Annotated in this window: 209 protein-coding genes, 3 tRNA genes and 2 pseudogenes; 77 read left to right on the top strand and 137 right to left on the bottom strand. The window is 37.2% G+C overall.

From position 1 onward, the window contains the following. The 3 genes from K8089_RS01060 to K8089_RS01050 all read right to left on the bottom strand — a co-directional run. On the bottom strand, nucleotides 1–6,656 hold a 6,656-nt coding region (locus K8089_RS01060; protein WP_237601408.1), incomplete at its 3' end, for an HYR domain-containing protein. A 45-nt stretch (nucleotides 6,657–6,701) separates the two neighbouring features. Then, complete coding sequence (locus K8089_RS01055) at nucleotides 6,702–7,214, bottom strand: phage tail protein (protein ID WP_237601407.1); 513 nt, start codon at nucleotides 7,212–7,214, stop codon at nucleotides 6,702–6,704. 18 nt (nucleotides 7,215–7,232) lie between these two features. After that, a complete protein-coding gene (locus K8089_RS01050; RefSeq protein WP_237601406.1) occupies nucleotides 7,233–7,784 on the bottom strand; it encodes a peptidase associated/transthyretin-like domain-containing protein in 552 nt (183 codons plus the stop codon). 260 nt (nucleotides 7,785–8,044) lie between these two features. Between K8089_RS01050 and K8089_RS01045 the strand changes: the two genes are divergently transcribed. From K8089_RS01045 to K8089_RS01005, 9 genes are all read left to right on the top strand, one after another. Next, nucleotides 8,045–9,133, top strand: a complete 1,089-nt coding sequence (locus K8089_RS01045; protein WP_237601405.1) for a sensor histidine kinase — start codon at nucleotides 8,045–8,047, stop codon at nucleotides 9,131–9,133. Between the two features lie 5 nt (nucleotides 9,134–9,138). Next, complete coding sequence (locus tag K8089_RS01040; protein WP_237601404.1) at nucleotides 9,139–10,455, top strand: sigma-54-dependent transcriptional regulator; 1,317 nt, start codon at nucleotides 9,139–9,141, stop codon at nucleotides 10,453–10,455. Between the two features lie 166 nt (nucleotides 10,456–10,621). After that, nucleotides 10,622–10,924, top strand: a complete 303-nt coding sequence (locus tag K8089_RS01035) for a hypothetical protein (protein ID WP_237601403.1) — start codon at nucleotides 10,622–10,624, stop codon at nucleotides 10,922–10,924. Nucleotides 10,925–10,937: 13 nt separating this feature from the next. Next, nucleotides 10,938–12,233, top strand: coding sequence for a Glu/Leu/Phe/Val family dehydrogenase (locus tag K8089_RS01030; RefSeq protein WP_237601402.1), 1,296 nt, complete (start codon nucleotides 10,938–10,940; stop codon nucleotides 12,231–12,233). A gap of 105 nt (nucleotides 12,234–12,338) precedes the next feature. Next, complete coding sequence (locus K8089_RS01025) at nucleotides 12,339–12,740, top strand: GreA/GreB family elongation factor (RefSeq protein WP_338149232.1); 402 nt, start codon at nucleotides 12,339–12,341, stop codon at nucleotides 12,738–12,740. 29 nt (nucleotides 12,741–12,769) lie between these two features. Then, the gene (locus K8089_RS01020) at nucleotides 12,770–13,150 is read left to right on the top strand and encodes a hypothetical protein (protein WP_237601400.1); all 381 of its coding nucleotides are present in this window, start codon (nucleotides 12,770–12,772) and stop codon (nucleotides 13,148–13,150) included. A 29-nt stretch (nucleotides 13,151–13,179) separates the two neighbouring features. Beyond that, a complete protein-coding gene (locus tag K8089_RS01015) occupies nucleotides 13,180–14,313 on the top strand; it encodes an NAD(P) transhydrogenase subunit alpha (protein WP_237601399.1) in 1,134 nt (377 codons plus the stop codon). Next, complete coding sequence (locus K8089_RS01010; RefSeq protein ID WP_262913875.1) at nucleotides 14,271–14,612, top strand: NAD(P) transhydrogenase subunit alpha; 342 nt, start codon at nucleotides 14,271–14,273, stop codon at nucleotides 14,610–14,612. Before K8089_RS01015 ends, K8089_RS01010 begins: the two co-directional genes overlap by 43 nt. A gap of 132 nt (nucleotides 14,613–14,744) precedes the next feature. Then, nucleotides 14,745–16,133, top strand: a complete 1,389-nt coding sequence (locus K8089_RS01005; protein ID WP_237601398.1) for an NAD(P)(+) transhydrogenase (Re/Si-specific) subunit beta — start codon at nucleotides 14,745–14,747, stop codon at nucleotides 16,131–16,133. Between the two features lie 20 nt (nucleotides 16,134–16,153). Here the strand turns inward: K8089_RS01005 and K8089_RS01000 are convergent, their stop codons facing one another. The 4 genes from K8089_RS01000 to K8089_RS00985 form a co-directional block, all read right to left on the bottom strand. After that, nucleotides 16,154–16,774: a hypothetical protein gene (locus K8089_RS01000; protein WP_237601397.1), complete on the bottom strand. Its 621-nt coding sequence runs from the start codon at nucleotides 16,772–16,774 to the stop codon at nucleotides 16,154–16,156. Nucleotides 16,775–16,915: 141 nt separating this feature from the next. Continuing rightward, nucleotides 16,916–17,857: a YeiH family protein gene (locus K8089_RS00995; protein ID WP_237601396.1), complete on the bottom strand. Its 942-nt coding sequence runs from the start codon at nucleotides 17,855–17,857 to the stop codon at nucleotides 16,916–16,918. 42 nt (nucleotides 17,858–17,899) lie between these two features. After that, nucleotides 17,900–19,006 (bottom strand): mechanosensitive ion channel family protein, encoded by a 1,107-nt coding sequence (locus tag K8089_RS00990; RefSeq protein ID WP_237601395.1) that lies wholly within the window; start codon nucleotides 19,004–19,006, stop codon nucleotides 17,900–17,902. A 24-nt stretch (nucleotides 19,007–19,030) separates the two neighbouring features. Further along, nucleotides 19,031–19,930, bottom strand: coding sequence for a DMT family transporter (locus tag K8089_RS00985; protein ID WP_237601394.1), 900 nt, complete (start codon nucleotides 19,928–19,930; stop codon nucleotides 19,031–19,033). Between the two features lie 297 nt (nucleotides 19,931–20,227). Here K8089_RS00985 and K8089_RS00980 point away from each other — a divergent pair, with 297 nt between their 5' ends. After that, the gene (locus K8089_RS00980; RefSeq protein ID WP_237601393.1) at nucleotides 20,228–21,046 is read left to right on the top strand and encodes an SDR family oxidoreductase; all 819 of its coding nucleotides are present in this window, start codon (nucleotides 20,228–20,230) and stop codon (nucleotides 21,044–21,046) included. A 169-nt stretch (nucleotides 21,047–21,215) separates the two neighbouring features. Here the strand turns inward: K8089_RS00980 and K8089_RS00975 are convergent, their stop codons facing one another. From K8089_RS00975 to K8089_RS00960, 4 genes are all read right to left on the bottom strand, one after another. Next, a complete protein-coding gene (locus K8089_RS00975) occupies nucleotides 21,216–22,592 on the bottom strand; it encodes a flavin-containing monooxygenase (protein ID WP_237601392.1) in 1,377 nt (458 codons plus the stop codon). Between the two features lie 274 nt (nucleotides 22,593–22,866). Continuing rightward, nucleotides 22,867–23,283 carry a DUF2141 domain-containing protein gene (locus K8089_RS00970; RefSeq protein WP_237601391.1) on the bottom strand — a complete coding sequence of 139 codons (417 nt, stop codon included), beginning with the start codon at nucleotides 23,281–23,283 and terminating at the stop codon, nucleotides 22,867–22,869. A gap of 15 nt (nucleotides 23,284–23,298) precedes the next feature. Continuing rightward, entirely contained in the window at nucleotides 23,299–24,126 is an 828-nt protein-coding gene (locus K8089_RS00965) for an META domain-containing protein (protein ID WP_237601390.1), read from the bottom strand. Between the two features lie 233 nt (nucleotides 24,127–24,359). Next, nucleotides 24,360–25,136: a cation:proton antiporter regulatory subunit gene (locus K8089_RS00960; protein WP_237601389.1), complete on the bottom strand. Its 777-nt coding sequence runs from the start codon at nucleotides 25,134–25,136 to the stop codon at nucleotides 24,360–24,362. 200 nt (nucleotides 25,137–25,336) lie between these two features. Here K8089_RS00960 and K8089_RS00955 point away from each other — a divergent pair, with 200 nt between their 5' ends. The 3 genes from K8089_RS00955 (at nucleotide 25,337) to K8089_RS00945 (ending at nucleotide 28,182) form a co-directional block, all read left to right on the top strand. Next, nucleotides 25,337–26,905 (top strand): serine hydrolase, encoded by a 1,569-nt coding sequence (locus tag K8089_RS00955; protein ID WP_237601388.1) that lies wholly within the window; start codon nucleotides 25,337–25,339, stop codon nucleotides 26,903–26,905. A 204-nt stretch (nucleotides 26,906–27,109) separates the two neighbouring features. Beyond that, the gene (locus tag K8089_RS00950) at nucleotides 27,110–27,562 is read left to right on the top strand and encodes a Na(+)-translocating NADH-quinone reductase subunit F (RefSeq protein WP_237601387.1); all 453 of its coding nucleotides are present in this window, start codon (nucleotides 27,110–27,112) and stop codon (nucleotides 27,560–27,562) included. A 41-nt stretch (nucleotides 27,563–27,603) separates the two neighbouring features. Then, on the top strand, nucleotides 27,604–28,182 hold the full coding sequence (locus tag K8089_RS00945; RefSeq protein WP_237601386.1) for a GNAT family N-acetyltransferase: 579 nt from the start codon (nucleotides 27,604–27,606) through the stop codon (nucleotides 28,180–28,182). Between the two features lie 30 nt (nucleotides 28,183–28,212). On the opposite strand, the gene recO is transcribed toward K8089_RS00945, so the two are convergent. The 3 genes from recO to gdhA all read right to left on the bottom strand — a co-directional run bounded on the left by recO (nucleotide 28,213) and on the right by gdhA (nucleotide 32,722). Next, entirely contained in the window at nucleotides 28,213–28,932 is a 720-nt protein-coding gene (recO, locus tag K8089_RS00940; protein WP_237601385.1) for a DNA repair protein RecO, read from the bottom strand. Further along, nucleotides 28,932–31,247 (bottom strand): type IX secretion system anionic LPS delivery protein PorZ, encoded by a 2,316-nt coding sequence (porZ, locus tag K8089_RS00935; RefSeq protein WP_237601384.1) that lies wholly within the window; start codon nucleotides 31,245–31,247, stop codon nucleotides 28,932–28,934. Before porZ ends, recO begins: the two co-directional genes overlap by 1 nt. Before the next feature lie 131 nt (nucleotides 31,248–31,378). Further along, nucleotides 31,379–32,722: an NADP-specific glutamate dehydrogenase gene (gdhA, locus tag K8089_RS00930; RefSeq protein ID WP_237601383.1), complete on the bottom strand. Its 1,344-nt coding sequence runs from the start codon at nucleotides 32,720–32,722 to the stop codon at nucleotides 31,379–31,381. 257 nt (nucleotides 32,723–32,979) lie between these two features. On the opposite strand from gdhA, the gene K8089_RS00925 reads away from it, so the two are divergent. Further along, entirely contained in the window at nucleotides 32,980–33,780 is an 801-nt protein-coding gene (locus tag K8089_RS00925; protein ID WP_237601382.1) for a THC0290_0291 family protein, read from the top strand. A 1-nt stretch (nucleotide 33,781) separates the two neighbouring features. On the opposite strand, the gene K8089_RS00920 is transcribed toward K8089_RS00925, so the two are convergent. Then, nucleotides 33,782–34,924 (bottom strand): cystathionine gamma-synthase, encoded by a 1,143-nt coding sequence (locus K8089_RS00920; RefSeq protein WP_237601381.1) that lies wholly within the window; start codon nucleotides 34,922–34,924, stop codon nucleotides 33,782–33,784. Nucleotides 34,925–35,084: 160 nt separating this feature from the next. On the opposite strand from K8089_RS00920, the gene K8089_RS00915 reads away from it, so the two are divergent. The 3 genes from K8089_RS00915 to K8089_RS00905 are packed head-to-tail and all read left to right on the top strand — an operon-like array spanning nucleotide 35,085 to nucleotide 37,115. Then, nucleotides 35,085–35,843 (top strand): DUF3298 and DUF4163 domain-containing protein, encoded by a 759-nt coding sequence (locus K8089_RS00915; protein ID WP_237601380.1) that lies wholly within the window; start codon nucleotides 35,085–35,087, stop codon nucleotides 35,841–35,843. A 10-nt stretch (nucleotides 35,844–35,853) separates the two neighbouring features. Further along, entirely contained in the window at nucleotides 35,854–36,210 is a 357-nt protein-coding gene (locus K8089_RS00910) for an arsenate reductase family protein (protein WP_237601379.1), read from the top strand. A 2-nt stretch (nucleotides 36,211–36,212) separates the two neighbouring features. Then, the gene (locus tag K8089_RS00905) at nucleotides 36,213–37,115 is read left to right on the top strand and encodes a DMT family transporter (protein WP_237601378.1); all 903 of its coding nucleotides are present in this window, start codon (nucleotides 36,213–36,215) and stop codon (nucleotides 37,113–37,115) included. Here K8089_RS00905 and K8089_RS00900 read toward each other — a convergent pair. Further along, the gene (locus K8089_RS00900) at nucleotides 37,112–37,600 is read right to left on the bottom strand and encodes an acyl-CoA thioesterase (protein ID WP_237601377.1); all 489 of its coding nucleotides are present in this window, start codon (nucleotides 37,598–37,600) and stop codon (nucleotides 37,112–37,114) included. The genes K8089_RS00905 and K8089_RS00900 overlap by 4 nt on opposite strands. An 85-nt stretch (nucleotides 37,601–37,685) precedes the next feature. On the opposite strand from K8089_RS00900, the gene K8089_RS00895 reads away from it, so the two are divergent. From K8089_RS00895 to K8089_RS00875, 5 genes are all read left to right on the top strand, one after another. Next, on the top strand, nucleotides 37,686–38,642 hold the full coding sequence (locus K8089_RS00895; protein ID WP_237601376.1) for a YheT family hydrolase: 957 nt from the start codon (nucleotides 37,686–37,688) through the stop codon (nucleotides 38,640–38,642). A 73-nt stretch (nucleotides 38,643–38,715) separates the two neighbouring features. Beyond that, on the top strand, nucleotides 38,716–39,573 hold the full coding sequence (locus K8089_RS00890) for a YicC/YloC family endoribonuclease (RefSeq protein WP_237601375.1): 858 nt from the start codon (nucleotides 38,716–38,718) through the stop codon (nucleotides 39,571–39,573). Further along, entirely contained in the window at nucleotides 39,574–40,149 is a 576-nt protein-coding gene (gene gmk / locus K8089_RS00885) for a guanylate kinase (protein ID WP_237601374.1), read from the top strand. It abuts the gene before it with no gap. A gap of 54 nt (nucleotides 40,150–40,203) precedes the next feature. Beyond that, complete coding sequence (gene nadD / locus K8089_RS00880; protein ID WP_237601373.1) at nucleotides 40,204–40,788, top strand: nicotinate (nicotinamide) nucleotide adenylyltransferase; 585 nt, start codon at nucleotides 40,204–40,206, stop codon at nucleotides 40,786–40,788. 316 nt (nucleotides 40,789–41,104) lie between these two features. Next, on the top strand, nucleotides 41,105–42,109 hold the full coding sequence (locus tag K8089_RS00875; RefSeq protein ID WP_237601372.1) for an NAD(P)H-dependent glycerol-3-phosphate dehydrogenase: 1,005 nt from the start codon (nucleotides 41,105–41,107) through the stop codon (nucleotides 42,107–42,109). Nucleotides 42,110–42,146: 37 nt separating this feature from the next. Here K8089_RS00875 and K8089_RS00870 read toward each other — a convergent pair whose 3' ends face one another. The 7 genes from K8089_RS00870 to K8089_RS00840 all read right to left on the bottom strand — a co-directional run bounded on the left by K8089_RS00870 (nucleotide 42,147) and on the right by K8089_RS00840 (nucleotide 48,995). After that, complete coding sequence (locus K8089_RS00870; protein WP_237601371.1) at nucleotides 42,147–44,309, bottom strand: prolyl oligopeptidase family serine peptidase; 2,163 nt, start codon at nucleotides 44,307–44,309, stop codon at nucleotides 42,147–42,149. Between the two features lie 115 nt (nucleotides 44,310–44,424). After that, entirely contained in the window at nucleotides 44,425–44,805 is a 381-nt protein-coding gene (locus K8089_RS00865) for a DoxX family membrane protein (protein WP_237601370.1), read from the bottom strand. Between the two features lie 116 nt (nucleotides 44,806–44,921). Beyond that, nucleotides 44,922–45,911 carry an aspartate-semialdehyde dehydrogenase gene (locus K8089_RS00860; protein ID WP_237601369.1) on the bottom strand — a complete coding sequence of 330 codons (990 nt, stop codon included), beginning with the start codon at nucleotides 45,909–45,911 and terminating at the stop codon, nucleotides 44,922–44,924. A gap of 116 nt (nucleotides 45,912–46,027) precedes the next feature. Beyond that, nucleotides 46,028–46,618, bottom strand: a complete 591-nt coding sequence (locus tag K8089_RS00855) for an N-acetylmuramoyl-L-alanine amidase family protein (protein ID WP_237601368.1) — start codon at nucleotides 46,616–46,618, stop codon at nucleotides 46,028–46,030. Nucleotides 46,619–46,715: 97 nt separating this feature from the next. Beyond that, entirely contained in the window at nucleotides 46,716–47,126 is a 411-nt protein-coding gene (gene mscL, locus K8089_RS00850; RefSeq protein WP_237601367.1) for a large conductance mechanosensitive channel protein MscL, read from the bottom strand. A gap of 80 nt (nucleotides 47,127–47,206) precedes the next feature. Beyond that, a complete protein-coding gene (gene alr / locus K8089_RS00845) occupies nucleotides 47,207–48,316 on the bottom strand; it encodes an alanine racemase (RefSeq protein ID WP_237601366.1) in 1,110 nt (369 codons plus the stop codon). Between the two features lies 1 nt (nucleotide 48,317). Then, nucleotides 48,318–48,995, bottom strand: coding sequence for a thymidine kinase (locus tag K8089_RS00840; protein WP_237601365.1), 678 nt, complete (start codon nucleotides 48,993–48,995; stop codon nucleotides 48,318–48,320). Nucleotides 48,996–49,176: 181 nt separating this feature from the next. On the opposite strand from K8089_RS00840, the gene K8089_RS00835 reads away from it, so the two are divergent. The 4 genes from K8089_RS00835 to K8089_RS00820 all read left to right on the top strand — a co-directional run bounded on the left by K8089_RS00835 (nucleotide 49,177) and on the right by K8089_RS00820 (nucleotide 52,333). After that, on the top strand, nucleotides 49,177–49,989 hold the full coding sequence (locus K8089_RS00835) for a hypothetical protein (protein WP_237601364.1): 813 nt from the start codon (nucleotides 49,177–49,179) through the stop codon (nucleotides 49,987–49,989). A gap of 11 nt (nucleotides 49,990–50,000) precedes the next feature. Continuing rightward, nucleotides 50,001–50,357 (top strand): DoxX family protein, encoded by a 357-nt coding sequence (locus tag K8089_RS00830; protein ID WP_237601363.1) that lies wholly within the window; start codon nucleotides 50,001–50,003, stop codon nucleotides 50,355–50,357. 3 nt (nucleotides 50,358–50,360) lie between these two features. Beyond that, nucleotides 50,361–51,035, top strand: a complete 675-nt coding sequence (rsmI, locus tag K8089_RS00825; RefSeq protein ID WP_237601362.1) for a 16S rRNA (cytidine(1402)-2'-O)-methyltransferase — start codon at nucleotides 50,361–50,363, stop codon at nucleotides 51,033–51,035. A gap of 101 nt (nucleotides 51,036–51,136) precedes the next feature. Next, a complete protein-coding gene (locus K8089_RS00820) occupies nucleotides 51,137–52,333 on the top strand; it encodes an ATP-binding protein (RefSeq protein WP_237601361.1) in 1,197 nt (398 codons plus the stop codon). A gap of 16 nt (nucleotides 52,334–52,349) precedes the next feature. On the opposite strand, the gene K8089_RS00815 is transcribed toward K8089_RS00820, so the two are convergent. The 4 genes and pseudogenes from K8089_RS00815 to K8089_RS16680 all read right to left on the bottom strand — a co-directional run. Then, nucleotides 52,350–52,940: a carboxymuconolactone decarboxylase family protein gene (locus tag K8089_RS00815; protein ID WP_237601360.1), complete on the bottom strand. Its 591-nt coding sequence runs from the start codon at nucleotides 52,938–52,940 to the stop codon at nucleotides 52,350–52,352. 133 nt (nucleotides 52,941–53,073) lie between these two features. Further along, nucleotides 53,074–54,546: a T9SS type A sorting domain-containing protein gene (locus tag K8089_RS00810; protein ID WP_237601359.1), complete on the bottom strand. Its 1,473-nt coding sequence runs from the start codon at nucleotides 54,544–54,546 to the stop codon at nucleotides 53,074–53,076. A gap of 40 nt (nucleotides 54,547–54,586) precedes the next feature. Continuing rightward, nucleotides 54,587–55,960 carry a T9SS type A sorting domain-containing protein gene (locus K8089_RS00805; RefSeq protein WP_237601358.1) on the bottom strand — a complete coding sequence of 458 codons (1,374 nt, stop codon included), beginning with the start codon at nucleotides 55,958–55,960 and terminating at the stop codon, nucleotides 54,587–54,589. Beyond that, nucleotides 55,961–56,068 (bottom strand): annotated as a pseudogene (locus K8089_RS16680) (hypothetical protein); the annotation flags it as partial. It abuts the gene before it with no gap. A 160-nt stretch (nucleotides 56,069–56,228) separates the two neighbouring features. Between K8089_RS16680 and recJ the strand changes: the two are divergent. After that, nucleotides 56,229–57,920 (top strand): single-stranded-DNA-specific exonuclease RecJ, encoded by a 1,692-nt coding sequence (recJ, locus tag K8089_RS00800; protein WP_237601357.1) that lies wholly within the window; start codon nucleotides 56,229–56,231, stop codon nucleotides 57,918–57,920. A 78-nt stretch (nucleotides 57,921–57,998) separates the two neighbouring features. Here the strand turns inward: recJ and K8089_RS00795 are convergent, their stop codons facing one another. Together K8089_RS00795 and K8089_RS00790 are read right to left on the bottom strand one after the other, a co-directional pair. Beyond that, nucleotides 57,999–58,760 (bottom strand): UDP-2,3-diacylglucosamine diphosphatase, encoded by a 762-nt coding sequence (locus K8089_RS00795; RefSeq protein WP_237601356.1) that lies wholly within the window; start codon nucleotides 58,758–58,760, stop codon nucleotides 57,999–58,001. A 79-nt stretch (nucleotides 58,761–58,839) separates the two neighbouring features. Beyond that, complete coding sequence (locus tag K8089_RS00790) at nucleotides 58,840–59,289, bottom strand: 6-pyruvoyl trahydropterin synthase family protein (RefSeq protein ID WP_237601412.1); 450 nt, start codon at nucleotides 59,287–59,289, stop codon at nucleotides 58,840–58,842. Nucleotides 59,290–59,475: 186 nt separating this feature from the next. On the opposite strand from K8089_RS00790, the gene K8089_RS00785 reads away from it, so the two are divergent. Next, nucleotides 59,476–60,111: a 2OG-Fe(II) oxygenase gene (locus K8089_RS00785; RefSeq protein WP_237601355.1), complete on the top strand. Its 636-nt coding sequence runs from the start codon at nucleotides 59,476–59,478 to the stop codon at nucleotides 60,109–60,111. 66 nt (nucleotides 60,112–60,177) lie between these two features. Here K8089_RS00785 and K8089_RS00780 read toward each other — a convergent pair whose 3' ends face one another. The 6 genes from K8089_RS00780 to K8089_RS00755 form a co-directional block, all read right to left on the bottom strand. Then, entirely contained in the window at nucleotides 60,178–60,489 is a 312-nt protein-coding gene (locus K8089_RS00780; protein WP_237601354.1) for a hypothetical protein, read from the bottom strand. Between the two features lie 168 nt (nucleotides 60,490–60,657). Beyond that, on the bottom strand, nucleotides 60,658–61,401 hold the full coding sequence (locus K8089_RS00775; protein ID WP_237601353.1) for a WecB/TagA/CpsF family glycosyltransferase: 744 nt from the start codon (nucleotides 61,399–61,401) through the stop codon (nucleotides 60,658–60,660). Nucleotides 61,402–61,431: 30 nt separating this feature from the next. Next, nucleotides 61,432–62,502 carry a glycosyltransferase family 4 protein gene (locus tag K8089_RS00770; protein WP_237601352.1) on the bottom strand — a complete coding sequence of 357 codons (1,071 nt, stop codon included), beginning with the start codon at nucleotides 62,500–62,502 and terminating at the stop codon, nucleotides 61,432–61,434. Further along, on the bottom strand, nucleotides 62,492–63,733 hold the full coding sequence (locus K8089_RS00765; protein ID WP_237601351.1) for an O-antigen ligase family protein: 1,242 nt from the start codon (nucleotides 63,731–63,733) through the stop codon (nucleotides 62,492–62,494). Before K8089_RS00765 ends, K8089_RS00770 begins: the two co-directional genes overlap by 11 nt. Further along, nucleotides 63,699–64,700 carry a glycosyltransferase family protein gene (locus tag K8089_RS00760; RefSeq protein ID WP_237601350.1) on the bottom strand — a complete coding sequence of 334 codons (1,002 nt, stop codon included), beginning with the start codon at nucleotides 64,698–64,700 and terminating at the stop codon, nucleotides 63,699–63,701. Before K8089_RS00760 ends, K8089_RS00765 begins: the two co-directional genes overlap by 35 nt. Further along, on the bottom strand, nucleotides 64,697–65,836 hold the full coding sequence (locus tag K8089_RS00755) for a hypothetical protein (RefSeq protein WP_237601349.1): 1,140 nt from the start codon (nucleotides 65,834–65,836) through the stop codon (nucleotides 64,697–64,699). The genes K8089_RS00760 and K8089_RS00755 overlap by 4 nt, the downstream gene beginning before the upstream one ends. Nucleotides 65,837–66,050: 214 nt before the next feature. On the opposite strand from K8089_RS00755, the gene K8089_RS00750 reads away from it, so the two are divergent. The 3 genes from K8089_RS00750 to K8089_RS00740 all read left to right on the top strand — a co-directional run bounded on the left by K8089_RS00750 (nucleotide 66,051) and on the right by K8089_RS00740 (nucleotide 69,771). Further along, a complete protein-coding gene (locus tag K8089_RS00750) occupies nucleotides 66,051–66,728 on the top strand; it encodes a class I SAM-dependent methyltransferase (protein ID WP_237601348.1) in 678 nt (225 codons plus the stop codon). Between the two features lie 95 nt (nucleotides 66,729–66,823). Then, on the top strand, nucleotides 66,824–68,650 hold the full coding sequence (locus K8089_RS00745; RefSeq protein WP_237601347.1) for a heparinase II/III domain-containing protein: 1,827 nt from the start codon (nucleotides 66,824–66,826) through the stop codon (nucleotides 68,648–68,650). A 65-nt stretch (nucleotides 68,651–68,715) separates the two neighbouring features. Further along, entirely contained in the window at nucleotides 68,716–69,771 is a 1,056-nt protein-coding gene (locus K8089_RS00740; RefSeq protein WP_237601346.1) for a T9SS type A sorting domain-containing protein, read from the top strand. Between the two features lie 45 nt (nucleotides 69,772–69,816). On the opposite strand, the gene K8089_RS00735 is transcribed toward K8089_RS00740, so the two are convergent. The 15 genes from K8089_RS00735 to K8089_RS00665 form a co-directional block, all read right to left on the bottom strand. After that, the gene (locus K8089_RS00735; RefSeq protein ID WP_237601345.1) at nucleotides 69,817–72,609 is read right to left on the bottom strand and encodes an MGH1-like glycoside hydrolase domain-containing protein; all 2,793 of its coding nucleotides are present in this window, start codon (nucleotides 72,607–72,609) and stop codon (nucleotides 69,817–69,819) included. A gap of 62 nt (nucleotides 72,610–72,671) precedes the next feature. After that, nucleotides 72,672–73,976: an MOP flippase family protein gene (locus K8089_RS00730; RefSeq protein ID WP_237601344.1), complete on the bottom strand. Its 1,305-nt coding sequence runs from the start codon at nucleotides 73,974–73,976 to the stop codon at nucleotides 72,672–72,674. A 9-nt stretch (nucleotides 73,977–73,985) separates the two neighbouring features. Then, entirely contained in the window at nucleotides 73,986–75,188 is a 1,203-nt protein-coding gene (locus K8089_RS00725; protein ID WP_237601343.1) for a glycosyltransferase, read from the bottom strand. Nucleotides 75,189–75,211: 23 nt separating this feature from the next. Further along, nucleotides 75,212–76,423, bottom strand: a complete 1,212-nt coding sequence (gene wecC / locus K8089_RS00720; RefSeq protein WP_237601342.1) for a UDP-N-acetyl-D-mannosamine dehydrogenase — start codon at nucleotides 76,421–76,423, stop codon at nucleotides 75,212–75,214. A gap of 1 nt (nucleotide 76,424) precedes the next feature. After that, nucleotides 76,425–77,549, bottom strand: coding sequence for a non-hydrolyzing UDP-N-acetylglucosamine 2-epimerase (wecB, locus tag K8089_RS00715; protein WP_237601341.1), 1,125 nt, complete (start codon nucleotides 77,547–77,549; stop codon nucleotides 76,425–76,427). Nucleotides 77,550–77,595: 46 nt separating this feature from the next. After that, nucleotides 77,596–78,558, bottom strand: coding sequence for a hypothetical protein (locus tag K8089_RS00710; protein ID WP_237601340.1), 963 nt, complete (start codon nucleotides 78,556–78,558; stop codon nucleotides 77,596–77,598). An 18-nt stretch (nucleotides 78,559–78,576) separates the two neighbouring features. Beyond that, on the bottom strand, nucleotides 78,577–79,434 hold the full coding sequence (rfbD, locus tag K8089_RS00705) for a dTDP-4-dehydrorhamnose reductase (protein WP_237601339.1): 858 nt from the start codon (nucleotides 79,432–79,434) through the stop codon (nucleotides 78,577–78,579). Further along, on the bottom strand, nucleotides 79,431–79,976 hold the full coding sequence (gene rfbC / locus K8089_RS00700) for a dTDP-4-dehydrorhamnose 3,5-epimerase (protein WP_237601338.1): 546 nt from the start codon (nucleotides 79,974–79,976) through the stop codon (nucleotides 79,431–79,433). The genes rfbD and rfbC overlap by 4 nt, the downstream gene beginning before the upstream one ends. Nucleotides 79,977–79,978: 2 nt before the next feature. Next, nucleotides 79,979–80,836 carry a glucose-1-phosphate thymidylyltransferase RfbA gene (rfbA, locus tag K8089_RS00695; RefSeq protein ID WP_237601337.1) on the bottom strand — a complete coding sequence of 286 codons (858 nt, stop codon included), beginning with the start codon at nucleotides 80,834–80,836 and terminating at the stop codon, nucleotides 79,979–79,981. Between the two features lie 66 nt (nucleotides 80,837–80,902). Further along, nucleotides 80,903–81,184 carry a type II toxin-antitoxin system RelE/ParE family toxin gene (locus K8089_RS00690; protein ID WP_237601336.1) on the bottom strand — a complete coding sequence of 94 codons (282 nt, stop codon included), beginning with the start codon at nucleotides 81,182–81,184 and terminating at the stop codon, nucleotides 80,903–80,905. After that, nucleotides 81,184–81,423, bottom strand: a complete 240-nt coding sequence (locus tag K8089_RS00685; RefSeq protein WP_237601335.1) for a hypothetical protein — start codon at nucleotides 81,421–81,423, stop codon at nucleotides 81,184–81,186. Before K8089_RS00685 ends, K8089_RS00690 begins: the two co-directional genes overlap by 1 nt. A gap of 121 nt (nucleotides 81,424–81,544) precedes the next feature. After that, nucleotides 81,545–82,552 carry a dTDP-glucose 4,6-dehydratase gene (gene rfbB / locus K8089_RS00680; protein ID WP_237601334.1) on the bottom strand — a complete coding sequence of 336 codons (1,008 nt, stop codon included), beginning with the start codon at nucleotides 82,550–82,552 and terminating at the stop codon, nucleotides 81,545–81,547. A 5-nt stretch (nucleotides 82,553–82,557) separates the two neighbouring features. Then, complete coding sequence (locus K8089_RS00675; protein ID WP_237601333.1) at nucleotides 82,558–84,258, bottom strand: DUF6909 family protein; 1,701 nt, start codon at nucleotides 84,256–84,258, stop codon at nucleotides 82,558–82,560. A gap of 23 nt (nucleotides 84,259–84,281) precedes the next feature. Continuing rightward, entirely contained in the window at nucleotides 84,282–85,778 is a 1,497-nt protein-coding gene (locus tag K8089_RS00670) for a GH3 auxin-responsive promoter family protein (RefSeq protein WP_237601332.1), read from the bottom strand. Nucleotides 85,779–85,784: 6 nt separating this feature from the next. Then, nucleotides 85,785–86,648: a M23 family metallopeptidase gene (locus K8089_RS00665; RefSeq protein WP_237601331.1), complete on the bottom strand. Its 864-nt coding sequence runs from the start codon at nucleotides 86,646–86,648 to the stop codon at nucleotides 85,785–85,787. Nucleotides 86,649–86,767: 119 nt separating this feature from the next. Between K8089_RS00665 and tatA the strand changes: the two genes are divergently transcribed. Beyond that, the gene (tatA, locus tag K8089_RS00660; protein ID WP_237601330.1) at nucleotides 86,768–86,959 is read left to right on the top strand and encodes a twin-arginine translocase TatA/TatE family subunit; all 192 of its coding nucleotides are present in this window, start codon (nucleotides 86,768–86,770) and stop codon (nucleotides 86,957–86,959) included. Nucleotides 86,960–87,038: 79 nt separating this feature from the next. Here tatA and K8089_RS00655 read toward each other — a convergent pair whose 3' ends face one another. The 3 genes from K8089_RS00655 to K8089_RS00645 all read right to left on the bottom strand — a co-directional run bounded on the left by K8089_RS00655 (nucleotide 87,039) and on the right by K8089_RS00645 (nucleotide 90,979). Further along, nucleotides 87,039–88,016, bottom strand: coding sequence for a DUF4837 family protein (locus K8089_RS00655; protein WP_237601329.1), 978 nt, complete (start codon nucleotides 88,014–88,016; stop codon nucleotides 87,039–87,041). Between the two features lie 21 nt (nucleotides 88,017–88,037). Then, the gene (locus tag K8089_RS00650) at nucleotides 88,038–89,603 is read right to left on the bottom strand and encodes a LysM peptidoglycan-binding domain-containing protein (protein WP_237601328.1); all 1,566 of its coding nucleotides are present in this window, start codon (nucleotides 89,601–89,603) and stop codon (nucleotides 88,038–88,040) included. 188 nt (nucleotides 89,604–89,791) lie between these two features. Then, complete coding sequence (locus tag K8089_RS00645; protein ID WP_262913874.1) at nucleotides 89,792–90,979, bottom strand: phosphoglycerate kinase; 1,188 nt, start codon at nucleotides 90,977–90,979, stop codon at nucleotides 89,792–89,794. A 150-nt stretch (nucleotides 90,980–91,129) separates the two neighbouring features. Between K8089_RS00645 and K8089_RS00640 the strand changes: the two genes are divergently transcribed. Continuing rightward, a complete protein-coding gene (locus K8089_RS00640; protein ID WP_237601327.1) occupies nucleotides 91,130–92,284 on the top strand; it encodes a DNA polymerase III subunit in 1,155 nt (384 codons plus the stop codon). Nucleotides 92,285–92,427: 143 nt separating this feature from the next. Here the strand turns inward: K8089_RS00640 and K8089_RS00635 are convergent, their stop codons facing one another. The 4 genes from K8089_RS00635 to K8089_RS00620 form a co-directional block, all read right to left on the bottom strand. After that, nucleotides 92,428–93,273, bottom strand: a complete 846-nt coding sequence (locus K8089_RS00635) for a class I SAM-dependent methyltransferase (protein ID WP_237601326.1) — start codon at nucleotides 93,271–93,273, stop codon at nucleotides 92,428–92,430. Between the two features lie 76 nt (nucleotides 93,274–93,349). Further along, complete coding sequence (mnmG, locus tag K8089_RS00630; RefSeq protein WP_237601410.1) at nucleotides 93,350–95,221, bottom strand: tRNA uridine-5-carboxymethylaminomethyl(34) synthesis enzyme MnmG; 1,872 nt, start codon at nucleotides 95,219–95,221, stop codon at nucleotides 93,350–93,352. Between the two features lie 110 nt (nucleotides 95,222–95,331). Next, nucleotides 95,332–95,748 carry an rRNA maturation RNase YbeY gene (gene ybeY, locus K8089_RS00625; RefSeq protein ID WP_237601325.1) on the bottom strand — a complete coding sequence of 139 codons (417 nt, stop codon included), beginning with the start codon at nucleotides 95,746–95,748 and terminating at the stop codon, nucleotides 95,332–95,334. Beyond that, nucleotides 95,741–99,154, bottom strand: a complete 3,414-nt coding sequence (locus tag K8089_RS00620; protein ID WP_237601324.1) for a DUF4175 family protein — start codon at nucleotides 99,152–99,154, stop codon at nucleotides 95,741–95,743. Before K8089_RS00620 ends, ybeY begins: the two co-directional genes overlap by 8 nt. Nucleotides 99,155–99,374: 220 nt before the next feature. On the opposite strand from K8089_RS00620, the gene gltX reads away from it, so the two are divergent. Continuing rightward, nucleotides 99,375–100,886, top strand: a complete 1,512-nt coding sequence (gene gltX, locus K8089_RS00615) for a glutamate--tRNA ligase (protein WP_237601323.1) — start codon at nucleotides 99,375–99,377, stop codon at nucleotides 100,884–100,886. Here the strand turns inward: gltX and K8089_RS00610 are convergent. Next, nucleotides 100,883–101,542: an outer membrane beta-barrel protein gene (locus tag K8089_RS00610; RefSeq protein ID WP_237601322.1), complete on the bottom strand. Its 660-nt coding sequence runs from the start codon at nucleotides 101,540–101,542 to the stop codon at nucleotides 100,883–100,885. The genes gltX and K8089_RS00610 overlap by 4 nt on opposite strands. Nucleotides 101,543–101,624: 82 nt before the next feature. Here K8089_RS00610 and K8089_RS00605 point away from each other — a divergent pair, with 82 nt between their 5' ends. Next, entirely contained in the window at nucleotides 101,625–102,617 is a 993-nt protein-coding gene (locus K8089_RS00605) for an SPFH domain-containing protein (RefSeq protein WP_237601321.1), read from the top strand. A gap of 70 nt (nucleotides 102,618–102,687) precedes the next feature. Here the strand turns inward: K8089_RS00605 and K8089_RS00600 are convergent, their stop codons facing one another. The 4 genes from K8089_RS00600 to K8089_RS00585 form a co-directional block, all read right to left on the bottom strand. Then, entirely contained in the window at nucleotides 102,688–102,936 is a 249-nt protein-coding gene (locus K8089_RS00600; protein WP_237601320.1) for a DUF6327 family protein, read from the bottom strand. Further along, a complete protein-coding gene (locus K8089_RS00595; protein ID WP_237601319.1) occupies nucleotides 102,933–103,382 on the bottom strand; it encodes a hypothetical protein in 450 nt (149 codons plus the stop codon). The genes K8089_RS00600 and K8089_RS00595 overlap by 4 nt, the downstream gene beginning before the upstream one ends. A 1-nt stretch (nucleotide 103,383) precedes the next feature. Beyond that, nucleotides 103,384–103,761, bottom strand: a complete 378-nt coding sequence (locus tag K8089_RS00590; protein ID WP_237601318.1) for a YtxH domain-containing protein — start codon at nucleotides 103,759–103,761, stop codon at nucleotides 103,384–103,386. Nucleotides 103,762–103,929: 168 nt separating this feature from the next. After that, complete coding sequence (locus K8089_RS00585) at nucleotides 103,930–105,609, bottom strand: glutamine--tRNA ligase/YqeY domain fusion protein (protein WP_237601317.1); 1,680 nt, start codon at nucleotides 105,607–105,609, stop codon at nucleotides 103,930–103,932. Between the two features lie 107 nt (nucleotides 105,610–105,716). Between K8089_RS00585 and folB the strand changes: the two genes are divergently transcribed. Together folB and K8089_RS00575 are read left to right on the top strand one after the other, a co-directional pair. Further along, on the top strand, nucleotides 105,717–106,073 hold the full coding sequence (gene folB, locus K8089_RS00580; protein WP_237601316.1) for a dihydroneopterin aldolase: 357 nt from the start codon (nucleotides 105,717–105,719) through the stop codon (nucleotides 106,071–106,073). A 94-nt stretch (nucleotides 106,074–106,167) separates the two neighbouring features. After that, nucleotides 106,168–106,241, top strand: a tRNA-Cys gene (locus K8089_RS00575). A 40-nt stretch (nucleotides 106,242–106,281) separates the two neighbouring features. On the opposite strand, the gene K8089_RS00570 is transcribed toward K8089_RS00575, so the two are convergent. From K8089_RS00570 to rnr, 3 genes are read right to left on the bottom strand one after another with little or no spacing between them, the layout of a single operon-like run. Next, on the bottom strand, nucleotides 106,282–106,995 hold the full coding sequence (locus K8089_RS00570) for a LysE family translocator (protein ID WP_237601315.1): 714 nt from the start codon (nucleotides 106,993–106,995) through the stop codon (nucleotides 106,282–106,284). 46 nt (nucleotides 106,996–107,041) lie between these two features. Further along, a complete protein-coding gene (locus tag K8089_RS00565; RefSeq protein ID WP_237601314.1) occupies nucleotides 107,042–107,719 on the bottom strand; it encodes a head GIN domain-containing protein in 678 nt (225 codons plus the stop codon). Between the two features lie 9 nt (nucleotides 107,720–107,728). After that, entirely contained in the window at nucleotides 107,729–109,936 is a 2,208-nt protein-coding gene (gene rnr / locus K8089_RS00560) for a ribonuclease R (protein ID WP_237601313.1), read from the bottom strand. A 169-nt stretch (nucleotides 109,937–110,105) separates the two neighbouring features. Here rnr and K8089_RS00555 point away from each other — a divergent pair, with 169 nt between their 5' ends. From K8089_RS00555 to K8089_RS00540, 4 genes are all read left to right on the top strand, one after another. Further along, nucleotides 110,106–110,345 (top strand): DUF2007 domain-containing protein, encoded by a 240-nt coding sequence (locus K8089_RS00555; RefSeq protein WP_237601312.1) that lies wholly within the window; start codon nucleotides 110,106–110,108, stop codon nucleotides 110,343–110,345. A gap of 616 nt (nucleotides 110,346–110,961) precedes the next feature. Beyond that, the gene (locus K8089_RS00550) at nucleotides 110,962–111,393 is read left to right on the top strand and encodes an RpiB/LacA/LacB family sugar-phosphate isomerase (protein ID WP_237601311.1); all 432 of its coding nucleotides are present in this window, start codon (nucleotides 110,962–110,964) and stop codon (nucleotides 111,391–111,393) included. 9 nt (nucleotides 111,394–111,402) lie between these two features. Next, a complete protein-coding gene (locus K8089_RS00545; protein ID WP_237601310.1) occupies nucleotides 111,403–112,320 on the top strand; it encodes a cation diffusion facilitator family transporter in 918 nt (305 codons plus the stop codon). Nucleotides 112,321–112,337: 17 nt separating this feature from the next. Next, nucleotides 112,338–112,778, top strand: coding sequence for a GNAT family N-acetyltransferase (locus K8089_RS00540; protein ID WP_237601309.1), 441 nt, complete (start codon nucleotides 112,338–112,340; stop codon nucleotides 112,776–112,778). On the opposite strand, the gene K8089_RS00535 is transcribed toward K8089_RS00540, so the two are convergent. The 8 genes from K8089_RS00535 to K8089_RS00500 form a co-directional block, all read right to left on the bottom strand. Then, nucleotides 112,768–113,139: a hypothetical protein gene (locus K8089_RS00535; protein ID WP_237601308.1), complete on the bottom strand. Its 372-nt coding sequence runs from the start codon at nucleotides 113,137–113,139 to the stop codon at nucleotides 112,768–112,770. The two genes, K8089_RS00540 and K8089_RS00535, sit on opposite strands and share 11 nt — an antisense overlap. Nucleotides 113,140–113,211: 72 nt before the next feature. Continuing rightward, complete coding sequence (locus tag K8089_RS00530; RefSeq protein ID WP_237601307.1) at nucleotides 113,212–114,030, bottom strand: sterol desaturase family protein; 819 nt, start codon at nucleotides 114,028–114,030, stop codon at nucleotides 113,212–113,214. A gap of 7 nt (nucleotides 114,031–114,037) precedes the next feature. After that, complete coding sequence (locus K8089_RS00525; RefSeq protein ID WP_237601306.1) at nucleotides 114,038–115,660, bottom strand: S41 family peptidase; 1,623 nt, start codon at nucleotides 115,658–115,660, stop codon at nucleotides 114,038–114,040. A gap of 84 nt (nucleotides 115,661–115,744) precedes the next feature. Beyond that, nucleotides 115,745–116,560 (bottom strand): DUF4349 domain-containing protein, encoded by an 816-nt coding sequence (locus tag K8089_RS00520; protein ID WP_237601305.1) that lies wholly within the window; start codon nucleotides 116,558–116,560, stop codon nucleotides 115,745–115,747. After that, nucleotides 116,547–116,912, bottom strand: a complete 366-nt coding sequence (rnpA, locus tag K8089_RS00515; protein ID WP_237601304.1) for a ribonuclease P protein component — start codon at nucleotides 116,910–116,912, stop codon at nucleotides 116,547–116,549. Before rnpA ends, K8089_RS00520 begins: the two co-directional genes overlap by 14 nt. 76 nt (nucleotides 116,913–116,988) lie before the next feature. Next, on the bottom strand, nucleotides 116,989–118,824 hold the full coding sequence (locus tag K8089_RS00510; protein WP_237601303.1) for a M1 family metallopeptidase: 1,836 nt from the start codon (nucleotides 118,822–118,824) through the stop codon (nucleotides 116,989–116,991). Continuing rightward, nucleotides 118,824–120,491: a S8 family peptidase gene (locus K8089_RS00505; RefSeq protein WP_237601302.1), complete on the bottom strand. Its 1,668-nt coding sequence runs from the start codon at nucleotides 120,489–120,491 to the stop codon at nucleotides 118,824–118,826. The genes K8089_RS00510 and K8089_RS00505 overlap by 1 nt, the downstream gene beginning before the upstream one ends. Before the next feature lie 15 nt (nucleotides 120,492–120,506). Further along, a complete protein-coding gene (locus K8089_RS00500; RefSeq protein ID WP_237601301.1) occupies nucleotides 120,507–121,367 on the bottom strand; it encodes an MBL fold metallo-hydrolase in 861 nt (286 codons plus the stop codon). Nucleotides 121,368–121,503: 136 nt separating this feature from the next. Between K8089_RS00500 and K8089_RS00495 the strand changes: the two genes are divergently transcribed. Both K8089_RS00495 and K8089_RS00490 read left to right on the top strand, forming a co-directional pair. Further along, on the top strand, nucleotides 121,504–123,366 hold the full coding sequence (locus K8089_RS00495; RefSeq protein ID WP_237601300.1) for a cation:proton antiporter: 1,863 nt from the start codon (nucleotides 121,504–121,506) through the stop codon (nucleotides 123,364–123,366). Nucleotides 123,367–123,410: 44 nt separating this feature from the next. Then, a complete protein-coding gene (locus K8089_RS00490; protein ID WP_237601299.1) occupies nucleotides 123,411–123,638 on the top strand; it encodes a hypothetical protein in 228 nt (75 codons plus the stop codon). 79 nt (nucleotides 123,639–123,717) lie between these two features. Here K8089_RS00490 and lepA read toward each other — a convergent pair whose 3' ends face one another. Then, nucleotides 123,718–125,514, bottom strand: a complete 1,797-nt coding sequence (gene lepA, locus K8089_RS00485) for a translation elongation factor 4 (protein WP_237601298.1) — start codon at nucleotides 125,512–125,514, stop codon at nucleotides 123,718–123,720. Nucleotides 125,515–125,731: 217 nt separating this feature from the next. Here lepA and K8089_RS00480 point away from each other — a divergent pair, with 217 nt between their 5' ends. The 3 genes from K8089_RS00480 to K8089_RS00470 all read left to right on the top strand — a co-directional run bounded on the left by K8089_RS00480 (nucleotide 125,732) and on the right by K8089_RS00470 (nucleotide 129,990). After that, nucleotides 125,732–128,146 (top strand): TonB-dependent receptor domain-containing protein, encoded by a 2,415-nt coding sequence (locus K8089_RS00480; RefSeq protein WP_237601297.1) that lies wholly within the window; start codon nucleotides 125,732–125,734, stop codon nucleotides 128,144–128,146. Between the two features lie 111 nt (nucleotides 128,147–128,257). Further along, nucleotides 128,258–129,250 carry a tRNA dihydrouridine synthase DusB gene (gene dusB, locus K8089_RS00475; protein ID WP_237601296.1) on the top strand — a complete coding sequence of 331 codons (993 nt, stop codon included), beginning with the start codon at nucleotides 128,258–128,260 and terminating at the stop codon, nucleotides 129,248–129,250. A gap of 83 nt (nucleotides 129,251–129,333) precedes the next feature. After that, entirely contained in the window at nucleotides 129,334–129,990 is a 657-nt protein-coding gene (locus K8089_RS00470; protein WP_237601295.1) for an FAD-binding oxidoreductase, read from the top strand. Nucleotides 129,991–130,028: 38 nt separating this feature from the next. On the opposite strand, the gene K8089_RS00465 is transcribed toward K8089_RS00470, so the two are convergent. Both K8089_RS00465 and rbfA read right to left on the bottom strand, forming a co-directional pair. After that, nucleotides 130,029–131,234 (bottom strand): FtsX-like permease family protein, encoded by a 1,206-nt coding sequence (locus K8089_RS00465; RefSeq protein ID WP_237601294.1) that lies wholly within the window; start codon nucleotides 131,232–131,234, stop codon nucleotides 130,029–130,031. Nucleotide 131,235: 1 nt separating this feature from the next. Continuing rightward, a complete protein-coding gene (rbfA, locus tag K8089_RS00460) occupies nucleotides 131,236–131,649 on the bottom strand; it encodes a 30S ribosome-binding factor RbfA (protein WP_237601293.1) in 414 nt (137 codons plus the stop codon). An 88-nt stretch (nucleotides 131,650–131,737) separates the two neighbouring features. Here rbfA and mce point away from each other — a divergent pair, with 88 nt between their 5' ends. The 3 genes from mce (at nucleotide 131,738) to K8089_RS16675 (ending at nucleotide 132,676) form a co-directional block, all read left to right on the top strand. Continuing rightward, entirely contained in the window at nucleotides 131,738–132,145 is a 408-nt protein-coding gene (mce, locus tag K8089_RS00455) for a methylmalonyl-CoA epimerase (protein WP_237601292.1), read from the top strand. A 116-nt stretch (nucleotides 132,146–132,261) separates the two neighbouring features. Continuing rightward, nucleotides 132,262–132,335, top strand: a tRNA-Ile gene (locus K8089_RS00450). Nucleotides 132,336–132,484: 149 nt separating this feature from the next. After that, a complete protein-coding gene (locus tag K8089_RS16675; RefSeq protein ID WP_407932371.1) occupies nucleotides 132,485–132,676 on the top strand; it encodes a PID-CTERM protein-sorting domain-containing protein in 192 nt (63 codons plus the stop codon). Here the strand turns inward: K8089_RS16675 and K8089_RS00445 are convergent. Next, nucleotides 132,657–133,244: a riboflavin synthase gene (locus tag K8089_RS00445; RefSeq protein ID WP_237601291.1), complete on the bottom strand. Its 588-nt coding sequence runs from the start codon at nucleotides 133,242–133,244 to the stop codon at nucleotides 132,657–132,659. The genes K8089_RS16675 and K8089_RS00445 overlap by 20 nt on opposite strands. A gap of 56 nt (nucleotides 133,245–133,300) precedes the next feature. Between K8089_RS00445 and pdxA the strand changes: the two genes are divergently transcribed. From pdxA to K8089_RS00400, 9 genes are all read left to right on the top strand, one after another. Beyond that, nucleotides 133,301–134,362, top strand: a complete 1,062-nt coding sequence (pdxA, locus tag K8089_RS00440; protein WP_237601290.1) for a 4-hydroxythreonine-4-phosphate dehydrogenase PdxA — start codon at nucleotides 133,301–133,303, stop codon at nucleotides 134,360–134,362. Nucleotides 134,363–134,443: 81 nt separating this feature from the next. Beyond that, nucleotides 134,444–134,989 carry a YceD family protein gene (locus K8089_RS00435; protein WP_237601289.1) on the top strand — a complete coding sequence of 182 codons (546 nt, stop codon included), beginning with the start codon at nucleotides 134,444–134,446 and terminating at the stop codon, nucleotides 134,987–134,989. 9 nt (nucleotides 134,990–134,998) lie between these two features. Next, on the top strand, nucleotides 134,999–135,196 hold the full coding sequence (gene rpmF, locus K8089_RS00430; RefSeq protein ID WP_062620449.1) for a 50S ribosomal protein L32: 198 nt from the start codon (nucleotides 134,999–135,001) through the stop codon (nucleotides 135,194–135,196). Between the two features lie 170 nt (nucleotides 135,197–135,366). Next, nucleotides 135,367–136,365 (top strand): beta-ketoacyl-ACP synthase III, encoded by a 999-nt coding sequence (locus K8089_RS00425; protein ID WP_237601288.1) that lies wholly within the window; start codon nucleotides 135,367–135,369, stop codon nucleotides 136,363–136,365. A gap of 31 nt (nucleotides 136,366–136,396) precedes the next feature. Beyond that, nucleotides 136,397–136,891 (top strand): acetyl-CoA carboxylase biotin carboxyl carrier protein, encoded by a 495-nt coding sequence (accB, locus tag K8089_RS00420; protein ID WP_237601287.1) that lies wholly within the window; start codon nucleotides 136,397–136,399, stop codon nucleotides 136,889–136,891. A 79-nt stretch (nucleotides 136,892–136,970) separates the two neighbouring features. Further along, nucleotides 136,971–138,323, top strand: coding sequence for an acetyl-CoA carboxylase biotin carboxylase subunit (accC, locus tag K8089_RS00415; protein WP_237601286.1), 1,353 nt, complete (start codon nucleotides 136,971–136,973; stop codon nucleotides 138,321–138,323). A 137-nt stretch (nucleotides 138,324–138,460) separates the two neighbouring features. Then, nucleotides 138,461–139,579: an NAD(P)/FAD-dependent oxidoreductase gene (locus K8089_RS00410; protein ID WP_237601285.1), complete on the top strand. Its 1,119-nt coding sequence runs from the start codon at nucleotides 138,461–138,463 to the stop codon at nucleotides 139,577–139,579. A gap of 6 nt (nucleotides 139,580–139,585) precedes the next feature. Beyond that, nucleotides 139,586–140,299: a monofunctional biosynthetic peptidoglycan transglycosylase gene (mtgA, locus tag K8089_RS00405; RefSeq protein ID WP_237601284.1), complete on the top strand. Its 714-nt coding sequence runs from the start codon at nucleotides 139,586–139,588 to the stop codon at nucleotides 140,297–140,299. Next, entirely contained in the window at nucleotides 140,296–140,754 is a 459-nt protein-coding gene (locus K8089_RS00400) for a 3-oxoacyl-ACP synthase (RefSeq protein WP_237601283.1), read from the top strand. The genes mtgA and K8089_RS00400 overlap by 4 nt, the downstream gene beginning before the upstream one ends. Nucleotides 140,755–140,763: 9 nt before the next feature. Here the strand turns inward: K8089_RS00400 and K8089_RS00395 are convergent, their stop codons facing one another. Next, nucleotides 140,764–142,986 (bottom strand): FUSC family protein, encoded by a 2,223-nt coding sequence (locus K8089_RS00395; protein ID WP_237601282.1) that lies wholly within the window; start codon nucleotides 142,984–142,986, stop codon nucleotides 140,764–140,766. 160 nt (nucleotides 142,987–143,146) lie between these two features. Between K8089_RS00395 and K8089_RS00390 the strand changes: the two genes are divergently transcribed. Further along, complete coding sequence (locus tag K8089_RS00390) at nucleotides 143,147–144,145, top strand: NADP-dependent oxidoreductase (RefSeq protein WP_237601281.1); 999 nt, start codon at nucleotides 143,147–143,149, stop codon at nucleotides 144,143–144,145. Nucleotides 144,146–144,166: 21 nt separating this feature from the next. Here K8089_RS00390 and cls read toward each other — a convergent pair whose 3' ends face one another. From cls to K8089_RS00360, 6 genes are all read right to left on the bottom strand, one after another. Then, nucleotides 144,167–145,624 (bottom strand): cardiolipin synthase, encoded by a 1,458-nt coding sequence (gene cls, locus K8089_RS00385; protein ID WP_237601280.1) that lies wholly within the window; start codon nucleotides 145,622–145,624, stop codon nucleotides 144,167–144,169. A gap of 93 nt (nucleotides 145,625–145,717) precedes the next feature. After that, the gene (locus K8089_RS00380; protein ID WP_237601279.1) at nucleotides 145,718–146,665 is read right to left on the bottom strand and encodes an ABC transporter ATP-binding protein; all 948 of its coding nucleotides are present in this window, start codon (nucleotides 146,663–146,665) and stop codon (nucleotides 145,718–145,720) included. An 8-nt stretch (nucleotides 146,666–146,673) separates the two neighbouring features. Beyond that, nucleotides 146,674–147,069 carry a hypothetical protein gene (locus K8089_RS00375; protein WP_237601278.1) on the bottom strand — a complete coding sequence of 132 codons (396 nt, stop codon included), beginning with the start codon at nucleotides 147,067–147,069 and terminating at the stop codon, nucleotides 146,674–146,676. A 2-nt stretch (nucleotides 147,070–147,071) separates the two neighbouring features. Continuing rightward, the gene (locus tag K8089_RS00370) at nucleotides 147,072–147,236 is read right to left on the bottom strand and encodes a hypothetical protein (RefSeq protein ID WP_237601277.1); all 165 of its coding nucleotides are present in this window, start codon (nucleotides 147,234–147,236) and stop codon (nucleotides 147,072–147,074) included. 45 nt (nucleotides 147,237–147,281) lie between these two features. After that, nucleotides 147,282–148,301: a phenylalanine--tRNA ligase subunit alpha gene (gene pheS, locus K8089_RS00365; RefSeq protein ID WP_237601276.1), complete on the bottom strand. Its 1,020-nt coding sequence runs from the start codon at nucleotides 148,299–148,301 to the stop codon at nucleotides 147,282–147,284. 27 nt (nucleotides 148,302–148,328) lie between these two features. Beyond that, nucleotides 148,329–148,685, bottom strand: a complete 357-nt coding sequence (locus K8089_RS00360; protein ID WP_237601275.1) for a hypothetical protein — start codon at nucleotides 148,683–148,685, stop codon at nucleotides 148,329–148,331. 102 nt (nucleotides 148,686–148,787) lie between these two features. Here K8089_RS00360 and K8089_RS00355 point away from each other — a divergent pair, with 102 nt between their 5' ends. Further along, nucleotides 148,788–149,342, top strand: a complete 555-nt coding sequence (locus tag K8089_RS00355; protein ID WP_237601274.1) for a CvpA family protein — start codon at nucleotides 148,788–148,790, stop codon at nucleotides 149,340–149,342. Nucleotides 149,343–149,345: 3 nt separating this feature from the next. Here K8089_RS00355 and K8089_RS00350 read toward each other — a convergent pair whose 3' ends face one another. The 8 genes from K8089_RS00350 to K8089_RS00315 form a co-directional block, all read right to left on the bottom strand. Beyond that, nucleotides 149,346–150,095, bottom strand: a complete 750-nt coding sequence (locus tag K8089_RS00350) for a tetratricopeptide repeat protein (RefSeq protein WP_237601273.1) — start codon at nucleotides 150,093–150,095, stop codon at nucleotides 149,346–149,348. 11 nt (nucleotides 150,096–150,106) lie between these two features. Next, nucleotides 150,107–151,879, bottom strand: a complete 1,773-nt coding sequence (locus K8089_RS00345; RefSeq protein WP_237601272.1) for a BatD family protein — start codon at nucleotides 151,877–151,879, stop codon at nucleotides 150,107–150,109. Nucleotides 151,880–151,882: 3 nt separating this feature from the next. After that, entirely contained in the window at nucleotides 151,883–152,758 is an 876-nt protein-coding gene (locus K8089_RS00340; RefSeq protein ID WP_237601271.1) for a tetratricopeptide repeat protein, read from the bottom strand. Nucleotides 152,759–152,761: 3 nt separating this feature from the next. Next, nucleotides 152,762–153,805, bottom strand: coding sequence for a VWA domain-containing protein (locus K8089_RS00335; RefSeq protein WP_237601270.1), 1,044 nt, complete (start codon nucleotides 153,803–153,805; stop codon nucleotides 152,762–152,764). Nucleotides 153,806–153,808: 3 nt separating this feature from the next. Continuing rightward, on the bottom strand, nucleotides 153,809–154,813 hold the full coding sequence (locus K8089_RS00330; RefSeq protein WP_237601269.1) for a vWA domain-containing protein: 1,005 nt from the start codon (nucleotides 154,811–154,813) through the stop codon (nucleotides 153,809–153,811). Next, nucleotides 154,803–156,473 (bottom strand): DUF4381 domain-containing protein, encoded by a 1,671-nt coding sequence (locus K8089_RS00325; RefSeq protein WP_237601268.1) that lies wholly within the window; start codon nucleotides 156,471–156,473, stop codon nucleotides 154,803–154,805. Before K8089_RS00325 ends, K8089_RS00330 begins: the two co-directional genes overlap by 11 nt. A 7-nt stretch (nucleotides 156,474–156,480) precedes the next feature. Next, nucleotides 156,481–157,344: a DUF58 domain-containing protein gene (locus K8089_RS00320; RefSeq protein WP_237601267.1), complete on the bottom strand. Its 864-nt coding sequence runs from the start codon at nucleotides 157,342–157,344 to the stop codon at nucleotides 156,481–156,483. 93 nt (nucleotides 157,345–157,437) lie between these two features. Then, nucleotides 157,438–158,442 carry an AAA family ATPase gene (locus K8089_RS00315; protein ID WP_237601266.1) on the bottom strand — a complete coding sequence of 335 codons (1,005 nt, stop codon included), beginning with the start codon at nucleotides 158,440–158,442 and terminating at the stop codon, nucleotides 157,438–157,440. 265 nt (nucleotides 158,443–158,707) lie between these two features. Here K8089_RS00315 and K8089_RS00310 point away from each other — a divergent pair, with 265 nt between their 5' ends. The 5 genes from K8089_RS00310 (at nucleotide 158,708) to K8089_RS00290 (ending at nucleotide 163,558) form a co-directional block, all read left to right on the top strand. Further along, nucleotides 158,708–159,466 carry an SDR family NAD(P)-dependent oxidoreductase gene (locus K8089_RS00310; protein ID WP_237601265.1) on the top strand — a complete coding sequence of 253 codons (759 nt, stop codon included), beginning with the start codon at nucleotides 158,708–158,710 and terminating at the stop codon, nucleotides 159,464–159,466. Between the two features lie 53 nt (nucleotides 159,467–159,519). Next, nucleotides 159,520–160,656 carry an ATP-binding protein gene (locus tag K8089_RS00305; protein ID WP_237601264.1) on the top strand — a complete coding sequence of 379 codons (1,137 nt, stop codon included), beginning with the start codon at nucleotides 159,520–159,522 and terminating at the stop codon, nucleotides 160,654–160,656. 35 nt (nucleotides 160,657–160,691) lie between these two features. Then, entirely contained in the window at nucleotides 160,692–161,693 is a 1,002-nt protein-coding gene (locus K8089_RS00300; RefSeq protein ID WP_237601263.1) for a T9SS type A sorting domain-containing protein, read from the top strand. Nucleotides 161,694–161,777: 84 nt separating this feature from the next. Next, a complete protein-coding gene (locus K8089_RS00295) occupies nucleotides 161,778–162,503 on the top strand; it encodes a metallophosphoesterase family protein (RefSeq protein WP_237601262.1) in 726 nt (241 codons plus the stop codon). A 65-nt stretch (nucleotides 162,504–162,568) separates the two neighbouring features. Beyond that, complete coding sequence (locus K8089_RS00290; protein WP_237601261.1) at nucleotides 162,569–163,558, top strand: acyl-ACP desaturase; 990 nt, start codon at nucleotides 162,569–162,571, stop codon at nucleotides 163,556–163,558. A gap of 151 nt (nucleotides 163,559–163,709) precedes the next feature. Here K8089_RS00290 and amaB read toward each other — a convergent pair whose 3' ends face one another. From amaB to K8089_RS00275, 3 genes are all read right to left on the bottom strand, one after another. Then, complete coding sequence (amaB, locus tag K8089_RS00285) at nucleotides 163,710–165,263, bottom strand: L-piperidine-6-carboxylate dehydrogenase (RefSeq protein WP_237601260.1); 1,554 nt, start codon at nucleotides 165,261–165,263, stop codon at nucleotides 163,710–163,712. 258 nt (nucleotides 165,264–165,521) lie between these two features. Next, entirely contained in the window at nucleotides 165,522–166,064 is a 543-nt protein-coding gene (locus tag K8089_RS00280) for a 3-hydroxyanthranilate 3,4-dioxygenase (protein WP_237601259.1), read from the bottom strand. 66 nt (nucleotides 166,065–166,130) lie between these two features. Then, nucleotides 166,131–166,640 carry a CAP domain-containing protein gene (locus K8089_RS00275; RefSeq protein WP_237601258.1) on the bottom strand — a complete coding sequence of 170 codons (510 nt, stop codon included), beginning with the start codon at nucleotides 166,638–166,640 and terminating at the stop codon, nucleotides 166,131–166,133. 205 nt (nucleotides 166,641–166,845) lie between these two features. Between K8089_RS00275 and K8089_RS00270 the strand changes: the two genes are divergently transcribed. The 3 genes from K8089_RS00270 (at nucleotide 166,846) to pbpC (ending at nucleotide 176,391) form a co-directional block, all read left to right on the top strand. Further along, nucleotides 166,846–167,913: an isoaspartyl peptidase/L-asparaginase family protein gene (locus K8089_RS00270; RefSeq protein ID WP_237601257.1), complete on the top strand. Its 1,068-nt coding sequence runs from the start codon at nucleotides 166,846–166,848 to the stop codon at nucleotides 167,911–167,913. 267 nt (nucleotides 167,914–168,180) lie between these two features. After that, nucleotides 168,181–173,820 (top strand): alpha-2-macroglobulin family protein, encoded by a 5,640-nt coding sequence (locus K8089_RS00265; protein WP_237601256.1) that lies wholly within the window; start codon nucleotides 168,181–168,183, stop codon nucleotides 173,818–173,820. A gap of 207 nt (nucleotides 173,821–174,027) precedes the next feature. Beyond that, nucleotides 174,028–176,391 carry a penicillin-binding protein 1C gene (gene pbpC / locus K8089_RS00260; protein WP_237601255.1) on the top strand — a complete coding sequence of 788 codons (2,364 nt, stop codon included), beginning with the start codon at nucleotides 174,028–174,030 and terminating at the stop codon, nucleotides 176,389–176,391. Nucleotides 176,392–176,454: 63 nt separating this feature from the next. Here the strand turns inward: pbpC and K8089_RS00255 are convergent, their stop codons facing one another. Genes K8089_RS00255 through K8089_RS00235 form a run of 5 tightly spaced genes read right to left on the bottom strand, consistent with a single transcriptional unit; the run spans nucleotide 176,455 to nucleotide 183,025 of the window. Beyond that, nucleotides 176,455–177,255, bottom strand: coding sequence for a tryptophan-rich sensory protein (locus K8089_RS00255; protein WP_237601254.1), 801 nt, complete (start codon nucleotides 177,253–177,255; stop codon nucleotides 176,455–176,457). Then, entirely contained in the window at nucleotides 177,252–177,902 is a 651-nt protein-coding gene (pdeM, locus tag K8089_RS00250) for a ligase-associated DNA damage response endonuclease PdeM (RefSeq protein WP_237601253.1), read from the bottom strand. The genes K8089_RS00255 and pdeM overlap by 4 nt, the downstream gene beginning before the upstream one ends. Continuing rightward, entirely contained in the window at nucleotides 177,899–180,379 is a 2,481-nt protein-coding gene (locus tag K8089_RS00245; RefSeq protein WP_237601252.1) for a ligase-associated DNA damage response DEXH box helicase, read from the bottom strand. The genes pdeM and K8089_RS00245 overlap by 4 nt, the downstream gene beginning before the upstream one ends. 11 nt (nucleotides 180,380–180,390) lie before the next feature. After that, the gene (locus K8089_RS00240) at nucleotides 180,391–181,983 is read right to left on the bottom strand and encodes an ATP-dependent DNA ligase (protein WP_237601409.1); all 1,593 of its coding nucleotides are present in this window, start codon (nucleotides 181,981–181,983) and stop codon (nucleotides 180,391–180,393) included. Nucleotide 181,984: 1 nt separating this feature from the next. Further along, a complete protein-coding gene (locus K8089_RS00235) occupies nucleotides 181,985–183,025 on the bottom strand; it encodes a ligase-associated DNA damage response exonuclease (RefSeq protein WP_237601251.1) in 1,041 nt (346 codons plus the stop codon). A 169-nt stretch (nucleotides 183,026–183,194) separates the two neighbouring features. Between K8089_RS00235 and K8089_RS00230 the strand changes: the two genes are divergently transcribed. Further along, nucleotides 183,195–183,620, top strand: a complete 426-nt coding sequence (locus K8089_RS00230) for a TerB family tellurite resistance protein (protein ID WP_237601250.1) — start codon at nucleotides 183,195–183,197, stop codon at nucleotides 183,618–183,620. A gap of 83 nt (nucleotides 183,621–183,703) precedes the next feature. Here the strand turns inward: K8089_RS00230 and fbp are convergent, their stop codons facing one another. Beyond that, nucleotides 183,704–184,723 (bottom strand): class 1 fructose-bisphosphatase, encoded by a 1,020-nt coding sequence (gene fbp, locus K8089_RS00225; RefSeq protein WP_237601249.1) that lies wholly within the window; start codon nucleotides 184,721–184,723, stop codon nucleotides 183,704–183,706. A 124-nt stretch (nucleotides 184,724–184,847) separates the two neighbouring features. Here fbp and K8089_RS00220 point away from each other — a divergent pair, with 124 nt between their 5' ends. Genes K8089_RS00220 through K8089_RS00205 form a run of 4 tightly spaced genes read left to right on the top strand, consistent with a single transcriptional unit; the run spans nucleotide 184,848 to nucleotide 189,277 of the window. Continuing rightward, nucleotides 184,848–185,336: a GNAT family N-acetyltransferase gene (locus tag K8089_RS00220; protein WP_237601248.1), complete on the top strand. Its 489-nt coding sequence runs from the start codon at nucleotides 184,848–184,850 to the stop codon at nucleotides 185,334–185,336. Between the two features lie 7 nt (nucleotides 185,337–185,343). Further along, nucleotides 185,344–186,600, top strand: coding sequence for an aspartate kinase (locus K8089_RS00215; protein ID WP_237601247.1), 1,257 nt, complete (start codon nucleotides 185,344–185,346; stop codon nucleotides 186,598–186,600). 50 nt (nucleotides 186,601–186,650) lie between these two features. Continuing rightward, entirely contained in the window at nucleotides 186,651–188,501 is a 1,851-nt protein-coding gene (locus tag K8089_RS00210) for a GNAT family N-acyltransferase (RefSeq protein ID WP_237601246.1), read from the top strand. A gap of 23 nt (nucleotides 188,502–188,524) precedes the next feature. Beyond that, a complete protein-coding gene (locus K8089_RS00205; RefSeq protein WP_237601245.1) occupies nucleotides 188,525–189,277 on the top strand; it encodes a DUF5995 family protein in 753 nt (250 codons plus the stop codon). Between the two features lie 161 nt (nucleotides 189,278–189,438). On the opposite strand, the gene K8089_RS00200 is transcribed toward K8089_RS00205, so the two are convergent. The 16 genes from K8089_RS00200 to porW form a co-directional block, all read right to left on the bottom strand. Next, entirely contained in the window at nucleotides 189,439–189,789 is a 351-nt protein-coding gene (locus K8089_RS00200; RefSeq protein WP_237601244.1) for a TM2 domain-containing protein, read from the bottom strand. A 46-nt stretch (nucleotides 189,790–189,835) separates the two neighbouring features. Beyond that, a complete protein-coding gene (locus tag K8089_RS00195; RefSeq protein ID WP_237601243.1) occupies nucleotides 189,836–190,222 on the bottom strand; it encodes a VOC family protein in 387 nt (128 codons plus the stop codon). Nucleotides 190,223–190,226: 4 nt separating this feature from the next. Beyond that, on the bottom strand, nucleotides 190,227–191,168 hold the full coding sequence (locus K8089_RS00190; protein ID WP_237601242.1) for a 2-hydroxyacid dehydrogenase: 942 nt from the start codon (nucleotides 191,166–191,168) through the stop codon (nucleotides 190,227–190,229). 3 nt (nucleotides 191,169–191,171) lie between these two features. Then, on the bottom strand, nucleotides 191,172–191,537 hold the full coding sequence (locus K8089_RS00185; RefSeq protein ID WP_237601241.1) for a cupin domain-containing protein: 366 nt from the start codon (nucleotides 191,535–191,537) through the stop codon (nucleotides 191,172–191,174). Between the two features lie 2 nt (nucleotides 191,538–191,539). Continuing rightward, nucleotides 191,540–192,049 carry a hypothetical protein gene (locus K8089_RS00180; protein WP_237601240.1) on the bottom strand — a complete coding sequence of 170 codons (510 nt, stop codon included), beginning with the start codon at nucleotides 192,047–192,049 and terminating at the stop codon, nucleotides 191,540–191,542. Nucleotides 192,050–192,135: 86 nt separating this feature from the next. Continuing rightward, a complete protein-coding gene (locus tag K8089_RS00175; protein WP_237601239.1) occupies nucleotides 192,136–192,669 on the bottom strand; it encodes an outer membrane beta-barrel protein in 534 nt (177 codons plus the stop codon). 106 nt (nucleotides 192,670–192,775) lie between these two features. After that, nucleotides 192,776–193,651: an ATP synthase F1 subunit gamma gene (gene atpG / locus K8089_RS00170; protein WP_237601238.1), complete on the bottom strand. Its 876-nt coding sequence runs from the start codon at nucleotides 193,649–193,651 to the stop codon at nucleotides 192,776–192,778. A 77-nt stretch (nucleotides 193,652–193,728) separates the two neighbouring features. Further along, nucleotides 193,729–195,309 carry a F0F1 ATP synthase subunit alpha gene (gene atpA, locus K8089_RS00165; RefSeq protein WP_237601237.1) on the bottom strand — a complete coding sequence of 527 codons (1,581 nt, stop codon included), beginning with the start codon at nucleotides 195,307–195,309 and terminating at the stop codon, nucleotides 193,729–193,731. Between the two features lie 93 nt (nucleotides 195,310–195,402). Continuing rightward, entirely contained in the window at nucleotides 195,403–195,939 is a 537-nt protein-coding gene (atpH, locus tag K8089_RS00160) for an ATP synthase F1 subunit delta (RefSeq protein WP_237601236.1), read from the bottom strand. A 6-nt stretch (nucleotides 195,940–195,945) separates the two neighbouring features. Next, the gene (locus K8089_RS00155) at nucleotides 195,946–196,437 is read right to left on the bottom strand and encodes a F0F1 ATP synthase subunit B (RefSeq protein WP_237601235.1); all 492 of its coding nucleotides are present in this window, start codon (nucleotides 196,435–196,437) and stop codon (nucleotides 195,946–195,948) included. Nucleotides 196,438–196,517: 80 nt separating this feature from the next. Beyond that, entirely contained in the window at nucleotides 196,518–196,721 is a 204-nt protein-coding gene (gene atpE, locus K8089_RS00150; RefSeq protein ID WP_237601234.1) for an ATP synthase F0 subunit C, read from the bottom strand. Nucleotides 196,722–196,753: 32 nt separating this feature from the next. Then, nucleotides 196,754–197,842, bottom strand: coding sequence for a F0F1 ATP synthase subunit A (gene atpB, locus K8089_RS00145; RefSeq protein ID WP_237601233.1), 1,089 nt, complete (start codon nucleotides 197,840–197,842; stop codon nucleotides 196,754–196,756). A gap of 118 nt (nucleotides 197,843–197,960) precedes the next feature. Continuing rightward, a complete protein-coding gene (locus K8089_RS00140) occupies nucleotides 197,961–198,365 on the bottom strand; it encodes a hypothetical protein (protein WP_237601232.1) in 405 nt (134 codons plus the stop codon). Further along, the gene (locus K8089_RS00135) at nucleotides 198,362–198,583 is read right to left on the bottom strand and encodes an AtpZ/AtpI family protein (RefSeq protein ID WP_237601231.1); all 222 of its coding nucleotides are present in this window, start codon (nucleotides 198,581–198,583) and stop codon (nucleotides 198,362–198,364) included. Before K8089_RS00135 ends, K8089_RS00140 begins: the two co-directional genes overlap by 4 nt. Nucleotides 198,584–198,606: 23 nt before the next feature. Then, a complete protein-coding gene (locus K8089_RS00130; protein ID WP_237601230.1) occupies nucleotides 198,607–199,068 on the bottom strand; it encodes a bactofilin family protein in 462 nt (153 codons plus the stop codon). A gap of 44 nt (nucleotides 199,069–199,112) precedes the next feature. Beyond that, entirely contained in the window at nucleotides 199,113–201,662 is a 2,550-nt protein-coding gene (gene porW, locus K8089_RS00125) for a type IX secretion system periplasmic lipoprotein PorW/SprE (protein ID WP_237601229.1), read from the bottom strand. 281 nt (nucleotides 201,663–201,943) lie between these two features. Here porW and K8089_RS00120 point away from each other — a divergent pair, with 281 nt between their 5' ends. Further along, entirely contained in the window at nucleotides 201,944–202,984 is a 1,041-nt protein-coding gene (locus K8089_RS00120) for a ferredoxin--NADP reductase (protein WP_237601228.1), read from the top strand. 85 nt (nucleotides 202,985–203,069) lie between these two features. On the opposite strand, the gene K8089_RS00115 is transcribed toward K8089_RS00120, so the two are convergent. The 6 genes and pseudogenes from K8089_RS00115 to K8089_RS00090 all read right to left on the bottom strand — a co-directional run bounded on the left by K8089_RS00115 (nucleotide 203,070) and on the right by K8089_RS00090 (nucleotide 207,832). Continuing rightward, a complete protein-coding gene (locus tag K8089_RS00115) occupies nucleotides 203,070–204,104 on the bottom strand; it encodes a glycosyltransferase family 9 protein (protein ID WP_237601227.1) in 1,035 nt (344 codons plus the stop codon). A gap of 54 nt (nucleotides 204,105–204,158) precedes the next feature. Further along, entirely contained in the window at nucleotides 204,159–204,767 is a 609-nt protein-coding gene (locus K8089_RS00110; protein ID WP_237601226.1) for a DUF4254 domain-containing protein, read from the bottom strand. Nucleotides 204,768–204,847: 80 nt separating this feature from the next. Beyond that, a complete protein-coding gene (locus K8089_RS00105; RefSeq protein WP_237601225.1) occupies nucleotides 204,848–205,882 on the bottom strand; it encodes a DNA adenine methylase in 1,035 nt (344 codons plus the stop codon). Nucleotides 205,883–205,944: 62 nt separating this feature from the next. After that, nucleotides 205,945–206,063, bottom strand: a pseudogene (locus K8089_RS00100) (DUF6364 family protein); the annotation flags it as partial. A 177-nt stretch (nucleotides 206,064–206,240) separates the two neighbouring features. After that, nucleotides 206,241–206,882 carry a hypothetical protein gene (locus K8089_RS00095; protein ID WP_237601224.1) on the bottom strand — a complete coding sequence of 214 codons (642 nt, stop codon included), beginning with the start codon at nucleotides 206,880–206,882 and terminating at the stop codon, nucleotides 206,241–206,243. Beyond that, nucleotides 206,879–207,832 (bottom strand): DUF6427 family protein, encoded by a 954-nt coding sequence (locus tag K8089_RS00090; RefSeq protein WP_237601223.1) that lies wholly within the window; start codon nucleotides 207,830–207,832, stop codon nucleotides 206,879–206,881. The genes K8089_RS00095 and K8089_RS00090 overlap by 4 nt, the downstream gene beginning before the upstream one ends. 41 nt (nucleotides 207,833–207,873) lie before the next feature. On the opposite strand from K8089_RS00090, the gene K8089_RS00085 reads away from it, so the two are divergent. Beyond that, nucleotides 207,874–208,101, top strand: coding sequence for a DUF6341 family protein (locus K8089_RS00085; RefSeq protein WP_237601222.1), 228 nt, complete (start codon nucleotides 207,874–207,876; stop codon nucleotides 208,099–208,101). 3 nt (nucleotides 208,102–208,104) lie between these two features. Here the strand turns inward: K8089_RS00085 and purD are convergent, their stop codons facing one another. After that, nucleotides 208,105–209,376 (bottom strand): phosphoribosylamine--glycine ligase, encoded by a 1,272-nt coding sequence (gene purD / locus K8089_RS00080; protein WP_237601221.1) that lies wholly within the window; start codon nucleotides 209,374–209,376, stop codon nucleotides 208,105–208,107. A gap of 67 nt (nucleotides 209,377–209,443) precedes the next feature. Between purD and K8089_RS00075 the strand changes: the two genes are divergently transcribed. Continuing rightward, the gene (locus tag K8089_RS00075; RefSeq protein ID WP_237601220.1) at nucleotides 209,444–210,763 is read left to right on the top strand and encodes a phenylacetate--CoA ligase family protein; all 1,320 of its coding nucleotides are present in this window, start codon (nucleotides 209,444–209,446) and stop codon (nucleotides 210,761–210,763) included. Here the strand turns inward: K8089_RS00075 and K8089_RS00070 are convergent. The 13 genes from K8089_RS00070 to K8089_RS00010 all read right to left on the bottom strand — a co-directional run bounded on the left by K8089_RS00070 (nucleotide 210,760) and on the right by K8089_RS00010 (nucleotide 228,260). Continuing rightward, a complete protein-coding gene (locus K8089_RS00070; protein ID WP_237601219.1) occupies nucleotides 210,760–211,539 on the bottom strand; it encodes a glycosyltransferase family 2 protein in 780 nt (259 codons plus the stop codon). The genes K8089_RS00075 and K8089_RS00070 overlap by 4 nt on opposite strands. 1 nt (nucleotide 211,540) lies before the next feature. Then, entirely contained in the window at nucleotides 211,541–212,893 is a 1,353-nt protein-coding gene (locus K8089_RS00065) for an exopolysaccharide biosynthesis polyprenyl glycosylphosphotransferase (RefSeq protein WP_237601218.1), read from the bottom strand. Between the two features lie 5 nt (nucleotides 212,894–212,898). After that, a complete protein-coding gene (locus tag K8089_RS00060) occupies nucleotides 212,899–213,885 on the bottom strand; it encodes a UDP-glucuronic acid decarboxylase family protein (RefSeq protein ID WP_237601217.1) in 987 nt (328 codons plus the stop codon). Further along, nucleotides 213,882–215,195: a UDP-glucose dehydrogenase family protein gene (locus K8089_RS00055; protein WP_237601216.1), complete on the bottom strand. Its 1,314-nt coding sequence runs from the start codon at nucleotides 215,193–215,195 to the stop codon at nucleotides 213,882–213,884. The genes K8089_RS00060 and K8089_RS00055 overlap by 4 nt, the downstream gene beginning before the upstream one ends. 115 nt (nucleotides 215,196–215,310) lie before the next feature. Then, nucleotides 215,311–216,534, bottom strand: a complete 1,224-nt coding sequence (locus K8089_RS00050; protein ID WP_237601215.1) for an O-antigen ligase family protein — start codon at nucleotides 216,532–216,534, stop codon at nucleotides 215,311–215,313. Between the two features lie 127 nt (nucleotides 216,535–216,661). After that, a complete protein-coding gene (locus tag K8089_RS00045) occupies nucleotides 216,662–217,996 on the bottom strand; it encodes an MATE family efflux transporter (RefSeq protein WP_237601214.1) in 1,335 nt (444 codons plus the stop codon). A 29-nt stretch (nucleotides 217,997–218,025) separates the two neighbouring features. Beyond that, on the bottom strand, nucleotides 218,026–218,541 hold the full coding sequence (locus tag K8089_RS00040; RefSeq protein ID WP_237601213.1) for a GNAT family N-acetyltransferase: 516 nt from the start codon (nucleotides 218,539–218,541) through the stop codon (nucleotides 218,026–218,028). Between the two features lie 54 nt (nucleotides 218,542–218,595). Continuing rightward, nucleotides 218,596–218,669: transfer RNA gene (locus K8089_RS00035), tRNA-Ala, on the bottom strand. Nucleotides 218,670–218,749: 80 nt separating this feature from the next. After that, the gene (locus K8089_RS00030) at nucleotides 218,750–219,589 is read right to left on the bottom strand and encodes an alpha/beta hydrolase family protein (protein WP_237601212.1); all 840 of its coding nucleotides are present in this window, start codon (nucleotides 219,587–219,589) and stop codon (nucleotides 218,750–218,752) included. After that, nucleotides 219,589–222,315 carry a PD-(D/E)XK nuclease family protein gene (locus tag K8089_RS00025; protein WP_237601211.1) on the bottom strand — a complete coding sequence of 909 codons (2,727 nt, stop codon included), beginning with the start codon at nucleotides 222,313–222,315 and terminating at the stop codon, nucleotides 219,589–219,591. The genes K8089_RS00030 and K8089_RS00025 overlap by 1 nt, the downstream gene beginning before the upstream one ends. A gap of 73 nt (nucleotides 222,316–222,388) precedes the next feature. Then, the gene (locus tag K8089_RS00020) at nucleotides 222,389–223,774 is read right to left on the bottom strand and encodes an OmpA family protein (protein WP_237601210.1); all 1,386 of its coding nucleotides are present in this window, start codon (nucleotides 223,772–223,774) and stop codon (nucleotides 222,389–222,391) included. 122 nt (nucleotides 223,775–223,896) lie between these two features. Further along, nucleotides 223,897–225,096 carry a glycine C-acetyltransferase gene (gene kbl, locus K8089_RS00015; protein ID WP_237601209.1) on the bottom strand — a complete coding sequence of 400 codons (1,200 nt, stop codon included), beginning with the start codon at nucleotides 225,094–225,096 and terminating at the stop codon, nucleotides 223,897–223,899. Nucleotides 225,097–225,119: 23 nt separating this feature from the next. Beyond that, on the bottom strand, nucleotides 225,120–228,260 hold the full coding sequence (locus K8089_RS00010; protein ID WP_237601208.1) for a UvrD-helicase domain-containing protein: 3,141 nt from the start codon (nucleotides 228,258–228,260) through the stop codon (nucleotides 225,120–225,122). Nucleotides 228,261–228,416: 156 nt separating this feature from the next. On the opposite strand from K8089_RS00010, the gene K8089_RS00005 reads away from it, so the two are divergent. Further along, nucleotides 228,417–229,025 (top strand): superoxide dismutase, encoded by a 609-nt coding sequence (locus K8089_RS00005; protein WP_237601207.1) that lies wholly within the window; start codon nucleotides 228,417–228,419, stop codon nucleotides 229,023–229,025. Nucleotides 229,026–229,214: the final 189 nt, after the last annotated feature.

The following is a 229,214-nucleotide window of genomic DNA, read 5'->3' as shown; positions in this document are numbered from 1 at the left end:
ACATCTGCACAGGTGAATGTGGATTTGTCAATTGTCGTGGTTGCGATTCCGCAGGCATCGGTGCTTCCAGCGTCAATATCGCCAACGGTGATGCTCGCGTTTCCGGTTGCATCCAATTGAATCGTAAACGGTGCAGCGCAATTTGCTACTGGGGCTACGTTGTCTTCAATGGTTACCACTGTTGTACAGGTTGAAACGTTTCCGTTTACATCGGTTACGGTTAAGGTAATTGTATTCGGACCTACGTCTGCACAGGTGAATGTGGATTTGTCTATTGTCGTGGTTGCGATTCCACAGGCATCGGTGCTTCCAGCGTCAATATCGCCAACGGTGATGCTCGCGTTTCCTGTGGCATCTAATTGAATCGTAAACGGTGCGGCACAGTTTGCTACTGGTGCAACGTTGTCTTCAACGGTTACAACTGTTGTACAAGTAGAAACATTTCCGTTTACATCGGTTACGGTTAAGGTAATCGTATTCGGACCTACATCTGCACAAGTGAATGTTGATTTGTCAATTGTCGTGGTTGCGATTCCGCAGTTATCTGTACTGCCATTTTCGATGTCAGCTGCAGTGATAGTGGCATTGCCGGTTGCATCCAATTGGATTGTAAACGGTGCGGCACAGTTTGCTACTGGAAGTTCATTATCCTGAATTGTAATAACCATATTACAGCCATCACCATTGCCCGCGGCATCCGATACCAGCCAGGTAATATTTGTATTTCCGATAGGAAGAATTTCTCCCGCAAGAGTTGAAGTCAAATTATAACTATTGATAATAACACCTCCACAATTATCTGCAAATGTTGCGTCAAATTCGGTACCTAAAACTGTATAACTACACACACCTGGATTGGTACTTCTTGTTTGGTTTGATACGCACGTAATAACTGGAGCTTCGTTGTCTTCAACGGTTACGTCAAAACTACAAGTTGCAGTGTTGCCAGCCCCATCGGTCGCTACAAAGGTATTTGTAGTGGTACCAACGGGGAATGTACTTCCACTTGGCAGGCCTGAAGTTTGAGAGATTGTTGCTCCCCCGCCTGCTGAAGTATAAGTTATTTCCAATACAGGTGGAATACCAGATTCACGTGTGCCAAATCGTTTTGTAGTACCAAAACTTGTTTCATTTCCAAGGATTGCCCATCCAAAATTAGTTCCTGGATTGTCCAACATATCCTGAACATCGGAAACTAGTGTCGCGGACGACCAGATATACGGGCCATTCAAATTAACCGTCTGAGTGGCACTTGATGCGGGATTAAAATTACCACCAGCACCAGCAGCCCAGGGGGTTCCAAGCATAGCATCGTTCCAAGTAGCGTCTGGTGCAATTGCTGTCACTCCAAATCCACCGCCGGGAGAACCGGGTGCTATACCATTATCAGAAGCACCTTCGCCCCAATCTTCCAATAATCTATGAAGATTAAAACTATGAGCACCATTAGTTGCAGTAGGATGATCTGCTGTCATAGTAAGACTTACAGCAGTTATAGTAGCTCCTGTTGGTATACTACTAGATACATCGAATGTTATGAGTCCACGATTGTTCATTCCCACACCATTTCGTCCCACATACATTAGTTGTCCAGCTCCATTACTATTGCCTGGGTTTTCTTGAAAGAGTGTATTGTCTTTAATAGGAGTTAAATTAACCGTCGATGTAGATGAGCTACAATTATCAGTTGCCGTTACATTATAATTAACAATAGCTCCACAAACACCGGGGTCGTTAGAGACGATAATATCTGCAGGACAAGCTATTACTGGAGCAATATTGTCTTCTACTGTAACAGTAGCTGTGCAGGTATCTGTGTTGCCCGAACTATCTGTTACCGTAAGTGTTACTGTATTTGGCCCTATATCGGAACAGTCGAATGACGAAACGTCAATAGATAAAGTTACTGGGCCGTCAGGATCGCTTGAACCTCCATCGACTTGTGAAGCAACAATAGTTATATTACCCGTACCATCTAATTGCACAGTTATATCTTGACAAACTGCAGTAGGCATAGAATCGGCTATTAAAACCACATCGTTACCATCGCCCCCATCATATCTTACAATTATACTTTGTCCGTTAAAAGTGATACCTGAACCATTCGCTATACCATTAAACTCCCCAACAACCGGGTCAGCACCATCGTTATCTATAATAGTTAATGAATTACCCATCGGGATTGTGCCCCCAAAGTTATCTACTAATGTTAATGTCGCATCGGTAATATCTACTACTCCATTTACCACTATTTGATCGTATTCTGTACCTGGGGTAGTAATGTTGTAAACTTCTATTTCAACTGTATCGCCCGAACCAATAGTAAAGTTACCATTAATAATTGCTTGTCCCGGAGATTGCCCTGGTGCAAAAATTCCGTTTATTATACTATTAGTTGCGTCAAAAATCGCATATCCCGGGCTACCTGCAGGGGTGTTAAATTTCCCTGTGTTAGCGGTTGCTGTAATCGCTCCTGTAGTAGTAATAGGTGTTGTAAGGGCTTTAATGTTTATCGCTGAAGTAGTCGCTATTGTACTTGTACCATTTAATTGTATATCACCACCATTACTTGTAATTGCGGCATCACTCCTAGTGTAAATACCAAAATCATCACCTACGCCATTTCCACCTGTACCATTAATTTCTATGTTACCTGCTCCAGCTGCGTTTATAATCGCATCTATAGAAGTTCCATAGTTATTGGCACCAGCAGTTGCGGTTGATGTTCCGTTAAGAGTAATATTTCCATCTACGGTGTTTACACTTGTTCCTGGCATAAGGATTTCTAAACCAATATTATTCCCTGAACCGTCACCGCTAGAACCATTCATGAGAATATTACCAGTGGCAGTAGTTGAAACTGTTGCAGCATCGAGAATTAATATTCCCAAATTTTGTGACCCTGTAGAGCCTAAGCTACCAATTCCAGTAAAGCTAATATCACCACCATTCGATAATACTGAAGTAGCGCTACCTAGAAATATACCATGATTTACCGCGTTTCCAGCACCACCATTTCCAATTAAGGTAATATTACCTGCGCCTAAATCTTGTATAGTAACACCATTATAAATACTAATTCCTCGATTAACATCCCCAGTACCATCTCCACCGGTACCATTTAAAACAATATTTCCTCCATTGGTTTCTATAAGTGTGGTTGGGTTCCACATTCTAATACCGTTATTATTGTTGACACCACCTGTGGCACCAAAACCAGTTAAGTTTATATCCCCTCCTGCGGTATCCTGAACTATACTTCCATTTAAAATAACCATTCCATCATTAAAATCAGCAGATCCATTACCTTGAGCAATCATGGTAATTCCTCCTCCAGCTGTGATAATAGAGCCATTGTTCGCCTCATATCCAAAATTTGATGAAACACCTGTCCCTCCAGCATTGGCTGTAATATTAATTAATCCAATTCCTGTAGCCGAAATTGTAGAGCCATCTATGTTTCGTAATCCTCTATTATGATTTCCTGTTCCATCTCCACCAGTTGCGTTAATTATTAAATCTCCATCAACAGTTGATAAAGTATTACTTCCAGTAATATTCACTCCAATATTAGCGTTTGTACCTGAACCTCCTAGACCATTTAAGTTTACATCGCCATTGGCAGTATCTTCTACAGTAGAATTATTTTCTAAGCTTACACCATAATTATTATCACCAGAACCTGCGCCCGTACCATTTAAAGTTATGCCCCCGCCGGCAGTTCTCATATTACCTGTGAAAAATACAATCCCTTTATTTGCGTTGGCTCCAGCTCCTGCATTCCCTACTACGTCAATGGAACCTGAACCCGTAGCTTCAATAAACGCATCAAAAATTATAGTTACTCCTTCGTTATTATCGCCAGAAGCATTTCCACCAGTTCCGTTAAGTGTTATTCCACCATCAATAGTTCTAATTATTATTGGATCTTGAAAGCGTAACCCTTGATTAGCATTTGCCCCATTTCCTCCTGTACCAGTAAGTGAAATACTACCAGTTCCTGTATTTTCAATAATCGCCAGATTACTTACACTGATACCTATATTAAAACTAGTTGCACCAGTACTTACACCTACGCCTGTAAAATCAATATTTCCAGAGCCTGAAGTTGTAATTTGAGCTATACCTGAAATATCAATAGCATCTATATCTACACCAGCTAACGTACCCGCTGCATTTGCATTGAATGTAATATCACCATCTAATGAAATTACCTGGGCAGTTGCATTCACCAAAATATTTTGTGAAGCTGTAAAAGTAATTGCTCCAGTTGAACCCGTTGCAACTCCAGCTGACGCCGTGATTGTCTGCCCATTAATATCAAAATTTCCTGTACCTATATTTGTTGAATTAGTTTGGAAAAATACATTATCGTCTGTTCCACCATTTACGGTTAAATTGGCATCAAACAGACTATCTAAACCTTCAACATTAACTACATCGGCACCAGATCCACCGCTAACTTCAGTGTTAATTGTAAGACTTGCTGTAGGGTTTATGAATGTAACACTTTCACCTAAAGAACTGTCGATAGATGAAAGGTTATCACCCGGATTGGCATCGTCACTTAATGTTATAGTTTCTGCGCCCCCGGTAAAGTTGAAAACACGATTTGTTGCAGAAAGATTGTCGAATATTGGTTCAAGTCCGGTATAAGATATTAATGCATTGCCTGTAATAGCTACACTTCCATCATTTTCATTTACAAATTCATGGGTTACAGTATCAAAAGCACCGCCACCCGTTAAAGCCATCGTATCTTGAGTTACCTGCGTTCCTCCTTCATAATTTACAGGTACTGGAAAATCTCCTGTAAAAGCTATTGATAATAAATCATCGCCCCCTAAAGTTCTTACAAGAACGCTGGTTATACCAGCTTCAGGAACGGTTACTGAGTCTGTACCACTTCCGGTGGCACTGGGAATACTACAATTAATTACCCCCCCATCATTGTCGGTAATTGTGTAAACTCCTCCAGAATAACTAAGTGTTAAATTATCATCTTTGTCTATAGCATCTTCAATAATTAACACACCTGCAGTTAAAGAAACATCGGTATCAAATGAAGGGAGCACAGAATAAGAACATCCTCCCATAGCAGCTGGAGTAAATTCTGCTGTATCGCTGCTAATCCAGTATTGAATATCGTTAAAAATTGCTGCCAATTGAGCTGGTGTTCCAGAAACGGGAAGACCGCCAGTAACGGAGCTACAGTCAAATTGCCAGTTGTCCACTTCCATTTCCGGTGGGCCAGCGGCATAAAGCCTAATAGCATTTACGCCATTAGTTAGTTGATCTGGCAATGCCGTTGTTGTGCTAGAAGTATTAGCACCATCCCAGTCGGCATCTGTAGTTGGAGCAGCGTCTACATTACTATGAATTCCAGTAATAAAAGTGGGAGACGCACTTGTGCCTTGATATGCAAATAATTGATCTCCAATTGAAGACAATATGCTCGAAGCCATAAAACTTCCTGGCAAATTAACAACGTCTCCTGCCGTCATTGCAGCAGAGGCATACCAAGTGGTATGGTCGTCTCCTGCTCCAACACAACTTATTGTATTGGGATTAGTTACGCCACAATCTGTAAACCTAATGTGGGTTCCAGCTATAATATCTTTTAAAAGAATAAATGCAAACCCGTCACCGCCGTCCAAGTTAAAACCTACAAAAGCAATATCGCCTGCAGCAAGTGCTGTAAAAGGTGGTTCGTTAATGGTTACATTAATTGTACAGGTTGAACTATTACCAGCCTCATCGGTAGCCGTTAAAATTACCGGATATACTCCCGCATTGTACATAGTACCCGCCGTAGGTGATTGAGTAATAGTAATGTTTGCAGATGTAGAAACATCATCTGTTGCAGTTGTCCCTGAAACCAAATCTGGAATCGCTGCCAAACCATCGGTACCTGCTGTAATTGGAGCCGGTGTTGGAGCACACGTAATTACAGGTGGGGTAGTATCTCCTCCTGCTGTGACTGTAAATGAACAGCCAGCCTCCAAAGCAGGATCGTATGCAGTTGTATTATTACTTACCCAATTTGCTCTATCGTGAACTATTAAACGTATATCATTTGGAGTACCTGTGATAGGACTGCCTCCTGCTGCCACGCAGCTAAATTGCCAGTTGTCCTGTTCGGGCACTAATCGTACAGCAGTAGTTCCAGTTGTTAATGCATCTGGTAAAGCCGAAGTAGAATTAGAAGTTGCTGCTCCATCCCAGTTGGCATCAGTTCCGCCTCCTGTTATATCATTAAATTGCAATCCGGCAATAAATTGTGGTGCTGCAGTAGAACCTTGAATAGCAAATAGCTGGTCACCAATATAACTATACGATGCTGGTGCCGGCAACGGCCCCATGTTAATAGTTACTACTGTACCTGCGCTCATCGCTGCTCCAGAAGTCCAAGTAAACTCTCCGTCACCTGCCGTAGCATAAAAACCGGTGCCATCATTCCAACCCATATCGGTGAAAATAATTTGCGTACTAGCGTCTATATCTTTTAGAAGTACAAAGGCTACTGTATCATCGGCATTGGTTGTACCGTCTGCATTACTACCAACAAAGGCAATATCACCGACAGATAAGGTTGTTTGACTAAAACCTAGACAGGCTGTTAGCATAAACACTATAAAGAGGGTAATTTTTTTCATAATTTTTTATTTATAATTTTAATTTGGGGCTTATTTTGTAAGTTTTTAATTCCTAGATGGATAAATTCCTACTAATGCAATACAATAGTTGATACCCAAAAACGGATCTCTAATTCCGAATGATTGATTACCACCAGTGTTACCACTCTGTGAAGCTCCCATAGTAATATCGGAAGAGCTTCCAAAGGCAGTGGTTCCATCTCCTGCAACATAAGCTCCGGTAGGATCGTCAGAATCTCCTTCTTCCTTTCCGCCAGGTGCAACAGTGTGAGAGTGACTTGGCAATTGGACAGTTGTGAGCGTGTGGTTTTCTACTCCACCTTTTTCGCCAATACGAATGTCACTCAACCCAGGCCCTTGTCCGAATTGTATCCCAGACCTTCCTCTAAGGTCGGGAAGTGCAAAAGTGGTTCTGCCATCGCCGCCATAAATTGTTCCCAATAAAGAGAAGAGTGCTGTATTTTGTGCAATGGATAGCAATTGTCCATTACAAAAAGCCCAGCCACGAGGCGCAAAATTAAATCCGAATGCCTGAATTTGACCTAAAAATGGTTCCATAATAAAAGTTTTAGTTGATTAAATTGAAATATTAAATTGAATAGTAGTTGTATCCATAAAACGAGTTTGCTTTGGAAACAAATTCTCTCTTAAATGATTATTTTTTTCCCAATGTTCACCCGTAATATGACTTCCGGTAGCAGTTAAAATTAATTCGGTAAATTGGCTATGCTCAGAATCTGAAAGTTTAAAGTAAATTCTCGAGCTTTTTCCTTTTTCTTTATTCGGAAAATCTGTTATAAAACCATAGTTACCCTCACTATCGGTACGCAGTTTTGTACGATGTCTATATTTTGAAGAATTAGGTGAAAGATGCCACACTTCAACCAAAGCATCCCGTAATGGAGTAACACCATCCTTTTTATAAATGGTGCCTTTAATTGTAATTGTATTCGTGTTAAAAATACTTGTCCTTAAATCTTTTTTAGTTTCGGCGTATGGATTATACCCTTCGTACGGACTTTCAGAATTTGCGAATGCACTGGACACGGTAGGAGTTAAAACGGCTAAACCCGTTATGGCAATAGCAGAATTTCGCATAAAGAGTCTTCGCGAAGTAGTTTTATTCATAATTTACTAATTTGGTTAGTCTAATAATATGTTTAATTATTGTTATTTGGTTAATTTCTTACCAAAAACGAAATAAAAACATTTTATCATCGCAAGTTATTTAAAATGTTTCAATTTTTTGTACGTAGCGCCACGTATTTTTAACTTTTTTTTATGAAATTAAAAAGGTTTGGTATATAAAATACGAATTGCTAAAATAGATTTCTGAACCATTACTCCTATTAAAATTTGATACCTTTGAAGGAAGTTTAAAAGCCAAAATGACACCCGAAAAAAATCTTAAAGAACGCATTAAAGAGCTAACCTGCCTTTACGAAGTTTCTTCAATTATTGTAAATAATGATTTTAGAGAACTCGACAAAACTCTTTATTCAATAGCCTTGAGCTTGCGTAAAGCGCTTCAGCATAACAAATACGCAACCGTAGAAATTGTTTCGGAACCGTTTCATCTTGTTTCGTCAACCATTTCAAAAAAAACAATTTTTATAGAACATAATATTAATGTCTTTAACGAACCAAAAGGGTTTATTAAAATTCATTATCCGGCAGATAAATTCTCTAAAAAAGATTTTCTAACGGAAGAAAAAAAACTATTAAACACGGTTGCAATAAATGTAGGCGATTTATTAGAACGCGTTTCCATTCGCGAAAACGAAGCCGTTTTAAAGCGAAAAATGGAACACGCAGATCGGTTAAGTATTCTTGGCGAAATAACTGCCGGAATTGCCCACGAACTAAATACCCCATTGGCAAATATTTTGGGCTTTGCCGAACTGCTAAAAAGCAAAGAATCTGAATATACCCAAACCAGCCAAGACCTCGATAAAATAATAAACAGCGCAATTTTTTCTAGAGAAGTGGTAAAAAAACTGATGTTCTTTGCCTGCGAAATGCCTCAAAATTTAGGGCTAACTAACATAGTGCCCGTTATAAACGACGCCTTAAACCTGCTGGACCCAACCTTCAAAAAAAACGAAGTAAAATATAAAGTAACCCTGCCAAAAGATGAAGTTCTATTAAAGGCAGACACCATTCAATTAACGCAAGTAGTTTTCAATTTGGTGTTAAACGCCATTTATTTTTCTCCTACAAACGGGTTAATCAAGATTACTTTAGATGAAGCCAAAGACAAAGTAATTTTAAAAATTTCTGATGAAGGTCCAGGTATTTTGAATGAAAATATCGAAAAAATTTTTCAACCTTTTTTCACAACCAAAACTGTGGGAGACGGCTCAGGATTGGGACTAAGCGTAGTGCACGGTATAATTCGTAGCCATCGCGGAACCATAGATTATCAACCAAATAAACCCACTGGAGCCATTTTTATTATTACTTTTCCCAAACAATAAATACAATGCTTCAAAAAGAAAACATATTAATAGTAGATGACGACATTAACATTTTAGAGTTAATTCAGCGACATTTACATTCGTTAGACTATCATACCTATAAAGCAGTTTCGGTAAAAGAAGCCGTCACCATTCTGCGCGATACCGAAATAGATTTATTGATAACCGACCTAAAAATGCCCGAAGTAGATGGTTTTCAGCTTATTCAATTTGCATCGGAACATTACCCCAACATGCCAAAATTAGTAGTTACGGGCTATCCGTCGGTGCAAGATGCGTTGTCTGCAATAAAATCTGGAGCGGTAGATTATTTGGTAAAACCCTTTACGAAGGAAGAGTTAAAACAAAGCGTATTAAAATCGCTGTCCACAAGAAAAACGAAAAAAACTGCTGTCGAAAATCTTCAAGCTAAAAACTATAACGAAATAATTGGGGATAGCGAAGCCATTAAAAACGTTACCCAAATAATAGAACGCGTTAAAAATAACAAAGCCACAATTTTTATTAGTGGTGAAAGCGGCACGGGAAAAGAACTAGTAGCGCGTTCCATTCATTATAACGGCAAGTTTTCGCGCGAACCTTTTATTGCAGTTAACTGTGGCGGCATTCCCGAAAACCTGTTGGAATCTGAACTATTTGGTTATGTAAAAGGTGCTTTTACCGGAGCAAACGACAACCGCGAAGGCTTTTTTCAAGCCGCAGATGGCGGCACCATTTTTTTAGATGAAATAGGAAATGCACCACTGTCTGTACAATCTAGACTACTACGCGTATTACAGGAAAAAGAAGTGATGAAAGTTGGCGAGCGCAAAACCGAGAAAATAGACGTGCGTGTAATTGCAGCAACCAATAGCAATTTAAAAGAAATGATTGCAAAAGAAACCTTTCGCGAAGACTTATTTTATCGGTTAACCGTTGTAGAAATTAATGTTCCGCCACTTCGGGAGCGAAAGGAAGACATTCCATTACTGGCAGATAAATTTCTTTTTAAATACGGCAATGAATATAAAGATCGCTACATTACAATAGATCCCGAAGCCCAAGCGCTTTTACAGCGTTACGATTGGCCCGGCAACATCCGCGAATTAGAAAATGTTATTCAGCGCGCAGTAATAATGTGCGATCGCACTATTGGTGTAAACGACTTGCCCGAAACACTAAAATACCAAATAGACTTTCCAAAAGACGGATTGCTTCCTTTAAAAGAAATGGAGAAAAAGTACATAGAAAAAGTACTTGCCGCTACCGATAATAACCAAACCAAAGCTGCAGAAATCCTAAATATAGACCGAAAAACCCTTCGTGGAAAAATTAAGGATTAAGAAAAATATTATCAACGAAATTTTTCATCGTCAACTTCAACTTCACTTTCGATTTCAACTTCACTTTCGATTTCAATTTCGATTTCGATTTCAATTTCGATTTCGATTTCGATTTCGATTTTAAAAATATGGGTAATTTCTCCCCAACAGGGAAAATACTCCCCAAGTGTTTCAAAAAGTATATTTCAGAATAAAAATGTATTTAACTGCTTTTCAGCTAGTTACAATTATTTCTAAAATAATTCAAATTGATGGCACGCACCTTGCCAATATGCATCCGAAACAATTAAAACCTATGAATACTAATTCTACAAATCTATGTCGTGAATGTGCACACGCTACTTATTGTGTGTTAACGCACAACAAAAGCGAGGTATTTTCCTGTAGCGAATTTGACGAATTGGAGCTGCAAATGCCAAAGCCGCTTTTAAAACTTAAACACAGAAAACAAGAATTGGCAACAATTTAAAATAATTATTAAAATGATAAATACACAAACCGTGGAAAAACCGCAACCTGTAAAAAAAGGAATGTTAGACAATGTGTTGGAGCAATTCAACCACGCCGCTGACAAAATAGAACTGAACCCCAACGTTCGCAAAATTCTTAGCATTACCAATACTGAAATAATTATTCATTTCCCAGTTCGTATGGACAATGGTGATGTAGAGGTTTTTACGGGATACCGCGTACAGCACAACAACGCTCTTGGCCCCTATAAAGGTGGATTGCGTTATCATCCAACAGTAGATATTGACGCAGCGCGTGCCTTGGCTATGTGGATGACTTGGAAAACATCTTTGGCAGGTTTGCCATACGGCGGTGCAAAAGGCGGAATACAAATTGACCCGTCTAAATATTCAAAAGGTGAATTGGAACGTATTACACGTAGATTTACCTATGCATTGGGTGAAAACATAGGCCCAGAGCACGATATTCCTGCTCCAGATGTAAACACCAACGACCAAACAATGGCTTGGATTGCAGATACGTATATGAGTACAAAAAGCACCAGCGAACGTTCTAAAAACCAACACGTAGTTACAGGCAAACCTGTAGGAAGTGGCGGATTAGAAGGTCGTGACCGTGCTACTGGTTACGGAGTTTTCTTAACCATAAAATTCTGGGCAGAAAAAAACAAAGAAAGTCTTAACGGAAAAAAATTCATCGTTCAAGGTTTTGGTAATGTAGGTTTTTGGGCAGCACACTTTTTAGAAGGTGAAGGCGCAAAATTAGTAGGTGTTCAAGATGCTTTTGGAAGTATAGAAAATACTGAAGGAATAAAAGTTGAAGATCTCTTTAACTACGGAAAAGCAAACAACGGAAGCATTGTAGGTTTTCCAGAAGCTACCGAAATGGATGGCAAAGATTTCTTTGGCCTAGATTGCGACATCTGTATTCCTGCAGCCTTGGGTAATCAAATTACAAAACACAATGCACATTCAATAAAAGCAACCTTAATTGCCGAAGGCGCTAATGGCCCAACAGATGTTGAAGGCGAAAGTATTTTGCTGGAGCGCGGCATAACCATTATTCCAGATATTATGTGTAATTCTGGTGGCGTTATAGGAAGTTATTTTGAATGGCTGCAAAACCGTAACGGCGAGCTTTGGCAGATGGACGAAATATTAGAGAAATTGGAGAAAAAACTGCGAACTACTTTCAAAAAAGTTACCGCCTACTCCGAAGAAAATGATGTGGATATGCGCACAGCAGCCTTTAGTATTGCTATTGAGCGTATTGAAAAAGCATATATCCTTAGAGGTATTTTCCCTTAATTAATTTAAACACTTAAAAATGGAGCATCTCTCCTTAATTGCCTTAAACGGCAAGAGTGCTCCATTTTTAATAATACCGAAATGACAACCATGAAATATGGAAATTTGATACTAGAAAAAAAAGAGTACGTTTTCTTAAAGCGGTTACTTAACGTGACCAGCTACTACAAAGACGAAAACACCAAAGTATCTCTTAAAAAATTAAGCGGAGAGCTTACCAGTGCAATTATTTATGACCACGAAGAAATGCCAGATGATGTAATTCGCTTTAATAGTAGCGTTACAGTTCAATCTGGAACTTGGCAAACAGAATTTCAATTGGTAATACCAACAGAGCGCAATATTGCAGCCAATAAAATTTCAATTTTGGCTCCAATGGGCTCTGCAGTAATGGGTTATGCCGAAGGTGATTCCGTAATATGGAATTTCCCAAACGGTACAAAAGAGCTTAAAATAACAAGCGTTAAGCAAACCGAAAGACCCATTGATATAGACGTGCTGTTATAGCATTTATCATTAAAAATTTATTTAAAATCATGCAGATTTACGATCACGATTCCCCAGAAGCAATAACCTTTAAGAACAATTTCATTGAATTGGACAACTGGATTGAGCATCTCAATTATATCGAAAAAGAGATTAGCAATCTGTTAAACCTTGGTAAAACCGAACTTTCAAGTGTTTTTCAATCGCAACCTGTGCTTGACAAATTAACACGTGAAAAAGAGGTAAACACCGCAGCAATAGACAGCTTTCTAAAATATAAAGAAAGCCTTCCCAAAGCAGCCGAATGCGAAGATGTAGATTGCGACATGTTTTATGTAGCTGAGCACGAAAAATTCAGAAATATGTATTCGGCACATCTTAAAAAATACAGAAATGTAAAAGAAGAATATTTTAGTGTTTTAGGAAAATAATAAATTAAAAAAAATTATAATACAAATATATGAGCGAGCAGCCGCAGCCCAAAACTATAGGAATTCTTATAACCCCAAACGATCCGCGGGTTTGTTTGTTGCCCAAGGAAGTTAAACGACTTACCGGGGAGTTAAAACTCAATGTGCTTTTTGAGTCAGGGCTCGGCAGTTCGCTAGAAATTGAAGACGACGAATACGTGCAGGCAGGCGCTACCTGTAAATCTCGTGAATCAATTTTCAAAAACTCGGATACCATTGTATCCATAAATCATACTTTTAGCGAAGTGGAAATGAAGGGGGGTTGTTGCTTCATTGGTATTTTCAACCCCCTCTTTCATGATTCCAAACTCGCTATTTACAAAAAATACGGCGCTACAGTTTATAGCTTAGACCTTCTTCCGCGAACCACTTTGGCGCAAGCTATGGATGTGCTTTCATCTATGGCTTCCTTGGCGGGGTATCGAGCGGTAATAAAAGCTTCAGAAATATACAACGGCGTTTTCCCAATGTTTACAACAGCCGCAGGGACACTTACACCTGCAAAAATTTTAGTGCTTGGGGCTGGTGTTGCAGGTTTGCAAACTATTGCCACGGCGCGCCGTTTGGGTGCAGTAGTTGAAGCTTTTGACGTGCGAAAATCTGCCGGAGAAGAAGTGCGAAGCCTCGGCGCCACTTTTATTGAAGTAGAAGGTTATACCGAATCTTCAACCGCAGGAGGTTACGCAGTAGAGCAAAGCGAAGAATACCAAAAAAAGCAAAAAGAATTAATTCACAACCACATTCTTTCGGCCAACATTGTAATTAGCACAGCCAACATTCCCGGAAGAAAAGCTCCTTTACTTATTGAAACACGCTCGGTTGAAGCAATGCAACCTGGTAGCGTTATCATTGACTTAGCAGCCGAACAAGGTGGAAACTGCGAACTTTCAAAAAACAAAGAAATTGTAAAGCACAACGGGGTTACTATTTTAGGAAACTCAAGTCTTTCTGCTGAAATTCCTGCAGCAGCTTCAAAATTGCTTTCAAACAACTATTTCTCGTTTTTAAAATATAAGCAGAAAGCAGAAAGCAACGAAAACGATCCATTATTAGCCGCATCACAAATACTAAACACGGGCGAATGGACGCATCCACATTTTACAAATCAACCACAACCAGTTTAAGTATGGATTTTATAAATCAACACATTCAAGAAATTTATTTTGTTATTTTCTGTGTCTTTATTGGTATAGAAGTAATTGCAAATGTTCCTGCAATTTTACACACCCCACTTATGAGTGGTGCTAACGCCATTAGCGGTGTTATTTTGGTAGGAGCAATTATTGTAATGCTTCGCGTGCCAGCAGACGATTACCTCAACCTCACCTTAGGAGGAATTGCGGTATTTCTAGGCACACTTAATATTTCGGGCGGATTTTTCGTTACTGGGCGAATGCTCAAAATGTTCAGTCCTAAAAAATAATTCCTCATCTTATTAATTCAATTAATAAAGACGTAAAACTTAAGCCTTTTCACAATTTAAAATTGACTTCTGTTTTACGTTTTTTTCTTTAATCGTTTTATTTCAAAAGAATAATTTCAGAATAAAAAAACCATGCACGCAATCATCGAAATAGGTTATTTAATTGCCACCCTTTCCTTTTTGGGAGGATTAAAATTTATGAGTTCCCCAAAAAACGCAAAAACAGGAAACTTAATTGCCGCAACTGGGATGGTACTTGCTGTAGTACTCACCTTTATTGCCGCAGTAACGGCAACCGTTCCGTACACCAATTTAGTAATCATGCTTTTGGCAATTGCCGTGGGAACCGTAATTGGCAAACGTCTTTCAGACAAAGTAGAAATGACCGGAATGCCACAATTGGTTTCTTTATTTAACGCAACTGGTGGAGGGTGCGCCATGCTTTTAGGCCTTGTGGAAGCCAACCAAATGGACGTTTCAACTACGGTTCTGGGGAATAAAATATTGCTTATTGCAGGTTTAATTACGGGTGCTGTAGCCTTAACGGGAAGTATTATCGCTGAGCGAAAACTAGCTGGAAAAGTAAAAGACCGGCGTAGCAAAGCAGTAATTTTTACTGCGAGAATACTTTTAGTGTTGATGGTTTTATTACCAGTGCTTTATTTCCTCGGTTTTATACCAATTAGCTTTACTGTGTTTATGTATGTTTTGGCAACCGTAGCAATGGTTTACGGTGTCCTTTTCGTGTTGCCCATTGGAGGTGCAGATATGCCCGTTGTAATTTCGCTATTAAACAGTATTACGGGTATTGCAACCGCTTTTGCAGGTTTTGTTTACGGAAATAAAGTGATGATTGCCGGTGGTATTTTTGTGGGTGCCGCAGGAATTTTGCTTACACTTTTAATGTGTAAAGCGATGAACCGTTCGTTGTTAAAAGTACTTGCCGGAACCTTTAAAAAGAGCAAAAACGGTACTGTGGAAGAAGAGCAGGAAATAAAAGACATTAGTATTTCTGAAACAGCAATGTCTCTGTCCTTTGCGCAAAAAGTGGCTATCATTCCAGGTTATGGACTTGCCGTAGCACAAGCCCAGCATGTTTGTGGGCAGCTCCAGCAGCTTTTGGAAAAGCGAAATACGCAAGTAGATTATATTATTCATCCTGTTGCTGGCCGCATGCCTGGACATATGAACGTACTGCTGGCCGAGGCCAATGTAGAATATTCACACTTAAAGGAAATGGATGAAGGCAACGAAAACATGGCACAATACGATACTGTTTTGGTAATTGGAGCCAACGATGTGGTTAATCCTGCAGCCGAAAACAATCCCGACAGCCCAGTTTATGGCATGCCAATTATTAGAGCACACGAAAGCAAACAGGTAATTGTAATGAAACGCAGTATGGGCAAAGGTTACGCTGGAGTTCAAAACGACCTTTTTGGTTTAGATAATTGCAGTATTCTTTTTGGCGATGCTAAGGTTTCTTTACAAGAAATTGTAAACCAGTTGAAGTTGATTTAAATTTTATTGCGGAATCTAATTCATTCAAAACTATTAAGACACGTCTCAAGAAGGTGCAATTCTAAAAAATCGTATTCAGAAGAGCTGTGATACGTAAAAAATAGGGCATTAATTTTTTCACCCACAAACCTTTCACCCCATAATTCTTGAAAAATAATTGAAACAGAGTTCTCTAGCCAATCTTGGCTAAATTTTTTTAAATTTAAAGGAAGAAGTAGTAGCAGATCAAAAACACCTTCTTCAGGATACCACTCAGTTACCGCAAAACGAATGTCTTTTGGCCGAATGCTGTAGTCCGGAAAATCAAAAGGATGCGTTAAAAGTTCGGCGTCAACTTTAAATTGCGCTTGCTTAAAAGCTATAATTTCCCATTGTGATAGTGCCGGTGCTGCTTCAACTAGCGTATTTACATACATAAAAAGATCTCTCTTTCCACCGCAGGAAATTATCAATTTATACTTTTCTGTATCGCTATTTTTATCGTAACCAAGAAATAATTCCAGTCCAGGATGATAGTAACTCAATAGCAAAAGCAAATAATAATGAGAAATATCATCCCTTTCCATTTCGGTCAAATCCATATTGAAACGGAGTGTTTCCTCGTAGTTTTCAAATTCCATCCAAAATTCTTTTGCTGTCATAATTGTAGCTTTCAGAGAATATTTTTTACCTAAAAAAATATTATTATCCTATAAATTTAAGAAATGAAAAATAAATTTAATCTAATCACCCCGAAATTCTCGCCTATTTTCAAAGAATCAAATTAAATAGAAAAGCTTGTCTTAAATCGTCAGAATTGCAATAATTGCACTCACCGAAATAAAAATCCACAACGAAACACCAAGTATCATTGGTTTAAAACCAGCAGATTTTATTTTGTCTACTGAAAGTCCGGCGCCAATTAAAAAGAGGGTTAGCACCAACAACGATTTTGAAACGCTTGTAATTCCCGTGGTTAAAAATTCGGGAATTGGCAAATAACTGTTCAGTATAATTGCCAAAATAAAAAAGAAGATGAAATACGGAATTTTTACACTTTTTCCTTTTCCTTTAAATAAAAACACAGAAAGTATTGAAAGCGGAATTATCCAAAGTGCCCGTGCCAGTTTTACAGTTGTAGCCACTTTTAAAGCTTCTTCGCCAAACGTATATGCTGCACCCACCACCGAACTTGTGTCGTGAATGGCAATAGCGCACCAAAGCCCAAATTGATGCTGGCTAAGTCCAAGCAAATGCCCTAAGGGTGGAAATACGATTAGCGCAATAGAATTTAAAAGAAAAATTACCCCCAGCGAAATAGATATATCTTTTTCCGAAGCATTAATCACCGGCGCAACTGCGGCGATAGCACTCCCCCCACAAATAGCCGTACCGGAACTGATAAGATGCGAACCTTTGCGATCCATCTTTAACAATTTTCCAATAAAATAACCTAAAATTAGTGTGGCGGCTATTGAAAAAACAGTTAGTAAAAATCCTTCTTTTCCAGCATTGACGGTTTCAACCAAATTCATCCCAAAACCAAGTCCAACAACGGCAATTTTTAAAAGCCAGTTTACGGCTTTGCTATTTAAAGCCAAAAAAGGATGCCCCAAAAAATATGAAAAGAGAAACCCGCCAACCAAAGCTACAGGACTACTTACATAGCCCGAAATACAAAGCACCATTACGAGTACGAACAATACTTTAACGATGGTATTTTTATCTATTTCGCTATTTTTCATCGTAAATTTATATTTTATTTAGCGACACTTTCAACTGAAAATTCAACTTTCTTGTTTTTTACTTTTAAATAATTCTTCATCTTTAAAAACAAGTGTTCTGTGTGGATAAGCAAGGTCTATTCCTTCAGCTTCAAAACGTTTTTTAACACTTTCTAAAATATCGCAGCGCATATTAAACGAATCGTCATAATTTCGTGCCCAACACCAAGCTCGGACCGTAACTGTAGATTCATTAAGTGAAATTAGCGCCGTGCGGACCAAATCATTTCCGTTTAAAATATCGACAGGCGAACGGTTATCGAAAATAAGCGGATGCGCTTCGCACACTTGTTTCATAATTGCTTTTGCCAAAGTTAAATCGCTTTCGTATGAAATTTGAAATTCAATTCGCTCGCAAATCTTTATGTCGCCAAGGTTGTAATTAATAAGTTTTTCCTTATTGATAATTGCATTGGGAATAACGATCATTTTATTTTCAAAATTGCGAAGTACCGTATGCCGCAACGTAATATCTACCACGGTTCCTACCATTGCGTCAGAAAGTTTTATAATATCGCCAATTTTAAAAGGTTTAAATGAAATGATAAACACCCCACCAACCAAATTTGCCAAGGCCTCCTGCGATGCCACCCCCGCAATTAGCGCAATAACCCCAGCACCGCCAAGCGCAGTCTGTGCCACTCCTTTTAAAGAAGGAAAAGCAAGCAGTGCTATTAATACACCTACTGTATAAACTACAAAAACGGCTATATAACGCAAAAACTTAAAGGCAGTTGGGTCTTCCTTTGCAAGTACTTTGCGTTCAATACTTTTTCGAAACCAAATGTGTACAGAAGAAGCAATAACAATGGTAGCTACGGCAACTATTCCCAAGTACAAAACCACTTGGAATTCGTGCTTTAATTTTTGATATGCATCAGCAAAAAATAAAAAAATAAGACCCATAATTCCCATTACGAGCCAAAGTGAATTTAAAATTCGCTTTACTAAATTTAAAGCGGTTGGTTGCCTACCTAAATCTTTTTTTAGTCCGCGCTGCATCACAAAATTGTGCAATAAATTTGTTGTAAATGTTAAAACTACAACGCCAACAATAACTATTGTAGCATAGAGAAGTTGGGTTTTATGAACTTCAAAAAATTCAATCATTTTTTTATACTTTAGAGGCCATAATTACTTCGCTAAGGGTTGAATATATTTCTTCTTTTCACGAATTAAATAAATACCCCACAAGATAAGCAATCCGCCAAGTACATACCACAGGCTAAATTTTTCGCCATCCAATATGCCCCAAATTACGGCAACTAAAGGCAATAAATAAGTTACGGTACTGGCAAAGACCGGCGTGGTATTTTGAATTAATTTATAGTACAAAATTATGGCAATTGCGGTTCCTAAAATGGTTAAAATGCTCAAATAACCCAAAGCTTCCCAGGTTTGCGCATTTGTTTCAAAGTTTGTGAAAAATCCGCTAAAAATTAAAATCAATAATGACGGAACCATCCAAACCGTAAAAACAGCTCCCGAGAGTTGAATTGAAGGTACATTTTGTAATTTTTCTTTTATAATTAAGGCTGCAACGGCGTAGCAAGCGGTTGCTAAAACCACTAAAAGTGCATAGCCTAGTTTTGATTCTTCGGAAGTAGTTTCAGAAAAATACATCAATATTCCCGCTCCCACAAAACCAATTAAAGCTCCCAAAACTTGAAGCCATTTGCTCTTTATTCCGAAGAGGAAAAACCCAAGAATTAAAACAAAAACCGGTACCAACGAATCGAGAATTCCCGCGAGGGAACTACTTACGCGAGTCTGCGCAATTGGAAATAGATACATGGGTATAAAGTTTCCGAAAAAACCCGTTAACACTACCCAAAACAAAGTTTTCTTCGTCATTTTTTTAAGTGCGGGAAAACCGATATACGCCAATAGAATTCCAGAAATTGCTACGCGATAAGCACCAATTTGAAAAGGCGAAAATACAAAAAGCGATTTTTTTATAAGTATAAAAGAGCTGCCCCAAGTAACAGCAATAATGATAAGTAAAAACCACTTGTTTTCAATTATATTTTTCATTTAAAACGCTTTCTTTTTCTATCAAAATAGGAAGCTGCAAATTTATGTGTTTTATTTCTCGAACTGCTTTTAATACTGTGATATTACTGCTAAACAATACAATATTTCATTTGTAACAATTAATATCAAAAAACGAATGGATTCGGATATATTTTTAAATTGAAATTTTAAAAATGTAACATTGCATCGATTAAAAAACTATTGAATCTAAACACTTTCGCAACGTGATAAATATCATTCCCAATCTGCCAATTATACATTAAGTTTGAAGTGTAAGAATATTAATAGAAGATCAATATGGAAACTTCAAAATTGAAAAAAACAATTGTAATTACCGGGGGTGCCGGCGGAATTGGTACAGCTTGTGCCCAGATTTTAAAAGAACATAAACTTGTAATTACAGACTACGCAAAACAAGACGTTGATAAAGCAGTAGAAAAGTTAACTGTAGCAGGTTTTAATGCCGTTGGAATTGCTTGCGATATCACCAAGAAAGAGGACGTTGAAAAACTAATGGAGTTTTCATTGAAACAAGGTGCCTTTGGTGGAATTATACATACCGCAGGGGTTAGTGGAAGCGGCCAAAAACCAAGAAAAGTTTTCGATATTGATTTAGTGGGAACCGATATTATTATTGAAGAATTCTATAAAATAGCGACAAAAGATTCGGTTTTGGTGTTGTTTTCTTCAATTATGGGGCATACCATTCCACCCAATGCAGTATATGATGAAGCTTTATTAAATCCACAAAATGAAAATTCATTTTCTACAGTAGCCAAATTCGTAAATGACGATGCCGATGTTATGTACAACTTCGCCAAGCGGGGCGTACTGCTTTTACTTAAAGAAAATGCTTATAGAATTGGCCAAAAAGGAGCGCGAATTGTTTCGGTTTCTCCGGGCGTAATTATGACGCCTATGGGAGCTAAAGCTGCTGAAGAACATCCCGAAAGGATGAATAAAATGAAAGAATTAACGCCATTGGGAAAATATGGAACCCCAGAACACATTGCCGAAACAGTTAAATTTCTTATCAGCGAAAAAGCTGGCTTTATTACGGGAAGCGATATTTTAATAGATGGCGGAATTTTAACTCAATTACTAAAAGAAGCTTGATTGAAAAAGAAAGAGAATGTCTAAAAAGTAGTTTTAGATGTCAGTTCCAGCGCAGTCGAGAACACCAGGTTTCTGACTTACAATTAAGTTTAGACTGCGCCCGACCTGACAAACTGAATAATTTTTACTTTTTAAACAACCTCTTTTTTTTAATCTAAAAAATTAGGAACTAGATGCGTTCAGGAATCATTTCTTCTTCTTCCGGTTCGTACAAATAACGCTCTTTACTGTCGTCTAATTCGTCCATCCACTCGGTGTGGTGTTCTGCAGCCATGGTGCCAGTAACAACACTTTGGTAGGTTTTATCGCGATAGGTTAAAATGTTTTCATCTTTATCATTTAGCCACGATTTAAACATTTCGGCAACTTTATCTACATTAAAATCGGGGTAATCAGAAAGCAATAACAAATCTTTTATATAATCTGATTGAAAATCTACGTGATCAAATGAAGTTTTCAAAGCATCATTCTTCTCCAACCAATTGTTAATGTCTATTCTTCGCTCGTCTTCTTTTGGCAATTTAAGTCGATCCATCATATAATCGCGCGCTACCCAGGCTTGGGCGTCAAACATATTAAAAGTATAATATTGATCTTGCATTCCCAAATAGATTAACTGCGGAAGCCTATTGAAGAAAATGCCCTTATAAAGATTGTCTGGGTAAAGATTGTTTTTTGTCTTTAACCGAAGTTCGTCTGGCAGAAAAGGAAACTTATGTTGATACCCTGTACACATAATTACCGCATCAAATTCTTCGGAAGTGCCATCTTTAAAAAAGGCTGTGTTTCCTTCAAAATGTGTGAGCAGCGGCACTTCTTTAATTCCTTCAGGCCATTGAACGCCAATAGGGCTGCTTCTATAACTTAAAGTCACCGATTCTGCCCCGTGCTTATGGCATTGTACGCCAATATCTTCTGCGGAATAACTGCTTCCTATTAGCAACAAATTCTGGCCTTTAAATTGATCGGCACCTCTAAAATCGTGTGCGTGCATAACGGTACCTGGGAAATTTTCTATTCCTTTAAAATAAGGCATATTAGGAGTAGAAAAATGACCCGATGCAACTATTAAATAATCAAATTCTTCCGAATAAGTTTTATCTATTTTTAAATCGTCTAAAACAAGAGTGAATTTTTCAGTGCGGTCGTCAAAACTTACCCAACGCGCCGTTGTATTAAAACGAATATAATCTCTGGCTTTACTTTTTTTGATTCTTCCCTGAATGTAATCGAACAATACCGGCCTTGGCGGATAAGATGAAATTGGTTTTTTAAAATGTTCATCAAACGAATAATCCGAAAACTCTAAACATTCCTTCGGACCGTTAGACCACAAATACTTATACATACTACCGTGAATTGGTTCGCCGTATTTTCCAACGCCTGTTCGCCAAGAGTAGTTCCACATGCCTCCCCAGTTGTTTTGTTTTTCAAAACACACTATTTCGGGAATTTCTTCACCTTCATTTTGCAAAGCCTCAAAAGCTCTAAGTTGCGCTAAACCACTAGGACCAGCGCCGATAATCGCTATACGTTTTTTATTCATAAATTAAAATATAATAAGCCTAATCCTTCAAAAAAGAACCGGCTTGTTATTAATACTCAAATGTAATTTTTGTTGCGAAATGCAACAGGAAAAGTCTATAAAATGACTTTAAAATTGATTTCTAGAAATGTTAAACTCTAGACTTTCATTGAAAAGAAATGTTTTCAAGAACAATAGCGCGAAGATACCATTTTTTGTGCAGATTTCCTAAGTTATTAGCCATGAGGTTATTGTAAATAGCTTTGACGGGAAACTACTTTTTAAACAAAAAACATTAACCTTTCAAGGAAATTTTCATGGTATGATTTTCAGCCAAATAAAATTGACAATCCTGAAAAGTAGGTGCCGAAAATTTAGGTCGGAAATTGTTCGAAAACCCATACGGTTCCTTGGGAATACCCATAAAATTACGATTGCATTTACCGTCTGAATTTTCATCGTGGTACATAGATACCGCATAATTACCCTTCGGCAAATCTGTAAACACCACCGTTTGAGACTTGGCCTTCACTTTAACCGAAATAGTTTTAAGCGCCTGCCCTTCTTCTAAAAAACGTTCGTTGGTGTTAAAAATTGCAACCTCTAAAGTCCCTTCTACATTTTCAATATCAGTAATGTTTATAGTTAATGTATGGGTTTCTGGTGTGGGGTTTAGTAGCAGTAAATAAAAAAATAGTACTAGATGGTTCACAAGCTTTTGTTTAAGTTATTGATGTTTTTTAATTAAAATAATCGCTTCAAATACAGCCAATGGCGCCCGACGGCCTACATTGAGCGTGAGTGTGTCGTCGTTAATTGTATAGTTATCTGCCAGTTCAAAAATTTTTAGAAACTCGGCTTCATTAATATTAATATCTGGACACGCCATTAACGTAGTTGCCAATTTTGAAAACCGAATTCGATTTCCTTTTTCCAATGTATAGTTGCCAGAAAACGTATTACAACCCGCAAAACCAACCACTTTGTTATCATCGGTTTTCAACATAAAATACATTTCCCTTTCTTGATTTTTCGCCATTTTCACGTCCTGCCCTTCCAGTGTTTTTAGTTTCCAGTATTTTTCAGTAATTGGTTCAGCAGCAGGTTTTGCTTTTTTGAAAACAGCCAGTGGCGCCCCTCTTCCCACGTTTAACGACAGCCTATCGCCAGAAATGCTGTAGTTATCGGCTAAATTAAAAACTTCGAAAAATTTAGATTCATCAACACCAATTTCGGGACACGCCATTTTAGTTGCACCCATAGCTGAAAAACTAATTCTATTACCAGCTTTTAAACTATAATTTCCAAAAAACCGATTGCAGCCCGAATAGCCGCTAATTCGGTTTTCGTTTGTGTGGAGCGTAAAGCCAATTTTATCTCCATGCTGCATCGCATTAACTTTCTGTCCTTCCAGCGTCTCCAAAACCCAATGCGTTTCAGTAATTGAATTTTCTGAAGTTGTTTCGGTATTGTTAATCATTGCGTTGTTTTGGGTTGTGCCACAACTAAATAGCGTTAAGAATGCGAGGGCAAATGCAATATGTTGAAATTTCATAGTTATTTTGGTGTATTTATATTTCGTCTTTCAATGAATGTTGCTATAATTTGAAGCAAACTAAAGCTTAAATATTACAATTTATCATAGTAAAACGCTAAAATAAAGTGAAGGATTTGCTAACATAGCACAGCTTTGCCCAAGGCATACCGCAAATTTTAAAAGACCAAATTTTTCAAATTTTTGTGAAGTATTTCACAGCTTAATTCATAAAAAACAAAATTTATAAATACCTATTCTTTTTTCGCTCGATCGCGCTCTGCCACCTGTTTTTCAATTCGTTCATTTTCTTTCGCAACATATTGTTTATGGGCCATGGAGGCTACAAAATTCTTTTTTCGCGAATACAGATTTTTTATAACCTCGGCTTTACCGTAAACCGTTAATACGTCGCGAGGTAATATTTCAAAACTTCCGGTGGGCGACCCTATATAATCACAATCGGCACGATCAATTCCCAAAATGGTAATTCCCTCGTGCCGCAAATCTAGTTCCATTAAAGTTTTATTGGCCATCCAACTGTCCTCGGCAACTTTACGTTCACTTATTTTATAATCGTCTTTTAAATGAAGAACCGCCGCATAATCTAGTATATCCAAATCGGTGTATTTTTTCAACATTCTATTTATTATTTTGGAGAGAACGCGATCCACCCATTCGCTCTTAATTGCCCACCAAATTAAGCTTAAACCAAGAACTACAATCACCAATCCGTACAATTTTGAAGTTAACGTATTGGGCAGTACAAATGTTAAAATTAGTGATGACATTACCGTCACGATACCTGCATTACCAATTAACATTAAGTTGAAAACAATTTTTCTTCGAACCGGATGATTCATTATTTTTTCAGATTCGGAAGTAGTAAACCCGGCGCCAGTATATGCCGAACGCGCCTGAAACCGGGCGCTTTGAGTTGAAAGCCCCGTATGAATTAATGCGATAGTAGCAATTTTTGTAATCAATGCCGATAGGGCTACTACCAAAAATAATGTAATTGCTGCAATCATATACTTTCAAAATTAAGAAGAATTAGTCCCCATTCGTTACAGTTTATTAAAATATTATAATTTTTGAAGCGTCCTTAAACTTAGTATAAATAATTAATAAATGAATTGATTTTTACAGTTGGTATTCAATTGGCAGCGCAAAAATTTATAACTTGAGGGCTTATTTAAAATTGACGATTCTACAATTCAAATTAGTATTTATGAAAACGTTTTCCCTAAAAACCCTTGCCCTAATTTTAGTACTTTTAGTAACCACTTCAAACCTGAAAGCCCAAGCTTTAAGCAGTTCGCAAATTGATAGTCTAGTTCAAAAAACTATGAAAACCTTTGATGTGCCCGGAATGGCGGTTGCTGTATTAAAAGATGGCGAGATTTATCATAAAAATACGTACGGCGTGCGTTCGCTAAAAACCAATGCCCCAGTAAACCAAAACACACTTTTTGGAGTGGCTTCAAACACAAAAGCATTTACCACGGCTGCATTGGGTAAACTTGTAGATGAAGATAAACTTTCGTGGGACGCAAAAGTAACCGATATTATTCCAGAATTTAAACTATACGATGCTTACGTTACCAGTGAATTTACGGTTCGCGATCTTGTAACACATCGCAGCGGACTCGGTCTTGGCGCTGGCGACTTGATGGTTTTTCCAGCTTCAAATACTACAACTAAAGCCGAAATGATTCACAATCTGCGGTATTTAAAACCTGTTTCTTCTTTTAGAAGCAAGTATGATTACGACAACTTACTGTATATTGTTGCAGGCGAAATAGTTTCCAGAGTTTCAGGAAAAAAATATGATGATTATATTGCTGAAAACTTCTTTAAACCTTTGAATATGGAGCGTTCGTTACTTTCAATTCCGAAGATTAGAGCAGACGAAAACAGAATTGACGGCCACGCACCCGTTAATGGTAAGTTGGAAATTACCGGCGACACCTTCACTCAAATTGCCACTCCAGCGGCAGGAATTTATGCCTCCATTAACGATATGAGTACTTGGGTGCAAGCGCAACTTAACGATGGGAAATACGGCGAAAAATTACAAGACAGTCTTTTCAGTAAAAAAGTACACAACGAAATGTGGAAGCCACAAACCATTGTACGAAGCGGAAGAGGACCATATAACACCCACTTCACAGCTTACGGTTTGGGTTGGTTTTTAAGCGATGTAAACGGTTATTTTCAAGTTACGCACACAGGCGGTTTGTTGGGAATTGTAAGCCAAGTAACGCTAATCCCAGAATTAGATTTAGGAATAATCGTGCTCACAAACCAGCAAAGTGGCGCAGCTTTTAGAGCCATTACAAATTCTATTAAGGATGGATATTTCAACATAAAAGGTAAAGACAGAATTACGCAATACAACGAACGCCGTTTGGCCGGAGAACGCAAAGAAGACAGCATTGTTAAAAAAGTAGAAGCCGATATTAAAGCATCACTGAATAGCAAATTACCAAAACCAAATACTGCAAACATTGTAGGAACTTACAAAGATCTGTGGTTTGGAAAAGTAAACATCAGCGACCAAACCGGAAACCTTCGTTTTACAGCAGAAAAGGCACTGGATTTAAAAGGAAAAATGATATTTTACAAAGGCACAACTTATGTAGTTCGTTGGGATGATGCTTCATTAAAAGCCGATGCTTTCGTGAATTTCAGTTTAGATACCGAAGGCAAAGCCAATGGTTTTACCATCAGCGCTATTTCGCCATTAACCGATTTTAGTTATGATTATCAAGATTTGGAGTTTAAGAGGGTGGAGTGAAAATTTATTTTTAGAAATACAGCAGTTTGAAATAAAACGCATTATTAAAAAACAAATATTTGTGTATTCGTGGTCAAATTTCCACAACAGCTTTTTAGAAAATCATTCGTAACCCCACAGATTCGGTTCTTTCAAAAAAAATTATAAAACGAATGGTTTTCTTTTTTAAATTTATTAATTTCATAGGTGTAAAGAACAGCTACTATGAAAACTACAAAAAGGCTGGATGCAGCTTTAAACAAGCTGTACACTGCTTTCCACAACAATACTTTAAATCCCGAGTGCTGCATTCATTGTGCAGTGGGTAATATTTGCGACAATACCGATAGCTGGAAATACCTCAGCGACGACCACGGCTCGTTTCGGCTAAATTATATCGGGCTGGTGCACGAAAAATTAGGACGCAAATTTCACGGGTATTCGCCTTCGGAACTTCTTAAAACCGAGGCTGCTTTTTTAAAAGGTTGCGGCTATAAACTGCCTTTAAATTATAAAAATGCGAAACCGAAAAACCCAACTTCCAAAGACACCACTTTTAAAGGTCTTTGTGCCGCGGTTGCGTTTCTGTGCTCGTTAGATGGCATTGATAATGTTATGGACTTTTACCCACTTTATAAAAGTGAAACCGCACCATTGCAATTGGAAACAATTGTATAAAGTCTTTTAAAATCGGCAATCATTAGTCTATTTTTGTTCGAATGAATACTAGTCCGCTTCCAAACATTCGTCCCGCTCGTCCCGAAGATTACAAGCAAGTAGCTCCATTAATTGTTCAAGCAATGGAAGATTTGGCGTGTACATTTGCCAGTACAGATACTCCCGAAAAAGCACTTCCCTTATTTGAACACTTCTTTCAGCAACCCGCCAACCAGTATAGTTTTGAGCATACATTAGTATATGCTGAAGGAAATAAAATCATGGGTTCAATAACCTGTTATAATGGCGAGTTTTTGCCAAAATACAGAGCCCCATTTATGGCGTATATTGCTAAAAAATATAAGGTTACCAATATTGAAATTGATGACGAAACAACTCCGGGAGAGGTTTATATAGATACTTTAAGCGTATCGCCAAACCACCAAGGAAAAGGAATTGGCAAGCTACTAATTGCTGCAGCAATAAATCAGGCTAAACTTGAGGGACACGAAAAAATTGGGTTGTTGGTAGATTTTAAAAATCCGAATGCCAAAAAGTTATATTTGCGTTTGGGATTTGAAAGTGTTGGTAAAAAACAACTTGGCAATGGTGTTTATGAGCATTTACAGTTTTCACTTTAAGTTTAGCTTACCTTTCAAAAGCACAATTTTTTACAAAAATAACTGATTTAGCACCGCTAATGATTTCGGTTTTTGATAACCTTGCACGTGCAAGCTGTAATATGTTAAAACTAATTCAAGTAAATCTTTGCGTTGGTTTTTGGAGAGTTTTAATGTTTTTAAACTGTCGTAATTTAATTCGAAGAACAGTTTAAAATTTTCAATTCGTTCGCCTTCTATACAATAATTGGAAGTGTTTGTAGCTTGAAAATTGCCTTCCATTATATTGAAATATGCTTCTTCAATATTTGTAGTATCTGGAAAGAAGCCTAAATACAAACTGAGTTGCATTAAAAAAAATATATGAAAATTTGCAACAGCATCATTTTCATCCAACCATTGAAAAGACCGTTCCATAAAAGTAAAAAGTTCGGTATTCGGTTCTTCTTCGCGAATACAGTTTTTAAGCATTTCGGCCAAAAACATAACCAAACCAGATTTTACGATATCGGTATGCAGTGATTGATATGGAACGGCAACTTTAGCTTCTTTAATATAGTCTAAACTGCCTTTGTTTTTATGATCTGCAATTAGTTCCAGTTGCGTGAGCGGCTGAAAATAAGACGCTTTTAATTTTCCTTTTTTCGATCTTAGGATACCGCGGAGTAAATAGCTTTTTACGCCTGCAGTTTCAGTATAACAACACACAATTAAATCTGCTTCGGAATATTTTATGGCTGAAAAAACGATGGCTTTGGTAGCAACGACCATTAGCGGATAATCATTATTTTAGAAACTTTGGTTTCTAGGTTATCGTCTGTGGTAACAAGTACTAAATATACCCCGGAACGCACTTTGTACTTTCCAAAAGCGGTTGTATCCCACAGCACACTTCCCCCTTCCGAAGTTTCTTCAAAAACAAGATTTCCGGTAATATCAGTAATTTTTACATTGGCTTGAGCAGTGAGACCATCTATGGTTACATTTCCGGTAAATCCGGGTCGAACAGGATTTGGAAAGGCGTGTAAATTTTCCAAATTATCACCTGGAGCGGTAGCAGTTCCTTTATAAGCCACGAGCCCCTGAAGTGTTGCGAAATAAACCACCCCCGTAAATGGATCAATGGCTATGTCTTGCACGTTATTAGATGGCAAAGGGGAATTATCTTTCGTAAATCGAAGCAATGTTTCTTGTCCATTTGGAGACAAGTAAAAAACACCCGAAGAGGTTGTAGCAATCCATTTGTTATTAGAGCCGTCTACTTCAATGTCTGTAATTGTCTGTTCATATAAAAGTTCTTGCGGCACACCATCTTCAAGTATAATAATTGCTTGTGCGTCTGGGGTCGTTCCTTCTTCAAAAAAACTACCGGGGCTATAAAGTACGCGTAAGCCTTTTAAGGTGCCTATCCAAAGTCTATTTTGAGCATCGAACGCTATTGTTCTTACGGCGTCTGAAGGTAAATTACCATTGCCAGGTCCTTGGCCAATTTTATTAAGTCTATCTGTAGTTGGATTATATCCTATTAAACCATTGCTGTATGTACCCATAAAAACATAATTCTCGCGACTTATATCTAATTGGGCTATTGCCAATTCATTGAGCGCTGTAGTAATAACACTCGATAAATCGGTTTTTTGAAATTGTCCGCCTGGAGTTAGTTTTATTAAACCTTCATCTACTTTTGTTTGAGTAAACCACAGATTGCCTTGAGGATCAAAATCAGACCCATAAATTCTTATTCCAGCATCTGCAGTTCCACCTCCAGTCAATGGAATAATAACTCTTTCCAACGGGCTATTGGTTTCATCGTACAGAATCGTGGGTCTATCGTCAACAATTTTTAATAGCCCTTTTTGAAATGAACTCATGTAAACTTCATTCGGCAATTTTGGGTTTATGGTAACATTTACCAAATCTGTTGGTTCTGCGCCCACTGCCAAACTTAAATCTTCGTATGAAATATTTGTCCAAAGCGTATCTTTTAAAACACTTATTCCATAACGCGAAAGCGGAAACGGATTGTAATCTTTGTCTATTTCACCAAAGTTTACCCACAGTTGTCCTGGAGAAGCATCAATAGAATACGGACCATTTCTTTCGGGGCCGTTCGGTAAAATCTGTTCGGCTTGCATACTGCCAAAAGGAACAATTAACAGGCCGTCTTCATTGGTTCCTATATAAAAATTCTGTTCAAAACCGTAACCTGAAAGCAAATCCAAATCGTAATCTAGCACATTGTTTACAGCAGCTTCTTCAACAAATCCTTGCGAATAAGCTTGAATGGAATTTTTAGTAGTAATTGTCAATAAGTTATCGTCGAGTCTAAATTTAACCACTTCCGAAGAAAAATTCTTTACAACCGTAGTAGCGCCATTGAAAGTGAAACGCAAGATAGAATTTGAACGGGTAGCCGCGTAAAGTTCGTTGCCAAGTTTTTCTGCAGCTCGGTATCCACCACCCACTATTGTAGTCCAGTTTTCATAATCAATTAAATTATCGTCTGCTACAAGTGCTCTGCGTATTCCATCGGTGGAGCTGGCTGCAAAAATGTATGGCTCGTTAATAATGGTTTGAACAATTTCTATTTGCCCTCCGCCATCACCTATAAAATAAGTATCGCCAAATTCTAATCTCGCCATATTGTAGAGCGAGATTCCGTATTGGGTGGCAATGTAGAGTTTACCGTCAAATTCGGTAAAATTATTAATGCGTTTTCTATCGGGTGGAATGGTTTGTTTTTCTAAAATATCCACCACTTTTAGCACTCTTTCTTCTCCGTCTTTTACTATTTCAATCAATCCATCTTCATAACCAATTACAAGCAGACCATAATCTTCGCTATAATGAAGTGTTGTTATTTTATTACCCGACAAACCATTAACGGTAGAAAGTGTTTTTATTTTCTTAGTTGAAAGGTTATAGCTAAACACAGCGTTTTCGGCACCCACATAAATATTGTTATTGCCCTGCGAAATATCCTTAATAGATACATATGAAAAATGCCCAACCCATCGGTCTTCAAAATTCTGGGCGCACGCCAGAATAGGGAATATAATTAGTAAAGCAATTGCCCACAGCTTCATAAAAAATAGGTTTTGAATATTAACACGCTAAAATACTATTTATTGCTGTATCTGATGGAAAAAGCCTTTCCATATCTTTCAAATTGAAAAGATAATCGGAAAGGCTTTTGCCTTATTTTAATTTGATGTACTTATACTACACCTTGTGCTAACATAGCGTCGGCTACTTTTACGAAACCTGCAATATTAGCGCCTTTTACATAATCTACATAGCCCTCATCGTCTTTTCCGTATTGAACGCAAGCGGCGTGAATGTGGTTCATAATACCGTGAAGTTTTTCGTCAACCTCGGCGGCTGTCCAGCTTAAACGCAACGAATTTTGAGACATTTCTAAACCTGAAGTGGCAACGCCTCCCGCATTTGATGCTTTTCCGGGCGAAAACAAAATTTTTGCTTTTTGAAATGCTTCAACAGCTTCGGGTGTACACGGCATATTGGCGCCTTCACCTACACAGAAACAGCCATTTTTTAAAAGCATTTCTGCTTCTTCGCCATTTAATTCGTTTTGGGTTGCACAGGGAAGTGCGATATCGCATTTTACTTCCCAAGGGCGTTTACCTTCAATATATTGTGCACCCGTATATTTTTTTGTGTATTCTGAAATACGTCCGCGCTTTTCGTTCTTCAATTCCATAACGAAGGCTAACTTCTCTTCATCTATTCCTTCGGGGTCTAAGATATAACCTGCAGAATCTGAAAATGTTACAACTTTTCCTTCAAATTGAAGTACTTTTTCGGCTGCGTATTGAGCCACGTTTCCGGAGCCGGAAATAACCACGGTTTTTCCTTTGAAACTTTCACCTCGAGTTTCCAACATATCCTTTGCAAAATACACGTTGCCATAACCTGTTGCTTCCGGTCTAATAAGGGATCCACCATACGAAAGACCTTTGCCGGTAAGTACACCTGTAAACTCATTGCGAATACGTTTGTACTGACCGTACATATAACCAATTTCGCGACCACCTACGCCAATATCACCCGCCGGAACGTCTGTATCTGGGCCAATGTGGCGACATAACTCGGTCATAAAACTTTGGCAGAAACGCATTATTTCGGAGTCGCTTTTTCCTTTTGGATCAAAATTAGACCCGCCTTTTCCGCCGCCAAGCGGAAGGGTCGTTAAACTGTTTTTAAAAGTTTGTTCAAAGCCCAAAAACTTCAGGATGCTCAAGTTTACCGAAGGGTGGAAACGCAAACCACCTTTGTATGGACCAATTGCTGAATTAAACTCAACCCGGTACCCTTTATTTACGTGAATGTTGTTGTTGTCGTCCGTCCAAGGAACGCGAAAAAGAATAGTGCGCTCTGGCTCTACCATGCGTTCTAACAACATTTTGTTGGCGTACTTTTCGTTTTTTTCAATAAAAGGGATTACTGTTTCGGCAACTTCGGTTACCGCCTGTAGAAATTCAGGCTCATGGGGATTGCGTTTTTCGACTTCAGAAATGAAATCAATAATACTTTGCTTCATTGGTTATAATTTTATTTTACTTTTAGCGAACTCCCTGTGAAGTGAAAGTTTAAATCTTTTAGCGAATTTGTCCTCAAAAAAATTTATTTTGAAAACCTATTTGGAATCAACAATAACACAAGGAATGCACAAATATAAGTGTTATGATAAAAACTGTGGCTCAATTTTTTTACAAATTAACCAAATAGCTTTTTAAAACTTCAATGGTAAATTTGTTTTTATATATTTGTTGTTTCTCAATCTAAATCCACAACTCAATGAATACCAAATTGTTTTTATTGGTATTTTTCTTTTTGTTTTTTACTAAACAAGATAGTTTCAGTCAGGCTGGGTTTTCGCATGAGGTGGGTGTTATTACCGGTCCAGTGGTTTTCTATTCAGATTTTGGAGAGCGTTATAATTTTGAAACCAACGCCGGAAACGTCGGTTTTGGAATTGGACTTATACATTATATCAATTTTTCATATAGCTCAGATTGTAACTGTTATACTCGGGCTGTATATTTTAACGATCACTTTAAAATACGGACAGAACTTGATTACCACCAAACAAATTTAAACCATTACGGGAAATGGGTGGCTCCAGACCGCACTTCTCTTTTTGCAGATCAGCTGCGGGCAATGAGCGGCTCAGCCACTGTTTTTGAAGTAGGTTCTCAACTTGAATACTTCCCATTAAGCATCCGCGATTTTGCCGCCGGTCAATATAAAATTGCACCCTTTATTAGTATGGGAGCACATTGGGTAAGCTATGACCCCGAAGTATCTTCTACTCTAGGGCAGCTTAATAGCCCCGCTACTACACCAGATAAATATTATAACGGTTTTCAGCAGGAACCTGCATCAACTTGGGCTGTTGTATGGAGTGTGGGTATTAGATACAAACTGTCCCCTTTGAGCGATTTAATGCTCGACAGTCGTTGGCATTTTTACTTTTCAGATTGGGTTGACGGACTTAATCCCACTTTTGAAAATAATGGCTCTACACCTGTTCCAGAAAACAAAGCCAACGAATGGATTTATTGGCTAAACGTGGGGTATATTTACTACATAAATTAAGCTACCCGATTGCTTGTTTTAAATCGGCAATTAAATCTTTGGCGTCTTCAATGCCCACGGAAAGACGAATTAACGAATCTACAACCCCTATTTTTTCACGCTCCACTTTCGGAATGCTAGCGTGCGTCATACTAGCAGGATGTCCCGCAAGACTTTCTACCCCGCCAAGACTTTCTGCCAAGATGAAAATTTTCAAGTTTTCGACTATTTTTATGGCTTCTCCGTAATTGTTTCCTTTGGTTACAAATGAAATCATCCCACCATAATCGTGCATCTGTGATTTCGCAATTGCGTGATTTGGGTGGCTTTCAAAACCCGGCCAATACACTTTTTCAATCTTCGGATGTTCGGCCAAATATTCTGCAATGGCCTTCCCGTTTTCGCAATGCCGCTGCATACGAACGTGGAGCGTTTTTAATCCGCGTAAGACCAAAAAACAATCCTGCGGCCCACAAATAGCACCGCTCGCATTTTGAATAAAATACAACCTATCTGCAAGTACTTTATCCTTTACAACCAAAGCGCCCATTACCACATCGCTGTGTCCACCGAGATATTTTGTGGCGCTGTGCATCACTATATCGGCGCCCATTTCTAACGGTTGTTGTAAATACGGAGTTGCAAAAGTGTTGTCCACCGCCAGTAATACGTTGTGTTTTTTGGCAATTGAAGCCGCTTTTTTTATATCTATAATATTCATCATTGGGTTAGTTGGTGTTTCTACCCAAATCAGTTTTGTTTTATCGTTTATGTATTGCTCAATTCTTTCGGCATTTTCCATTCCAACAAAATGAAATTTAATACCAAAACCTTCAAAAATCTTTGTAAACAATCGATACGTTCCGCCGTAAAGATCGTTGGTTGAAATTACCTCATCGCCAGGTCTCAAAAGTTTCATTACGGCATCAATTGCGGCGAGACCACTTCCAAAGGCAAGCGCGAATGCACCGTTTTCAATACTTGCAAAAGCACGTTCCAAAGCAGCCCGCGTTGGGTTGCCGCTACGCGAATATTCAAAACCTTTGTGGCCGCCGGGTGTGGTTTGCGAATAGGTTGAGGTTTGATAAATTGGAGGCATTACGGAACCGTAAGCTGGATCTACATTTTGCTGCCCGCCGTGTATGGTTTTAGTGTTGAATTTCATATAATTCTCGAAGATTTCAAAGTGACAATCAGCAATATTAAAACTATATTTTTATCATTTAATATAACTTTCACAATAGCTGATTTTAAAGTTATTACTTTTGAATTTCAAATGTAAGCGTTTCATTTGTGAAAGCTAACCATCTATTCTATTTAACATTATGTATTACAAAATTACGGTCGCCGTTTTTATTGCGCTAATTTGCGTGGGTTGCAACCAGGAAAAAAACATAGAAATCTCTTCGGAAAGTTTTACCGAAAAGGAACTTAAAATTTGCGAAAACTCCAAATGTCCCGAAGTAACAATTAATTATGTTGAAGTTTTTGGCGATAAAGCTGTTTCCGAAAAAATTAATCAGAAAATAAAAAACTTCATCTTTAACTCACTTTTATTGGGTGAAGACACGGTACCAACCGCAACTACCATTCAAGAAGCAGCCACCGAATTTATTGAAGCTTATAAAGCAGACAAGGCCGAATTTCCAGATATGGCGGGCGAATATTTTGCTGAAATTTCAGTGAATGAAATTTACAATACCGAAGAGCATATGTGTTTTGAAATGCGTCAGTATCTGTACACAGGCGGCGCACACGGCTATGGCACAACTACTTTTTTAAATGTAAACCCGCAAACAGGTGAAGAGCTAACTTCGGCAGCGCTTTTTAATAATCGAAAAGAATTTACGGCATTTGCTGAGAAAAAATTTAGAAAGCAACAGGAAATTGCCGAAGATCAAGGTATTAACGATACCAAATTTTGGTTTAAAAATGAAAAATTCTACCTTCCCGAAAGTGTTGGTTTTACGCAAGATAGCCTTATTTTTATTTACAATCAATACGATATCGCAAGCTATGCCGATGGCCCCATTGAACTAAAAATTGCCATAAAAGATGCGGAGTCTTTTTTAAGTATTGACTAACTTTGGCGCTATGCAAAAAGTATATTATCTATCCAGCTGCGATACCTGCAAACGTGTAATGAATGAAATAGAAATTCCTTCGTCATTCATAAAACAAGACATTAAAACGCAAGGCATTACCGAAGCAGAATTGGAAGAACTTTTCAACTTAACCAATAGTTTTGAAGATTTGTTTAGCAGAAGAGCCAGACTTTTTCAAGAGCGAAAACTAAAAGATAAAAACTTACTTGAAGAAGATTACAAATCTTTAATTTTAGAACACTACACCTTTTTAAAACGCCCCGTTATAGTAAATAACGATCAGATTTTTATAGGAAGCAGCGCAAAAACCGTTGCTGCTGCTAAAAAATCTATTCATTCTAATTAAAAATGGACAAAAGATTAATTGCCATACTTGCCGCAACGGCAACCGAATTTATTTATGGCATTAATCATACCGTGGCAAAAGGCCTGATGCCACACGTTATTCAACCGTTCGGCTTTATTGTTTTGCGCGTTGGCGGAGCCGCAATTCTCTTTTGGATTTTAAGCTTATTTACAAAATCTGAAAAAATAGCACCTCGAGATTGGTGGCGATTTTTAGCCTGTGCCCTTTTTGGAATGGTATTAAATATGCTTATGTTTTTTAAAGGACTGAGCCTTTCCACCCCTATTAACAGCGCCGTTTCAATGACAATCACCCCAGTTTTATTACTGTTGCTAACAGCATTAATTCTACGCGAACGTATAACTTTAATTAAAACTTTAGGAATTATCTTCGGGCTTTCGGGAGCGCTGGTTTTAATTCTATTTCAAGAAAAATCGCAAAGCAACGCGCCTAATATTCCTTTGGGAAATTTGCTATTTGTACTAAACGCAATCTCCTATTCTTTCTACTTAATTTTAGTAAAACCACTGGTTTCAAAATACAAAGCCATCACCTTATTGAAATATTTCTTCCTCATCGCATTCTGTATAAACCTTCCCGTAGGGTATTCTGAATTCATTCAAGTAGAATGGTTGCAACTCACTACTTCCGAAATAATGCAAATGGTTTTTGTAGTTGTTGCCACATCATTTTTAACCTATCTGTTTAACATTTTTGCGCTAAAACAATTAAGCCCATCAACTGTTGGTGTATTTATTTATCTGCAGCCTGTGGTTGCCACTGTCTTTGCAATATTAGTAGGCGCAGATACCATAAACGCGTTGCGAGTGGGGGCTGCTGCCCTAATATTTATGGGTGTTTATCTTTCAACCAGAAAGCCGAAAAAACCTCTGGTTATTCCTTAAACCGATTTTAAATTTAAATCATCCGGACGCTGACTGTATTTACGAGTATTATCTTTGGTTAAAATTCTAAAATCGTCTGTTTTGTCCAATGCATTAAATTGGTCATAAAACACCTTTGGAAGACCCACAAGTTTCCTGTCCATTAAATCAATCCACCCACCCATCATTTCGCAACGGGCGCAGTTTCTGCCGTTTTCGTCGTAAAAATTATGAAGAAATTCAAAATACATTCCGTCTTCCGATAAGCCTTTTAATTGAAGTGAAACCTTTACTGGTTTTCCGGGAAAAAATTCACGGAAATAATACATATGTTCGTAAAATGCAACCGGCCCTAAATTATGTTCAGCAAGGCTTTTTTGGGTCATCCCACATTCCAATAAAAACGACATCCGGGTATGACTCATATAATCTATATAGGCACTGTTGCGCAAATGTCGATTGGCATCAATATCGCTCCAGCGTATTTCAAACTGTTTTGTGTACATCTTTAATTTTTTTTACAAATTTAAGCTACTTTTGTTATGCAAGCATAGTAAATATGTTTAGTTTCTGTTAAAGTTATTTTATAAAATGCCACTAATTAAAAGTAATTACGAGCCCGCCTTCCCTTTTAAAAATGGGCATTTCGCTACTATTTATTCAGCCAAGCTTCGGCCTTCGCCAAGTTTAATTCAGCAACGTGAACGCATACAATTGCCCGATGATGATTTTTTAGACATTGACTATTCATTTGCCAAAACGCCTTCGCAAAAAGTGGCAATTCTTCTGCACGGTTTGGAAGGAAATGCACAGCGAGTTTATATGAAAGGGCAAGCAAAAATTTTAAATGAAAATGGCTGGGATGTTGCAGCTGTTAACTTTAGAGGCTGTAGTGGCGAAGTAAACCTTTCGTATCAATCGTACAACGCGGGCAAGACAGACGATTTGGAAGCCGTTATCAATTCAATTTTGAAAAAAGACAAATACACCGAAATTGTTTTAGTAGGTTTTAGCTTAGGCGGAAACTTACTTTTGAAGTATTTGGGCGAGCGCGAAACATTTCCGAAGCAGATAAAAAAAGCCGTCGCCATTTCTACTCCGCTGAGTTTAAGAGGCTCTTTGGAAACTTTAAATGAATTTTCCAATTGGGTTTATCGAAATTCATTTCTTTTAAATCTTCGGAAAAAATACAAAGCAAAAATGAAGGATTTTCCCGAAAAAATGACGGCTTCAGATTATAAAAAAATTACTTCACTTTTGCAGTTCGACCATCTTTACACTGCGCCAGCACACGGTTTTAAAGATGCTTTTGACTATTACGAAAAGAACAGCAGTTTGCAATTTCTGCCGAACATTAAAATTCCAGTTTATATTTTAAATGCTGCAAACGACAGTTTTCTCTCTCCGGAATGTTATCCAACCGAAATGGCTTCAAAAATGAAAAACCTTCACTTTGAAATTGCAAAATACGGCGGGCACGTAGGTTTTCACCAAACCAATAAATTGTATTACAGTGAAGCGCGCGCACTGCAATTTTTAAACTCGTAATAACTCCCTTCCCTTTGCGGAGGGTCGGGGTGGGGACTTTTTTATTACCTTTGCGCTTCAATAAATTAGGAATATGATCCAATCCATGACGGGCTACGGCAAAGAAGTTGTTCAGTTGCCATCCAAAACCATTACCATTGAAATTAAATCGTTAAACAGCAAAGGCCTCGACCTCAACACGCGCGTGCCTTCGGCTTACCGTGAAAAAGAGCTGGAAATTCGCGATTTGCTTGCAAAATCTTTGCAACGCGGAAAAATCGATTTTTCACTTTACATAGAAGTTACCGGCGAAGAAGTTACAACCCAACTCAATGAAAGCGTGGTAAAACAATATATAAAACAACTCGCAAATGTGGTAAACGGCGACCCGGTGGAGCTTTTAAAAATGGCGGTGCGTATGCCCGATGCGCTAAAAACCGAGCGCGAAGAGATTGACGAAAAAGAATACCAAGCTATTTTAAAGGGAATTGACCAAGCGCTAGAAGCAATCAACAAATATAGAACCGACGAAGGCGAGGTGTTAGAAAACGACTTTTTGGAACGTTCTAAAAGCATTTCGAAATTGCTAAAAGAAGTAATTGCTATCGACCCCGAACGCGTGGATGCAGTAAAGGAAAGATTGCGCAAAGCGGTTGCAGATATTAAAGAAAAAGTTGACGAAAACCGTTTTGAGCAGGAATTAATTTACTACCTCGAAAAATACGATATTACTGAAGAAAAAGTGCGTTTAAAAAACCATTTAGAATACTTTAATCAAGCACTTAAATCTACAGATTCCAATGGTAAAAAGCTGGGTTTTATTACACAGGAAATAGGCCGCGAAATCAACACTATCGGTAGCAAAGCCAACTATGCGCCTATGCAGCAAGTAGTGGTGCAAATGAAAGACGAGCTAGAAAAAATTAAGGAACAAGCTCTAAACGTTTTATAGATGAAAGGAGGAAAATTAATTGTATTCTCGGCACCTTCGGGAAGTGGTAAAACTACCATCGTTCAACATTTGTTAAAACAACAAGATTTAAATCTCGAGTTTTCGGTTTCCTGTACTTCGCGCGAAGCTCGAGGCGATGAAAAACACGGTGAGAATTATTACTTCATTTCATTGCACGATTTTAAACAGCACATTAAAAACGATGATTTTTTAGAGTGGGAAGAAGTGTACCGCGATAATTTTTACGGCACATTAAAAAGTGAAGTAGAACGTATTTGGAGCCACGGAAAAAACGTAATTTTCGATATTGACGTTGCTGGCGGACTTCGAATTAAAAAGAAATTTCCGGAGAAAACATTAGCGGTTTTCGTAAAACCTCCGAGTATCGACGAGCTGAAAATCCGACTTAAAAAACGTAAAACCGAAAGTGATGAACGAATTAATATGCGTATTGCAAAGGCTTCGGTAGAATTGGCTACTGCACCACAATTTGATCATATTATAAAAAACCACGATTTGCAAACTGCTTTAAATGAAGCTGAAGATTTGGTAGAAAAATTTATAAATACACCGTAGAGACGCAATGTATTGCGTTTCAACAATAATGGAGCACCCGAGAATAAAATACAAATGGCAAAGAAAATAGGACTCTATTTTGGTACTTTTAACCCAATACACATTGGGCATTTAATTATTGCCAACCATTTGGTGGAGTTCAGCGATTTAGATGAGGTTTGGTTTGTGGTTACACCGCACAATCCGCATAAAAAAAAGAAAACACTTTTAGAAGACCATCACCGCTTGGCAATGGTTCGGATTGCATTGGAGAATTATCCAAAATTGCACGCAAGCAATGTAGAATTTGATCTTCCGCAGCCCAATTACACGGTGAATACTTTGGCGTATTTGGAAGAGAAATACCCTAAAAATAACTTCGGTTTAATAATGGGGGAAGACAATTTAAAAAGTTTTCACAAGTGGAAAAACTTCGACGTAATCTTAGATAGACATTCAATCTACGTTTATCCGCGTATTTCGGAAGGAACTGTGGAAACTAAATTTGACAATCACGAAAAGATTAAAACTGTAAACGCCCCAATTATTGAACTTTCTTCAACCTTTATTCGCAAGGGTATAAAATCTGGGAAAAATATAAAACCAATGCTTTCCGCTGAGGTTTGGCAGTATCTGGATGAGATGAATTTTTACAAGTAATCTTCAATAGACTAAAAGATACTTGCCTTCGCAGGAATAAAAAACCGCCCCACTAAACTTACATTTAGGGAGCGGTCTCAACTAAATAACCAACCAAAATCATTGAAACTACTCTCGTATTGAGGGAAAAACCATCTCAATAATCAATGCAAATAACGCATAGGTTTTATGAAACATTGTACTGCTAATCTTAAGCTACTGTTAAATGTTTAATTTGGAATTGTGTACTTTTGATATGTCCCTTTAAATTTGACGAATCATTAAAAAAGTATTTGTTGCACACACAATTTTCGATACTATTTTAAAAACTAAACAAATGTCTGATAAACCAAAATATGCGGTCTTTGGCGGAGGAAGCTGGGCCACGGCCATTGTAAAAATGCTTTGCGAAAATGTTGACCAAGTAGGTTGGTATATGCGCAACAATTATGCTTTGGAACATCTTAAAAAGCACGGTCACAATCCAAATTACCTAAGTTCGGTAGAGTTTAATTTAAAACAATTAAAACTCAGTAGCGACATAAATGAAACCGTAACTAATGCAGATATACTCATATTCGTAATTCCTTCTGCTTTTCTTCACCCAGAGTTAGAAAAATTGACTGTCTCTTTAGAAGATAAAATTGTGTTTTCGGCTATTAAAGGAATTGTTCCCGAAACCAGCCTTATTGTCGGCGACCACTTTAATACACATTATAAAGTTCCCTTCAATAATATTGGCGTAATATCCGGTCCCTGCCACGCCGAAGAAGTTGCATTAGAAAGACTCTCCTACCTTACAATAGCCAGCGCCGATGATGAAAAAGCAAAACGTATTGCAGACGCTTTAAGCAGCGATTATATATACTGCACTACAAGCGACGACGTATTAGGAATAGAGTACGCTGCAATGCTTAAAAACATTTACGCGGTAGCTGCGGGAATAGCACACGGACTTGGCTATGGAGATAACTTCCAAAGTGTGTTGATGAGCAATGCCATTCGCGAAATGAAAAAGTATGTTAAAAAAGTTCATAAAATGAAACGCGACATCAACGATTCTGCCTATTTAGGCGATTTGCTTGTAACCGGTTATTCCATTTTTAGTAGAAACAGACTCTTCGGAACCATGGTAGGAAAAGGATACACAGTAAAAAGCGCCCAACTGGAGATGAGCATGATTGCTGAAGGTTATTACGCAACAAAAAGCGCCTATAAATTAAACCAACAAAAAGGAAAGAAAAAGGCGAAAACACCAATTATAAATGCGGTCTACGGAATTCTTTATGAAAACAAAGACCCCAAGAAAACATTTAAAAAATTAACTGAAAAGTTGAATTAAAAAAAAGCCCCGCAAATTTATTTGCGGGGCCTTTTTTTTATTGTTTGATATCTTTATTAATATTTTCGGGAAGTTCTTCAAAACCCATATTGAAAAGGGTGAAGCCAAAAATATCTGCATATTGCTCAATAGTTTTACTTACTGGCGTTCCAGCGCCGTGACCGGCATCGGTTTCAATTCTAATTAAAACTGGGTTGTTTCCGGTTTGTTTAGCTTGAAGTTCAGCAGCAAATTTAAAACTGTGGGCTGGCACTACTCTATCGTCGTGATCGCCTGTTGTAATTAATGTTGCTGGATACGCAACGCCTTCTTTTACATTGTGTACTGGGGAATAGCCTTTTAAATATTCAAACATTTCTTTGCTGTCGTCGGCTGTTCCGTAGTCGTAAGCCCAGCCAGCTCCCGCGGTGAAAGTGTGGTAACGAAGCATGTCTAAAACGCCTACTGCAGGCAATGCTACTTTCATTAAATTAGGTCGTTGCGTCATTGTTGCGCCAACTAATAAACCTCCGTTTGACCCTCCGCGAATTGCTAAATAATCGCTTGAGGTGTAATTGTTTGCAATTAAATATTCGGCAGCGGCTATAAAATCATCAAATACATTTTGCTTTTTCATCTGCGTACCTGCATCGTGCCATTTTTTACCGTATTCGCCACCTCCGCGAAGGTTTGGTACCGCATAAATCCCACCTTGCTCCATCCATACTGCATTGGCAATACTAAAGCTTGGCGTTAAACTAATATTAAACCCACCGTAACCGTAAAGAATCGTTGGATTTTTTCCATCCATTTTAAGCCCCTTTTTATGGGTGATAATCATTGGTACTTTGGTGCCATCTTTGGAAGTATAGAATACTTGTTGACTTTCAAAATTCTCTGGGTTGAAATCTATTTCGGGTTTTATAAATAATTCAGAAGTACCGCTTTCAATATCGTACTTATAAATACTGCCCGGTGTAACGTAATTGGTGAAAGAGTAATACAATTCTTCTTCTTCCTTTTTAGTACCAAAACCACCAACGGAACCAATGCCAGGAAGTTCTACTTCGCGTATTAGCTTTCCGTCGTAATCATACTGCTTTACTTTTGAAACTGCATCTACCATGTAATTTGCAAAAATATAGCCGCCACCTGTACTTGGTGAAAGTACGTTTTCGGTTTCTGGAAGAAAGTCAGACCAATTATCGGGGGTTGGGTTTTTAGCATCTACCGTAACAATTTTTTTGTTCGGTGCATTCATATTTGTTACAATGTAAAGTTTAGAGCCTACGTTTTCAAGAATAAACGTATCTGTATCTGTATTGTCTAAAATTGTTACAAATTTTGAATTTGGCTGTGTAAGATCTTTAATAAAAAGTTTGTTTCCAGAAGTAGAAGTACTGGCTCTAATTATTAAATAGTTGTTGTCTTCGGTTACACTAGCGTTTATATAGCGGTGTTTTTCTTCGGGGGTTGCCCCAAAAATTACTTGGTCCTCACTTTGTGGCGTTCCCATTTTATGGTAATACACTTTGTGCTGATCGGTTTTTGCGGAGAGCTCGCTGCCTTTCGGCTTATCGTAGCTAGAGTAGTAAAATCCGTCTTCGGCTTTCCAAGAAAGGCCACTAAATTTGATGTCTTTTAATGTATCGCCAACCAATTCTTTTGTTTCGGTATTCATTACGAGCACTTTTCGCCAATCGCTGCCACCTTCAGAAATACTGTAAGCTAACTTGCTGCCGTCTTTTGAAAAACTGGTTTCACCTAATGAAATAGTCCCATCTTCTTTGAATGTATTTGGGTCTAAAAATACTTCCGCAGAACTTGGATCTTCCCCCGTTTTGTAGCGATAAATAACGTACTGATTTTGCAATCCGTCGTTTTTGTAAAAATAAGTATAGTCTCCTTCGTGGAATGGTGCGCCAACTTTTTCGTAATTCCAAAGATCGGACAGCCGTTTTTTTAATTCTTCGCGAAAAGGAATTTTTTCTAAGTAATCAAAAGTTACTTCATTTTCGGCTTTTACCCAAGCAGCCGTTTCTTCGCTGCGGTCATCTTCTAACCAGCGGTAGGGGTCTTTTACTTCAACACCAAAATAGGTAGTTACGGTATCAACTTTTTTTGTTTGAGGATAAGTCACAGAAATTGTTTCTTTTTTTTGCTCTTCTTTACATCCAACTAAAGCAAGGATAAAGATTGCAGGAACGATTGAAAACTTCATAAGATTTTAATTTTTTTCGAAATGCAAAGATACTTCTTTTAACTTAACTGTGAATAAACTAAAAAGCAAAAGGCCTCTATTTATGAAGCCTTTTAATTTCTCCCAAGGGAGTGTTTTAAATAAATAGTGGTCTATAAACTTTCCAATGCTTATAAATTAGTATAACATTTAAAACCACTACAACCAAAGCCGCAATGAGCCCTGGAGTATCTAAAAATAGATGAAATAATAAAATGTTTACCGTAATTGGCGCCAACAATAATAGTGCAAATGGCACCCATTTATTAAAAACTAATAGCGCACCGATAAGTATTTCAAAAATTCCAACAACTATTAGAATATAGCCGGTGTTGCTGAGCGAGTCAATAAAAATAGCTGCATCTCCCGTGTAAATATGCGTTGGCATAATCTTGAAGTGTAGCAATTTGCTCAGTCCAAAAAAAAGTAATCCCAAGCCTAAAACGATTCTTAGGATTTTAGTAAAAGTTGAATTCATAGGCTTTACGTTTACGGTTAATTATTAAAGATACTGAAAAAAAGAGAACACACCTTTATAATATGTGCGTTTTTTTAACATTTCTTTAGTTACCTTTCTACGTATTTCCTAAAAATCTAAACTAATTTATTTTCTATTAAATATTCTGCAATTTGAATTGCATTGGTAGCCGCGCCTTTTCTAAGATTGTCGCTTACTATCCACATATTTAACGTGTTAGACTGTGTTTCGTCCCGGCGAATTCTTCCCACAAAAACATCGTCTTTATCGTGGGCGTAAACTGGCATCGGGTAGGTGTTGGTGTCTGGATTGTCCTGAAGCACAATGCCGGGAGTTTCGTGAAGCATTTTGCGAATATCGCCCAGTTCAAAATCATTTTCAAATTGAACATTTACCGATTCGCTGTGGCCCCCGGCAGTAGGAATTCGCACCGCAGTTGCAGTAATTGAAAACGTGCGATCGTCTAATATTTTTTGAGGCTCGCGGGCCAGTTTCATTTCTTCTTTGGTGTATCCATTTTCTTCAAAAACATCGCAATGCGGTAAAGCATTTTTATGGATTGGATACGGATAGGCCATTTCCCCTTTAATTCCAGCCATTTCATTTTCCATCTGTTTAACCGCTTTTAAACCAGTCCCCGAAACCGACTGATAGGTGGAAACTACAACCCTTTTCATTTTATATTTTTTATGAAGTGGTGCCAAAGCCATCACTAATTGTATGGTTGAGCAATTTGGGTTGGCAATAATTTTATCGTCTTTGGTCAACAAATGCGCGTTTATTTCAGGAACGATAAGTTTTTTGTCGGGCTCCATGCGCCAAGCGGAAGAGTTATCGATTACCGTAGTTCCAACCTCAGCAAATTTTGGCGCCCATTCTAACGATGTGCTCCCGCCAGCCGAAAATAGTGCAATATCCGGGTTTGCGGCAACAGCGTCTTTTAAACTAATTACTGAAATGGTTTTGCCTTTAAACGAAATTTCCTTTCCCACAGACCTTTCTGAAGCCACCAAAAGCAGTTCGTCCACGGGAAAATTGCGTTCCGCTAACACTTTTAACATTACTTCGCCAACCATTCCGGTGGCACCAACTAAGGCTAATTTCATAATTTCGGGATTCAATTAATTAACCGCAAAGGTCGCAAAGTTTTTGGCAAAGAACACAAAGTAGTTGTGGTAAAATTAGGTTTTGTACTGCGAATTTTTCGTATTAAGATGAAAGGTTACTTTATTGAATTGTAAATTACTTCAGCTATTTTATTTTGTCCTGCCACGGAAGTTAATAACGCAAAATCTTTCGGATTACTTAAATAGCCCATTTCAATAAGTGTGACAGGATTCGAAACATTTTTTAAAAGAAAAAGATTTGCATTTTTAATTCCATTGCTCGAGAATTCACTGGCTATAGTTTTTTCAATTCGTTGCGCTAACGCATTAGATTTTTCGCTTACAGCATTCTTAGCACTAACAAAGAAATCGAAGCCATTGACGCTAACATCTTCATTTGAATTAATGTGAAGTGAAATTACATAATCTGCATTTAATGAGTTTATATGATCCACTCGGTCTTTTAATGACATAGGATAATCTCCTTCCCGAGTTAAAATTATTTTTACATCTTCCTCTGTATTTAAAGCAACAATTTGTAGGGCAATTTCAAAAACAAGATCCTTTTCAATAAACCCATCTATTGAAAATCCATTGTCATTGCCGCCATGACCCACATCAATAACAATTATTTTTTCACGTGCATGTGAAAATGAAAAAGTAAAGAGCAGAAAAATCAATCCAAAAATTCTCAAGTTGTTTCTCATAAAAATTTCTTTTGATAGCTAAATAAAAAGAACCCTCTTCCGCTAGAAACGAAAGAGAGTTTAAGGATTAGAATATGTTATGTAACGGTGAATAAATTTATTTTTTTCTAAGCTCATCACGGATTTCCATAAGGATATCTTTTTCAGAGGGTCCCGGATCTGGTGCTGGAGCTGCTTCTTTTTTCTTGCGCACTTTTGCGTAGGCCTTAACAATTAAAAACAACACAAATCCAACGATAATTAAGTTAATGATGGAATTTACCCATCTACCCCACATAACCGCATTCTCTGGTTCTACCACCTCGCCGTCTGGCCCAAGAACTGCAGGATCTAATACATATTTAAGATCGGCAAAATCTACGCCGCCTGTAAAATGACCCACAATTGGCATTATCATATCATTTGTAAACCCTGTAACAACAAGCCCTACAGCGCTCGCCAAAATTACCGCAACGGCAAGGTCTACCACATTGCCGGTCATAATAAAATCTCTAAATTCTTTTAACATAATTGATGGTTTAAATGGTTAATAATTGCTAATTTAATTAAAAACTATTCAAAAATTGTAATAATCCTTGGCTAAAGAAATCATTTCCTACAAATAACCCGTTTTACTCGTTGTGAAATTGCAGTAATCAATTCATACGAAATTGAATTAACAGCGGCAGCTAACTCTTCAGCAGTGGCAGATGGACCAAAAACAATTACTTCATCGCCTTCTTCACATTCAATATTTGTAACATCAACCATTATCATATCCATACAAACATTTCCTAAAATTGGAGCTTTTTTACCAGCAATGGTTACCCAACCATTTTCGTTACCGTACGAACGCGGAATACCGTCTGCGTGGCCAATGGGAAGCGTTGCAGATTTAGTGGTTTTTTCAGCAATAAACCCGCGATTGTAGCCAACGCTTTGATTTTTTTGCACTTCGTGAATTTGCGAAATAACCGTTTTTAAAGTTGCTACGGGTTTTAAATATTTGTTTACTTCGGAATCATTTCCATAACCGTAAAGCCCAATTCCGGAACGAACCATATTAAAATGCGCCTCGGGATAATTTATAATTCCCGAAGTGTTTGCGCAGTGAAGCAACGGTTTGTAACCCAGTTGTGCGATTAATTTTTCAGAAATCTTTCGAAATACGCCAATCTGCCCAATCGTAAATTCCTTTAATTTTAAATCTTCACTTGCCGCCAAATGCGAAAAAGCCGATTTCACTTTTACACTTTTTGTTTTTGATAGGGTTTTTACAATCCATAAAATATCACTTTCATTAAATCCCAATCGATTTAAACCTGTATTGAATTTTAAGTGAATTGGATAATTGGTTTGATTGTTTGCTTCCGCGAAAGCGATAAATTCACTCAAAGTTTTACGCGAATAAATGCTCGGTTCCAAACAACGGTTAACTATAGATTCAAAATCTACCGGTAGTGGATGTAATACCAATATTGGCGTATCTATTGCGGCATTTCTAAGTGTTTCACCCTCTTTAGTATAAGCAACTGCAAAATAATTTACACCCAATGTTACAAGTTCTCTTGCAACAATTACTGCATCGCTTCCGTAAGCAAAAGCCTTTACTACAGCAAGCATTTGAGTTGTGGGAGTAATTTTTGAAGTAATGTATTTATAATTATTGTCGAGCGCGTTTAGGTCGATCTCTAATAAGGTTTCATGGGCTTTGGGCATATCAAGCTTGTTTTCCAGTTTTTTTGACCTCTTCGTCTTGGTGTGTTGTGTTTTTATTGTTTATTTCTTCGGCATCTTTCACATCCAATTTTACCACCTTGTCCCGAAGTTGTACTTTATAATATGCAGCCCTGCTCAACGGTTCGTATTCTTCAGTTTCGCCGAGCAAAACCAAGGCTTCGCTTTTCGCTTTTCGATAACTGTAATGGGCGAGATTTCCGGTGCGCGTGCAAACGGCGTGTACTTTGGTAACATATTCGGCAGTTGCCATTAAAGCCGGCATTGGGCCAAACGGGTTTCCTTTATAATCCATGTCGAGTCCTGCAACTATAACCCGAACGCCCCGGTTGGCGAGGTCGTTGCACACCTTTACAATTTCGTCATCAAAAAATTGGGCTTCGTCAATCCCAACCACTTCGCAATTATCTGCCAAGATTGGAATATTTGCCGCTGCAGGAACAGGCGTTGAGCGAATTTGATTACTATCGTGACTGGTTACTGCATCCTCGGCGTAGCGCGTATCTAACGAAGGGGTAAAAATCTCAACTTTTTGACGCGCAAATTGGGCGCGTTTTAACCTGCGGATGAGTTCTTCAGTTTTTCCTGAAAACATGGAACCGCAGATTACTTCAATCCATCCAAATTGTTCTTTCTGATTTACGGTATTTTCAAGAAACATAGTTTAATTTTACGCGAAACATGAGCCCTAATCTATTTTCAAAAGTAGATGCAACTTTAAGATTGCTCGAAAACTGTCTAAAATATTGGTTTTAAACAAGAAACAAAAATAGTTGACGTTTACATATAGGATGCGTAAATTTATAAAAACAAAATAGAAAATCCGTTTAATTTAAAAAGATATGAAGAAGAAAGTCCGCGCGCAAGTAACAGAGCTCGCTAAGCAACTAATTGAAGAAGCAGCGCCCACCAACGGGCAGAAAAAAAGGTTTAAAACCGCTTACGTAAAAAGGTTAGTAGGCGATTTGTATGAAAGATTAGCCGTGCTTGAATTTCTTGAAAATCAGTTAGAAGATACGGCCGACGATTCTACAATTGAGTCTTTAGATTCTAAAAGTTTCCGCGAAGAAAACTGGTTTACCGAGCCCGAACCCGTGCCACAACCCGAACACAAAGAAGATCTTATTGAACCTTTAATGGAAAAAATAAAAGACATTGTTGCGCAAATGCCCGAAGAAAGCGAACGAATTGATGAATTACTCGATCGAATGTTGCCAAAAAGCACTGAAGCAGCACCAGTCATTTCAATAGAAAAGCCTTCAACAAAACAAGTGAAAAACGATTTGGAAGAATTTGCATCAAACTATCAACAGATGCCAGAATTTGAACGAAAAGATTCTGCGCTTTTCCCAAAATCTACCGAAGGAGAAAAAGCCAGTAAAACCCTAACCGAATCGCGCCCAAAATCGTTAAATGAAACAATAAACAAAGGATTAAACATTGGGCTTAACGATCGTTTGGCTTTTACAAAACACTTGTTTGATGGCCACGCCGAAGATTACACCCGCGTTCTTTCGCAAATAAATACAATGGAAAGTTTTGAAGAAGCTCAAAACTTTATCAAGAAAAATGTAAAACCAGATTATAATTTTTGGTTAAATAAGGAGGAATATTCAGATCGTTTTATGAATATTGTTGAAAAGAGTTTCAACTAAATCCATAATTTATGTCAGCCCAAAAAACCATTTACTGGATAGCCACAGGCCTACTCAGCGTGTTATTTCTGTACTCTGCTTTCACATATTTAACAGATACAGCAGTAATTGAAGGCACCTATCAAGATTATCAATATCCAGGATATTTGGTGATACCAATGGCCATAGCAAAAATTTTTGCAATTGTATTTATTGTTTTGCGAAAGCCAAAATGGGTAATGGAATGGGCATACGCAGGATTGTTTTTTGATTTGGTTTTGGCCTGTTTCGCACTCTATAGAATTGGCGACCCCGGACTCACGCTTCCGCTGTTAGGAATTTTATTTTTATTGTTATCTTATTTCTTCGGAAAAACGGTACGCCCATAAGCTATGGCAGGAAAACTCTACTTGATACCAACACCAATCGGCAATTTAAAAGACATGACTTTTCGCGCGGTTGACGTGCTAAAAGAAGTAGATTTAATTCTTGCCGAAGACACCCGCAACAGCGGAAAACTTTTGAAGCATTTTGAAATTGGCACCCAAATGCACTCCCACCACATGCATAACGAGCATAAAACAGTGGAAGGCATTGTAAAACGAATTGAAAACGGTGAAAATATTGCGCTAATTAGCGATGCCGGAACCCCAGCCATCAGCGATCCCGGATTTTTATTAACCCGCGCTTGCGTTGAATCAGGCATTGAAGTAGACTGCCTTCCCGGCGCCACCGCCTTTGTTCCAGCACTTGTAAACAGCGGTTTCCCGAATGATAAGTTTGTTTTTGAAGGCTTTCTTCCTGTAAAAAAGGGACGACAAACACGCCTCGAACTTTTAGCCGAAGAAACGCGAACCATTATTTTTTACGAATCACCCCACAAGTTACTAAAAACACTTGCACAGTTTGTGGAATATTTTGGCGCAGAAAGACGAGTTTCCGTTTCGCGCGAACTCACAAAACTACACGAAGAAACCGTCCGCGGCACTGCCGAAGAGGTTTTAAACCATTTTGAAAACAAGCCGCCGAAGGGGGAGATTGTTGTTGTGGTTGCTGGGAAGAAATAATTTTTCGTTTTACATAATGTTTTTTATAAAAAACACTTTTTGTTTATTTTGTTTTTTGTCGTAAACAATATTTATTATATTTGTTTTTCACCAAAAACAAAATGAAAGAGCTTTTCATAATCAGCGAACGTATTTTAGATGCTTTAAATACCCAAAAAGAACGGTACTTGTTGGCGCAAATTGATTGGTCGCAGCGGCTTATTGGTGTAAAGGGCGCTAGAGGTTCCGGCAAAACCACTTTATTACTTCAACGTATAAAATTTCATCTTTCCGAAGCGGAAAAGCCTTTGTATACTTCCTTAGACAATCTATATTTTATGAACCATACCTTAATTGGTTTGGCGGAGGAATTTGCAGTGCAAGGTGGAACGCATCTGTTTTTGGACGAAATACATAAATACCCAAATTGGTCCCGGGAATTAAAGCTGATTTACGACCAATTACCTACATTAAACGTAGTATTTACATCTTCCTCCATTCTCGAAATAAACAAAGGAGAATCTGATTTAAGTAGGCGGGCAGTAAAATATATTTTAAAGGAAATGTCGTTCAGAGAATATTTGAATATAAAACACAATCTGGATGTGCCTTTTTTCGATTTCGAATATATTCTGAAAAATCAAAAAGATGTAGCTTTGAAGCTTAAAAAGCAAGTTAATTTCCCAGTTGCTGAATTTAAAGAATATCTTAAATACGGTTGTTATCCTTATAGCTTTGAAGGAGTTGATAATTACTATCCCAAACTTTTAGACACTGTTAATTTAATGCTTGAGATTGATGTAAGTTCGGTAGAAAACATCCCGTATCAGGAAAGTCGGAAAATAAAAAAGCTGCTCGTTGCTATTGCACAAAGTGCCCCATTTACGCCCAACGTTTCAAAACTTAGTGAACGCTTGGGTTTTTCAAGGAATTTTCTGTTGAATTCACTCAAAATATTAGATCGAGCCGAACTTATTCACGAATTTTTCACTCCTTCAAAAGGTATCGGAGCATTCACCAAACCTGAAAAATTGTACCTCAACAATACTAATTTAATTTATGCCTTCGCACAAAGTCAAATAGAACAAGGCAGTCTGCGTGAAACTTTTTTTGCCAATCAATTAAAGCATCTTCACGAAATTCATCTTGCCAAAAAAGGTGATTTTATTGTAAACCGGAAATATACTATAGAAATAGGAGGCAAAAATAAAACCACGCATCAAATTAAGGGCGTTAAAAATGCTTATGTATTAAAAGATGATATTGAAATTGGAGCCTTAAACATTATTCCTTTACATCTTTTTGGACTCCTGTATTAAAAATTGCCAATAAAAATTACTCGTGTTTTCCTTTATTCCAGCCGTGTTTACCAAGATACTGCTCGCCGCTTTCCACTGCACCATCTTCGATGGTTGTCCCCATTGAATCGTTCCAACGGTTTAAATAGCCGAAAAGTGAAATAACTCCCAACATTTCAACAATTTCACCTTCGTTCCAGTATTTGTAAAGTCGTTCTTTAATTTCATCATCAACGGCATTTGGCACTTGACTGGCGGCTAAAGAAAAGTCTAACGCAGCTCGTTCCGCTTCCGAAAAAGCGGGATGGGTTCTGTATTCCCAAATATTATCAAGTTGCTCCTGCTCGGCTCCGTAACGTTCGGCAGCGCGAATGGCGTGTGCTTGGCAATAGCGGCAACCCGTGGCATTACTGCTCACCCAAGCAATCATTCGTTTTAAAGCTGAAGTAACGCGGCCTTCATTCGCCATTACGGCTTTGTTGAGGTTTATAAACGCTTTGCTAATTGCCGGTCGATGCTGCATAGTAAGCACGCTGTTAGGACAAAAACCAAGTGTTTCATTAAAAAACTTGGCTAACTGTTGGGTGTCTGCATCGTAGTTTGGAGAAAGTGGAATTACTAGAGCCATCGGTGATTTTTAAATAATTTTTGCCGAAGATATGAATTGCCAATGGCAAATACCAAAACACCGCTTCAAAATTAAAATAAATTTCAACATCTAAATGTGTCAAACTGAACTGAATCAATATGAAATAGAATATTTAATTCTTCAATAAACGAAACACACTATTTGAAGTTTTCAGAAAATAAACCCCGCTTTGTGCCGAAGAAAGATTCAGCTGTGTTTGCTTTTCAGTCAATTCACCCAAAACAATAATTTTTCCTGTACTATCTGTTATTTGGAAAGGTGTGTTTTCAGAAAACAATTCGCGTTCAATAGTAAAAATTCCATTTGATGGATTTGGGTAAATTTTAAAGCTATCGTTTTCAAATTCTGAAACACTTAATGAGCCATTATTAAGTCGTGCCACAACAAAGCTTTCGCTGCCACTGTAGAAAAATGTATTGCCTCCAATTACGAGTTTTCCGTCCTGCTGAAAAGCAATATCGGCACCTTCAAAACCCAGCGCAGTGTAGCCGTTAGCTCCAAAAGTAGTGTCAAGTATTCCCTCTGAATTAAATCTATAAGTTCTGTTAAAATCAGGCTCAAAACCAAACGTAATACCAAAAACAATGATGGCGTCATCTGGCTGTACCAAAATTTTAAGAGCAGTAAACATATCGCCATCAATTATTGTCGTTCCATTATTTCCAAATGAAGTGTCAATTTCACCGCTAGGCAGGAATCTTTTTATTGAAGTTCCAGGTTGTGTTCTCAACGACATTAGTATTTTTCCATCGTCTTGAATAGTGATAGATGAATGAAATACTTCAGTTGACGATTCTATTTCAACAATACCCACTACCCCAAAATCGGTATCTAAAACTCCATTAGGTAAAAATCTGGCAATTTGGAATTTTTTTACAAAATTCTCTTCGGTTTTATAAGGCACTAATATTTTACCATCGCTTTGCACCTTAATGCCAAAAACTTTAAAGGATTCATTATTTATAAAATGAAAGAGACTTCCATTTGTGCCAAATGAGGTATCCAGTGACCCATCGGGCAAATATTTTACCAGTAAAATAGAATTGTCGCCTCCATTTGTTGAACTTCCCCCTGCCAATATTTTCCCGTCGGGAAGCAACACAGTACCGCTTAAATAGTTTTCGGCATAACTGGTTTTTACAATTCCGTCCGTGCCAAAAGATGTATCTAAAGTGCCATTTGGTAAATAGCGAACCAATAGAAAGCCTACTTCTCCATTTTCAAAAAATGTTGTGGAGGTTATAATTTTTTGATCGGGCTGAATGTGAAGTGAATTAAAGTATTCCTCGTAAAAATCTCCAATTTGCGTAGTTACCAATCCTCCTATTCCAAAAGTAGGATCCAAGCTGCCATCGGGCAGATGTCCAGCAAGTGCGTAAGAAAAACCGCCTCCGGAGTGGCTTGCAAAACCATAAATTATTATTCTTCCATTATCTTGAACAGCTATGGAAGTACCTCTGTCGCTCCTTCCAAAAAAATCGGTAATTGCAAAGCCATTATTCCCAAAAGATGTATCAAGTGTTCCATCCTGCGCATAGGTGAGTGATGAAATTATTCCAATAAAAAAAAGTAAAAGTGTTTTCATAGTTTTTAAGTTTTAATGCTTCTTAAGAAATTTTTTCAACTCAATTCTTCATTAAACGAAACACACTATTTGAAGTTTTCAGAAAATAAACCCCGCTTTGCGCCGAAGAAAGATTTAGCTGTGTTTGCTTTTCAGTCAATTCACCCAAAATAATAATTTTTCCTGTTATATCGGTTATTTGGAAAGGTGTGTTTTCAGAAAATAGTTCGCGTTCAATAGTGAAAATTCCGTTTGATGGATTTGGGTAAATGGTTGTTTTTTGGTTTTCGAATTCAGAGATAGAAAGAGTATTATTATTATAGCGAACAATTGCAAAGTCTGAACCAAAATTCCCATTATACCAAGGAGTTGTTCCAACCATTATAATTTTGCCGTCAGCCAATATTTGCATATCGTCAAAGAATACTTCTTGACCGTCATCCTGCAAGTTAAACGAAGCATCCTCAAATCCGTCGGAGAAATATCTTGAAATTGTAGCGAAACTCCATTCAAAACACTCGGAAACATTGCCCGCAATCAATACGCGGTTGTTTTCTTGAATTATTACCTGTTCAGGCATATAGTAATTTGAAGATAGTACCTGAACACCATAATTGCCAAAGGAAGTGTCCTTTTCTCCATCTGGTTTTAATTTTGCATGAAATGCCATATAAAAATCATCACAGTTTCCATGCCCTCCAGCAAGATAAATACTACCATCATCAAATAAATCAAAAGCTATACTTTTTTGAGAATTTCCTGGAATGATATCAATACTAGTTGTTGCAATGCCATTTGTTCCGAAATTATCATCTAATATATAATCCTCAGTAAACTTCAAAACACTGATTACAAAATCATTATAAGATTGCTTTGGGGCTAAAACATAAATACTATTAGAATGTATCTTTACTTCATCAATAAAAGAATCTGGAGATCCTATTTGATTAATAATTCTCCCATTATTTCCAAAACTTGTATCTAATGTACCATTGTTGAGATATTTCTGAAAAACTATAAAAAATATATTATTAGCATTGTAAGAACCTGTCAATAAAAAACTATCGTCATCAAATAGATTTATCTTATATAAATTCCCATTTGGTAAATCAGTAGCTAAAACACCATTTGTAGCAAAAGTATTGTCAAGGGTTCCATCACTTAAATATCTAAATAAGGAAATATTTCCTGTTGAATGATCTACAGAGCCACTAACAATAAGCTTATTACCTTGCTGAAATTTTAAATCTAAATTTCCCACAATTGGAGTGATCAATACCCCATTATTCCCAAAGGAAGTATCAACTGTACCATCTAAATTATATCTAATAAGCGCATTTTCTTCAGTTGAATTCACAAAAGAAAAACCCCCAGAAATTACTTTTCCATCCAATTGCTCTATCACAGCACTTGAAAAATTTGAACCTTCGTGCAAATCCGTAATTACAACCCCATCATCTCCAAACGAAAGGTCCAAACTGCCATCCTGCGCAAATGAAACGAACGTTATTAGAAACGCAAAAAAGAGTAAAGGTTTTTTCATATTTTGAACATTTAGAGGTTAGGATGCGAATTATTCCTACAAGATACTAAATTATCAAATACCATAAATATTCATTCACTACTCGAAATTTTGTAATTTTACAGCTCTCCCCCTTTTTAATAAATACACCCAATCCAAAAATTTGGAATTATAAAAATATATGCGCTGGACTTTAAAACCTAAACCCGATCCCGAAAAAGTAAAGTCACTTTCAAAAGCTTTGAAGGTTGAACCGCTTATTGCTTCGCTTTTGGTACAGCGCGGTATTGAAACCTATAAAGAAGCCGAAAAATTCTTCCGCCCAAGTTTAGACAATCTACACGATCCGTATCTTATGAAAGATATGGACAAAGCCGTTATTCGCATTCAAAAAGCTATTGAAAATGAAGAAAATATATTGGTTTACGGTGATTACGACGTAGATGGAACAACAAGCGTTGCCTTACTTTCTTCCTATTTAAAAAGCTATTACCCAAACGTTTCAACCTATATTCCTGATAGGTACGACGAAGGCTACGGCGTTTCGTATAAAGGAATTGACTTTGCCGAAGACAACGGTTTTTCACTCATTATCGCTTTAGATTGCGGCATAAAAGCCATCGACAAAGTTGCGTATGCTGCTGAAAAAAATATCGATTTTATAATCTGCGATCATCATCGTCCGGGGAAGGAAATTCCCAAAGCCGTAGCAGTACTCGACCCAAAACGGGAAGATTGCGAATATCCGTACAAAGAACTTTGCGGTTGTGGGGTTGGGTTTAAATTGATACAGGCATTAGCCGAAAAAAGAGGGTTGAAGCTTAAAGATTTACTGCTGTATTTAGATTTGGTTGCAACAGCAATTGCCGCAGATATTGTCCCCATTACAGGTGAAAACAGAATCCTTGCCCACTACGGATTGAAAGTAATAAACAGCAATCCGCGAACAGGGATGCAAGCAATTTTGAAACAAGTGAAAAAGGAAACTCTCACCATTACCGATGTAGTTTTTATTATTGCTCCCAGGATAAATGCGGCGGGAAGAATGAAACACGGCAACCATGCCGTTACTTTACTCACAGAAATTGATCCAGAAAAAGCAGAAATATTTGCCGCAGAAATTGAAACTTTTAATACAGATCGAAGAGAAGCAGACAAACAAATCACCGAAGAAGCGCTTCAGCAAATAATTCAAAATAAAGAAGAGGAACGAAAAACAACCGTTGTCTATCAAGAAAACTGGCACAAAGGCGTGATTGGCATCGTTGCTTCCCGATTGACAGAAACGTATTATCGACCAACTTTGGTGTTTACGAAAAGTGGCGAAAAATTGGCAGCTTCTGCACGCTCCGTAAAGGGTTTTGATGTTTACAATGCGTTAGAATGCTGCGCCGAACACATTGAACAATTTGGCGGACATATGTATGCCGCGGGTTTAACTTTATTTGAAAATGATTTCGAAAACTTTAAAAATGAATTTGAACGCGTAGTTTCTGAAACCATCGAGCCACATTTGCTTACACCCGAAATAAAGATAGATGCAGAAATAAATCTGCAGGATATCACTCCAAAATTTTATAGAATTTTAAAACAATTCGCCCCTTTTGGCCCGGGAAATATGACGCCAACTTTTATGACCCAAAATTTAATGGATACAGGTTGGGGTAAATGTGTGGGTGAAGACAAAACGCACCTCCGCGTTGTTGTGAAACAAGGAAATTCAAATCAATTTACAGGAATTGGTTTCAGCATGGCTGAAAAAAGCGATATCGCCTGTAGCGGAAAACCTTTTAAAGCGACCTATTGTATCGACGAAAACGAATGGCAGGGAAACATCAGCCTTCAATTACGTTTAAAGGATATTCGGGAATAATATTTGGTTCATCGTTGTTGTTTATGTAGGGAAAAGGCATGCCTTTTCCCTACATGGTCTACGACAAAAACAATAGATTTATTTTGATTTGAATTCTTTTAATTCAAATTTTTCCCCATCAAAAATGCCGTAGGTATAATGGTTTATCCAATCGCCAAGATTATAATAGGTTGAATTTTCGCCAACCTTTATTTCCATTGGCAAATGGCGGTGCCCGAAAACGAAATAATCAAAATGCTTGCTTTCCAGTTTTCGTTTGGCGTATTGTGCTAGCCATTCCTTTTCCTCACCCAAAAACGCTTTGTCTTCATCACCCGAAATCAATTTGTTTTTTACAGAAAGATGTTGTGCCAATCGCACGCCAATATCGGGGTGCACCCAGCGGAAAAGCCACTGCGAAAACGGATTGGTAAAAACTTTCTTCATCCGTTTGTAGCCTTTGTCTCCCGGACCCTTTCCGTCGCCGTGACCGATAAAGAAATGTTTGTTGTTAAAAACAAATTCTTTTGGGTCGTGATACACTGGGATGTTTAGTTCGGTTTCAAAATAATCGTGCATCCACAGGTCGTGGTTACCCACAAAAAAATGAATTTGGATGCCGCTATCACGAAGTTCAGCCAATTTCCCCAAAACGCGTACAAAGCCTTTTGGCACTACAGTTTTATATTCAAACCAAAAATCGAAAAGGTCGCCGAGCAGGAAAATTGCTTCGGCATCGTGTTTTATAGTGTCTAGCCATTTCACAAAAATCTTTTCGCGCGGCAAGCTTTCGGCTTGTGTAGGTGCGCCAAGATGGTTATCGCTCGAAAAGTATATTTTTTTGCCTTGCGGGATTTGCATTTGCCAAAGATATATAAAAAGACCCTTCAACGAAGTTTATATTGAACGAAGTCAAAATGCTCAGGGTGACATTGTAAAATTAATTATCTGCGGCAAACCATTCGGCATAACTGCTGTCGGTTTCCTGTAATCTTAGGGAGTGAAGTTGAATGTTTTTTGGCAAACGATTTTTTATTTTTTCAGAAAAATCTATCACCATCATTTCGCTGGTTGGCTGGTAATCTACCAAGAGCACACTGTGGCCGCGGTCGCTTAATTCTTTCGCAAGTTCAACGTGTGGGGTGTTTTTATTGAAAACCGTGGAATGATCAAAAACATCGACAATTTCTTCTTTTACAATCTTTTTTAAGTCGCTAAAATCGATTACCATTCCAAATTTTACATTTTCAGAATCTTCAATTGGCGAACCAATTACAGTTACAGAAAGTTTGTAGCTGTGGCCGTGTACGTTTCGGCATTTACCGTCATAACCGTACAGTGCGTGACCGGTTTCAAAAGAAAAAATCTTTGTAATTCGTATCTTTTTCATAAGGTGAAGTTGGGTGACAAAGATACAATTTTCTTCGCCTCGGTTTTGGTTTAAACCTTGTGAATAAAATCGTCGCATTTTATAGAAAACAATACTGCTACGTACATAAGCGATTCTAGTTTTTAACTCTTGTAAAACCAATTGGTTTCTGCACTATATTTGCCGGCTTTTTTAAATGAATATAAAATGACCGAAGAACTTTTTGAACAGTTAGAATTTGTTGAAAACCCCCTGTTCGAAACTATTATCGACAATCTGTTGGTTCAGCAATACAGTGTTGTAAACAACTTTTTTTCTTCGGAAGAAGTAGTGGTTTTACGCAATTCGTTACTTGCGAAATACGAAGCAGAGAGATTTAAGAAATCGGCAATTGGCAGCAAGACAAACGAAGAAATTGACAAAACTGTTCGCGGGGATTTTATTCTTTGGATGGACGAAAATAGCGCCAACCAAGCCGAACAATTATTTTTTCGAAAAATAAATGAGCTTGTTAATTACTTAAACAAAACATGTTTTCTGGGAATTCTGCACAAAGAGTTTCACTACGCTGTATATCCAACCGGCACTTTTTACAAACGGCATTTAGACACGTTTCAGAACGACGATCGCCGAAAACTGTCTATTGTTTGCTATTTAAACGAAGACAATTGGTTGCCCGAAAACGGCGGCGAACTCACTATTTATACCGAAAAAGAAGATTTAGATATTTTACCAATTCCCGGACGTATTGTTATTTTTGAAAGTCAAATTTTGGAGCACGAAGTAAAAGTGGTAAAAGCTTCGGAACGCATGAGTATTACGGGCTGGCTGAAGACGCGGTAATGTTATTGGTTATTGTTTATTACTATTGTTTATTGCCCGAGATTTGGATTTCCAGCCAATAAAAAATTATAAGTAAATCTTGTGGTCGCGGCAATATTCAGCAATATAATCGCTAAGATTTTCAACGGCAGTTTTAAAATTTACGCGTTCTGTTTCGCCAAAACGTTCGGCTTCCAAATCGCGTTTTAATTCCATCGAAATACTTTGTCGGATTTCAAGTAAAAGAATTTTCAGGTACTTTTCTTTATTCATTTCTAAAACCTGCTGCAAATCAATAAGTGCATCGCAGACTTCTTCATATTCTGAAACCAGTTCTTTAACCGATGGGTTTTCCAGCAAGTTTGGATTATTTTTAAAGATTTCGGAAGGTGTTTTCACGGCAAAAAATATTCACAGGAAAAAGTACGAAAACTTTAGCGTTTTTTCAACTTTTGATAAATAACGACTGCAATTACCAAAACTGCCAATACTAAAAAAAGTCCGGGACCACCTAAAAATTTTAACCAATCCATATATAGAATTTTGGGAAATTAACAGCCTTTGTGTTTATGAAAATCGTTCTTTTAACACCAAGTATATAAACTTTGAATTGCCTACAAGATAGCGTTTCCACATGCGTCTTGGTTCTTGGGCAAAGCGATAAAACCATTCTAAACCTGAAGTCTGCATCCAATGCGGAGCGCGTTTTGTTTTTCCCGCCACAACGTCAAAACTGCCGCCAACGCCCATAATTAAGTTTACGTTTTTAAGGATGTCGCGATATTTATAAAGAAAATTTTCTTTGATGGGGGAAGAGATTGCAACGAACAGCATTTGCGTTCCGCTATCTGCTATTTGTTGGGCAATTTCTTGCTCCTCTGAAGGAGAAAAGTAACCATTTCGGTAACCCGCAATAATATCGGGGCTGTAAATTTCGGAGTATTTTTCCACTACATTTTTAACCACTTCTTCTTTTGCGCCAAAAAGAAAGATTTTATTGTGGTTTTTATATGCCATTTCAACAAGACTGGCCATTAGGTCTATACCGGCAACACGCTCTTTTAAAGGTTTCCCTAAAAACCGCGAAGCCCAAACTACCGATTGCCCATCTGCGTTTATAATACTGCACTCGTTTACGCTGTGGCGCAATTCCCTATCCTTCTGCATCGCCACGACTTTGCCTGCATTTACCACTACGTGGTGTAGCTGTTCGCCAGTCTGTATTTTTTCCTGTACCAATGCAAGTGTTTCTTGCATGGAGAGGTTATCTATCGTGGTGTTTAGGATTTTTATTCTTTTCTCGGTACTCACATTAACAATTTAGAGATGCAAAGATAGTGTTTACAATTTCTTTAAAAATGCTACAAGGTCTTTATTTACAGTCACTGAATCATAAGTTTGGGCTGTAGTGATTGCATTGTGTTTCATTTTATTTTTCTCAATTTCGGGCAGTTTGTAAAAAACCAGAATTTTTTCAGCTAGCATAGTGACATTCTTTATATCAAAAAGAAAACCATTTTTATTATCCGCAATATACCCCAAAGGACCACCAATTTTAGTGGCAATTACGGGGATTCCACAGGCCATTGCTTCGAGGCCTACAAGACCAAGACTTTCTTCTTCCCGATAGGTAGGAAAAACGAAAACATCCATCTGATTATAAATAGCCGCAAGTTCTTTCTGTGAAATATTCGAAATAATTTTGAATTTAACGTCCAATGTGGCAAGTAACTTTTGAATTTCTTGCTTGTCCGGTCCATCGCCAACCATAATTATTTCAAAAGTACTGAGGCTGTTTTCATCTTTAATCTTTTTAAGGGCATTTAAAAAAATACGCCACCCTTTTCCTTCGATGAAGTTAGACACAAAACCTATGACAAAGCTTGAATTTTCACCTTTCTGTTTTAGGGAAAACACTTTGCTATTAATGCCACCGGAAGGATAAACGTACAATCTTGATGGGGAAACGTTGAATTCTGCCAACAACTTTTCTTTGTAATAATTTGAAGGCAGCACAATGGTAGATTTCTTCAATCCCGGTATTAAAAAAAGGGAAAGGGCTTTTTTAAAGGGGGAATTAAAAATTAAGTCGCTGCCGTGAAAATTCAAAATTACTTTTCGGTTTAGCCACCATAACGGCAATAAGGCAGGCGCAACGTGCAGTGGAAAATGCACATAGACTAAATCATTTTTTTCGCATTTAAAATAGAGTTGTATTATTTGAAAATACAATTTCAAATACCCAAAAAACTTGGAGAGAAAAGAATATTTTTTGGTAAGCACCACTTTTTCAACTTCAAAAAAATCTGAAACCGCGGCCTCAAAATTCTTCACGAAAATACCATACCGCACATTTTCTGTGGACGGGTACATATTTGATACAAGGAATAATCGCTGTTTTTTAGTTGACATTTACCGTTTTTTTTGAATACAAAAGAATGAAAAGCGCATAGAAAAAAGAAAATATAAAAACGCCTTTACTTATTCCAAAGATGGTTTCTGATCCAGAAAACAAGACGATTATTATAAAAAAGCTCAGTGCCTCTCCCTTTAATTTTGTTTTTCTGAAAAATATAAATAGCACACTCAAATAAACCAAAAGGCCAATAAGTCCGTTGGAAACTAAAAATTCTAAATATTGGTTGTGGGCGTTATACTGATTTTTTAAAGCGATCATAAACCCATTTTTGCTATAGGCAAGGTTATAAAGAGACTGCGAATCGCCTGTGCCAACGCCAAAAATCCAGTTGCCGCGTTCCGTGAAATCGGTAAGGATTGCACCCCACCTGTCGTATCTGTCTAAAGTAATATTTCCTTTAGTGTCAACAATCGTGGTTAATTTTGAACCTAAATAATCAAATTTCACAGACAAGAGTCCTAATGCAATTAGCAGTGCAATAACATAAAAAACCCTCTTGATTTCCAGCTTTTTAAAAATAGTGACTATCGCTATTACAACAAGACAGATTATGCCAATTCTACTACTAGTTTCAATTAAAAAAAGGAAATAGGGCGCCAACAGAAGTACAAACCTAAATTTATTTCTTCTTAATTTATTGAATTCCGGCATCCGAATTAGCCCCACTATAAATATCACCAACATAACGGCAAAATAACTAGGGTGACCTTCTAAAGGGGCTACGGCATTCCAACCATTATAAACCCATTTAAAAAAATAACCAGCTTGCACCCACGGTGTAGCGTTGGTTAAAATGGATTCAATAATAACCACCCAACAAATAACCATTGCAGTAAAGAGTCCCACTCCAAATGCAACGTACATTTTTTTTAAATTGAAATCTTCACGTTTGTGAGACAAAAGAATTAAGGGAATTATAACGAGGGTTAGCGTGCGTTCCATATCGCGCAGGGCATCCTTTGTCTCAGTTGAAAATAGCCACCCCACTATGAATAGTGAGTAAAGCGCAAACAGGCCATAAAAAGCGGCTCTGTTTTGTTTAATGTTTTCCAAACGTTCTTTGGGCTTCAATAGAAAAATGGAGGATGCTACAAAAAGCCACAACACCAACGTATTTAGCTTGTCCCATAAGGGTAGGGTTGCTACAAATAAATAGGTGCTAGTTTCAAATAAAATCTGCCAAATAGATTTATTGCTCCAGTAGCTTTTTATACCTTTTATCATACGTGTTGTTAAGGGCTGTCTCTTTAATCAGGTTCAGTATTTCCTGATATTCCTGTGGGTTAATGCTTTTTATTTTTCGATAGATTTCCTCGTTGTTTTCAAAAGATGCAAAAAGTGGGTAATCGTTGCCTAACAATTTTTGTACTGGAACGTGTCTTTCAGTAAAAAACGGCAGTTGAAAGCTTAAAAAATCAAATACTTTTATAGGAAACGTAATATCGTCGTACATATTTCTTGGGCGCGTGTGGAAAGCATAGGCAATATTGTTGTCGGTAATAAACTGTGGAATATCCTTTCTAGGTACTTTGCCTAATTTTATGTGATTTGCTGTTACTTTCTCTTTCAAATCTTTATCGCCCGAGAGAATAAAGAAGTTGTAATCAGCTTTATACTCATTCGCAAAGTCTATAAAATTTTGATATCCAGAATTGGTATAGCCCAAACTTCCCAAATACAGAATGCCGAGCTTTTCTGAAAAATTTGGAAGGGTTCTGTTCTGTGTAATATCGTGTGTTCCCGGTGGTAAATCTGTAAAAGGACGCTTGGGGAAAAATTTGTTTTTTTGAAAAAACACTTCTCCCATTTCTTCCGTTGGAAAAACCATGGAGGTCGCTATCAAAGTTAAATAGAAGTTGCTGAGTTTATTGAAAAAATAGGTTATCCTGCTTCTAATAGAGGTGTATTCTTCTGGAAACAATTCAATATATATATCGCGGATAAAGACGATTGTTTTTTTTGAACGCAGTCTTAAGAAAAAGAGGGAAGGGATATCAATAAGATTAATGCGATTTGTGGCGGATTCTACGTAGGCTATCTCTGATTTTCTGAAAAGCGTATTATGCTTGTTCTTTTTATTAAAGATAAAATTTCCTTCTTTTTCAAAAATATTTTTAAATAATGAGATTCTGGTTTTGGGTCCACCAGAAACCTTGTCGACATCTGGAACTACATATAAGCTGTTCCTCATGCCTCCAACTTTTTTGTGTCTTCCTCTTTTTTATTTATTCCTGTTTCTAAGATAAGAAATGGTATTATTAAATAGAAAACATTATTAAAGTAGTGAATGGAAAGCAAGTTTGTAAAAACCACAATGAATATAAAACCCAACTTCGCTTTGAGTGATGGAATTTTATAAATTAAGTAAATGTTTGCTAGTAAAAACAAAAACAGCAATAAAAATCCGCCTCGATGATAGAGGTAATAAAATCCATTGTCAATTTCTTGAAAAGTGATTTTACCGCTTAAACTTACGGCTATTTCGTTTTCGCGATAAATAGTAGTACTTGCTCCAAAGCCCTCACCAATAATTTTTTCAGACCAAGTAAAATCCTCGGTATCTAAGGCTCTCCCAAAATCGGTAATTCGAGTCTTTAAACTGGCGTATTCCCAAGGTTTTAAAATATAAGGTAATTTGGTTTTGATAGCTTCTGGCGCAAAATCTGAATTAAAAAAAACAATGGAACCCACCAGAATTATTGCAAACCCAACTAGAAATGCAGGTTTAAAAATTTTATAAACATTTACTACTATCAGACCCAAAAGTATTCCTGCGGTTACAAGATTCATAAGGTTTGACGTCATGAACAGATAAACCAACGCTAACAACCAAGAAATACCCAAGGGCATGTCAAAAGACATTCTGTTGTATAAATAATAAAAACCGATGAGAACGATAGGAATAATGGACGGTCCATACAACCTTCCTTCCATTCCTGCTATAGATTCATTCCATAAACTTGGTACCAAACCCAGATAAATAAAAATATAAACAGCGCTTACTATTGCATTTAGGATAAACAAAAAGCGCAACAGATTAAAGTTCTTAAAGTTTACCAAAAAAAGATAAAATACAAATCCAAAAAACTGAAACTTCACGTCGCGCACCAGATTGGGGTGACCATTTATTATACCTAAAACAAGAAAAAAAACATAAAGACCAAAGACCAAAATTATGTAATGGGGTATCTCCAATTTTCCTTTTTTGGTGTCAATCCATACACTTGCAAGCAATATTACCAAACAAATGGCAACCAAAGCGCTCAAGGTCTTTGTGCCAATGGCAAGAAAAAGCACTATTAATACTATTTGATTAAATACTTTCAAGTTGACAAATTAGGGTAAAATTTATAAAACTATGGCTTAACTATCTTAATGGAATCTTCTGGCAAAGCTACTATTTTTTAAATTTTATTGCAGAAAAAGAAAAGGCTTTAATAATTTAGCAAAGACTGTAATCAAATAGCTTAAATAAAAGATTTAATTGTAGTTTTGGTTGTACCATAAAAATAAGCGCCATTACCTAAAAAAAACCTTTTAAATGTCTTTTACAAACGAACTTGCAGATTACAATAATAAAAAATCTTTGGCCAATAGATTCAGAGATAGACGATTTCGATTTTTTGAGAATCAGTTAAAAAAAATAGCGCCTAAAAAAGGAGCCGTTTTAACAATTCTAGATGTGGGGGGCACGGAATCTTTTTGGGTTAACAGAGGTTACCATAAAAACCCCAATATTCATATTACGCTTTTGAACTTAACAAAAACTGAAACCCAACACGATAACATGGAATCTGTGGTAGGTAATGCTTTCGATCTCTCTGAATATAGCGATAACACCTTCGACCTCGTTTTTTCAAACTCGGTAATTGAGCACCTTTATAGTTTTAAAAATCAAGAGCTAATGGCAAAAGAAGTACAGCGTGTTGGTAAAAATTACTACATACAAACCCCAAACAAATATTTTTTCGTTGAGCCGCATTATTTATTACCCTACTTTCAGTTTCTTCCGCGGAAAACAAAATTATTTGTATTGAGCAAAACCAGACTTTCCAGAGGAAATAAACTGTCCATGGAAAAGGCAAAAGACAAAATAGCAGAAATCCAATTACTGTCTCTAAAGGACATGAAGCATCTTTTCCCTGGGGCGAAAATATTTAAGGAAAAGTTTTTGGGTATGAATAAGTCGCTGACGGCTTATTTGATTGAGGAAAAATAATCTAAATGTCATAAATTTCAAGGGCTGCTTATAATTACAAAATACGATACTCTCAATTTCCTTTTTATTGCGGATTAATTTGATGTAAAAATATTATGAAAAATATCTATTTTATTCTTTTAACACCATTAATACTGCTTCTTTCATGTAATAACAATATTAATGATAGTAATAAAACCGAAAAAATAAAGGATACCTCTATAAAAATTACACCAGATAGCACTTCCTATGCCTTGAGTTTATATGATATCTCAAAAGAATTACGATTTGAAGAAATTCCGAGAACGGTTCCTTACGATTCCATAAAAAACAAACGCTATGCAGATCTCATAATGAAAGACTCTATTGTGGTGCTTCACTCTTTTAAGCCCTATTTTATGCCTCTCGATAAAATAACTTGGTCTGAAAATCCAGAGAAAAACAATACTTGGCAAAATTATTACGAAGCTCTCTTTTTTGTATCTATCCTTAACCATGCCTATCATGATTATGGAACAGAAGCATATCATCAAAAAGCAAAAAAATACATTTTAAACTATATTGAAAAGCACCCATCATTGGCCGAAAAAACTTCAGAATATACTTGGTATGACCATGCAGTGGCCTTTAGAACTTTGCACTTGTTACAGACTGTTGCAGATGAATTGGAAGAAGAAGACCCAGATACAAATTTTATACAGAAAGTGTTCGGCCATATTTCACTGAACATAACTTTTATGATGGACCCAAAAAACTACAAATCCAATAATCATTCTTTAATGATGGATCGTAGCCTTCTTTACCTAGCAAAAATTATAAAAACCCATCCTTCTTTTTATAATAAAATATATTATCCAACAGTAACACGCACAGAGGAAAACATCGATAAGATTATAGATCCCACAGGGCTCGCACGAGAACATTCTACTACATATCATATATTTAACCACAATTTAAATAAGACTATATTAAAATTTATTGAAGAAAAAGACATAAACCCTGCTTTTCAGCTAAAGATGTTGCGAAAAAATGATGTGTTCTTACAGTTGGTAAAGCCAGACCAAACTTTTCCGCTATGGGGTGATAGCCAAGTAGAGGTATTGAATGCTCAACGAGTTGAGGAGTTTGGCAATGATCAGCGTGTTTTGGACGTATTGGCAGGTAAGAAATTGCCTTCCATGGTAAATTTTGACAATAATATTGCCACACTAAGAACCCAACAAAACGATAGCAGTTATGTGGCTTTGTTTGCGAACTATTACTCTCGTGTACATAAACACAATGACGATCTCTCTTTTATTTTTCAAACCTTGGGAACGGATATTTTAACCGACCAAGGGTATTATGGATATGAAAAAGAATACAGACCTTATTTAATGTCAGTATTTGCTCATAATTCTGTTACAATTAATAGTGAAGATTATTGGCCCGGAAAAGAAGGACAATATTCTAAATTAACCGGATATTTAAAAACACCTAACACAGAAATTGTTTCTGGAGAGCATACTATGTATGATTCTATAACCGTGAAACGTAACTTGTATTTTATAAAGCCTAACGTAATTGTGTTGCAAGATTGGGCTGAGTCGGATTATCCAAATCTAATTAAAGATATAAGCCAGCAATTCAACTTTGGAGAACAAGCTACGGATGCACAGGTTTCAGAAAATAGTGCTGTTATAACTTTTCCAAAGAATATTACCGCAACTGTAAAGTCATTTACTGATAATGATAAAATCACTTTAAAAGAATCTTATAGATCGAGAATTCAATATTCCAAAGTTCCTATTTATCAAATTAAGGTTCAAAAAGCGAGCAATAAATTAATTACCGTAATAGAGGTTCAGTCTCCAGCTTACAAAAGCCCTGTTTCGAGTATCAGTATTCAAAAAGGGAAAATTAAGTATGAAAAAGATGGTGAAAAGTACACCCTAGCATTGTAGCTCGGTTAAGACTAGCATAAATCTTATTGAATAATTTTGTATATTAACATAAAATTGAGATAATTATGAAATATCTATTTACATCAATTATTTGTTTAATCCCTTTTGCAATATTAAGTGCACAAACTACTTATGTACCCGATAATAATTTTGAACAGGCATTAATAGATTTAGGGTTAGATGATGTTTTAGATGATTACGTTTTAACCAGTAATATTTCTGGAGTTACGCATTTAGATATTAGTAATAAAAACATTTCAGATCCAACAGGGCTTGAGACGTTTAGCAGCTTAACCCATATTATTTTAGACGGTAATCCCGTTGGGAACATACCGTTTCACCCCAATGTTAATCTTACATTTCTAATTTGTCAATACACTGAAATTACAGAGTTAGACCTCACCCCTCACACAAATTTAAATACTTTAGCTTGTGCAGGAAATAACCTCACTTCTCTGGATTTAAGCCAAAACCCAAGTTTAAAAGATTTAATCTGCGGCCAAAATCAACTGACAGAGATAGTCTTTAATCCTCAAATGAATCTGTTTGAATTTAATTGTACTGGAAATAACCTAACATCTCTTGATGTGAGCCAGCACATTAGTTTAAGGTATTTGGGATGTTCGTTAAATCAGCTTACCGAATTAGATCTCTCGAATAATACCAATCTCCTGGAAGTCCGTGCGCATAGCAATCCACCTTTAAACAAAGTAGATATTCGCAATGGCAATAATATTCATATCGATCAATTCTTGTTATATAACAGCCCAAACCTCCCTTATATTTATGTTGATGATTGTGAATATAGCACCTTAAACTGGACAGACATTGACCCAACTACTATTTTTGTTGAGGAAGAAGGTCAAACAGAATGTGAAATGATAGGGGTGGAAGATAATATGGCAGTTTCTTTTAATTTATACCCAAATCCAGCAAAAAATAGTATTAACATCCAAGCAACAGAGGCGCCAGAACTTGTTCAGATATATTCAATTCAAGGTATATTAGTTAAAGAAACGTCTGAACTAAACATTGACGTATCAAATTTAAGTTCGGGTTTATATATTATTAAGGTTTATTCACGGGGTAATTCCATTACAAAAAAGTTTATGAAGAATTAATCATAGGATTAGAAATTTATGCAAAATTGAAAATCCTCACATTTGTTATGTTTTAACTTTTTCAATGCGCAATTCCCCGGTATCAGCATCTCCCGTAATAGTAACACTCAAAGTCCCTTTATTAAATTCTTTATGCGAAACTTTTTTATCATTCCAATAAACATCGTAGGAATAGTTTGGATTAAGACAGACTATAACCGAAAATGGCTTATTGGCGTGATTTTGTATTTTTAAACTAGCCTTTAATTCAGTAAAATCCTTATTAAATGCTTGCTTTTCAACCCAAACATCATAACCCGTTGTAAGATTCCCTATTTGGTAATAGGCATTAAACCAAGCCAACACTGGTGCCGATAGGCCACTAAATTGATACCAACCTTTTCCACCTTTGGTTTCAATGGAAAAGCTTTCATAACAATTATAGGTTTTTTCTGTTTCCCGTTTCCATACATCCAGCGCTGTTGTAGCAATTTTATGTGCGAAATCTGCTTCGCCTAAATCTAGCATAGCTTTCCAGTAAAACCATTGGTGCGGCATCCAAACGCGCCCATTCCAATAGCCTCTTTTGTTGAAATAAGGGGCAGATTGATCTACCGTTGACAAACCTACATCTGACCATAATTCGCCTTCCGTTTTTAGATGGGATAGGGTTTTTTGTATTTGTACTTCATTTCCAATTCCGGCTATTAATGGTGAAACACCGCCCAAGCCCATATTATAATTAACGGAATCGTTGTATTTTAAAATTTCTTTAGGCCTCCCAGAATCTGAATGCAGCACATAACCGTAGTAACCACTTTCCTCATCCCAAGCATAGTCGTTTAAGGCCGCAGAGAGGCTTTCAATGTCTTTGTTATACCCAACAACATCTTCGGAATTATCCAAAGCCTCAGCTGCCATTTTTAAGATTTTCGCAACACGAATTATATGAGCTGAACTGACCACTGGAGCCGTAATCTTTGCCAGCTTATTCTCGTGCATATATTTTTGAGGTGGATAATCGTCCCAGCCTCCAGAATTGTAGAAATAATCCCAAGTACGAATAAGGCCGGAAGCTAAGTTTCGAGTGGTAGAAGTACTTGTGTTTCCTATTAAAAAATCATAATACCGCTTTAATCTGGGGTATTCTTCTTTTAGAAATTTTTCCGACTGGGTTTTGTTCCACAATTCCTGAAATAAATAAATCTGCACCGGAAGCGGCGTGCCGTGATGTATAAAAGCCGATTGCGCTTCGGGTCCCGTTAAATAGGCATTGAGGTTTTCGGTTCCGCGCTTAATATCTAACTGGCTAAGTCCAATACCGATGAAGCCAGAATCCCAAGTGTACAAGCAATCCCACTTACGCCCTGGCGCATGATGCCGAATGTATTGATGTTGTGTATAAATAGGATAAACCACGTTTGTAATTGTGGTGGCTGCCATTCTTTTTTGGCTAAATAAATATTGCTTTCCTTCAGGAACAGTATTGTATTTATACAAATCTTTTTTCGCAGCGGTAAAAATCTTTTCATAATCTATACTTGCTACGCTTTCAAGTCTAGTTTTTACTTCTTCCAAGCTTCCCGAACAAACCATTGCATGTATGGTTTTAGAAGTATTAGGTTCTAAATTTATGGATTGAATTGCGGCATCTGTAAAATGCCCGCCTTTATCACCATAAAACTTAGACTCTTCAGTTGCGTTAAGCTGTTCGTTGAAATCGTTAGGCAAATCTTTTGCGAACCATTCTGCCGTTTTAAAGTCAGGATAGTTCCAGTAAACGCCGTAATACGTATCTGTGTTTTCATATTTCAATATTACGGAAGTAGGAGCTGAACCTTCAATTATTTTTGGGACACTATTCCATTTAATAGGCTCTATTTTAATTGCATCTAAATCATTTTTCGATACAATTGCATAGCCGTCAATAATTAAAGGTGTTCTTGTTTTGGTTTCAACGGTAAGTTGAAATTCGCCTTTTTGTATTTCCCCAATTGATGTTTTAGCAAAATTAAGGTCAGTTGAAGCGGGAAGACTTACCTCAGTATTTACAATTCCGCCTAATTGCAATTTTGCGTTTTCCTCTTTTTCGGTTTTATATCGAATAGCTATTACCGCATCCTTTATATTTTCCGAAATTGAAAATTTATAGGTCACCAAATCGCCTGTTCTCCTTCCAAATCCGTTACCGATCCCACTTCCGTTTACAAGTCCGTTTTCGCGAACTTCTCCGCGCAACATTCCGTCTGGAACCAATTGATCTTTTATCCAAGGGTTTTTAAACGTGAAAGTTTCATAATCCAAAGCATCAAACCAAACACCGTTTTCAGGTAAGTTTACAATTCCGTAAATCAGTGGTATTTCTGGCTTATGTGGAGCCAAAGGCGGAAAGTGCATTGAAGCCATTAAGTGCATCGAAAGGTTTTGAATTGAATCTGTATTATTAACACAGGTCATTGCTATCGCCCTTGCATCGGCATCAATTTTTGCATAGGCTACATCTGCATATACCTTGTCTTTCCATTCTAAGTCGTGGCGATACGAATAGTAATCGAGATTAGGCGAAGCTTCCCAAGGATGAAAATTCGATGTTTTTAAAACGTTGGGAGGTGCAATGGCTTTGTTGTAAAACGATGGAAAAACAGCCAAATCAAAACGAAGCCCATCCTCGGTATTTGGGATATGCGAAATTCCAACGTATTTTTTAGTGTACGGACCCCACTGCGGGAGGCTTAAATCATGGGAGCCTTCACCAATCAGATTTGCATTTTCGCTATTGTTATCTTCACAAGACCCGAAAATGGTAACACATCCAATAATTAAAGCCACCAATCCCGTTACTCCTAATATTCTTTTCATTTCCCTTTAAATTTAAGCGATTTCTACTTCAGAAATAATAGAAAAGCAAGTTGCCTATCTTTTTATTTCTTTGAAACCATTTGTCTAATTTCATCAATATAAAGCTTGGGAACAATGGCCAATACAAATTCCTTTAAACTTGCGCCAGTCATTCGTCTTACCAAAAACCACCAATTGGGTACAAATAAAAACAGAAATCCCAAGGTAACGGCCCAAGCAACCGTCTGTATGGAAACCAGACTGCCCAAGAAAACAAATATTGCCATTATAGCCATAGAAAACAAATTCCAGTAAAACGAAAGGTTTGTGCGTCCCGTTGCTATTACAAGGCTGCCAATTGGGTTGCCCAAACTGCGAAGATACATATACAGCGAAAGGATACGTACCAGTGTTACTATGCTTTCATATTTTGATCCATACAATATATTTACAACTATTGGTGCAAAAATTATAATGCCCAAATACACAAAAAAGTTTAGCGAAGAAATGATGTTTATTAGCTTTAAATAATTCTTTTTGAGCACATGAATGTCTGTTTGGAATTTTGCCAACAACGGGTTTGCAATTTTTGTGATTATCGGATTGATGATTTGTGCCGGTTTAAAAACCAGTTGTTTTGCAAGACTATAACCACCTAATAATTCTGTGCTAAATAGCTTTCCGATAACGATAATATCTAAATCGCGATTAAAATAATTTACAAATTGGCTTCCCACTTCATAAATACCAATCTTTAAAAAGGGCAAGGCTTCGCTTAATTTAAAGTGAAATCGTACCGGATTTAAAAACACGCCTCTAAGCCAAAAGAATAGATTGGGAACCGCATATTGAAACAGCGCTGAAAATATTAATGCGTAAATACCAAAGCCATAAATTGCAAGTATAACTGCTATTCCAAGAGAGAGAATGGCGCAAGTTAATTCAACAATGGCTATTATTTTAAAGTTGAGTTTTTTGTGCTCTATGGTCTTAAATTGGCCACCAAGTGCTGCCGCCAAAACGGCCACAGCCATTATTATAATGAGCTCTGCCAATAATGGTTCGTTGTAAAATGATGCAATATATGGCGAAACGAAAAAGATAATACCAAAAACTAAAACCCCAAAAATTAAATTTATCCAATAAAGGCTGGAGTATTCGTTTTTTGAAATATTTTGCTTGTGAAATATGGCCGATGTTAAGCCCATATCCATAAAAAGATTTATAATGCCCAAAATAAAAAGCGTTAAGGCCATCAATCCAAAATCTGTTTTGTCAAGAAAACGAGCCATGATTGACAATCTTAAAAGCGAGCATACCGCAACACCAATGGTGCCCATTGTGGTCCATTTTACGCCTTTTATTACGCTTCCTCTTATTGGATCCATCTGTATCTTTTAAGTATGTAGCATTGCCTTAAATTCTTCAATGCTATCGTTTGCTGCTATGGCGGCCGATTGGCTTTCCATTTGCTTTCTTAGCGTAACCAAAGTTTCTGGGTTTTGCAGAAAAGCTTCAATCCCACTTAATAAGGATACTGTGTTATTGCCCACAATCTTCCCGTTTACATGTGCTACTACAAATTCTTTGGCCGCTGGGAAATCTGTAGTTATTACAGGGGTATTCAGCATAATTGCTTCACTTAAAACCATTCCTTGAGCTTCATAGGCAGAAGATAGTACAAAACAATCTGCATATTTTATATACGGATATGGATTTTGTTGAAATCCTTCAAAAACCATTATGCTTTCTAGATTATATGACTTCGCTTGAGTTTTTAACGACTCCAAATCGGGACCGTCGCCAATAATATACCATTTAAATGAATATTTTTTCTCGTGGAGTTCTTTAGCAACTTTTAGAATTCTATCAATCCGTTTTTGATTGTTTTCAATTCGTGCAACGGTAACAAAAACTATATCGCTTTTAATTTCTGAATACGGGTTTGAGCCACGTGCTTTTTCAATAATAATCTTTGGGTCGATAAAATTATGAACCAAAAACGATTTATTAGAAAACTCAGGGGCCAACCTATCAAAATCTTCCTTACAGCTTTTTGAAACCGAAACCACTTTATCAAAATTCTTGTAACGTTTCAAAATATACTCGGTGGTAAAGCCCAACTTATCGAGGTCATTGTGAATCCAAGCTATCTTCTGTTTCGCCGTTACAGAGATTTGAACAAAATCGTTTGTCCCCATCTCAGCCTTGTTTTTTGGAATGTCGTTTGAAAATGAAATTGCAGCATCGTACTCGGTTTTTTTATTCCAATTGCCATACAGAAATCGCATCGCTAGTTTTCGAGAAACTTTATCGCCCAAGATTTTTGAAGCCGGCTTAATAACCGCGTAAGCCGCCAAATGATACCAGGAGAGGTGTTTTTTTGCCTCTTTAAAGTTGATGTATAAACATTTCAGAAAGAATGGGGAATGAACCTTTATTTTAGTGTTTAAGTCACTAAATTTTTCGCCGAAATACGGATTAAAGCACACCAGTTCTATTGTAAACTGATTATTCTTTTGAAGTTCAATAAGCAGATTGTACAATGAATTTGCTATTCCTCCCATTTTTAGATGTGGGTTTACAAATAGTATTTTCATTGTAGTTTTCTTTTAAAAAATTTCTAGCTATTTAATATTCCACAAAAATCTACAACTTTAGTTTGAGGTTGTATCTCTAGCCCTTTAAACTCGGTGTGAGCCACCAAAAACACCATAATGTCGCAGGTTTCTGTAGCTTCTGCTACTGAAGTTAAATTAAATTTACTGTGAGATTTTAGGTTTGGTTCAACAAACTGAACATTAAACCCATCGGTTTTTAGTTGTTGCGCAACGTGAAGTGCGGGAGATTCGCGCAGATCGTCAATATTGGGTTTAAAAGCTAGGCCCATACAGGCTATTTTGGCTTCTTTTCCGGTATCTATTTTAAACTGAAGCGCCGTATTTTTTACTTTTTCGATAGCCCATTCGGTTTTAAAATTATTGATTTCGCGAGCCGAACGAATTATTTTCGATTCTTCCGGAAATTCAGAAACAATAAACCAAGGATCAACGGCAATACAGTGACCGCCAACGCCCGTTCCCGGCTGTAAAATATTTACGCGCGGATGTTTGTTTGCCAAATGGATTAATTCCCAAACGTTTATGTTTGCCTTGTCGCAAATCATTGAAAGTTCATTTGCGAAAGCTATTTGCACATCGCGCGATGAATTTTCAACCAGTTTGCACATTTCAGCCGTTTGCGAATTTGTTTTGTGAAGTTCGCCCTTTACAAAATACTTGTAAAACGATACGGCTTTTTCGGTTGACGCTTCATCAATTCCGCCAATTGCGCGATCGTTTTGTTCCAGTTCGTAAATTACATTTCCAGGCAAAACGCGCTCGGGACAATATGCAATGTAAATTTCGCCCTTTAAATCAGGACGCTCGTTAAAGATTATTTCTCGTATTTTGCGCGTAGTGCCAACAGGGCTGGTAGATTCCAAAATAACCAATGCTCCTTTTTGTAATGTAGGAATAATATTTTTTACTGCACTTTCAACATAAGATAGATCTGGCACATGCGCTTCTTTAAAAGGAGTTGGCACCGCTATTAAATAAACATCTGCCGTTACGGGTTTAGTTGCGGCTTTTAGATAGCCTTGTTTAACTACGTGATGCACCAAACCATCAAGTTCGGGTTCTACAATGTGTATTTTGCCCTCGTTTATGGTATCTACTACGTGTTGTGAAATATCTACTCCAGTAACATTTAGTTTTTTACTCGCTATTAAGGCGGCTGTTGGCAAACCAATATAGCCAAGCCCCATCATTACCACTGTGGGTTTATTTTCCATTTTATAACGCTTCTATAAAATTTACAATTCGTTCTGCTGATTTTCCATCTCCGTAAGGGTTGTGCAACATACTCATGCCCTCGTAGTAATCAACATTTGTCAATAATTTTTCGGTTTCTTCAATTATGCTATCGGTATTAGTTCCCAATAAAATTACGGTGCCTTCTTCAACGGCTTCGGGACGTTCGGTAGTAGTTCTAGTTACCAAAACTGGTTTCCCCAAGCTTGGTGCCTCTTCTTGAATTCCGCCACTATCTGTAATAATTAGATACGATTTTTCCATCAACCAAATAAATGCGGGATAGGCTAATGGGGAAACTAAAAATATATTTTTAATCCCGCCGAGAAGTTCATTTACCGGGCCAACCACGTTGGGGTTGAGGTGTACGGGATATATTATTTCAACCTCTGGATGCTTCTCTGCAATTGTTTTTAACGCAGCGCATATACTAATAAGTCCATCTCCGTGATTTTCTCTTCGATGCCCTGTTACAAGTATTATTTTATTCTGAAAATTCAAAATAGTTTTTAAATTTTCAATTTCTGCATCCTTAAAATTTTCGGCATTTACTTTATCAATTCCGTAGAGAAGTGCATCGATAACCGTATTTCCGGTAACCAAAATATTTTCTTCCTTTGTGTTTTCTGCCAAAAGATTACTTTTAGAAAGTTCCGTAGGCGAAAAGTGATAATCTGCAATTTTTCCGGTAAGCTGCCTGTTAAATTCTTCGGGGAACGGATATTGTCTATTAAAGGTTCGTAAACCTGCTTCTACGTGGCAAATTTTTGCACCACTGTAAAAAGCGGCAATGCCAACAGCCATAGAAGTTGTGGTGTCGCCGTGAACGTAAACATAATCTGGTTTAACCTCTTCTAAAACAGGTTTCATATTTTCAATTATGGTAGCTGTTAGCGAGTACAGATTTTGGTTGGGCCGCATTAAATCCAGATCAAAATCTGGTGTTATTTCGAAAAAATCCAATACCTGATCTAGCATTTCTCGATGTTGAGCGGTAACACAAACTTTAGTGACAAAATTTTTGTTCTTTAAAAACTTCTGAACCAAAGGCGCCATTTTTATAGCTTCGGGGCGCGTGCCAAATACAATTAAATTTGTTCTAGACATTAAATATTTTTTGAAGAATCACAATGTTTTTTATTGTTGCTGAAACCTAATCTGCATTAGCATATTTTTTCAGGCTTTTAAAAAGATAAAGCACAAAAAAGACTAAAGAAAACAAAAAGACCAATAGTAATGGGTACTTCACTTTGTTCGAAATATTAATAAATTTCTCTGGTTCCATATTAAAGTTGGCACTTACCAGTTTTATTGGTACAGTATAATCATTTTGCTCTATTTCAAGTTGCTGTAAATACTCTACAAGCTGTCTTTTCTTTTCTACCAAATTGTATTGATCGGCAATATTGTTTACCGATACGGAAGCACCTGCTTTGGGGCCATCAAAGTTCGATTTGATGAGCGAATCCAACTGCGCTATCATTATATAGTGTTCCTTTACCTCAAAATCCTTTACTTCTTTATAGATTTTCTGATACTCTTGCAGATGCTCATTACTGTTAAAATAAGCAAGTAGGTCGTTTACTATTTTCTGTGAAGTATTTTTTCCTTTGGCAAATACCCGTATTCTATGATATTTGTAGTATTTACTGGTTGCCATATTTTCTACATATTCCGAAAAATCTTGATTTTGCGAAATAATTTTAAGAATATCAACATATTGACGCGATTCAGAAATAAAATTGTATAAATCTACAATTGGCTCAATCTCAATGAGTTTTAATTTAGAATAATTGGTGTCTAACACCGTCTTGAGGTAGGCAGAATCCTTAGCAGCTATTTTTAAATTAAGCTCGTTTACTTTATCATAAAGATAATCTACACTTTGAAAGTTTGGAATAACAATTAATTCATTGCTATAAGACTTAGTGGAGGTATAGTCTTTATAAAAACCATAAGCAAGTCCAACAATCACAAGTATTATTATGACTATAAGATACTTTTTAAAGAAATCAATAACTAAGAAAAGGCTTCGCGCTAGACTCTTGGAAAAATCGCCAAACTTTCCTAATAAATACCCTAAATCAACCTCTTCTGATGAGTTTTGTTTTGCCATACCAATTAATATTAAAAATTAATGACTGTCTTTTTTTAGAACAGACTGCAAGCTCTCTTGCCAATCTATATGTTTTAATTTTAACTTATTCTGCGCCTTTGCGTTATCCAAAACACTATATTCGGGCCTTGCGGCAAAAGTACGGTATTGGTTGGTTTTTGCAAGATTTGTATCTTTTAATTTTCCCGTGTGCTGGAGAATGGCCTGTGCAAAGCCAAACCAAGTTGTTTGCCCGCTATTACTGTAATGGTAAACGCCATATTTTGTGGAATCTTGTGCAATTATTTGCAATAAGGCTTCCGCTAAATCATTTGCATTTGTGGGGGCTCCCGTTTGTTCGGTCGTAATTGTGAGTGGTTTTCCCGCTTCGGCGAATTTCAAAATAGTCTTTAGAAAATTATGACCGTATTGCGAATACAGCCACGAAGTGCGTAAAATGAAGAATTTTTCGCAGATTTCTTGAATATAGTTTTCTCCCTTCAACTTTGAAGCTCCGTAAACATTGATGGGGTTTGTAAGATCCGTTTCCGAATATGGCGATTTCCTTTTGCCGTCAAAAACGTAATCTGTAGAAACGTGTAGTAAAACAACATCATTCGCTTTGCAAGCTGAAGCCAAGTTTTTCACGGCTTCTGCATTTATTGCAAATGCTTTTTCTTCTTCACTTTCTGCTTGCTCAACATTTGTGTATGCAGCAGTATTTATGCAATGTGTGAAGTTATTTTTGATGAAATATTTCCGAAGAAAATCTGCATTTTCAATATCTAATTCTTCTCTCGAAACAAAGACAAACTCAAAGTCAGAAAATTCGGCTGCCGCATCCTTTATGCATTTTCCCAATTGTCCGTTTGCGCCTGTAACTAGTATTTTTTTCATGAAAGTACTTCCTCGAAAGTGAGAAGTTCCAAATCTTTTTCGGAAATAATAAATTCTTCCTTTGGAAGATGCCAATCCAGCGCTAAGGTTGCGTCATTATAGATGATTCCGCTTTCTGAGGCTTTATTGTAAAAATTATCGCATTTGTACGAAAAAATAGATTCCTCCGAAAGTGTAATAAAACCATGCGCAAAACCTCTCGGTACAAAGAGTTGCAGGTGCTCCACATCGTCCAAAACAATGGAAAATGATTTTCCGAAAGTCTCGGAATCATTGCGAATGTCAACTACTATGTCCAAAACCTTTCCTTTTACAACGCGAACCAATTTAGCTTGCGCCATTTCGCCGGTTTGAAAATGAAGTCCGCGCAAAACGCCTTTTGAAGAAACAGATTGATTATCCTGCACAAAATCTACTTTTAATCCAGTGGTCTTTTCGAATGCTTTTTGATTATACGTTTCATAAAAAAGGCCGCGTTCGTCTCTAAAAACGTTCGGTTTTATAATAAAACAATCTTTTAAAGGGGTTTTTTGTAGTTCCAAATCTAATCTAGTTGAAGTAAATGTTTTCCGTAGCCGCTTTTCAGTAAAGGTTCTGCAAGCGCTATTAATTGTTCTTTTGAAATATAACCCATTTCATACGCAGCTTCTTCAATAGCGCCAATTTTTAAACCTTGTCGTTCTTCAATAACCTCGACAAATTGAGCTGCCTGCATTAATGATGCAAATGTTCCGGTATCTAGCCAAGCGGTGCCTTTATCGAGTATGCTTACGCTTAGCTTGCCTTGTTTTAAATATTCGTTATTTACATCGGTTATTTCCAGTTCGCCTCGGGCACTGGGTTTTATGTTTTCGGCAATTTTTACTACGCTGTTGTCGTAAAAATAAATTCCCGGAACCGCGTAATTAGATTTTGGTGTTTTAGGTTTTTCTTCAATTGAAAGTGCTTTTCCGCTTTTATCGAATTCCACAACACCGTAGCGTTCGGGGTCTAACACGTGGTATGCGTAAATTACACCTCCATCAGGATTGTTGTTTGATTGCAATAATTCCTTTAAGCCAGAACCGTAAAATATATTATCGCCCAGAATTAAAGCCACTTTATCATTTCCGATGAAATCTTTCCCAATAATAAATGCTTCTGCTAATCCGTTGGGGTTTGCTTGTTCGGCATATTGAAAGTTACAGCCCAGTTTTTTACCATCGCCCAAAAGTTGTTTGAAAAGCGGAAGATCCTGCGGTGTAGAAATAATTAAAATATCGCGAATGCCAGCAATCATTAGTGTTGACAGCGGATAATAAATCATCGGTTTGTCATACACCGGCATTAATTGCTTGCTTACCGCCAATGTTATTGGGTGTAAACGTGTACCTGAACCTCCTGCTAAAATTATTCCTTTCATCTACGTGTTTTTTTTTGACCACGAATACACGAATAGAAGTGTAAAACGAAATCGTTTTTTATATGTTCAAAACAAATCGGAGTGGGAGCCGATTCTAATCAATTTTATGGTTTTTGGAGATTCAATTTGAAACCAAATAATCAAAATATCAGGTTTTAAATGGCATTCCCAATCATCCTTATATTTCCCCTTCAGTTTATGGGGTTTCATAGTCGACGGTATACCCTTAACACCTTTGATTTCAAGCAGATGAAGAACTTCTGAAACTAACGCAAAGTCTGCTCCGCTTCTTTTAAAAATTCTTTTAATATCTTTTCTAAATTTAGAAGTTTCAATTAATTCGTACATCAGTCTCTATCATTCATTATATCTTCTAAATACTTGTCTAGATTAGTAATTTTTGTAAGATTTATATCGTTATGGGCTTCATAAATAGCTTGCTGTGTTTCGGTATTTGGAATATTGCCAACATCTTGGTACAATAAAAACTCAATATAATTATTTAAGCTTCGTTTTTGGGCTTTTGCTTTTGCTTTTACGAGCTCCAACAAATCTTTGTCAAATCTTAATGCTGTTTGTACCTTCATAATATCAATTCTTAAATATTTCTTCAAATATATGCAATAACAACCTGTTATACAAGTGTTATAATTGACCGTGAATACACGAATATTCTTTTATAATTATTCGTGTATTCATGGTTAACATTTACAATCTATCCCGATTATCCAAATACCAAGCAATTGTTTTTTGAATACCGGTTTCAAAATTTTCCTTTGCTTTCCAACCCAATTCACCTTCAATTTTTGAAGCATCAATAGCGTATCTAAAATCGTGGCCGGGACGGTCTTTTACAAAAGTAATTTGTTCTTTATACGATGTATTCTTCGGTTGCATTTCATCTAACAACTCACAAATAACATTGGCAATATAAAGGTTTTCCCGTTCGTTACGACCGCCAATGTTGTAGGTTTCGCCGAGTTTTCCTTCTTCTAAAGCCAAATGTATTCCACTGCAATGATCCATTACATAAAGCCAGTCGCGCACGTTTTTTCCATCGCCATAAATAGGGATGGGTTCCCCAGAAATTGCTTTGCGAATAATCGTTGGAATCAATTTTTCTTTATGCTGGTTTGGCCCGTAATTATTAGAACAGTTTGTAGTTACAACTGGCAATCCGTAGGTGTGAAAATAGCTGCGCACAATAAAATCTGACGATGCTTTTGAAGCGCTATACGGACTATTAGGTGCATAAGAGGTTTCTTCGGTGAAAAGTCCTGTCTCGCCCAAAGTACCGTAAACTTCATCTGTTGAAATATGTAAAAATCTTGCTTTTTTGAATTCCTCTTTTAAATCATTTGGGCCGTTCATCCAGGTTTTATAAGCACTTTGAAGTAAATTGAACGTGCCTACAATATTTGTTTGAATAAATTCCGAAGGACCCGAAATAGAATTGTCCACATGGCTTTCTGCGGCAAAGTGAACTACCTTTTTAAATTGATGTTCGGCAAATAAATTTTGAACCAATTCAGCATCACAAATATCTCCTTTTATGAAGGTGATTTTATGCGAAATATTTTCCAAATTCTTCAAATTTCCGGCATAAGTAAGCTTGTCCAGCACGAAAATTTCGTCTTTTGAATTTTCTAGGACGTATTCCACATAATTGGAACCTATAAATCCTGCACCTCCAGTAATCAGAACTTTATCATTCATTAAAATTAATTTTTAGGAGTGTCTAAAATCTGTTTTAACATTTTATCGGTGATAGAATAGGTAGGTTTCACTCCAGTTGTACCCAATCCGCCCGATGCCAAAGTGCTTCCCGTCTCCAACGGATTATCTGATGCGTAATAGGCATAACGAACTTCCACTTTTGAGCTAATGCTTCGCCGAATTTTTGCCGCTGCTTGTATTGCTTTTTGATAATGTGCACCTTCCATTTCAAGTCCAATTACATTCCACGTTGAATTGTGAAAAAACTTAAGCACATCGCGGTTTTGAAGCGAAGTTCCCAAAACCGAAATCATAGTTCCGGTATAAACATTTACGTCGTCTTCCTCAAAATCACTTTTGTCCAATAGATTTTTAAACGGATAATTGTCTGCGGTGCCTTCAAAAACGTGGGCTGACGGAATCATTATATCGCCCTTTCCGCCTTCTAAAATTCCTGCTTTACCCATAATTGAAACAGAAACTACATTTAATAAATAACGCTTTTTGTTGAAGTCTATGTATGGTTTTAAAAGTTCGTCCATCGTTTCGTACGCTTGTTCGCCAAAAGCGTAATCCATAACCACAATTACTGGTTTTTTTGAATCTTCAACTTCTTTTAAACCTTCGGTGTACGGGCTTTGTTTTATTTTTGAAGTATCAATTATCTGAATGTCGATATTGGTTCCGCTTTGATCTTCAATAAAAATCATTCCTTCAGCCATAGCGGTTTTAGTTACTTTTTCCCGCAGCTTTAAATTCACATTATTGCTTAAAGCCTCAAAAACTTCCATTGGTTTTTTCTTTAAAAACTCTGCAGAAAGTGCTTTTGGTGCGTAAATACTATTCATAACGCTGTGCATGTTCGCGCTAATAATGTGCAACGGCCGTTTTAACAATCCCTTTTCCTGTAGCGTTTGCTTAATGCGAAACGCCCACTGCTCACCGTGAATATGGTGACCCAAGCGCTCGCGAAGGACCGGACTAAAAGTTATTATTCGCTGGTTGTCTGGCAGCACCTCGTCAATTGCCAATTTTCCCAAATAGTAAATGATACTGAAAAAGCGGTTTTCGTTCTTTTCACTTGCAAAAAAAGGATATACGTTTTTTACTTCTTCAAAAGTTCTTCCCAGAAAATTCGCGGTGTGCGTCAATGCAACTTCTTTTTCTTCCTGTGTTAGCTTGCCCTTCTTTAAAACGGCCTGCTCCAGTTTTTTCCAATCGCGAATTACGTCGCCATTTTCGTTTATGAGCACTTGTTTCATAATTTTGTGCGACTCGATAAAAAGGAACGTTAAATGCGTAAGTATATCATAGATTTCCGAACGGCCCCGCGTTACCTCAATATTCATCTGTTCCGAATCTATTCGGTAACAATTTCTGCGGCGTTTTAACGGAATTATTGGCTCAAAATGTGAGTTTTTATAACCTTCATCGCTGGTTAAATTAATAAACCTGCATTCTTCAATTCCGTATGGCAAACGGTCCATTACGTACAATAAACCCTGCAATTCAATTTTGTCATCCGTAATGGAGCCATAAATTTCTGGGCGAAGTGTTAATAATGATTCACGGAGTGTCTCTCCGGAAACTCCCATAGGTTTGTAAAACCCACGGTTAAAAAGGTGGCGCATCGTTATATAAAGCCGCTCAATGGCTTGTGTACTTTCCTGGGCGCGGGTACGGGTATGTGATTTCAATTTATTCATGTGGTGCAAAGATAACACTAATTTTAAGGCTGAATCTTTATTAAAGCATCAGCGATTTTACGGTCGTTTGCAAGTCGTGGCACTTTGTTTTGGCCACCCAGCTTGCCTTGCGATTTCATATACTGCTGAAAACTATCCTTTTTAAGCGAAGTAATTTTTAAAGGTTGAAGTACTTTTCCTTCTATTAAATCGAAGTAATACGAGTTTTGTTGTTGCATTTCGGCATCGAGAAATTCGGCCACTTGTTGAAGATTTTCTGGTTCATTTTCAAATTCTACCAACCATTCGTGATACGGAAGATTTGCTTCCGAAGGCGTTATTTGCGGCGCAACAGTGAATTCCGTTATTGAAAAATTAAACTTTGCAATTGCAGTATTCATCGCTTCTTCAACCTCTTTCCCAATAACGTGTTCGCCAAAGGCTGAAATAAAATGCTTTATTCTTCCCGAAACAATAACGCGGTACGGTTTAGTAGAAGTAAACTGAACGGTATCGCCCAAATTATACGCCCAAAGCCCCGCATCTGTTGAAATAATCATCACGTAATTAATGCCAATTTCCACTTCGCCAATGGTTAATCGTTTTGGATTTTCTTCAAAAAAGGTTGAAGCTTCAATAAATTCATAAAATATTCCTGAATTTAAAAGCAGCAACATTCCTTTGTCTTTCTGGCTATCTTGAAAGGCGAAAAACCCTTCACTTGCTGGGAAAAGTTCGATGCTGTCCACTTTTCTTCCTATTAAATTTTCAAATTTGGCGCGATAGGGTTCAAAGTTTACACCGCCATAAATAAACAAGTTGAAGTTTTTGAAAAGGTCGCCTACTTTCTTCCCCGTATTTTTTTGAAGTTTTTCAAAATACATTTGCACCCACGACGGAATACCGCTGATTACGGTCATGTTTTCGTTTTTGGTTTCTTCTACAACGGCGTCAACCTTAGTTTCCCAATCGTCTATGCAATTTGTTTCCCAACTGGGCAATCGGTTTTTTTGAAGATAGGCAGGCACGTAATGCGCCACAATTCCCGAAAGTCTGCCCAATTTAATGCCGTTCTTTTCCTGCATTTCTGGGCTTCCCTGCAGAAAAATCATTTTACCATCTACAAATTCTGCATTTCCAGTTTCGTTTATATAACACAAAATTGCATTTCGAGCAGCTTCAATGTGATGCGGCATAGATTCCTTGGTTAACGGAATGTATTTTGCCCCCGAAGTTGTACCCGAAGTTTTAGCAAAATAGAGCGGTTTCCCGGGCCACAGCACGTTTTCTTCGCCAGAAACTACACGGTCAACATAGGGTTTTAAAGCTTCGTAATCGCGAACGGGAACGCGCTTTGCAAATTCCTTAAAGGAGTTTATATTTTTAAAATTATGATCTTTTCCGAAGGCAGTATTCTTTGCATCGGCAATCAGTTTTTCAAAAACTTTTTGTTGCGTTTCAACAGGGTTCTTTGCCCATTTTTGAATTCGGAGTACAACAATTTTAGAGAAAATTTTAGCAGAAACGGTCTTTAGAGACATAGGCAATTAATCAAAATCTATAAAATTAGTTGGATTTACGGGGAAGCCATCGCGCCACAATTCAAAGTGCAAATGGGGGCCCGTTGTAAGTTCGCCGGTATTGCCAACGGTGCCAATTACTTCACCGGCTTTAACAATTTCGCCCTGCCCTTTGGTGAGCATCGCGTTGTGTTTATACACTGAAATTAGATTGTTATCGTGTTTTAAAATAATAACATTGCCTGTAGCGGCAGTCCATTCGGCAAAAATAACTGTGCCATCTGCAACTGCTTTAACTGGCGAATCCTTTACCGTTACTACATCTACGGCATAATGCTTTGCTTTAGAATCATACTGTTCTGTAATTGTGCCTTTTACTGGAGCAAAAAGTGAATATTCCTGCACTCGCGGCGCAATTAACGGATTGTATTTATCTTCTTTCGCCACCGCATCGCGAAGTAATGAATCTTTTCGCGAAGTTCGTATTAAAACAGACGGATCGGTTTTGGCAACTTCAATGATAGAATCTTTATTGAAATTAACCGTTTTAACGTCGCCTGTAAGCACTTTTTTAATAGAAGCGAGGTATTGCTCATTTACTGAAAGAATCTGCTGTAGCGAGTCTGTTTTGTAGGTTAATTGTGTAGCTTTCTTTTTTAATGCGGTAGATGAATACCCGGGAATATATTCGCGAAGTGGTGTAAAAGCAATGATTACAGTGGTTAACAAAATAAGGAACAATGCAAAAAGTGTACTGAACACAAATACATTCAACCTGTTTAGTTTAAACGAAAAACGCTCCTCAAAGGTTTCTTCGTTTAAAATTACCAGCCGGTATTTGTGCAGGAGTTTTTTTTTAAACTTTTTGCCCCTTTTTTCTTTTTGAGTCATAATCTGCAATTCCTTTTTACAAATATAAAATAAACTAAAGCGCTATACGCTAAAGTTTCCCTCAAAACGTTGTATCTAAACATTTCTTGTTACCTTTGCTTAATTTAAATTTCGAAATTATGAATGCATTATTTATTCCTTTAGGTGTTATTGGCCCGTGGCAGATTGTATTAATTGTAGTGATTGTATTATTGCTTTTCGGAGGCAAGAAAATTCCAGAGCTTATGCGCGGTCTGGGTAGCGGACTTAAGGAATTTAAGGATGCTTCAAAAGAAGAACCAACAGATAATAAGATAGACGAGAAGAAGTAAATTTTCGTTTTATACTTAAAAAAAGAGCCTTTCAGTTTTAAATTGAAAGGCTCTTTTTTATATAAATACTTTTTAAATTCTACTCAAATTTGGCAGAATTCAAGATAGATTCCAGCTCAAATTGAAGATCTCTTTTTGATACTGCCGGGGCATACGTAAACCCTTCTAAAATTAAATAACGATTGTTTTTCTCGTCGCGCACGGCGTAGTTTACAAAAGGACCGCCCATCCAGTCGTCTTTTACTTCCCAGGTACCCTTTGTTTCATACGCAAATTTTCCATCAATTTTTGTTGTGAAAAGATAGGGAGCGTAGGCATCTTCGGTAACAAACTGGCCGTCATCTTCAACGGGAAGCAGTTTGCTGCCTATAGAATCACGAATTTTTATAATGTCTCCAACTGCTGTACTGTCGTTGGTAATCATTGATAATGGCACTTGATAAACAAGTATGTTAGTTGTGCCGTCTTTTAAATCTTTCCGCATCCAGAAAAAACTGTCCGTAGCTTTTGCAATTCTGTATGCACTGGGAATTTGCAGCGAAACACCCATCACATTTTTAAGCGAATCGGTTTTCATTAGTGAAATAGCGGTTCTGCGTTGGCGTTCCTTTATTTCGGAAGCGTGAAATTTTTCAATAATTTGAGCTGCATTTTTATTGATGAGTTCAACTAATTTCTCTTCGGAAGGAGCTTTAATTATTGCCCCAGTTTGTGGTTTGGCATATTCGTTGGTCGCAATGGTTACTTTTTCTTCTTCGCTTATAACTACATATAAAAAAAGCCTATTGCTGCGAGCGAAACCAGAAAAGCCTTCGGGAGGCATTTGGTTCATTGAAAAAAGTGGTTCGTCCTGCGGAAGACCATCTGTAGGAGCTGCGAAGTTATTTCGAATGGCCTCACCTACTACCCCATTCCAAAGATCGTTGGGCGTAATAATTTGAAGCGCATTAATGTTTCCTACAGAATTGGGAACAAGTGATTTGTCTTTAGTGCCACTACTGTTGCACGATGCAAGTGCAACAAAAAGCGATAACAATGCAATAGTAAATAGTCTCATTTAAAGGATGTTTTTTTGGAACTATCCTTTGTGAATTTTAAGTTTAGTTCCAGGCTTTAAGTTAGTACCACTAATATCGTTCCATTTTTTGATATTTTGGACCGAAACTCCAGGAAATTTTTGCGAAATGCTCCACAAGGAATCGCCATTGCGTACGGTATAGGTTCTATCTGAAGTATTACTGGATTGCACCGGCGTGTTTCTGGCAATATCTTGCGTACTTTTTCGGGGGTAAATAATTAAATTCTGACCCACTTTTACTGTGTTATTGCGCATGCCATTCCATCTTCTAATTTGGCTAACGCCTACGCCATATCTTTCAGCAATTCTTCCCAAATAATCCCCTCTTTTTACACGATAACGTAGTTTCTCTGGTTGCTCGTATAATTCGGGAAGTGGTTTTTCAGCTTCCTCCTGCTCTATTTGTGCAAATGTATATATTGCATCTTCGTTGGTTACAAATGTGCCTACTGCCGTTAGCGGAAGTCGCAATACATAGTTTTCATTTTTTATAACCGGAATAATTCCCAACTTATAGGAAGGGTTAAGAAACTCAAGCTCTTCTTTATCAAGATTGGTGAGTTTTGCAACTTGATCTAATGTAATTTGTTGCTTAACGCGAATGGTATCTGTAGCTACAAATGGAATTCGTGCCGATTGTTTTTTAAAGCCGTGTTCCTGTGCGTATTCAAAAATGTACATCGTTGCTAAAAACGCAGGCACATAACCAGCAGTTTCACGTGGAAGAAAGCTGCGAAGACTCCAATAATCTGTCTCTCCGCCCGAACGACGAATTGCCTTTGAAACATTTCCAGGACCCGAATTGTAGGCTGCAAGTGCTAAATCCCAATCGTTAAAACTGTTGTTTAAGCTTTTTAAATATTTACACGCAGCTTCTGTAGCTAAATACGGGTCTGAACGCTCATCAACATAAGAACTTACATCAAGTCCAAACATTTTACCAGTTGGGAACATAAATTGCCAAAGCCCCGTAGCCCCAACTCGAGACCGAGCCTTCGGATTTAATGCCGATTCAATTACGGCTAAATATTTTAGTTCCAAGGGTAGGTTATGCTTATCTAATTCCTGTTCAAACAACGGGAAATAAAATTCACTAAGCCCCATTAAACGCTCTAATCCTCTGCGGCGATTTTTTAAGTATTGCTTAATAACACTTTCTAATGAAGGATTGTATTCAACTTTAAACGGCGTACGCGCATCTAGCTCTTTTAAGCGTTGCTTGAGCAATTCAGTAGGGAGTTCATCGTAATCTACTGGGTCAAAATTCTGGTTTGTAACACTGTTATATATGTCTTCAAAAAGATCAGATTTGTAAAGTTCCTTTAGCCATAAGCTGTCTTTTTTACGTGCCAAGGCCATATCTTGAAGATCATAAACAATGCTATCTTTAAAAGAAGTAGCCACTACAGTTGCAGGTAATTCTTCCGAAATTTTTGTCACTTTAATAGAATCAACAACCTGAATTTCTTTGGTGTTCAGCCTTTTATTTTGTTTTTTACCCACTTGGGCAAAACTAATACTGCAGGCCAGCAACAGTATAAAGAGAAAGATTTTATTTAGTTTCATCAGCTATTAATTGCATTTGGGGATTTTGGCAAGTACGCCTGATTATTACTCCTTTTATCAAGGGTTTCATTTTTTAACTAGTCAACAGTTGAAACGCCTTTTGAAATAAAAAATTTTATCAAAAATAATCTTTTCGCGAAATTACGCAAATTTAATACTCAAAAGCCTAATCTGATGCTATTTAACTTTTATGCCAACAGTGCTTTTATACCCGGCAGCGTTTTTCCTTCTAACATTTCGAGCATTGCGCCGCCTCCCGTTGAAACATAACTTACTTTATTTGATAGGTTAAATTGCTGAACCGCCGCTACCGAATCGCCGCCGCCCACTAACGAAAACGCCCCATTTTCAGTTGCTTTAGCGATATTCTGACCCAGAATTTTAGTGCCTTCAGCAAATTTTTCCATTTCAAAAACACCTACGGGACCGTTCCATAAAATTGTTTTAGAATTGGCTAATACATTAGCAAATATTTCATTGGAATCAGGACCCGCATCCAAACCCATCCAACCATCGGGAATGTTATTTATTGATGAAATCTTTGTATTGGCAGTTCCCGAAAAATCATCGGCAATAACCGCATCTACTGGTAAATGTACCGAAACACCCTTGTTTTTTGCCATTTTCAAAATTTCGAGTGCCAAATCTTGCTTATCATCTTCAACTAATGAATTTCCTATTTTACCGCCTTGCGCCTTTATAAACGTGAAAGCCATTCCACCGCCAATAATTAAATGATCAATTTTATTGAGAATGTTTTCAATAATGGTAATTTTTGAAGAAACTTTTGCGCCGCCTATAATAGCTGTCACTGGCTTTTCATTACTTTCCAAAACTTTTTTTACGTTTTCTATTTCCGAAGCCAATAAGAGTCCGAAGCATTTATTCTCTGGAAAAAACTCAGCGATAATTGCAGTGGAGGCGTGTGCTCGGTGCGCAGTTCCAAAGGCATCATTAACGTAAACATCGCCAAATTTTGAAAGTTTTTCGGCAAAAGCACGATCTCCGTTTGTTTCTTCTTCGTAATAACGGAGGTTTTCAAGTAAAAGAATTTCACCAGATTTTAAAATTCTTACCGCTTCTTCAACCTTCGGCCCCACACAATCATCCACAAATTTCACTTGAACTCCCAAAATTGTAGATAAAGGTTTTAAAATATGTTGAAGTGAAAATTCAGCTTCTCTATTTTTTGGTCTTCCCAAATGCGACATTAAAACACAACTGCCCCCGTCTTCTAAAATTTTCAAAATAGTAGGTTTGGCGGCACGAATGCGCGTATCGTCTGTTACGTTGAAGTCATCGTCAAGCGGCACATTAAAATCTACACGAATCAATGCCTTCTTGCTTTTAAAATCTATGTCGTTTACGGTTTTCATCTCTATAAATTTAGGCTGCAAATATACTCCTTTTCATTTTTAAATCCCTTTTAGAAATTCATTGAAAATAGTGCTTTCATACAATTAATACGAATTAAATGTCTAAAATTTTCAGTCCTTAAAAAAGCATAAAATTGATTAGATTTGCGAATGGATTTTTCAGAAGTAATAGGCCACCAACATATAAAATCGCATCTTTCAAAAACTATTGAAAACGGCAGGATTCCGCACGCCCAGCTGTTTTCGGGCGTTAATGGTAGTGGTTTGCTTCCTATGGCAATTGCGTATGCTTCGGCACTTTTATGCAGTCATTTTAAAAAAGATAGCGACGCCTATTTTGCCTGTAAAAGCAAAGTTTCAAAATTGGCACATCCCGATTTGCATTTTGTCTACCCTGTTAATACCAGCGATATTGCGAAAAAGAATGCTATTTCGGACAATTACGCTGAAGCTTGGCGAAAATTCGTTTTAAATAATCCGTATGCTTCACTTTTTGAGTGGCTACAAAGCCTTGGGATTGAAAATAAACAGGGAAATATTAGTAAATATGAAGCTGAAAATATTTCAAAAAAACTTTCGCTAAAAGCCTTTGAAGGTGGATATAAAGTGATGATTATTTGGATGGCAGACAATATGAACGGGGAATGTGCCAACAAAATTTTAAAATTGGTTGAAGAACCAACGGATAAGACCGTGCTTTTACTGTTAACCGAAAAGGAAGGCCAAATTATTACTACAATTAAATCGCGTTGTCAAAAACTAACTTTTCCACTTCTTTCGGAAGCCGATATTTCAGAAGCTTTAATTAAAAGTTTGCAAATAAAGGAAAATGTGGCAGTCCAAATGGCCCGCAGAGCGCGTGGCGATTATAATAAGGCATTACAATTACTGGACGAAACTGGAGAAGACGAAGTTTTTGAAAAGTGGTTTATAAGTTGGGTGCGCACCGCCTTTAGAGCCAAAGGAAACAAAGGGGCTATCAACAATTTGTTAGAATGGAGTGACGAGTTGGCGAAACAGGGCCGCGAAACACAAAAGAAATTTTTAGCCTATTGCACCGACGTTTTTAGAGAAGCACTTTTAGATAATTATGGCGCCCATTCACTATTGTACTTTGAAGCGAATGACGCCTCGTTTTCACTTAACAAATTTGCGCCCTTCGTGCATCAAAATAATATTTTTGAAATAACTACCGCCTTGGAAGATGCAACTTACCACATTGAACGAAATGGAAATGCGAAAATAATCTTCACCGATCTATCCATTAAATTAACGCGACTAATTCACAAAAAAGAATTGGTATAAATATTTGTTATCGAAATAACATTTTAATAGAATTTTACTATAGAAAGAGCTCTATTTAGAGCGTTATAATCGAGTTTTCACCAAATTTTTAGGGGAACACACTGCATTTGAACGCAAACCCTCTTAAAACAGCTTAAAATTAGTTATTTTGTCTTTCTAAAGCAATAAATATGCGAAGAATACTCCTTTGATTGAATTGCCTTTAAATTTGATACTAATCCAACCCAAAGCGCGTTTAGCGAAAATTTTCTTCCAGAAATATACTTTTCAGAAAGTAGACTTACATAAAACGAATCAAAAATCATAGGTTTCGTTTTTTCTAAAATAAAAGCCTTTGAAAAAATATTTTGAATAGATTTTTTAGAAAAATGCCAGAGATGGCGAGGTGCATCATAAGCCGCCCAAAACATTCCGTAATGATCGGCATCGTAACTTTTAAAATTTGGAACTGCAATAATCAATACTCCGTCAGGTTTAACTAACTTCGAAAGTGCTAAAACGGTTTCATCCAAATTAGGAATATGTTCCAAAACATGCCAAAGAGTTATTACATCAAATTGTTTTCCCTCAAAATGTTTTAGTGAGGATTTTAAATGTATTCCTTTTTCCAATGCCAATTTAGAAGCATTTCTGTTTGGTTCCATGCCATTCACCGCCCAACCATTTTCTTTAGCAGCTCTTAAAAAATCTCCGGTTCCGGCACCAACATCTAGTAATAATCCAATGGTTCCAGTTTGTTCAAGTATTAACTTAACCTTCATTTGAAGTGACCACTTTTTCACGAGTTGATATAAAAATGAAAATAAGCCCTTTTTTTTATCAGTATGCGAAATGTATTCATCACTTTCATAATACAAGGGAAGATCTTCAGATTTCGGCATTGGAGTGGTTCTTAAAAAATCCATCTCAGCATTACATACTAGATTAAAAACTTCGCCAGTAACTAAATTGTCCTTAACTGATAAATATATTTTTTCGTGATTTTTCAAAATGCAGGTTAGATTATGAAGAATTATTTCGAGCCCAAAAACTATTTTTAATATTGTTCCACGTGAAACAACAACGCTAACGTCCCATATATACTAGAAGCACCGATACATCATTTGGAGAAACGCCGCTTATACGCGATGCTTGCGAAACAGTTGCAGGTTTTATTTTTGTAAGTTTCTCTCTCGCTTCATAAGAAAGTGATTTTAATTTTGAATAATCAAAGCTTTCTGGGATTTTCAATCCTTCCAATCTGTTCAGTTTATCGGCATTGTTTTTTTCTTTCGCTATATAACCCGAGTATTTTACTTGAATCTCGGCTTGCTGAATCATTTCATCATCCAATTCATTTTCGTCGATAAATTTTTTAACTGAAGCCACTGTTTTCATATCTTCCATATTCACTTCAGGACGCGAAAAGAATTTAAACATTTTATCGCTCTGTTGAACCAAAGCAGAATCTCGTTCTTTAAAAATAGGATTTATTTCATCGGGCGCAACACTCGTGTCTTTGAAGAACTGCACAAATGCGTCAGACTTTTCACGTTTCTCTTCCATTTTGCGCATACGTTTTTCACTAGCCAAGCCAATGTCAAAAGATTTAGGCGTTAATCTAAAATCTGCATTATCTTGACGAAGTAATGTTCTGTATTCGGCTCGCGATGTAAACATTCGGTACGGTTCTTCTGTTCCTTTTGTAATAAGATCATCGATTAATACCCCAATATAGGCTTCATTCCGTTGTAAAATAAAGGCTTCCTTTTCATGCACCTTTAAATGTGCGTTAATTCCGGCCATTAATCCTTGCGACGCCGCTTCTTCATAACCCGTAGTACCGTTAATTTGTCCTGCGAAATAAAGTCCGGAAACCAATTTGGTTTCAAGGGTATGTTCTAACTGTGTTGGTGGGAAGTAATCGTATTCAATAGCATAACCTGGACGGAACAATTTTACCTTTTCAAAACCAGCAACTTTTCTCAATGCTTTAAACTGAATATCTTCTGGCAAAGAAGTAGAAAAACCATTAATATAATACTCTACAGTATCCCAGCCTTCAGGTTCAACAAACAGTTGATGTCTTTCTTTATCGGCAAAGCGATTAATTTTATCTTCAATGGAAGGACAGTATCTTGGTCCTAAACTTTGAATTGAGCCATTAAACATTGGCGACCTATCAAAACCTTCACGCAAAATATCGTGAACATCGAGACTGGTATAGCTCATATGGCAGGAACGTTGCTTTTTTAAAGTTGTGGTTTCATCAGAATATGAAAATTTCTCAGGAATTGCATCACCCGGTTGCTCAATCATTTTGGCGAAATCCAACGAACGGCCATCGACTCTTGGGGGCGTTCCGGTTTTCATTCTTCCTGCTTCAAAACCTAAATCAATTAAATCCTTTGTTATTCCTGTTGAAGCTTTTTCACCCGCACGGCCTCCGCCAAATTGCTTTTCACCAATGTGAATTAATCCATTTAAAAAAGTTCCATTTGTCAAGACAACACTTTTCCCTCTTATTTCTAAACCAAGAGAAGTTCGAACTCCTTTTATTATTCCATTTTCAGAAATTATGCCCGAAATCATTTCTTGATAAAAATCTAAATTTGGAGTGCCCTCTAGCATTAATCTCCAGGTTTCGGCAAATCGCATCCGGTCACTTTGAACACGTGGACTCCACATTGCGGGACCTTTGGACTTGTTCAACATTTTAAACTGGATAGCGGTTTTATCAGATACAATTCCACTGTAACCACCCATAGCATCAATTTCGCGAACAATCTGTCCTTTGGCAATACCCCCCATAGCAGGATTACAACTCATTTGAGCTATATTTTGCAGGTTCATGGTAACTAAAAGCGTTTTGGAACCCATATTTGCTGCAGCAGCGGCAGCTTCAGAACCTGCGTGACCACCACCAACAACTATAACATCATATTCTTCTTGAAACATATTCATTCTCCATTGTTCCACGTGGAACATATTAAACTTAAATTTTTTTTAGGGGGCGCAAATTTACAATAAATATCTTATATATAGTTATTTAGATTTAGAACTTAAAACTAAATACTAGATAGCAACCGAAGCGCTGCATTTTCCTTTTTGCGCATCTGTGTTTCCTCGCTTTCTGTTTTGTCTTTATATCCACAGAAATGAAGAATCCCATGAATCATTACCCGGTGAAGTTCTTCAGTAAAACTAGTTTTAAAATCAGTAGCATTGTCTGCAACACGCTCCACTGAAATAAAAATTTCGCCGTTAATTTGCTTCCCAAGACCATAATCAAAACTTAAAATATCAGTAAGTGTATCGTGATTTAAAAATTCAATATTTAATTTGTGTAAATACTCATCATCACAAAAAACGTATAGGATTTCACCCAATTCGCAACCTTCAGAAATTATAACATCCGTAATCCAATTAATAATTTTTGGCGTGTTCTCTAAGCTAAAATCGGTTTCAAAATTAAACTCAATCATTGGTCTCCTTAAAATATTCTTGCACCTTATTTTTGTAATCTTGGCGCAAAGGTAAGGCCTCACGGTTTAATATTTCGGTAGTATTAAAGTATTTTTTTATGTCCTCGGGAGCAAGCTGCACATTGTTGTGATAATCTCTTTTATTTGTTTTAGATTCTCTTCTATTTTCTTGCCCCTGTTCTAGTTCTGCATTATCCAATTTTAAGAATTCATATTTTAAATTAAGCATTTGCTGAAGCGTATTTTCATTAAAACCCTTGTCCAACAATTGTTGTTCAATTCCTTCCATTTTCCTCAACAAATTACCTCCATTTCCCTTTAAACCCTCTTTGTTTAATCTGTCTTGAAGTTGTTGGCGTAAGTTCTGTTGTTGCTTGTAAATCTCATAAAGCTCGCCATTCATTTTTTCACTCTCGCCATTTCCGTTTTCTCCTTTCCCATCTTTATCGCCATTTTTACCGTCAGATCCATTTTCTCCATTATCACCTTTACCATCGCCACTTCCTTCGCTTTCCCCTTCACCCTCACCTTCTCCTTTGCCTTCTCCTTTGCCCTCACCTTTTGAGCCCTTTTTACCCTTCTCAATTCCCTCTTTCATCTGTTCGTTTAGGCTTTCTTGTTTCTTAATAATATCCGGAAGCTGAAAACCCTCTCCACTACCTGAACCTGGGCTTGGCATACCTTTTCCAGAGCCGGAACCCATAGCCATAGCCATCTGCATTTGCATGTTGCTTAAAATATCGCTTAATAACACAGCCAAATCATTAGCCCCTGTAATTGTATATTGCTGATTTCCAATGCCTTGCCGAGTTTGGTTTTGTGCCAATCGCTCCAAAGATTTGTCAATATTGTACTGAATTTCAGTTAGCGACGAATTTATTTGTGTTCCAAGCAAGGGTTGACGTAATGAAAGCGCAAATAAGCTATCATCAATATGTTCAAAATTGGTTTTTAAATCGTTTTGAATATTCAATTTTTTACCAAAAATAGGATTGCCGTATTCAATCTTTTTGAAGACTTCCATCAAATCTTCTTGCTGGAAAGAGAAAACAACCAAGTTATCAACTATCTGTCGAAGCATTTTTACGTCTTCATCAATAGATTCCATTTGGCCAGCTTGCATTTGCATTTGCATTGCTTTCCCCATTTGTTTCATTTTTTGTCCAGCCTTTTTTTGATTTTTTCCCGCTTCATTAGGTTTCTTTTCACCCAACTTATCAGTGGCCTTTTCCTGCTCTTCATCAATCTGCTGTTCGCTTGGTTTATCTTTTGGAATGTCTAAAGGTTTCTTTAAATTCTCGTTTTCCTTTTGAAGCTCTTCCATTTGCTTTTTATGCTCCTCAAACTTTTCATTTAATTCTTCCTGGGCCTCCTTGGTGTTTTCTTCGGAGGGTTTGTCTGCAAGTTTTTCTTGTTCTTCACCCAATTCATAAAGTTGCTCCGCTAATTTCTCAGCTTTCTTTTCAACGTAATATCGTTTAGTCAATTCAAGTAATTGATCCAAATTCTTCTCTTGATTCTTGTTTTGTTTTGAAAGGTCCTCAAGTTTTTCAGTTAAATCTTCCTTTTGAATTTTTTCAAGCAATTTTTCCAATTCCTCGAGTAATTTTTCATTCTCTTTTAACTGTTCTTCATTTTCATCCAATCGCTTTTCAAGTTCTTCTTTAAACGGATCTTCTTCCTCCTTCTCAGGTTGAAAATTTTGCAGTTCTTCTTTCAATTCCTTCGAAAAATTCTTCATCATTTCCTCTTGTTGCTTTTGGCGCTTTAGGAAATTTTGGAGTTTCTTTTTGTCGTTGTAATTAAGATCATTCTTCTCTTTTTGCGTTCGCGACAATTCCTCCAAAGTTTGTTTTTGGTCCTTAAATTCTTCCAAAGATTTGTCTAAACCTTTTATCGCGTTTTGCTGATTTTGAAGCTGCTCATTTTCCAATTCTTCTTTTGTGAGTTTTCTGAAGGAATAAACTCCGGATTTTGAAGATTTGTAATTGTGAATAGCGTCGTTGTCAAAAACTTCAAAATAGTACTCGTAAGCAACGCCTTCTTCCAAAGAAAGGTTTCCCGGAAAAGCATATGTAAACTGGTCAAAGTTTGTTTTGTTTAGTGGCAATGCTTCTGTTTTAGCCTGCTTTTCGTCGCCTTCGGGGAAATAGACCAATCGCAACTTTGTGAGTCCGTAATCGTCCGAAATCTGTCCCAAAAAGAAAACCCGCTGACTATTCGTGCTGTCTTGTTTTGATTGAACCTCAATTTCAGGAAACTGATCTTTCACCACATTTAAAGTAAAAGCAAGATTTTCATAATCTTTCAATTTTTCGTTGGAAGTGGTAATAGCATAATCAAGCTTGCGGTAAATTCCCTTTTCAAAATTGAAGTTCTCCCCTTTCGATTTGAAGTAAACTGCGGTGTCTGAAGTTTTCAAAGTTACCAACTTTGTATTTTTTGTAGCGACGTTCCATTTTACTGTGGTTCCCTCGGGAATAGTAGCATTACCGGTGCTTTTCAAGGTTTCATCTCTTTTGCCGGTATACGAAGGATAATCTAAATACATTTCAAAATTAAGTAGCGAGGGGGTTTTTACAACATCTAAAGTGTAATTGCGCGAATTCACTTTATTTGCCTTTAAATTGAAATCTATGGATTCCACAGGTTGTTGAAAAGTATATTCAAACAATCCGGGCGCTGTCTGCTGCATATAATAAGTTTCGCCACTATAATTGATGCTCGCATTTTCGGGAATAGTGTTTCCCTGTGTTCTAATTTTTAAAGTGAAAGGTTTGTTTTCTACTGCGTTCAATTCGTTATTCATAACAATAAAAGCGAAAGGTGCAGGTGGCTCAAATGCCGTGTCGTAATGCACAACACGTTTGTAACTGCTCGAAAAAATATCCATTCCGCCCAAGACGCTAAATGCTAAAAACACGAAAATTGGAATGGCAGCGTATTTTAGATATTTAGCATTCTTTTTAAAATTTACGGCACTTTTAAAAGGAACAGGTTTCAGTTCGATGGCTTTTTGGTCAATGCTTGCCGCAAGCAATTCACTTTCACGTTGATTTTGATTTAGCTGAATTACATTGAGCAATTTATCGCTAACCTCAGGAAAATGGTTGCCAATTATTTTTGAAGCTTCTTCGTAATTAATTCCTGTTTGAAGTTTGAAAAGTTTCGCCAGCGGAAAAGCTATAAACCTAACAAACAAGCCCAATTCAACAATTATAAAAGCCCAAAACAGCAACTGTCTTCCCAGTGGGCTCAGCCATAAAAAATATTCAATAAGTAGTGTGAGCAGTAAATACAGCAACCCAATGGCAAAGAAAAGAATGGTTCCTTTAATCAGCTCATTTGTGTAGTATTTTTTAATAAATTCCTCCAGTTTTTGCTGGATGATGTTAAATGTGCTCATAAATTCTTTTAAAGACAGGAATCTCACCTGCCAAATTTTATAACAATAATCTACCTCCGCAATTTTAGAAACCTTGCAGGAGGAGCTAAAATACAATAATATTTTGTGCTTACCACGGCACAATAATCACTCCAAAAAAAGAAAAAACCGCAGCGTGCAATAACTTTAAAAAACCGTAGCATAATTGTACCTTTGCAACTTCATAAAAAGAATGTAAATTATGTCTCAAAAAGTTCGGGTGCGTTTTGCCCCAAGTCCAACTGGTCCTTTACATATTGGTGGTGTTCGCACTGCTTTGTTCAATTATTTATTTGCGAAAAAGCACGGTGGCGATTTCCTTTTGCGAATTGAAGATACAGACCAAACCCGTTATGTGGAAGGTGCCGAGGCGTATATTATTGAAGCCTTAAATTGGTTAAACATTTCTTATGACGAAGGCCCCGAGAAAGAAGCTAACTATGGCCCGTACCGCCAAAGCGAAAGAAAAAATCTATACAAACAATACGCAGATAGGTTGCTTGAATCTGGAAACGCATATTACGCTTTTGATACAACTGAAGAATTAGACGCACACCGCAAAGACCACGAAGCCAAAGGAAAAACTTTTATTTACAATTGGCACAACCGTTTAAAACTAAAAAATTCACTTACTTTTTCCGCGGAAGAAACGCAGCGAAAAATAGCGAATGGCGAAGAATATGTAATTCGTTTTAAGTCGCCCGAAGATGAAACGCTTTATTTAAACGATATTATTCGCGGCAGCATGCAAGTGGAAACCAATGTTCTCGACGATAAAGTGCTCTTTAAAAGCGACGGGATGCCAACTTATCACTTGGCAAATATTGTAGACGATCATTTAATGAAAATTACCCACGTAATTCGCGGCGAAGAGTGGTTGCCATCTTTGGCGCTGCACGTTTTATTATACCGCGCTTTTGACTGGAATGCCCCTCAATTCGCACATTTACCGTTGATTTTAAAACCAACTGGCAACGGAAAACTCAGCAAACGCGATGGCGATAAAATGGGTTTCCCAGTATTTCCTTTGGAATGGAAAACCGCTGAAGGTGATGTATTTTCCGGCTATCGCGAAGATGGCTATCTACCCGAAGCAGTACTTAATATGCTCGCTTTTTTAGGTTGGAATCCAGGAACCGAGCAAGAAATTTTTAGTTTATATGAATTGGTTTCTGCATTTGAATTAGATCGCGTAAATAAAGCAGGTGCTAAGTTTGATCCCGAAAAAACGAAATGGTTTCAGCATCAATATCTTCAAATGGTAGATGATGAAAAGCTCGCCGAAGATTTTTCCAAATTTTTAAGTGAAAAAAAGGTTTCGACTGCGCTCGATCTAACAACGATCGTTTCTCTTTTAAAAGAACGCGCAACATTCGTAAGCGACCTTTGGGAACAGGGAAGTTTCTTTTTTGAAGCCCCACAAACCTACGACGCCAAAGCATCCGGCAAAGCATTTAAAGCGGATACCCCTCAAATTCTACAGCAGGTAATTTCAATTTTAACTGAAACTGAAGATTTTTCAACAGAAAACTTATCAGAAAAAGTTAAGGGATGGATTACTTCAGAAGGTATTGGTTTTGGAAAAGTAATGATGCCGTTGCGTTTAGCACTGGTCGGTGAAATGAAAGGGCCGGAAGTTTTCGATATTCTTTTCATTTTAGGAAAAGAAGAAAGTATTTCAAGAATTGAAAATGCTATAGAGTTTATAGGTTAAAAGTAAATTACTCCGCTTAAAATTACAGTGGAACTATTTCCTTTAAAACTATTGTTTTCTAAATTTCTCTTATTCAATGCACTTAATATATTTGTTAAGCCATAATGATATTGTGCACTTAATCGAAAATGCTTAAAGCCGCCGGTAATACCTGCAGCTATTAAAGCATTGAATTTTGAAATATCTTGAATTTCACTAGCAGTTAAGGTATTATAACCCGTAAGCACATAATTTTCGAATCTATTATTATTCAATTTCATCTTACCATTTAAACCAAAAATAGGTCCCAATTCAAGACTTAAATGGTTAACAATTATGTTATAGCTTCCAATTAATTTAAACGTTACCCCGTGAATAGTGTAACCAATATATTGCGTGTCTGTGTTTAAAAGATCGTTGCCTTCAATTCCAACGGCAGCATTTAGAAAACTAATTCCGTAAATTAAATCGAAATTATTTCTAAACGCACCGCGCGTAGTAAAACCTGCGCTAAAACCTTCTCGTTGTTCGGTTACCAGATCGTTTGTATGTATATCAAAAAGCAGTATTCCAGCTTGTATTCCAAGAAAATTATAGCTGTCGTAGTTGCGTTGTGCACTTGTTTGTTGAAAAGATAGCAGGAAAATTGTAGCAAAAAGTAACTTAGAGAGACTCATATATGGGGAATAAAAATGAGGCGTGAAAATAGCTTTAATTTTGTATCTTCCACGAAGTATAAATAATTAATATTTAAAAAATATGGGTGGGTTTATTTTGGTGCCAATCGTAATAGTTGGTTTGTTTATTTTATTTGCGAGCTTTTTTACCGTTAAACAACAAACGGCCGCAATAGTAGAACGATTTGGAAAATTTTTAAGCATTCGGCATTCTGGTTTGCAATTAAAGATTCCCGTAATCGATAAAATTGCTGGGCGTATTAATCTTAAAATTCAGCAGTTAGATGTTATAGTTGAAACAAAAACGAAAGATGATGTTTTTGTTAGACTGAAAATATCAGTTCAATTTCAAGTTTTGGAACAGAAGGTTTACGATGCGTTTTACAAATTGGAAAACCCCCACGATCAAATTACCTCGTACGTTTTTGATGTAGTGCGTGCCGAAGTACCGAAGATGAAATTAGACGATGTTTTTGAAAGAAAAGACGATGTAGCTATTGCTGTAAAGGCAGAGTTGAATGAAGCTATGAGCACGTACGGATACGACATAATTAAAACATTAGTTACCGATATTGATCCAGATATTCAAGTAAAGGCTGCAATGAATAGAATTAACGCTGCCGAGCGCGAAAAAGTTGCCGCAGAATTTGAGGCAGAAGCAGAACGTATTAAAATTGTAGCTAAAGCCCGCGCAGAGGCTGAAAGCAAGCGTTTACAAGGGCAAGGTATTGCAGACCAGCGTCGTGAAATTGCACGCGGTTTAGAGGAAAGTGTAGATGTTTTAAACAATGTTGGTATTAATTCGCAGGAAGCTTCGGCTTTAATTGTTGTTACACAACATTATGACACACTACAATCTATTGGTGAAGAAACAAATACCAATTTAATTTTAATGCCAAATTCACCTCAAGCAGGTAGTGAAATGCTCAATAATATGATTGCCTCTTTTGTAGCGAGTAATCAAATTGGTGAAGAAATGAAGAAGAAAAATCTTGAAAAAGGTATTGTACATAAAAAGAAACCAAAACGGGAAACCCCGCCACGACCAGAAGAAGGTGAAGATTTAAATTACTAAAATGTGTTTATTAAAACGAGTAGAGCCCTTCAAAAAAATTGAGGGGCTCTACTTTTTATTTTAAACATTTTTAATCCTCGTATTCTTTCTTTTTAACCGGTTTTATACCTATCAATTTATCTACAACTTTTAAAACGAAAGCTTTTTTTATTATGGAACCTAAAGTACTTGCAATAAGATTGATGGGTGAAAAGGTTTCGCTCATAGTTTCTTTACTTTGATTTAAACCGAGCTTCACTTCCTCTAAGTCAATTTGCGACTTAAGTCTAAGGTATTTCAAATCTCTATCTATTTCTTCAAAAGTTGTATATCGCTTCATGAATTTGAAATATTTTCTTTCTTAATCTTGTTCTCTTGCAATGTTTCCTGATATTCATTTAATTCATTTTCAGCTGCAATTTTTGGATCTAGGTCCTCTTCATCATATAATAGTCCTGAAAATTTATGTAGTAAATTACGTTCAATAATCTTTCGACCATAGATAAACATAAAAATAAGGATTATTCCGTAAAACGCTCCAATTAAGAGAAACCCAACGTATTGGTGCTCAAAAAAAGTACCTAGCCAAAATGCCGCCCCAATTGAAATAAAAAGCATTACAAAGAGCGATAAACTACCGTAAACAAGCAAGTTTACGAGAGATATTGCCCCTTTCATAGTAGATTTAAACAAGCGGAGTTTATAGTACTCTGCCGTACTAATGCTAAATTCTTCTACTCTGTCAACGACGCGATTTAAGCTTTCTTTAAGGCTGCTAAATGCCATATTACGATGTTACTTTTTTGGCCTTTGCTTTAGTTTGATCTGCAGTAGAATCCATTTGTAACTTTGCGTTTTGTTTTCTTAACGCTTCAAGTTTATCTTCCATAGCTAAAAGAATATCGTCTGCTTTATAGCTTGCGGAAGAAAGTGTCTCATTTAATTTTTGCTCAAAACTAAATCTTGCCTTTTGGGCACGATCACTCAAATTGCTGGTAGTTTCTTGATATTGTTTGTTTAATTGTTTTTGAGCTTTTTTAGCTTCTTTGCTTAATTTATCTCTGGTTTTAGACCCTTTATCTGGTGCGTAAAGAATTCCAATTCCTGCGCCTATTACTGCGCCAGTAATTAATGCTAATAATGTTTGACCTGTATTTGATGCCATTTTTTCTGTGTTTAATTAGTTAATAATTTCAAAGATATACAACGGCTACTCAGCATGTTGTTAACAACCGGTTAATAGTTAATTTTCAACATATAAATTTATCATAAAAACTGAAAATTCTAGCCAATTTCTCCTAAAACAGCAAACATTTTGTAGAATAACTGTTAATTATACGCTCAATTTAGCCCAAGAATCTCGTAAAGGAACCGTTCGATTGAAAACTAATTTTTCAGCTGTTGAATCACGATCCACCACAAAATATCCCAAACGTTGAAATTGAAATTTATCTTCTGTTTTGGAATCCTTTACGCTTGGTTCGGCATACCCTGTTAATACTTGCAACGAATCTGGATTTATAAATTCCATAAAGTCTTTTTCTTTATCTGTATCGGGTGATGGAACTGTAAAAAGACGATCGTAAAGTCGCACCTCTACTGGAAGAGCCTGTGCCTCGGAAACCCAATGTAATGTTCCCTTTACTTTGCGTAAAGATGCTTCGGTACCACTTCCACTCTTGCTATCGGGATCGTAGGTGCAATGTATTGCGGTAATATTTCCTTCGGAATCCTTAACGACACTTTCACCTTTTATAATGTAGGCATTTTTTAATCGCACTTCTTTCCCAATAGTAAGGCGGAAAAACTTACGGTTTGCTTCTTCTTTAAAATCCTCCCGCTCAATTAATAATTCTTTTGAAAATGGAATTTCACGGAAACCAGCACTTTCATCTTCTTGATTATTTTCGGCCTCAAGCATTTCAGTTTTGCCTTCGGGATAATTGTCTATAATCAATTTTACCGGATCTAAGACCACCATAATTCGCGGTGCTTTTTTGTTTAAATCTTCACGAACGTTGAATTCTAAATGCGAAACATCAATCAAGTTTTCACGTTTACCAACCCCAATGCTGTCTGCAAAATTTTTGATAGCTTCTGGCGTATATCCTCTTCGGCGTAGTCCAGAAATAGTGGGCATACGCGGATCGTCCCAACCGGTAACAACACCCCTGCTTACCAATTGTGCAAGTTTTCGTTTACTCACTACAGTATGGCTTAGGTTTCTACGGGCAAATTCGCGCTGTTTGGGGCGTAATTTATTGTCATCGACTACTTGGTCCAAGAACCAATCATAAAGCTCTCTATGCGGCAGAAATTCAAGCGTACAGAAGGAATGAGATACTTGCTCAATGTAATCGCTTTCGCCGTGTGTCCAATCGTACATAGGGAATATTCTCCAATCCGTGCCGGTACGGTGGTGATGTTTAAACAAGGTTCGATACATTACTGGATCGCGCATTAACATATTTGGCGATTCCATGTTTATTTTTGCCCGAAGCACGTGCTCCCCTTCTTTGGTATCACCATTTTTCATCTTTTCAAACAAATCTAAATTTTCTTCAACTGGGCGATTTCTAAACGGACTCGGTTTTCCTGGAGTATTCGGTGTGCCTTTCTGTTCTGCAATGGCTTCCGAAGTTTGAGAATCTACATACGCCTTTCCTTCCTTTATAAGTTGAACGGCCCAATCGTACAACTGTTGAAAATAATCTGAAGCATAGCACTCCGTAGCCCATTCATAACCCAACCAGGTAATGTCGCGTTTTATAGCATCTACAAATTCCTGCTCTTCTTTTGCCGGGTTTGTATCGTCAAAACGAAGGTTTACGGGCGCATTGTATTTTTCTCCTAAACCAAAATTTAGGCAAATGGAGGAGGCATGGCCAATGTGAAGATACCCATTAGGCTCTGGTGGAAAACGGAAGCACAATTCTTCTTTTTTATATCCTTTGGTAAGATCCTCTTCAATTATGTGCTCTATAAAATTAAGCGGCGCGGCTTCGTTTGTCATATATTTTAGTTTAAAGACGTAATTTGTCTTGTATATATTGCGTTCAATTTAAGTGCTACAAAGGTAACCAAATAACATAAAAAAGTATCTTTGCGAAAACTAATTCCATGGGAACAATTCGTTTAAAAAACATAAAGATTTTTGCCTTTCACGGCTGTTTAATCGAAGAAGGAAAAATAGGCTCAGATTATTTGGTAAATGTCTCTGTAAAAGCAGATCTAAAAAATGCCGCCAATACCGATGAACTTGAAGATACCGTAGATTACGTATTGGTTCAAAAAATTGTACGTGAAGAAATGGCGATACGTGCCAAACTTTTAGAACATGTTGCAAAACGGATTATAGATTCCATACTTTTAAAAATAGAAATGGTTACAGATGTGAAAGTTACCGTGGCCAAAAGAAATCCGCCAATTGGTGGCGATGTGGCAGAAGTAAGCGTTACAATGCAAAGGAAAAGGTAATTTGCCTATTAAATAGGGTTATTACGGTAATTTTTTTTACATTTGCAGGCATTCTGAGAAAAATCTCAGTAGATTCCAGCATTTAAAGGAATTTGGCATCGTGGCCGAGTGGCTAGGCTCAGCTCTGCAAAAGCTGCTACAGCGGTTCGAATCCGCTCGATGCCTCCAAAAACCTCAACATTCGTTGGGGTTTTTTTTATTAGTAATATTATAGCGGTTCTTCAACGGGCGGAATTGGTCTTTCCACTGGATGCCGATTTCCGGGAATTTTCTCGAGTCCCGCTTCTACTCCTTTTGGAAAAATTCCCTGTGTAAGTAATAAAATACCAAATGCCAGTATTAAAATACTAATCCATTTTTTAGTTTTAAAAATAACGCGCGGCGTCATTTTATTCTTCAATCGTTTGGCTAATAGCATTTTTAAAATATCGGTTAAAAAGAAGGAAGCTAATACTGTAGCAATAAAAACAAAAACTCCATTATCTGAAGTTGTAAGTGCATTGGCCATTATTAAAGTACCTATCCACCCTGCGAGTACTCCGAAATTCACAAAATTTAAAAGAAAGCCCTTTAAAAATAAGCCCCCTAGATTTTTTTTCACTTTTACTGCATAATGTTCACGTACAATTTTAAATACCGATCTGTTGGTACGTATGTATGAAATTATTCCGTAGGCTATTAAAATGGCACCTCCAAAGATGAGAAGACCGGGGTCATGTTTTACTTTTTCAAGAATTCTATTTGTACTAAAAAAAGCTATTAATATGAAAATAACATCGGCAAAAATAGCTCCTAAATCAAAAAATATTGCGGCTTTTATTCCTTTGGTAATCGCTGTTTCAATCAAAGTGAAAAACACCGGACCAACTGCAAATGCCAAAAGAAAACCGTAAAATGCTGCGTAGAGTAAACCGTCAAACATAGTATGGTAAAAATACAAATTACTTTTACCCAATTACAGTAAAAAATTAATTATTACTTTTTACAATTTCAATACTTCCGCCAGCGCGCCTTTTCTTTTGCACGCTTTTCGGATTGCCATAAACTTTTATTGAACCTCCCGCAGTAACTTTAGCGTCAATTTTTTCAGTAGTAAATATTGTAGCAGAACCACCCGCGGTAACACTTACAACAGTATCTTCAGAAATAAGATCTTTGGCGTCATAAATACCCCCCGAATTTATTGTAATATCTTGTCTTTTTGCAGCGCCTTCGGCTTCAATTATGCCACCGGAAACCGATTTTACAGTTAAATTATCAGCAGCTACTTTCACATCGATTATTGCGCCTTCTTGGGTTCTGAGTTCCAATGACGGAACATTTATTTCGGTTTCTGAAAAAATAACCGAGCCTTCGTTAGCGTCTAAAACAGAAACATTTTTGAAGTAAACAACAACCTTTGTTTCATTGCCGTCAAAGCGTTCTTCAAGCTCCATTCGTACTTTTAAAACGCCGTTATCGTTTATAAATTTTACATAATCGGCATTGGTACCGCTAACAACTACTTCATTTTTAGCAGCTGGAATTAGTTCAACCGTAATAAGATCGTAAACTTTTAATTCGTTAAAATCGCCAACGTCCCGAGTTTGTTGCGAAAATGAAAACAGAGAAGTAAAAAGCGTAATAAAAAGAAGTAGTTTTTTCATTAGTAGTATTTATTTATTAAATTTTTCATGCTTACCAATCATTGTAAAATCTAGATGCTTTTTTACCAAATCTGCATTCTTTACTTTTACATAAACTTCATCGCCAAGTTGGTAAACTTTATTAGTGCGTTGCCCTATAACGGCATATTCGTCTCGGTCAAACTCGTAACGGTCGTCTTGTAAATCTTGTAACCTCACCATTCCTTCGCATTTATTCGAGATAATTTCAATATAAATACCCCATTCGGTAACTCCTGAAATTACGCCTAAAAATTCTTGATCTTTATGGTCTTGCATATACTTTACTTGCATATACTTTATACTATCGCGTTCGGCATTTGTGGCAAGGCTTTCCATGTCGCTGCTGTGACCACATTTTTCTTCGTATTCTTCTTCTTTTGCAGATTTTCCATTTTCTAAATAATGCTGCAAAAGGCGATGAACCATGACATCGGGATAACGACGGATTGGCGAAGTAAAGTGTGTGTAATAATCAAACGCCAAACCGTAGTGACCAATATTATGCGTAGTGTACATTGCCTTGCTCATACTGCGAATGGCAAGCGTATCTATTAAATTTTGCTCTTTTTTACCTTGAACATCTTTTAAAAGTTTGTTCATTGAAGTGGCTGTAGAATGACGGTCTTTGGTGTTTAATTTATAACCAAAACGTTTAATTATATTTTCTAAAGCAGCAATTTTTTCATCGTCCGGTTCGTCATGAACCCGATATACAAAAGTCTTTTTTGGTTGTTGTTTTCCAATGAATTCGGCCACGCTCCTATTTGCTAAAAGCATGAATTCTTCAATCATTTTGTTTGCGTCTTTACTTTCTTTGAAATAAACGCCTTCCGGATTACTTTTTTCGTCGAGAATAAATTTTACTTCCACTTTATCAAACGATATAGCGCCAGCTCGCATACGTTTTGTACGCAAGGTTTTGGCTAAACGATCCATTTCTAAAATGGCTTCGGCTATCTCTGGTTTTACCGTGTATTCTTTATTTGTTATTGAAATATTTGCCGGAATTTTATGAATTTCTTCTTTTGGATTTTCTATAACATGTTGTGCCTCTTCATAAGCAAAACGCGCATCGCTATACGTTACCGTTTTTCCAAACCATTGCTTTACAACTTCCGCTTTTTTATTCATTTCAAAAACTGCAGAAAAAGTATATTTTTCTTCGTTTGGGCGAAGGGAACAAGCGTTGTTTGAAAGAATTTCTGGAAGCATTGGCACTACTCTATCTACCAAATAAACTGATGTTGCGCGCTCGTAAGCTTCGTCATCAAGTTCGTTTCCGGGCGTTACATAATGTGAAACATCTGCAATATGAATTCCTATTTCGTAGTTTCCGTTCTCTAGTTTTTCAAAGGAAAGTGCATCGTCAAAATCTTTTGCATCTTTCGGATCTATTGTAAACGTTAAAGAATCGCGCATATCGCGACGCTTTTTTATTTCGGAATCTTTAATTGAAGTATCAATTTTATTTGCAAAATCTTCAACATCTGGCGGAAAATCATACGGCAAACCGTATTGTGCAAGAATTGCGTGAATCTCGGTGTTGTGTTCACCAGGCATGCCCAGAACCTTTATCACCTTTCCGGTTGGCGAATCTGCCTTTTCGGGCCAATCTTCCATTGCCACCAATACTTTTTCACCATTTTTTGCGCCGTTTATATTATTCTTCGGAATAAAAATATCAGTGTACATTTTATAATCGGTAACTTCTACAAATGCAAAATTCTCCTGTACTTGAATAGTTCCTACAAATTCGGTTCGTTTCCGCTCTATAATTTTGGTAACTTCACCTTCGGTTTTCCCGCCTTTTTTTCGCTTAAAAACATACACTTCTACTATATCGCCTTGAAGCGCTTTGTTTAAATTTTTACTGCTTACATAAATATCATCTTCTAAATCTTCAACAATAATAAAACCCTGGCCACGGCCTGCTATATCTACTTTTCCGGTGTAATAGTTTTGCGAAGGGGTAAGTATATATTTCCCGCGCTCAATTTCCTGAATGGCACCTTTGCCCTGCAGTTGCTTTAACTTTTTTACTATTTGGTTTCGGCTACTTGGGTCGTCCAATTGGAGCTTTGCGGCAATTTGTTTGTAGTTAAATGATTTAGAATGATCTTTCCGAAGAATATTTAAAATGGTTTGGGAAAGATTTTCAATTTTATTTGTTTTCTTTTTTCTTTTATTTTTTGGCATATATAATTTTGTAATTGCGTAAAAGTACTACTTCTCGTAGAATGACGGGTTTACATTAGGAAACTTTTAGTACCTTAGTATAAGTTGTTTGGGTGGTCAAGTTATTCGTTATTTTTGGGTTACTTCAAATTAATTTAAAACCCAGTTACAAAACAACTTCTTAAATTAAATGAAACATTTTAAAACCATAGCTATTTTTCAATATCCCGCAGAATATGCAATACTCCAGCTATTGTTTGATCAAGAGGAATTGCGTTACTTTTTTCAAAATGAAACCATGGTTAGTGTTTTTCCGTTCTACTCCAACGCTATTGGCGGCATTAGACTTCAAGTTCATATTGAAGATATAGCACAAGCCAAAGAAATAATTAAAAACTTGAATCATCCTTCAAATTTGAAAATAGTTTAACGGTAATTTCTATCGTCTTCATCACTTTTTTTAGTTATCAACATATATTAATACAATAGTTGTTTTTTTAAAATTAATTAAATAAAAAATAGTGATGATTATAGGGTGTTAATATGTACAATAAGTTTTTGAATTTTTGTTTTGAAATCAATTTATCTTCTTTTCACTACAGGTTATTAACATAGTTTTAAGATGCAATAGACTTGAAACTAAACTAATAAATTTAGTAATTAACAACTGTGGATAACCCTTTTTCACATCGAAAATCTTATAACTTTTTACCGAAATAATGTTTGAAAACAAAAAAATAATGATGATAAGTACGCTGTAAAAAAGTGTTTTATTTTTTGGTTTATTCAAAAAGTTGAGCCTATTGTAAATAAATATAACATCTGCAATTTTAGTTGTAGCATTTCAGTCAACAAATATCAACAATGTTGTTAACTGTAATATAAATTTATGGTTAAGAAATTATTAATATTTTAAAATCAGCTGGTTGCAACCGTTTCACTGGGTTTGTGGTTTGAAGCTTGAAAAATAAATTTTTTACTCTTAAAATTTTGTGTAAGAAATTTTCTGAATACGAAATCATTATCTTTGAAAAAAATAAAAAATTATGAAAATTTCCATTGGCAATGACCACGCAGGTACAGAATATAAATTTGAAATTGTTACTTTTCTTGAAAAAGAAGGTCACACAGTTATTAACCACGGAACAGATAGCGAATCAAGTGTAGATTATCCAGACTTTGTACATCCCGTGGCAGCAGATGTTGAAAACCAAAATGTAGATTTAGGAATTATAATCTGCGGAAGCGGAAACGGCGCTAATATGACTGCCAACAAACACCAAAAAGTACGTTCTGCATTGTGCTGGACAAAGGAAATAACCGAACTTGCCCGACAACACAACGATGCAAATATCTTGAGTATTCCGGCCCGATTTACCAGCAAGCCACAGGCCGTAGAAATGGTGAAAACATTTTTAAACACTGAATTTGAAGGTGGTCGCCATCTAAATCGCGTAGCAAAGATAGCCTGTTCATAAACAAGTACAATGTCGCATAACCACGCACATTCCCATACCCATTCGCACCCAGATTTAAAAGGTAGAAAACTTTTACTTTCTATTCTTTTAAATATTGGTATTACACTTGCGCAGGCAATTGGGGGTATTATTTCTGGGAGTTTATCTTTACTATCAGATGCGTTACATAATTTTAGCGATGTACTTTCTTTAATTGTAAGTTACATTGCAGATATCTATTCAAAAAAAGATGCTTCAATAGAAAAAACTTTCGGTTACAAACGAGCCGAAATACTGGCGGCCTTTGTAAATTCTGCTACGTTAATTGTAGTTGCAATATATTTAATTTACGAAGCTTCCTTCCGGTTTTTTAATCCACAAACTATTGAAAGTGGATTGGTTATTTGGTTGGCTATTTTGGGAATTTTATTCAACGGGTTTAGTGTTTTATTGCTTTATAAAGATTCTAAAAGTAATATGAACATGCGCTCTGCATATCTACATTTAATTACCGACATGGGTGCATCTGTGGCTGTATTAATTGGCGGTTTGTTAATGAAATATTACCAGTGGTTTTGGGTAGATAGCCTCTTGACCGTTTTAATAGCCTTGTACTTATTGGTTGTAGGTTTTAGTTTATTAAAAAGTTCCTTTAAAGTACTCATGCTTTTTACGCCAGACGATTTAAATTTGGTAGTAATAAGCGATGCGCTTTGTAAAATACCCGAAATAAAAAATGTGCATCACATGCATATTTGGCAACTCAATGAAGAAGAAACACATTTAGAAGCACATATTGATTTTTTTGAAGACGTAACCCTTTCACAATTTGATGTGGTATTAACAAAGGTTGAAGAAATTCTTTATCACGACTTCGGAATAAACCACGTAACAATTCAACCTGAACATCAAAAAGATGATCCAAAAGATATCATTGTTCAAGATTGATTTTATTTTAAAAAACCATGGAATTTGAAGTAAAGAATTTTGAAGAATTAAGCCGAAAAGAATTATACGAAATTTTGCAATTACGAAGCGAAATCTTTGTAGTTGAACAAGATTGCGTCTATCAAGATATTGATGGTAAAGACCAACGCGCACTTCACGTTATGGGTTGGAAAGATGGTATTTTAGTGGCTTACGCGCGATGCTTTAAAGCAGGAGATTATTTTGATGAAGCCGCAATTGGAAGGATTTTAGTTCGCGAAAACTACCGTAAACTTGGTTACGGCCATCAAATTACCAAAGTGTCTATTGAAGCCATTAAAGAAAAATATAAAGCCAATACCATAAAGATATCGGCTCAAATATATTTAGTTATTTTTTATCAGTCTCACGGTTTTAAAACCATTGGAGACCGCTATATGGAAGACGGTATTCCGCACATAGCAATGGTTAGAGCTTAATAAGGTTTTTTTCTAAATTAAGATCTTTCAGCATTTCATCGGTAAATTTATAATGTCCACGGCGCGTTATTATTTTAAAGCGTTGATTGCGCATGCGCGTTAATGTATCTAAAAATTGCCATTTAGATTTAAGCAATCGTGGCTTTGCAGATTTTAAACTAATTTCAAAATAATGCTTAATTCCAGCCCGTTCTGCAACAATGTCTGGCGTAATTACTACATCGCTATCTTTTTTAAGATAGGATTTTGGGGTTTCATAACCTTCTACATCGGCCTTAATGTGTTCAAAACCTCGGTTCTCTAAATAGGCCACAGATTCCTTTAGAATCTCTGAATTTTCTTCTTTATCTAACTTTACCATAACTGCTAAATTACGATAATATTGATTAGCAGTGAGTTAAGTTTATGTTAAGCGACTATAGCGACTGTTAATTTATTTTTTATACTGAATTGTTTTATCAAAAGGAAGCTTCAATTGTTGGAGAAGATCTTCGTCATTGTTATGATCAACAATGTCTAAACCATATTTTATTTTTGAAGTATCGGCATAAACAAAGGTGCCAAACAGACGGTCCCAAATAGAAAGCATATTACCGTAATTGCTATCTGTCCACGGCATTTGGTAGTGATGATGAAACTTGTGCATATTCGGAGTAACAATTACATAGCTTAAAGCTTTGTCTAATTGCTTCGGAAGCGAAATATTGGCGTGCGTAAAGTAGGTAAATAGCACGCTTAAAATTCGGTAAAAAAGGTAGAAAGCAATCGGCATTCCCATAATAACCACTGCAATTAATGCGAAAGTTTCCCTAATAATAAAATCGAAAGGATGATGCCGGGTTCCGGTAGTTACATCTACATTTTTATCGGAATGATGTACCGTATGCAACCGCCACATCCACTTTATTTTATGAAGCAGATAATGGACAAAATACTGAGCAATTAAATCTAAAACTAAAATTGAAAGCAGTAATTCCATCCAAACCGGCGCTTCAATTAATTGAAGTAGCCCGAAATTTGAATCGTGTAACCATAGAAAAATTCCGACGGTTGCAATGCCGAAAACTACATTTATTAACATTACAAAAGCGAGCAAAATTAGATTGGTTTTTGCGTGCCGCCATTTGTTGTATTTTGTAAACACAAGTTTGTAATAACCTTCTAAAATCCAGAAAATGGAAAGTATAAAAAACACCCAACCTGCTTTCATCCAGACCGGCATAGTTTCGAAGAAAGATAGGAAGGAGTGCATAAAAAATTTACTTCAAAATCTTACTATATCGTCCTTCATCATTCAACACCGAAACAGCTTCTAAAATTTCAGGATTATGCTCAATTTGATAATTGTACAATCCTTCGCGGTAGAAATAACGTTTTAAAATTTCGTCGGTTAACAGAGACTCTACTTCAACTTTTTTATCAACGATGGCTTTGTCTTTTGCACTGTCAATTGCCGCCATAAGCTGGTTGTAGCTTGCTGAAATGTCTTTGCTTAAATCGTCATTGTCGGCAATTTTTAAACCTTCGGCAAACTTCTTTTCGGTTTCGGTTTCGTATTCAAAATTGTTGGCTTTTAAAAACTTCAGAAAATCTTGAAAATCGGCTTCCGTGAATTTAAAGTTTTGCCAATCGCTCAATTGATGGCTGTAGTAGTATTTTGTAGCGTAATCAAAAATAGCGTTATCTTTTAAAAGTGCTGTAGTTATTGGGCTGTAAACTGCCGATTTCAATTCAATATCGGGTAAAATTCCCCCACCGTCATAAACCGTTCTTCCGCCTTTAGTTTTAAAAGCGTTGTATTCTTTTGCATCCTTCCTAACAGGATCGCCATTTTCATCGCGATGCCAATAATCTAAAGCTTGAATGCTTCGACCGCTGGGCGTGTAGTAGCGCGAAATAGTTACTTTAAGTTGTGTGCCGTAGGTTAGTTTTTTTGGACGTTGCACCAATCCTTTTCCAAAACTACGCGCGCCAACAATTACCGCGCGGTCTAAATCCTGCAAACCACCGGAAACAATTTCGCTGGCAGAAGCGCTTCTTCCGTTCACTAAAACTACCAATGGAATTTCCTTATCTACTGGGTCGAATTTAGTTTTGTAAACTTGATTGTATTTTTCAATAACCGATTTTGTAGTGGTAATAACTTCTCCTTTATCTACAAATAAATTTACAATATTAATAGCTTCACTTAGTAATCCACCGGGGTTTCCGCGGAGGTCTAAAATAATTTTTTTAGCTCCCTGCGATTTTAAATCTACCAATGCTGCTTTGGTTTCTGTAGTTGTTTTGCGATTAAATTGTGAAAGCACGATATAGCCAATATCGTTATTTATCAATTTGTAAAACGGAACGGCTTTAATTTCTACAGCGTCGCGCGTAATAGTAGTTGTTGCCGTTTTTCCTTGGCGTTTGTAGGTTACTTCTACTTTTGAACCTGGCGTGCCTTTTAGTAATTCGCCTGCGTCGTCTTGCAAATCGGCTATGGTTATGTTGCCAATTTTTACAATTTCGTCACCAGCTTTTAAACCCGCTTTATCTGCTGGATAATCTTTGTAAGGCTCAACGATTATTATTTTATCTTTTCTGCTTTGCGCAATTGCGCCAATACCCGTATACGTGCCGGAATTATTGATTTTAGCGTCCTCTACCTGCTGTTCGTTCCAATAAACGGTATAGGGGTCTAAATCGTCTAGCATGCCTTTTATAGCCTTGTCCATTAGCGTAGCTGGAGTAACCTCATCTACGTAATTCATGTTCAATTCCTTAAAAAGTGTGGTGAAGATTTCAATTTGTTTTGCAATTTCAAAAAAATCACTTTTAAAGCTTACCGTGGTGAAAAATATTCCAACGGCCACTATGGGAATTAAGATTCTTTTTTTCATTTTTTTATGTTTATGAGTTACTGGTTATTGAGTTGTTCGCGGGCTGTTTAACTAACATAACAACCCAATAACAAAATAACTTTTTTAATGTTTCTTTTTCCGTTTCAGAAATATACGAAGAATGATAACAACTGTAATTGCAACGAGAAATAAAGGCCAAAGGTATAAAATGCCAATAAAAAATACCGAAATACCATTCCAGCCACCTTGCAGTGCGTTTTTCATTTTTTGTCCGTAAGACTGTGTAACGCCAGTTTCTGCAGTGGTTTTATAGAATTCTATATGAACCGTGCTCATTGAAACTTGAGTTTGCAAATATTGTAAACGGCCCTGTTTTGCTTCAATTTCTTCGCGAATATTTGAAAGCTCGCGTTCTATTTCTAGCATTTCCTTTACATTGTTTGCTTTTTTCAGCAATTCCAAATAACGATCTTCTAAGGTGCGTTTGGCTTTTAATCGGGCTTGTAGATCTACAAATTCTTCGGAAACATCTTGCCTGCTAATATCACGTCGATCAAAATAAGATACTCCTTCGGAAATACCGTCAACAAACGATTGAAAATTTTCTGTGGGAATGCGAACGACTAAATTTTTATAAATTCTATTGTAATCTTTTCCGCTGTTGTCGCTTTGCACCAAACCTTTGTATTGCGATGCCAGCTGAAGAATTTTTTTGTGCGTGGCATCAACGTCTTTGGTTTCATAGGCCAAGCGAGCGGTTTTAATTATTTTTTGCTCATCTTGCAATGGCGGTGTCTGTGGAGTAAGTTGCTGTGTGATTGGAATTTCTTCAGCAATTTCTATCCCAGCCATTGAAGGTTCTGCTAGGTAATTTTTATTGGAACCGCTATTTGTACATCCCAAAACAAACAATAAAAGTAAAGTGCTAAATATCTTCATCTCGTAATTTTTTAAGCAGCTTTACCGTTGCTTTTTCAAGTTGGTCGTACTGCGGTTTAACTTTTCCTAAGTATAGAAAAAGCAGTACAAATTTCTTGCCGCTAATTTCTTCAAGCAGGTGTTTGTTAAGCCTGTATGCTTCGCGAAGTTGACGTTTAATGCGGTTTCGGTCTACTGCCGATTTAAAATTTTTTTTTGGAACAGCAAAAGCGACAAGATTATTTTCAATGTCTTGTTTTGGAAGAAAAAATAATTTAATAGGAAATTTAAAATGCGCATCACCTTCTAAAAACAATTTTTCAATTGTCTTAGCGCTTTTTAATTTTTCGGTTTTTGGAAATTTTTGGTTCACAATGTAAATATATAAAAAGAAAGACCTCACAGGTTTCAAAAAACTATGAGGTCTAAAAATTGTATTTTGAAAGCTATTATTCTGCCTCCCAAATATTATTTTCTGGATAAATATCTGCCATTCTGCGAGTGGCATCAATCATCATATTTTTTACTTTTTTTCCGTTTTTTATTTCAAAAGTATAGGTGGGATAAGCCCAGGCCCAATCTTCTAAAACGGTTCGGTTTAAATCTGAAAACGGATTTGGTTTTTCACCCCAGGTCATTCGCAATGGAATGTAAAATAATTCTTGGGTGCCGTCTTCGTAGGTTACGTAAAGGTCTATTGGCATTGGCATTAAACCAATTCTTTCTAAAGTTACCTTTGTATATTCTTCATCGTTAATAACAGTTTTTATTCCGTAATCAATCGTGTTTGTGGTTTGGGTCCAATCTGTTAAATACCAATCCAATTCAAAACCCGAAACTTTTTCGGCAGTGCGAATAAAATCGTTTGGTGTTGGATGTTTAAATTTAAATTCTGAATAAAAACGCTTTAAGGTTTTTGAAAGATTTTCGGGACCCACAACATAGCCTAATTGCGTTAAAAACACAGAACCTTTGCTGTAAGCATTAACGCCATAAGCGCGGTTACTAGCGTATCTATCGGCGTGTGTACTTAATGGTTGTTCATTGCCACTGGTAGCCATGTAAAGATAATTTCTGTACGATCCGGCGTGCGGATTTGGTTTATTTTCTTGCATAACATAATTCATTGCTTCGTCTGAAATATATGATGTAAAACCTTCATCCATCCACTCGTGTTTAAGTTCGTTTGTTGCTAAAACAAATTGAAACCAAGAATGTGCCAGCTCGTGTGCTGTTACCCCTACTAAGCTTCCAAATTCGCGTTGGCCAGTAATCATCGTGCTCATGGCGTACTCCATTCCGCCATCGCCCCCTTGAATTACGGAGTACTGTTCGTACGGATATTCTCCTATATGCTCGTTAAAAAACTCCATTAATGCTGCGGTTTTTGGCTGTAAGTTTTTCCAGTTTTCGGTAATTTCAGGATTGTTTTTATAGAAGAAATGAAGCGTAACGCCGTTGGGTCCTGGGTAGGTATCGTGTACGTATTCGTTATCTGCAGCCCAAGCAAAATCGTGTACATCTGGCGCTAAAAAGTGCCAGGTGTATTTACCTTTTTTCGGCTTCATCCATTTTTGACCCGGCTCTGTGTAGCCGTGACCAACTTCCGCCGGATTTTGAAGATAACCCGTTCCGCCAATTGTGTATTCTGCATCAATAGTTATGGTTACATCAAAATCGCCCCAAACTCCGTGAAATTCACGACCAATGTAAGGATCGGCGTGCCATCCTTCAAAATCGTATTCAGCTAGCTTTGGGTACCATTGGGTCATTGTAAGCGCAACACCTTCTGAACTATCTCTACCCGAACGGCGAACTTGCAATGGCACTTGTGCGTTCCATTCCATGTTAAAAACGGTGCTTTCGCCAGGTAAAATTGGTTCGTTCAGCATAACCTGCATCACTGTACCTTTTATAGTGTATGTTGCGGCAATGCCGTTTTGTGTAAGCAAGGTGGGTTTAATGTACCCAATTTCGTCGGGAGTGAGTTTCGAAATTCTATCGGTTACGCGGCTGTCAGGATCGGCAATTGTTCGTGATCGCACGTCCATTTCGCTTCCGGGTTGAAACGCGTTAAAATACAAATGATAAAAAACCTTGTTTAAAGTATCGGGCGAATTGTTTGTGTATTTCAGTTCCTGTGTTCCTTTATATTGAAAGTTTTTCACGTCCATTTGAACGTTCATTTTATAATCAACTTCCTGCTGCCAATAACATGTACTGTTTTGTGCAAAACCCGAAAAGAGTGTTGTTATTAAAAAAATTCCACTTAAAAACTGCTTCATTATTTAGACATTTTATCTGCCATAATTAAGGCGTTATACATATTTACCATTTTACCAGATTTCGAGATACTTGAGAAAGGTGCTGTATTTGAAACTTCCCCACCCAGAATAACATTGGTATTAACTGAAAGCCCGCTATCCATCAAAATTTGCTTTACTTGTTTTGCTGAAAGGTTTGGGTAATACGAACGAATCATTGCAGCAACCCCAGCAACTTCGGGAGCTGCCATTGATGTTCCTTGTAAAAATTCGTAGGTGTTTAATGGAGTAGTGGCCCAAATTTTAACACCAGGAGCAAATACATCAACATTGGTTTTTCCGTAATTTGAAAAGTTTGCAACCATTTCGCTGCCGTATTTAAAGTTAAGTGCTCCAACTGTTAAAAAACTATCGGCAATTTCCGGTTGATTATCAAATTGGTCATTTGGATAAACATTTACCGTGTCTAAATCAAGACCGTCATTTCCGGCTGCATTTACAATTAAAACATCTTTTGAAGCTGCGTATTTTATAGCGTCATAAACCCAGTCTGCGTGGGGAGAATAGTATTTTCCGAAGCTGGTGTTTAACACTTTTGCGCCATTATCTACCGCATAACGAATTGCCAGTGCAATATCTTTATCGTACTCATCGCCATCTGGCACAGCACGTACGGCCATAATTTGCACATTGTTTGCAACGCCGTCCATTCCAATGCCATTGTTGCGTTGCGCTGCGATTATACCTGCCACGTGGGTTCCGTGTTTTACGTTTTCTTTTGTTGGGTCTGGACCAGCCACATTATTATCTCCATAATTAGTATCGGTAATATCATCTGGATTATCGCCCAAAACACCACGGAAATCTTTGGTCATATTAAAATTATCTTCAAGCCTTCCGTTGAAATATTCAATTCCACCTTCAAGTTCCTTTAAAACTTCGGGAACCGAATCGGCAAAATTCAACATTTGGTCTAGCATTGCTATTTGGTGCTGCTCTTGTGGCGAAGGGTTTTTTATACCTGCTAAATCTTCTTTAGTGTAATCTTCTTTCCCAAGTTTTCTAACCATAGCTTGGTGTGTAGGCATTAATTGCGACACAATTTGTTCGTAGCGTTCTTTGTTGGTTGCAATTTCTGAATATTCTTTTTCATATTCGGCCTTTGCTTTTTGATAGAGTGCAAAATCTTTGCGGTCTGCAGCGCTAATTGAAGATTCACTTTTGCCTTCAAATTTTGGTTTAAATTTTCTGATGATTCGCACATATTCCATGTTTTCACCAATAATATCGCCAATAAAATTCCAGCCGTGAACATCGTCTATATAACCGTTGTTGTCGTCGTCTATGCCATTTCCGGGAATTTCGCCTGGATTGGTCCAAAGTACATTTTTAAGGTCTTCGTGGTCAATATCTACACCGCTGTCAATTACGCCAACAATTACTGTTGTGCCTTTGCGTTTTTTAATTATATCGCTGTATGCTTTATTCACGCTCATTCCTGGTACGGTATCTTTCACCAAATCCATCGCCGGCCAATTTTTTAGTTGTGCATCTGTTAGCGGAACAACTTTTAATGGATTGGCATCAATGTTTTCAATTGGGGTAGCAACGATTGCCGCGCCACTGCCACAACTTGCCATAAAGGCTGAAATTGCAATTGCAAAAAGGGAGGTTCTAAATATTTTCATTTCTAAAATAAAGAGTTAATTAAAAAAATCGTTGAGTGATAATGTTTCGTTTAAACGAACACCTTTATCAGTATTTTTCACGGTTATTATTGGGTTGTGAGCATCGTGTTCAAGAAAAAGATAGAAATTATTTTCTGCTGCTTTGTTCAGAAATTTTTCTTTTTCGGGTAGTGTGAGTAGCGGACGCGTATCGTATCCCATTACAAAAGGAAGCGGTAAATGGCCCGCGGTAGGCAGTAAATCTGCCATAAATACCAAAGTTTTACCTTTATAATTTATATGCGGAATCATTTGTTTATCGGTATGGCCATCCACAAATAGAATTCCGAAGTCAAGTTCGTTAGCCTCTGCAAAATCTGAATTGGGTTGCGCCACAAATTTTAATTGTCCGCTTTCCTGCATAGGCATAATATTTTCTTTTAAAAAGGAAGCTTGTTCCCTGCGGTTTGGTTTTGTTGCCCATTGCCAATGATCTTTATTGCTCCAATAGGTTGCGTTTTTAAAAGCAGGCTCATAACCGGTGCGATCTTTATTCCATTGCACACTGCCGCCACAATGATCAAAGTGAAGATGCGTCATAAACACATCTGTAATATCATCGGGATGAAAGCCGTGTTTTTTCAAGGAATCGTCAAGGTTAAAATTTCCCCATCGGTAATAATAACCAAAGAATTTATCACTTTGTTTGTTGCCCATCCCAGTATCTATCAGGGTTAACCGATTGTCATTTTCAATAAGAAGACAGCGCGCGGCAATGTCTATCATATTATTTGCATCTGCTGGATTGGTTCTGGTCCAAAGCGTTTTTGGTACAACGCCAAACATGGCACCACCATCTAATTTAAAATTGCCGGATTCAATAGGAAATAATTGCATAATCTGAAGAATGAGTCGCAAATTAGCAAAAGCGTTACAGACCAAGACTGAAGTATAAATTAATTATACTATTTTTAACAAATTAAAATTTTTTCGTGGAAGCGAAAAGTTTTATTTTGCCAAAACACCCAACTGAATGGTAGAACTTGCAGGAATTATAATTCTAGGAATATTGGCCCAATGGGTCGCGTGGAAGTTTAAGATACCCGCTATTTTACCTTTAATTTTGATTGGGCTATTGGTTGGCCCTTTATCCACCTTTCTGTCTGAAGATGGAACCCAATGGCTTCAACCAATTTGGAACGGGGAAAAAGGACTTTTCCCGGGCGAAAATCTTTTCTATTTTGTTTCATTAGCGGTAGGTATCATTCTTTTTGAAGGAGGTCTAACACTTAAAAGGGAAGAAATTTCTAAAGTTGGTTCCGCAATTGGCAAGTTAATTAGCATAGGTGCCGCTATCACTTTTATTGGTGCTGGGGTAGCTGCACATTACGTATTCGGACTTAATTGGCGTATATCGTTTCTTTTTTCGGCATTGATTATTGTAACAGGTCCAACCGTAATTACTCCAATTTTACGAAACATTCCACTTAAAAAAGATGTGGCCGCAGTACTTAGATGGGAAGGTATTTTAATTGATCCCATTGGTGCGTTGGTTGCTGTTTTGGTATATGAATTTATTAGCGTTGAAGGCGACTCGGGCTACACCAAACAAGCGTTGTTAGATTTCGGAAAAATTGTTTTAATTGGAATGACCTTTGGCGTCTCGGCAGGATATGCACTTTACATTTCAATAAAGAAGAAGCTTGTGCCGCATTATTTATCTAATGTGGTTTCCTTATCTCTTGTTATGGCCGTTTTTGTTGCCAGCGATTTGCTTGCGCACGAATCTGGCTTATTGGCCGTTGTGGTGATGGGTATGTTTTTAGGAAATAGTGATTTGCCAAGCCTAAAAGAACTACTTTACTTTAAGGAATCTTTGAGTGTTTTATTGGTTTCAATTCTTTTTATTTTGCTAGCTGCCAATATAAGTGTTGACGATCTTTTACTAGTCTTCAATTATAAAACGGCCATTTTACTGGCCATTATAATATTTATTTTACGGCCCATGTCGGTATTTGCCAGCACCGTTGGCTCCTCTCTAAAAACCAACGAAAAGTTATTTATTAGTTGGGTAGGGCCTCGTGGGATTGTTGCGGCTGGTATTTCATCGCTCTTTGGAACCCAACTTGTTATGAAAGGAGTTGTGGGAGCAGAATATATTACACCATTGGTTTTTGCCGTTGTATTAATAACGGTTATAATCAATGCAACAACTGCAAGAATAATGGCAAGTTGGATGGGCGTATTTTTGAAAAAATCTGAAGGTATATTGATGGTTGGTGCTTCAAAAGTATCGCGATTAATTGCTACATATTTACATAAAAACAATCGTCACGTTGTACTTATAGATTCAAATCAATTAAATATAAATAGGGCGAAAGAGTTGGGCTTAGAAGCATTTACCGCAAACATTTATGCCGATGATCTTACAGATAATATTGAATTGAATGATGTGGGATATTTATTGGCAATGACGGGTAGTGATGAAATTAATAAACAAGCCATTAACCGTTTTGGGCAGTATTTTGGTGAAAATGGAACCTTTAGATTAATGACTTCTGAAGAAATGAAACAGAGACAAAATATCGCTGCCAAAGAGCTATTTTCGTACACCCACGATTACACTCGTTTTACACAGGTTGCACAAGACTTTCCATCAATACAGGAAATTCCGGTTGAAAATCACAATCAATTTTTACGCGTACTCAATATTATAAGTGAAAACCCAGATGCAATTCCACTATTCCTGAAACATGATAACGGTTTTTTAGATCTTTTAAATGCGCCATCTGAACTTGAAGTTGAAACAGGCAGCAGTCTGGTCTATTTGGGAAAACCAATGGATTTTGAAGATGTTGTAAACGCCACCAGAACTGAAAATGAAGGAAAGAGTTAAAAATAAAATTACAGTTAAAACGTTTTCATAAAAACCACTATTCGATGAAACACACTTTTTTAATTGTAGCTATTATTACAGGTTTATCGGTAATATCTTGCAAGAAAGATGAGGGTGGTAGTTGCACCACCTGCGCATCGCCACAAACTGCAGATTTTCAAGTGTGCGAGAAAAGTAATGGCAATGCAGCTGTTAATGGTCAAGATACCGGAACAGCTTATGATGTCTATATTCAAGGGCTTGTAGCTGCGGGCGCTACTTGTGGGCAATAAAACCAATAGAGCGTAAAATTAAGTTCACCGAAATCGAAATATAGTAATAAAAAAACCCTGAATTTCAGGGCTTTTTTAATTAATCGTTCAATTTAAGCACCGCCATAAACGCTTCCTGAGGAATTTCTACGTTACCTACTTGGCGCATACGTTTTTTACCTTTCTTCTGCTTTTCTAAAAGTTTACGCTTTCGCGAAATATCACCACCATAACATTTTGCGGTAACATCTTTTCGCAAGGCTTTTACAGTTTCACGAGCAATAATCTTAGCGCCAATTGCGGCTTGAATTGGAATATCGAACTGTTGTCTTGGGATAAGCTGCCGCAATTTTTCACATATTTTTTTCCCAATGTCATAAGCATTATCGCGGTGAAGTAAGGCCGAAAGTGCATCTACAACGTTTCCGTTTAGTAAAACATCTACCTTTACCAGATGCGAAACCCGCATACCAATTGGTGAATAATCAAAAGATGCATATCCTTTTGAAACGGTTTTTAATCTGTCATAAAAATCGAAAACAATTTCTGCCAAAGGCATATCAAAAGTTAGCTCAACTCTTTCGGTGGTTAAATAAGTTTGGTTGGTAATCTCGCCTCTTTTTTCAATACAAAGCGACATAACCGAACCAACAAAATCTGATTTTGTGATAATTGTAGCCTTAATATAAGGTTCTTCAACTCGGTTTAAAGATGAAGGTTCTGGCAAATCTGAAGGGTTATTTACCAAAACTATAGTATCGGGATTTTTGTTGGTATATGCGTGGTATGACACGTTGGGAACGGTGGTTATTACCGTCATGTCAAACTCCCGCTCCAATCTCTCTTGAATAATTTCTAGGTGAAGCATTCCTAAAAAACCACAACGGAAACCGAAACCAAGTGCAGCAGAACTTTCAGGTATAAAAACCAACGAAGCATCGTTAAGCTGTAACTTCTCCATGGAGTTGCGTAACTCTTCATAATCTTCCGTATCAACGGGGTAAATTCCTGCAAATACCATTGGTTTTACATCTTCAAAACCTTCAATCATATTTACAGTGGGATTTTTAGAATCTGTAATAGTATCTCCTACTTTTACTTCCTTAGCTTCTTTTATTCCAGTAATTAAATAACCTACATCGCCCGTTTTAATTACTTCTCTTGGAAATTGTTTCAATTTTAAAGTTCCCACTTCATCTGCGAAATAACTTTTTCCGGTAGCCATAAATTTAATGTGCTGCCCTTTTCTTATTTCGCCATTAAGCACTCTAAAATATGTTTCCACGCCCCGAAATGGATTGTAAACTGAATCGAAAATCAAGGCTTGTAAAGACTCGTCTGGATTGCCTTTTGGCGGTGGAATACGTTCAATAATGGCACTTAAAATGGCTTCGATTCCCAAACCTGTTTTGGCACTTGCAGGTATTACTTCATCAGCATTACAGCCTAAAAGATCCACAATATCATCGGTCACTTCTTCTACATTTGCCGACGGTAAGTCCACTTTATTCAAAACGGGAATTATCTCCAAATCATTTTCCAAAGCCAAATACAGGTTAGAAATTGTCTGTGCTTGTATGCTTTGTGCGGCATCAACAATAAGCAGTGCGCCTTCGCAAGCCGCAATAGAGCGTGAAACTTCGTACGAAAAATCTACGTGGCCCGGAGTGTCGATTAAGTTTAGCGTGTATTTTTCGCCTTTATAAACATAATCCATTTGGATGGCATGACTTTTAATGGTAATTCCGCGCTCGCGTTCCAAGTCCATACTGTCTAGTAATTGGGCCTGTTTTTCGCGATCGGTTACCGCGCCAGTGGCGTCCAAAAGTCGATCTGCCAAGGTGCTTTTTCCGTGGTCTATGTGGGCAATAATACAAAAATTGCGAATGTTCTTCATAAATTTTCCTTCTCGTGCTATTTGGTGCAAATATAGCTTAAAAGTGCGATTATATTTATTCTGGCAGAAAGACTTAAAATAATTGTTATCAAGTTGGATTTATTTCATATTTTTTTAACATATTTGTAACATATCGGCTTCAATAGGGCCGAAACTATTTGTTTTCTCCCCAGAAGATATATTTTAAATGGTGTCTCCCCAGATATCTACTTATGTTATGAGAAAATTTTTAATACTTTTATGCTGCCTTCAGCAGTGTGTTTTGTTGGCTCAAGACTTCTCGGTTTCGGGAAAAGTAAGCGATGTTGAAAATCTACCCCTTTCCTTTGTAAACGTACTGGTTTACGAAGCTGATTCGGAAAATCCTATTAAAGGTACTACCACCAATGAAGACGGTTCTTTTACCTTAAAGAGTTTACCCGAGGGAAACTATAAGTTGAATTTTAGTTATATTGGTTTTGAAGATTACCAGCAAGCCATTGAGCTTTCTTCAAATAAAAACCTGGGCACTATCGTTTTAAAAGTAAATGAACAAATGCTTGACGAAACGGTAATTACGGCAAAACTACCAACTATAAAAAAGTCTGTCGGCAAATTGGTTTTTAATGTTGAAAACACGTCGCTTTCTGTTGGCAGTACAATGGATCTTCTTAAAAAAACGCCCGGCGTTGTAGTTATTGGCGAAAATATTCAAGTTAAATTTACTTCTCCTACAATTTATATTAACGGAAAACGCGTGTATCTTTCAGATTCGGAAATAAATTCGCTGCTTGAAAATACCGATGCCACCAATATTAAATCTATTGAAGTTATTACAAACCCAAGTGCAAAATACGATGCCGACGCAGGAACAGTATTAAATATAATTACTTCAAAAGCCATTTCTATTGGGTATAAAGGCTCCGTAAACACTACATACACCCAAGGTATTTATCCGAAATATAATTTTGGAACTTCACATTTCTACAAAAATAAATGGCTAAATCTCTATGCCAGCTATACTTACAATACCAAAAAGGAATATAAAGAAGACGAAAATTACATGAGATATTTTGAACCAGATGAGATTTCAACTAAATCTATTTGGGAAACGTATTTTAACAGAACTTCAAAATATAATAACCATAATGGAAATGTAGCTTTAGACTTCACTTTAGACCAAAAAAATTCAATTGGGCTAACTTCCAATATTTCAGTTGATCCTGAAAGTAATTACCATAATAATGGACTGGCATCTATTTATAATTCTTCAAAACAATTAGACTCTACCAATACCACCTTGAGCGAGGTAAATTACAAAAAATCTAACATGTCTTTTGCACTAGATTATCAACGAATATTAGACGAAAATGGCGCTACCCTTACTGTAGCGGCCAATTATATTTATTACAACCGCGATCAAGATCAAAGTGTAAACACCGATTATTTTTTACCGAATGACGAGTTTTTAAGAAATAATAGTTTCTTGACAAACTCAACACAAAAGAGCAATATTTTTACTGGACAAGGCGATATTTCTACCAGTTATTGGGGTGGTAAATTGGAACTTGGCGCAAAATTGAGCAAAATAGATACTGAAAGTAAAATTGATTTTTTTGATACTGAAAACAATACCAACACTTTTAACAATGCGCTTTCGGATGATTTTAATTATCATGAAAAAATCTACGCCGAATATATAAACTTCGAAAGAGAATGGGAAAAATGGAGTTTTACTGCCGGATTGCGAGCAGAATACACAGAAATTGATGCCATTTCGCGTAGGCTTGGAGAAGCGAGCAATCAAGACTTTTTTGATGTTTTTCCGTCGGTGTCGGTAAATTACATTATTAACGATAATAATACCATTGGTGTTAGCTACAACCGAAGCATTCAGCGAGCACGTTACGAGAGCTTAAACCCGTTTAAATATTTTATAACTGAAAACAATTACATTGGCGGAAACCCAAATCTAGTTCCGTCCATAACCGATAAAATTACTTTAAGTTATTCGCTTAAAAACAGATGGTTATTTGATTTGTATTACGAAAACGTAGAAAACGAATTGAGTAATTTGTCATTTCAAAATAATGAAAACAGCATTTTACGAAGCGTGTATGCCAATTTAATTGAAGCCTATCAATATAGTTTTGATGTTGTTTACTATAATTCACTTACCCCTTGGTGGTATTTTCAAATAGCGACCTCTTCGTTCTATTTATCAAATAAATTTGAAGCTTTGGAAAGCTCGCAAGAAGCCTATACCAACGCTACGTATGGACAGTACCTTCAATCTTATAACAATTTTACGCTGTCAAAAGACAGAACATTTACCGCAGATCTTACTGCGCTATATATTTCTAATTTTGTCTTCGGAAACCGATATTTCAAAAACCAGAGCTATGTAAATATTTCATTTAGAAAAACATTTTGGAATCAACGAGCAAGCTTAACTGTAGGTGTTGATGATGTTTTTGATACCCTTAACGATGTTGTATCTGTAGCAAAATATTACAATCAGGACAATCGGTTTTTTATATTTCAAGAAAGTAGATTATTTCGTGTTGGATTGAAATATAACTTCGGAAACGCGCGGCTTCGCGATACCAAGAAAGAAATACAAACCGATGAAGGCGACAGGTTGGGCGGATAATAAATTCGGGCACTTTTAAAACCGACTAAATTCTTCAAAATTTGTTCAGTTATTTCATTCACATTTAATTAACTGAGTATTTACTACTTTTGCAGTTCCAAAACAAAGAAATTGCCAAAAATAGGAAACATACAACTGCCAGACTTTCCATTGCTATTAGCACCCATGGAAGACGTGAGCGATCCACCATTTCGTGCACTCTGCAAAGAGCAGGGCGCCGATGTGGTATTTACTGAATTTATCTCTTCGGAAGGGCTTATTCGCGATGCCGCCAAAAGTGTGATGAAGCTAGATATATATGAAAAGGAACGCCCCGTGGGAATCCAGATTTTTGGCGCTGTTCTGGAATCCATGCTTCGCAGTGTAGAAATAGTTGAAGCCAGCGGCCCAGATATCATTGATATTAACTTTGGCTGTCCCGTTAAAAAAGTAGTTTCAAAAGGCGCCGGCGCGGGCATTTTGAAAGATATTGATTTAATGGTAAGCCTAACCGAAGCAATGGTAAAGCACACCAAGTTGCCCGTTACCGTAAAAACACGATTAGGCTGGGATCACGATTCCATAAAGATTGTTGAGGTTGCAGAGCGTTTGCAGGACGTAGGTTGCCAAGCTATCTCCATTCACGGTCGCACCCGTGCGCAAATGTATAAGGGCGAAGCCGATTGGAAACCTATCGCCGAAGTAAAAAACAACCCACGAATGCATATTCCTGTATTTGGAAATGGCGATGTTGACACCCCCGAAAAAGCAATGGAAATGCGCGATAAATACGGTTTGGACGGCGCCATGATTGGTCGTGCCAGCATTGGCTATCCATGGTTTTTTAAAGAGGTAAAACACTATTTTAAAACTGGCGAACATTTGCCGCCACCAACAATGGCTGAGCGTGTTTATGCCGCCAAACGCCATTTACAAATGGCTATAGATTGGAAGGGCGAAACCCTCGGAGTTTTTGAAACCCGACGCCATTACACCAACTATTTTAAGGGTATTCCCAACTTTAAGGAATACCGAATGAAAATGGTAACCAGCGATGATTCTGCTTCAGTCTTTGAAGCTTTTGATGAAGTTTTGGAAGTATTCGGGGATTATGAATTTGCTTAATTGTATTAGGAGTCTTAAGTGTCTTTCTAAATAAACTGTTTTTATTTATAAATCCTTTTACCTTTGAAGAAGAAATTATCGTCATGCAGCGGCTCAAGATCCTCAATACCTATTTTATTACGCATAATGTTAAACGCTTTGTACTAGAAAAGCCACCGGAATTTACTTATACTCCGGGGCAATCGGCACATATATCCATCAATTTGCCCAACTGGAAGGACCAAATTCGTCCGTTTACCTTCACTTCTTTACAGCATTGGGAATACTTAGAATTTATCGTCAAAATTTACGAAGACCACAAAGGTGTTACTTCGCAAATGGGCAGGCTAAATACGGGCGACGAACTGTTACTTCACGATGTTTACGGCACAATCAAGTATAAAGGCCCCGGTATATTTATAGCGGGAGGTACGGGTATTACACCTTTTATTGCAATATTTAGAGCACTTTTTGAAAGTGGAAATCTACGGAATCTCGCACTTTTGTATTCCAACAAAACCAAGGAAGACATAATTTTACACGATGAATTAACGAAGATGTTAGGGCCGGCCTACAGAAATGTGTTCACACAAGAAGGCGTAATTGGTTTTCGCGAACGCAGAATTGATCGTAAATTTCTTATAGAAACAATTGGCGATTTTAACTCGCGCTTTTACGTTTGCGGCCCACAAAAATTTACCGAAGAAATTTGCAAAGCTCTGGTGAGTCTGGGCGTAGACCCCGAATTTCTTATTATTTGAATTTATAAACGGTAGCAAAAACTATGCTGCTTTACCTATTAAACCAACAACTTCTCCCGAACCCTACTCGACGCAATTTTTGAAGCGATAACACCTAAAACAGTAATCGTAACAAAAACGATTACAACATTTAAAAACTCCATTTTTACCGGGTAAGCCAAAGTGCTGGTTATAGCCACAAACTCAAATTTTAATTGAGCAATCACTGCCAGAATTCCCAAGAAAATTCCAAATAAGCCACCAAGCACAGTCATTAACGTACCTTGTAAAAAAAATATGCGTCGTATTTCGGGCAATGAAGCGCCCAAATTATAAAGTGTTTTTATGTTTTTTCGCTTGTCTAAAACCATCATTATTATGGAACCAATCACGTTGAAAAGCGCAATTATCAACACCAAAGTAAAGATTAAATAAACGGCAACGTTTTCAGTATTCAGCATTTTATAAAGGGCGTCGTTTTGCTGAATTCGGTTTTTAATAATAATTTCTTCCGGAAAAATCTTCGCAATTTTACTGCGCACATTTTCTTCAGAGGCATTCGGAAGCAGTTTAATTTCAATAGCTGAAATTTTTGTACTGTCTAACGATAACAAGTTTCGGGCAAATTCTAAATCTGAAAAAACGTATTTCGCATCTAAATCTTCATTTACTTGATATACGCCGGAAACCACTACCATTTCTTTATTAAATGCATCGGTTGGGTCAAGCGCATTGAGTTGTCCCGTGCCAGGTTTTGGTACGTAGATTTCTAAAAGTTCGCCGTAATCGCGCACGCCTAAAGACAATTTTGCAACTGTAGAAAGGCCTACTACCACTTCGTTTTGATGCGGTACCAACCAATCGCCATAATACATAATACTGTCTAGTTGGGTCACTTTTCCGTAAAGTGAGTCCACTCCTTTTATATATGAAATGTGGTTCTTTCCTTTATAATGAAGAAAGATGCGTTCTTCAATTATTTCAGAAAAGTTTTCGATGCCTTCAATAGTTGAAAGTTGCGATTTTTGTGCTTCCGAAAAAACAATTGTTTTTCCGCTGTGGGGAAGAATCTTGAGGTCGCTGTCAAATTCATCTGTAAATTGAAGACTAAAATCCTTTAAACCCGAAAAACCCGAAAGTACTATAAACAGGGACATTGCACCCACTACAACGCCCATTGCCGCAATACCAGTAATAATATTAATGGCATTGTTGCTGCTTTTTGAAAACAAATAGCGCTTAGCGATGTAAAGTGAAAAATTCAAGCTATGATTTTTTTCTTTTAGGAAGCAGATCGGGATCTTTTAGCGGATTATCTTCACCTTTTACAGCCTTGTCTATCTTTTCAATGTATTCCAAAGAATCATCGTTATAAAAAGAAAGATCTGGCATTTTACGCAGTTGATTCTTTGTTAATTGTGCAATTTGATGTTTTATATTCGGCTTTAATTTGTTTAGCTCAACCACAATTGCATCTGCTTTATCTGCGGGAAACACGCTCACATAAACTTTCGAAATGGAAAGATCTGTGGTTACAGTTACCTTGCTCACTGAAATTATAATGCTTGTTTGTCCTGCTTCGCGAAGCATATTTTGAAGCACGTTGGCGAGGTCGTTTTGCAGAACGCTCGCAATTTTCTTTTGTCTATTACTTTCTTCCATATTGCAAAAATAGAACATAAAACCGTACCGAATGTTAATGAAGCCTCAAGCTTGTTGAAATTCAATAGAATTAAGTTTGTATTTTTGAACCCAACAACACGTATTTATGGAAAAAATAGAACATATAGGCATTGCGGTTAAAAACATTCAAGAAGCAAATAAAATTTATGAAGCCTTGTTGGGAAACGCGCCGTACAAAAGTGAAAAAGTTGAAAGTGAAGGAGTAGAAACTTCGTTCTTTAAATGTGGCGAAAGTAAAATTGAATTGTTGGAAGCACTAAATCCTGAAAGTCCAATTGCAAAATTTATAGACAAGAGGGGAGAAGGAATACACCATATTGCTTTTGCCGTAAAGGATATTAAAGTTGAAGTAGAGCGACTTAAAAAAGAAGGATTTAATGTGCTTAATGAAGAACCGAAAAAAGGTGCTGATAATAAGCTTGTTGTTTTTCTTCACCCAAAGTCTGCAAATGGTGTTTTGGTGGAGCTTTGTCAAGAAATTGAGAATAACTAAAAATAGTTTTGTGGTATTTGGAAAGTGTTTTACCTTTGCAAACCTTAAATTCATCCATTTTAGGATTTTGCGTCAACCTAAGATTTGGCAGTTACTTGAAATTTTGATATTATTACGGTCCCATAGCTCAGCTGGTTAGAGCACCTGACTCATAATCAGGGGGTCCATGGTTCGAGCCCATGTGGGACCACTTTTTTAAACAGAATTTTTGCGAAATAATATCGTGCAATTTTTAAAGTTTGAATGAGTTATTACAGATAGAACAATCCATTTCAATTTAAAAAATATATTTTTTATTTTAGATTTTTAATGGCAATCCCCAATCGATAATTCTGTTTAATGTTGACAAGCATTTATCTTTTTTTATTTCTTTTAGTCCAGGCTAGAGATGATGTGCCGCCACCTAATCCACCACCACCAGGACCTCAATTACCAATTGACGATTCGATCTGGATATTGATTGTTGCTGGTCTTATCTATGGATTATATATTATCTACCAAAAAAATAAATCTACAAGTAAGGCATCATAAGGTTTTTTACATATTTGCCAATAATATCAAACTCTAGATTTACTTCGTTTCCTTCTTTAATTGTTTTAAAATTTGTATTCTCAAAAGTATAGGGAATAATGGCTACACTAAATTCTTGTTTTTTAGAATTTACTACAGTTAAGCTAACGCCATTTACTGTAATAGAGCCTTTTTCAACAGTGCTGAAGTCTGCATTTTTATAACTAAAAGTAAAAACCCAACTACCGTTTTCTTCTTCAATTTTAATACAAGAAGCAATACCATCTACGTGGCCTTGAACCATGTGTCCATCTAAGCGATCGCCTAGTTTCATGGCTCTTTCTAAATTTACCAACGAACCTTTTTTTAAATTTTTAAGATTTGTTTTGTCTAAAGTTTCTTTAATGGCAGTTACCACATACGAGGTTTCGTGTATTTTCACAACCGTTAAACATACGCCATTGTGAGAAACACTTTGATCTATTTTTAGTTCTTGCGATAGCGAACTTTCAACTTCTATATGAAGATTTTCACCGTCTTTGGTAAGATTGATTATTTTGCCAACGGTTTCAATAATTCCTGTAAACATTGTAGTATTTGGTTACATTTGTACTGCAAAAGTAACAATTTAAAAAGCCAAACATAATGAGTAGCGAAGATAAAATAGTGGTGGGTATTTCCATAGGTGATATCAATGGCATTGGCAGCGAAATTATTCTGAAAACATTTGAAGATTCGCGCATGCTGGAGTTTTGTACGCCCGTTATTTTTGCATCGGTAAAACTGATGTCTTTCTTCAAAAAACATTTTGAAACAGATATTAATTTTCACGGAATTGATAAAATAGAAGATTGTATTCCAAAGAAAATAAATGTATTGAATGTTTGGAAAGAGCACGTTGAGGTCACTTTTGGTGAGGAAACAGCTGTAGGTGGCGAATACGCCATAAAATCGTTAAAAGCAGCCGTTGCCGCATTAAAGGAAAACAAAATTGACGCTTTGGTTACTGCGCCAATTAATAAGGCTAATATTCAGTCGGAAGATTTTAATTTTCCCGGGCATACAGATTATTTGGCACAGGAACTTGAAGGCGAAAGCTTAATGCTGCTAATTTCTGAAAACCTTCGTGTGGGTCTTTTAACAGATCACGTAGCCGTAAAAGATGTAGTTTCAAATATTACACGCGAGCGCATCGATAAAAAAATAAACACCATTTATCACACTTTAGTTGAAGACTTCGGAATTGAAAAACCAAAGGTTGCCGTTTTAGGAATTAATCCGCACACTGGTGACAACGGTGTAATTGGTGATGAAGACGACACTATTTTGCGCCCAGCTTTAGATAATATTCGTAAAAATGGCAAAATGGTTTTTGGACCCTATGCTGCCGATAGCTTTTTTGGCTCAGGAAACTACAAAAATTTTGATGCCATTATAGCGTCATATCACGATCAAGGATTAGTCCCTTTTAAAACCTTAGCTTTTGGAAAAGGTGTAAACTTTACGGCAGGGCTAAACCGTATTCGCACCTCGCCAGATCACGGCACAGCGTATGATTTAGCAGGAAAAAACGAAGCCAACTTTGAATCTTTTCGCGAAGCAGTTTTCAGTGCTGTTTCAATTTATAAAACACGTATAGACTATAAAGAAATTTCTAAAAATCCGCTTAAAACAAACCGTAAAAGAGGTTACTCAAAAAAGAAATAGAAAAATTAATTGCTATTCAAATAATTTTTTATCTTTGCACCCGCCTTATCCGTAAGGTTAAGGTCTTAAATAGGTGTGAAAATGAAGGATTTGAAAGAGTTTACCATCCCTTTTGTAGGGCTGAAATTAGGAAAACACCAGTTTAACTTTGAATTAAAAAAAGCGTTCTTTGAGCATTTTGAGTATGACGAATTTAATGACGCAGCCATTAATCTCGATGTACAGCTGGAAAAAATGAGCACATTATTAGAGTTTACATTAGATTTTAGTGGAACTGTAAATGTAGCTTGCGATACAACAAACGAGCCTTTTGATCAAGAAATCGCTGGTGCGTATAATTTTGTAGTAAAATTTGGCGAGGAATACAATGATGAAAATGAAGATTTACTCATTTTGCCTCACGGAAGTTACGAAGTAAACATTCAACAATACGTTTATGAATCCATTGTGTTGGCTATGCCCTCGCGAAGAGTTCATCCCGGAGTTGAAGATGGTACATTAAAAAGCGATATACTCGATAAACTTGAAGAATTAAGTCCGAAAGCGACAGATGAAGAAGAGTCGCCCGAAGACGAAAATACCGATCCCCGTTGGGATTCATTAAAAAAACTATTAACGGATAAATAATAAATAGCAATGGCACATCCAAAGAGAAAAATCTCGAAAACTAGAAGAGATAAGAGAAGAACGCACTACAAAGCTACTGCACCTACACTTGCAACAGACCCTACAACAGGAGAGTCGCATCTTTTCCACAGAGCACACTGGCATGAAGGCAAGATGTACTACCGTGGTCAAGTTGTAATTGATGCAACTGAGCAAGTAGAAGCATAATATACTTTAATCATATTCAAAACTCTCACACACCCGTGAGGGTTTTTTTGTTTTTTAACTTTTCAAAAGTCAAAAACAACATAATTAGTGCCGAATTTCAAGTAAAATTTAGTATTTTTCACTCTTTTTAAAAGATTTTTGGTCTTTTTTGTGAATTTTAATTCAGCTTTATGAATACGATCACGGCAGCTATTACCGCTGTAGGGAGCTACGTTCCAGATTACGTCCTCTCCAACAAAGTTCTGGAAACGATGGTAGATACCAACGACGATTGGATTACCACCCGCACCGGAATTAAAGAAAGAAGAATATTAAAAGATAAAGACAAAGGCACCTCCTATCTTGCTATCCAAGCAGCAAAAGACCTCCTCAAAAAAAGTAATACAGACCCAGCAGAAATAGACATGGTTATCATGGCAACTGCAACACCAGATATGCCCGTGGCGGCAACAGGTGTTTATGTGGCTACACAAATAGGTGCTGTAAATGCTTTTTCTTTTGATCTCGTTGCGGCCTGCTCCAGCTTTCTCTTCGGAATGTCTACTGCAGCCCGCTATATTGAATCTGGAAAATATAAAAAAGTACTCCTTATTGGCGCAGATAAAATGTCGTCAATTATTGACTATACAGATAGAACCACCTGCATTATATTTGGTGACGGGGGTGGAGCGGTTCTGTTTGAACCAAATACCGAAGGTTTAGGTGTAAAAGATGAATACCTACGCACCGATGGTATTGGCAGACCTTTTTTAAAAATTGATGCTGGCGGTTCTTTGCTACCTGCTTCAAATGAAACAGTTGCCAATAAACAACATTTTGTTTTTCAAGAAGGAAAAACAGTTTTTAAATTTGCCGTTTCCAATATGGCAGATGTGTGTGAAAAGGTCATGAAAAGAAATGATCTCACGAGCGAAGATGTTAACTGGTTAGTACCACATCAAGCTAACAAACGTATAATTGACGCAGCAGCTTCCCGAATGAAATTGCCCGATGAAAAAGTGATGATAAATATTCACAAATACGGCAATACTACTTCAGCAACCTTACCGCTGTGTTTGGCAGATTATGAAAACCAACTAAAAAAAGGTGATAACTTGATATTTGCTTCCTTTGGCGGAGGCTTTACTTGGGGTGCCGTTTATGTTAAATGGGCCTACGATTCAAAATAATTAACTAAATCAAAAGACTAAACTTTATAATATGGATTTAAAAGACATTCAAAACTTGATCAAGTTTGTGGCAAAAAGCGGTGCCAGCGAAGTAAAACTTGAAACAGAAGACATCAAGATCACTATTAAAACAGGATCTGAAGACGGTAAAGGTGAAACAACTTATATCCAGCAAATACCTACAATGGCGCAGCCGCAAATGCAAATGCAGCCCCAAACATCTGCTGCACCGCCACAGCAAACAGCTACTACAACCGAAGCACCCGCAGAAGCTACAGACTCAAAATATATAACAATAAAATCTCCAATAATCGGTACTTTTTATAGAAAACCATCGCCAGACAAACCAGTATTTGTTGAGGTTGGTACTTCCATTAACGAAGGTGATGTGCTTTGTGTTATTGAAGCTATGAAGTTGTTTAATGAAATTGAAAGTGAAGTTTCAGGAAAAATTGTAAAGGTGCTTGTTGACGATTCTTCACCTGTTGAATTTGACCAACCTTTATTTTTAGTAGATCCATCTTAGTATAAATTCCAAATAACAAATTCCAAATTCCAATTATTTTTGGAATTTGGAATTTGGGATTTGACATTTCATAAAAATTATGTTTAAAAAGATATTAATTGCAAATAGGGGCGAAATAGCATTGCGAATTATCCGCACCTGCCGCGAGATGGGTATAAAATCGGTTGCAGTTTATTCTACTGCCGATGAGGAAAGTTTGCATGTACGTTTTGCAGACGAGGCCGTATGTATTGGTCCGGCAGCTAGTAACCTGAGCTATTTAAAAATGTCTAACATTATTGCCGCGGCCGAAATTACAAACGCAGACGCAATACACCCCGGTTACGGATTTCTTTCTGAAAACGCTAAATTCTCAAAAATATGCCACGAACACGGTATTAAATTCATTGGAGCTTCGGCTGAAATGATTGAACGCATGGGCGACAAAGCTTCAGCTAAGGCTACAATGAAAGCCGCTGGAGTTCCCACCGTACCTGGTAGCGATGGCATAATTGAAGATTTTGAGCAGTGCGAAAAACTAGCAGAAGAAGTTGGTTATCCAGTAATGCTAAAAGCTACCGCTGGGGGTGGAGGTAAAGGAATGCGTGCCGTTTGGAAAAAAGAAGAACTTAAAAAAGCTTGGGATAGTGCTCGCCAAGAAGCTGCAGCAGCCTTCGGAAATGATGGCATGTATATGGAAAAGCTTATTGAAGAGCCACGCCATATCGAAATACAAATTGTAGGCGATAGTACTGGTAAAGCTTGTCATTTAAGTGAGCGCGATTGTTCTATTCAACGCCGTCACCAAAAACTTACCGAAGAAACGCCAAGCCCATTTATGACGAAAAAACTTCGTACAGATATGGGGAACGCGGCAGTAAAAGCAGCCGAATATATTAAATACGAAGGCGCCGGAACCATAGAATTTTTAGTAGATAAACACCGAAATTTCTACTTTATGGAAATGAATACGCGTATTCAAGTAGAGCACCCAATTACCGAGCAAGTAATTGATTACGATTTAATTAGAGAGCAAATTTTAGTGGCTGCCGGAATTCCAATTTCAGGGAAAAACTACACGCCACAACTTCACTCTATAGAATGTAGAATCAACGCCGAAGATCCGTATAACGATTTTCGTCCTTCGCCGGGTAAAATTACGGTTTTACACGCGCCGGGAGGTCACGGGGTACGTTTAGACACGCACGTTTATGCAGGTTATACAATTGTGCCATATTACGATTCAATGATCGCAAAACTTATTACAACCGCCCAAACACGCGAAGAAGCTATCAATAAAATGAAACGTGCTTTAGATGAATTTGTAATTGAAGGTATAAAAACTACAATTCCATTTCACCGTCAATTAATGGACGAGCCAGATTATGTAGCCGGAAATTACACAACGGCGTTTATGAATACCTTTAAAATGAACGAGCCCGAAGAAGAATAACTATTTTTTTCAAATAACAAATAGTAAGCGCCAAATTCCAAAAGTAAAACCTTGAAATTTGGTGCTTTTTTTTAGAACCACAAAAGCGATCCAATCTACAACTGCCCATTTCAAAACGCGTTGTTTAATACAAAAATATGAATCTTTCTTTTTGGGAAAATAGCACCTGGTTTTCAAACATCGATTTCGCTGTAATTGGCAGTGGAATTGTAGGATTGAATTGCGCACTTTCGCTTCGAAAAAAACATCCAAAAAGTAAAATTGTCATCTTCGAGCGCGGGGTGCTTCCCAGTGGTGCCAGCACCAAAAATGCTGGGTTTGCCTGCTTCGGGAGTATTTCTGAAATATTAGACGATTTAAAAAACCATTCCGAAGAAGAAGTAGTAGCGCTTGTAAAGAATAGGGTGGAAGGCTTAAAATTATTGCGAAATACACTTGGCGACAAACAGTTAAATTATCAAGAAAATGGGGGCTACGAACTTTTCACTAACGAAGATGCTGAACTTTTTGAAACCTGTAAATCAAAAATTAATTATGTAAACAAATTGTTGAAACCTATTTTTAATGCTGAAGTTTTTTCAGAAAAAGGAAACCATTTCGGGTTTAAAAATATTCAACCAAACCTCATTTTCAGCAAATTTGAAGGTCAGATTGATACCGGAAAAATGCTGCTCGGGCTAATCAAAAAAGCTTCGGAAGAAAACATTTTAATTTTGAATTCTACTGAAATCACCCACATTACGGATACTGGCGAAAATGTTTCACTTCAATTGAACTCCTCGGAAAACATTTCGGTAAAAAAAGTTTTTATCGCCACCAATGGCTTCGCAAAACAATTTATAAAAGAAGATGTTACCCCTGCGAGAGCACAAGTTTTAGTGACAAAACCCATTGAAAACCTAAAGCTAAAAGGGACTTTTCATTTAGACAGAGGCTATTATTATTTCAGAAATATTGAAAATAGAATTCTTTTTGGCGGGGGAAGAAATCTCGATTTTAAAGCGGAAGAAACTACCGAAATGCATCTAACGGAACTTATTCAAAACAAGTTGGAGCAATTGCTTAAAACCGTAATTTTGCCGAATCAACCTTTTGAAATTGAGCGACGTTGGAGCGGCATTATGGGTATCGGAAAACAGAAAAAACCAATTTTAAAAGCCGTTTCTAAAAATGTTTTTTGTGGGGTTAGGCTGGGAGGAATGGGCGTTGCTATTGGCAGTTCGATCGGGAAGCAATTGGCAGAATTAATTGATTAAAAACATATGATTAAAAAACTATTCAAATTCATATTTAAGTTTTTCCTTTGGTTCATTGGGCTTACGGTGGTTTGGGTGCTTCTTTATAAATTTGTTCCCGTGCCGTACACACCTTTAATGGCCATTCGCGCCATTGAAGGTGATGAAAATTATAAAACACGCCACGATTGGGTGCCAATTGAAGCGATTTCTCCGTACTTGCAATTGGCGGTAATTTGTGCCGAAGACCAAACTTTTTTAAGCCACAGCGGCTTTGACCGAGAAGCGATTGAAAAAGCTTTAGCAAACAACGAAAAAGGAAAGAAGTTACGCGGCGGAAGTACCATTTCACAACAAACCGCAAAAAACGTTTTTTTATGGCCAGACCGAACCTGGTTCAGAAAAGGTTTGGAGGCATACTTTACTTTGTTAATTGAAACACTTTGGAGTAAAGAGCGTATTTTAGAAGTATATTTAAACAGCATTGAAATGGGCAATGGCGTATTTGGTGCCGAAGCAGCCTCGCAATATTGGTTTAAAAAATCGGCAAAAAACCTGAAGGTAGAAAATGCCGCTGCCATCGCTGCCATTTTACCCAGTCCGCAACGCTACAGTGCCAATCCGCCCGGAGCTTATGTAGCCAAACGCACGCAATGGATCGTGCGGCAAATGCGTTATTTTGGCCCCTTTACACTGGAGAAACAAAAACCAAAAGAAGTTAAAAAGAATCGAAAAAAATGACCGCAGTAGAACTGAAAACCGAATTGCTGCAACACTGCCATAAACAGGTTGACAACCGCTATATTAAAATAAAACAAACCATTGCTGATATTGAAGAATCTTTACTCGAAGAATCTAAAAGCAGCAGTGGCGACAAGCATGAAACTGGAAGGGCGATGCTTCAAATAGATAGGGAGAATGCGGGAAAACAACTTCAAGAAATTGAAAAACTGGTGCAATTATTAAAGAAGATAGACGTAAATACCACTTCAGATTATGCCAGATTGGGCAGCTTGGTTTACACCGATAAGTTTACGTATTACCTCAGTATTTCTATTGGTACTGCTTCGGTTGCAAACACAGATTATCTTTGTGTTGCTTTAAATTCTCCAGTTGGGTTGCTAATTTCGGGAAAGCGAAAGGGCGATGAATTTATTTTGAACGGGAATGAGTTTAAAATTAAAAACCTGAAGTAAAGCTTTGGTTTAAAACTTGGTCGCTATTAAAACTTTTGGCATCTTTTCGCTCATTGCTAACAGCCATTTTAACTGTTCGTGAATTAAATGTGCCTCTTCAAGTTTTGCAATAAAATCATCAGATTTTTCTGCTTTTTCTGCTTCGGAAAACTTAATTTTTTTACTGAGAATTGTTTCAAATATATCTTCGAAATTACTGGTTTTATCAGTGACTTCTGAAGTAGTTTCATTATTTAAAATTGCTTCTGCCATTAAAAGATTTTGAACTATTCTTGAAGAAATAGCATTAAAATTTTCGGAAGCTGGAGTAGTTGGATTATTTAAAATGTAAGTACTCAACGAGGCCAACGACGATAAAAAAGTGTGGTTTAGCATCGCAATTTCATACACTTTATCTATATTTTTTCGTTTAGATTTTGGTTCTTGCGTCATGCGCTGAAACGCAGAACTAAGGTCGGACATTTCTAAAAAAGCTTTTTTTCTGGCCACTTTATATTGGTCAGATACTTTTCCTTTTTTATTGTAGAAAGCTATTATTTCCTGCAAATAAATGCGGTTTGCTTTTACGGTTCCTATTAAAGTATTATGCAAGCTGTGTATTTCCCAGGCCGGCCAGAGAAACAAATTGCCTAAAGTTGCCAAGCCTGCCCCAATAAGAGTATCTGTTACACGAAATTGAATTACATTAAAAACATTTGGGCTAAGTAAGGCATAAATAAAAACTACGCTCAAGGTAATAAAGGTGGCAGATGCCTTATAGTTGCGTTGCACCATAGAAAAAGCAATGACCAATGAAGTTATTGCTAAAATACCGTAGAGGGTAGTGTTTTGGGTAATTAAAACAATTCCTACGGCCAAAGCTCCGCCAATTAAAGTGCCGATGGTTCGTTCTTTTGAACGTGTTTTAGTGAGTCCAAATGCAGGTCGCATAATAACTATTAACGTAAGTAAAATCCAATATGGATTTTGAACCGCGAAAAGTATGCCCACGCCATAACCTATTATCGTCATGGTAGCCAACCGCAACGAATGTTTAAAAATGGATGAGCGAAGATTGAAATTTTCTACCAAAACCTCAAAATCATAATTCTGTTTGGTTAAAAATCGTTTGGCATGCTCAGATTTTATAAAAGAAATTTGACGGCGGTCTGGATTGCTGAGCAACCATTCAATTTTATCAATCTTTTTTACTTGTTCTTTTTGGTATTTATAGAGATTTCGAAGCATTAACAAATCTTCGCTATATACATCTTCCGAAGCGAAAACATCTTCTCTTACCCGTTGTAGATATGTTTCTATTTTGGCGCTATTCCGAAGCTTTTTTGGATTTGAAAGAAAATTCGAAATAACTCGTAATCTATCACTCATGGCAAAAAGTAAACCTTGAAAATCTGCTAATTGCTGTGGTTTTTTCTTAAAAAGCGCATCGGTTTTTGAATAGTTTACGGGGTTGGACATTGCCAATTCAAGCATATCTACCAACTGTACAAAAATGAGCATTCGCTTGCCTTCGTAATCTGATTTTCCCGAACCAGCTCTGCTCGAAATTAATATATCGCGCAAGGTTTCGTGAATAGTAGTAAGTTCTGTTTGCGTATTTAAAAGTTGTTTTAAAAGTGCCGATCTGTCTTTGTTTTCCACTACCAATTCGCCGCGCGTATGTAAATAGTCGGCGGTGAGTTTAAGTGTTTTTGAAAGATAATATTCTGTAGGAGCTTTCGGAAAAATATAATGGCGAAGCAACGAGAGCGCAGTATACCAAAGCCCTCCAATGCCAATTAGCAGCGCTCTTTCAAAAGGTTGCATATCTGCCGAAACATTCGAAAAACTAAGTACCAGCGCCAAAAGTCCAGAGAAACTAATAAGTGATGCGCGAAATCCGTAAATAGAAATATACGATATGAAAAACATTAAAATTCCCAAGATTGGAAACAAAAACCACAACGAAAGATGTAAATAGCCCCCAACAAAACTTACCAACATGGCGAGCAACGTCGCAAATAAAAGCCCGGTAATTTTATGCCGAATACTTCCGCTTACATCACTTGGCGAGGCAAGTAATGCGCCAACAGTAATAGTAACACCAATAGGAAGTACGTGAAATTTTATACCAACAAGAATAGGTACTGTAAGCGCAATACCCAATAAGATAGCTCTTGAAAAATCGGTACTATTAAAGTATTCCGATAGATCATTCAGCGTTTCTTTTACGATGTTTTGCGACTTTTTCAACAGGATTAATTTGGCTAGCGGCAAAGGTATTGACTACACATTGTAAGTTCGTTAATCTTTTCAGAAAAGAAAATTGTTATTGTTTTATTAAATAGGTTTTTGCATACTCAGATTGGGTTTTAAAGTATTAAATTTAAGCTATTCGTAAAGATTAGTAAACATGAAAAATAAAATAATAGAATTAAAACAACGTCCCACAGGAAAACCGTCATTAAATGATTTTGAATTCACCGAAGAAGATATGCCGCAACCAAAAGATGGGGAATTATTATTGCAAACAAAATACGTTTCGGTAGATCCATATTTGCGCGGAAGAATGCGTGATGAAAAATCGTACATTCCGCCTTTTGAAATTGGTAAACCTTTGGAATCTGGTATTATTGCTGAAGTGGTAGAATCTAATAACAGCAATTTTAAGAAGGGCGATTTTGTAAATGGCATGCTTCAGTGGAAGCAATTTCAAACCTCGAACGGAAATGGATTAAACAAAGTTGACCGTAAAAACGCGCCATTAAAAGCCTATTTAGGAGTTTTGGGATTAACAGGTTTAACGGCTTATTTGGGTCTTGAGAAAATAGGGAAACTTCAAAAAGGGGAAACACTTTTAGTTTCCGGAGCCGCAGGTGCGGTGGGAAGCGTTGCAGGGCAGATAGGAAAAATAAAAGGTTGTCGCGTTGTTGGCATTGCAGGAAGCGAAGAAAAAATAGATCAGATTAAAGAAAAATTTAGCTTTGATGCCGCTATCAATTACAAAACCACGAGTAATATGAAAAAGGCAATTGAGACTGCTTGTCCCAATGGCGTTGATGTTTATTTTGACAATGTGGGCGGTGAAATTCTGGATGCCGCTTTGGTGAATATGAACAAATTTGGAAGAGTGATAAATTGTGGTGCAATTTCGCTTTACAACAAAACCGAAACCCAAACCGGTCCCAGAGTAGAACCACTGCTTATTAAAAACAGTATTTTAATGCAAGGTTTTATTGTGCGCGATTTCGTAAAAGATTTCGGCCCCGCCCAAAAGCAATTGGGTAAATGGATGGAAGACGATAAACTAAATTATTTAGAAACTGTAGTTGAAGGTTTTGACAGCATTCCGCAAGCGTTTATAGATTTGTTTAACGGGAAAAATAAAGGAAAGATGATTGTTGTGGTTTAGTTTGAAGTTTAAATTTCGCAACTACATTAAAGGTGAAAACAATCCGGCTAATTTCTCCATAAGTTGGGTGAATTTTGAGCGAGTGTTCCACGATTTTAAATCTATACTAGTTGCATCTTTTAAGTCATCGTAAAAAGTTTGGCGAAGTTGGTGCGCAATTTCTTCATCATAAACAATTGCGTTTACTTCAAAATTTAAATCGAAACTGCGAATGTCCATATTTGCAGTGCCAACAATAGTAAGCTGCTTATCAACAACCATTGTTTTTGCGTGCACAAATCCTTTTTGATAACAATATATTTTGGCGCCAGCGTTTAAAAGTCGGCCGTAAAAGGAACGTGCAGCATAGTTTACGAAATTTGAATCTGAAGCGCCGGGAACTAATATTTTCACTTTAGTACCACTTGCCGCGGCAATCACCAAGCTTTCCAAAATGCTATCGCCAGGCATAAAATAAGGTGTGGTAATAAGAATTTCTTCTTTGGCCAAGTTGATAGCCTGCAATAATGTTTGCTGAATTAAAGGCGTATCAGAATCTGGTCCGCTAAAAGCAATTTGCACAATTTTATCAGCTTCGGACGGAAACTCCTCGTCGTCGGGAAAGAGGATTTTAGTAGGCTCCAATTGTTCACCCGAGCAATAATTCCAGTCGCCTATAAAAACATACTGCAAGCTTTTAACCGCTGGTCCTTCAATTTTTAAATGTGTATCGCGCCAAAATAAATCATTCTTTTTTTGGGTGTCGTTAATGTACTTATCACTTACATTTATGCCCCCAACAAATCCCAAAATACCATCAACAACAATGATTTTACGGTGGTTGCGGTAGTTTAACCTATTTGCTAGTGCAATAAGTTTTATTTTGTAAAAAGGAAAAGCTGAAACTCCTGCAGCTCGCAATCTAGGCACTTGTTTTTTGCGAATTTCCCTACTGCCAAAATCGTCGTAAATAAAACGTACAGTTACACCTTGTTGCGCCTTTTGAATCAACAAGTCTATAATTTTACGACCTATTTCGCCCGCATCAAAAATATAATATTCAATATGAATGTGATCTTTAGCATTGGAAAGGGCTTCCAACACACTCGGAAATTTATTTTCTCCGTTATGCAAAAGAGTAACATCATTTCCCTGCGAAATAGGGCTTGAAATTTCGTTAAGCACCAAGCTGGCCAGTTTTTTAAAATTTTTAACCGTCTCATATCTGGTATTAATTACAGTTTGCGAAGTTTCAAAAATGCGGTTTTGAATGGTTTTCTTCAATTTCGCATTGTTGAAAATCTTTTTACTGTACATTTTCCGCTTGCGATAATTGATGCCAAATGAAAAATAAATGATGATTCCTATAAACGGCAAAAAGATAATAGCTAGCAGATAAGCAAGCGTTTTGGTGGTGTTTTGCGTGTCGTACACAACCCTCAGGCTAACCAAGACGACGATAATTCCATAAATAATTTCGGAAAGAAGAATCCAGTTCATATTTAATAAAATTGAAAACGTGTAGCCTAAAATTAAAACTTTTAAAATTAGTTGAGCACGAAAGTTTAAACTTCTCTTTTTAAGGAAGTCAGTTTATTTGGAATACGAAAGATGTAACATAATATTTACTTCCAGCGAATTGTGATGCTTAAAAAAGATTGTTTGTTCGTTCCAAATACTTTCAATAAGGAAATGATCGCCTTTAAAATAGCTTTTTTTAATCGCTACTTCAAGCTTAGTTTTTTCTTCTGAAACCTTAAGTTGATGGGGAAAGACTATAATATTTTCGGAAACTTTATTAGCTGAAAATAATTTCTTTGGAAGTAAATTCGCATCACCAAAAAAGCCTGCTTGATATTCGGTTGAAACGCTTTCGTAAATAAATTGTGGCGTGCCAGTCATTTCGATCGTTCCATTTTTCAGCATTAAAATATGATCGGAAAACGCCAAAGCTTCATCGCTATCGTGGGTTGCGGTGATGCAACTGATGTTATTTTTTTTCAAATAACTGAAAATATTTCGTTGTAATTTATTTTTTCTGAAGGTGTCAATATTGCTGAAAGGCTCGTCCAGCAAGAGAACTTCGGGTTCGTTGGCTAAAGCTTTTGCCAAAGCTACGCGTTGTTTTTGTCCGCCGCTGAGGTTTTTAACCAATGTATTTTTGAAGGCTTCCATTTCAACAACTTCCAGTAATGCGTCAATTCTATTTTCGTCTTTTTCTTCGTCTAATTTTGAAAGGTGCGAACCAAGATTTTCAGCAACGGTTGTAAAAGGCATAATGTTGAATTCTTGCGCTACCAGTTTCATAAATAGCTCACCGGGAATAAGTGTTTTGGTGGGTCCGAGTAGCTTCTTTTCGTTGTAATAAATGCTTCCGTTTTCTAAATGAAGCAGGCCGTAAACAAGATGTAAAAGTGTGGATTTTCCGCAGCCGCTTTCACCTAAAATGCTGAGGTGTTCGCCTGGTTTTAAAGTGAAATGAATGTTCTTTAAAATGGTTTTTTCGGAATAGGAAAAGGAATCGATTTCAACTTTTAGCATCGCAAAAATTATTTGGCTAAAATTCCTTCGGTGTCAATAGCGGGGAGTTTAACCGTTTTTTCATCTGAAATACTGTACGGAGCAAAAGTAAATTTTCTTTCAAAGAGTTTATTTTCAGCAAAAAATGTAACCAGGTATTCATTGGTAAAACCCAATACATCGTCAGCCATAAATTCAACTTTTACCGCGTCTTTTGAGGAAACATTACCTAAATTACGACGCAGTGTTGTTGTTTTTTTATCATTGGTATTGCCGCGCGACATTACTAAAACGGTGTCTATTTCTTCCTCGCGATTATTCACAAAATAAATTGTCCACAAGGCTGCTTCAATCTCTTGATCCCATTCTTTAATTGCTACAATATGAATGTTTTCAGCTTGCGGTATTTCAATATCTTTTCGCATAGTTAATCGTCAATTTTCCACATAATCCAAACCGCCAAAAGTGCGATTGCTGCGACGCCCAACAAAATGGAACCTATAATAATTTTGATGGCTGCGATTATAAATGTTAGATAAGCAATTGCTAAACCAACAATTACGAGCAGGGCAATAACAAGGTATTTTTTCATAATAAAAATTTTAAAGTCTAATAACGCGGCGGCGTCTCACATCTATTAAAGCACACTTTTAAATTGCTCTAAAAAGCGAACATCGTTTTCACTGAACATTCTAATATCTGGAATTTGGTGCAAAAGCATAGCAATTCGATCAATACCCACACCAAATGCGAAGCCGGAGTATTTTTCTGGATCGATGCCACAGTTTTTAAGCACATTTGGATCTACCATTCCGCAGCCGCCAATTTCTAGCCAGCCGGTTCCTTTTGTAATTTTATGATCTGCTTCGGTTTCTAAACCCCAATAAACATCAACTTCGGCACTTGGTTCCGTAAACGGGAAATAGGAAGGACGAAGTCGGATTTTAGATTTTCCAAACATTTCCGTAGTGAAATATTGCAGCGTTTGCTTCAAGTCTGCAAAGCTTACACCTTTATCCACATACAAACCTTCCACTTGGTGGAAAAAGCAGTGCGACCGTGCTGAAATGGCTTCATTTCGGTAAACGCGACCCGGTGAAATTGTACGGATTGGTGGTTTGTTGTTTTCCATGTAGCGAACCTGCACAGACGAAGTGTGGGTGCGCAACAAAACATCTGGGTTGGTTTGCACAAAAAATGTATCCTGCATATCGCGGGCAGGGTGATATTCGGGCAGGTTTAATGCGGTAAAGTTATGCCAGTCGTCTTCAATTTCGGGGCCTTCGGAAACGTTGAAACCGATACGCAAAAAGATATCGATAATTTTGTTTTGCACGATGGAAATGGGGTGACGCGAGCCTAGCGAAATTACTTCTCCCGGACGCGAAAGATCGCCGTAAACGCCTTTAGTTTCAGTGCTGTTTTCAATAGCTGCCTTTAAAGCATCTACTTTTTCCTGCGCTGTATTTTTAAGCGTGTTTATAACTTGCCCGAATTCCTTTTTCTGTTCTTTCGGTACGTTTTTAAATTCGGCAAAAAAGCTATTTAAAATGCCCTTCTTCCCTAAATATTTTATGCGGAAGTTTTCTATTTCTTCTTTATTGGTTGAAGAAAATGCTTGTACTTCGGATATGTGGTTTTTTATTGTTTCTATCATTACAAAATTTTCTAAGGAAAAAATATTTTAGTTAATCACTTTCTTTTCAACAAAATACTGCACAATTGCTTCCTTCATTAAAACACTTTGTTCTCCTGCTTTTAGCGGTGGTAATTGTTCTAAAACCGTGTAATGTGGCCAGCCCTCTTCGTCAAAATAATCGAACTCGTAATAGCCATACGGTTCTAAAACTCGGCAGATGGCTATATGCATTAGGTTTAGTTTTTCGTCTTTTTTAAACTTTCGGTGTAATTGACCCAGCTCCTGCAAACCAATCAAATAGATTATTGCATCTAAGTCTAAAGTATCTCCATCAGCAAAGCGGTTGCTCAGTAGCTTTACTACTTCTTCCCATTGCATTTTTAATTGTTCGTCGCGTGCCATTTAATACATAAATTAATCTGCAAAGATACATTTTACAATTCTGAATTATGAATACAGAATTCAGAATTTGGAAAATGGTATATTTATAAAAATTTTTGAAATATGAATACCATAGATATTGTAATTGGCATCATTTTAATCATAGCTTTTTTTATGGGTTTTCGGAAGGGAATTCTAAGATCGTTAGCATCATTAATCGGTCTCGTTGCTGGGGTTTATGGCGCTATGTTTTTTTCAGATTATGCGCGCGTTTATATTGAAAAATGGTTTGACTGGAGTGAAGACTTAACCAATATAGCATCTTTTTTAATCACCTTCTTTATTATTATGTTTCTCTTTGCGCTGTTGGGAAGAATTTTAACAAAAGTGGCCGATTTCGCAATGATGGGTATTTTCAATAAAATTTTTGGAGGTGTATTTAATGCCTTAAAATTTGCGTTTATATTAAGCGTTGTTTTTATGTTTGTAAACGCTTCTGAAGATTATAGAATCCTTTCGCCCGAACAACGAGACGACTCAATTCTTTACACGCCCGTTGCTGCAATAGCGCCTGCTATTCTGCCAGCAATTATGAAAGAAGTGGACGAATTGAATATTGAACTGCCAGAAATAAATTCGCCTTTAGAAAACGAAAACGTTAAAGACAGTATTGAGTAACTTTTAAAGTTGTTTTAAATCGGTGGCGGGAATCCAGCCGTCTTTTCCGTCTGCTAAAGTAATGCGGTACCAATTGCCATCCTGCGCAGAAATTTGAACCTTGGTGCCTTCGTGAAGTGTAAATGCAACGCTGCTTCCCATTGAAGGTTCGGTTTTTACTTCAATTTCGCTCGCAAAAATAATTGCGGGTTGTTTTTTGGTGAAATCGCTATACGTTACAAAAGCCATCGTTAACGATGTCACTAGAAAAATTCCCGCAAACATCGAACTTGCAAAAAGCAAACGCTTTCTTTTTTCGGTATAAGCGAAATAGTAAAATAAAAATAAGGCCACAAAAAGTATTGAAAAAATAACTGCTAAAATTGCCCAGCCATTGAATGTGAAAACGCCTGCAATGCTCTTATACCATTTTGAAAAAACGGTTTGTGGTAAAGGCTCAATAGAATCAATACGCGCATTTTCTGCAAAAGCAAGATTATTTTTTATGTCTGAATCGTTGGGTGAAAGTTGAAGCGCTTTCTCGTAATAATACACACTCGGACCAATTTGGTTCAACTTATACTGCGCATTTCCCAGATTGAAATAGAGTTCGGCAGAATGTTCGCCTTTGTCTAAAATCTGCATCCAAGCGTTGATTGCTTGTTGATATTTTCCATTTTTGTAAAGCTCTTTCCCTTGATCGAAAAGATTTTGGTTTTGGGCAATACTCGAGAAGGAAACTAATAAAATTAATATGTACAGCAGCTTTTTCATCTTCTTCTTTTTTACTGTATTTGTTTATCAATGTTTGAAATAACCGTCACCGCTTTGCTGTAATCTTGTTGCACAGATGAAGTACTTGCCGAAGCATATCGTGCAAACTCGCAGCTTTTTAATATGCCGATGAAGTTTTCAACAACGGGTGCTTCAACGTTTCGTTCCGAAAGCATTTTTGAAATGAGACTTTTTTCCATTTCAGTTGTTTCAATATTGAGTTTTGCTTTTAAATAATTGTGAAGTGCGCGTTCCAACGCTTCATAAAAAGCACCCGGGTTGGCCATATTTCGTTTTGCTTCAGACAGGTATTTTTTAGCGAGCTTATTTGCTTGTCGTAATTTGTTTCCTTCTACATCATTTAAGCGTTCTCTGCGTTTTTTCCCAGCGAGAATAAATAGCGGAATCAATAAAAATGGCCCACCCAAAAGCGACCAAAATAACGGCGATTTAAAGAAACCTTCCTCCGCTATCGGCCGTAGATTGGCGTCTAACTTTATATATTTAAAATTGTCTTTTGAAAGCACAACTTTTTTATTGCCATCGCTTGCAGTTGAGTTTGGCGTAGTGGCAGATATTGGTCCGTTTTCAACTTCAATTGTAAATTCTTTTGAAGTGATGGTTTGGTATTTTTCAGTTTTCGGATTGAAAAACGAAAAAGTAATCGGGTTTATAGGATATGTACCTTTAAATTGCGGGACAATAGTGTACGAGTCAGTAATAGAACCTTGCATTCCGCCAACGGTTGTATTTACACTTTCGCTGTGTTCTGGTTCATAAACTTCCAATGTACTTGGAAGTTTTACCGAAGGAATTGTAAACAATTTTAAGTTTCCTTTTCCTGAAACTTTCACGTCGAGTTGCAGAGATTCATTCGCGTTGAGCGTGGTTTTGTTTGCAGCTACGTTAAAAGCAAAATCGCCAACTGCGCCGTTGAAGCCGTCGGGTTTTCCTTCCAGCGGAAGTGGTTTAACATTTATAGTTCGCTTTCCGGCAGAAATTGTTTTATTAACGCGCTCCATCAATCTGCGGCCAAAAATATCACGGCGATTGCCTTGAACGTCTATTGGAACATCTAGCGTAAGCGGCTCAATTTCTAATTCGCCGGTTTTTTGCGGATAAAGTACAGTAGTTCTTAAAATTACAAAGCGATAATCTTCGCCATTGTATTTGCCTTCGGAAACCTTATAATTGTTTTGATTGTCAATATTCTGACTCCAAAAATCGGCATATTTTGGAGTGTCAATTTCACGCCATTGGCTGGTAATACTCACGTCGTGCGAAACATATAATTTGTAAGTTACAGTTATAGCTTCATTTAAAAATGGATTGGCATTTGAGACTTCTGCCACCAAATGTACGTTTTCACTCGCAACATATTCTGCATTATTGCCGTCTTTTGGCACTGCCACGGCAGCAGTAATTTCTACTTCAACGGGAAGTGTTTTATAGGTTTCGCCTTCAACTTCAATGGTGGCTTGACCAATAGTAACTTTTCCGCGCGTTTGCGGAGATAAAAAGTATGAATACGTTTTTGAAAAACTTCTTTTGCCATTTATCCACGAATTGCTGATGGATTGATTGGGCCCACCAACAACGCGAAAACCATCAAAATTTGGTGGTCTAAAATTATCGCCATCTTGGTTCATTTCAAAATCTACTCGTAAACGTTCGTTTATTCCGAGTCTCTTTTTGCTCACTTTGGCATCAAACTGAACTTGCGCAGTAGCGGCAAATCCGCACAGCACAAAGCCCAAAAGGAATAAAATTTTCATCGTCTTCATAATCTACCAATCTTTATCAGATTGCACTTTCGTGCCTTTCTGTTTTTCAGCATTTATCTTTTCCTGTGTTTTTTTCTCTTCGTTGTTCATTGCTTCCAAAAGACTTTTTACTTGTTGAGGCGAAAGTTGTCCGGGAACAGGCTGTTGCTGTTGCGGTTTGTCGCCTTCTTCATCTTTTGGTTTGTCTGGCTTGCCTTGGTCTTTATCTTCATCGCCTTCCTTTTTATCCTCTTTCTGGTCGCCTTTGTCTTTGTCTTCTTTTTGGTCGCCCTTATCGACTTCGTTATTTTTATCGTCTTTATCTTGTTGATCTTTGTTGTCCTGATCTTTTTTATCTTCGTTTTTATCCTTGTTCTCGTCGTTTTTATCTTGCGGCGGTGGCGGATTTTTTTCCAACATGTCTTTTGCCAAAGCTAGATTATAGCGCGTTTCATCGTCATTCGGATTGTTCCGAAGTGCATTTTTATAACTCTCAACGGCTTCGGTATATTTTTTTTCATTCATATACGTATTCCCCAAATTGTGGAATGCTTTGTGCTTTTCGGCTTTCGTGTCGGCAGTTGCGGCAGCCTGCTTAAAACGAAGCATCGCTTCAGCATTTTTTTCTTTTCCGTAGTAGGCGGTTCCCAAATTATATTTGGCCGTTTCGCTTTTTGGGTTTAAAGAAATGGCTTGGCGGTAATCTGCTTCGGCAACTGAAAATTTATCCTTTTCAAGCGACTGTTGGGCTTCGCTCATAAAATTCTGTGCGGCTTTCAATTCTCTTCTCTGCTCTTTGGTTTGTTGTGCAAATGAATTCAACGAAAAAGCAAACGCACAAAAAATCATTACAATTCTCGGCATATTTTTTTTCTGAAAAAACGTTTTATCTTCAAACATAATCTATTGTTTTTCCTTTTCATTAAACAAATTCAATTTTTTAAGCCATGCTGTTTGTCGTTCTAAAAAGAATACATCTAAAGCCAGCAAAAACAATGCCCCAGCCAAAAACCACTGAAATTGATCTTTAAAATCTGTGAATTGTTTGGCTTCAAACTCCTTTTTGTCCATTCCGCTTAAAATGGCTTTTACTCGATCCACAACAGCTTTAGTATTTGCACCGTCAAGATACTCACCATTAGTGGTTTTCGCAATCTCTTTAAGAGTTTCTTCACCTAATCGGCTTATAACTTGTTCGTTGTTTTTATCGCGAAGGTAATATTGTAACACCCCATTTTTTTTAATTGGAATTGGTCCACCTTCAACAGTTCCGACGCCAATGGGAAATATTCTAATTCCTTTTTCGGCAGCTTCCTCAGCAATTTTTGCGATGTTACCGCCGTGATCTTCCCCGTCGGAAACTAGAAACATAACTCGGTTTGTCTGGCTTTCATCATCATAAAAAGTCTGCGCCATTTCAATAGCTTGGGTAATTGCCGTGCCTTGCGATGAAACCATATCGGTATTCATTCCGTTTAAGAATAATTTGGCAGCAGCAAAATCTGTCGTTATCGGTACCTGCGGAAATGCGCTACCGGCATAACCAATTATTCCTACCCGGTCTCCCGAAAGATTATTGATAATTTGGGTAATCAATTGTTTCGATTTGTCTAAACGGTTTGGCGCAATGTCTTCAACAAGCATACTTTTTGAAACATCCAAGGCAAAAACAATGTCTACACCTTCGCGTTTTACGGTTTCAAGTTTGGTCCCAATTTTTGGGTTTACCAAAGCAAAACTCATACAGGCAATTGCCAAACAGAGTACCAAAACTTTTAAAATAGATTTAAAAAGCGAGCGGTTTGGACTTAATTTTTTAAGTAATTCTTTGTCAACAAATTTCTTTTGAACTGTTTTTTTCCAAACCAAAAGCAATAGAAAAACCACCACTATCACCGGAATGGCGAAGAGAATGTAAAAATATACGGGCTGTTCTAATTGATACATTTTTTATAAAAATCCTTTAAATATGGTTGTTCGCAACAAAAATTCAAACCCAATCAAAATCAATCCGAAAATCACCCACGGACGGAACATTTCGTCATAGTTTGTGTATTTGAATTCTTCGATATCGGTTTTTTCAAGTTTGTTTATTTCTTCGTAAATCTCTTCCAACTTTGTATTATTCGTAGCGCGGAAATATTGTCCGCCCGTTTTTTCAGCAATTTCCTTTAGCAAGGCTTCGTCAATTTCAACTTGAACATTTCCGTATTGAAAACCGCCGTCGGGACGAATGCCTATTGGCGACATTGCCATTCCGTTACTTCCCAAACCAATTGTGTATACTTTTATGCCAAATTCAACGGCCAGTTCGCTTGCAATTTTTGGATCGATAAACCCTGAATTATTTACTCCGTCCGTCAATAAAATAATCACTTTACTTTTTGCACGGCTGTCTTTTAATCTATTTACCGCTGTTGCCAAACCGGAGCCAATTGCGGTTCCTCCTTCAATAGTGGTGTTGTACGACATACTTTTTAAGGAAGACAGTACAATTGTTTTATCGCTTGTTAATGGCGTGCGGGTGTAACTTTCTCCGGCATATTCCACCAAACCAATACGGTCGTTAGGGCGGCTGTTTATAAAACGTGCGGCAACCGTTTTTAGAGCTTCCAAACGGTTGGGCTTTAAATCGCGTGCCAGCATACTCGCTGAAAGGTCCATGGACATTACGATATCTATTCCGCGGGTGGTTTTTGTTTTTGTAGATTCGTCAACAGTTCTGGGTCGCGCCATTGCAACAATTAATGCTGAAAGTGCCAAAAGTCGAAGCGCAAAAAGCAACGGTTTTATTCGTGCCAACCAGTTTTTACCAGTTTTAAATCCTTGAATGCTCGATATTTTTAATGAAGCCGTTTGTTGTTTGCGTTTCCATAAATACCATAGCACGAGCACTGGAAGTAAAAGTAACAACCAGAAAAACTGCGGATTTACAAATTCGAAATTACTGCCCATCTTTCTTTTCTGAAATTTCAAGCTCTATGGAAGCTTCAATTCTTTTTAATATTTCTTCGGCGTATTTGCCATCGTTTTGATACACTATCAAGACTTCCTGCAAACCGTTTTGCTGCGCGAAAAGCAACAATTCATAGGTGCTTTTTTCTTTTAAAACTTTATTGTCAGAAACCTGTACGTTGAATTCGCCATAGGCTTTTAAACCTTTTATTCCTTTTTCGGTTTCAAAATCGTCGCGTTTTACAATCATGTTTTTGGCGCCACTTTGTTCCAAATCGTCCAAAACAGCATCCAGCGCGGTGTCCAAAGCAATGTCTTGTTTCTGGTTAAAACGCATTGTTGAAACCATAATATACAGTGGCGAATTCATTTCGCCATAAGTGAAAATGTCTCTTCCGCTTACGGTACTTTTAGACGCGTTTGTAACTGGCACTTCGGCTCTAATTAAAACTTCGGGCGTTTCTAAGATTACGGCCGGACTTCCGTATTCACTCTTTATCCATCGGCCTTCGGCGAGTTCGCGCAGGTGGTTTCCAAAAACTTTGTCTTTTAAATTATCAAAACCGGTAACTGCTCCGTAAATAGCTCCCGCCAAAATAACGGCTGCAAATACGCCCGAAATACCCAAAACCCATTTTCTGCGTTTGCGTCTTTTGCGAAGTTTTTCAAGGTATTCCTGATTTTTCAAAAGCTCTTCCTCGGTAGGTTCGGGAACGGCTTCGTGCGTTTCGTTAATGATTTCTTCTATGGTTTTTCTGTCAACTTCTGCTTGCCCCGACTCTTGATTCATTTTTGCAAACTTCACCAAATCGGCTCGTTTAAAAATTGAATCTAATTTGCGAATGGTTTCCAAATCGAAGTCGAAACTTCCAGCGTCTTTGTGCATCATCAGTCGTGTGATTAGCTCGTCGCTGGTGCTTTCCAATGCGGCTTCATCAACCTCGCGATCTAAATAACGCTTTACAATTTCGGTAAGGTTACTGTAATATTCTTTGCTTTTGTTTTCTTTCAGTAGTTGACTGTTATCTAAAGTTTTTAACGCAACGATTGCTTCCTCGTAGGGCGGCAATTGTTTTTGAGCGGCGTCTTTTCGTTTTTTTCTTCGGAATAAATAAATAGCAAGTCCCACAATGAGCAAAATTGGTATTACCCAAAACAGAAGCGAGAGCCAATCAAACGGTGGGCTTTTCACTTGAACCGCCGGTTTTATGCCGAACATTTTCTGCTTTGTTGTATCTACAACTACATCGTTCACTTCAACTTTAATTGAATCGGTTAAAAACGGTTTGTTATTTATGAAAATGCGCTGCGGCGGAATGGTGTATTTACCGCTGTCAAACTGCGTTAATCCGTATTTTTTGATGAGTCGGTATTTGGCGCCTTCAAAAGTGGTATCCGTTTTATAGGATTCAATCATTTCTAATGGCGCGAAAGTTTGATCTTCGGGAAAAACTACAACGTCCGTGGAATCCGACTGAACGTTAATTGTATATAGAATTTCTTCGCCTATTTTAATTTTTGTAGAATCGACGGAGGAAGTTACTTGGGCGGTTGCGTAGAATGAGAAAAGAGAAAAGAGAAAAGAGAAAAGAATAAAGCGGTTACCCAGAATAGTCAAATTCCAGTTATTGTGATTACTATTTTGTCTAATATCTAACATCTCAAATTTAACGTCTCTTAAAATAACCCAATAATTTTTTTACATAACTTTCATCAACTCGAGAACTTAAGGCACCTGCACCACTTTTTGTAAACGCTTCGGTGAAATAATCTACACGTTCGCGATGATAACTATAATATTGGTTACGAACACTTTTTGAACCTGTGTTTACCAATAAAAGCTCGCCAGTTTCTTGGTCTTCCATCTGTACCATTCCTAAATTCGGAATGTTTTCTTCGGCTTTATCGTAAACCCTAATGCCTGTTAAATCGTGTTTTTTTGCGGCAATCTTCAACGTATCGCGGTAATTGTCTGCAATAAAATCTGAAAGCACAAAAACGATGGCTTTCTTTTTCATTACGCTGCTTAAAAATTTTAGCGCATTGGCGATATCGGTTTTGTTGCTTTTTGGTTTAAATTCAATTAATTCGCGAATAATTCGCAGCACGTGCGACTTTCCTTTTTTCGGGGGAATGTATAATTCAATTTCATCTGAAAAAAGTATCAACCCCGTTTTGTCGTTATTTTGCATTGCTGAAAAAGCTAGGGTTGCCGCTATTTCAGTAATAATTTCATTTTTAAATTGTTCCTGCGTTCCAAAATATTCGGAACCACTAATGTCTACCATTAACATTAAAGTAAGTTCGCGTTCTTCTTCAAACACTTTTACAAAAGGTTCGTTGTAGCGGGCGGTAACGTTCCAATCTATATTTCGAACATCGTCGCCAAACTGGTACTGGCGCACTTCGCTAAACGTCATCCCGCGACCTTTAAAAGTACTGTGGTACTCGCCACCAAACACGTGATCGCTCAAGCGTCGTGTTTTAATCTCGATTTTTCGTACTTTTTTAAGAAGTTCTTTAGTATCCATTTCTTTGTAGTAGCCAGTTGGCAGTTACAGTGAGCAGTGTAGGCGCGTAATAAAGTATTTACTGCCTACTGCCACTGAACACTGCATAATTTATTAAGGTACTTCAATTACATTAACAATCTTATTGATTATTTCTTCGGAAGTGATGTTTTCGGCTTCGGCTTCGTAGGTAATTCCAATTCTGTGACGAAGTACATCGTGCACAACTGCGCGAATATCTTCGGGAACCACATAACCGCGACGGCGAATAAACGCGTAACATTTAGCGGCAATGGCAAGGTTGATACTTCCACGTGGTGAAGCTCCAAAATTAATAAGCGGCTTTAAATCTGCTAGACCAAAATTTTCAGGAGTTCTGGTGGCGAAAATAATATCGAGAATGTATTTCTCAATTTTTTCATCCATATAAACTTCGCGAACCGCACTTTGAGCTCTTAAAATTTGGTCAACGGAAGCCACTGGATTAATTTGCTCATACGCGCCTTTTAAGTTTTGCCGGATTATTAATTGTTCTTCGGCAATCTGCGGATATTTTATTACCGTTTTCAGCATAAAACGGTCAACCTGCGCTTCGGGCAGTGGATACGTTCCTTCCTGTTCAATTGGGTTTTGTGTCGCCATTACTAAAAATGGTTTGTCTAATGTAAAGGTGGTTTCGCCAATGGTAACCTGTTTTTCCTGCATGGCCTCTAAAAGTGCGGATTGTACTTTTGCGGGAGCTCTGTTTATTTCGTCTGCAAGCACAAAGTTGGCGAAGATTGGGCCTTTTTTAATGCTAAAGTCGTTCACCTTCATATTGTAGATCATTGTTCCCACAACGTCTGCGGGAAGCAAATCTGGAGTAAATTGTATTCGGCTAAAAGTACCGTGAACCGCTTTTGCAAGCGTGTTGATAGCCAGTGTTTTTGCGAGCCCAGGAACTCCTTCCAAAAGAATGTGTCCTTGCCCTAAAAGACCAATCATAAGCCGTTCTACCATATGTTTTTGGCCTACGATTACCTTGTTCATTTCCATTGAAAGTATGTCCACAAAGGCACTTTCTCTTTCAATTTTTTCGTTTAACGCCCCAATGTCAAAGGTCGAATTTGTATTTTCCATATTGTATTTAGATTCAATGTAGAATGCTTTTTAAAAAGTGGATGCAAATTGTGCATTTATTGCTAAAAAGCCTGTTAACAATTGGTTAAATTAAAAAAAGTTGAAACTTAAAGTTTTCTTAGCGTTTACAAGCTTTTGTTAAGATATTAATATTGTAAGAATTGATGTTTTAGATATTTCAGAAATAGTATTTTTAAGGATAAGTTAGAAACTTAATAAATTTTGATCGTGGGTATTTATATTAAAAAGCAATAAATAATTGAAAATGAAAAAAACTGCATTTATAACCGGAGCAACATCTGGGATAGGAATGGCAACGGCGAAACTTTTTGCCAAAAACGGTGTGAAATTAATTCTCTGCGGAAGACGGAAGGATAGATTGAAAAACCTTTCGGAAACGCTTTCAGCTTTAACCGAAGTTTTTACGTTAAGTTTTGATATTCGCAATAAAGAAGAAGTTTTTGCGGCGGTAGAATCACTTCCGAAAGCGTTTTCAGCAATTGACATTTTAATAAATGACGCCGGCAACGCTCACGGAATGGATACAATTGACGAAGGAAATACAAACGATTGGGATGCGATGCTTGATATAAATGTGAAGGGTTTGCTGTATGTTAGCAAAGCAATTATTCCGAAAATGATTGAACGGAAAAGCGGGCATATTATAAATATTGGCAGCACTGCCGGAAAAGAAGTTTACCCCAAAGGCAACGTTTACTGCGCCAGCAAACACGCCGTTGATGCTATAAATAAAGGGATGCGTTTAGACCTAAACGGAAAGGGAATTAAAGTTGGCGCTATAAATCCAGGCTTGGTGGAAACAGAATTTAGCCAAGTGCGTTTTAAAGGCGATAGCGAAAGGGCTGAAAAAGTGTATCAAGGTTACACACCATTAAAACCCGAAGACATTGCAGATGTTATTTGGTTTGCCGTTACCCGTCCGCCACATGTTAATATTGCAGATTTAACTGTTATGTGTTTGGATCAGGCGTCTTCGACTATTGTGAATAAAAAAGGGCTTTAGCCGATTAAAAATTTGCAGGTTGGGAAAAGGAGATTCCCGCCTGCGCGGGAATTATGATCAACAAACGACTTTTAATAAAAAACCTACTCGCCCATAATGACGAGAGCAGTTTTTATGATAAAAAGCGAAAAATTGATCTTGGCAATAAAGAGGGAAAGGCGAAATTTTTAAAACATATTTGCGCGCTCAGCAATAGCAATCCGGCAAATAATTCGTTTATCGTGATTGGCGTTGAAGATGAAACCAACGAAATTAGAGGCGTAGATTTTTTTGACGACAGCAAGATTCAAAATTTGGTGAATGCTTATCTTACCAATGCGCCGTTGATAATTTATGAAAACGTGGCATTTCCAAATTTACCTTCAGATAAGGTGGTGGGTTTGGTTACAATTAGACCGAATGGAAAGATAACTTCGTTGCGCAAAAATATTTGGAAGTATTGGGGCGGCTCTATTTTTCTTCGCGATGGTAGTATTTCGATGCCGAAAGATTTTGATATTGAAATAAAAGACGTTAATTCTGAAATCGTAAAATCCATCGAAAACGCCGCCAAAAACAATATTGAATTGACACTTGATGGCGTAATGGATTTTATTAACCAGCGGCACAAAGATTTAGAAAGCCACTATAAAGTTTATAAGGAGCAGTTTGTGCTTTGCTGGGCGGGAAATCTCAAAAAAATAAAGGACAAAACGTATTATTCTCGAGTTGATATTGAACTTATAAACGAGCAGGTGCGTCTATTTTATTCGGCTTTAGATGAAGTAAGTATTGAGTTTACCGACGATTATTTTAGAACCGTAGAATATGTACATTTAGGTTTGAATGAGCAATTTAAATATTATCCGTTGGAAGAGTTAACAATTCACTTTAAAGAAAACGGTTCGTATCAAATGGATTCAAAACTAATTTTTGAAGCACCTAAATTCAATAAAAAAACACTTTTTCATATTTATAATTCGAACAACGCGGTGCTTGAAAAACTGAAAAAGAAAATTCCACTAAATGCTTCCGAAGTAAAAGATTTGCGAAATCTTCCGTCAACATATTTAATCTGCTATTTAAACAATTTTGAAGAGGCGAAAGACAAGTTGCAGGAGGCCAAAGATTTTTTACGTGACTCCCACGAGGAAGCATATCAACTTTCAAAGGAGTCGCTTCGCATTTTAAGGAAGGTTAGTTATAATTAATTTTTGTAACTTTATAAGGGTCAGTTTTTCAAATTATGAAAAAAACAATCTTTCTTCTACTAATGATTATTACTGAATTTCAGGGTTTTTCGCAATGCACCATTGACCCGTGGATTCAAACAAATTATGAAAGAGATGCGAAATTTCTTTTACTACGTGATATTTTAGAAAATCCTGCAGATCCCGATTTTGACAATCCATTTATAAATGAAACGCGACTGACACCCTATTTGGAAAAGCTTTCGGCCATTTATGAAAACCCCACAAATCACCCAGTAATTGATTCGTTGTTTAATGAGTTTAAAATACACGTAAATCCTGAGGGCGGTCCACCGATTACTCCTTCTAAACAGTTGGAGTTTGCTGTTGATAATACAACGCCTTGGCTCGAAGATTTTAAAAATACAGGTGTTTCGGGAGTTGCGGCATTGGATAATTTAATGACGACCTATCAGTTTTCAATTTCAGAATATATTGTCCTCTCCAGTTTTACAGGTTTCTATATTGAAACGGGATATGATTTTTTAAACGTTAGCGCACTCGTTGACGATTTTGAAGCCGTGCCCGACGTATTTTATGTAGGAACTTATATTCCTATTGAAGCAAGATTTAATTATACCGGAATACCGTACGAGTTGGAACCCGGCGAATTTGTTGAAGTATGCAATATTGTTATAAATGAAGATATTTTTACTTTTGGAATATTCGCCGGGGATTGTCCTGTGGGTTGTTATTTGAGTAAAACTTGGGACATTCAGGTTTCGGAGAATTGTGAAGTTACTGTTTTAGACGTTTTAGAAAATGACATTGCTAAACTCTCAATTTATCCAAACCCCACTTCAGATAAACTTTATTTGAGCGGAAATACTTCGGAAATAGAATTGCTTCAAATTTTTTCAATTCACGGAAAGTTGATTCAAAAATTGAATAACATTTCTGAAGAGATTGATATTTCAACCTTGAGTTCCGGCTTGTATTTTTTGAAACTTTCTTCAAAAGAAGGAAAGCCAAATAATTTGAAATTCATTAAGAAATAAATCAATTTAGCTTGAGAGATTGTAATTGAATCGTTTTATAAAATTATTAACTATTTCAACTATAGAATTCATTATATTTTCAAAATGGAAACAGTTGTAATAGGAGATATTCACGGAGGATTAAAAGCATTGGAACAATTGCTTGAAACTGCTAACCTTCCTTCAGACACAAAATATATTTTCGTGGGCGATTATGTAGATGGATGGAGTGAATCTGCCGGAGTAATTTCGTATTTAATCAATTTTTCTCAGGAACATGAATGCGTCTTTCTTCGCGGAAACCACGATGAGCTATTGTATAATTATTTAAAAACTGGGGATAAAAACCCCATGTGGCTCAATCAAGGCGGGCAGAGTAGTGTTGACAGTTATTCAAATTTGTCGAAAACCAAAAAGGGAATTCACATTCGTTTTTTAGAAAACTTGACCAATTACCACGTAGATGACAAAAACCGGCTTTATTTGCATGCAGGGTTTACCAATCAACATGGACCGCAACATGAATATTATCCCAACACGGTATATTGGGACCGAACCCTTTGGGAAATGGTTTGTGCAATGGATGCTTCACTTGCCGAAACAGATGATAAATACCCCAAACGACTAAAGCTTTTTAAAGAAATTTATATTGGTCATACACCTGTAACACGCGTTGGGCACGACGTGCCGGCAAACTTTGCCAATGTTTGGAATGTTGATACTGGGGCTGCATTCAAAGGAAAAATCACTATGCTCAATGTAGATACTAAAGAGATTTGGCAGAGTGATCCAGTTTATAGGTTTTACCCAAACGAAATTGGCAGGAATTAATATTTCTTTATAACAAATTCCGCTGCACAGTCCTTATATTTGTAGTTAGCTCTAAATATAAATCCATGGCACATAAAAATATACGACTTGAAGTAATGCAGACCATTGAAAAGGATGTTGATAGTTTTATAAATCAATATCTTATTCCAGTTGAAGAAATTTGGCAACCCACCGATCTACTTCCCAATTTTCAAGCTGAAAATTATATGGAAGAAGTAACCCAAATTCGTGAAGAAGCCAAAGAACTGGGCTATGATTTTTGGATTGTTCTTGTAGGCGATATGGTTACAGAAGAAGCATTGCCAACCTACGAGAGTTGGTTGATGGATATGGAAGGCATAGACCAGCACGGCCGAAATAGCTGGAGCAAATGGATTCGCCAATGGACGGGAGAGGAAAACCGCCACGGCGATACCTTGAATAAATATTTGTATTTATCTGGAAGGGTAAATATGAGGGAAGTTGAAATAACCACACAACATTTAATCAACGACGGTTTTGAAGTAGGAACCGGCCGTGATCCGTATAGAAATTTTATCTATACCAGTTTTCAAGAACTTGCCACTAATATTTCGCATAGTCGGGTGGGGAAAATAGCTAAGAAAAAAGGAAATAAGTCGCTTGCAAAAATGTGCAATCTTATTGCTGGCGATGAAATGCGCCATCATTTGGCTTATCGTCATTTTGTAAAAACCATTTTTGATTATGATGCAAGTGAAATGATGCTCGCATTTGCAGATATGATGCAGAAAAAAATTATCATGCCTGCCCAAAACCTTCGTCAAAGTGGCGGAAAAATGGCTTCGGCTTTTGACGATTTTAGCAACGCAGCGCAGCGCTTGGGCGTTTATACAACTTACGATTATATTGATATTCTTGAAAAATTAAATGCCCATTGGGAAATTTCAAAAATCTCAAACCTTACCGATGAAGCTGAAAAAGCTCGTGACTATTTGTTAAAATTACCATCAAGAATGCTTCGAATTGCCGATAGAATTAAAATTCCGCAGGATGCCAATCGGTTTAAATGGGTTGAGCCTAATGGAATAGTGTAAGCCCCCTAACCCCCGAAGGGGGGAAGCCCCACCCAACCTCCCAGAAGGGAAGGAGACTGTAACTTAAGAAAAAACCTCACAGGTCTTTAAGACCTGTGAGGTTTTTTAATTCGTGTCCATAACAGTTCCCTCTTCGGGGGTTAGGGGGCTATTACAAATCAAACTTAATACCTTGCGCTAAAGGAAGCTCAGTAGTATAATTGATTGTATTTGTTTGTCTGCGCATATAGATTTTCCAAGCGTCGCTTCCACTTTCGCGGCCACCGCCAGTTTCTTTTTCGCCACCAAAAGCACCGCCAATTTCAGCACCGCTCGTACCTATATTTACGTTTGCAATTCCGCAATCAGATCCTTGTACAGATAAGAAACGTTCTGCTTCGCGTAAATTGTTAGTCATAATTGCAGATGAAAGTCCTTGTACAACGCCATTTTGAAGTTCAAGTGCATTTTCAACGTTGCCGCTGTATTTCATCATATATAATACAGGTCCAAAAGTTTCGTGCTGTACAATTTCATAACTGTTTTCTGCTTCTGCAATTGCTGGTTTTACGTAGCATCCACTTTCGTAACCTTCACCTTCAAGTACGCCGCCTTCAACAATAATTTTACCACCTTCTTCTACAACTTTTTCAAGTGCATTTTGGTAATTTTTTACAGCATCTTTATCAATGAGTGGTCCTACGTGATTGTTTTCATCTAAAGGATTACCGATGCGAAGCTGGTTATAAGCTGCAACAACAGCATCTTTAACCTTATCGTAAATGCTTTCGTGAATAATCAATCTTCTGGTTGAAGTACAACGTTGTCCTGCAGTTCCAACAGCGCCAAATACGGCACCGATTACGGTCATTTTAATATCTGCATCTGGCGTTACAATTATTGCATTGTTTCCACCGAGTTCAAGAAGCGATTTTCCTAAACGCGCTGCAACAGCTTGAGCAACGATTTTACCCATTCTAATTGATCCTGTCGCCGAAATTAAAGGCACGCGCTTGTCGTTGGTCATCATTTCGCCAACTTTATAGTCGCCATTGATAAGGCAAGAAATACCTTCTGGCAAATCGTTATCCGCAAAAACCTTTGCAGCAATTTTTTGACAAGCCACTCCCGTTAACGGAGTTTTTTCTGAAGGTTTCCAAACGCAAACGTCTCCACAAACCCAGGCCAATGCTGTGTTCCAAGCCCAAACGGCTACTGGAAAGTTAAAGGCCGAAATAATACCAACAACCCCAAGTGGGTGATATTGTTCGTACATTCTGTGACCCGGACGCTCACTGTGCATCGTTAAACCGTGAAGTTGGCGTGAAAGACCTACTGCAAAATCGCAGATATCAATCATTTCCTGTACTTCACCCAGACCTTCTTGATAGCTTTTTCCCATTTCGTAGGAAACCAATTTTCCTAATGGCTCCTTTAACCTGCGCAATTCTTCACCAAATTGACGTACAATTTCTCCTCTTTGGGGTGCGGGCTTAACTCTCCAATCCTTAAATGCCGAGGTAGCACTGGCCATTACTTTTTCGTAGTCTTCTTTGGAAGTTGTGCTCACTTTTGCAATAAGTTGGCCATCAACCGGGGAAACGGAAGAAATTTCCTCCCCATTTGAAAACCATTCACTTCCGGTGGAAGTTCCAAGATTTGTTTTATTAATTCCTAATTGTTCCAACGCTTCTTCAATCCCGAAGCTAGTGGTTGTTGCTTGCATATATTTATGATTTTTTATTCGAAAATTTATAAAGCGCAAAGGTAGCAATTATGAAAGCTTTACAAAAATTGATTGTCACAACAATTTTTTGAGCAATATGCTTTGTCAAAATAGCCATCAAAAGAAGCATAAGATGTTGCCATTGAAACACTCATAAATTAAAAAGAAAGTAATAATTAGGATTTACAAGCTTTTCTCTTTAAAATTTCAGCAATGAACGAGTGCTTGCGATAGCGTTTAAATTCAGATGAAAAGATTTCAACTTTCATTAGCTGTAAATCGTGCATCTGCTTCCATAACAGCGCTACATTTATCGCAAGTGCGTAATTCTTCGCTAGTGTAGAAATGTTTAAAATGTTTTAGAAAATCTGTTTCAATATTGCTTAGCGGAAAATATACTTCGTATAATTTATTATTGCAATTGTCGCAAAACCAAAGAAGGCCATCTTTCCCTTCTAGGTCGGTACGTTTTCTTTCAATAACAAGACCTATGGAGCCTTCGCATCTCGCTGGAGAATGTGGTACTTTGGCAGGGTGGAGATACATATCGCCGGGACCGAGTTTCATTACTTTTTTCTCTCCATTTTCCTGAATTGCAACTTGAATATTTCCTTCAAGCTGATAAAAAAGTTCTTCAGTTTCGTTGTAGTGATAATCTTTTCTGGCATTGGGACCGGCTACGACCATTACGATATAATCATCAGATTCTACGTATAAATTTTTGTTGCCAACCGGTGGTTTTAGTAGGTCTCGGTTTTCTTCAATCCACTTATTTAGGTTGAAAGGTTTTTTAATAGTCATTGCCGTATTTTTAAATGTTACGTAAAAATACGGCAAAATGAGCTAATAGAAAAAGGGAAGTGGGGGTTACTTTCTGTAAAATAACTGGGTGAAGTACGTACGGCCTTTGGGGCACTTCATTACGCCAAATCCAGTGTGTGTGTAGTTACCTTCAATAATAGCTTTATGTCCCGGACTTTTTAACCAAGCGTTTACTACATCTTCGGCAGTATCATATCCATAAGCTACATTTTCGCCAACAACTTTAGCGTTATCGTGAAATTTTATTCCTTCAGAACGATATCCAAAGTTGTCATGGTTTATTTTTTCCTTTTCAATCATGTAATCTGTGTGATCAACAGCAAAGGCAGAAGCATACTGACTGTCTATTTTAAGAGTTGAAAGACCAATTGAAGCTCGATGATCGTTTACTAATCTTAAAATTTCATTAGACATAAACGTATCGTTCTTTTGGGCTAAGGCTAAATCAATATCGTATTTAGCGGTTTCAACTTCAACAGAATCTTCTTTAGAGCAAGAAGTTAATACGAGGCATATTAATGCCAAAACAAGTAGGTTGCTTTTAAGTAGTTTCATAATTTTAGGGACATCAAATTTGGGGCATGATGTTGAGACAAATATATAATAATTATTCAATAAAAATGCACTTTATCGGAATTAAGTTGCACTTAATCGATAAAACGAAGCTTTTTGTAATTCGAAATATTAATTAATTATTCGCTTAGCTCCTATAAACATTGTATTTTTTATCTTTTATATTACCAAAATAAAAATAATAGCCATGATTAAAATTTTAACATTATTTAACATAATTTTTCTGTTTATCGGTTGTAAAAACGTCGAAAATGACACTTCATCGATGTATTCTTCGTCTAAAAAATCTGAAAAAACGACAGAAAACTTCGGAATCGTCATTCACGGAGGTGCCGGAACCATATTAAAAGAGAATATGAGCGATTCACTCGAGGCCGCTTATATGTTAAAATTGGAAGAGGCTGTTAAAACAGGTTACGAAATTTTAAAAAATGGGGGTACTTCCTTAGAAGCGGTTACACATACAATTAATGTAATGGAAGATTCGCCACTTTTTAACGCAGGAAAAGGAGCCGTTTTTACACACGAAGGTTCCAACGAATTGGACGCTTCAATTATGGATGGCGCTGCATTGAACGCTGGGGCAGTGGCAGGGGTAAAGCACATTAAAAACCCAATAGATTTAGCCAGAGATGTTATGCAAAAAAGCGAACACGTAATGTTATATGGAGCTGGCGCGGAAGAATTTGCTCAAAGTCTAAATTATAAAATGATGGATACCACATATTTCTATACCAAAAATAGATACGAGTCTTTACAAAGGGTTTTGGAAAAGGAAAAAGAAAAAAATGATAAAAAAGTTTCCTTCGAAGATCCGTATATCAAAAATTCAAAATTTGGAACCGTCGGTTGTGCTGCATTAGACAAACACGGAAATCTCGCTGCAGGAACTTCAACGGGTGGAATGACCAACAAACGCTGGAACCGGATTGGCGATGCCCCAATTATTGGAGCAGGAACGTATGCCAACAATGCAACGTGTGCCGTATCTTCAACAGGTTGGGGCGAGTTTTTTATTCGATCCGTAGTTGCTTATGATATTTCTGCGTTAATGGAATATAAAAGAATGAGTTTGCAAGAAGCAGCTCATGAGGTTATTCAGAAAAAAGTTCCTGCCCTTGGTGGCGATGGTGGAATAGTGGCCATAGATAAAGATGGAAATGTGGCAATGGAATTCAACACTGCAGGAATGTACCGCGCGACAATGAATGCTGAAGGAGAGTTGGAAATTGGAATTTATAAAGAAAACGAATAAGCTGTGAAATTGGGCTAAAGCCCTTTGTTTTCTGGGTCTCTTTGCCACCAGCTGAAGCTGGGGGTTATTCAAAAGACTCAAACTCTAATCAATCTAATTTTAGTAATTATCTTGAAATAACCCCGTGGCTTTAGCCCGGGGTTAAAAAGCATATGTTGACACTTCGGGCTTTAGCCCAACCTATCCTTCTAGTTTGCAATTTCTGGAGCACAAATTGCAAGCCATACATTTTTCCTTTACATTTAAGTCTTCCTAAACTCGCTCGTAATGAAATTTTTTTGTCGCCTTTTAATTCTCTCTTTGGTTCTTCTTATTTTTTCCTGCAAAGACAAAGACAAACACTCCGAAACCGATAACCTTTTCAAATTCAAGGAATATATTTCGTATAACACTTACGGAAACCAATCTATTACGACGGCCATTCGCGTTGAGCTTGCAAAACCATTGGAGCAATTTGAGATGACGCAGGAACTTTCTACCGATGATTATTTAAGTATTTCTCCAAATACAAAAGGAAAACTTGTTGTTGAAAACGGCAAAACCCTAATTTTTCAACCTGCCGAATACTTAAAGTCAGACACGGAATATACCGTAACCCTAAAGTTGAATAAGTTATACGAAGACATTTCAAAAGATTTTAAAACATACACTTTCAGTTTTCATACAATCACACCCAATTTTAAAGTTGACATCGGTAAACTTCAAAGTTACAGCAAGCAATGGCAATACGTTGAAGCTTACGTAGAAACGTCTGATGTTATTTCTTTTGAAAAAGCGAAGCAATTGGTTTCAGCTTCACAGGAAGGCAAAAACCTAAAATTGAAATGGCCGGCAAAAACAACCGAAGCTCGTTATTTCAACTTCACAATTGACAGCATTAGCCGTAAAATGGACGATTCGGAAATCCTCATTAAATGGAACGGAAAACCCATTGGCGCAGAAAATATAGGCGAAAATACGTTTGCAATTCCAGGGCAAAATAATTTTACAATCGTTGATATCAGCAGCACATTGGCGCCGGCGGCGTTGTTGAGTATCAACTTTTCAGATCCATTATTAGAAAATCAAGATTTCGCTGGCTTGGTTACTATTGAAAACACTACCGATCTGCGTTACGAAGTGAATGGAAATGTACTAAATGTCTATCCGCCAAACCGCGTTGTGGGCAATGTAAAAGTCACCGTTTTCACGGGAATTAAAAATACTGAAGGCTTCGGTTTAAAGAAAGAATTTTCAGAATTGGTTTCTTTTGAACAGTTAAAACCCGCCGTACGAATGATTTCAAAAGGCGTGATTCTTCCGAATTCTGCTTCCACGCCCGTTTATTTTGAAGCGGTAAACCTTTCAAAAGTTGATGTTCGAGTTATTAAAATTTACGAAAACAACGTGTTGCAATTTCTTCAAAGCTATAATTTGAATGATAATAATACATACGATATAAAGCGAGTTGGAAGACGAATTGCCAAAAAAACTATCGATTTAAAACCCGAGGATTTGGCGAATAACGGAAGTTGGAAAGCCTACGCAATAAACCTTTCGGAATATTTCAAGGCAGATCCCGGCGCTATTTATCAACTGGAAATCAGTTTTAAAAATGAATATATTACTTATGATTGTTCTGAAAATGCTTCCAAAGCAATAGATACCGAAGAAGATGACGACGATTATTACGAAGAAGACGCGTATTACGCGAGCGATTCTTCCGAAGATGAAGAAATCCGGGAACAACGTTATTGGGATAACGAGATTTACCGCTGGCGAAATTACACCTACAATTGGCAGCAGCGCGACAATCCGTGCCATGCTGCTTATTACAACGAAGATCGCGTAGTAACTGCAAATATTTTGGGTTCAGATTTAGGTTTGATTGTGAAAAAAAGCAACAACCGTTCCTATCATTTTATTACTACAAACCTAATTTCTGCGAGGCCCGAAAGTGGCGTAGAAATTAAACTTTTCAACTATCAGCAACAACTTATTGAAACCGTTACCACAGACGGCGAAGGAATGACACTTTATGATGGCACTAAAAATGCGGCTTTCGCGGTTGCCCAAAAAGGAAACAATTTTGCCTACGTAAAACTGGAAGATGGAAACGCCCTTTCAATGAGCAATTTTGATATTTCGGGGAAAGAACTTCAAAAAGGGTTAAAAGGTTACACGTACACCGAACGTGGTGTGTATCGACCTGGAGACAGTATTCACCTAACTTTCGTGTTAAACGATAACGCAAATCCACTCCCAAAAAACCATCCCGTAAGCCTTTCAGTTACGGATGCACGAGGAAAACTCGTTCAAAGAACGGTTTTGAATGCGAGTGATTCCCCCTTTCGGGGGGTGCAGGGGGGCTTCTATTATTTCCCAATCGCCACAGACGTATCCGCCCCAACCGGAAATTGGAACGCAACCGTAACCGTTGGTGGCGCACAATTCAGTCACACTTTAAAAGTAGCAACCATAAAACCAAACCGCTTAAAAATCAAACTTGATTTTGAAGATGAAATTCTCGATGCTACAAAGCCCGTAAAAGGAACGGCGAGCGCAATGTGGCTTCACGGTTCGCCTGCGCGTAGTTTGAAGATTGATATGACTGCCACACTTCGGGCGAGCAATGCTGCTTTTACAAAGTTTCCGAAATACAATTTTATCGATCCAGTCCGAAAGTTTGATGAGGTTGAAATTCCGGTTTTAGACGGGCAACTTTCTTCGGAAGGCAGCATTTCGTTTAGTCAAAAATTAGAGGTTGGAAAGAACGCACCGGGAATGTTGAAAGCTACATTTTTAACGAAAGTGTACGAAGGCGGCGGTGATTTTTCAATGGATATTTTTTCGAAAGACTTAGCGCCATTTTCACATTTTGTAGGATTAAAATCGCCCGAAGCGGGTCGTTATGGCTCTTATTTCACAAATGAAAATACCGTTTTTGATGTTGTTTCCGTAGATGCTCAAGGCCAAGCTTCCGCCAATCGCGAGCTGCAAGTAAAAGTTTTTCAAATTGAATGGCGCTGGTGGTGGAACCGCGGAAGAGACAATCTTTCAACGTATGAAAATTCCACTGTGCACCGTCCCGTAAAAGAATTCACCGTAAAGACCGATGGCAGGGGAAAGGGAAAATTCACAGTTAATATTCCCGAAGAAGAAGGCGGACGCTATTTAATTCGGGTCATCGATAAACAATCGGGCCACGCAACGGGGCGCATTACTTATTTCTATAGAAATTGGTCGCAGCGTCCGAGCGATGGCGATGCGGAAAGTGCAAAAATGTTGGTCTTTTCAGCAGATAAAGAAAAATACAATGTTGGCGAAGAAGCTTTTATAACTTTCCCTTCCGGTAGCGACGGTCGCGCCTTAATTAGCGTGGAAAACGGCACCGAGGTTTTGGCAACGCATTGGATTGAAACCAAAAAGGGCGAAACCAAAGCGGGGATAAAAATCACAAAGGAAATGGCGCCTAATATTTATGTGAATATTTCGCTGCTGCAACCGCACGTTCAAACCAAAAACGATTTACCGATGCGGCTTTACGGCGTTATTCCGTTAATGGTGGAAGATCCTTCAACCGTGCTACAACCGAAAATCTCGATGCCGAATGTGCTGAAACCTGAAGAGAATTTCACCGTAAAAGTTTCCGAAGAAAAAGGCAAATCTATGACCTATACTTTGGCCGTTGTTGATGAAGGTTTGCTGGATTTAACCCGCTTTGCAACCCCAGATATCCACGAAGCTTTTTACAGTCGCGAAGCTTTAGGGGTAAAAACTTTTGATATGTTCGATTACGTAATTGGCGCTTATTCCGGCAGTGTGGATAATATTTATGCAATCGGTGGTGGCGATGCCGCATTGGGTGCAAAAAATAGAAAAGCCGATAGATTCAAACCCGTTGTAAAATACCTCGGCCCATTTGAGTTGGCCGCCGGCAAAACCGCATCGCACAATATAATGATGCCAAATTATGTAGGTTCGGTGCGCACAATGGTTATTGCGGGCGATAAAACCAAAAGCGCCTATGGCAGTGCTGAAAAAACCACACCCGTCCGTACGCCACTGATGGTGCTGGCTTCGCTTCCGCGGAAATTATCGCCGGGCGAAACCGTTGTACTGCCAGTTACCGTTTTTGCAATGGAAAATAAAGTGAAAACCGCCACGATTACAGTGAAAACCGGCGATGCGTTAAAACCGAAAAATGGTGCTTCAAAAACTGTTTCTTTCAATGAACCGGGCGAACAAATTGTGAATTTTGAATTCGATGTTTCAACCATTTCGACTCCGCTCAATGACCGTGATCCGGGCACTGAGCGGAGCCGAAGTGCAAACAACGTCTTTACTACAATTGAAGTAACCGCTGCAGGAAATGGCGAAAAAGCGAGCTACAAAGTTGAAATCGATGTGGAAAACCCGAACCCGATTTCGCAAAAAGCCACCAATTATACGTTGGATGGAAATGATTCGCAAACCATCAATTTTGAAACTTTTGGCGTGCCCGGAAGCAATTCGGCAATGCTGGAATTTTCAACTTTGCCGCCGATGGATTTCGGCAAAAGGATGGAGTTTTTAATTCACTACCCGTACGGCTGTTTGGAGCAGACTACTTCGTCGGCATTTCCACAGTTGTATTTGGCAGATGTTTTCGATATTACTTTCAACAAAAAGCAGAAAATTGAAAAAAATGTAAAGGCAACAATAGAACGTTTAGGAAGGTTCCAACTTTCCAACGGCGGACTTTCCTATTGGCCCGGCGAGCGCGAAGCAGATGAATGGAGCACAACTTATGCGGGACACTTTATGCTAGAAGCGAAGCAAAAAGGCTATGCATTGCCGATAAGTTTTATGAGCAATTGGTTGTTGTATCAACAAAATACGGCGCGCCAATGGCGAAATAGTTATGCAAAATACAACTCGAGTTTGACGCAGGCGTACCGGCTTTACACCTTGGCGTTGGCCGGAAAACCGGAACTTGCGGCAATGAACCGACTTCGCGAAAGCAAAGAGTTGAGCAATGACGCCAAATGGCGATTGGCTGCGGCTTATGCTTTGGCTGGAAAGAAAAACGTTGCCGAGCAAATTGCACAAACGGCAAACATCAATTTTGTTCCTCAAAAATCTGACAATTATACGTACGGTTCTCCGTTTAGAAATCGCGTTATGGCTTTGGAAACCATGGTTTTATTGAGCGATCCGAAACAACGTGAATTGGCGATTTCAGTAGCGAAAGATCTTTCATCCAGAAATTGGTATAGCACGCAGGAAACTTCGTATGCCTTAATGACGATGGCAAAAATGGTTGAAAAGAATGGCGGAAAAGCAATGGAACTTACGTTTACAAACGGTGGAAAATCGTTTGAATTAAAAACCGACCGAGCTATAGCGCAGCGAGACCTTTCATTTGTGATGGGAAGCAATTCGGTTTTAGTAACCAATAAAAAAGGAAACATTGTTTACGTTACACTTTCGCAACAAGGTAAACTTCCTCTCGGTAAGGAACTTGCCGAAAGACGCAATCTCTCCATAAAATCTGAATATTTGGGAGGTGACGGAAAAGCAATCGACGTAACTAAATTGCGACAGGGTACGGAAATCATTGCAAAAGTAAGTGTTACAAACACTTCCAATAATTGGATAAACAATGTTGCCTTGGCAAAAATATTCCATAGCGGTTGGGAAATTGTAAACACCAGTTTTAGTGAATTGGGTGGCGGTGCAAAAAGTGACGCGCGTTACACAGACATTCGTGACGACCGCGTGAATTTCTTCTTCGATTTAAATAGCAATGAAACAAAAATTTTCACGGTAAAACTGAATGCTTCCTATTTAGGAACGTATTATTTGCCGGGAACGCAGGTTGAGGCTATGTATGACAACTCGTATTATGCGAGGAACAAAGGGATGTGGGTAACTGTTGAATTATGATGTTTTCCTCATGCCAATGAAAAATAACTGTGTAATGCTGAGCCTGTCGAAGTAACTGGATAGGTCTTCGACAAGCTCAGACTGACATGTATTGCGAAATTATAAATAGAAAGAAATTGTCACGCTGAGCTTGTCGAAGCGCATCGCACGGGTCTTCGACAAGCTCAGACTGACATTCGGATTCATTATTGATTTTAGGACTTAATATTGAAATTAGCAACCATAAAAAATTACATAAAAAAACACAAAATAAAACTCAGCATCGCGCTAGTTTTATTCGTGGTTTGGCTGTTCTGCCTTCCGTCGCCATTATTTGATGTTCCCACCGCAACCGTTGCCGAAAGCAGTAATGGACAAATGCTTGGCGCACGAATTGCAGACGATGGTCAATGGCGTTTTCCGAAAATGGATTCGGTGCCGGAACGGTTTGAAAAATGCATTCTTTATTTTGAAGACGAGCATTTTTACTGGCATCCCGGTTTTAATCCGGTTTCTATCTCAAAAGCACTTTGGAATAATCTTACGACTGATTCCCGCCGTGGCGGAAGTACGATTACCCAACAAGTAATCCGCCTTTCCCGGCAAAATAAAGGACGAACTTATTTTGAAAAATTAATTGAAATTTTTCAAGCCACACGTTTGGAAGCGGGTTTTAAAAAGAAATCAATTTTGAATTTGTACGCTTCGTATGCGCCTTTCGGCGGAAATGTGGTTGGGTTAGAAACTGCTTCTTGGCGTTATTTTGGGATTCCTGCTAGCGAATTGAGTTGGGGGCAATCCGCTGCTTTGGCGGTGCTTCCGAATGCGCCCTCACTTATTTTTCCCGGAAAGAATGAAGAAATTTTAAAGAAGAAAAGAGATGCTTTATTGTTGAAACTTTTCAAAAATGAAGTAATTGATGCAACCACCTATCAATTGGCTTTGGATGAAAAATTACCCGGAAAACCGCTGCCGTTGCCCGAATATGCACCTCATTTAACTGAAAAAATTAGAAAGGAACATCGTGGAAAACGCATTGAAACAACCATTGATTTTTCACTTCAGCAAAAGCTAAATAATATTGTAAAAGAGCATCATTTTTTGTTGCGTCATAATCAAATTCACAATGTTGCGGTGTTGGTGATGGATGTAAATACACGCGAAGTTTTGGGGTATGTGGGCAATTCACCCACAACTAGGGAGCACAACAATTATGTAGATGTCATTGAAAAATCGCGAAGCACAGGCAGTATTTTAAAACCCTTTCTTTTTGCTTCAATGTTGGATGCCGGGGAGATTCTTCCGAATACTTTGGTGTCCGATATTCCAACTTCGGTGAATGGTTATACACCAGAAAATTTCGACAAACAATTTAACGGCGCCGTGCCAGCGAGTGTTGCCCTTTCGCGTTCGCTTAATATACCGGCGGTGCGAATGTTGCGCGATTTCGGATTACAACGGTTCTATAATATTCTTGGAAAAATGAATCAAAAATCTGTCGACAAACCTGCAGATTATTACGGATTGTCGCTGATTTTGGGCGGCGCGGAAAGCAGTTTGTGGGATATTACAAAAGCGTATGCAGGAATGGCTTCAACCTTAAATTTCTTCAACAATTCTTCAAGCGAATACCGAAAAAATGAATTTGTAGAACCCGTTTATTTGAAAAATCACGATGAAGTTGACATCGGAAAAATTCAACAAAATCCTTCGGTTTGGAATGCGGGCGCAATTTATGAAACCTTCGAGGCAATGCAAAAAGTGAACCGTCCGAGCGGTGAAGAAAACTGGGAATTTTTCACAAGCAGTCAGCCGCTAGCGTGGAAAACAGGAACGAGTTACGGCTTTAAAGATGCGTGGGCAGTGGGCGTTACACCTAATTACGCAATAGGCGTTTGGGTGGGAAATGCCGACGGCGAAGGGCGTCCGGGTTTAACAGGAATTCAAGCCGCGGCCCCCATTTTGTTTGATGTTTTGAATGTTTTGCCACAAAGTGGTTGGTTTAATATTCCGTACGATGAACTGGTTGAGGTTGAAATTTGCCCAAAAAGCGGCCATCTCGCCGGACTTTTTTGTGATGAAATAAAGAAGGAATGGATTCCAAAAAATGGCGCGAGAACGGAAGCTTGTCCGTATCATCAAACTATATTCTTAAATGCCTCGGAGAATCATCGGGTTAATTCTTCGTGCTATCCACTTTCAGAAATGGTTCAAAAAAACTGGTTTGCGTTGCCGCCGGTTATGGAATTTTATTACGCATCACTTCACCCAGAATATCATCCGTTGCCGCCTTTTGCGACTAATTGTTTGCAGGAAGGCGAAAAGTTGATGGCCTTTATTTATCCGAAAAGGAATGAGACTGTTTTGCTTCCGAAAAATTTTGATGAAAACGTAAATGAAGTAATTTTTAAACTCGCGCATCGTTCGCCAGAATCTACTGTTTTTTGGTATTTGGATTCAAAATATATTGGGAAAACGGAGACTTTTCACGAGTTGGCTGTTTCGCCAAAACCGGGAAATTATATTTTAACGGTTGTGGATAGTGAAGGGAATGAGAGGCGTGAGAAAATTAAGGTGCAACGCATTCAATAAAAACCAAAACCATTTTGAATATCGGGCTACCAATAAAACAATATTTTTAAACGAGCGGGAACGTTAGGTTCTTTTACGATATTCGTTGTATTTATTTGCGGGGCTCGTATCACGATTTTTAAAAGCGTGATAGCCGCTGCTAACAAAAAGTACTGCGGCTACAGCAATTGCAGCATAAGCGACAGTATTATTTGTCTCCCAATTTGCTACGGCTATTGCTGCTAAAGCCCAAGTTCCTACCAAGGCAAATTCGCGCATATTTCGTCGCCAAGTTACAGTTAGATTTATAATTCCCGCAATAATTATCATTGTTACTGCCCATGAAGTTTCGCTATAACCCCAAGCGTTCCATTCGCTATTTGTTAAATATGCAGCTACATTGGCTATACTCGCTACAGTAACCCATCCGCTGTAAAATACAAACGGCCACCAAAGAAATGCAATTACCGAAATAGGGGCATCCCAAAGTTCCATTTTGTTATTCATAACTATTTTTAAAAGTGAAAAAAGCAATACAAAAATTGCGAGTACCGAATACTCCATATAACCATACAGCCAGAAGGTGAGCCACATAATATTTGCAAAACACGACAATATAAACCACCAACCCGTCTTTAAAATAAAATCGTCATCGCGTACTTTTTTAAAAAGACTTCGGCTTTGATAAATTATAAACCCAAAAAGCAGCAAATAGATAAATCCCCAAATGGAAAAAGCATAGCTCGCTGGTGTAAATAGGTTATGCGATGCTTTGGAAATCTCGCCAACAGTAGTATTGTTTATAGCTCCAGTATTGGACAGAAAATTAACAACAACCATTACGGCAAACATGATTAAATTGGCAATTTGTAGTGTTTTTTTCATAGCTTTTTATTTTTAGAAACACAAATTACTTCTCCTTCTACAATGGCAAAAACCTCATCCTTTTCTGAAGGTGTTAAAATGTGCTTTCCCGTAAAGTTACCAAAAGCAGGGAGAATTAAGCTGTTAAGGGTTTTATAAAAACAAGGCAACCGCAAATATTGCCTTCCCAAACCTCGTAATCTTACGCCTGGGTGAATGTGCCCCGAGAAATTAAACAATCCTTCCACTTCGGTGGGGTGATGTGTTAAATAAAAACCTTTTAGCACCAACTCATCAAATACTTTTATGCCCAAATCTTCGTATAAATACGTCGGGATGATATCGTGATTACCCGAAATTAAGATTACTTCGGCTTGAGTGTATTCCACCCACTTTTCAAAATCGTGCCATTCATCATTTAATATACTGTGAAATAAATCGCCTAAAAAACAGATTGTTTTGGGCTGAAAATAATTACTTATTTCAGTTAATTTTTCGAGGTTTTTAAATGCGGCCTGCGCGGGAATAGCTGCGCCGTGTTTTCTGAAATGTGCTACCTTCCCTAAATGAACATCGGCAATTAAAAGCATATTTTCTTCTTCCCAAAAAATAGCGCCACTGGGGTGAAGTTTAAAATTGTGATTTTGAATTTCTAAATTTTGAATCATTTCATTAATTGAAGTGTCATTCGTTTTATTCTATCGGCCAATTTTTCCGAAGAAAGCTTTTCCCGCAACCTATCTGTAATGATTGGAAAACTAAACGGGGTGGCTTTATTGCACTGTTTCCAAATAATTTCTTGCGAATTAATTCGCGCCAATGCTTGTCTTAATCGGCCTTCTTCCAGCTGGTGTTCAAAAGTTTCGCGATAGGCTTGAAGATACAAAAGATTATCCGGCTCATAGTCGCGAAAAACATCAAAAAGTAGCTGACTGTTGCTTTGCAAATGTTTTGTTTTAATGGCTTTATTTGGGTAGCCTTGGAAAACCAATCCACTAATTACAGCAATATCTCGAAATTTTCGACGTGCCAATTCGGTTGAATTTAAGCTCTTTTGAAGGTCGTCATATAAATATTCTTCCGAAAAAAGATTGTTATCCAAAATAGTTTGAATATCTAAAAACTTGTCGCTCAACAACTCAAAACCGTAGTCATTATAGGCCAAAGAAAAAGTAATGGGCGACAGCAAACTGATACGATACGCCAATAAACTGCTCATTGCTTCGTGTACAAAACGCCCTTCAAAAGGATAAAAAAGCGAATGATAACCTTCGCGTGTTTTAAAAGTTTCAATTAAGAATTCGGTTTCATTTGGCACAATGCTTTCGCGCTCCTGTCTTTTGTAAATGTGAGATAATGCTTTTAATTCGGGCGTGTTGCGTTTAGGATTTTCGGTAGTGCCATCGGGAAGGCGTGCACTTTGCATTTCTTCCCGCAAAATTTTACTCATTTGTGAAGAAAGCGGTAACCGACCGCCCATAAAACTAACAATATTTGCTGTGCGTTTACTACTTTTTCGAACTTGAGCCTGCATTTGCCTTATACGCACTAATTCTAAAGTTCTGCCCGCAAAAACAAAGGTATCGCCCGGTTTCATCTTACTTATAAACCATTCTTCAATGGTACCAATAAAGCCGCCAGACACATATTTTACAAGCATCATAGAATCGCTAACTATTGTGCCAATGCTTAATCGATGCATCATTGCAATCTGCCTACTTTCAACTTTAAAAAGTCCGTCGGCGGTAACCTCAACTTTTTTATATTCGTCGTACGCCTGTAAACTTTGACTCCCTATTGTAATAAAATTTAAACACCAGTTCCATTGTTCTTCAGTAATTCCTTGAAAACAGAAAGTATTTTTAATTTCGGGGAAAATGTCCTTCGGAAAAAAGCCGTTACTAACTGCAAGGGTTACTAAATATTGAATTAACACATCAAAACTGAGCAAGTACGGAATTCTATCTTCAACTACTTCTTCTTTTACAGCACGTTTTAAAGCCGATGCCTCTAACAATTCTAAGGCGTGGGTAGGTAAAAAATAAATTACCGAAGGCTCCCCTGGCCTATGATTACTGCGTCCGGCACGCTGAAGAAATTTTGCAACGCCCTTGGGTCCTCCTATTTGGATAACCGTTTCTACCGGCGCAAAATCTACCCCCAAATCGAGACTGGAAGTAGCTACAACAGCCAACAGAGACTCGTTTCTTATAGCTTGCTCCACCCAAAGTCTGGTGTCTTTCCCAATACTACCGTGATGCATAGCAATTTCGCCAGCAAACTCAGGATGCTTTTCTAATAATTTCTGAAACCAAATTTCACATTGGCCGCGGGTATTTGTAAAAATTATAGTGGTTTTACTCGCCTTAATAATGGGTACAATTTCTTCTAAAAGGTGCAAGCCCAAATGCCCGCGCCACGGAAAGGTCTCTATTTTTTTTGGAATAATTGAACGAACTTCAATCTTCGATTTTTGTTTCGCCTTAATTAAAACTGAATTTTCACGAAATTGAGAATCGGTTCCTAAAAGCACGTCCATGGCTTCTTCCAAATTGCCAATTGTAGCCGAAATACCCCAAATTCTTAAATTTGGAGAAATTGTTTTTAATCGCGAAAGCGCCAACTCCATTTGCACACCCCTTTTACTTCCTAAAAGTTCGTGCCACTCGTCTACCACAATAGCCGTTAAAGTTTTAAACGTCTTGTCGTAGTCTTTTGACGCCAACAAAAGCATTAAACTCTCGGGAGTAGTAATTAATAAATCTGGCATTTGGCGTTTCTGCTTTGCCCGTTCGCTTTGTGGGGTATCTCCGGTACGAATTCCAACTGTTAACCCCGTGCCTAAATCGTCTGCGAAACGCTGTGTCGCTTGTTGAATTTCTACTGAAAGTGCACGCAGTGGGGTTATCCAAATAGCTTTAATTCCTTTTTGATGTTTTGTTTTATACGCTGGATTATCTTTTAAGTATTGAAGCACTATTGGCACCCAAAGTGCATAAGTTTTCCCACTACCTGTTGGCGCATTTAACAACCCATGTTTCCCACTAAGAAAGGCATTCCACGTTTTATGCTGAAAGGGAAATGCCTTCCAAGATTTGGATTGAAACCAAGCATTGGCAATGTTTATTAATTCTTTATTGGTCAATTTGCTTTTAATTATTTTGGTATTAAAGCTTTTAAATCATCTAGCGTATTAGCTTCTTCAATTGGCTTGTCTTTTCGCCATCGTAATATCCTTGGAAATCGTGTTGCTATTCCACTTTTGTGTCTACTACTTTCGGCAATTCCTTCAAAAGCAATTTCAAAAACGTGACGCGGGGTAACGCTTCGTACTGGCCCAAATCGTTCAAGTGTATTCCTTTTTATCCAGTTATCTACTTGTTTAAATTCGGCATCGGTTAAGCCAGAATATGCTTTTGCAAATGTTACCAATTCGCCATCATCCCAAAGAGCAAAAGTGTAATCGGTATATAGATTGGCTCGCCTGCCGTGCCCACGCATTGCATAAGTTAAAACTGCATCGATAGTAAAAGGATCGGTTTTCCATTTCCACCAATCACCTTTTTTTCTTCCTACTAGATATGGCGAATCTTTTCGTTTAAGCATTAAACCTTCACTGCGTTTTTCTCTTGAGAGTTTGCGTTCTTCTGCGGCAGCTTCCCAAGTTTTAAAACTCATTGTTTCACTTAAATAAAGTCCAATTTCACTACAATTACAATCTTGAATTAATTGGTCTAAAATTTTTCTTCTTTCTGAAAAAGGCTTTTGCCGTATATCGTTGCCATTCCACTCCAACAAATCGTAAGCGTTTAAAATAACCGGGGTTTTTTGTAATAATGCTTTCGAAAGGTTTTTTCGACCTATGCGAGTTTGCAAGGCATTAAAGTTGCCTATTTCACCATCAACGAAAGGTAAAATTTCGCCGTCGATTACTGTTCCATTCGGAATTTCTGACAGAAAACGTTGGAATTCGGGATATTTATCGGTCACCAATTCCTCGCCTCGCGACCATACAAAAACCTCATCATTTCGAATAATTACTTGACTGCGTATTCCATCCCATTTATGCTCAAAACTCCACTCTGAAATAGGCCCTAAATCTTCCTGAAAATTGTCTTCCACAGCATAAGCTAAGTAAAACGGATACGGTTTACTTAGGTAATCTTCGGCGTTGTGTTCAAGAATTAATTTTTGAAAAGTGGTAGTTTCGGGTGTCCAATTTCCCATTAATTTATAAGCCAAAACATCTTCATCGATATCTGTTGCTTTTGACAGGGCGCGAGTCATCAATTTTTGACTTACCCCTATTCTAAAACTACCAGTAAGAATTTTATTAAAAACGAATCTTTCAAAGTAATTTAAAGCCAACCAATTTTCGTGCAAGTATTGCTTCTTTTCTTCTTCGGGTAAGGTTCGTAACTCAATAATTTCGGCAACAAATTTAGAAAGCGATTTGTCTGAATGTTTTTTTGAAGTGGGTAAAATTAAGGCAATTGTTTCGGCTAAATCGCCCACAATGTGGTAACTCTCTTCAAAAAGCCACAATGGAATGCCGCTAATTTCAGTTGCCCAAAGCCTAAGTAATGTAGTATTTACGGGGCGTTTCGGGCGCCTGTGCGAAAGTATTGCAATAGTCCACAGTTTATCTTCATCATTTGCTTGCTGAAAATACGAAGTTAATGCCGCAACCTTTTCATTGGTTTTATTGGTGCTGTCGAGTTTCTTTATGAGTTGTGCAAAATCTTTCACTTTAATCTTTCTTTTCAATTTTTTCCTCAACGGATGTAGCTGTTGCAGTTTCGGAACTTTCTTCTTCGTATTGAGTTTTTTCGGTTCGGGCATCGTAACCTAATTCTTCTCTTAAATAGCGCGAAAAAATATCGGTATAGCCGTGGGTTGCAATTACTTTTTCGCAGCCGGTAGCTTTAATTGCAGCAAGTAAACCTTCCCAGTCTGCATGATCGCTTAATACAAAACCTTTATCGATAGCTCTACGGCGGCGTGCACCACGAAAGGTCATCCACCCACTTGCCGAAGCAGTTACATACGGCACCATTTTCCTAATCCAAGTGCTGCCATGAGCGCTGGGCGGAGCCACAACAATATTGCCTTTTATTTCATCTTTTGTGGTGTCGCGGGTAATTAATGTGGTTTCGGGAAGATTGTAATTTTCACGAACAACCTCGGTCATATTTTCAACTGCTCCGTGAGTATAAATTTTTCCGATTGAAGTATCTAAATGTTTTAACAATCTTTGGGCTTTACCTAAACTATAACCAAAAAGAATTGAGGTTCTGCCTTCTTCTTTATTAGTAGCCCACCAATTGTTTATATCGCTAAAAACTTCGGCTTGTGGTGTCCATTTAAAAGCGGGTAGGCCAAATGTGCATTCGGTTATAAACGTGTGACATTTTACCGGTTCGTAAACTTCGGCTAAGCCGTCGCCTTCTGTTTTAAAATCGCCCGTAAAAACCCAAATTTCACCTTTATATTCAACTCTCACTTGTGAAGAAGCCATAATATGTCCCGCAGGATGAAGCGAAAACTTTACGCCGTTGATAATGAAAGTTTCGTTCCACTCTTTACCCGTAACCGAAATCTCACCCAATCTGTGTTTAATTATAGGCACATTTTTAGTGTGGGTAATATAATGCTTATGCCCCCAGCGACTGTGATCTGCGTGCCCGTGAGTAATAATACATTTATCCACGGGTTTCCAAGCATCTATATATACACCCGCTTGCTGGCAGTAAATTCCTTTGTTGTTAAATACAAGTAATGGTTGCTTCATTTAAATCTTTTCAATAGCAGTTTAAATTTAATATTTTGCATTGAAAAGCGTTTGTAATTAAGAAAAGTTTAGGGGAGATTGGTTTAAAAAAACATTCCTGCAAAAACTTAAACATAATACTTCGCATTGCTGGCAAATCGTATTATATTTGCAGCATAAAAGCCAGATTATGTCATTTACAGATTTATTTGAAAGTGGGGAACATTCCCGAAATTTAGGGCACTTTGCATCAATTGCAAATATTGCTTCAATTAATGGTGAAATTAATTCGGAAGAAGAAAAATTATTGAAACGCTTTGCTCGTAAACTTGATATTGAAGAGTCTGAGTACGCAGAGGTTTTAAAAAATCCAGGGAAATACCCCATAAATCCTCCAAATGATGCAGAGCGTCGTTTAGAGCGAATTCACGATCTTTTTGAAATGGTTTTTGCAGACAATGAAATTGATGACCATGAACGTTTTCTTATTGAGAGATATGCTATTGGCTTAGGCTATAGCGCCGAAACCGCCCAACATTTAATCAATCGATCTATTGAAATTTACAGTGGCGGACTCGATTTTGAAGATTACAGATATTTACTTAATAAAAAGTAGAAAATTAAGTTTCAGTAGATTTTCGGTATAAAAAAAACAAAAGCTCCATTTGGAGCTTTTGTTTTTAACCGTTGTAAGCATTTTTATTCTCGAGTGTTATTGTGCTTTTGCATAAACTCTTCAGCTTTTTCTACCATTTTTGTACTTCCGCAGAAAAATGGCACACGTTGGTGCAAACTTGTAGGTTGGATTTTTAAAATACTTTCAAAACCATTACTGGCCTTTCCTCCTGCTTGTTCGGCTAACATTGCCATCGGGTTACATTCGTATAAAAGACGTAGTTTGCCGTTGGGATCTTTAGATGTATTTGGGTAGATATAAATACCTCCTTTAATCATATTTCTGTGAAAATCTGAAACGAGTGATCCTATATAACGCGATGTGTACGGTCGGTCTTCTTCTTCTTTTTGGCAGTATTTTATATAGTCTTTTACGCCTTGTGGAAAATGCACGTAATTTCCTTCGTTTACAGAATATATGTGGCCATCTTGTGGGATTTTCATATTTGGGTGCGATAGATAATAAGTGCCAATTGCGGGATTTAATGTAAAACCATTAACACCGTGACCCGTTGTATAAACAATCATTGTTGAAGTGCCGTAAACAATATAGCCCGCCGCTACTTGATTAATGCCCGGTTGTAGAAAATCGTCAATAGTAACAGGCGTTCCCGAAGGCGTAATTCTTCTGAAAATTGAAAAAATTGTTCCCACCGAAACATTTACATCTATATTTGAAGACCCGTCAAGCGGATCCATCAACACAACATATTTATTGTCGTTTTTTTGGTTTCGCCCTTTAATTGTAATAAAATCGTCTTCTTCCTCACTTGCAATTCCGCAAACAATCTCACGATTTGTAAGGGTATTTATAAAGACTTCGTTTGCAAAAACATCTAGTTTTTGTTGGTCTTCACCTTGAATGTTATTATTGCCAGCAGTTCCTAAAATATCAACCAATCCCGCTTTATTTACTTTGTGGTTAACCACTTTTGCAGCCAATCTGATGGAATTAATAAGCCGCGAAAGCTCGCCTGAAGAATATTTAAACTCACTTTGATTTTCAATAATAAATTCGCCGAGAGATTGATTAATTTTTGCCATAAGGTTGAAGATGTCCTGAATTTCCCGCAAATATCGGGATTTTTAAGAAATTGAACCGATATTTGTTGAGGGAAATAGAAATTCAATTTTTTAACCCGAAGAAATCGTCTAAATATATTAGTAAATGAAAATTAGGAAAGCTACAAAACAAGATATGCCTCAAGTTTTAGAACTTATAAAAGAGCTTGCTATTTTTGAAAATGAACCCGATGCAGTTGAAATTAATGTGGCACATTTAGAACGCGAAGGTTTTGGCGAAAACCCACTATTTACGTGCTTTGTTGCAGATACAGCAAGCGCACCTAATGCCAAAGATGAAATTGTGGGCGCCGCATTAGTTTATTATCGTTTTTCTACTTGGAAAGGCAGAACACTGCATTTGGAAGATTTAATTGTGAAAGAATCTGAAAGAGGAAAAGGCATTGGCGAAGCCCTCTACAAACAGGTAATGCAATTTGCTCAAGAACACAATTTAAAACGTGTTGCTTGGGATGTGTTAAACTGGAATACGGGCGCAATTCGGTTTTATGAACGCAGCGGTGCAACAATCATGAAAGAGTGGCGTGTAGTACATATGGACGAACAAAGCCTGCAGAATTACTTAAACTTTTAAAAAGAATATGAAAATTTTCAAATTTGGTGGGGCATCTACTAAAGATGCCGAAAATGTAAAAAATGTAGTTTCGGTAATTAATCAAACAGGCGAAAAAAATTTGGTAATTGTTATTTCCGCAATGGCAAAAATTACAAATGCTTTAGAAGAAGTTGTGAATAATTATTTTTCTGAAACAACTGCTATAAAAAATTCTTTAAACACGGTCTATAATTTTCATTATGAAATTCTTACGGAGCTGTTTCCCACCACTTCGCATTCGGCTTTTATTCAATTAGACACAATTTTCAAAGAATTGAAACATTTTTTAGAAACCAATAAATCTAAGAATCATGCCTTTGTATATGACCAAGTTGTGTCGTATGGCGAAGTTATTTCTTCAACAATACTTTCAGAATATTTTTCTGAAAATGGTATAAAAAACAACTGGTTAGACGTGCGCAAATGCATAATAACCGATGCCAATTACCGTGATGCAAAAGTAGATTGGGATAGAACACAGCAAAAAATTTTAAAAAATGTAAACCCTCAAGGAATTACGGTTACTCAAGGGTTTTTAGGAGCCGAGAACACCAATAATTTTACCACTACGTTGGGACGGGAGGGTAGTGATTATACAGCTGCAATTTTTGCTTATTGCTTAAATGCCGAAAGCGTTACTATTTGGAAAGATGTTCCCGGCGTGTTAAATGCCGATCCGCGTTATTTTACGAAAACGCAACTTTACAATCATATTTCGTACAGAGAAGCAATTGAACTGGCATTTTACGGTGCTTCGGTTATTCACCCAAAAACATTGCAGCCATTGCAACGCAAGGAAATTCCCTTGTATGTAAAATCGTTTTATGATCCTACAGCGCCCGGAACCTGTGTTGGAAAAGGAGTTGTACTCGATCCGTTTACCTCTTCTTTTATTTTGAAAAGAGATCAGGTTTTAATTTCGCTTTCTTCTTTAGATTTTTCGTTTATGATGGAAGATAACATTGGCGATGTATTTAAACTACTTCACGAATGTAAAATGAAGGTGAATCTTATTCAAAATTCTGCAATTAGTTTTTCGGTATGTGTGAATGACAAATTCAATAATTTGGAGAGATTGTTAACAAAACTTCGAGAAACATTTAGTGTAAAATGGAATGAAAATGTGACCTTGTATACCATTCGCCATTTTAACCCCACTGAAGTAAAGGCACTTGCCCATAACAAAAACGTGCTTTTAAAGCAGGAAAGTAAAGAAACAGTACAATTGGTAATTAAAGAATAGTATCAATAGGTTTCGTTATCTTTGTGAGATACAAACAACCAAAAAATTTCATGGGATTAGTCAATGCAAAGGAAGTTGCAAAAGCAATAAACCTCGATAAATTCGGCTTTCTGGGCACATTTATGGGTTGGTCCTTAATGAAGGTTTTAAATATTTCTACACTCAACAAAATTTACGATAGAAACAAACATTTAAACGATCTTGAGTTTATAAATGGTTTGATTTCAGAATTTGAAATAAAATTTGAAATCCCCGAAGAAGATCTGCGAAGAATCCCAAAAACAGGTGCTTTTATAACCATTTCAAACCATCCGTTGGGAGGTGTTGATGGTATTCTTCTACTAAAATTGTTGTTAGAACACCGTCCCGATTTTAAAATTGTTGCAAATTTTTTGTTACACCGCATTGAGCCATTAAAGCCCTACGTTATGCCTGTTAATCCTTTTGAAAGCAGAAAGGATGCGCAATCGAGTGTTTCTGGTTTTAAAACCGCTATTTTACATTTGCGCGAAGGACATCCGTTGGGTATTTTTCCGGCCGGTGAAGTTTCAACTTACAGAGATGGAAAATTACTCGTAGACAAACCGTGGGAAGAAGCGGCGATGAAACTAGTACAAAAAGCGGCCGTGCCAGTAGTACCCATCTATTTTCACGCAAAAAACAGCAAATCGTTTTACCGTTTGGCAAAGTTAAGCGACACCCTGCGCACCGCCAAATTACCTTCAGAATTGTTAACACAAAAGGAACGCTTAATTAAGGTGCGAATTGGCAACCCCATTTCAGTTGAAGACCAAAAAGAGCATCAATCGTTAACTGCATTTACAGCATTTTTAAGAAAAAAAACATACATGCTTTCCAATGCTTTTCAGAAGAAAAAACTGTTAGACAGCATTCCAAAAACGCTAAAATTTCCAAAGCCTCCCAAAAAAATTGCAGGACCAATACCCCTGGAAGCCATGGAGTCTGAAATTGAAAAACTTCGTGAAAACGACAAAAGACTGTTAATTAGTAAAAACTATGAAGTTTTTTTAGCCGAGGCAAATTCAGTTCCTTACATTTTACAGGAAATAGGAAGACTCCGCGAAATTACGTTTCGCGAAGTTGGTGAAGGTACCAACAACAGTACCGACCTCGATAAGTTTGACAGCTACTATCACCACATGTTTCTTTGGGACAATGAAGCCCGTAAAATGGCAGGGGCATACCGTATGGGTCTGGGCTCAGAGATATTTACCCGCTTTGGAATCGATGGATTTTACCTGCAAGATTTATTTCGGTTTGAACCAGAATTGTACGATATGATGAGCAAATCTATTGAAATGGGGCGCGCTTTTATCATTAAGGAATACCAACTGCGCCCCATGCCACTTTTTTTACTGTGGAAAGGAATTGTGCATACCACGCTGCGCTACCCCGAGCATCGATATTTAATTGGCGGGGTTAGTATTAGCAACAAATTTTCAGAATTTTCAAAAAGTTTGATGATTGAGTTTATGAAATCGAACTATTACGACCCGTATGTGGCGCAATACATTAAACCTAAAAAAGAATATAAAGTAAAACTAAAAGACGCCGATAAGGATTTTATTTTCGACGAAAGTGAAGCCGACCTCAATAAATTCGATAAAATAATAGACGAAGTGGAACCGGGAAGTCTTCGTTTGCCTGTGCTTATTAAAAAATATATCAAACAAAACGCTAAAGTTGTGGCATTTAATGTTGATCCACTTTTTAATAACGCCGTAGATGGTTTAATGTACATTCGAATTGCCGATTTGCCAGAAACGACCGTGAAACCTGTTATGGAGGAATTTCAAGCTGAACTTGAAAAAAAATATTCTGATAAAAGCAACGAAACTTGCGACCCCGAAAATGCCAAAGAGGAAATAAATCCCGATTAGTACTGTTTAAAAACCAATCAATTATGGCCACAACAAATATAGATGAAGTTATAGCACGATTGGATAGTATTATTGAAATTGAATGCAGCCAGAATTCGTGTATGGCGTATTTTCCCATACTTTATCAAAAAGTGACCGTTCGTATAAAAGAAGGTATTTTAAACCATGAGTTTGAAAACAACCAACGAATGGAAAAATTAGATGTTCTATTTGCAAATAGGTATATTGACGCTTATGATTGCTCCGGAAATAACAAACCCTTCACCCAGAGTTGGAGAAAAGCTTTTGAAGCGGCAAAAAGTGGCAACTTGTTAATTATGCAACATTTACTTTTAGGAATTAATGCCCATATAAACTTAGATTTGGGCATTGCGGTTGCCGAAACTGTTGGCGACGAGGGCGAGTTAATGAGTTTTGAAAATGATTTCAATAAAATTAATGAAATACTCGCCTCAATGATTGCTTCTGTTGAGTCTAAAATAATTTCAGTGTCACCATTGTTTGGGTTACTCGATAAATTTGGAAAAGGTCGCGAAGATAAATTGGTAAGTTTTAGTATCAATATTGCGCGCGATGGGGCTTGGCTTTTTGCGAATCAATATCACATTTCTCCTAATAAAGCAGAACAATTAAACAATCGCGATGTAATTATAGCAACGCTGGCCGAAAAATTGATACGACAAAAGAGCTGGGTTTTAAAAAGCTTAGTAAAAATCATCTATTTTTTTGAAAAGAAAGATGTGGCGCAGATTGTGGCTGTGCTTAAAAAAGAATAATTTTTTTACTCAGTACCGAGTGGCTACTATAATTCTTAAAACTTTAATTAAATCTACATTGTCCAAATAATTTAGATTCTAACAACATAAGTTTAATTATAGCTTTGAGGAGTAAATCAATAAAAAAGCCTTTGAAATTTTTCAAAGGCTTTTTAAAATATTTAGAACCATCCTTTTTTCCCCACTTGATAGGTTTGGTAAAATTCTTCGTCGCTTTTGGTTAGGTAAATAATACCTTCAATTAAGGGAATAATACCACCAATACCACAAGTTACAATTGTTATTACAATTTGAATTATCCCTTCCTGTGTATAACCGAGTATAAATTTATGTACTCCCAGCGATCCAATTACAATTGCCAAAATTCCTGCAAGCATCTTTTTGTTTTCTTCGCCGTGGGTTGCTTCATTCCAACTTTCATTAAAATCATCGGCGCTTTTTCTAGCTTGCTGTTCTGAATAATCCGTTTGTTTTTTTGTGCTGTCGTAGCCTGAGTCTTGTTGTTCTTCCATTGCTTTAATTAGTTGGTTTTTATATTGAAACTAAATATATAAAAAATTATAAGAATGCACTATCTACAGGCTCCCAAAGTTCAATTTTATTTCCCTCAGGATCAAGTATCCATCCAAATTTTCCGTAATCGTATTCTTCCATTTCGCCAACAATAGTAACGCCTTCCTCTTTTAAAAGCTTTAAAAGCTCCACCAAATTTTCAACTCGATAGTTTATCATAAACTCCTTATTGCTCGGCGAAAAATATTTTGTATCAGCTGCAAAAGGACTCCATTGGGTAGAACATTTATTGCCGTTTTCATCCAGCCACCAAAAGGTACATCCATAATTATCAGTATTTAATCCCAAATGATTTTTGTACCATTCTTTTGTTTTGTCGGGATCGTTAGTTTTGAAGAAAATCCCGCCAATGCCCGTAACTCTATTTTTCATATAATTAGTTTTTGAAATTTTGAATTATTTTTTCAGCAATAACCGTTGCCAATTTTTCTTTGCTTTCCACCGTCCAACCTGCAATATGCGGACTTAAAATTACATTGTCCATCGCAAACAATTCTTTCAGTGAATTGGGCAAATTATCTGAATCAAAAAGAGTTTCAAAAGAAAGCTTTTCAAATTCCAAAACATCTAATCCGGCCCCTAATATTTTGTTCGATTTTAAAGCTGAAACAAGATCTGCCGTCACCACACTTTTGCCGCGAGCCGTATTGATAAACCAAAACGATTTTGAAAATGAATTGATAAATTCTGAATTAATCATTTTGTCAGTCAGCGACGTCCACGGCGTATGAAGACTCAGCACATCTACGCTTTGCTGAAATTCTTTTAACGAAACTTGTGTTGCAATTTCGTCGCCCACTTTTTCTTTTATATCGTAACAAAGAACTTCGCAATCAAAACCGCGAAGTTTTTTCGCAAACGCTTTGCCCATATTGCCATAACCAATAATACCCACGGTCTTCCCGTCTAACTCCACCCCGCGGTTCGCCTCTCTATTCCACAAGCCATTTTTAACCTCGTTATCGGCTTTATTCAGGTTGTTGAATAGCGAAAGAAGCATCCCAAGCGTATGTTCGCCAACAGCGTTTCGATTGCCTTCGGGGGCCGCTATTAGTTTAATGCCTCGTTTCGCTGCGTAATCTGTATCTATACTTTCCAGGCCAGCACCAACGCGAGCTATAAATTTTAAGTTTCTGGCTGCATCGAGAAATTGTTTGTCAATATGGAAACGACTTCGGATTACAATTCCGTCGTAATTTGAAATTATTTCTTCAATTTCAGACTTTGACGATTTATAATTTTCATCATTTGAAAATCCTGCCGCCCGCAGCATTTTCAGCAAAAGTTGATGATTGCTATCGAGGTGAAGAATTTTCATTACTTAGATTTTAGGATAATCTGAAACTGTTTTTTTTACCTTGACATTACCCGTGTGTTTTGTTGAAATTTTCTCAAAAAGAAGCACCTGTACTTCTTCACCATTTCGGGTTTTTGGACAATGTTCCACGCCCTTTGGAACTACAATTATTTCGCCTTCGGAAACGATTTCTATTTTATCGCGAAAATGCATTTCCAATGTGCCTTTTTGCACAAAAAACAACTCGTCTTCGTCCTCGTGTTTGTGCCAAACAAATTCATCTTTCAACTTTGCTAAAAGCACTTGCATATTATCCACAACGGCTATTTGATGCGGATGCCAATGTTTTTTGAAAGTTGAAAACTTCTGTTTTAAATTAATAACTTGCATAGTTACTCGTGTTGATTGGGGTTGGCCTGCGGATACGGAATCATATCTTTATGTGATAGATTGGTGATTTTGTAATAATTATTTTTACCGCCAAACTGATATTCTACCACTGCTTGATTTTCCTCCAACTGAAATGGAAATGGCTTTGGAGGTGTGTTTTGAGTTTCCTTTAATGGGTCGGCATCCATTACCATATCACGTTGCACATCTCTTAAATAACCTACAAATTCATTGGGGGTGGCTGCGGTGTTTTTTGCTTCTAAAATTTGTTCTCTGAAATAGATATTTTTAATGGTAACCTCAGGTTTCAAATCGTTTAAAACAATGTGTACATTGGTGCCTGAGCCACCTTCTTTAATTCCAGCAACCCAGTTTTGGTAATATGCTTCGGTAATTTTGAAAGGTGGATTTTGAACCAAGGATTTTTCCATATTTGTGTTCTGTGTTCCGCCGCAGTTTATCAAGCTAAACAAGAACAAGGGCAGCGTAAAAATTATACCTAAAGTTTTCATCGTTTTTATCATTCACGAAATTTACGAATAATATAGTACAAAAAAACTTGGCCAGTTCTAAAAATCTATCGCGTTCAAAATATAAATTACAGTTTAAAACCAGCTCCCACGAATACAGCGACTCCGCTTGCTGCATCTACATTTAATGTAAGATTATTTGCATCGAAATAGGGGAGAAGTAATTTCAGAAACCAATCCTTCCCAATTTTATAATGGGCTCCAGCGCCAATATTAAAAATTGTTAGTGCACTATTTTGAATATTTCCCTGGGTTTGATCCTCAAATCCGTAGCCATAGCCCGTTTGTGCGAAAACATTCCATTTTTCCTTATTCACGAAATAATAATGAATTGACGGAATGAAGCCGTAGGAATGGATTGTAACATCGCTATTATTCTTAAAAAGCGTATTGTTTGAAGTGGAGAAACTTCCGGAAAACGATATATTTTTGAAAACGAAAAACTCAATACTGGTTATTCCCAATGCGCCAAAATCGTTTTCGTTATTAGTGGTGGTAGGGTATGGCGAGACTGCAACGGAGAGCAACATTTCACCTTTTTGAATTTGAGAATAGGTAAATGTACTCATTAGAAATAGAGCCAAAATTATTGCTTTCTTCATATTTATATTTTGAAATGAAGATACTTAAAAAAACAAAAGGAAAAACCCCAAAGGTCTTTAACACCTTTGGGGTTTATATTATTTATTGTCTGAGCGTAGCTCGAAGCTATCCAGCCAACGCTTCTGCACCACCAACAATCTCGAGGATTTCATTGGTAATAGCAGCTTGACGTGCTTTGTTGTATTGAAGCTTTAATGAATCGCGAAGCTCTGTTGCGTTATCGGTTGCTTTGTGCATTGCCGTCATACGGGCGCCGTGCTCGCTTGCCACACTGTCGCGAAGTGCTTTAAACAATTGGGTTTTTAAACTCTTCGGAATTAATGCTTCAACAATTTCTTCTTTTGAAGGTTCGAATATATAGAACGTATCGTTAGCTTTTGTTTCTTTTCCCTCAACAGGTTTTGGAGGTAAAATAGGCAAAAACTGTTCGGTCATTACTATTTGCGTAGCTGCATTTTTAAAATTGTTGTAAACCAACACAATTTTATCATACTTACCTTCTGAAAAAAGAAGCATCAATTTTTCAGCAATTTCTGAAGTAGTATCAAAAGAGAGATCGTCAAAAATATCGTTGTTATTTTCTAAAATCGATCCTGTTTTCTTAAGAATATCGTTTCCTTTTTTACCGAGCGTCATAAAATCCACTTGCTTTCCAGCGTATGTATTTAATGCAAGGTTACGAGATTGTTTAATGATGTTGTTATTAAACGCTCCTGCCAAACCACGATTACTGGTAATGGCAACTACTAAAATTTTGTTCACCTCGCGTTGGTCTGAATACTTGCTGCCAGTATCGGCATCAAGAGTAGCGCTAAGGTTTTGTAAAAGTTCTGTAAGTTTTTCAGAATAAGGTCGCATTGCTGTAATTGCGTCCTGCGCCTTTTTCAATTTTGCAGCAGAAACCATTTTCATGGCACTGGTAATCTGCATCGTTGAACTGACGGATGATATTCTGTTTCTAATTTCCTTAAGATTCGCCATGTTTTTCAATTAACTCTGAGTTCTCTGTGTTTTTGTGGTAAAAAATAATCACAAAGACACAGAGAAAACGGAGAATTTTACTTTTTATATTTTGCAGAAAGATCTGCAGCAACTGTTGTCATTACATCAATTGCATCATCAGTAAGTTTTCCTGCTTTTAAGTTATCCAAAGTATCTCTATGCTTAACGTTTAGCATTTCAAGATAATCTCTTTCAAATTCTTTAATTTTTTCTACTGGAACATTGCGCATCAAGTTTTTGGAACCTGCATAGATTACCGCAATTTGATCTTCTACCGTGTACGGATCATTTTCAGATTGCTTTAATATTTCAACGTTTCGTTTTCCTTTTTCAATAACATTTAAAGTTGCAGAATCTAAATCGGAACCAAATTTTGCGAATGCTTCCAATTCACGGAATGCTGCTTGATCTAGTTTTAAAGTACCTGCTACTTTTTTCATCGATTTAATCTGTGCGTTACCACCCACACGCGATACCGAAATACCTACGTTAATAGCTGGACGAACCCCTGCGTTAAACAAATCTCCATCAAGGAAAATCTGGCCGTCTGTAATTGAAATAACGTTTGTAGGAATATAAGCCGAAACGTCTCCTGCTTGGGTTTCAATAATAGGAAGTGCAGTTAAAGAACCTCCTCCTTTTACAATTCCTTTTAAAGATTCTGGAAGGTCGTTCATTTCTTTTGCAATGTCGTCATCTGCAATTACCTTAGCGGCACGCTCTAACAATCTTGAGTGCAAGAAGAAAACGTCTCCAGGGTAAGCTTCACGTCCTGGTGGGCGACGTAACAAAAGCGAAACTTCACGGTATGCTACTGCTTGCTTAGAAAGATCATCGTAAATAATCAATGCTGGTCGACCTGTATCGCGGAAGTATTCGCCAATTGCAGCACCAGCGAAAGGAGCATAAACTTGCATAGGTGCAGGATCTGATGCGTTAGCAGCTACAATAGTAGTGTAAGCCATTGCGCCTTTTTCTTCTAAAACGTTTGCAATGTTTGCTACCGTAGATGCTTTTTGACCGATTGCAACATAAATACAGTAAACAGGCTTCCCTGCGTCGTAAAATTCTTTTTGATTAATAATGGTATCGATACAAACGGTAGATTTACCTGTTTGACGGTCTCCAATTACAAGTTCACGTTGACCACGGCCTACGGGAATCATTGCATCGATAGACTTAATACCTGTTTGTAATGGTTCAGTTACCGGTTGACGGTAAATAACCCCAGGAGCTTTACGCTCCAATGGCATTTCGTAAGTTTCACCAGTAATTGGACCTTTACCATCAATAGGTTGCCCCAAGGTGTTTACCACACGACCAACGATGCCTTCACCTACTTTAAGCGAAGCAATACGCTGGGTACGTTTAACGGTTGAACCTTCTTTAATTTCTTTTGAAGGACCTAAAAGTACAATACCTACGTTATCTTCTTCAAGGTTCAATACAATACCTTCAAGACCGCTTTCAAAGGCTACCAATTCGCCGTATTGTGCGTTTGAAAGTCCGTATGCACGAACAATACCGTCACCCACGGTCAATACAGTTCCTACTTCATCCAGGGAAGCGGTTGCTTCATAGCCTGTAAGTTGTTGCTTTAATATTGCTGATACTTCAGCTGGTTTTACTTCTGCCATTTTTTTTGATATTAAATGTTAGATTTTAGACGTTAGACTAAACCCAATTCTGTAATGATATTTAATAGCATGCACTAAATTGCATGCTTGCAATTATATTGATTTACTAAATTCTCTTTTTAAATTTCCTAACTGGTTAGCAATGCTTGCGTTATATTGTGTATCGCCCATTCTAAGAATAAATCCGCCAATTATTTCTGGATCAATTTCGCTATTGAGTGTTACTTTTTTGCTACCTGTTAGTTCGGTTACTTTTGCAAGTACTTTCGTTTCCATTTCGGGGGAAAGTGGCACTGCAGTAATTACGGTTGCTTTTTTCACGCCTTGTTGGTCGTTGTAAATGTCTATATAGCTTTTGGCAACATTACTTAATAGGGGGGCACGTTTATTAGCTACTAAAATATTGATTAGCGCATGCGTTGCCTCAGATTGTTTACTGAAAATTTTCAGCAAAGCATCTTTTTTATCGTTGGCTTTAATTACGGGGCTTTGAAGCACCGCTCGTAATTCGCGGCTGTCTTCAATAGTTTTGTAAACAGATTGCATATCGCCAAAAACAACTGCTTCAGTGTTGTTTTCGTTTGCTTTCTGCAAAATTGCTTTCGCGTATCTTGTTGCTGCTCTGCTCATTGAAAATTAGTTTAATTTGGCTTCACCCAACATTTCGTTCACAAGCTTCATTTGCTTGTCGCTGTCTGAAAGTTCGTGTTTTACAACTTTCTCTGCAATGTCTAAAGAAAGGCTTGCAACCTGTTGCTTTAACTCGGCAATTGCAGCTTTCTTTTCGCTTTCAATTGCGGCTTGAGCTTGTGCGACCATTTTGTCGGCTTCAAGCTTAGCATCTTCTTTGGCATCGTTAATCATTTTGGTTTTCAATTCGCGTGCTTCTTTCATCATTGCCTCGCGTTCTGCTCGCGCTTCTTGCAACAATTTTTCATTGTCTGCATGCATATTTTGCATTTCAAGCTTGGCTTTTTCGGCGGCTTCTAATGCATCGTTAATTGAAGATTCGCGCGATCTTACAGCGCCTAAAATTGGCTTCCAAGCAAATTTTCGCAAAAGAAACAAAAGCAATAAAAATATGATGGTTGTCCAAAATATTAAACTCTCTGGTGCTACTATATTCATTAGATACTATTTTTTAAAAAACTATTTTGTTTAAAACAACATCTCGTGGCCAACCGCCACGAAATGTTGTGTTTTAAAAATTAGGCAATCAATGCCACAACCACTGCGAAAAGTGCAACACCCTCAACAAGGGCTGCTGCAATAATCATTGCGGTTTGAATTTTTGCTGTAGCTTCTGGCTGTCTTGCGATTGCGTCCATTGCTGAACCTCCAATTCTACCAATACCAATTCCGGCACCGATTACGGCCAATCCTGCTCCTACTGCTGCTAATGTTCCTGTCATAATTGAAACTTTTAAAAATAATTAAACAATAATTAATGATGTTCCTCCACTGCTTGACCAATAAACAGCGCCGCAAGTAATGTAAATACATAAGCTTGTAGTGCGGCAACTAAAAGTTCCAACACACTCATGAAAAGTACAAATGCTATTGACACCGGTGATATGGCGGCAGTTTCGAAAATAAATATCAAGCCAACAAGGCTCAAAATTATAATATGCCCAGCAGTAATGTTCGCGAATAAACGAACCATAAGTGCAAAGGGTTTTGTAAACATCCCGATAATTTCTATCGGAATCATAATAGGGTATAATGCTTTTGGTACATCTGGCGTAAGGATGTGTTTCCAGTAATACTTGTTTCCACTAAAAATTGTCACGATAAAAACAATAACCGCCATTACTAAGGTAAAGATGATGTTTCCGGTTACGTTTCCGCTAAACGGGAAAAATGGAATAAGCCCAATAAGGTTATTTAACCATATAAAGAAAAAGATGGTTAACAACAACGGCATGTATTTTTGATATTTATCACCTATGTTAGGTAGTGCAATTTCATCACGAACAAAAAGAATGATTGGCTCTAAAAGACCGGAAATACCTTTAGGTGCTCGTTTATTCTTTTTATATGAACGTGCGGCAAAACCAAATATAAGAATCAAGAGAAGTGAAACTAAAATCATGGAAAACACGGTTTTAGTAATAGAGAAATCTAATGGTCTATCTTCGTATAAAAAAGGTCGCCCCATAGTGCTAGCCGCTTCAAATTTTTCTTGATCAAATCGATCTGCGTAAAATATGTGTTCGCGGTATTTAACAAACTGTTGGCCATTAGCTTCAACTACTGTTGTACCCGTATTGTCATGGTGAAATTCTGACGATGGAAAAATAGTGAGCCCATTTTCTGTCCAAAGAATAACAGGTAAAGCCAAGGTTATGGGGTGCCCAGACCAGTCGGCGATATGAAATTCATGCGAATCCCACACGTGACTATTAATCAATTCCTTGGGGTCAAATTTCCCGTCACCCTCTCCTGGGTTTGGGTCCGATGCGGTACCTGAAAAAGGCATCAATAAAAAAATAATTAATGCTAAGCTACCGATAAGTGTTTGAGTAAGCCTCATATGTTAATAACTATAAAATATTGTGCTCGTTAAAATTTGTGCAAAAGTACAACTTTTAACGACATAAAAAAGGGGGTAAGTGCGAATGTTTTATTTTTCTGAAAATAATTGAGTTCGCCTAAGTAGTAGATTGACGTAAAAGCCTAATAGTAAGTACAATTTCAAGAAAAAGATATAGAAAATAAGGAGCAAAAAACGAAACGAAATCTGGAATTTTTGAAACGGCTTCCATTTTTATAAGCGGAATTAAAAATACAATTGCGGCAATCATCTTGAGTAAGACGAATCCTAAAAATGTAAATCCAGTATAATTAGGGGCTTTTTTACTAACAAAATATAGAACCGACAAAATAATAAGCGTAACTACAAAATGAAATACATATATATTACTTACAGAATAATAAAAAGTATAACTATCCGCCAGGCTATTTACCACTAACTTTTGAATAAAATAAAGCGGTACTGTAACTAAAACCAAAAGGGCGGGAAGGAAATAAAACGTATCTGATTTCAAAATTTTCAATCTTTTTTATTCATATTTTGAAGCTGTTTTATTACAGCGTAGAGCGCAATAAAGACACCTAAAAGTGAAAAAATAATGGTGTAAGCAGAATATTGATTCGGGTAAATCTCGTCAAGTTTATTGCCGGCAAAAACCCCGATGCCAATTGTTACGCCCATCTGTATTGCAATTCCGGAGAATACAGCCCATTTACGGAGGTTATTGTTGTTATCCGACATTGACCGTAATTTTTAATATTATATTATGAATCTGCAACTTTTTTAATCTGCGATTGGCGGTTAAATGGGGTATCTTTTGCAGTATCAAGATTTGTTTGCGTACTTGCGGCTCGATTTTTAGAATTGCCACTTTGCATTACGCAAGAAGCATTTAATGTGGCTCCAGGTTCTACAGATAATTTGCCCACTGTTACATCGCCTTCAATTACTGCTGAAGCTCTTAAAGTTAGCGTTCCCGAAACGTGTAGCGTACCCTCAAACTTGCCTTCAATATCTGCGTTTTCACAAATAAGCGTTCCTATAATTACTCCTGTTTTTCCCAAAACTACTTTGGAAGGCGTTTTAACGTTACCGTCAACTGAGCCATCAATTCTGAAAAATCCAGTGGAAGAAACATCGCCCTTTAACTTGGTACCTTCATTAATTCTATTTTGGGCGGATCCTGGTTCGGTGCTTATTCGTTTTTCTTTTTTATCGGAAAACATGGTGGTGGGTTTTAAAAATAATTACTAATCTGTGGTTGGGTTTGTTATTGTTCAGTTATATCAAGCTTTAAATAATCGTTTAGATTTTTATGAATTTGAATAATTTTATAATTAGAGGTAGATATCTCAAAGAAAGGATGTTTTATTTTGTATTCTTTCTTTTCTTTTAAAATATCGCCAAAGCCTTTCGCGCCCAGTTTAGTGTTTAATCCGTGCACTATTACAAACAAAGTTTCGGGCGTATAGTAGTCTATAGAGGTAACCATATTTGTGTAATGGTAATCTTTAATAGCTTTTTCAAGTTTATCTTTTAATTTTTGTGCGGCTTCACTCTCTTCGCTGTTGAATTTATAAACAAGTTTCCAACTTTTAGACTCTTCATCTGTCTGAAAATCTGTAAATGCCAATGCAGGTAAAGTATTGCTGTATATTTGTTGCGCTTGTTTACCTTCTTCACTATTTGGGTAGTTTAGCGATACAAAATTCAACGCTTTCTTATACGCTTCAAAACCTTGTTGGCGACCTATTGCTGTGGCTTTTAAAAGTTCGAATTTTGGAACTATATCATTGCCGTTGTACACCATAATATAATCGTCGCTTTTTTGAATAACCAAAGCATACTTTGCAGCTTCAAACTCTTTGTACAATTGTTTGTATTTAAATTCTGGACTGGATTCGTCTGTTGGTAATTGTGAGTTTGGATTGCGAAGAATCTCCGCGTAACGCGTATCGGCGTGATTTGTTAATATGTCATTTTTGTGTTTGTCTGCAGCCGAAGGATTTTCCAAAATTTCATAAATCTTCACCAAATTGTATTTTGCCGGAACTACCAATCGCTCTTCAGGTCTGTAAGTAAGTAGTTTTTCAAGTCGGTTTGCAGCAAGGTTGTACTCTTTAAATTTTTCTTTGTAAATCAAGCCTAGTTGGTAATATGCAAAATTTCTATCTTTTGCCAAACTGTCAATTACCTTTTGTTCTGTAGGAATTTTGGCAATATAAGTTTGCGGTTTGTAAAGTTCATTTTCGGCAATTGGCTTATCGATAACAACCTCTTCGTCCTGTGTAATTAACGAACTTCGCTTGCTTGAAAGTCTCCAATTATCCTCTAAATTTCGGTCGCCCCAAATTTTTCGAAACTCTCCTTTTCCATAAGCAACGGTAGCCGTATTGTAAAAATAAAACGTACTGCCTTTGTTTGGCCCTGCTGAAGTTTTCCCTTTTTCGTAGAATTCTTTGTTGGCAATTTTCTCTTCAATTTTTACAGCTTCCAACGAATCTTTTACGGCTTGCGCCTTCAGTTTTGTGGTGTATTCAGTGAAAAAAGCAAGTTGTTCTGCCTCGCTCATATTCGTGAGCTTTAAGATGCTGTCGTTTGCGGTGGCTATTTCTTCGTATTTAATAACGTCGTCAAGGTTCTCACGTTTTTTCTTTACGCGGCGCCATTGACGGCTGTTTTCTTGAAGAAATGTGAGTGTGCTGTCGTAATATGCGCCTGCATTTCTATACTCAGCAGCATCAAAATTGATGAGAGCTAGCGTTTGGTAATTTACAGATTGAAGTATTCTATCTTGCTTAAAAGCTTTGATAGATTTATTGTAATATTTTACGGCCGTTGCAATGCTGTCACTATTGTAATAATAATCGCCAAACTGGTTGTAGATTTTATCTAAAAACGGACGGTTTTCACGATTCTTTTCAAGGTCTTGTAACAGCTCTAAAAATGCAGTGCGATCTCCCGTTTCGTAATCAAAATTTTTGCCTCTTTCTAAATAGGCATTAATCATGTAGATTCTGGGGGTTTTACGATTCATTTCAATAACTTCTTCAAAGGCAAGGTTGGCACTGTCTTTTGCTCCTAAGCGGTTGTAAAGCTGACCTTTAATAAAAGTGTATCTGCCTTTTAGTTCGTTGTCATTAACATTTTCGGTTGCAATTTTAATATAATCTAAAGCTGGTTGCAACGAGTCTAAGTTTATAAAAGCCTGTGCCATCATGGCAGCACCTTCCGCGGTTTCTTCTTCGGTTAATTCGGCTTGATCGAACATTTTTTTGAGGTTTTCAATAGCGAATTCCTCATTTTTTAATCGAATGTTAGTTTTAGCTTTCCAAACTTTAGCAACGTTTATATTATTGCTAGTAGGATAGCGATCTAAAATAAAATTGAAAGCATCTAAAGCAGGAATAAAACGACCGTCGTAGTAACGGGCTTTCCCAAGCAACATATAGGCCTCGTCAATTTGTGGGTTGTATTCCTTGCCATCAATATACATGGAATGTTTCTGAATTGCTTTTGTAGCTTTTTCTTCGGCACGGTTAAAACCTCCGCCTCCTTGTTTATTGGCGCCGGGCGCTTTCGTGTCGGCTTCTTCAACATCAATTCGTTCTACTGGAAGGATTTCCCAAAAATTATCGCGAAATCCAAAAGCCAGTTGATCTTTGGCATCTGTAAAAGCCATTTCGCCGTTATAGAGTGTGTTATATTCTGTGGTAACCGCCTGAATGTTGCGACTTAAAAAGGTGTTTTTTTTGCGCGAACAAGCTGCAAAAAAAACAACTGCGAGAATAAATAGGGTAATTTTGTATATGCCTTTCATCTATATTTTATATGCTTTTATTGAAAGATGGAATTCGCTGCTCCACTGTTTTTAATTATATGAAAATTTAAGTATTCTTTCATTTTCAAAATACTATAAGTTTACTATGTTATTGTAACTTAAAAGGTTCTATTTTAGTATGTAGAATCGCTATAGAGCGGTAAAAATACATTTCTTTTTAATATCTGCTTAATGAAACGCCGAAAAAATGCTTCACATTATAACGGTTGAAGCTTTGTTTCCTTGAATTCCTTTGTACTTTTGCAAAAAAAATTATTATTATGAGCGACTCTCATACGCTTACTGTTTCCGAAGTGAAAAAAGAAACTCCAAATGCGGTTTCCATTACTTTTGAAATACCTGAAAACTTAAAAAATGCTTTTGCCTTTAAAGCGGGGCAATATATTACTATAAAATATCACAAAGACGGAAAAGAGCTGCGACGCGCATACTCCATTTGTTCTTCTCCAAAGAGTGGTTTGCTAAAGGTTGGGATTAAAAAAGTTGAAAAAGGCGCATTTTCAGAATTTGCCAATACGCAACTAAAAGCTGGCGACACATTACAAGTAATGCCGCCAACCGGAAAATTTACGCTGGAACCCAACCTAAAAAATTATGTGGCGTTTGCTGCTGGTAGCGGAATTACCCCTGTACTTTCACTTATAAAAGGTACTTTGGAAGAAATGCCGCAAAGTTCGTTTCTACTTATTTACGGCAACCAGACAAAAGTAGAAACCATGTTTTATGACGAAATCGTTCAGTTACAGGATAAATTTCCTAAGCGGTTTAATGTTGAATTTGTCTTTAGCCGAGAAAAAGAGGACGATGCACAATTTGGAAGAATAGGTCGTTCCCTCGTTAATTTTTACTTGAAAAATAAATACGACCAAACAGTTTTTGAAGCATTTTATTTGTGCGGTCCCGAACAGATGATTGATGAAGTTTCCGCAACGTTGAAACACAATGGTATTAATTCAAAACAGATTCATCACGAGCTTTTTTCCACTGCTGAAAAAGGACTTTTGGTTGAAAAACACGATGGAAATACCAGTATCACAGTGGTTTTAGACGATGATGAAGAGGTTTTTGAAATGCCACAAACCAAATCTATACTTGAAGCCGCATTAGACGAAGGTTTAGACCCGCCATACTCCTGCCAAGGCGGTATTTGCAGCACCTGCATTGCTCGTCTAAAAGAAGGAAAAGCCGAAATGCGCAAAAACCAAATACTCACAGAAGCCGAAATTGCAGATGGTTTAATACTTACCTGTCAAGCGCATCCTACAACTGCAAAGGTTGTTGTGGATTATGATGATGTGTAGCTCCCGAAGGGGAACTCTCACTGAGATGAAATTAGACCCCAAAAGCTTTAAAACCTTTGGAGTTTGAGTTCGATTTAATAATCAGTTACAGTAAGGTTTCTTTAATTTTCGAAACAACCATTTCGGGCAAAATAGTTTTCATTGCATCATCATACCCTTTTGGAAACTTATTTCCATAAACAGAAGTAGGAATCAACGGATACATTTTGCGATCGGCAACCAATTGATTGCTTTCCGGCTGATTGAAAGGCACAAAGCCAGCATACGGATGTGTTACACCCCAAAGCGTTACAACTGGCACACCGTACATTGCCGCTAAATGACCGTTACCACTGTCCATAGAAAGCATTAAATCTAAATTTGAAATCAGGGCGAGTTCTTCTTCAAAACTTAGTTTTCCGGCCACGTTAGTGACGTTGGCAAAAGGGTTTTCAAGTTGCTGAAGTTGCTTTATTTCCTTTTTACCTCCGCCAAAAAGAAAAATTCTAAATTTCTCACTTCTATCTAATTCACGAATCACTTCGGCCATTAAACCCAACGGATACATTTTACTTTCATAAGCCGCAAACGGCGCAATACCAATTAATTTTTTTGGTTCCACCCCAATTAAACCGTTTAATTTTGGCGACAATCGTTTTCTTGCAGGAGGAGTAAATTGTTTTAAATCTATGGGAAAACCGAGCTTTTCAAAAACATCTGCATATCGCTGATGTGTAGTTTTAAGTTGTGAAATGTTTTCACCTTCAGCAGCAATCAAAGCTTTTTTTTCTGCTCGACCTTTATCGATTGTAGCCGTTTTTAGCCCTTTAAACTTTAAAAACTTCGTTATTATTTTTGAACGAATAAGGTTGTGAAGATCCGCTACGGCTTCAATACCAAGTTCCTGCGCTTCCTTTGCCAGTTTTATAAGTCCGAAGCGTTTATGTTCGCCGTAAACATCGGCTTCCAAGAAATTGAGATTGGGAATTCCTTCAAAAAAAGGTTTAAAAAAGGGACGAGAAAGTATTGTAATTTTTAGTTCGGGATACGTCTGCGTCAAAATATGAAGCACCGGCACAGTCATAGCTACGTCGCCCATTGCGGAGAGACGAATTACTAATATGTGTGAAGGTTTAGACATTGGAATTCTAAAAACCTAACAGGTTTAGAAAATCTGTTAGGTATAAAAATAGCTCTATTTTTTACCGCGAAGCACTGGGTTTAGCTCGTCGTCATTATACATTTTCATCTGTTTGTAAACTTTCATGTATTTACGGCCGTGGGCAATATCGTCAAGCAATTGATTGATTGCAGTACTTAAATCTACGCGTTGTTCCAGTAATATATTCAACTTGGCTTTGCAGGCCATTAAATGTTCTTGCGAAGCATCTGTGCGAGTTGCCTCTTCGTTCATATGATAAACTTTTAAAGCTAAAATTGAAAGTCTATCAATTCCCCAAGCAGGGCTTTCGGTGTTGATAGTGGCGTTTTCCTTTACTTCAACATCTTTAAATTTTTCAAGAAAATAACTGTCAATATACTCCACCATATCTGTGCGATCTTGATTGGAAGCGTCTATTTGTCGTTTCAATTTTAAAGCCCCAACCGGATCAATATTTGGGTCGCGAATAATATCTTCATAATGCCACTGTACTGTATCTATCCAACATTTTCGGTATAGCAAATGCTCAATCAGCTGACTGTCTTTATCGTACGGATTGTTAAAAGGTTGGTCCACGGAATTTACCTCGTGATACTTGTCTATTACTTCTGCGAAGATTTTGTTGGCTTTATCGCTAAACATTATTTATAATTTATTGTTATTATTTATTTGTGTCCTCGGCTCACTTCGGCTCCGCTAAGTGACCGAAAGTCGCGTTCTCATCATTGAGCGGAGCCAAAATGCTTTTCTAAAATATGTAAATATTCAAAAGTTTCAGTGGCTTTGTGGTTTCGGTTTTCGGTTTTGTCTGCTTTAAAACGTTGGTATTTTTTGGTTTTCAAAGTATATTTTCCGAAGCGTTCCATTACCGTTTGCACTTCTTTTTGACTCATTAATCCTTCGTTATTGTAACTCAGGAAAATATAGGAAAATTGTGCGTTTTCAATTAATTCTTCAAAACTTTTTAGCACTTCGCCTGTTTTGCACCAATCACTTTTGTAGTAATCGCGCAAGCCAGTTTTCCCCTTTGGCACAAAGGTATCATATTTTGCGATAGTATTTAGCAAATGATAGTTGGCACCGTATTGACGCGCATTGTACGGCGGGTCTAAATACAGAATATCGCCTTTAATTTCCTTGATAAGTTGGTTGGCATCCTTTTGAAAAATTTGGTTTTTTTGAAAGGGCAACTCTTCAGAAAACAAATCCTTTTTGGTAATTGCTGGTTGAATTACCATCGTTTTTGCTGCCGATTTTTTAATGTGCTTTAAATAAGCACCGTAAACCGAAGCCGTATTCGCCACTTTATCGGCACTTTCCAATAATGAAGCGAGCAAAAAGAAATATTGATCTTCTGTTATTTTTGAGGTTTTTTTCCATTTCTCAATTTCAATACGAACCGCGTCAATTTTCTGCCCGTTTTCTGAAGTAAAATAGTTTCTTCCGGCTTTTCCTCCTTCGGAATAATTTTCGAAAACGAAGCCTTTTTCGCCTTTTAATGCGTTCAATTTATTTAGTAAATCTTCATAATTGAAATCAATAAAATTACCGATGTAATTTCGGTTTAAAACAAAACTGTAATATTCTACGTCGTTCGCAATTACTTGTTTAACGTGAGGTTTAAAGATTCTACCTACAATTCCGGTACCTGCAAATAAATCACAAAACACCTTTTGTGAAAGATCATTTCCGCAAATTTCGGCAACCGTTTCAAAAATGAAATTGGAGAGTTTATGTTTGGAGCCTATGTAGTTCAAATTAAAAAATTTAAGACTTTGGAAGCGTGTTTAAATACATCTCGGGAGTTAGAATTGCTTATTGTAATGGTCTTAAAATAATTTTCTACAAGGTCGAGAGACTTCTTCCTTTTTGCTTGGCATATTTTTTTGCCTTTTCAATAACTTCTTTCTCTATTGTTAGGGTGAGTTTAGTGTTCATGATAATATGAATTTAAACATTTCAAATATAAAATATTTTAAACACACGTGCAGATTTAAAATTTGTGCACGTGTAAAAATTTTTAAACGAACTACTTGCTTTATATTGTACAGGATAATATTACGGCCAATTTTTGAGAATGAGGCAAAAAATAAAGGAAAGCTCAGCCAGCGCTACTCACTTTTCAACCCAAATAATATCGCTAAAAGTTTTTTGTTGGCTAGCAAAAGTAAGGGAATGAAGTTGCTCCGGCCGGAAAGTAGCAACATATTTTTGAATGGCATTTTTAAGTATTGAAATTTCTGCTTTTAATTTCCAATGCTGCCCATTTTTGTCATAAACCACTATAAAAAGGCGGTTTTTAAAATGGTGTCGCTTTTGAGTACTTTGGTTATTGTAAAACCATTCAATCAGTGCTACTTTATGGCTTTTTGCATATTCAAATGTGTTCTGAAATTTCTTCGGAAAGACCGATGTTTTATGGTCAAAAGGAATTCCGAAGAGATAAAAATCCTTTTCAGAATCTTTGGTTTCAATCACGGGTTCAATGCCGTCAATTTCAGTAAAAATTTGTTCCACAGCTTGAGCGCTCCAGAAATTGTACCAGCGGTTTGCGGCATATTGAAAAATGTGATGCTTGTTCAGTTTTCGTGTTTCTGCCACAGCAGCAATTTTCTGAATAAGTATATCCCAGCTAACGGTTTGGTAGATAAAATTTGTGTAATTATCCCACACATCGTTTTGTTTTCGAAACCATTTGTAAGAATACGGGTGTCGTTTTTTAAGTTCGCTTTCAATATTTTGAAGATTCAGTTTCATAAAAACAAAAATACAAATGGTAAAAGTACAACCAACCACAGCATAATTTCCTTAAACCAAAACTCTGAAGCATCGTTACTGCGATCCCAATTTTTATAATTACTTTCAATATAATTAGCACTAATAATTGAAACCGGCGCTAAAACAAAAAGCACTTCGGCACCTGTTTTGTCGGGTGAACCCAGCGCTATAAATAAGGTCGTAAGACTTACATACAACAGCAATATGAAATTTGGTTTTTCCTTTAAGGGCAATGCAGGAATTTTAAAAATGCGATAAAAACCCGTCCAAATATAAAATGCCAAAATAATGGTAATGGGAATTAAAATTGAAAGCGAATTATAAGCCGAAAAATCTAAACCGATTTCCTCTTTCCAATTAAAAAGCCAAGCAAATGAATTATTTGCTAGTAGCTGATAGGCCGTATTTAAAATTAAAATCGTGAAAAACCCAACAAAGGGCACTAACATTTGTTTGTAATTGCTGTTTGGTTTTTGAATAATTGCGATCCAAAGAGGGATAAAAAATAACAGGCTCCAAAAGTAAAATAAGGCAGCTACAGTAATCCATAGACTGGTATCGAGTATTTTTTTCATTGAATTTTTATCGCTCCGCAAGCTCATTATTCTTCGCAATGCTAGCAGCAGAAATGCATTAGCGAGTATAATTTTATATTGAAGAAAAATAATAGGGAGCATTACCATAAAACAGCTGTAGAAAAAAATAGCAAACGTATTGTTTTTTGTCAGCTGGTTTTTCCGGATAATAAAGTCTAAAAGTAACATTCCCAGCACACTAATTAGCATAAAAAATAGGTGATGGAAAATGCTTGAAAGTGAAATAGCTACAGTATTCTGAGAAATTTCGGCATACAAATAAGCAACTACTAGAAAAATACCAAGAATTAAATAGTTTATTGGGTTAGATTTTCCAAAAAAGCTTGTTAGCATACGGGGTAATTTTATATTTTTGTCTTCTAAAGATTAAAGATATGACTTGGAAAGGTTTTTGGGAAGGAATAGCTTCCCTTTTTGAAGATTTTCTATTTATACCCTACGATGCTTTAATGAAGTTAGAGCTTGACAGTTGGTGGTTAGCCAATATTGTTTCTTGGATATTTTTACTTATTGGTGCTGCGGCATTTATTTATTGGCTTGGCAAATTAAGAGACTTTAATGAAAATACCGAAGTAACTTACACATACGACGAAAACCCTTAATTTCTAAAGGTCGAAGCCTATATCGGTACGATACTGCATCCTATCAAAAGATAGTTTTTCTATATTTTGGTAGGATTTTTTTAGTGCTTTCTTGAAATCGGCATCTAAGGAGGTTACTGCCAATACGCGCCCCCCGTTGGTTAGTATTTTTCCATTTTCAGACTTTGTGCCAGCGTGAAAAACAGTAGAACCCTCCACTAATTCTAACCCTAAAATTTCTTTGCCTTTTTCATAAGCTTCCGGATAACCGCCAGAAACCAACATTACCGTTGTAGCTGCTCTTTCATCAATTTCAATACTAATATCGTTCAATTTTTGGTGATAGGTAGCTTCAAATAAATCTATCAAATCGGTTTTTATGCGCGGAAGCACAACTTCGGTTTCGGGATCGCCCATTCGCACATTGTACTCAATAACATAAGGTTCATTATTCACCTTTATCAAACCTATAAATACAAACCCTTTATAGTCTATGGACTCTTTAGCAAGGCCATTAACCGTTGGTTTTACAATGCGGTCTTCAATTTTTTTCATCAGTACTTCATCTGCAAACGGTACAGGCGAAATGGCACCCATTCCACCCGTATTCAACCCTGTATCGCCTTCGCCAATGCGTTTGTAATCTTTGGCCGTAGGAAGCACTTTGTAGTTTTTACCATCAGTTAAAACAAAAACGCTGAGTTCAATTCCATCTAAAAATTCTTCGATAACTACTTTTGAACTTGCTTCGCCAAATTTGCTGTGCGTCAACATATTTTCAAGTTCTTGCTTTGCTTCAGCTAAATCGTTTAAAATTAAAACCCCTTTTCCAGCAGCCAATCCGTCAGCTTTTAAGACATAGGGAGGATTCAAATTTTCCAAAAATAGCTTTCCTGCGTCTAAAGATTTCGCTGTAAAACTCTCGTATGCCGCCGTGGGAATGTTGTGCTGCATCATAAACTCCTTTGCGCGTTCTTTGCTGCCTTCAAGCAATGCACCTCTTTTTGAAGGGCCAATAAGCATTACATCTTTCAGCTCTGGAGTTTCGGCAAAATAATTGGCTATTCCCTGCACCAAAGGATCTTCGGGACCAACAACTACCATTTCAATAGTATTGTCAACAACACAGTTTTTCACTGCTTCAAAATTGGTTACATTTAGTGATACATTTGTTGCAATAGCCGCAGTGCCGGCGTTACCGGGAGCTACAAAAAGTTTAGTGCAGCGTTTGCTCTGCGATATTTTGTATGCAAATGTATGTTCGCGCCCACCAGAACCAAGAATTAAGATGTTCATAATTGAAATGTTTTGTTTCGGTGTCAAAAATAATTGTTTGTAAATTGACACCCTAATATTTTATAAAATGAATTTGTTTGAAAATACATTGAAATTTAATGGTTTTCCAATTGCCGAAGCTAAAAGAAAGCTTTCGGAGATTCAACAAATTCCTGAAAATGAATTTGAAGCATATATTAAAAATAAACGTGCTGAAATAGTTCAATATCATATTCAAAATAATCCGTTCTATAGAAAATTTATTGAAACAAATATTGCTGATTGGGACGCTATTCCCGTTATGACTAAAAGCGATCTTCAGCAACCATTAGCAGATAGACTTTCTAAAAATTTCAGTAAAAAATCTATTTATATTAGTAAAACTTCAGGCTCTAGTGGCACGCCTTTTATTTTTGCAAAAGACAAATATTGTCACGCTTTAACATGGGCAAAATTTATAGACAGTTATGCAAGTATAGGGATTGATCTAAGCGCATCATTACAGGCCAGATTTTACGGCATACCGTTAAATTTTACAGGCTATTATAAGGAGCGATTTAAAGATTTTTTAGGAAGTCGCTACCGTTTTCCAATCTTTGATCTTTCAACAAACAAATTGGAAGAAATTCTGAAAGTTTTTAAACGTAAAAAGTTTGATTACATTAACGGATATACGAGCTCCATCGTCCGATTTGCAAGGTTTTTGAGCGACAAGAACCTAATTTTAAATCAAGTTTGTCCTACTTTAAAATACTGCATTGTAACAAGCGAGATGCTTTTTGAGGATGACAAATTATTGATGGAAAGTGCTTTTGGTGTCCCAGTGATCGACGAATATGGAGCGTCAGAATTTGGCTTAATTGCTTTTGCCGATAATAATGGCGAATTAATTGTGAATAGCGAAGAGGTTTTTGTTGAAATTCTCGATGAAAATAACAGAACAGTTCCTTTGGGGAGTTCAGGCCGAATTATAATTACCGCATTGTATAATAAGGCGCACCCAATGATACGCTATGATATTGGAGACATTGGTGTTTTAAGTAGTACTAGCACCAGCAAACGCCCCATTTTAAAAAGATTATTAGGCAGAACCAACGATTTTGCAAGGCTACCAAGCGGGAAAGTAGTGCCGGGTCTTACCTTTTATTACGTTACAAAAACCATAATCTCCAACGATGGAAATATAAAGGAATTTGTAATTGAGCAAACCAAATTGGATACTTTTAAAATTAAGTATGTTGCAACTAAAGAGCTTAAAACGCACGAAAAGTTAGAAATTCAAAAGTCAATTACGGAATATTTAGAAAAGGATTTAAAGATTACTTTTGAGCGGTTTGAGGTTTTAAAACGAAGTAAAAACGGCAAACTAAAACAATTTGTCTCTTTGGTGCAACCTGGTACTATCTAGTTTAAAGTTTCAATATATTTTGGGCGAACGAAGAAATATTCCCATAAAAAGCAACTCATAAAATAGATTGAAATAGGGATTGAATAGCCAAGATGGTTTTTATAAAAATTAAAATTGTGTTTTAAAAGTTCCACTTTATTTGCACTTACAGAATCTTTTCTAATTCTGTAAAATGCTAAATCTTGAACAATTCCGTGGGCTGGTTTTTTACTTCTTTTAATAGCTTCTAGCCACAGAGCCCAATCTTGTCTTTTTGGTATTTCTGGAGATTTAATTTTTCCTAAGGAAGCTGCGTGATACATACCGGTTAAATTACCAATATAATTATTGCTGCGTTGTTTTTTATAAGAAAGTATGGGCATGGCTTTAATTCGTTTCTTCAGTAATTTTCCAATTTCATCTATATGAAGATAACTGGTAAACGAAACAGCACAGTTATTTTTACGCATAAAATTTATTTGAATCAATAACTTTTCGCGTTCCCAAAGGTCGTCAGAATCAAGAAATGCTATATACGCTCCGCGAGCCATTTCTGTGGCTTTATTTCTACAATAACCTGGACCTTGATTGGCCGTTAGTTTTAAAAACCTAATTTTTGAATGTGCAGCAGCTAATTTTTCAACAATTGCAGAAGTATCATCGGTAGAGGCGTCATCAACAATAATTAATTCCCAATGCGTGTAAACTTGAGCAAGCACACTTTCAATAGCTGTCTTAACAAATTTTGAAGAATTGTAGACGGGCATTATCACTGATACAAGTGGATTTTCTTTCACCTTAATATGCTTTTTCCTCTCCTCTAATAGCATTGAAAATAGTTTGAAAAACTATTTTTATATCGAGAAAAAGGCTCCAGTTTTCAAGATAAAAAATATCAAACTTTACCCGGTTGATAATATGATTGTCATCTTCTACTTCGCCACGAAAACCACTTACTTGTGCCAATCCTGTAATTCCGGGTTTAATAAAATGGCGCACCATAAACTTATCTATTCTTTCTGCATACATATGTGTGTGGCTCACCATATGGGGTCGTGGCCCAACAACAGACATTTCTCCCTTAAGCACGTTGATAAACTGTGGCAATTCATCAATACTCGTTTTTCTAATAATCCTTCCTACCTTAGTTACGCGCTCATCACCCTTTCTAATTTGATGAAGATGCGCCATAGGATTTGGAATCATGCTTCTAAATTTATAACAATAAAATTCTTTATAGTCTAAACCATTTCTTTTTTGTTTGAAAAAAACCGGGCCTTTAGATTCAAGTTTTATTAGTAAGCCCAGTAAGGGAGTTAACCAAGATAGAATGCCAACGATAATTAAAAGCGAAAGAACAATATCAAAACTTCGTTTTAAAAACTTATTGAATGGCTCGTCTATCGGTATTTTTCGCATAGAAAGAATAGGCAGCACTCCGTAGTAGGAAAAGTCTAGTTTTTTGCTGTAAATCTCTTTATTATCTGGAAGGAATTTCAAAATTTTGAGGTTGTTATCCACAAAATCAATTAGTTTGATAAGGTCTTTATTGCCAATTTCAGCAACCGAAGAATAGACCTCATCTATGTTTTCTTTCATAATGTAATCCATACATTCCTCTATTGTAACTTTGTTGGGCCCTTTTAAATCGAAGGTTTTGTAGAGTTTATATCCATAAACCGGATTGTCTGTAAAGAATTTTCGCAGTAATTCAGTCTTTTGGTTAAGGCCTATAATTACTACTTTTCTAACGTTGCCGCCAAGATGCAAGCGATACTTTTTGAGCAAAAAGAAGACGCTCAATTTCATAAAAGTAACGCAGAGCATTACTAAAAAAATATATTTAAAAATGGTTGAAGCTGAAGTAGGAAGCTCATTGTAAAAACCAAAAAAGGAAAATACAATTAATACAAAGACGATACCTTGTTTGCCAATAAGCGACATAATTTTTGAGAGATGCGTAAACCGATAAATTTCATAGAAACCCGAACGCGTGGAAAGTAGCAACCAAGCAATAGTTAAATAAATTACATAGTTGAAGTAAGGAAAAGGTTGCCCAAAAAATTCAAATGCAAAAAAATGAATAAATAGGAGATCTATTCCATATGAAATAGGCCGTAACAAACCAGAGTATCTTCCGCTTTTAAACATTTTACTTATTTATTGTGCTTTGAAAAATCTTTGTGTTCACTTTTAGTCAATTCTTCCTTCGATAGATTTTTAAAATATTCGAATGTTCTTCGCATTCCCTCTTCTCTTGAAACCATAGGTTGCCAATCTAATATTTCTTTCGCTTTCGAAATATCTGGCTCACGCTGCATTGGGTCGTCTTGTGGTAATGGCTTATAGACTATTTTTTGTTGTGTGCCGGTTAATTTAATTATTTCTTTCGCAAAATCGAGGATGGTAATTTCTTCGGGATTGCCAATATTTATTGGTAATGGATAATCGCTCAATAATAAACGGTAGAGTCCTTCCACCTGATCATCTACATAACAGAAAGAACGCGTTTGCAATCCATCGCCAAAAACGGTTAAGTTTTCTCCGCGCAAGGATTGCCCAATAAAAGCTGGAATAACACGACCATCGTTGAGTCGCATCCTTGGACCATAGGTGTTAAATATACGGGCAATTCGCGTTTCTAACCCATGAAATCTATGATATGCCATGGTAATTGATTCTTGAAAGCGTTTAGCTTCATCATAAACCCCGCGAGGCCCAATGGTATTAACGTTTCCGAAATATTCCTCGGTTTGTGGATGCACCAAGGGGTCTCCATAAACTTCAGAGGTTGATGCAATTAAGATTCTGGCGTTTTTTTCTCTGGCTAATCCTAGCAGATTGTGCGTTCCTAAAGATCCAACCTTTAAGGTTTGAATTGGTATTTTTAAATAATCAATTGGGCTTGCTGGCGATGCAAAATGAAGAATATAGTCCACCTTTTCGGGAACGTGAACAAACTTAGTAACATCGTGATGATAGAATTCAAAAGATTCCAACTTAAAAAGATGAGCAATGTTTTTAAGGTCGCCTGTAATTAGGTTGTCCATTCCAATTACATGAAAATCTTGGGCTATAAACTTATCGCAAAGATGCGAACCTAAAAAGCCGGCGGCACCTGTAATTAAGACGCGTTTTTTCATAAATTCACTGCCTTTCTACCAACGGAAACATAGGTAAACCCTTCTGTTTCCATATCATTTACATTGTATAAATTCCTACCGTCAAAAATAACTGGATTTTTTAAAAGGTCTTTCAGTTTTTTGTAATCTGGGGTACGGAAAATACTCCATTCGGTACAGATTAGCAGTGCATCAGCTTCTTCTAAAGCTTCGTACATAGCCGTTGCGTATTTTAATTTATTTCCAAAACGTTTTTCAATATTTTGCATTGCTTCAGGATCAAAAACCTGCAAATTTACTTCTTTTTTAAGCAGTGCTTCCATCATATCAATTGATGGTGCTTCGCGTATATCGTCTGTTTCAGGTTTAAATGCCAATCCCCAAATTGCGATTGTTTTTCCTTTTAAATTATTGTTGAAATAGGCTTCAATTTTGGGCAACAATATTGTTTTTTGAGCCGCATTAACTTCTATTACAGAATTCAAAATTTTAAAATCGTAATTTTCGTCCTTTCCAGCCTTTTTGAGGGCTTTTACATCTTTCGGAAAACAAGAGCCTCCATAACCAATTCCCGGAAAAAGAAAACGTCTGCCAATACGGCTATCGGTGCCCATTCCAGCGCGAACCATATCAACATCGGCTCCTACTTTTTCACAATAGTTGGCAATTTCGTTCATAAATGTAATTTTGGCTGCCAAGAATGAGTTGGAGGCGTATTTTGTAAGTTCAGCCGACTTTTCATCCATTACAATTATTGGATTTCCGGAGCGAACAAATGGGCTGTAAAGCTTCTTCATTTGTGCTGTCGCTCTTTCGCTACTTGAACCCACAATGATGCGTTCAGGTTTCATAAAATCGTCTACCGCAAAACCTTCACGAAGAAATTCAGGATTGGAAATTACATCAAATTCACATGTTGCATTTTTTGCAATTATAGTGCGAACTTTTTCCGCAGTACCAACTGGTACCGTGCTCTTGTCTACAATTACTTTATATTCTTTAATTTTTTTTCCTATTTCTTCAGAAACATTTAAAACATACGATAAATCTGCAGAACCATCTTCGTCTTCGGGCGTTGGAAGCGCAAGAAAAATAATTTCGCCGTGGTCCAAACCTTCATCTAGATTGGTTGTAAATTTTAACCGATTGGCCTTTATATTTCGTTCAAAAAGAACATCTAAATGGGGCTCGTAGATGGGTACTTCGCCATTGCGCATTTTCTCCACCTTCGCTTTGTCTATATCTACACATACTACTTCGTTCCCTGTTTCGGCTAAACAAGTTCCCGTTACAAGGCCAACGTAGCCCGTTCCTATCACTGAAATTTTCATAATTATCCCCGCTTTTAGATTTCGCCCCAACACCCTTTATTGAGTGATGTTCGGTACAACCTGTGGCGGTGTTTTTTTAGTTTAACGAATGCAAAAGTACAATATGCAATTCTTATTATATCGTTTTTATGGTCTTGTTTTCCTTTGTTTTAAGACTCGTCATTAATACAATTAAAATGAGCCCTACGTAGTATGCGCCAATTTGCCTGTGAAAGAGGTTTTCAACCATACAATACAATAATAATATTGCAAGCATAGCGGTAGGGAAAAATTGTTTTCGGATTGCTATAAAACTAGTGGCAATAAACAGTAAAAAAAGCAGTAAGGCAATTACACCGGCACTTATGTAAAAATCAATAAATTGGTTGTGTGTATTATAACGTTCGGCAATAAATTTTTCTCGTTTTTTTGCGTTCGGAATTTGAGTTTCATAACAAGATACCAATCGATCTTTTGTAGTGTCGAAGCCAATTCCTGTTAACGTAAATCCTTCTTCATTAATAATATTTTGTGCGCAATTCCAGACAACGGTTCTAATTTCGTAAGTAAGTGATTTTTCAATAAATGTTGGCGGCTTTTTTTGAGTTACAGCTTGGTTTAATTGAATATCTTTTCCATTTTTAACAACAAGAAATAATGCCCCAACCATTGCAATTGCTGCAATTGCAATTACAATTTTCCAAATTTTACGCTTGCCATAAAATTGATGAATTAACAATAATACAAACAATGAAACAACTGCTATTTTTGAAGCGATTAAAACAATGAATATGGCGTTAATTAAAATATTTGCTAAATAATAATTGTTATTGGGGTGATATTTTTTTTGAATTTCTTGAAACGACATTAAAATACTAAAAATACAGAGAAGCCCCAAATAGAGTCTATCTATCAACAACGACTCTACAACTTGTGGAGAATCGCCGAGCCTAAAAGTTCCGTAAGCATCTGTGATGAGTACAAAATTATAAACCGAAAAAAGAATTGCTGCCAAAGATGAAAAAATGATGGCGCTGTTAATTTTTTTTGCATCGGCTACGGGAATATAAAGTATGGCTAAACCTACGGCTATCATCACCTTTTTAATAATATTAAAATCTTCGAATAGCCTGCCGCTACTAGACGAATCAATTATTAAATAGGTAAATAGGATTAAAAATACTGCAATAGGAAATGATTTTAGTTTTTTGAAATCTTCCTTTTTCACAATAAAAGGAAAAGCTACAACCAAAATTGCCAAAAGAATATTTGGAAGTGCCCTAATGTAGTTATCAAAAGGAATAATGAGATAGAGCAACAAAAAAGCATATGGGTATATAGCTGAAAGAAGGATTCTCATTGTTGTAAAATCTGTTTTCTAAATTTTAGGGGAAGATAGAAAACTCTGACGAGATATTTTAACATAGTTGAAATATATTAAATAGTAAGGATAGTAGATAATTGGTTTGAAGTTTATAACAATAAAGTCAATTTTCTATCAGCGGAATGTATTTTCTTTTAAATTTAATCATCAATGCTACCGCTCTATATGCCACCCAAACAATGAGCGCGGCCCAAATACCGATAAGTCCCCAATCCATATATTTTGAAAAATACAATACAGGAATAAAGCCAAAAATTGTGGCGCCTAAAAGTACGTTTCGCAAATAACCCATTTCACCCAATCCTTTAAAAATTGAATCTAAGGTAAAAGCCAATGCGTTAAACGGCAAACATAGCAGTACCATAAAAAACATACCGTAAAAGACGGTAATTACTTTTAAATCTTTATTAAAAAGCAAACCCAAAGGTTCGTAAAGCAGAAATCCTATAAAAACTAACACGCTGGCAACGCCAATATTGTAAAGATTTACTTTTTTTGTTAGCTGCCACAGCGATTTGTAATTGCGCTCCCCCAAAAGCCTTCCTCCTAAAATATTTCCGGCAGCGCCATAACCATCGATGAAAAATGCAGTAAAAATCCAAATATTAAAGGCAATGGTGTGCGCGGCAATATATTCCTTTCCTAAATCGGCTGCTTCTCTAGTTGCAAGTATTAATGCAGTGTTTAATGCCACGGAACGTAAAAAAAGATTGAAACTCATACTTACTAACCGTGTAATTTCGGGATGCAGGGGGAAGGTTAATTTCAAAGAAACTTCGGTTTTTTTCAAAAGAAAAATAAAGGCCATCGTGGCCATTATTGCTTGTGAAATTAGGCTTGCCCAGGCTGCACCTTTAATTCCCATAGGGTTAATGTATCCTTCAATACCGTAAACTAAAGCAAAATCTAACCCAATGTTTAACGCTGCACCAATGGTCGCGATAACCATTGGCCAAAAAGTATTTTGAAGTCCGCGAAACAATCCAAAAACTGCAAAAGTAAAAAGTGTTAGCGGAAAACCCCAAACGCGAATGTTGTAATAGTCTATGCTAAAAGACAGAATCAGTCCTTCGGCATTTAGCAATTTAAAAATTTCTTCAACAAAAAAATACGTTGAAAATAGAACGATAATGCTCAGCGCAATGTTGAAATAAATTGCCTGCGCTGGAAAGTTTTGTAAATCTTTCAATTTTCCGGCTCCTAAATTTTGAGAAACAATTGCTGAAATAGCACTTCGAGTTTGTCCCAAAATCCAGATAAGTGCTGACAGAAATGACCCAACGATACCAACTGCCGCAAGCGATTCAATACTGAACTCGTTTAAATTTCCAACAACAGCTGCATCTGTGGCAGAAAGTACTGGCTCGGCAATTCCAGAAATAATGGCTGGAATGGCAAGTTGTTGAATGCGTTTAAATGAAATATCGGTGCGTTGCATAAATGCGCAAAGCTACAAAATAGGAGCGGTTAAGAAGCTTTTAATGGTAGTGGTAATTCATAACAATAAAAAGGAAGCTCACTTTGATTGGGAAAGTAAATATCGCCTAAACGCGTATAACCACGAGCTTCATAAAACTTTTGATTGCGACTATTTTGGCTAAAAGTATCTAACCGAATGGAGACAATTTTATTTTTAATAGCAAGGTTTTCAGCAAAATCCATCAAACTGCGTGCTATACCTTTTCCTTGTTGGTTTGGATGAACAGCTAAACGATGAATATAATAATGATTTGAAGTTGGAGTGAGCCAATTTACAGATTTATACACTTCATCCATTTTTGTTGAAATTACGATGCAACCAACAATCATTTTTTCTGAAATATATACATATAACTCTTCATGTTCAATATCGTTTATAAAGGTTTCGGCATTCGGGTAGTTTTCGTTCCACTGAAAAATCCCTAAATTTTTCATGTGGTTGGCACAAGCATTTGTAACTGCAAGTATTTGATCAATTTGTGAAATGTCTGCCTTTTGAATCATTTTAGAAAAGAATTTTAAAAATAAAAAACCACCGCAGTAACGATGGTTTTTTTGTGGAGAATATCGGAGTCGAACCGATGACCTCTTGCATGCCATGCAAGCGCTCTAGCCAGCTGAGCTAATCCCCCATTGGTATTCCGAAGCTCAGGGAGCAAAGAAATATTTGCAGATTGGGATGCCAAAAATAGTGAATTTTTTAATACAAGCTTCAATTTAAAAAATCAATTGTTATTTCAACTGCTTTTTTAAGTTGGTTTGGCAACGAGCTTTCATTCCAAGGGTGTCTAGCGTTAAAAACGTGATCTGCCTCTTCAATAATTTCAAGTTCACTTTTGGGATTCCAAGAATGAATTGCTTTTGCTTCTTTTATTGAAACAGTAGGATCGTTGCTACCGTGAACAATGAGTTGAGGAATTTTTAAATTCTTAACCACACGATTGATTGAAAACCGTTCTTCATTTTTCTTGAAATCGCGATAAAACTGAAATTTATGAGGCAGCATTTGCTTTGTTCTGCTGTTTTCTACGTGCGTAATGCCTGTTTCTCGCCAAGCATCAAATTCATCCGTGTCTTCCTGAAATCTGGCTTTAAAATCGCTTACGCCTGCCCAAGTTGCAACTTTGTTTATTCGGGGGTCTTCTTCGGCTTTTATCAGTACAATTCCACCGCCACGACTGTGACCAATTAAAGAAATACACGAAATATTGCTCGGAAGATTTTCGTTTCCTTTTTCAATTTCATTTAAAATCCTATTTAAATCATCCAATTCTAAACTAAAATTATTTTCAGCAAAAGCCTCTAAATCGGGAAAATCAATGGGTTGTTCCATTGTTCCACCGTTGTGCGAAAAATTGAATTTTACAAAACAAAAACCAGCATTTGCAAAAGCTTCGGCAACTAAATGCCACGCGCCCCAATCTTTAAATCCTTTGTAACCGTGGCAAAAAACCACAACGGGCAGTGGATTTCTACTTTCATTAAAATACACATCGTACAAAATTGGTTTTTTATTTTCGGCAGAGAGGATTTTATTTCTATTAATTATCATTAGGCGATTTCTTTTTCGGTGAATGGAATGTTTGGGTCGCAAATTTCCAAAATTAATTTCTTTAATTCAACGGTAAAGGTTGCCAAAGTATCGGCGTTTATTTGATGGTTTCTTTTACTGTAAGCAGAAGTTTTTGTGCCAAATTTTAGAAACCCGCTGCCCAAATTTTTAAATGAAATAATCCCGGCTTCAGCATTGTTAATTGGCAATTCTTTGTTCATCATTAAAGCATACATCAAGATTTGAAAGGCTTTACTGAATTTATAATCTTGGTTTATTTCTTCCCATTCAATTATTTCTACATCGCCCTGTTTTACTTGGCCCGTTTTGTAATCTATAATCCGAAGTTGGCCATTGTATTCATCAACTCGATCCACTTTTCCGTGAATATTTACAGGAAAATCTAGCTCTGAAAACGGAATTTCCAAAGTTAGCTTAGCTTCAATTTTTATGATTTTTATACTGTTTCCAGCCTCAACATCGGAAATTTCTCGGTCAATAAAGTTCGAAATATAACGTTTTGCAACCTCAAAAATAATCAGGTTTTTACCTTTTGAAAACGTGCCGCCTTTAAATGTTTTTTTGAATTGTGCGGTTACTTCGTCGTGAATACGAGTTTTTATTTCCTGCAAATATTGAACTGTGAGTACCTTGCTTTCCAACGGCTGATAAAACTTTTCTAAAGTGTCGTGAACAATGGTGCCCAACGTATTTGCAGCCACGGTTTCTTCCACTTCCTCAAATTCGTTTAGCCTTAAAATTTTCTGAAAATAAAACTCCAAAGGATTCCGAATGTAGCTGGTTAAAGCAGAAGGTGAAAATCCTTTTGCCGCAATTTCACGTAGGCGCTGCATTACGGGATCGGTCTTTTTTATTTCTCGTAGTTCTTGTTTTTTTATGTGCACTTTCGGCGAAAGGATTTGTTTTTTAAGCGTGTGGTTTGGTTGTAACTCCACTTCCAATTGCCGAATAAAGCGGCTCTTTTCACCGGTATTTATTCCTTCAGCGTGATTGTTATAGAGCAAGGTAATGTTTTTGGCCCGCTGCAATAATCTGTAAAAGTGATACGTATAAATTGCATCCTTTTCAGAATAAAGCGGAAGGTTGAACTGCTGCTTTAAATCGTAAGTAATAAAGGAAGAGTTCGATTTTCCGGATGGAAAGATACCCTCGTTTACCGAAGTGATTATTACGTTTTCAAAATCTAGCACGCGCGTTTCCAAGACGCCCATTAATTGAAGTCCATTAAAAGCATCGCCTTCAAAATCTAGCGAAGTTGTTGCCGTTAATTCAGTAAAAAGTGTGCGTACGCTTTTAATAGTTTTGAGGTGTGGATATTTTTGGTTTAGTGCTTCAATTTTACCGAAAACGGTATGTAGTTGCAGTAACACAACACTTTCGATAGTGCTGGATTTATGTATTTTTCTAAGTTTTTCAACAATTTTTATTGACGATATTATGGCTGTACCGCTATCGTCTTTCCAATTTTTAAAAAGAAGTTGAAGCATTTCATTTGCTGAGGTATTTGAAAGTTTAATTAAATCTTCAACAGAAATGTGTGTGATGTTTTCACGTGTTAAGTTTTCAGAAATATCGCTTGAATTTGCTATTAAGCTTTTTCCGAAAGGATGATTTAAAATTGAAAGAATATCTTTGTAATAAAGTATTTCTACGTTACGCTGCTGGATGGTGAAAAGCATTTCAAAAAATACTACGGCTGGAAAATTCTTCAGTGAAACCCCCATGGTAAGGTTTATGTTTTTCACATTTTCTGGCAACGAATAAAGCAACGGAACCAAGAGATTTTCATCGCCAAGCACAACTGCTGTTTTATTTAAGTCTTCATCAGAAAGCGTAGCAAGCAGTTCTCCCACATATTTTGCTTGCCCAATATTTTTTTGAACCTCTACAAGTTGAAATTGTTTAGGCCGTCCATAATTTTCAGCGATAATCTTAGGTAATGCTTTTTTGAAATACGGCCATTCGTTTATATATTTTCTTATAAAATAGGAAGCGCTATGTTTTGTATCGTTGTAAAAAATACGATCGATATCCCAATATATTTCGGTGTTATCAACTTCCAGTAATTCTTGAATAATATGCTGTTCTGCAGTATTTAGGGCGTTAAAACCAATAAAAAAGTGTTTATTATTTTTATTGTTATTTATGTAATGTTCAATATTTGCAGCCGCTTCACGGTAAACCATTCCTTGGTAGCCGATGTTCTCTTTTAATAGTAAATTTTGAATTGTGTTATAGAATAGGGGTAGGCTTTCCCAAAAGCGAAGATAATTTGTTATAAGCTCTGTTTTTTCATTCGTTACGCCCCATCGCTCTAATGTTTTAATACTGGCTAGATAACTAAAAAAGGGTACAGGATCTATTAAATATCTGTCAATTTCATTAAAGTCGTTCAAAAGGGTAGTGGCCCAAGTTGAATAAGTTTCAAAATCTTCTTTGTTAAGTATAGTATCGGTTTTGAGATAGGCTTCGTAGCTTTTAAATAGCAGTTCGGTGTTATCAATTATTTTAATATTAGATAGATCTTCAATAAACTCTTCGATACTACAAATGCGAGGTGCAAACTTTGTAACATTACTGTTTTTCTTTAGTTCGTTGAGAAGAAAGCTTCCAGCTCGTTTGCTAGGCAAAATGCATGTAATCTCTGAAATATTTGTGCCCGTATTTTCAATATCGTGAATGGCTTCTTGAAGGAAAGTTTGCATAGCTTAAAAATAAGAAACGCCCCCGAATATCGGAGGCGTTTCAAAATTATTTATTAAAACTTATTGGTTGAAATTATTTTTCTAAAGAAATTTCAACACGACGGTTTTGTTGTCTTCCAGCTGCAGTATTGTTAGTTGCAATTGGTCTCTCTTCTCCAAAACCTTCAGAGCGTAAGCGATCATCATCCATACCGATAGTTACTAAGTAATCGTGAACAGAAGCAGCTCTTTCTTTAGAAAGCTTCATGTTGTATGAATCACTTCCGCGGCTGTCAGTATGACCTTCAATAAGGAACTTAGCGTTAGGATATTCTTTCATAATATCTGCAATGCTCTGAAGCGCTGAGTAAGATTCTTTTCTAATGGTTGCTTTGTCATAATCAAACAAGATTGTTTTAGAGTACTCGTTTAATTGCTTGATAATTTCAACAGAAACTTCAGGACAACCTTTGTTAGCTACAGTACCTGCAACATCTGGACATTGATCGTCTTTGTCTAGTACGCCGTCACCGTCTCTATCTGGCCAAGGGCAACCGTTATTTTCTTTTGGACCAGCTTCGTTAGGACAAGCATCGTCTTTATCAGCGATACCATCACCGTCAGCATCAGGACATCCGTTAAGAGCAGCTAAACCAGCTACAGTAGGACATTCGTCAAGATGATCTGGAATACCGTCACCGTCAGTATCAGGACAACCGTTGAATTCAGCTAAACCTGGAGTGTTTGGACATTCGTCAAGTCTATCTTCTATTCCGTCGCCGTCAGTATCTGGACATCCGTTGAATTCTGGAAGACCAGGAGTTTCTGGACATTCGTCATCTTTATCATATATTCCGTCACCGTCAGTATCTTTTCCACCAAATTGGAATACAACACCTGCAGAGTGCTGGAAGTGAGTAATTCCGTAAGTATCCTCGAAAGCATGCTTATAAGTTGATTGAAGGTTAAGCGCTAAATAGTCGTTGAACCAAAACTTAACACCAGCTAGTGCGTTAGCAGAACCAAATCCTATATCGTCTACCCAAGTGTAACCACCACCGATACCGATAGAAGGATCAAACCAACTGCTGTTTAGTGCATTTTTAAGGCTGTATTTAATTTCACCGTCTGCACTGTAATAGCTTAAATCGTTAACAGCAACATCACCTAATTTGTTAATTCGGTTAATAGAACCTGCTGCAGTGAATACAAAACCACTCCCAATATATCTACTGATAGCTAGTCTTGAAACCGATGGAAGGATATTCCAATGGTCGTTTGCATTAAAGTATTCGTCAAAGATATCCCCTCTAGCAGCAGCTGGGATACGTACTTGGTCTTCGTTGAGACCTGCTGGATAAACGTCAACAGCGTTTACACCAACCTCAACAGCCCAAGGATTGTTTTCGTCTTGCGCGTTCGCCACCCCGATTGCCATAAAAAGGACAGCAGCAACTAATAATCTGTTAAGATGTTTCATATTCGATTGTTTAATTTTTAAGTGTTAATTAAGAGCAAAAGTAAGTTGTTAAATTTTATAAACAAAAGCAAATCTAATAAAATTTTCCTAAAATCGTTGCTATTGGTGGGTAAATAAAGGATTTAATCGTGAATAACCTTTAATTCTTTTCCTACCTTAATAAACGCATGTAGCGCTTTATCTAAATGTTCTTTATTGTGCGCCGCGGAAAGTTGAACTCTTATCCTCGCCTTACCTTTAGGAACAACCGGAAAAAAGAAGCCTATTACATAGATGCCTTCTTCGAGTAACCTATCTGCCATTTTCTGTGAAAGCTTTGCATCGTATAACATTACCGGCACAATTGCCGAATCACCATCAATAATATCAAAGCCTGCTTCTTGCAATCCTTTTTTGAAATATGCAGTATTTTCTGCCAGCTTATCTTTTAGTGTTGTATTATCTGCTAGCATTTCAAACACCTTAATAGAGGCACCAACAATTGCCGGTGCTAAGGAGTTTGAAAATAAATAGGGACGCGAACGTTGGCGAAGCATGTCTATAACTTCCTTATTACCCGTAGTATAACCACCCATTGCGCCACCGAGTGCTTTTCCAAGAGTGCCTGTTATAATATCAACGCGACCCATTACTCCTTTTTCCTCCAAAGTACCTCGTCCTGTTTCGCCAATAAAACCTGTGGCGTGACATTCGTCTATCATTACCAAGGCGTCGTACTTATCGGCCAAGTCGCATATTTTATCGAGTGGTGCAACTAAACCATCCATTGAAAATACACCGTCGGTAACTATCATTTTAAAGCGTGCTCCTTTTTCATTGGCAGCGATGAGTTGCTTTTCCAAATCTTCCATATTGTTATTTTCATAACGATAACGAGCTGCTTTACACAAACGCACCCCATCTATAATAGAAGCGTGATTTAACGAATCTGAAATTATAGCATCCTCCGCGCCTAACAGTGGCTCAAATACTCCACCATTGGCGTCGAAACAGGCGGCGTAAAGTATGGTATCTTCAGTGCCGTAAAAATCGGCTATTTTTTGTTCCAGTTCTTTGTGAATATCCTGGGTGCCGCAAATAAAACGAACGGAAGACATCCCAAAACCGTGCGTATCCATTGCATCTTTAGCAGCTTGAATCACCTCTTTGTTAGCCGATAACCCTAAATAGTTGTTCGCACAAAAGTTTAAAACCTTTTGCCCAGTAGAAATAGTTATTTCGGCATCCTGAGGCGAAGTTATAATTCGCTCTGTTTTATAAAGACCGTTTTCTTTAATTTCTTCAAGTTCTTTCTGTAAATGTTCCTTAATTTTTCCGTACATAATCTTTATTTTAAAGTTCAAAATTAAACTTTATTTATTACTATTTCATCCTCGTTACTATATATAAGTATTTTTTCGACAACCGAAAAGCCCATTTCGGCAAGTGCATTTGCATAATCAACCAATTGTTCGTTGTGCCAGCTATTGGGAATTCCTGTTTTGTAATCAATTATAATGGCAGTGTTTGCGGGGCTAATATTTATTCTATCGGGCCGCAAAACCAAACCGTCTTTTGTAATTATGTCTCGTTCGTTGTAAACTTTACTTGTTCCAGAAAACAGATTTTTTAAATCGGGATGTTGAACAATTTGAAATGCGGTTCTCTGTAACTTTTCAAATTCTTCCTTCGGAATAATTGCGCGTGCTTCCAATTCCATCAAAACAGTTGCTGCATCGGCTTCCGAATAAATTTTAGCCATGGTTTCGTGAAGCAAATTACCCGCAGAAATCGCGGCGGCCGTATCTTCTTCCAAATATATTTCTTGTGAAGATACCAGCTTCAATCCATGATTTTTTGGACTGCTTGACAGGAATTGGGGTTCAATCTGCGCGATGACTTCTTTTTCCTTCGAAATTTTCTCCAAATCATTTCCAAATTCATAAATCATTTGAGCGCTATTCCACAATCCTTTTTGTTTCAAAAACTCCATAAAAAGTTGGTTGTAGCTTGAAGGAATACCATCTTTCGACTCTTTGGGCATTTCAGAAAAAACGTATAATTTTTCTACCGCGCGGGTTAACGTAACGTAGAGCAGGTTTATGTTGTCCAACTCCAACTGACTCCTATGTTCGTTGTACAATTCTTCGCCCTCTTCGCCATAATTGGCAATTTCAGACTTAAAATTTATCTGCGCTTCTTTAAAATTGAAGTCTTCATTTTCCAACGGATACCACAATTTGTCAAACTTGCCATCGTATAATTTAATATCTGCAAACGGAAAAATTACCACCGGAAATTCCAGCCCCTTTGCTTTGTGAATGGTCATTAATTGCACCGCGTTCGTCCCTTCGCTGGCGGGAATAGAAGCGCTTTCTCTTTTTGTTTCCCAGAGATCTAAAAACGAAATTTTATCGGCCTGTGGTTTTTGTTCAAAATCGTAAACCAAATCCATAAAACCGAAAAGATACGCATCAGCTACTTCCGCAATTTTAAATTTTTCGATGCAGTATTCAAAAGCTTCGTAAAGCGAAACTGTACGCATTTCGGCAAAAGTGAAATCGATGTTATATTCCTTCAGATTTTCTGTGAATTTTGCTTCGGAAATATTTAGAAATTTGATAAAAAAAGTATGTTTTTCATCTAAAATATTTAAGTGATCGTGCAGTAAATCCAGCAACTGAATTTTAACTTCGTCATTATTTGGATACAAACAAAGCTGCAACGCAAACACCAACATTTGCACCAATGGCGAAGATTGCAGCAGCAATGTTTCGGAAGAAATAACAGGCACATCCTGCTCCATCAAAAAAGCTCCGAGGGCGATTCCATCTGCTTTGCGGCGAGTTAAAATGCAAATATCACTTTCCGAAAAACCGTTATTTTTTACATTATTAATTGTTTCTAAAACAAGGTTTGAATAGGTTTCGTCTTTTTCAGCTTTATTTTGTTTCTCGATAAATTCAAACTTTACATAGCCGTTTTTCTTAGAATTGCATTCCTGCTGGTTACCTTCTTTATATAAAGTTTTGTGAAGCGTATTGGCAAAATAGGAAGAAGTAAAAGTGAAAAACTCGTTATTAAAATTTACTATTTCGGCACAACTTCTAAAATTAGTGCCCAAAGAAAGTACTTCTTTTTCACGCTGAAAAGGATTCGTTTTTCCGTACAAATCCATAAACTGTTCCGGTAATCCACCGCGCCAGCGATAAATAGATTGTTTGGCGTCGCCCACCAATAAAAGGCTGCCAGAGCTTGGCTCCAATTGTTGCGACAGCGCATTGTCAATTAACGGAATTAAATTTTCCCACTGCAATTTTGAGGTATCCTGAAATTCATCGATAAAAAAGTGACGGTATTTTTCGCCCAAACGTTCATAAATAAAAGGTGCGGGTTGATTTTTTATTTCGTTATTTATCAGGGAATTAAACTCTGAAATGGGTAGCACGTTTTTTTCTTCCTTTATGGTTTCAATTTCTTGATTCACTAGGTTTATAACAGAAAGTGGAGTTGTGTTTTTCAATATATTTTCAACCAATAGCATTTTAAAAACCAACACTTTAGTTTGCTGAAAATTTGTGATAAAAACGGGAGTTAATTCATCGATTATTCCTCCAATCGCAGCAGAAACCCGTCCCGGATAAAGTGGTTTTTCGCCCATGGTTTCCTGCCATTTTGCCGAAAAATTTATATCGTATCTGCCCGTTGCAAGGTTTTGAAAATGCTTCGGCAAATAACTGCCGCTAAAATCGTCAAACTGCAAACCACTTTCCTCAATTAACTGAAGTGTCTGCGACGCAATGGTTTCAATTGCTTCGGAATATTGCTTCTTTTTAAAAATTAACTGCTTTTTAAATTCAAGAAAATCTTCCAGTGGTTTTTGTTTCAAAATAGAAACGTGGTCGGAATCATTTTCGTCATAAAGTAATTTTGCCGCGCTGGCAATATCTCTCGAAATATCCCACGACTTATCATCGTCGGTTTTTTCTAATGCAAAATCCAGCAATACCTTGGTTATTTCTTTGTTTTCACCCGCTCTGTTCAACAACAAATCTACAGCTTCGGCTAAAAGATCATTTGTTTCGAGGGTAACATCAAAATTGGTAGGCAGTTTTAAATCGCGTGCAAAAGTTCGGATAAGCCGATGGTTAAATCTATCAATGGTTTCAACACTAAATGCCGCGTAATTATGAAGGAGATTTTTTAAAATATTTTGGGAACGATTTTGAATTTCTTCAACACTCAAGCCTGTTTCTTCAGCGAGTATAAGCATCATTGGCAAGGGTGCTGCAGGGTTTTTATCGTTGCTGAAATTCACTAAAGTTTCCACGATGCGTTGCTTCATTTCGGCCACCGCTTTGTTTGTAAACGTAATGGCCAAAAGGTGTTTAAAATAAGCATCGTTTTTGGCCGAAAGAATCTGTTTCAGATATTCCTTTACGAGGGTAAAGGTTTTTCCGCTTCCGGCAGCAGCATTGTAAATTGAAATTGAGTGGGATTTTTCCAAAGAAGTAACATTTTGTACTAAATTACTGTTTTTCTAGCTTCGAAATCAAATTAATCTATAGTGAAATAGAAATCTTATAAAAGCTATAACATATTTAGGTTACAAGAATTATTAAATTTGGGTAAAATTATTAGTAACCAATAAAACGATATAATTATGTCTTTCGAATTACCAAAATTACCGTATGCACACGATGCATTGGAGCCAAATATTGATGCTCGAACCATGGAAATCCATCACGGAAAACACCACCAAGGCTATACCAACAATCTAAATGCTGCAATTGAAGGCACGGATATGGAAGGAAAATCCATCGAAAATATTTTGAACAATCTTGATATGGAAAATAAAGCCGTTCGTAATAACGGGGGTGGATTTTACAACCACAGTCTTTTCTGGAAAGTGATGTCTCCAAATGGTGGCGGAAAACCGTCTGGCGATTTGGCGAAAGCAATTGACGATGCCTTTGGAAGTTTTGATGCTTTTAAGGAGAAATTCTCTAATGCTGCCAAAACACAATTTGGTTCAGGTTGGGCTTGGCTTTGCGTTCATAAAGGTGGAAAAGTTGAAGTATGTTCTACTCCAAACCAAGACAACCCATTGATGCCGAATGTAGGTTGCGGTGGAACGCCAATTTTAGGTTTGGATGTTTGGGAGCACGCTTATTATTTGAAATACCAAAACAAGCGTCCTGATTATGTAGGTGCATTTTGGAATGTGGTTAATTGGGAAGAAGTTTCTGCAAATTACGCAAAGAATAAATAATAAAATATTCTACATTTTAAATTTAGAATCCACAGCTTTTTTTAATGCTGTGGATTTTTTTATGGAAAATTTTAAGTGAAATGAAACGAGTGTCTTGAGAGGAGGGAAACGGCTCGATTGATATTTAGAACTTTGTATTAAAACATCGGATGCTCGCCACCCCGTTCAGATTTGGGTATAAAAAAAGAC

The sequence above is a fragment of the Aequorivita vitellina genome, from assembly GCF_022008365.1.
GTDB lineage: Bacteria > Bacteroidota > Bacteroidia > Flavobacteriales > Flavobacteriaceae > Aequorivita > Aequorivita vitellina.
The sequence above is the reverse complement of the archived record's forward strand: the minus strand, read 5'-3'. Positions and strand labels throughout refer to the sequence as shown.

Bases quoted from the DNA above. Each gene is read 5' to 3' on its own strand.
- atpB (WP_237601233.1), bottom strand. From the start codon at position 197,842: ATGAGGCTTACTCAAACACTTATCGGTAGCTTAGCATTAATTATTTTT.
- K8089_RS00280 (WP_237601259.1), bottom strand. From the start codon at position 166,064: ATGACTATTAAAAAACCTTTCAACCTAAATAAGTGGATTGAAGAAAAC.
- K8089_RS00370 (WP_237601277.1), bottom strand. From the start codon at position 147,236: ATGAAAAAATACCTTGTTATTGCCCTGCTCGTAATTGTTGGTTTAGCA.
- K8089_RS00550 (WP_237601311.1), top strand. From the start codon at position 110,962: ATGAAAATTTCCATTGGCAATGACCACGCAGGTACAGAATATAAATTT.
- tatA (WP_237601330.1), top strand. From the start codon at position 86,768: ATGAATGCATTATTTATTCCTTTAGGTGTTATTGGCCCGTGGCAGATT.
- K8089_RS00555 (WP_237601312.1), top strand. From the start codon at position 110,106: ATGAAACATTTTAAAACCATAGCTATTTTTCAATATCCCGCAGAATAT.
- K8089_RS00740 (WP_237601346.1), top strand. From the start codon at position 68,716: ATGAAATATCTATTTACATCAATTATTTGTTTAATCCCTTTTGCAATA.
- folB (WP_237601316.1), top strand. From the start codon at position 105,717: ATGGGAACAATTCGTTTAAAAAACATAAAGATTTTTGCCTTTCACGGC.
- K8089_RS01020 (WP_237601400.1), top strand. From the start codon at position 12,770: ATGCAGATTTACGATCACGATTCCCCAGAAGCAATAACCTTTAAGAAC.
- K8089_RS00815 (WP_237601360.1), bottom strand. From the start codon at position 52,940: ATGGCTCTAGTAATTCCACTTTCTCCAAACTACGATGCAGACACCCAA.
- K8089_RS00795 (WP_237601356.1), bottom strand. From the start codon at position 58,760: ATGCAAATCCCGCAAGGCAAAAAAATATACTTTTCGAGCGATAACCAT.
- atpH (WP_237601236.1), bottom strand. From the start codon at position 195,939: ATGAGCAGAGCAGCAACAAGATACGCGAAAGCAATTTTGCAGAAAGCA.
- gmk (WP_237601374.1), top strand. From the start codon at position 39,574: ATGAAAGGAGGAAAATTAATTGTATTCTCGGCACCTTCGGGAAGTGGT.
- mce (WP_237601292.1), top strand. From the start codon at position 131,738: ATGGAAAAAATAGAACATATAGGCATTGCGGTTAAAAACATTCAAGAA.
- K8089_RS00335 (WP_237601270.1), bottom strand. From the start codon at position 153,805: ATGTATCAATTAGAACAGCCCGTATATTTTTACATTCTCTTCGCCATT.
- rfbB (WP_237601334.1), bottom strand. From the start codon at position 82,552: ATGAATGATAAAGTTCTGATTACTGGAGGTGCAGGATTTATAGGTTCC.
- K8089_RS01040 (WP_237601404.1), top strand. From the start codon at position 9,139: ATGCTTCAAAAAGAAAACATATTAATAGTAGATGACGACATTAACATT.
- K8089_RS00765 (WP_237601351.1), bottom strand. From the start codon at position 63,733: ATGATAAAAGGTATAAAAAGCTACTGGAGCAATAAATCTATTTGGCAG.
- K8089_RS00870 (WP_237601371.1), bottom strand. From the start codon at position 44,309: ATGAAGTTTTCAATCGTTCCTGCAATCTTTATCCTTGCTTTAGTTGGA.
- K8089_RS00270 (WP_237601257.1), top strand. From the start codon at position 166,846: ATGATTAAAATTTTAACATTATTTAACATAATTTTTCTGTTTATCGGT.
- K8089_RS00375 (WP_237601278.1), bottom strand. From the start codon at position 147,069: ATGCGAAAAGATATTGAAATACCGCAAGCTGAAAACATTCATATTGTA.
- gdhA (WP_237601383.1), bottom strand. From the start codon at position 32,722: ATGAAGCAAAGTATTATTGATTTCATTTCTGAAGTCGAAAAACGCAAT.
- K8089_RS00295 (WP_237601262.1), top strand. From the start codon at position 161,778: ATGGAAACAGTTGTAATAGGAGATATTCACGGAGGATTAAAAGCATTG.
- K8089_RS00535 (WP_237601308.1), bottom strand. From the start codon at position 113,139: ATGGTAAAGTTAGATAAAGAAGAAAATTCAGAGATTCTAAAGGAATCT.
- K8089_RS00135 (WP_237601231.1), bottom strand. From the start codon at position 198,583: ATGTCGGATAACAACAATAACCTCCGTAAATGGGCTGTATTCTCCGGA.
- K8089_RS00835 (WP_237601364.1), top strand. From the start codon at position 49,177: ATGAAGAAGAAAGTCCGCGCGCAAGTAACAGAGCTCGCTAAGCAACTA.
- K8089_RS00330 (WP_237601269.1), bottom strand. From the start codon at position 154,813: ATGGGCAGTAATTTCGAATTTGTAAATCCGCAGTTTTTCTGGTTGTTA.
- atpG (WP_237601238.1), bottom strand. From the start codon at position 193,651: ATGGCGAATCTTAAGGAAATTAGAAACAGAATATCATCCGTCAGTTCA.
- K8089_RS00210 (WP_237601246.1), top strand. From the start codon at position 186,651: ATGGGATTAGTCAATGCAAAGGAAGTTGCAAAAGCAATAAACCTCGAT.
- K8089_RS00745 (WP_237601347.1), top strand. From the start codon at position 66,824: ATGAAAAATATCTATTTTATTCTTTTAACACCATTAATACTGCTTCTT.
- K8089_RS00505 (WP_237601302.1), bottom strand. From the start codon at position 120,491: ATGAAAATATTTAGAACCTCCCTTTTTGCAATTGCAATTTCAGCCTTT.
- K8089_RS00510 (WP_237601303.1), bottom strand. From the start codon at position 118,824: ATGAAGCAGTTTTTAAGTGGAATTTTTTTAATAACAACACTCTTTTCG.
- rbfA (WP_237601293.1), bottom strand. From the start codon at position 131,649: ATGTTCTATTTTTGCAATATGGAAGAAAGTAATAGACAAAAGAAAATT.
- amaB (WP_237601260.1), bottom strand. From the start codon at position 165,263: ATGCAAGCAACAACCACTAGCTTCGGGATTGAAGAAGCGTTGGAACAA.
- K8089_RS00910 (WP_237601379.1), top strand. From the start codon at position 35,854: ATGCAAAAAGTATATTATCTATCCAGCTGCGATACCTGCAAACGTGTA.
- K8089_RS00540 (WP_237601309.1), top strand. From the start codon at position 112,338: ATGGAATTTGAAGTAAAGAATTTTGAAGAATTAAGCCGAAAAGAATTA.
- K8089_RS00585 (WP_237601317.1), bottom strand. From the start codon at position 105,609: ATGACAAACGAAGCCGCGCCGCTTAATTTTATAGAGCACATAATTGAA.
- K8089_RS00445 (WP_237601291.1), bottom strand. From the start codon at position 133,244: ATGTTTACAGGAATTATTGAAACCGTTGGCAAAATAATCAATCTTACC.
- K8089_RS00400 (WP_237601283.1), top strand. From the start codon at position 140,296: ATGACCGCAGTAGAACTGAAAACCGAATTGCTGCAACACTGCCATAAA.
- K8089_RS00690 (WP_237601336.1), bottom strand. From the start codon at position 81,184: ATGTACGAATTAATTGAAACTTCTAAATTTAGAAAAGATATTAAAAGA.
- K8089_RS00830 (WP_237601363.1), top strand. From the start codon at position 50,001: ATGTCAGCCCAAAAAACCATTTACTGGATAGCCACAGGCCTACTCAGC.
- K8089_RS00200 (WP_237601244.1), bottom strand. From the start codon at position 189,789: ATGGAAGAACAACAAGACTCAGGCTACGACAGCACAAAAAAACAAACG.
- K8089_RS00115 (WP_237601227.1), bottom strand. From the start codon at position 204,104: ATGTCTAAACCTTCACACATATTAGTAATTCGTCTCTCCGCAATGGGC.
- K8089_RS00990 (WP_237601395.1), bottom strand. From the start codon at position 19,006: ATGATTGAATTTTTTGAAGTTCATAAAACCCAACTTCTCTATGCTACA.
- K8089_RS00340 (WP_237601271.1), bottom strand. From the start codon at position 152,758: ATGTTTGAAGATAAAACGTTTTTTCAGAAAAAAAATATGCCGAGAATT.
- K8089_RS00325 (WP_237601268.1), bottom strand. From the start codon at position 156,473: ATGTTAGATATTAGACAAAATAGTAATCACAATAACTGGAATTTGACT.
- porZ (WP_237601384.1), bottom strand. From the start codon at position 31,247: ATGAAGCTGTGGGCAATTGCTTTACTAATTATATTCCCTATTCTGGCG.
- accC (WP_237601286.1), top strand. From the start codon at position 136,971: ATGTTTAAAAAGATATTAATTGCAAATAGGGGCGAAATAGCATTGCGA.
- K8089_RS00995 (WP_237601396.1), bottom strand. From the start codon at position 17,857: ATGAAAAATAGCGAAATAGATAAAAATACCATCGTTAAAGTATTGTTC.
- K8089_RS00315 (WP_237601266.1), bottom strand. From the start codon at position 158,442: ATGGAAAATACAAATTCGACCTTTGACATTGGGGCGTTAAACGAAAAA.
- cls (WP_237601280.1), bottom strand. From the start codon at position 145,624: ATGAACTGGATTCTTCTTTCCGAAATTATTTATGGAATTATCGTCGTC.
- K8089_RS00875 (WP_237601372.1), top strand. From the start codon at position 41,105: ATGTCTGATAAACCAAAATATGCGGTCTTTGGCGGAGGAAGCTGGGCC.
- K8089_RS00085 (WP_237601222.1), top strand. From the start codon at position 207,874: ATGACTTGGAAAGGTTTTTGGGAAGGAATAGCTTCCCTTTTTGAAGAT.
- K8089_RS00055 (WP_237601216.1), bottom strand. From the start codon at position 215,195: ATGAAAATTTCAGTGATAGGAACGGGCTACGTTGGCCTTGTAACGGGA.
- rfbD (WP_237601339.1), bottom strand. From the start codon at position 79,434: ATGAAAAAAATACTAGTTACAGGCGCAAACGGACAATTGGGAAAATGC.
- recJ (WP_237601357.1), top strand. From the start codon at position 56,229: ATGCGCTGGACTTTAAAACCTAAACCCGATCCCGAAAAAGTAAAGTCA.
- K8089_RS00670 (WP_237601332.1), bottom strand. From the start codon at position 85,778: ATGTCTCTAAAGACCGTTTCTGCTAAAATTTTCTCTAAAATTGTTGTA.
- K8089_RS00235 (WP_237601251.1), bottom strand. From the start codon at position 183,025: ATGAAGCAACCATTACTTGTATTTAACAACAAAGGAATTTACTGCCAG.
- K8089_RS00985 (WP_237601394.1), bottom strand. From the start codon at position 19,930: ATGAAAAATATAATTGAAAACAAGTGGTTTTTACTTATCATTATTGCT.
- K8089_RS00355 (WP_237601274.1), top strand. From the start codon at position 148,788: ATGAATACCATAGATATTGTAATTGGCATCATTTTAATCATAGCTTTT.
- K8089_RS00890 (WP_237601375.1), top strand. From the start codon at position 38,716: ATGATCCAATCCATGACGGGCTACGGCAAAGAAGTTGTTCAGTTGCCA.
- K8089_RS00220 (WP_237601248.1), top strand. From the start codon at position 184,848: ATGAAAATTAGGAAAGCTACAAAACAAGATATGCCTCAAGTTTTAGAA.
- K8089_RS00195 (WP_237601243.1), bottom strand. From the start codon at position 190,222: ATGAAAAATAGAGTTACGGGCATTGGCGGGATTTTCTTCAAAACTAAC.
- wecC (WP_237601342.1), bottom strand. From the start codon at position 76,423: ATGGAAAATAAACCCACAGTGGTAATGATGGGGCTTGGCTATATTGGT.
- K8089_RS00590 (WP_237601318.1), bottom strand. From the start codon at position 103,761: ATGGCATCAAATACAGGTCAAACATTATTAGCATTAATTACTGGCGCA.
- K8089_RS00305 (WP_237601264.1), top strand. From the start codon at position 159,520: ATGATCAACAAACGACTTTTAATAAAAAACCTACTCGCCCATAATGAC.
- K8089_RS00185 (WP_237601241.1), bottom strand. From the start codon at position 191,537: ATGCAAGTTATTAATTTAAAACAGAAGTTTTCAACTTTCAAAAAACAT.
- K8089_RS00300 (WP_237601263.1), top strand. From the start codon at position 160,692: ATGAAAAAAACAATCTTTCTTCTACTAATGATTATTACTGAATTTCAG.
- mscL (WP_237601367.1), bottom strand. From the start codon at position 47,126: ATGTTAAAAGAATTTAGAGATTTTATTATGACCGGCAATGTGGTAGAC.
- K8089_RS00790 (WP_237601412.1), bottom strand. From the start codon at position 59,289: ATGAAAAAGATACGAATTACAAAGATTTTTTCTTTTGAAACCGGTCAC.
- K8089_RS00915 (WP_237601380.1), top strand. From the start codon at position 35,085: ATGTATTACAAAATTACGGTCGCCGTTTTTATTGCGCTAATTTGCGTG.
- K8089_RS00265 (WP_237601256.1), top strand. From the start codon at position 168,181: ATGAAATTTTTTTGTCGCCTTTTAATTCTCTCTTTGGTTCTTCTTATT.
- K8089_RS00565 (WP_237601314.1), bottom strand. From the start codon at position 107,719: ATGAAAAAACTACTTCTTTTTATTACGCTTTTTACTTCTCTGTTTTCA.
- gltX (WP_237601323.1), top strand. From the start codon at position 99,375: ATGTCTCAAAAAGTTCGGGTGCGTTTTGCCCCAAGTCCAACTGGTCCT.
- K8089_RS00620 (WP_237601324.1), bottom strand. From the start codon at position 99,154: ATGAGCACATTTAACATCATCCAGCAAAAACTGGAGGAATTTATTAAA.
- pheS (WP_237601276.1), bottom strand. From the start codon at position 148,301: ATGATAGAAACAATAAAAAACCACATATCCGAAGTACAAGCATTTTCT.
- K8089_RS00425 (WP_237601288.1), top strand. From the start codon at position 135,367: ATGAATACGATCACGGCAGCTATTACCGCTGTAGGGAGCTACGTTCCA.
- K8089_RS01045 (WP_237601405.1), top strand. From the start codon at position 8,045: ATGACACCCGAAAAAAATCTTAAAGAACGCATTAAAGAGCTAACCTGC.
- K8089_RS01050 (WP_237601406.1), bottom strand. From the start codon at position 7,784: ATGAATAAAACTACTTCGCGAAGACTCTTTATGCGAAATTCTGCTATT.
- K8089_RS00410 (WP_237601285.1), top strand. From the start codon at position 138,461: ATGAATCTTTCTTTTTGGGAAAATAGCACCTGGTTTTCAAACATCGAT.
- K8089_RS01015 (WP_237601399.1), top strand. From the start codon at position 13,180: ATGAGCGAGCAGCCGCAGCCCAAAACTATAGGAATTCTTATAACCCCA.
- K8089_RS00965 (WP_237601390.1), bottom strand. From the start codon at position 24,126: ATGAAATTTCAACATATTGCATTTGCCCTCGCATTCTTAACGCTATTT.
- K8089_RS00950 (WP_237601387.1), top strand. From the start codon at position 27,110: ATGAAAACTACAAAAAGGCTGGATGCAGCTTTAAACAAGCTGTACACT.
- K8089_RS00215 (WP_237601247.1), top strand. From the start codon at position 185,344: ATGAAAATTTTCAAATTTGGTGGGGCATCTACTAAAGATGCCGAAAAT.
- K8089_RS00155 (WP_237601235.1), bottom strand. From the start codon at position 196,437: ATGAATATAGTAGCACCAGAGAGTTTAATATTTTGGACAACCATCATA.
- K8089_RS00500 (WP_237601301.1), bottom strand. From the start codon at position 121,367: ATGCAATTATTTCCTATTGAATCCGGCAATTTTAAATTAGATGGTGGT.
- K8089_RS00520 (WP_237601305.1), bottom strand. From the start codon at position 116,560: ATGAAGATATTTAGCACTTTACTTTTATTGTTTGTTTTGGGATGTACA.
- K8089_RS00955 (WP_237601388.1), top strand. From the start codon at position 25,337: ATGAAAACGTTTTCCCTAAAAACCCTTGCCCTAATTTTAGTACTTTTA.
- lepA (WP_237601298.1), bottom strand. From the start codon at position 125,514: ATGAAGAACATTCGCAATTTTTGTATTATTGCCCACATAGACCACGGA.
- K8089_RS00350 (WP_237601273.1), bottom strand. From the start codon at position 150,095: ATGAAAAAGCTGCTGTACATATTAATTTTATTAGTTTCCTTCTCGAGT.
- K8089_RS00855 (WP_237601368.1), bottom strand. From the start codon at position 46,618: ATGAGAAACAACTTGAGAATTTTTGGATTGATTTTTCTGCTCTTTACT.
- ybeY (WP_237601325.1), bottom strand. From the start codon at position 95,748: ATGATTGAGTTTAATTTTGAAACCGATTTTAGCTTAGAGAACACGCCA.
- K8089_RS00390 (WP_237601281.1), top strand. From the start codon at position 143,147: ATGAAAAATAAAATAATAGAATTAAAACAACGTCCCACAGGAAAACCG.
- K8089_RS00530 (WP_237601307.1), bottom strand. From the start codon at position 114,030: ATGCACTCCTTCCTATCTTTCTTCGAAACTATGCCGGTCTGGATGAAA.
- K8089_RS00360 (WP_237601275.1), bottom strand. From the start codon at position 148,685: ATGGCACGCGACGAACAATTAAAAATGCAATGGGAAGAAGTAGTAAAG.
- K8089_RS00230 (WP_237601250.1), top strand. From the start codon at position 183,195: ATGTCATTTACAGATTTATTTGAAAGTGGGGAACATTCCCGAAATTTA.
- K8089_RS00050 (WP_237601215.1), bottom strand. From the start codon at position 216,534: ATGAGAATCCTTCTTTCAGCTATATACCCATATGCTTTTTTGTTGCTC.
- K8089_RS00920 (WP_237601381.1), bottom strand. From the start codon at position 34,924: ATGAAATTCAACACTAAAACCATACACGGCGGGCAGCAAAATGTAGAT.
- K8089_RS00820 (WP_237601361.1), top strand. From the start codon at position 51,137: ATGAAAGAGCTTTTCATAATCAGCGAACGTATTTTAGATGCTTTAAAT.
- K8089_RS00095 (WP_237601224.1), bottom strand. From the start codon at position 206,882: ATGAAACTGAATCTTCAAAATATTGAAAGCGAACTTAAAAAACGACAC.
- K8089_RS00610 (WP_237601322.1), bottom strand. From the start codon at position 101,542: ATGAGTCTCTCTAAGTTACTTTTTGCTACAATTTTCCTGCTATCTTTT.
- K8089_RS01055 (WP_237601407.1), bottom strand. From the start codon at position 7,214: ATGGAACCATTTTTAGGTCAAATTCAGGCATTCGGATTTAATTTTGCG.
- K8089_RS00310 (WP_237601265.1), top strand. From the start codon at position 158,708: ATGAAAAAAACTGCATTTATAACCGGAGCAACATCTGGGATAGGAATG.
- K8089_RS00020 (WP_237601210.1), bottom strand. From the start codon at position 223,774: ATGAAACATCTTAACAGATTATTAGTTGCTGCTGTCCTTTTTATGGCA.
- K8089_RS00470 (WP_237601295.1), top strand. From the start codon at position 129,334: ATGCAGCGGCTCAAGATCCTCAATACCTATTTTATTACGCATAATGTT.
- nadD (WP_237601373.1), top strand. From the start codon at position 40,204: ATGGCAAAGAAAATAGGACTCTATTTTGGTACTTTTAACCCAATACAC.
- recO (WP_237601385.1), bottom strand. From the start codon at position 28,932: ATGGTCGTTGCTACCAAAGCCATCGTTTTTTCAGCCATAAAATATTCC.
- rnr (WP_237601313.1), bottom strand. From the start codon at position 109,936: ATGCCAAAAAATAAAAGAAAAAAGAAAACAAATAAAATTGAAAATCTT.
- K8089_RS00905 (WP_237601378.1), top strand. From the start codon at position 36,213: ATGGACAAAAGATTAATTGCCATACTTGCCGCAACGGCAACCGAATTT.
- K8089_RS00735 (WP_237601345.1), bottom strand. From the start codon at position 72,609: ATGAAAAGAATATTAGGAGTAACGGGATTGGTGGCTTTAATTATTGGA.
- K8089_RS00345 (WP_237601272.1), bottom strand. From the start codon at position 151,879: ATGAAGACGATGAAAATTTTATTCCTTTTGGGCTTTGTGCTGTGCGGA.
- K8089_RS00600 (WP_237601320.1), bottom strand. From the start codon at position 102,936: ATGAAGCGATATACAACTTTTGAAGAAATAGATAGAGATTTGAAATAC.
- pdxA (WP_237601290.1), top strand. From the start codon at position 133,301: ATGAGTAGCGAAGATAAAATAGTGGTGGGTATTTCCATAGGTGATATC.
- K8089_RS16675 (WP_407932371.1), top strand. From the start codon at position 132,485: ATGTTGACAAGCATTTATCTTTTTTTATTTCTTTTAGTCCAGGCTAGA.
- K8089_RS00040 (WP_237601213.1), bottom strand. From the start codon at position 218,541: ATGATTCAAAAGGCAGACATTTCACAAATTGATCAAATACTTGCAGTT.
- K8089_RS01030 (WP_237601402.1), top strand. From the start codon at position 10,938: ATGATAAATACACAAACCGTGGAAAAACCGCAACCTGTAAAAAAAGGA.
- rpmF (WP_062620449.1), top strand. From the start codon at position 134,999: ATGGCACATCCAAAGAGAAAAATCTCGAAAACTAGAAGAGATAAGAGA.
- wecB (WP_237601341.1), bottom strand. From the start codon at position 77,549: ATGTCTAGAACAAATTTAATTGTATTTGGCACGCGCCCCGAAGCTATA.
- K8089_RS00925 (WP_237601382.1), top strand. From the start codon at position 32,980: ATGAATACCAAATTGTTTTTATTGGTATTTTTCTTTTTGTTTTTTACT.
- K8089_RS00275 (WP_237601258.1), bottom strand. From the start codon at position 166,640: ATGAAACTACTTAAAAGCAACCTACTTGTTTTGGCATTAATATGCCTC.
- K8089_RS00130 (WP_237601230.1), bottom strand. From the start codon at position 199,068: ATGTTTTCCGATAAAAAAGAAAAACGAATAAGCACCGAACCAGGATCC.
- K8089_RS00675 (WP_237601333.1), bottom strand. From the start codon at position 84,258: ATGAATAAATTGAAATCACATACCCGTACCCGCGCCCAGGAAAGTACA.
- K8089_RS00190 (WP_237601242.1), bottom strand. From the start codon at position 191,168: ATGAAAATTCTTCACCTCGATAGCAATCATCAACTTTTGCTGAAAATG.
- K8089_RS00595 (WP_237601319.1), bottom strand. From the start codon at position 103,382: ATGGCATTTAGCAGCCTTAAAGAAAGCTTAAATCGCGTCGTTGACAGA.
- K8089_RS00060 (WP_237601217.1), bottom strand. From the start codon at position 213,885: ATGAAAAAACGCGTCTTAATTACAGGTGCCGCCGGCTTTTTAGGTTCG.
- pdeM (WP_237601253.1), bottom strand. From the start codon at position 177,902: ATGATTCAAAATTTAGAAATTCAAAATCACAATTTTAAACTTCACCCC.
- rfbA (WP_237601337.1), bottom strand. From the start codon at position 80,836: ATGAAAGGAATAATTTTAGCAGGAGGTTCAGGTACACGTTTACACCCA.
- K8089_RS00865 (WP_237601370.1), bottom strand. From the start codon at position 44,805: ATGAATTCAACTTTTACTAAAATCCTAAGAATCGTTTTAGGCTTGGGA.
- K8089_RS00180 (WP_237601240.1), bottom strand. From the start codon at position 192,049: ATGAAAACTTTAGGTATAATTTTTACGCTGCCCTTGTTCTTGTTTAGC.
- K8089_RS01010 (WP_262913875.1), top strand. From the start codon at position 14,271: ATGGACGCATCCACATTTTACAAATCAACCACAACCAGTTTAAGTATG.
- K8089_RS00860 (WP_237601369.1), bottom strand. From the start codon at position 45,911: ATGAAATTAGCCTTAGTTGGTGCCACCGGAATGGTTGGCGAAGTAATG.
- K8089_RS00840 (WP_237601365.1), bottom strand. From the start codon at position 48,995: ATGTTTCTTGAAAATACCGTAAATCAGAAAGAACAATTTGGATGGATT.
- K8089_RS00640 (WP_237601327.1), top strand. From the start codon at position 91,130: ATGGATTTTTCAGAAGTAATAGGCCACCAACATATAAAATCGCATCTT.
- K8089_RS00975 (WP_237601392.1), bottom strand. From the start codon at position 22,592: ATGAATAAAAAACGTATAGCGATTATCGGCGCTGGTCCTAGTGGTTTA.
- K8089_RS01000 (WP_237601397.1), bottom strand. From the start codon at position 16,774: ATGACAGCAAAAGAATTTTGGATGGAATTTGAAAACTACGAGGAAACA.
- K8089_RS00710 (WP_237601340.1), bottom strand. From the start codon at position 78,558: ATGGCAAAACAAAACTCATCAGAAGAGGTTGATTTAGGGTATTTATTA.
- K8089_RS00290 (WP_237601261.1), top strand. From the start codon at position 162,569: ATGGCACATAAAAATATACGACTTGAAGTAATGCAGACCATTGAAAAG.
- K8089_RS00960 (WP_237601389.1), bottom strand. From the start codon at position 25,136: ATGATTGCAGCAATTACATTATTTTTGGTAGTAGCCCTATCGGCATTG.
- K8089_RS00645 (WP_262913874.1), bottom strand. From the start codon at position 90,979: ATGAAAACCGTAAACGACATAGATTTTAAAAGCAAGAAGGCATTGATT.
- K8089_RS00030 (WP_237601212.1), bottom strand. From the start codon at position 219,589: ATGATAATTAATAGAAATAAAATCCTCTCTGCCGAAAATAAAAAACCA.
- K8089_RS00655 (WP_237601329.1), bottom strand. From the start codon at position 88,016: ATGAGACTATTTACTATTGCATTGTTATCGCTTTTTGTTGCACTTGCA.
- K8089_RS00025 (WP_237601211.1), bottom strand. From the start codon at position 222,315: ATGCAAACTTTCCTTCAAGAAGCCATTCACGATATTGAAAATACGGGC.
- K8089_RS00045 (WP_237601214.1), bottom strand. From the start codon at position 217,996: ATGCAACGCACCGATATTTCATTTAAACGCATTCAACAACTTGCCATT.
- mnmG (WP_237601410.1), bottom strand. From the start codon at position 95,221: ATGTTTCAAGAAGAATATGATGTTATAGTTGTTGGTGGTGGTCACGCA.
- K8089_RS00495 (WP_237601300.1), top strand. From the start codon at position 121,504: ATGGTAGAACTTGCAGGAATTATAATTCTAGGAATATTGGCCCAATGG.
- accB (WP_237601287.1), top strand. From the start codon at position 136,397: ATGGATTTAAAAGACATTCAAAACTTGATCAAGTTTGTGGCAAAAAGC.
- K8089_RS00480 (WP_237601297.1), top strand. From the start codon at position 125,732: ATGAGAAAATTTTTAATACTTTTATGCTGCCTTCAGCAGTGTGTTTTG.
- K8089_RS00490 (WP_237601299.1), top strand. From the start codon at position 123,411: ATGAAACACACTTTTTTAATTGTAGCTATTATTACAGGTTTATCGGTA.
- K8089_RS00650 (WP_237601328.1), bottom strand. From the start codon at position 89,603: ATGAAACTAAATAAAATCTTTCTCTTTATACTGTTGCTGGCCTGCAGT.
- K8089_RS00750 (WP_237601348.1), top strand. From the start codon at position 66,051: ATGTCTTTTACAAACGAACTTGCAGATTACAATAATAAAAAATCTTTG.
- K8089_RS00205 (WP_237601245.1), top strand. From the start codon at position 188,525: ATGGCCACAACAAATATAGATGAAGTTATAGCACGATTGGATAGTATT.
- K8089_RS00760 (WP_237601350.1), bottom strand. From the start codon at position 64,700: ATGAGGAACAGCTTATATGTAGTTCCAGATGTCGACAAGGTTTCTGGT.
- K8089_RS00320 (WP_237601267.1), bottom strand. From the start codon at position 157,344: ATGGATACTAAAGAACTTCTTAAAAAAGTACGAAAAATCGAGATTAAA.
- K8089_RS00545 (WP_237601310.1), top strand. From the start codon at position 111,403: ATGTCGCATAACCACGCACATTCCCATACCCATTCGCACCCAGATTTA.
- K8089_RS00980 (WP_237601393.1), top strand. From the start codon at position 20,228: ATGGAAACTTCAAAATTGAAAAAAACAATTGTAATTACCGGGGGTGCC.
- K8089_RS00255 (WP_237601254.1), bottom strand. From the start codon at position 177,255: ATGAAAAAAACACTACAAATTGCCAATTTAATCATGTTTGCCGTAATG.
- K8089_RS00175 (WP_237601239.1), bottom strand. From the start codon at position 192,669: ATGAAGAAAGCAATAATTTTGGCTCTATTTCTAATGAGTACATTTACC.
- kbl (WP_237601209.1), bottom strand. From the start codon at position 225,096: ATGTACGGAAAAATTAAGGAACATTTACAGAAAGAACTTGAAGAAATT.
- K8089_RS00110 (WP_237601226.1), bottom strand. From the start codon at position 204,767: ATGTTTAGCGATAAAGCCAACAAAATCTTCGCAGAAGTAATAGACAAG.
- K8089_RS00525 (WP_237601306.1), bottom strand. From the start codon at position 115,660: ATGAAAAAAAGAATCTTAATTCCCATAGTGGCCGTTGGAATATTTTTC.
- K8089_RS00075 (WP_237601220.1), top strand. From the start codon at position 209,444: ATGAATTTGTTTGAAAATACATTGAAATTTAATGGTTTTCCAATTGCC.
- purD (WP_237601221.1), bottom strand. From the start codon at position 209,376: ATGAACATCTTAATTCTTGGTTCTGGTGGGCGCGAACATACATTTGCA.
- K8089_RS00380 (WP_237601279.1), bottom strand. From the start codon at position 146,665: ATGCTAAAAGTTGAAATCGATTCCTTTTCCTATTCCGAAAAAACCATT.
- mtgA (WP_237601284.1), top strand. From the start codon at position 139,586: ATGATTAAAAAACTATTCAAATTCATATTTAAGTTTTTCCTTTGGTTC.
- K8089_RS00120 (WP_237601228.1), top strand. From the start codon at position 201,944: ATGAGCGACTCTCATACGCTTACTGTTTCCGAAGTGAAAAAAGAAACT.
- K8089_RS00725 (WP_237601343.1), bottom strand. From the start codon at position 75,188: ATGAAAATACTATTTGTAAACCCACATCTAAAAATGGGAGGAATAGCA.
- rsmI (WP_237601362.1), top strand. From the start codon at position 50,361: ATGGCAGGAAAACTCTACTTGATACCAACACCAATCGGCAATTTAAAA.
- K8089_RS00810 (WP_237601359.1), bottom strand. From the start codon at position 54,546: ATGAAAACACTTTTACTTTTTTTTATTGGAATAATTTCATCACTCACC.
- K8089_RS00065 (WP_237601218.1), bottom strand. From the start codon at position 212,893: ATGTTTAAAAGCGGAAGATACTCTGGTTTGTTACGGCCTATTTCATAT.
- K8089_RS00435 (WP_237601289.1), top strand. From the start codon at position 134,444: ATGAAGGATTTGAAAGAGTTTACCATCCCTTTTGTAGGGCTGAAATTA.
- K8089_RS00605 (WP_237601321.1), top strand. From the start codon at position 101,625: ATGGGTGGGTTTATTTTGGTGCCAATCGTAATAGTTGGTTTGTTTATT.
- atpE (WP_237601234.1), bottom strand. From the start codon at position 196,721: ATGACAGGAACATTAGCAGCAGTAGGAGCAGGATTGGCCGTAATCGGT.
- K8089_RS00945 (WP_237601386.1), top strand. From the start codon at position 27,604: ATGAATACTAGTCCGCTTCCAAACATTCGTCCCGCTCGTCCCGAAGAT.
- K8089_RS00570 (WP_237601315.1), bottom strand. From the start codon at position 106,995: ATGTTTGACGGTTTACTCTACGCAGCATTTTACGGTTTTCTTTTGGCA.
- fbp (WP_237601249.1), bottom strand. From the start codon at position 184,723: ATGGCAAAAATTAATCAATCTCTCGGCGAATTTATTATTGAAAATCAA.
- K8089_RS01005 (WP_237601398.1), top strand. From the start codon at position 14,745: ATGCACGCAATCATCGAAATAGGTTATTTAATTGCCACCCTTTCCTTT.
- K8089_RS00665 (WP_237601331.1), bottom strand. From the start codon at position 86,648: ATGACTCAAAAAGAAAAAAGGGGCAAAAAGTTTAAAAAAAAACTCCTG.
- K8089_RS00900 (WP_237601377.1), bottom strand. From the start codon at position 37,600: ATGTACACAAAACAGTTTGAAATACGCTGGAGCGATATTGATGCCAAT.
- K8089_RS00895 (WP_237601376.1), top strand. From the start codon at position 37,686: ATGCCACTAATTAAAAGTAATTACGAGCCCGCCTTCCCTTTTAAAAAT.
- atpA (WP_237601237.1), bottom strand. From the start codon at position 195,309: ATGGCAGAAGTAAAACCAGCTGAAGTATCAGCAATATTAAAGCAACAA.
- K8089_RS00730 (WP_237601344.1), bottom strand. From the start codon at position 73,976: ATGGATCCAATAAGAGGAAGCGTAATAAAAGGCGTAAAATGGACCACA.
- K8089_RS00685 (WP_237601335.1), bottom strand. From the start codon at position 81,423: ATGAAGGTACAAACAGCATTAAGATTTGACAAAGATTTGTTGGAGCTC.
- porW (WP_237601229.1), bottom strand. From the start codon at position 201,662: ATGAAAGGCATATACAAAATTACCCTATTTATTCTCGCAGTTGTTTTT.
- K8089_RS00785 (WP_237601355.1), top strand. From the start codon at position 59,476: ATGACCGAAGAACTTTTTGAACAGTTAGAATTTGTTGAAAACCCCCTG.
- K8089_RS00090 (WP_237601223.1), bottom strand. From the start codon at position 207,832: ATGCTAACAAGCTTTTTTGGAAAATCTAACCCAATAAACTATTTAATT.
- K8089_RS00005 (WP_237601207.1), top strand. From the start codon at position 228,417: ATGTCTTTCGAATTACCAAAATTACCGTATGCACACGATGCATTGGAG.
- K8089_RS00770 (WP_237601352.1), bottom strand. From the start codon at position 62,502: ATGTCAACTAAAAAACAGCGATTATTCCTTGTATCAAATATGTACCCG.
- alr (WP_237601366.1), bottom strand. From the start codon at position 48,316: ATGCCCAAAGCCCATGAAACCTTATTAGAGATCGACCTAAACGCGCTC.